We start from the raw sequence: 230,686 nt of genomic DNA on the forward strand, positions 1-230,686 counted from the left end.
TGTTTTATCGAAAGCGACATAGAAAGAGGTGAGAATGATGCTGACCGGGATTCATGTGGCGCTGATCGGCGGCGATGCCCGTCAGCTCGAAGTCATACACAAATGCTCCGAGCTGGATGCTACCGTAGTGCTGATCGGATTCGACAATTTGCAAAACGGGTTCAGCGGAATCACCAAGGCAGAACTGACGCCCGAGGTTCTTGAGGGAATGGATGCCGTCATTTTGCCTGCTGTAGGTACGGACGACTATGGACATGTAGAAAGTCTCTTTGCTTCAAAGGAATTGCGTATAGAGGGTAAACATATAGCGGCGCTGCCGAAGAAGGCAAAGGTATTTGCCGGCATGGCGAAGACTTACTTGCGTGAACTGTGTACCAAGGAGGGTATAGAGCTGATAGAGCTATTTGACCGGGATGATGTGGCCATATACAATTCGATACCCACCGCCGAAGGCGCCATCATGATGGCGATTCAAAATACGGATATTACGCTGCACGGTTCCGAATCGATGGTGCTTGGTTTTGGCCGGACAGGGATAACGGTAGCCAGAACACTGCAGGGCATGGGCGCCAGAGTGAGGGTTGGCGTGAATAAACCGGAATATTATGCCAGGGCCTTGGAAATGGGGATGAACCCTTTTTATACCAAGGACCTGATCACCAATGTATCTCATGTCGACTTGCTTTTCAATACCATTCCGTCGATGATTATTACGGCCCAGATTATAGCCAACATTCCTCATCGAGCCGTCATTATCGATCTGGCCTCGAAGCCGGGGGGAACGGATTTCCGTTTTGCCGAAAAACGGGGAATCAAGGCGATCCTTGCCCCCGGGCTTCCGGGCATCGTTGCGCCGAAAACGGCAGGACGCATCATTGGCGACACCATTACGCGGATTATTATGGAGGATGCAAATTCAAGGAGGAATAGGTAAAATGAATTGGCAGGGTCTTACGGTAGGTTACGCTATGACGGGCTCTCACTGCACTTTTGAAGAAGTCATGCCGCAAATTCGGCGTTTTGTGGATGCGGGAGCCAAGGTGATTCCTATTGTATCCAATACGATCATGACGACGGATACGCGATTCGGAACGTCGGAAAGTTGGCAAAAACAGTTGAAACAGATCACAGGAAATGATATTATTTCTTCAATTGTAGATGCAGAACCGCTCGGACCTTCGAAGCTGCTGGATGTACTGGTTATCGCTCCATGTACAGGAAATACGACAAGTAAATTGGCCAATGCCATGACAGAGAGCCCGGTACTGATGGCGGCGAAGGCGCAAATGCGCAACGGCCGGCCGCTGGTGCTGGCGATATCGACGAATGACGGGTTGGGCCTGAACGCGATGAATGTGGGCAAGCTGCTCATTACGAAGAATATTTATTTTGTCCCTTTCGGTCAGGACAATCCGCAAGCCAAACCGAATTCGCTTGTGGCCCGGATGGACTTGATTATGGAAACGTGCGAAGCGGCGCTTCAAGGCAAGCAGCTGCAGCCGCTGCTGATTGAACGGTTTAATTACTGATCATACATTTTACTTATATCATCATAGGGGAGAGACGTACACATGTCGAATCAAAAATTGTTTAATGTCGCTGTAGTAGGTGCAACAGGTGCTGTAGGAGAACAAATTATCCGTTTGCTGGCCGAACGGAATTTCCCTATTGGTGAACTCAAGCTTCTCTCATCCGCACGGTCAGCGGGCAAGAAAATCAATTTCAAGGGTCAAGAAATTACCATTGAAGAAGCCAAGCCGGAAAGCTTCCGGAATGTGGATATCGCTTTGTTCAGCGCCGGGGGCGACGTAAGCCGCGCGCTCGTGCCGGAAGCGATCAAGCACGGAACGATCTGCGTGGATAACACCAGCGCCTTCCGGATGGACCCGGATACACCGCTAGTGGTGCCGGAAGTGAACATTGATAAGATTAATGAAAACAAGGGAGTCATCGCGAACCCGAACTGCTCGACAATCCAAATGGTGCAGGCCCTAAAGCCGTTGTACGATCGTTACGGGATTTCGCGCATTATCGTTTCCACATATCAGGCTGTATCGGGTGCAGGGGCAAGCGCGATCAGGGAAACGCTGCGCCAATCCCGTGCCGTACTCGACGGCCAGCCGGTGGAACCGCAAATTTTGCCGGTCGGATCGCTTCCGGTCAAGCATCAAATTGCGTTTAACGCCATTCCGCAAATCGATAAATTCGTAGATAACGGATTTACGTATGAAGAAATGAAAATGATCAACGAAACCAAAAAAATTATGGGCGACGAATCTCTGGAGGTTACCGCCACCTGCGTGCGCATTCCGGTCGTTTATGGACATTCGGAGTCCGTATATGTCGAATTGAAAAGCGACTTTGACGTGGAGGAAGTGAAGAATATCCTCGCTGAAGCGCCGGGAATCGTTCTGCAGGACAATCCGGCGGAGCAGCTGTATCCGCTCGCTACGGAGGCGGCAGGCAAGCTGGAGACATTCGTTGGACGTGTACGCCGCGATTTGAGCAACCCTCGGGCGCTGAACATGTGGATTGTTTCCGATAATTTATTGAAGGGCGCTGCTTGGAATGCGGTCCAAATCGCGGAATATATCGCGATCGAAAAATAATCACGGACAACTTCGGCTACCAAATCGGCTTCCTGCATGATGCGGGAAGCTTGGTTTTTGCTCAATCTTTGAAAGGCTACTCAAGAAGGGGAGATCTTGATGAAGATCCTAGTGCAGAAATTCGGAGGCACGTCCCTTTCCACAGCTGAAGCCAGAGCACACGTTATCGAGCATATCCAGGACGCATTGAAGCAAGAATACAAACTAGTAGTTGTCGTATCGGCTATGGGACGCAAGGGCGAACCTTATGCAACGGATACTTTACTGGAATGGATCCGTCAGAACGGAGACCGGCTGCCTGACAGGGAACAGGATATGCTGCTCTGCTGCGGAGAGCTGATCTCGGCGGCGACCTTATGCAGCCTGTTGAACGCGGCGGGCATTCCATCGACGGTGTTGACCGGCGCGCAAGCCGGAATACGAACCAACGATACGTTTGGCAACGCTCAAATCACATCCTTGCAGCCGGGGCGTATACTTGAACTGCTCGACCAAGGAAACGTTGTCATCGTTGCCGGTTTTCAAGGCGAAACGGCTGACGGCGATTTTACGACGCTGGGACGAGGCGGAAGCGATACGTCTGCAACCGCTTTGGGCGCTGCGTTGAACGCGGAGATTGTCGATATCTTTACCGATGTGAGCGGCATATTGACGGCTGATCCGCGAATCGTTGACGACGCACAGCCCCTGTCGGTCGTCTCGTATATGGAAATATGCAATATGGCGCATCTCGGCGCCAAAGTCATTCATCCCCGAGCGGTAGAAGTAGCCATGCATGCCGGTATTCCGGTTCGTGTGCGTTCCACGTTCTCGAAGGATCCGGGTACGCTTGTCACGCATCCTGACGCGATCAAGGCTGCAACGGGAACCGTTCAAGACCGATTCGTTACAGGGATAGCCCATGTGCCGGGTATTTCACAGATCCGCGTATCGGCAAAGGAAGGCAACTATGACCTTCAACTGAATGTATTTAAAGCGATGGCCCGTCAACGAATCAGCGTGGATTTCATCAATGTGAATCCTTCGGGAGTAGTGTATACGGTCTTTGATCATGAGGCCAACCGGGCGGCCGATACGTTGGTGGAAATGGGGCTCAGTCCCCAAATTACGCCGAATTGCGCCAAGGTGTCGATCATCGGCGGGGGCATGAACGGCGTTCCGGGCATCATGGCACATATTGTTGAAGCGCTGACGGAGGCAGATGTGCAAATTTTGCAGTCCGCGGACTCCAATACCACCATCTGGGTGCTGGTTCAGGAGGAAGACATGGCCAGAGCCGTAAGAGCGCTGCATAAGCAGTTCAAACTATACAGAACAATGAAGTAGGAGGAGTTTTGTCGTGGATTTTGGAAGACTTATAACGGCAATGGTAACGCCTTTTGATACCGACCTGAAAGTAGATATCGCTGGGTTTGAGAAATTGATCGACTACCTTATCGACGAACAGCAAAGCGATAGCCTCGTGGTTAGCGGTACAACGGGGGAATCTCCGACGTTGACGGAGGAAGAAAAACTGGAGCTTTTCCGGACCGCGGTGAAGCATGTCAATGGTCGTTGCCCTGTTATCGCAGGCACAGGCAGCAATGATACCGCCCACTCCATCCATTTATCCAGGGAAGCGGAAAAACTCGGTGTAGATGCTCTGCTGTTGGTGGCTCCTTATTATAACCGTCCTTCTCAAGAAGGTCTGTATCAGCATTTTAAAGCGATTGCCGAGTCGGTAAACATTCCGGTCATTTTGTATAACGTTCCCGGACGTACAGGTGTGAACATCGACGCCGATACGACGATCCGCTTGTCTCATATCCCGAATATCGTTGCCACGAAGGACTGTGCGGATACGGATCAGCTGACCCAGATCGTAAGCGGAGCTGCTCCGGGTTTTCTGGTCTACAGCGGTGACGACAGTGCTGCGCTTCCGGCCATGTCGGTTGGAGCACATGGCATCGTGAGCGTAGCGAGCCATGTAGTTGGAAAAGAAATGCAAAATATGATAAGATGTTATGTACAGGGAGATGTACAGGGTGCGGCAAGACTTCACGGTCAATTGCTTCCGATATTCAGAGGATTGTTCTTCTGTCCGCATCGCGTGCCGAATCCTGCGCCGGTGAAGCATGCGCTTCAACTCAAAGGAGTATCGACGGGAGGCGTGCGTTTGCCTCTCGTGAATGTTACCGAACAAGAAGGACAATTCATTGCATCCCTGTTTGAATGAGGTCTTCGAATGAATCGGTGCCATTCCGGCATCGGTTTTCTTTTTTTTGGATACAATACGAATAACTAACGGCGGACGGCGTGATGCTGATCAGCTTGTAAATGGTTAATTTGTTCATGTATAATGGTGGCAAGTGACTGGTGCGGTATATTTTTGGTTTTAGCTCATATCTGAATCGTCGTCAATTAATTTGAGGAGGTTTATGTACTTGTCCAAGAAAAATATAGACAAATTAACGATTTTCGCCTTGGGCGGCGTAGGTGAAATCGGAAAGAACATGTATGTTGTGCAATACGCGAACGATATTGTAGTGATTGACTGCGGATTGAAATTTCCCGAAGAGGACATGCTCGGAATCGATATCGTCATTCCGGATATTTCCTACCTGACGGAAAATCGCGATAAAGTCCGGGGCATTCTGATTACCCACGGACACGAGGATCACATTGGCGGATTGCCTTACGTGCTGAAGCATTTGAATGTACCTGTTTACGGTACGAGATTGACCATGGGACTCATCGAAACGAAATTAAAAGAAGCGAGTCTGCTTGGCGAAACCAAACGAATCGTCATTACGGCCGATTCCGAATTGAAGCTGGGCTGCATGACCGCAACATTCTTCAAAACGAATCATAGTATTCCGGATTCGGTCGGGGTGTGCTTGGAGACTCCGGAAGGGAATGTTGTGCATACCGGAGACTTCAAGTTCGATCAGACACCGGTAAACGAGCAGCATGCTGATCTCCACCGGATGGCAGCCATCGGACATAAAGGCGTGCTGGCCCTGTTATCGGACAGTACGAATGCGGAACGCCCGGGCTATACCGGTTCGGAACGCAGTGTCGGGGCGGAGATTGAAGAGGTGTTCCGCAAAGCGAAGCAGCGTGTCATTATCGCAACCTTCGCGTCCAATATTCACCGGATTCAGCAGGTAATCGACGCATGCGAGAGCACTCGCCGCAAGCTCGTTGTGATCGGCCGCAGTATGGTGAATGTAGTAAGCATCGCGAGCGAGCTCGGCTATCTGCATATTCCGGACGGCATGCTGATTGAGCCGGAAGAAGTGAATAAACTCGCTTCGGACCGTGTTGCCATTCTCTCGACAGGATCTCAGGGCGAACCTATGTCAGCCCTTACACGCATGGCGCGTTCGACCCACCGGAAGGTGGACATTTTACCGGGAGACACGGTCATCATCGCGGCCACACCGATTCCGGGCAATGAGCGCTATGTGGGACGTACAGTGGACGAGTTGATGCGGATCGGCGCAAATGTGATTTACGGACCGGGTTCCATCACAGGTGTGCACGTCTCGGGACACGGAAGCCAGGAAGAGCTGAAGCTGATGCTCAACATCATGCGTCCTAAATATTTCATCCCGATTCACGGGGAGTACCGCATGCTGCGTCAGCACGGGATGTTGGCGGAGTCTGTGGGCATACCGCGGGAAGATATTTTCATCGTGGACAACGGGGATACCGTGGAGATTCAAGATGGCGTGGCGCGCAAGGGCTCCAAAGTTCCTGCCGGCAACATTCTGATTGACGGACTGGGCGTGGGCGATGTAGGCAACATCGTACTGCGCGACCGCAAACTGCTCTCACAAGACGGAATTCTCGTTGTCGTGGTGACACTCAGCAAGCAGGATGGGGCGATTTTGTCCGGCCCGGATATCATTTCCCGAGGTTTCGTATACGTGCGGGAATCGGAAGGGCTGCTTGAAGAAGCGAACCGCATTGTGACCAGCACACTGCATCGCTTGATGAATGAAAATGTGAATGAGTGGGCGTCTCTCAAAACTCATGTGAAGGACGCGCTCGGACGATTTTTATATGAACAAACCAGAAGAAGACCGATGATTCTCCCTATTATTATGGAAGTCTGAAACTGTCCACCAGTCATAGCACCGTTAACTTAATAAATGTCACTTACATGAAAAAAGACCGCCTGTGTCCATCATCGACGCAGAGCGGTCTTTATGCGGTTCGGCGCATATTTTTGCGCTCCCGTATCATACTAAGGGGAGATTTTAACACTCTAGGGGGAATGTGACATGGCATTTGAAAATAATCAAGAGCAGACGCAGCCCATGACAGAAGACGCGAGAAAGAACGCTACAGTCGATGCTATTCAGCAGTTAGGACAAACGAATGTTCCAACCAACGAGTCTAATATCTTCTGCATGACGATAATTGGCCAGGTAGAGGGCCATCTTGTGCTTCCTCCGCAAAATAAAACGACAAAGTATGAGCATATCATTCCGCAGCTGGTAGCGGCGGAGCAAAATCCGAAAATCGAAGGCGTATTGATCATTCTGAACACGGTCGGCGGCGATGTGGAAGCGGGGCTTGCCATCGCGGAGATGATCGCCACCTTATCCAAACCGACGGTGACGCTGGTTCTGGGCGGCGGTCACAGCATCGGCGTTCCCATAGCCGTTTCGGCCAATTACTCCATCATTGCCGAGACGGCTACGATGACCATTCACCCCATCCGGCTGAACGGATTGGTTATCGGAGTGCCGCAAACGTTTGAATATTTGGACAAAATGCAGGAAAGGGTTATTCGTTTCGTCACACGCCACTCCAGAGTCGAGGAAGACAAATTCAAAGAGCTGATGTTCAAAACGGGGGAGCTGACCCGGGATATCGGAACGACGGTGATCGGATCGGATGCGGTCCGCTATGGTTTAATCGACGCGTTAGGCGGCGTAGGGGAAGCGATTCAAAAGCTCAACGAGATGATCGAAGAACGGCGCAGAGCCCAGGGAGGAATGGTCCAATGATTCATTATACGGTGCTTCCGCTTGAAGCAGTGATGGAAGGCATTGATCATGAGGACTTTCCAAGACCGGTTGAAATCGTCATGAATGGAGTCACGATGCAGGTGCACCCTATCAATGCCCGGCAGGCGAGGATCGTCCGTTTAATCAGCTGCAACCTGCAGGACTATTTGAACCCGCAGTATGCACCCGGAAGAATGATTGAATTTCAGCCATTTCTGCAGGGCTAAGGATCGAATTTACATTCCTTACATTCAGCTTCACCCCAGTTTATGGTATAATGAATCCTCGGGGGGTGAGCGGTCTTGTCCAAGAAGAGGAAGAGGGGCAAAGGACTTAAAACGAATTTGAAATTTGAACTGTACGGCATATTGATTTTGACATTGTCAATCATCGCTTTATCCCGTGAGGGCTCCGTAGCCCGCGCCCTGACTTATCTGTTTCGCTTTCTGATCGGAACGTGGGACTTTGTTATACCGTTAGTGTTTATATACGCTGCCTTGTATGCGATGATGAAGCGGTCGTGGCCGGTCTGGAGGACATCCCGTAAAACGGGTCTGCTGCTGATTCTTCTTTCCCTGCTGCTGATGAGCCATATCAGTCTGTTTGCCCAGCTTTATGAAAAAGCGGAGTTTACCGCAGGTCAAATCTGGTCGCAAACATGGATCGGCATGATTGACGGACTTGAACCGACGATGCAGGGCCAGGAAATTTTGACTGCCGGGGTAGGGGGCGGGATGATCGGCGCCTTGATCTACTCCGTTCTGTACTATTTGTTTGATAATTTGGGGGCGCGGCTGATCCAGTATACGTTGTTTATTGCCGGGTTTCTGTTGGTGACAGGTATCTCGCTGGGCGATGTACTCAACCGGGTAAGAGGCCGGAAGCCTTTTGCCGATACGCTGTTAGGTCAGTATATCAAACGGAAGCTGCTGGAACGTCATCAGCGGAGGCAAGCTGTCAATAAGGTGAAGAAAAGAAAACCGGCTGTTGCTTATATTCCGGAACCGGATGAAGAATATGACGAGGAAACGTACAAGCCGGAAAAGAAAAACCGCGGGTCTGGAAAGAAGCGCGCGCTTTTCTTCGAGCTGTTAAATCCCTCCAAAGGCGGCAGCAAATCGGCTGATAAGGTGTCAGGAGGTCCGGACTCCGACCATTCTTCCGATAGCGAGGAAGAGATGGTGACCGTGTATACCAGAGCAGAGGATGAACGATCGCTTCTGTCGGGAAATGAGCCTCCTGTGGCTGAATTCAATGATCCTGCCATCCCGGTTATCCGCGATTTCCAGGAGCAGGTACAGCAGGAGACGGTGTTAGCCACGGGAGCCAAGGGAGAAGGCGGCGCTTCCTCCGGCTCTAAAGCCGCAGCTCAAGAGTCGGCCGAACACGAAGGCGGAACGGAAGATTTCGATATGAAGAACAAGCCTTTGGAGATTCCATACGAGCTTCCGTCCCTCCAGCTGTTATCCAAGCCGTCGTCAGGCAAAGGCGGCGATGCGCTCGATTACAAAGCCGTTGCCCGTAAGCTGGAGGCGACGCTGGAAAGCTTCGGCGTTAGAGCGAAAGTGCTTGAGGTGGTCCGTGGTCCGGCCGTGACCCGGTATGAAATTCAACCTGATGTCGGTGTGAAGGTGAGCCGAATCGTGAGCTTAACGGACGATATTGCGCTTGCCCTGGCTGCCAAGGACATACGGATGGAGGCGCCGATTCCGGGGAAATCCGCTATCGGGATCGAGGTGCCGAATACCGAGGTGTCCGTCGTTACGATGCGCGAGGTCATGGAGAGCCCTACGTTCCAGGATGCCGCTTCCAAATTGTCTATAACACTGGGCCGGGATATTTCTGGACAGCCGATTGTAGGCAATCTCGCGCGCATGCCGCATTTGCTCGTTGCCGGAGCTACGGGTTCGGGAAAATCAGTCTGCATCAACGGCATCATCACGAGTATATTGTATAAAGCGAAGCCGGATGAAGTTAAATTTTTGATGATTGACCCGAAAATGGTGGAGTTGAATGTGTACAATGGCATCCCGCATTTGCTGGCTCCGGTCGTTACGGATCCGAAACGGGCTTCCTTGGCGCTGAAGAAGGTTGTCGTTGAGATGGAGAAGCGGTACGAACTGTTCTCCAAGAGCGGCACGAGAAACATTGAGGGCTATAATGCGATGCTGACGGAAACCCAAACGGGAGCTCCGCTGCCGTATATTGTGGTGATCGTGGACGAGCTCGCGGATCTGATGATGGTCGCTGCCAACGACGTAGAGGATTCGATCTGCCGTCTTGCACAGATGGCTCGGGCTGCAGGGATCCATTTGATCATCGCAACCCAGCGGCCGTCCGTCGATGTCATCACGGGCGTCATTAAAGCGAATATTCCTTCACGGATTGCCTTTGGCGTTTCATCCCAGGTGGATTCCCGGACGATACTCGATTCGGTCGGAGCTGAAAAGCTGCTGGGACGCGGGGATATGCTGTATTTGCCGATGGGCGCTTCCAAGCCCGTGCGTGTGCAAGGGGCTTTCCTGTCCGATGCCGAGGTCGAGGCCGTTGTGAGCTTTGTGCGGACGCAGGGAAAAGCCGAATATGTCGAGGACATGGTGCCTCAAGTGGAAGAAAGGCAGGAAGAGCAGAATGAATTTGAGGATGAGCTGTATGATCAGGCGGTTCAGATCATCCTGGAAGCCAAGCAAGCCTCTGTTTCCCTGCTGCAGCGCCGGATGCGCGTCGGGTACACGCGTGCGGCGAGGTTAATCGATACGATGGAAGCCCGCGGGATTGTCGGTCCGTATGAAGGCAGCAAGCCTCGCGAAGTGCTTGTTTCCCTCGAGCAGTATCAGATCAACCGCATGAGCTCGTGATGAAGGTCGTACATAACACCCAGAGATTACCAATTCTGCTTGAATAGAAGCTGACTCCCTTTCTCATAATAACCGTAAAAAGGTTGCCAAAATGAAGTGGGAAAGGTGAGTATGATTACAATGAATAAACGATTGGTTGTTATTACCGTTTGTTTAATTTTCGTTTTGTTTGCCGGTTTTGAACTTAAGCATCGCTATAGCACGGAGCAAACGTTCAGCAAGAACGAAATCCGTTATGGAGCTTCCTCCACTGCGGATGTGTACGAGCTTCAAGGAAGGCTTAAGTTTTTGGGCTTTTATAAAGGAAGGGTGGACGGCGATTTCGGCTATCAGACCTTTAAGGCGCTCAAGTGGTTTCAATCCGAGTTCGGGTTAAAGGTTGACGGTATCGCCGGAAGTAAAACCAAATTGAAGCTTTGGGAAGCGACGAAGGCCTGGAAGCCCAAAGCCGAGGACTTGCCTCCTTGGGTTACCGGGGGACGGCAGGGTCAAGCCTCGGGCGGAGGCGGCGGCCAGGAGCGGGCATCCGGGGCACCGACAGGAATGACGCCCTCAACGCGTTTCGGATTGTCACAGCAGGATCTGAATATTATGGCTAACGCTGTGTACGGGGAAGCCCGCGGGGAGCCGTATATCGGCCAAGTCGCCGTTGCGGCTGTTATCTTAAACCGCGTGAAGTCTCCAAGCTTCCCCAATACCGTTTCCGGAGTCATTTTTCAACCTAGAGCATTTACCGCCGTTGACGATGGACAAATCTGGCTGACTCCAAACGATACGGCACGCAAGGCCGTTCAAGATGCGTTGAATGGCTCGGATCCTACCGACGGCTGCCTGTATTATTTCAATCCGGAGACAGCGACGTCCGCCTGGATCTGGACGCGTCCTCAAGTCAAACAAATCGGAAAACATATTTTCTGCAAATAAAGCATCAAGTAGAAGTAACCCTGCTGCGGTTGCTTCTTCTGTTTATAGAGGAATATAATGGATCATGTGAAGGAAGGCGGATGGACGCGATCATGAGAGGAGTTGTTTCGCCATTGAAGGATACCCAATTTCAGCGAGGTACGGTGCGTAACGTACGTGTACATGTGCTCCCGACGGAGCAGTTCAAGACATTCGCGTTATCGGTGTATATCGGCAGTCCGCTTGACGAGGAGACGGTGACCCCGACAGCTTTGATACCGTTCGTTCTTCGGCGCGGCAGCAAAGCTTACCCGCAGACAAAGCAGTTCCGGGAACGGTTGGACGACATGTACGGTGCGGGCTTTGGTTTTGACATCTATAAACGCGGTGATTATCAAATGCTGCAGTTCCGAATGGATGTAATCCAGGATGAATTCGTTTCGAGCAGCCGCTCGCTGCTGGAGCAGGCGATCGAGTTTATGGGCGGCGCCATAACGGAGCCTGCGCTCGAAGGCCGCACGCTGGTCCGAAAGTATATTGAATCGGAAAAAACCACGCTGGAGAAACGGCTGCAGGCGATCGTAAACGACAAAGTCAAATATGCGGCCGAGCGCTGCATTGAAGAAATGTGCAGCGAGGAGCCTTACCGGCTGCATCCGCTGGGCAAGCTTGATGTGTTGGAATCCATCGAAGCCGAGCCGTTGACGGCGCGGTTTCACGAACTGCTGCAGAGCGCACCTATGGATGTCTATGTTGTCGGAAATACGAATCTGGAGCAAGTGCTTCCATGGATTGACCGTTATTTCTCGGTGCAGCGTTCCGCGGCTCCTTCGTACAGTCTCAGGATCGAACACAGAAATGCGGCGCAGGTCAAAGAAGTGGTTGAGCGGCTTGACGTAAGTCAGGGCAAACTGAACATGGGACTTCGCATACCGACATCCTACGCGGACGAATCTTATCCTTCTGCGCTGCTGTACAATGGTATTCTGGGCGGTTATCCGCATTCCAAGCTGTTTACGAATGTCAGGGAGAAAGCAAGCTTGGCTTACTACGCTTCCTCGCGTCTGGACGGCCATAAAGGAATCATGACGATCCAATCGGGAATTGAGATTGCAAACTATGAGAAAGCCGTTACGATCATCAGAGAGCAATTAAAAGCAATGGAAGAAGGAAAGATATCGGACTTGGAGCTTCAGCAAACCAAAGCGATGATTTCGGGCCATTTGCGCGAGCTGCAGGATTCCGCATTCGAATGGATTGCTTTTGATTTCAACAACCGTCTGTCAGGTGCGGAGCGTACGGTTCCCAAGCTGATCGAACAAGTCGAACAGACGACCCCGGAGCAAATCCGGAATATAGCGCAGAAGGTTCAGCTTGATACGATTTATTTCCTGCGCGACCGCAAGGGAGGAGAATAAATGCAGGTCATCCCTTATCCACATGTGAAAGAAACATTGTATACGGAGCAGCTTCCGAACGGACTTTCCGTTTTCATCCTGCCGAAAGAAGGCTTTCAGAAAACGTATGCTACCTTTTCCACAAAATACGGTTCTATCGATAATCACTTTCAGGTAGAAGGCGGAGAGCGGCGAAAAGTTCCTGACGGCATTGCGCATTTTCTCGAGCATAAAATGTTCGAAGAGCCGACGGGCGACATTTTTTCCGTATTTGCGGCGCAAGGAGCCTCGGCAAATGCATTTACCAGCTTTGACCGGACGGTTTATTTATTTTCTGCCACCGGACATATCAAGGAAAACTTGACTACGCTACTGAATTTTGTTCAAAATCCGTATTTTACGGATGAGAACGTGGAGAAGGAAAAGGGCATTATCGGTCAGGAAATCAATATGTATAAGGATAATCCGGACTGGCGCGTGTATTTCGGGTTAATCGAGACGATGTACCATGTCCATCCCGTGCATATAGACATCGCCGGTACGGTGGAATCGATCGGGAAAATTACCAAAGAAATGCTTTATGATTGCTACCATACCTTTTACCATCCGAGCAATATGAGCTTGTTCGTCGTTGGCAGAGTGGAACCGGAGGAAATCATGGAACTGGTAAGGCAAAACCAGGCGGCCAAATCGTTCAAAGCTCAAGGGGAAATCCACAGATATTTCGATGAGGAACCGGCCGCGGTAAAGGCGCCGCGCAAGGTGGCCGTGCTGCCCGTTTCTTTGCCTAAATGCCTTTTCGGCTGCAAGGAGCCGGATCAGCCGCTCAGAGGACGGGAGATGCTGAAGCGGGAGCTGGCGATGAAGGTCCTGCTTGATATCCTTGTGAGCCCAAGCTCGGCCATTTATCAAAAGCTGTACGACGAGCAGCTGATTTCCGACAGCTTCGGTTCGGAATACAACATAGCGGAAAACTATGCCTTTACCGTGATGGGCGGAGACACAAAGGATCCTGAGAAATTAATTTCCCGGGTCCAAGAAGAAATCGACCGTGTCAAATCGGAAGGCATCGCCGTCTCGGATTTTGACCGGAGCAAGAAGAAAAAGATCGGCGCATTCCTGAGACAGCTCAATTCACCGGAAGCGATCGCTAATGAATTTACTAAGTACCGATTTAAAGGTATTGAGCTGTTTGATATTCTGCCCGTTTACGAGGAGCTGCAGCACGCCGATGTGAACGAGCTGCTTCACAGCCATTTTGATTGGAACCGCCTTGCGGCATCCATCGTGACAAGTGATTCCAATGGAGCATAACGCGAACAAACCATTTACGGAACAAACGGTATTGATCACGGGGGCGAGCCGGGGCATCGGCGCGGCGATCGCCCGCCGTTTTGCCTCTGCGCGCTTGAATGTAGTCATTCATTATCTGCAGTCTCATGAAGCGGCTAATGAAACCGCTCGTAGCTGTATGAGCCAGGGAGCCCGCGTGCTGACGGTGACTGCCGATTTGCGGTCGCAGGAGCAGGTGGAGCGAATGAAGGAGAAGCTGCTGCATCACGGAATGATACCTGATATTCTTGTAAACAATGCAGGCGTATCGCATTACGGAATGCTCGCCGACGTAACGGAAGAGCAGTGGGACGAAATGATGGGAATCAATCTGAAAGGAACCTTTCTCATGACCCGCCAGTTTATGCCCTATATGGTATCTCAAAAATACGGCCGCATCATCAATGTATCCTCCATATGGGGCATTTCCGGGGCTTCCTGCGAGGTCGCTTATTCTACCGCCAAAGGGGGCATTAATGCCTTTACGAAAGCGCTGGCCAAGGAGCTGGCGCCATCGGGGGTTACCGTCAATGCTGTGGCTCCCGGCGCTGTGGATACACTGATGATGGCCGGGTTTGATGCTGCGGAGAAGGCTGCCATCGAAAATGAAATTCCGGCAGGCCGATTCGGTCGTCCGGACGAAATCGCTTCGCTTGTTTATTTTCTTGCTTTGCCGGAATCGGGTTATATTACCGGACAAATCATCAGCCCCAACGGCGGTTGGCTGACGTAAGCCTGCCGTATAATCCCCTTTGTTATTGCAGACATTATAGTTGCAACGACCATTCATTCTTACAAGGAGGAATTGCGACATGGCTACGGTGCTGAAGGTGTTCGAGCGTTGGAAAGAATTCTTGGGTGAGCGCGTAAAGCAGGCTGAAAAGGCCGGAATGACAGAGGAGACGATTTCGAATCTGGCCTTCCAAATCGGCGAGTTTCTGGCCGACAAGATTGATCCCGAGAACAAGGAAGAGCGCGTGCTGAAAGAGCTTTGGGATGTCAGTGACGAACAGGAAAGAAAAGTGTTGGCTCAGATCATGGTCAAGTTGGCCAAAGCGAATAATTAATCATACCGGTATTGTTGAAAGCCTCCTCTCGGGGAGGCTTTTCCTTGCTTTTTCCATTGGTCATGTTAAAGATTGTTGCGATATTTAGAGAGTAATCCGGCCTGTATTTGTCTCGACATTTGAATTATAATTTTTATGATAATTCTAATGAAACGAGGGATACACCCTATGGCTCTTCCATCCGTTGAAAAGCAATTTGCAGATGCGTTGAAATCCATTGCTCGAAATTTGGAAATCAAGGAGTACGTTCAACAATCTACCGAACTTTATCCGATTGCCATAGAATCGCTGAATATCCACCCAACATTTATGCTGCCATTACGGATATGATTCAGGAGGGTCGAGACTCCTTTCAGCTTTATTGAGCTTATCCATACCTGTTTGTTCTTGTTTCAACATCCGAACATGGGTGTGGACAAAGATCACATTAGCCTTTAACAGAGCCTTTCTGTTATACTGGATAAGGGATCATGGGTTGACAGAAGAGAGGTTGATATACGTTTTGAAGAAAACTTTAAAACGATGGATAATTGGAATATCTTTGCTTGGTATGGCCGTCATGGCGGCGGGATGCGCCAGTCAAATCCCGGAGATTGATCCGGCCTTGCTGGAGTCCAAAAAATCAATTCTTGTCATAACCGGACCGGAAATTTCGGATCCAGTCAAGAATACGCTGCAAAGCACGCTGCTTGAATGGCGCGAGCAAAAGCAAACGTCGTTCGAATGGATGCAAAATGCGTCGGCTCTGACGGAAGAACAGCTGGATCATGTTAGAACTCGGCCTTATGATATGATTTTAGTAGCGGGACATGAGTTGGTCCGCAATGTCCTGCCGGAAGCCGGAAAAGTACCTGAGCGCAACTGGTTGCTGCTCGATGATGTTATAGATCGGAAAGCATTTGCTGTATCTGAGCAGAATATCTCGCTCAAGCTGGTGACAGAGGAACAGCTTCAGGCTGAATGGGACGAATGGGTACGCCAGCAGCTTGTAAGCGGACGAAATATCGAATGGGTTACCACCTCGGCCTATCCGATTCCTTCGGAGTGGGCGCCTTCCGAAGAAGCGGAATACATCAGCTTGGCCGATGCAGAGGGCTGGTTTTCGCAATTGCAATATCAGGTTCAGGCGAACAGGCCTTCATGGATTGCCGTATATGCTCCACTTGAAGCCGCACAATTGCAGCGGTTGAACTCCCTTCGGGTTCCGGTGATGAATCTGGCTTCGACCCGGATTGAACTGCAGTGGCCTGGCATTTTGACCTCGGTCAGGGATATGTTGGAGCAAGGACGGTGGCAGCCGGGGATTCAGCCTTATACCAATGCGGAAATAAAATTTATCACGAAACGTGAATAAGTTAGTGCCTTTCGAGAGGATTTTATCGAATTTTGTAGAATATTTTTGTGGTGCGAGTTGCAAAAATTACGGATCGGAGAATAAACTCATGACAATAGAAGTAAATCAAGAGATTAAACAATGGTATATGGAGTACAAAATACATAAAAACCGTCCGGGACTTTTGGGAGATATCGCATCTTTAATGGGGATGCTTGATATCAATATCGTTACGATCAACGGGGTGGAAGACCGGACCCGCGGGATGCTGTTGCAAACAAAAGATGAAGAAAAAGTAGAATTGATGGGTAAAATGCTGAAAAAAGTGGATAATATAACTATAACGGCTTTGCGCACGCCGAAGCTGGTTGATATTTTAGCGGTACGGCATGGCCGTTATATTGAACGGGATTCGGACGACCGCAAAACGTTCCGTTTCACTCGGGATGAACTTGGACTGTTAGTGGATTTCCTTGGCGAAGTATTTAAGCGGGAGGGAAACCATGTCGTAGGATTACGAGGCATGCCGAGAGTAGGCAAAACGGAATCGATCATTGCGGGCAGCGTATGCTCGAACAAAAGGTGGACCTTTGTTTCCTCCACCTTGCTTCGCCAAACCGTGCGCAGCCAGCTGTCCGAAGAAGAGATGAATCCGAACAACGTGTTTATTATTGACGGTATTGTGTCGACCCTGCGTTCCAACGAGAAACATTATGCTCTCCTGCAGGAAATTATGGCTATGCCGTCCACCAAAGTCATTGAGCATCCGGATATTTTTATCCGTGAGTCCGAATATACGTATGATCATTTCGACTGTATCGTCGAGCTTCGCAATACGCCGGATGAAGAAATTTCATATGAGATCTTTACATCAGGGATCGACGATTATTAAGCATGGTTGACGCGAGCTGGCGTCTGTCCATAAGGTTGCTTCCACTGTTCTTGAAAGGAGTGACAACGTGTCCGATCTTGGTCAGATGTTAAAAAAAGCCAGACTGGAAAATAAAATATCGCTCGATGATTTACAAGAGACGACTAAGATTCGCAAGCGGTATCTGGAAGCCATCGAAGATGGCAACTATAAGGTACTGCCCGGGAATTTTTATGTACGAGCGTTCATTAAAAGCTACGCTGAAGCTGTCGGTCTGGATCCGAACGAGGTGCTGAAGCTTTATCAAAATGTAATTCCGTCTCTTGAGCCTGAGCCAATGACTGAACCGATCCGCAGCAAGCGGACGACCCGTAACACGGAATGGATTGGCAAATGGGCCTCTAACCTAATGGTGATTTCCTTTGTCGTGCTGATCCTGGGGATTATCTATTATTTTGTTAATCTTAATTATACCGGCGGCTCCAAAGATGCCTCGGACGATTTGCCCAAGACGATTACCGATAAGGTAGCGCCCGCTCCCCAGACGGCGGAAGTCGATGGGGACGCCAATGCCAAGACGGGAGCTGCAGCGCAGCAAACGCCTGCACAGGTGCCCGTGCAGCCTGAACTTCCAAAAAGCGAAGTAAAGCTGGTCAAAAGCGAGAAAAACACCGATTATTACTCGGTAGCGGGAGTGCAGGAGCTGAATATCGAAATGACGGTGACCGGCGAGAAGTGCTGGGTTGAGGTGGAGTCCGCGGGCCATGAAAAGAAAGTGCTCGCTTCGCAAAACTTCCTGAACGGAAATACGCAAACGTGGACTGTTCCGGATACCGCGCGATTGGTTTTGGGAAGAGCCAGTGCTGTGGAATTGAAGATCAACGGCATCCCGATTAATGTAGGGGACGAAGCGAATGTCAAACGAATTCAGATCGACTTGCAGCCTTCTTAGCCTGGATTGCCTCCTGAGCGTGAACGGTTATCATGGAGAGGCAGCCGCGATTCTGCGGCAGTGTAAGCATAAGGGGATTACGCCATTGGCTATTTATGGTTTGGATTTGCACATATTATACAGCTGAAGACACTCGTAGGCTTTGTGCTGAAGGTGTCTTTTTTGTTATGATTAAGAAAAGCTTCTGTCGGAATCTTTTGCCAAGATGACGGACTGTGATTAGCGGCGGTTTTCTTGGTGCAGAATGTCAAGAAAGGAAGAGATCATGCATGAGCAGCGAAAATTCATTCGACATCGTATCCAAATTGGATATCCAGGAACTGAACAATGCCATTCATCAGGCGGAAAAAGAAATCGCCACACGATTCGATTTCAAGGGGAGCAAGAGCAGTATAGCTCTCGAGAAGGAGGAACTGGTCGTCATATCCGACGATGAGTTCAAGCTTCAGAATGTACTCGACATTCTTCATTCCAAGATGGCCAAACGGGGCATCTCTTTGAAAAATTTGGACTATGGCAAGGTGGAACCGGCTGCATCGGGAACGGTCCGCCAGAAGATCAAGTTGAAGCAAGGCATCGATCAGGACAATGCTAAAAAAATCAATGTGCTGATTCGCGACTCCAAGCTGAAAGTAAAAAGCCAGATCCAGGGAGATCAGATTCGGGTAAGCGGGAAGAGCAAGGATGATTTGCAGCAGGTCATGCAGCTGCTCCGGAAAGCCGATTTGCCTCTTGAATTGCAATTCATCAATTTCAGGTAAGCGCCGAAGACGTGCGGATTGCCTTACGGACAAAAGCATTCGTAAGGCTTTTTATGATTTTGACACTCTTTAAACGGTTATATTATACTTGTAACTAGTCGTTGAGAAGGAACAGGTGGAGGATGTTACATGACAGAGAAAGTTAAAGTAGTAACCCTGGGCTGTGAGAAAAATTTGGTTGACTCCGAAATCATGTCCGGTCTTATTCACGAACGTGGTTACAGTTTGGTATCGGAAAAGGAAGAAGCTACGGTCATTATTGTCAATACATGCGGATTCATCGATGCGGCGAAAGAGGAGTCGGTGAATACGATATTGGATATGGCTGAACTGAAGCAAACCGGCAAATTGAAAGCGTTGATCGTATCGGGCTGTTTGACGCAGCGGTACAAGGAAGAGCTGATGAATGAGATGCCGGAGATCGACGGGATCGTCGGAACCGGTGATTTTGACAAAATCAACGATATTGTCGATAAGGCGTTGTCAGGCAAAAAACCGGTTATGGTAGGAAATCCGGTATTCAACTATGAGCAGAAACTGCCGAGACGTTTAACCACGCCTCGTTATACAGCCTATGTGAAGATTGCGGAGGGATGCGATAACGCCTGTACATTCTGCAGTATTCCGATCATGCGCGGAAAGTTTCGAAGCCGCAGTATGGAGTCGATTCTTGCCGAAGTGGAACAGCTTGCCGCTCAAGGTGTAAAGGAGATCAGTCTGATTGCTCAGGATTCCACCAATTACGGTACGGATCTTTATGACAAGTTCATGCTTCCTACACTAATGAACAAGGTAAGCGAGGTTGCTGGCATCGAGTGGGTAAGGCTTCATTACGCATACCCCGGCTTTTTTACGGACGAACTGATCGACGTGATTGCCAATAATCCAAAGGTATGCAAATACGTGGATATGCCTTTGCAGCACAGCGAGGACCGTATCCTGAAGCGGATGCGCCGGCCGGGCCGGCAGCGTGACGCTCGCGAATTGATTCGAAAAATCCGTGAACGTATTCCAGGAGTGTCGCTTCGTACGTCCATCATAGTCGGCTTCCCGGGTGAGACCGAAGAGGATTTTGAGAATCTGAAGGCGTTTATCCGCGAAGTTCAATTTGACCGTCTTGGGGTATTTACGTATTCGCAGGAAGAAGATACGCCGGCTTCGCGTCTGCCTGATCAAGTCCCTGATGAGGTGAAGGAATACCGCGCGAACGTGCTGATGGAAATCCAGAGGGAAATCTCAAGCGAGAGAAACAGCAGCCGGATCGGTCAAGTCATCGATGTCTTGATTGAGAAATATGACGGCAGGGGCGATGTCTATGTAGGCCGCTCCATGTACGATGCTCCGGAAATCGACGGCGAGGTATTTGCCCGCGGGACGAAGCTTGAAATCGGCGAAATTGCGAAGGTAAGAATTACCCATTCATTCGAATTTGACTTGTCCGGGGAGGTCGTGGCATGAATTTGGCCAACCGGATCACGTTGGCGAGAATATTTTTAGTCCCGATCATTATGTTCTTTTTGCTCGTTAATGTGAAATTTCCCCACATCCGGATCGATCAGTTCAGCATTACGTATAACCAGATTATCGCGGCGCTGATCTTTATCGTGGCTGCGAGTACGGATAGTCTCGACGGCTACATTGCCAGGAAACGGAAGCTTGTCACGAATCTCGGCAAGCTTCTGGACCCGCTCGCGGATAAGCTTTTGGTGTCTGCCGTTCTGGTTTCCCTGGTGGAGATGGATAAGCTTGGGGCGTGGATTGTCATTGTCATCATCAGCCGCGAGTTCGCCGTCACGGGCCTTCGTCAAATTGCGCTGCTTGAAGGCATCGTCATGGCGGCAAGCAAGTGGGGAAAATGGAAAACAGCGGCGCAAATAACGGCGATTATCGCACTGCTCCTGAACAATTTTCCATTCGCTTTCATCGATTTCCCGTTTGACGTTGTCACCAGCTGGATCGCCGCAATTATTACCGTTTATTCGGGTATCGATTACTTTGTTAAAAATAAGCATGTGCTCAACTTTGACGAACAAAAACAGTAGGTGTTCCTATTGTTTTTGTTTTATTTGGAGGCGAAACGTATTATGAAAGCGGAAATTATTGCCGTCGGAACCGAACTGCTGATGGGACAGATTGTGAATACGAATGCACAATATTTGGCACGCGGACTTGCGGATATCGGTGTCGGCGTTTATTTTCAGACGGTAGTAGGCGATAACGCTTCACGGATAAAAGAAGCGCTGCGCCTTGCCAAAAGTCGCGTGGATTTAATTATATGCACAGGCGGGCTTGGTCCAACGCAGGATGATCTGACAAAAGACGTCCTTGCCGAGGTGCTCGGACAAAGCCTGGTGATTCATCAGCCGTCGCTGGACAAGATGAAGACTCTCTTTGAAGGCCGGGGAATTCCCATGGTTGAGAGCAACATGCGTCAGGCGCTCATGCTCGAGCATAGCGATCCTCTTGCCAACGATACGGGACTTGCGGTCGGCAACGCCGTGACGCATGAGGGAACGCATTATATTCTGCTGCCGGGCCCCCCAAAAGAAATGAAGCCGATGTTTGATCGTTATGCACGCCCATGGATCGAGTCCAAGATGGATCATGTACAGCCTCTTTATTCTTTGATGCTGAAATTTGCAGGAATCGGTGAATCGTCACTTGAACATGCGCTGATCGATCTGATTGAAGCCCAGTCCGATCCGACGATCGCTCCTTACGCCAAAGAAGGGGAGGTGGCCATTCGTCTTACGACCCGGGCGGCGTCGGCCGATGAAGCGGCCGGAAGGCTTAAGCCGCTGGAACAGGAGATCCGCAGCAGGCTTGGCGAATACATTTATGCGGCGGAGGATATTTCTTTGGAGCAGCATATCCTGCAGACGCTGGCCTCGCAAGGCAAGAAGCTGGCCGTAGCGGAGAGCTGTTCGGGCGGGCAATTGAGCGACATGCTGACCTCCGTTCCCGGCAGCTCGGATGCGTTTGTAGGAGGTATCATCAGCTATTCGAATACAGCGAAACATAAGCTTTTGAAGATTCCTATGGAGCAGCTGGAGGGCGACGGGGCGCCGGGCGCGATCAGTGAAGAAACCGCCGCCGCTATGGCCGAGAATGTAGCGGAGCTGACCGGAGCCGACTATGGCGTTTCTATTACCGGCGTTGCCGGCCCGGGCGAATCGGAGGGAAAACCCATCGGACTCGTTTACGTAGGCATTGCCAGGCGGGGGGAGAAAGCCTCTGTCGTCAAGCTGCAGCAGTCCGGCAACCGGGAGACGATAAAGCTGAGAGCATCCAAAAGTTCGCTCTACCATCTCTGGAAACTTTTAAAGTCATAGTTGCCACCATTCGGAAAATCAGGTATAATACATTATAGCGGAAGTACCGTAACAAGCCCACAACCTTTGTTACGGTTTTTCTTTTGTTCCACATGCGAATGTATGTTCGAAAAACAGCTTGGCAACGGGTGAAAAACCCGCTATGATGTAATTATACGAATATGAAAAAGGAAGTGAGTCTCTTGACAGACCGGCGCGCAGCCTTGGAGAATGCACTACGTCAAATTGAGAAACAGTTTGGTAAAGGATCCATTATGAAATTGGGTGAATCTGCCCATATGCAGGTGGAGACGATTCCTAGCGGTTCGCTTGCATTGGATATCGCCCTGGGGATCGGTGGTTTTCCTCGAGGTAGAATTATAGAGGTATACGGACCGGAATCTTCCGGTAAAACAACGGTAGCACTGCATGCCATTGCCGAGGTGCAGAAGGTAGGGGGGACGGCTGCCTTCATCGATGCGGAGCATGCTTTGGACCCGCTGTATGCCAGCAAGCTTGGCATCAACATTGATGAACTGCTGCTGTCCCAGCCGGACACAGGCGAACAAGCGCTCGAGATCGCGGAAGCGCTCGTGCGCAGCGGAGCGGTCGACATCATTGTTATTGACTCTGTAGCGGCACTTGTACCAAAGGCCGAGATCGAAGGAGAGATGGGGGATTCCCATGTCGGGCTGCAGGCTCGCTTAATGTCTCAGGCGCTGCGCAAGCTGTCCGGAGCCATTAACAAATCGAAGACGATAGCCATCTTCATCAACCAGCTGCGGGAGAAGGTCGGCGTAATGTTCGGAAACCCGGAGACGACACCGGGCGGACGAGCCCTGAAGTTTTATTCCTCGATTCGCCTCGATGTGCGCCGCGTGGAGACGATTAAGCAGGGAAATGATATGGTCGGGAACCGCACGCGGATCAAAGTGGTCAAGAACAAAGTAGCCCCTCCGTTCAAGCAGGCAGAGATTGATATCATGTATGGCGAAGGCATATCCAGAGAGGGCAGCATCATAGATATTGCAACCGAGATGGATATCATCCAGAAGAGCGGTGCATGGTACTCTTATAACAATGATCGGCTTGGTCAAGGACGGGAGAATGCGAAGCAGTTCTTGAAGGAGAACAAGAACATTGCGGATGAGATCGAAAAGCAGATCCGGGATAACAGCAATCTGGTCACTTCGGTTGGAGCGAACATGGATGAAGAGGAAGAAGAGGATTTCGCCGTACCTTTTGAATAACCTCCACGTCACATCAGCTACTCCGATGCGCCGGTAGATTGCACATAGCGATTTCACCAACCAGGGCAAGGGCACCTTTACGATGAGTGAAAGGTGTCCTTGCCGTTTGTAAGGAGCGTGTTACAGGTGACGGATCATACAGACGAATGTCTGGCACCGGGAGTCATCACCAAAGTTGAACAGCAGCGGAGATCCAGACAGCGTTATAACCTGTTTATTGACGAAAAGTTTGCTTTTTCCGTACATGAAGATGTCCTGGTCAAGCATCGGCTTCTGAAAGGGGAAGTCGTCGATGCTTCCCGGCTGCAGCACATATTGTACGAGGAAGAGGTTCACAAAGCCTATCTTGACGCAATCCGGCTGTTGTCCAGCCGGCTGCGCTCCGAACATGAGCTGCTGACGCGTCTCAAGCAAAAAGGGTATTCGCCCGAAATCTATCAACTGACGGTTGAACGTCTCCGGAAGGAAGGTTACCTGAACGATTCGCTGTTTGCGGAGCAGTTGACCAAGCAGCGGCTGGAGTCGCAGAAAAAAGGGAGACGCTGGATTAAACAGGAGCTTCAGCAAAAAGGGATTGATAAAGTACATATCACAGAGGCCTTGGAGCAGGTAGATGAAGAGACAGAGTACCGGATAGCCTATCAGTTGACGATGAAGCGGTACGGAGCTGAGCTGGAGAAGGATGCCCTTAAAGCCCGGCGCAAAATTGCAGGATTTCTTCAGCGCAGAGGTTACCCGGGGGCGGTAGTGAGCAAAGTACTGAACCGTTTGCCTGTCCAGGGGCAAGAAGAAGAGCGGAATGAACCGGATATAGACGAAGATTAGGATGAAGTTTTCATCCAATTATTAAATGACTTTAATAATTAATGTGGTATATCAAAATTCAAGAAAACGACAATCTTCTTGACAAGCTTCTTTCTCAAAAGATAAAATGTTTATGTATAAACTTTATACACAAGAATCTTCCCCACCAGCCAAAGGGAATATTCACAAAGTAAAATCGCCAATTTTTACTTTTTCCTAGCGCTTGTAAAATGGATAAAAAACCTGATTATCCCAAGCTTACCCCTTGGAGAAACAACGAGGAGGTGAACTGGATGCAAGACTCAGTCATCTGGATCCTGATTGTTCTCGTTGTTGGTGCTCTATGCTTATGGATTGGTTATTTTATCCGCAAGTCCCTTGCAGAGGCGAAGATTTCCAGTGCTGAACAAGCTGCCGCACAAATTATTGATAATGCTCGCAAAGAGGCGGAAGCACTGAAGAAAGAAATGGTTCTGGAAGCGAAAGACGAGATTCACAAGCTCAGAACCGAAGCTGAAAAAGACATTCGTGACCGTCGGAATGAAACTCAACGACAAGAGAGACGATTGTTGCAAAAAGAGGAATCGCTGGATAAAAAATTAGAATCTCTTGAGAAAAAAGAAGAGCAGATTGCCAACAAGGAGAAGCGAATCGAAGAAACCCAAGTGCAAATTGATCAGATTTATAAAGATCAGGTTGCCGAACTAGAGCGGATTTCCACACTGACGATGGAAGAAGCCAGGAACATCATCTTGACTAACGTTGAGCAGGAGGTTCGTCACGAATCCGCACAGTTAATTAAAGAAATTGAACAACAGGCCAAAGAAGAAGGCGACAAGAAAGCCAGAGAAATCATCACGCTGGCCATCCAGAGATGCGCCGCCGATCACGTGGCTGAAACTACCGTATCGGTTGTAGCTCTGCCGAATGAAGAGATGAAAGGCCGCATCATCGGTCGTGAAGGTCGTAACATCCGGGCTCTGGAAACACTTACGGGCATCGATTTAATCATCGATGATACGCCGGAAGCGGTTATTTTGTCCGGTTTTGACCCGATCCGAAGGGAAATTGCCAGAACATCGCTTGAAAAGCTGGTAGCCGACGGACGAATCCATCCGGCCCGTATTGAGGAAATGGTGGAGAAGTCCCGCAAGGAAGTCGACGAGCGCATTCGCGAATACGGCGAGCAAGCTACGTTCGAAACCGGCGTCCACGGACTCCATCCGGATTTGATCAAAATTTTGGGACGCCTGAAATTCCGTACAAGCTATGGCCAGAATGTACTGAAACACTCGATGGAAGTTGCATATCTGACCGGGCTGATGGCTGGAGAACTGGGAGAAGACGTGACATTGGCGAAGCGTGCCGGACTTCTTCATGACATCGGCAAGGCGCTTGATCATGAGGTCGAAGGTTCTCACGTAGAAATCGGTGTCGAAATTGCAAAGAAATACAAAGAACATCCTGTGGTGATCAATAGTATCGCATCGCACCACGGCGACTGTGAAGCCACATCGGTCATCGCCATGCTTGTCGGTGCGGCAGACGCTCTTTCCGCCGCCAGACCGGGAGCTCGCAGGGAAACGCTCGAAACGTATATCAAGCGTCTCGAGAAGCTTGAAGAAATTTCCGAGTCGTTCGAGGGCGTAGAAAAATCGTATGCGATTCAAGCAGGCCGTGAGGTTCGCGTCATGGTTCAGCCGGAGAAGATCGATGATACAGAAGCGTTCCGTTTGGCCAGAGACATCACGAAGAAGATTGAAAGCGAGTTGGATTACCCGGGTCATATCAAAGTAACGGTTATCCGAGAAACACGTGCTGTAGAATATGCCAAATAATTTGCATACACTAGAGGAGAAGTGGCTGAAAAGCCACTTCTCTTTAATTACATAACGAACCGAAATCAGGCAGGAGGAGAAAGTCATTCGAATTTTATTTATTGGCGATATCGTCGGTTCCGTCGGACGTAAGGCGCTCAAAACATGTTTGCCCAAGCTGAAAACAAAATACAACCCTCACTGGATTATTGCCAATGGAGAGAATGCCGCGGCCGGCCGGGGAATTACTTCGGCAATTACCAAAGAGTTTCTTGAGCTTGGCGTGCAAGGGATAACGATGGGAAACCATACGTGGGATCAAAAGGAAATATACGATTTCATCGACAAGGAAGACCGAATGGTTCGTCCCGCCAATTTTCCAAAGGGAACGCCGGGCCGGGGGATGACGTTCATTAAGGTGAAGGATCAGGAGCTTGCCATTATTAATCTGCAAGGACGCACCTTTTTGCCGCCGCTCGACTGCCCTTTTGAAAAAGCCGTCGAATTGGTGGAGCAAGCAAAGAAAAGAACCAAGTATATTTTAGTCGATTTTCATGCTGAAGCCACGTCGGAAAAACTGGCTATGGGCTGGCATCTTGACGGGAAAGTGACGGCTGTTGTAGGTACGCACACGCATGTACAGACGAACGACGAACGTATACTTCCGCTCGGTACGGCTTATGTAACGGATGTAGGGATGGTCGGTCCGAGAGACGGCATCCTTGGTATGGAGCGTAATGCCGTGCTTCAAAAATTCAAAACGCAGCTGCCAGTCCGGTTTGTAGTGGATGAAGGAAAATGGCATTTCCACGCGGCTTGCATCGATTTGGATCCGGCAAGCGGGCTGGGTAAAAAAATTCAACTGATTCGGATGGATGAAGACGGAGTACTCCTCGAATAAACCAGGCTATGAAAAAGAAGGAATTGACGGCCCATCTTCAGAGAGAAGGAATTATCGGGAAATTCCTAGAATATGAATAGTACTGGAAGCAATCATCATTCCCGAGGAGGTACTTTTCATGGAAGTATTAAAAGTTTCAGCAAAATCCAACCCAAATTCCGTTGCCGGCGCACTCGCCGGAGTGCTGCGTGAACGCGGGGCTGCTGAGCTCCAGGCCATCGGGGCGGGCGCTCTGAACCAAGCGATCAAAGCCGTAGCCATAGCTCGAGGATTTGTGGCTCCCAGCGGGGTTGACTTGATCTGCATACCAGCGTTTACAGATATTGTAATTGACGGGGAAGATCGGACGGCCATTAAATTGATTGTAGAACCAAGGTAAAATAAAAAGTGCATATACGGTTGCGCCAGAACACCTGTTTACGTTGTAGACAGGTGTTTTTTGTCTAGAAGGCGGAGTCTGTAAAGGGTTGGGCATCTTTTAAACGGACTCCGTGCAGGAGTTTTTTCTATGTTGAGCCAGGGAGGAAAAGCTGATGAAGGTGATCGACGGGCACTGCGATGTGCTGTTAAAAATGTACTTGGATCCGGCAATCGACTTTTACGACGTTCATACCTCGCCGATGGACGTTACCTATTCCAGAATGCTTCATTCCAATGTAAAGCTGCAATGTTTTGCAATTTATTTGCCTGAACGTATAACTCAGCCTCATTTTGACCATTATTTGGAGTATATAAATATTTTTTATCAAAAGATCGTTCGCAGCGGTCTTATACAGGCCGTCAAAACCCGCGGGGATCTGGAATTGGTCATGAACGGCCGTGTTCCCGGAGCGCTGCTGACATTGGAAGGTGCCGATGCCCTTTACGGAAACCCCCTTTATACGCGTACTCTTTATCACCTGGGGGTTCGCATGATCGGAGTGACATGGAATTATGCGAATTGGGCGGCGGACGGGGTGCTGGAACCCCGGCAAGGCGGGTTTACCCGCAAAGGAAAAAGCTTTATTAAAGATTGCAATGATCTGGGCATCCTATTGGATGTGTCCCACTTGTCGGAAGCGGCATTTTGGGATTTGGCGGCAGCTTCCGCCAAGCCGTTCGTAGCCACGCACTCCAACGTCAAGAGGCTGTGCGGACATCCCAGAAATCTGGACGATGAGCAGATCAGAGCTTTGATTCGTGTGGACGGGCGGATCGGAGTGACATTTGTACCATGGTTCGTGGAAAGCAGCGGGAAGGCAAGCGTTGACGATGTCGTAAGGCATATGGAATATATTTGTGCGTTAGGCGGTGAACGCCAGCTTGTGCTGGGTTCGGATTTTGACGGGATAGACCGTCACATTCCGGGCCTGGAGCATACTGGCCAATATGACCGTTTGGCTGAAGCGCTTTACAAAAAGTTCACAAAAGAGCAAATAGAAGGATTCTTTTATAAGAACTGGCACACATTTTTGAGTCAACACCTTCCCATTCACTGAAATTTAACATCTTTTTTATAGATATAAGACAACTAATACATTCTCAAATTGATATGGATTTAATCTAAAATAACTATCTTTAAAAAATGCTCTAAACCCTTGCTTTTTAATGCTTTACGGCATAAAATTTGTTTGACAGGTGAGAAAAATTTTTTATCTCGCTTCACAAGCGTTTTAGTGTCAAGCTGCAGCGTCAGCGAATTTAAAAGGAGTGGACAACGGTGATTAGCCAATTATCTTGGAAGGTCGGAGGACAACAGGGGGAAGGCGTGGAAAGTACCGATAAAATTTTTTCCACGGCATTGACCAGACTTGGGTACTACTTGTACGGCTACCGTCATTTTTCCTCGCGGATTAAGGGCGGGCACACAAACAACAAAATCAGAATCAGTACAAAACCGATTCGAGCCATTTCTGACGATTTGGACATACTCGTAGCTTTTGACCAAGAGACGATTGATTTGAATGCGCACGAGCTGCGTGAGAACGGCGTCATTATTGCCGATGCAAAAGTAAATCCGGTAGTTCCTGAAGGCGTGAAAGCCAGATTGTTCCCGGTTCCGATTACGGCAATCGCTGAAGAATTGGGCACTTCCTTGTTTAAGAATATGGCTGCTTCGGGCGCATCCTGGGCACTGCTCGGTTTGCCTCTCGAAGTATTTAATAAAGCGGTGGAAGAAGAGTTCGGACGCAAGGGCGCGGCTGTTGTTGAAAAGAACGTAGAAGCGGTTCGTAAAGCGGCGGAATTTGTGCTTGAACTTACGGGCGGTCCTCTTCCGGAGTTTCAATTGGAGCCTGCAGATGGCAAAACGAAGCTGTTCATGATCGGTAACGATGCTATTGGTCTAGGCGCAGTAGCCGCAGGCTGCCGATTCATGCCTGCTTATCCGATCACCCCGGCTTCCGAGATCATGGAATATCTGATCAAGACGCTGCCGAAATTTGGCGGTACGGTCATTCAAACCGAGGATGAAATTGCGGCCTGTACGATGGCGATTGGAGCCAATTACGGCGGGGTTCGCGCATTAACGGCATCGGCTGGCCCCGGCTTGTCTCTGATGATGGAAGCGATCGGTCTTGCCGGTATGACGGAAACGCCTGTCGTTATCGTCGATACGCAGCGCGGCGGTCCGAGTACGGGACTTCCTACCAAACAAGAGCAATCCGACGTGTTGGCCATGATTCACGGGACACATGGTGAAATTCCGAAAATCGTATTGTCTCCTTCTACCATTGAAGAATGCTTCTACGATACGATTGAGGCGTTTAACCTGGCTGAAATTTATCAATGTCCTGTCATTTTGCTTACAGACCTTCAATTGTCGCTGGGCAAACAAACGAGCGAACTGCTCGACTACAATAGAATTCAAATTAACCGCGGAGAATTGCAAACAGGCGATCTGCCGCAGCTTGCAGAGCATCAAATGTTCAAGCGCTATGCTTTCACTGAGAACGGCATTTCCCCTCGTTCGCTGCCTGGTCAAAAGTATGGCATTCACCACGTGACAGGGGTAGAGCATGCTGAAGACGGCCGTCCGTCCGAAAGCCCGGTAAACCGCAAAAAGATGATGGACAAACGGATGGCTAAGTTGAAGCATGTGAAAGTAACCGATCCGATCAAAGTGGATGCTCAGCATGAAAATCCGGATCTCCTGATCATCGGTATGGGATCCACCGGCGGAACGATCGACGAAGCCAGAGGCCGTTTGAACGGCAGAGGCATCACCTCGAACCACATCACGGTTCGCCTGCTTCATCCGTTCCCGGCTGAGGAACTGAAGCCTTATATTGAAAAAGCGAAAAACGTTATTGTCATTGAGAACAACGCAACGGCCCAACTGGCTTCTCTGATCAAACTTAACGTAGGCTATGCCGATAAAATCAAGAGCATGCTGAAATATGACGGTAACCCATTCTTGCCGGCTGAAATCACAAAATACTGTCAGGAGTTGAACCTTGTATGGCAACGTTAAAAGATTTCCGCAACAATATCAAACCGAACTGGTGCCCGGGCTGTGGTGACTTCTCCGTACAGGCGGCGATTCAAAGAGCGGCTGCCAATGTCGGTCTGGAACCGGAACAGCTTGCCGTTGTCTCAGGGATCGGCTGCTCCGGCCGGATTTCCGGTTACATTAATGCTTATGGGTTCCATGGTGTTCACGGACGTTCGCTTCCTATCGCACAAGGCTTGAAAATGGCTAACCGCGAATTGACCGTTATCGCGGCAGGCGGCGACGGCGACGGTTTTGCCATCGGTATGGGTCATACGGTTCATGCGATCCGCCGTAACATTAACATTACCTACATTGTCATGGACAACCAAATTTACGGCTTGACCAAAGGTCAGACTTCTCCGCGCAGCGCTGAGGGCTTCAAGACGAAATCGACCCCTTCAGGTTCGATCGAATCCGCACTGTCCCCGCTGGAAGTGGCTCTGGCTGCAGGCGCAACGTTCGTAGGTCAATCGTTCTCGAGTAACTTGAAGCAGTTGACTACGTTGATCGAAGAAGGAATTAAACATGAAGGCTTCTCCTTTATCAACGTATTCAGCCCATGTGTTACATTCAATAAAGTGAATACCTATGAGTGGTTCAAAGAGCATATCGTTGATCTGGAGGAGACGCCGGATTACGATCCGTCCAATCGTATTGCAGCAATGACCAAGATCATGGAAACCAACAGCCTGGTTACCGGTTTGATCTATCAAGATAAAACCAAAAAGAGCTATGAGAATTTGGTCGCCGGCTTTAAGCCAGAAGGACTTGCTAAGCAAGACTTGAAGATCAGCGAACAAGATTTTGAAAAATTGGTGGCTGAATTTAAATAATTTTCCGAACTTTATTAAAGCATACGGCGCTGGCCGTATGCTTTTTTCGCTTGGGTTGGGTATAATGTGAAGAGAAGTGCAGGCGGAAGAAAAAGGAGTGTAGGGTATGAAGCAGGTGCCTATCGGTGTGTCCGCAAGACATATTCATTTATCGAAGGAGCATATTAAGCTGCTGTTCGGTCCGGATTATGAACTTCAAGTGCTGAAAGAGCTGTCGCAGCCCGGACAGTTTGCGGCAAAAGAAACGGTTACTGTCGTTACCCCCAAAGGGCAAATAGATAAGGTCCGCATTCTTGGTCCGGCGCGCAGTCGATCGCAGCTGGAAATATCCCGAACCGATGCCTTTACACTGGGGATCGACCCGCCTGTAAGAGAATCGGGGCATATTGAGGGAACGCCGGGGATCAGAGTTATTGGCCCTGCCGGGGAGGTCGAACTGGAGGAGGGGGTTATTGTAGCGGCAAGACATATTCATTTTCATACAGACGATGCGGCCAAGTGGGGCATTACGGATAAACAGAAGCTGACCGTTCGAATTGAGGGGGAACGCGCGGTTACATTCGAGCAGGTTATCGCCCGTGTTTCAGATCAATTTGCGCTTGATATGCACATTGATACCGATGAAGCCAACGCCGCGGGCGTGAAGACCGGGGATATCGGTTTTATATTGTCGTAGGATGCGGAGGATTCTTTTGAAATGCATGCCGTATTAATGATATAATAAAGGGTATGATCTTCGCGGCAAATTGCAGTTCAGGAGGAATTCGAGGAATGACGACGACAAAACAAAAATCCGAGAAAGATTATTCGATATATTTTCAGCCTCCTTCTCTCACAGACGCCAAAAAAAGAGGGAAAGAAGACATTGAGGTTCATTACGATTTCAACATCCCCGAAGAGCTGCGTGAGCTCGGGAAGGACAAGTATTATCTGATTCAAACGTACGGCTGTCAAATGAACGAGCATGATACGGAGACGATCAAGGGCTTGCTTGAGCAGATGGGCTATCGAGCGACCGAGGACCGCCGGCAAGCGGATATTATTCTGCTGAATACATGCGCCGTTCGGGAGAACGCGGAAGATAAGGTATTCGGCGAGCTCGGCCACTTGAAGCACCTGAAGACGGAGAAACCGTCGCTGCTGCTCGGCGTTTGCGGCTGTATGTCTCAAGAAGAGGCGGTGGTGAACCGCATTCTCAAGAAGCATCCGTTCGTTGATCTGATTTTCGGTACGCACAACATCCATCGCCTGCCTGTTCTGGTGAAAGAAGCGATGTTCAGCAAAGAGATGGTTGTTGAGGTATGGTCCAAGGAAGGCGACATCATCGAGAACCTGCCTAAGAAGCGCGAAGGAATCAAAGCATGGGTCAACATTATGTACGGCTGCGACAAGTTCTGTACTTACTGTATCGTGCCGTATACGCGCGGAAAGGAACGAAGCCGCCGTCCGGAAGATGTTATTGCAGAGGTACGCGATTTGGCGCGGCAGGGCTTTAAGGAGATTATGCTGCTCGGCCAGAATGTAAATGCATACGGGAAGGATTTTGAAGATTCCAATTACCGTTTTGGGGATTTGATGGACGATATCCGTAAAATAGATATCCCGCGGGTCCGCTTCACTACCTCGCATCCGCGCGATTTTGACGATCACCTGATCGAGGTGCTGGCTAAGAAAGGCAACCTGATGGAGCATATCCACCTTCCGGTGCAATCGGGAAGCAACGAAATTTTAAAGCGAATGAGCCGCAAGTACACGCGTGAGCGTTATTTGGAGCTGGTGAGCAAAATCAAGAAAGCAATCCCCGATGTCGTCTTGACGACAGATATTATCGTGGGTTTTCCCGGCGAAACCGAGGAGCAATTCGAGGAAACCGTTTCGCTTGTGCGTGAAGTTGGCTTTGACAGCGCGTTTACGTTCATTTATTCTCCCCGGGAAGGCACGCCCGCTGCGGATATGGAAGATAATGTTCCTCTTCAAGTGAAAAAAGAACGATTATACCGCCTCAACAATGTCCTTAATGAATTCAGTAAGGCTAGCAACGAGAAGCTGAAGGGCCAAACGCTTGAAGTGTTGGTTGAGGGCGAGAGCAAAAACAATCCGAACGTATTGGCCGGCCGCACGCGTACGAACAAGCTGGTGCATTTTGAAGGGCCGAAGGAGTTGATCGGAAAGTTTGTGCAAGTGAAAATTACAGAAACCCCGACGTTCTATATCAAAGGCGAATGGGTGCAGGAAGCGATAGTTCATTAAGTTAAAGATTAGGGGCGTGTGACGCATATGGCGGAGCAAAAATATACGAATTGCGGCATGGAATTGTACCACAACAAGGATCTAATCGTCCGTGAGGATATTATGGCCAAAGCGAAGGAGCTTGCGGCACTTTTGTCTACTTCCAACGAGGTTCAGTTTTTTCAAAAGGCTGAGAAGCAGATCGCCAATAACGATCATATCCAGTCACTGATCAGCGCCATTAAGAAAAAGCAGAAGGAAATCGTAGCTTTCGAGACTTTCCAGAATCAGAAAATGGTGGACAAAATCGAGAAGGAAATCGAGGAACTGCAAAATGAGCTTGACGCGATTCCGATCGTAAGTGAGTTCAAGCAGTCTCAGGAGGATATCAACTATCTGCTTCAGCTTGTAATGACAGTGATTCGAGATACGATTTCAGAAACGATTACGGTTGAGCAAGGAACGGTAACCAGCTCCTCCTGCAGTGACTAAGATATAACCAAGATGTAACTATAGGACCGATTGTGCATTGTCATAGGGCGCATGTCGGTCTTTTTATTTTACAGAGTCTGGTATATGATTGGAGCGGAAAATAGATACTATTGAGAAAAAAGTGGAAGGAGTACGAAAATGTCAACGACGATGAATCCTATACCGGGTCCTAAGGGGCTGCCCTTTTCGGGTAATTTGTTTGCGTTTCGAAAAGACCCTTTGGGTTTTCTTACGAAAGTGCAGCGCGAATACGGAGATGTAGTGTATATTCGCTTTGGGCCGTCCCGTCATGTCTATTTGATCAGTGACCCGGAGCAGATCAAGGACATTTTGCTTACCAAGCAGCACGCATTTCATAAGGCGAAGGGCTTGCAAACGGCCAAAGCGGTTGTGGGCGAAGGGATTCTCACGAGCGAAGGCGAAAAGCATATGCGGCAGCGAAGGCTGCTGCAGCCTTCCTTTCGCAAGGATCGGATCGGCCAGTATGCGGAAGCGATGGTGGACTATACGGAACACATGCTGCAGACCTGGCGGCCCGGCGAGACGCGCATCGTAACGGAGGACATGATGCAGCTGACGCTCGATATCATCACCCATACGATGTTTGGAACAGGTATTACAAGCGGTATAAACGAAATCGGCCGTGCGATTGAAGTCGGGATGAAATATGTCAGCCATAAGGCCTCGTCGTTTTTGGATATTCCGGAATCCATTCCGACCAAGAGTAATGTGGAGTTTAAGCGGTCGGCCCAAACGCTGGACCGTGTCATCCTCGGTATTATTGAAGAGCGGCGCAAAAAGCCTGATGCCAACAGAGAAGATTTGCTGTCCATGCTGTTGGAGGCCAGGGACGAAGAAACGGGAACGGGGATGAGTGATAAGCAGGTTCGCGATGAGGTGATGACGATCTTTCTGGCTGGACATGAAACGACGGCAAACACGCTGTCCTGGACCTGGTATTTGCTTTCTCAGAATCCGGAAGCGGAGCAGAAGTTTCATGAAGAGCTGGATCGTGTGCTGGGCGGCCGCAGGCCGACACATGACGATATAGACCAATTGAAGTACACCCGGCAGATCGTCTGGGAGTCCATGAGGGTGTACCCTGCTGTCTGGGCCGTGAACCGTCAAGTGGTCAAGGAGGTTGAGATTGGCGGACGCCTTTACAAGCCGGGCGACACCTTGATGATGAGCCAATTCGTCATGCACCGGAACCCCAAATATTATGAGGAGGCAGACCGGTTTCTTCCAGAGCGGTTTGAAGGGGACTTGCTCAAGCAAATTCCTCAGTTTGGCTATTTTCCGTTTGGCGGCGGTCCAAGGGTGTGCATCGGCAATCATTTCGCTCTGATGGAAGCTACGCTGCTTCTTGCAACCATCGGGAGCCGTTACAAGCTGCGGTTAGCGCCCGATCACCACGAGGTGCGGCCGGAACCCCTTGTGACACTTCGACCTAAGAACGGCCTGAAAATGGTGGTGACAGCAAGAAAGGAATAAAATACGGGAAAAGCGGATATGCTTTTTTTACAGAAAATTTAGACTTGAAAGGAGGCTTTGTTGTGGATCTCGTCAGATTTACGATACACCCGAACAATGAGGCCGAGCTTAAGGCTCTGATGGATGAAATCAATGCCCACTCCATTCTCACGGAAACGGAGAAACAGCAGCTATTGGAAGAGCTGAACGACCTGCAATACGAAGTAGAGCAACCCTAAAAATGGACCCTTCTCCGGTTCGAGACTTGAGGGTCTTTGAATGGGTGGGGGAAAAGTCCCCGGAATTCATCTTGTCGGACAGTTGTGTTACAATATAGCGGTAAGCGTGATGTGAGATGAGGTGAATCCCGGTGGAAAAAGACGTTTTAACCCGGTTCGGCGTATCGATGCCGGAGGAATTGATTAAGCAGTTTGACCAGTACATTACGGACCAAGGTTACACCAATCGATCTGAAGCGATACGGGATTTGGTGAGAAGAGTGCTCCTTGAACCCGGGGGGCTGCCGGGGGATCAGCTTGTGGCGGGAACGATTGTGATGGTGTACGATCATCATGTGACGGATCTCCCCTTATATTTGATGGAGCTGCAGCACGATTATCATCATTCTATTATTTCGACAATGCATGTGCATTTGAACCACGACCAATGTCTGGAGATTATCGCTGTCCGCGGCAATCTTTCCGAATTAAGAGAGTTAAAGCAAAAAATTCAGGTGCAAAAGGGCGTTTTATACGCGGAGTTATCCGTTACTTACGTGGATGAACACGGATCAACCGGATCAAAGCATCAGCATACATAAATCAAAGACCCGGAGTTATCGCTAACCGGGTCCTCATTTGTTACGAACGCGGGATGAAAATAGGGTAGGCTCCATGAATGGAGCAAAGGAGGTTCGGCTGACGGGCTGTCGGCTAAGAGCAGAATAGGTGAAGAAGGGGACACTAGGGAAAAAATCCTCTTGCTTCTTTCATAAATTTGTCATCGAATAACGCAGGACGAAGTATTTTTTCGAACGGAATTGTGGTATTTTGATAGACAAAAGCAAAAATCAGCTATCCGCAACCGAAAGGGGTCTATACGTTACATGGCGACAATCATACTGCTGCTTTGCTTGATTGTGATGGGTTCTTTCTTCAGTGTTTCCTTTGTTCTATTTTTTCAGAAAAAAAAGACCTTGGGATTTCTTTTCATAGCTCTTGGATTCATTAGCGCCTTCTTCTTTTACTATGCGATCTTTAATGGCTGGCTTGCTCTGCCGGAGGCTAAGTAAACGCAATGGACGGACGTAATCGTAAAGATATAGCGCCAGGTGCGGAAGTGGATATTGTGCTGAAGCAGGATCAGCGAACAGGCAAGCTGACCCGCGGAATCGTAAAGGATCTGCTGACCAAGTCATCTGTGCATCCGCATGGCATTAAAGTGAGGCTGACAGACGGCCAAGTCGGACGAGTCAAGCAAATCATCAAGCCCTGAATAGAAATAGTTTGCAGCCTTCCCGCGTACAATGAAAACAGCAGAGGGAAGGAGAGTTTGCGGATGGAAACGTTCGGCAGAGGGTGTCTGTACCTTGTGATCGGCTTCATTGTTGTTTTTGTCTTCGCATGGATCACACGGAGTACAATCAACATTCCCTGGTTTATTTTGATTCCTCTTGTGATTTTAGCTTTCTGGATAGCAGGTAAAAAGGGCAAATGAGCAAAGGACCTGGATCAGCCTCTTTGGATCATTGTAATGGACTGCCGTTGTATCCGGAAAGACCACCTTCGCATGCCCATTTGTTTCAGGGATGGTCCTCACTCGTGCTTGGCCATGTCCATCTCGTCGAATTTTTTACTTATCCGGTCAACGGAAGCGCGACGGATCAGCATGTGCATACATATCAAGGTCATACTTCAGTAGCTGTCGGACACTTTCATCGTTTCATCGGAAGGACAGGTTGCGCAATCCCGCTGCCGGACGGCTCGCATTATCATGACATAGACGCTATTGTTGACGAGGAACCTTTTGAGTTCAAAAAAGGCTATTATGTTACGGTAAGCCGGATAAAACCGCATACCCATGAATTTAAGGGATTTACCGGAACCGGACTCGGCTACGAACCTGCAGAGGGGTAAGGATAGAGTGTTGAAAGAAGAGACTTGGCTCATGGGCCGAGTCTTTTTTAATTCCGACGAATTCAGTGTATTCTGATGAGTTTACCTACATTATTCCATTATGGATAAAACACTAGATAAAAATGGATTATATACTATTTATTTTAAATAAAATTGAAAGAAATTTTCGTTTTTATTGGCATCATTCCAAAAATAGACGAATTGATTATTCCAAATTGAAATAAAGTTAGGTATAATAGAGGTGCGATATTGGAAAGCGGGGAGGGAGTCTCGTGAAAAGCCGGAAACATACTTTCAACCAATGGGCGAATATATTTTGGACATTTTTCAAAATCGGCCCTGTCACCTTCGGCGGCGGATACGCGATGATTCCAGCCATCGAAAGGGAAGTCATCAATAAGCGGCACTGGATTACGCAGGATGAGATGAGTGGAGTCTTGTCGGTGGCCGGGTCGGCGCCGGGAGGAATCGGGGTCAACGCAGCCGCATTCATCGGGTACCGATTGGCGGGAATTCCGGGAGCTGCGGCGGCGGTAGCCGGCATGACACTGCCGACGTTCGTTATCGTGTTCTTATTGAGCCTTGGCTTCAGCCAGGTGGTTGATTATCCAAAAGCAACTGCGGCATTTCAAGGCATTCAAGGCGCGATTGCGGCGTTAATTATCATCTCGGCATACAACATGGGCAAATCATCCGTGGTGGATCGAACGACATTGGTCACGGCAGCATGTACGGTCGTCCTGCTGCTGGTGTTTCATTTGTCCCCTCTGCTTGTCATTGTCGCCGGGCTCATCATCGGACATTTACTTGTTCTTATTAAAAACAAACTTGGGGTTGTTGTGCGCTACAATAAAGAAGCTGCAGCAACTACGACATCTACGGGCTATAAATATGCGGATTATTATATAGCCGACGGGATTTGACGGATCGGGGTGTCCCCTATGCTTTGGAGCTTGTTTTATGTATTTTTGCAAATCGGGTTCGTATCGTTTGGCGGCGGCTATGCGATGATCCCTGTCATCCGTCATCAAGTTCTTCAATACGGGTGGATTTCCGAAAAGGAATTTTCCGAACTGGTGGCACTTGCGGGGATGTCGCCTGGACCGATTGCCACCAACAGCGCAACCTTAATAGGTTATAAAACGGCCGGTCTCGCCGGAGCGGCGGTTTCCACACTGGGAATGATTCTTCCTTCTCTGCTGCTTATCATTCTGATTTCCGCTTTCTTTTATAAAGTGCAAAAGGCCGATTGGGTGAAAGCGACGTTTTACGGATTAAAGCCTGTAGTGACGGGAATGATTATTTACGCAGCGATTCACTTTGGCATACCGAACGGTGGTTCCGGTTTGCTTTCCTGGCAAACAGCCGGTACCTTGATTATCATGGCGCTTTGTATTATTGCGCTGCTGAAATACCGGATGCACCCGTTTGCGGTGATCGTCTTGTCAGGACTGCTCGGTATTGCATTCTTTTAACAATAACTGAATGAATACGTTTTTCTTGCTTCTGCTTGTGGTACAATGAGGGTTGGATTGTTGGATTATCGGAGTGATGCTCATTGTTGAAACTGCCTGTAGAATCGATCCTTCCGGAATTGAAGGACAAATTAAAAACGCATACCAACGCGGTGCTGATTGCTGCGCCGGGGGCAGGGAAGACGACCCGCGTACCGCTTGAGCTTCTTTCCGAGCCTTGGCTTGGCTCCCGCAAGATCATTATGCTGGAGCCCCGGCGTTTGGCCGCAAGGGCCGCTGCACGCTTCATGGCTGCGATGCTTGGAGAGCAGGTGGGAGAGACCGTCGGATACCGGGTGCGTTCGGATACAAACGTCAGTACCAAAACGCGAATCGAAGTCATCACCGAAGGGGTATTGACCCGTATGCTGCAGAGCGATCCCTCCCTGGAAGGGGTAGGACTCGTCATCTTTGACGAGTATCATGAGCGCAGCATGCAGGCCGATCTGGGACTGGCCTTATGTCTGGAAGCCCAGGCTGTTCTTCGTGAGGATTTGCGGCTGCTGGTGATGTCCGCCACATTGGACGCCGCGCCCATAGCCGCGCTGATGCATGATGCGCCGGTCATCGTGAGTGAAGGCCGAAGCTTTCCCGTGGAGACCCGATACTTGAGCCGTCGGCCGGAAGGACGAATAGAACCTGTGGTCGTAAGGGAAATCATCCGCGGGCTGTCGGAAGGGGAAGGCGATCTTCTGGTCTTTTTGCCGGGTGCTGCCGAGATTCGGCGGGTAGAAAGTCTCCTGGCCGGCATGAACTTGGGAGCTAATATCCGAGTGGCTCCGCTGTACGGCCAAATGCCGCAGAAAGCGCAGGATCGCGCGGTGGCGCCATGCGGTCCCGGCGAACGCAAGATTGTACTGGCGACGTCGATCGCCGAATCCAGCCTCACCGTGGAAGGGGTAAGGATAGTTGTGGACAGCGGGTTGATGCGGGTGCCGCGCTTCTCGCCGCGTACAGGAATGACTCGGCTTGAGACGGTGCCCGTTTCCCGCGCTTCAGCGGATCAACGGCGCGGGCGGGCGGGCCGTCAGGCACCCGGCCTATGCTTTCGGCTGTGGACGGAACAGGAAGAGAGAAACTTCGCGCAGTATACAACGCCGGAAATATTGGAAGCCGATCTCGCTCCGCTGGCGCTCGAGTTGGCCGCCTGGGGCGTGTCCGATCCGGAACAGTTATCCTGGCTGGATCCGCCGCCGGCCGCTGCGTACTCACAGGGCCGCAACCTGCTCAAGCAGCTTGGCGCACTCGATGCAGCGGGAGCGATCACGGCTTACGGACGCCGGATGGTGGAGCTCGGGATGACGCCCAGATTGGCGCATATGGTGCTTCAGGCGATTCCTTTGGGCTATGGAGGGCTGGCTTGCGAACTTGCGGCGCTGCTTAGCGAACGGGACATGCTGCGCTTTGAGGCTGGCGTTCCCGATGCGGATTTGAGGCTGCGCGTGGAAGCGCTGGCCCGCCCGGAGGCACTTCCTGCCGGGGTTACGGTCGACCCCTCGATCAGGCAAAGAGTGAAGATGGAAGCCAAGCATTGGAAGCATTCGCTCGGATTACCGCTGCAGCAGGAAGCGGCAATTGCCGAAGCGTGCGGCTGGCTGCTCGCTTACGCTTACCCGGACCGGATAGCACAAAGAAGAGGCGGCGGACGTTATTTGCTCAGCAGCGGTCGGGGGGCCGTCTTCGGAACACAGCAGCCCTTATCTTATGCGCCTTATGCAGTTGCGGCCGAGCTTGATGATCAAGGAGCGGAGAGCCGAATTCACTTGGCGGCTCCGTTGGATGCGGATGTCATATACAGACATCATGCGGAACGTATTGTAACGGAAGATACGGTCGCCTGGGATGGCGGTTCCCAGTCGGTTAGGTCAAGACGGTGCGATCGGCTCGGAGCGCTGGTTTTGCGGGAGGAACCTCTGTCAAACCCGGATCCGGATAAATGGCTGGAGGCATTGCTTGACGGAATCGCAGAGGAAGGCTTAACCATACTGCCATGGACCAAAGGGGCCAAACAGCTGCGTCAGCGTATGGGTTACATGCAGAGGCATCATCCCGATTGGCCTGACGTATCGGAGTCCGGTCTTATCGCCGGCCTGAAACACTGGCTTGCTCCGCATGTGTATGGCATGAGAAGCCGAGACGATCTTCAGCGGGTGAATCTGACGGTTGCGCTCGAATCCATGCTGTCGTGGCCGCAGAAGCAAGCCTTGGATGAGAGTGTCCCGACACATATCGTGGTGCCGAGCGGCTCGCGCATTCCTGTCGATTACAGCGATCCCGACGCACCTGTCCTGGCCGTACGCCTGCAGGAGCTGTTCGGACTTCAGGAGACGCCGCGTATCGCAGGGGGGAAAGTGCCCCTTGTGCTGCACCTGCTGTCCCCGGCGCAACGCCCCGTACAAGTGACGAGGGATTTAGCAAGCTTTTGGCGGGAGGCTTATTTTGAAGTGAAGAAAGATTTGAAGGGGCGGTATCCGAAGCACTATTGGCCGGATGATCCGCTCGCCGCCATTCCGACGCATCGCGCCAAGCCGCGAAACCAGGCATAAGCCCGGCGGCTGTTATGGATGATACCTGAATTTGCCCCATCGCAAAGGACATAGGAAAAGCCGCACCGGATTTCCCGGGCGGCTTGCTTTATGCTAATAGCGGAAAACATTCGATCTCGTTTGGCCGCTGCGCAGAAGCCGCCAACCCAAATAGATCAACACTGCGGCAATCACCAAATTGAGCAGCTTCAACAGCCAATACAGCATCAGTCCGACCCCGGCGGCCATCATCAGAGCGCTGCAGACTTTTTTCAAAGTGGAATCCGCCTCCATCCACAGCTTGTAGCCGAAGCCGACCATCACCAGAGCGACCAGATAAGCGAGCAGAGCGGCCAATCCGCCCCAAGCGATTAATCCCCAAACCCCGATCACGATCATAACGGCACCGCTCACGCTTTTTATATTCCATTTCATCGCTGTTCACCCGTCCTTTTACGGATTGTCTTTGTTTTTATTGTAAACGAAGGGCGGCTGGCTGAAAACCGTCCGAAGACGGTTCGTTAACTGGACCTTGGTCGAGCACCGGGTCCGGAGCTGTTTTCATGGGATTAGGCATTTTCTTCAGAGAGCGATATAATTAGTAATAAAATGGATAAAAGGAGACGACATGGCGTTTAAATCCAGGTTTTTAACTATATATTTCGGGTTATTCGCTCTGTATGCCATTTTGATTGGCATCTATTTGTGGCTGACTTCAGGCGATCAGATCCCGGATGCCCTTAAAGGAACCGCCGCAGATCCCGCCACATTTTTGACGGAAACTCAGCTGCAGCAAAGCGAGGTTTATTCCGTACTGCGCAATTGGCTCTTTTTTATCGGTTATCCTTGGGAATGGGCGATTTATCTCGTGCTGTTGTTCACCGGTACTGCCGCGCGATGGCAGGAGAAGCTGGCGAACACAGCCATGCCGGGTTATGTCCGGTTTCCTGTATTCGTGCTTTGGCTGAGCATTGTTTCTTTTGCCGCTCTGCTGCCGCTTCGATTGGCCGGATACGCCCTGGCCCGTTACTACGGCGTATCGACCCAAGCAGTCTGGAGCTGGATCCGGGACAATGCGGTTTCATTCTCGATCCATTATGTGATGCTGGCGCTTGTCTCTTCCGTCGCATTCTTCTTTATTCGCCGCGGAGGACGCTGGTGGCTGAAGCTGTGGCTGCTGTCCGTGCCGTTCATTCTCTTTCTGATGTATATACAGCCCGTGGTTATTGATCCGCTCTACAACGAGTTTAACCGGCTTTCCAACCCGCAGCTCGAGCAGAAAATTTTAGCTTTGGCGGATAAAGCGGATATTCCGGCGCACAGGGTGTATGAAGTGAAGGTGTCGGAGAAGACGAATGCGCTGAACGCTTATGTCAACGGGATCGGCTCCAGCCTGCGGATTGTGCTTTGGGATACGACGCTGCAGAGGCTGGACGAGAATGAGATTCTGCTGATCATGGCTCATGAGATGGGTCATTATGCGATGCACCATTTGGAGTGGAGTGCTTTGGGTTCCGTTGCCTCCTCATTTTTCCTGCTTTGGATTGGCAGCATGCTCTATAAGGCGATGATTCAGCGGTGGGGCTCTCGATGGGGCATTCGAAAAGCGGGTGATGCTGCCGCCCTTCCGGTACTGCTGCTCATTATTTCCCTGCTTTCCTTTGCCTTCAGTCCTGCGGCCAATTTCATATCCAGACAGGCGGAGCGGTCGGCTGACGAGTATGCGATTCGTTTAATCGGCAGTACGGAAGGAGCGGTGACAATGTACCAGAAGCTTGCCGCAGCTTCTCTTAGTGAAATGAATCCGCCGCTGCTGGTGAAGCTGTTCCGGTCCACCCATCCAAGCTTGATGGAACGCATTGCAGGTGTTCGGATTCATGAAGAAAGAAAATAAGGAGCTGCAGCTATACTTGATGTGCGGAATGGCCACGTCACCGGATTTTATGGAAGACTTCCGGTATGAGCTAAGCAGACGGATGATAAAAGCGGGCTTGTCCGCGACCTCGCAGCTTTTATTCCCGTACGGGGATTGGAGCCGCAAAGCGGCTGCCCAAATGCTCGAGATTACCCATGATACGGCGCTTGGCCCTAAACAGTTTGCACGTTCTGTCGGAGGTCGCCGGGCAGCGCAAGAGGTTAGCAGAGGCCATGCGGCATTTCGCGGAATTCGCGTGTTCATCGGTCATAGCGGGGGCGGAGTGGCAGCAGCGCATGCGTCCCGCCTTTTGCTGCAGAATCATGCTGAAAAAGATGATCTCAGGCACTTCATTATTCAAATCGGTTCGCCTAAGTGTGCTGTGCATCCTGAAGATCAACGGGACACGCTCTATATCAGATTCGGCGGGGATGGCCGCAGGACGGATCCCGTGACCCGTATGGGCAGTTGGGGAGGATGGGAAAAAGCGGCGGGAAGATGGTGGCGCTGGAATCCGGAAAAGTACGCGCCGGCAAGCCGTGTTCAGCTTTCTTTAATCGGAGGCCATGCCGATTATTTCAGGCGCCATGATCCTTTTGTCTCTGGGGAAGGCGTGTCCAATCTGGAGATAATGACGGATTGCATCCAACGCTGGCTGAAGGAGAGAATGAATGCAGCCGCCATGCTTTAATTACAGGGTCCCCGACCCGAAAAATAGCCTTGCAAACGCTTACCGTATAACTTATGATATAGTAAATTTATTCATAGGAGAGGACTGATGCAGCATATGAGAGTGTGTGAAATCACCGTACGCAGAGATATGGAAGCGCAGGAGCTGCAGTGGATATCGCATCAAGCCAGCCTATTTAGTTCGGATGTCATGTTCAAGTATGAAAACCTGAATCTTCAATTGGATGCCAAAAGTTTATTGGGGATGATGCTGCTTCCCATTCGGCGAGGTACGAAGCTGACGGTTCAAACGAGAGGAAAAGACGAACTTGAAGCGTTGGAGCATCTCATTCTCTTATTGGAGAAACAAGATGCACCGCGCGAACAAGGCTAATTTCATGAACCCGCGGGATCGGGGTTTTTGAGGTTATTGCCGCTGATCGCGTTTTAACTGCACATCAAGCACAAACGTGCCGAACGGAACGAGCGATGCGATCAAAGCGCCGATTCCCCGCATAATCGACCAACGATGCACGAACATCACCTGCGCAACCGCGATAAGGAATAGAATGAAGAGCAGCCCGTGCAGCGCTCCTACGATCCTGACGGCCATAGGAAAATCGGCAAAATATTTGAGCGGCATGGCGATCAAGAGGAGCACAAGATAAGATATCCCTTCGTACAAAGCGGCGAGACGAAGACGCCCTAAAGGCGTTCTCCATGTCATAAATGCACACCTCCTTATAATACAATACTTTCATTATATACCAATTTTGCGGCAGATCTATGGCTGAATTTATTTGTTCGGAATATGTTCAATTTGTCGGTTCGTTTCATCATGGAGACAGGGAAAATATAGCTTGTGAAAGAGGTTGAAAATTCCGCTTTTTTGATTCACAATGGGTAAGGGTCTGTACCGGACGAGAACTCCATCATTTCCAAACATCGGGCGATAGAAAAGGAGGCTTGCCGCATGAACGGGCTCGAAATCGTGAGTACCATCGTGGTTATGAACGTGGTGTATGTATCTCTATTTACGATCCGTATCATTCTCGTAATGAAAGCAAGGCGATTGTTGGCCGCTTTGATCAGCATGGCTGAAGTGTTCATCTATTTAATGGCATTAAATATTGTACTGAAAAATATTGATGAACCAATTAATCTGGCCGCGTATTGTCTTGGCTGGGGTGCAGGCGTATGGCTCGGCATTAAAATAGAGGAATGGCTGGCGCTTGGGTATACGACTCTGCAGATTGTAGTCGATCATGAAGCAAACTTGCTTCCGCTCCAGCTGCGTGAGAAAGGCTTTGGCGTGACGAGCTGGTTGGCGGAGGGCCGGGACGGCCCCCGGTTGGTCATGCAGGTGCTTGCCAAACGGAATCAAGAAAAAAATCTGATGAAGCTCATTGAAAATATCGCGCCCAAGGCCTTCGTGATTTCGTATGAACCTCGGACGTTCCGCGGCGGGTTCTGGACCAAAATTCTGAAGCGCTAACCGCTTCACACTAGAAGAGCAATAGACCCTTTATTTGTTCTGCGGCTCTTTTATGCTGTTGCTGCGTTCCTCATATTGATCTTATGATGTTGTCATTTACCAAGGAGTATGAAGAAGACTAAAATCCCGTGCGGCAGGTCGTTTCATGCAATAATTCAAGCACTCCAGCATTCGCCGGATATCTTTGTCCTTCAGTGCTCCGAGCGCAGCGATCTGAAGCCAATTGCGTTTAAGCAAATAATCGCTCTCGTACTGCAGTTCAAAGCCTTGGTCGTACAAGTTGAAAAGGAACGGCTCCGAACGAGATGACGCAATCCAGCGCCAGAAGAAGCCCGTGTCTGCTGCTAATTTGTTTCAATCGATCCAGATCGTTCAAGACTCCGGTGGAAGTCTCCCCATGAACCGCCCACATCCATCCGTACCCTCCAGAGTTCGCGGTTTCCTCCAAACGCTCGTAATCCAAGGGCTCTCCATAGGGGGATGGAATGACATCAAAATCCAGATCCCAGCGGCAGATGACGATAAAGCTTGAGCTCCCGGGTTGTACCCGAAATGATGCCCATATCATACTCATGACGGCTCAAATAACGGTCCAAGAAACGTATTAAACCATATAAAAGCGAACTGCCCCGATAAGGCTTCTTCCGGCATTGCGTGCTCCCGCATTGCCGCTGCCCAGCGTACGTAAATCTCTCCCGTCCTTTAAGCGGACGATCCAATACCCTGCAAAAAAGCCTCCCAGCAAATAATTTAAGACCAGCATACTTGCTTCCATCCATTGCATCTCAACCATACTCCCAAGCAACCGCCGTATTCTTGAGCCTAACCCTAGCTAGGATCATTTTTATATTAAGGCCTGAAGCTTCGTGCAAAAAGTACTATTTTGATCTAGTACTTGGTCATCAGTTCGCTTCTTTACATGAAACGGGGATTGCGGGATTTGTCGGCTTATCCGTTTCGTGTCTGCGATGAGCTTTGAATGGCGAAGGTAGGCATCGGTTATGTAAACGAGGAATATAATGGTGTTATGACCGTAGTGAATAAGTAATCTGGTGATGAAGTTAAGAAATGACTGCGCGAGGAATACATGAAGCTTTCAAACCTTGGAATTTGTTTCATGACCGGACTCCGAGGTGAAGTACTGCATGTGTATATCGGGAAGGGGGAAGGAGAGATGCCGGCTAAAGTGGAGCGGGACTTAGGAGGACAAGCTTCTTATGGCGGCTCCGGCAAAACTCCCGGTATGGGGAGATCCACAAAACCGCGGCTTCGCTGGACAAGCTTTCTGCTAAACCTTTACTGCCGGTTCCAAGACGATGATGTTCCCGCCATGGGTGCGCAGCTGACTTATTACTTGATACTGTCCTTTTTTCCTTTCCTTATCTTCGTTATTGCGGTTCTCAGCTTTACCGATCTTCACACTCGGGACGGGATCAGGAGCCTGGCTCAGATCATGCCGGACACGTCCATCCAGTTGATTCAGAGCGTGCTTCAAGAAATGGATGGCTCGAACAGCGGTTCTCTGCTTTCTCTCGGTTTAGCGGCCGCTTTATGGTCAGCGTCCAACGGAGTCAATGCGGTCATCAAGGCTTTGAACAAGGCTTACGATGAAGAGGAGAACAGACCTTACTGGAAGGTTCGCGGTATTTCCGTACTGTTCACCGTTATTTTGGCGATGGGGATATTATTTACGTTCATCATGCTGGTTTTCGGCCGACTGATCGGAGAGGCGCTATACAGCTTCTCGCTTATGCCCGGCAGCTTCGAGACCTTTTGGAGAATCGGCCAGTTTGCCATTCCTTTGGTTGTTATGGTAATTGTGTTCGCGCTCTTGTACCGCTATACGCCGAATTTGCGGCTGACTTTCAGGGAAGTGCTGCCCGGGGCCGTTTTCGCGACCTTGGGCTGGGTGGTTACATCATTGTTGTTTTCGTTTTATGTGAACAACTTCGGCAGCTACACCAAAACATACGGAAGCATCGGAGGCATCATTGTGCTGCTCATGTGGCTTTATTTGTCAAGCATGATTATCGTGCTGGGGGGCGAGATGAATGCCGTGCTGCATTGTCACAAGGAAGGAAAACGGAGGCCAAGCTGCAAAACATTTGCGTTCGCTCTGCCCTTGCCTTTCGGCAAGAAAAATCGGCACAAATGAAGCATACCCATAGTTTTCAACAGCCGGAAAAAGAGCTGTCGACCAAACAGCACCGCAATGGCAGCTAAACAAGCGTACGGGAACCGCCTGAGGGCGGTTTTTTTGCATGGATCGGCGACGCCTTTACTCGCTAAGCAGACTTGACAGAATGCATCGGAGCGGATATCGTCTTTCTATGAGCCAAGACGTTTCTGGATTTGGGCAGCGGAAATCAACCATCAAACCGTACAGGGGGAGCCGCGGTGGAATTATGGATGATCTATTGGATTACAATCAATTTTGTCGCATTTTTCATCATGGGATACGATAAATCTCAGGCGAAAAAAGGCAGCCGGAGAATAGCCGAGCATACGCTTTTTCTTATTGCTGCGGCCGGAGGAGCTTTAGGCATGTGGTTCGGTATGCGAAAATGGAGACATAAGACAAAGCATGTTTCTTTTGTATACGGAATTCCGCTGCTTGTTGTCTTTAACGCGGCGATCGCTTTTTATTTCGGCTCAGCCTGATGCGGCTCCGAGTCCTATCGATGTTGGAGGATGTCTATGGAGGCAAGAATGGACTATGTTTTGCTTCCCGTTGTTAATTTCATCGAAAAACACTGTCTGAACTGGTTTCGGGCAGTGTTTTTTTATGCTGCGGCTAGTGACGGAAAGAAACGTCTGTGTTACACTATTAATTATTCGTGACACGATCAAATATAAAAAGATTCGGAGTGGAAAAAAGTGAAGAGGCAATTCTTTCGCATGACCCTGGTATTCATTGCGGCATGTTTTCTGATCAGCCTTATGGCAGGCTGTTCGAAGGAAACGGAGCAGCGTTCGGAAACGAACAATGAAGAACTTATACTGGCTGTCGGTTCCGAACCGGATACAGGCTTTGACCCGACTGCCGGCTGGGGACGTTACGGGTCGCCGCTTTTCCAAAGCACACTGCTGAAGCGGGATCATGAACTGCGCATCGTCAATGACCTCGCGACCGGCTACGAAATTAGCGGAGACGGGAAGGTATGGACGGTGAAGCTTCGCAACGATGCAAAGTTTTCCGACGGCAAGCCGTTAACTGCGCAGGACGTGCAGTATACATTTGAGACCGCTGCAAAGAGCGGCTCGGTCATTGATCTGACGAATATGCAAAGCGTAAAAGCCATCGACGAATATACCGTGCAGTTTACTTTGAAAGAAGCGCAGTCGACCTTCATCTATTTGCTGGTTACGACAGGGATCGTTCCGAAGCATGCGCACGGCCCGAATTATGCGTCCAACCCGGTCGGATCGGGGCCTTATCGGCTCGTGCAGTGGGATAAAGGACAGCAGTTGATTGTGGAGGCGAATCCGGAATATTACGGGACCAAGCCTTTCTTTAAGAAGCTGACGTTTTTGTTTCTGAATGAGGATGCTGCTTTTGCCGCAGCCAAGGCCGGTAAGGTGGACATTTCGTACATCCCCGCTGCATTCAGCAAGCAGACGGTGGAAGGAATGCGCCTTGAAGCCGTACGCACCGTCGATAACAGAGGGATTGTATTTCCTGTTGTCCCTTCCGGCGGCAAAACAAAAGACGGTCATCCGATCGGTAACGATGTAACGGCCGATATCGCCATTCGCAAAGCGATAAATATGGCGATCGACCGCAATGCCCTTGTAAAGGGCGTGCTGGAGGGGTATGGAACCCCGGCATACACGGTCAACGACGGTCTTCCTTGGTCAAACCCGAAAACGGTCTTCCCGGACGCTGATCTGGAAGGAGCCAAAAGTCTGTTGGCGAATGCCGGCTGGAAGGACTCCGACGGCGACGGCATTGTAGAGAAGGGCGGCTTGAAAGCGGAATTCCCGCTCATCTATCCGGCCAGCGATGTGACGCGCCAGTCTCTTGCGATTGCGGCAGCGGATCATATCAAGGCGATAGGCATTAACATCAAGGTCGAAGGCAAGAGCTGGGACGATATCAAAACGATGATGCACTCCAGTGCCGTGTTGTTCGGCTGGGGAAGCCACGACCCGCTCGAGATGTACAATCTGTTCAGCACGAAATATCGCGGTATCGAATATTACAACGCCGGCTATTACAGTAATCCGGTCGTCGATCAATATATGGAGCAAGCGCTGAAGGCGACCAGTGAGGAAGCGGCCATGGAGTTCTGGAAAAAAGCGCAGTGGGATGGTACCACCGGTGTAAGCGCCTTGGGCGATGCGCCTTGGGCATGGCTTGTGAATATCGATCATCTGTATTTGGTCAAGGACGGACTCGATATCGGAAAGCAGAAAATACACCCTCATGGTCACGGATGGCCGGTGACGGACAACATCGAAGAGTGGAAATGGCTGAAATAGAGGGAGAACGGAGTCATTACCCCATGATGCGAAGCATGATTACATTTATATGGATGAAGAGCATACGGCTTGTCTTTCTCCTGGTGGCCATCAGCTTTATTTCCTTTCTGCTCGTAAGCTACTCTCCGATCGATCCGATTCAAGCCTACGTCGGAGCCGATATGATGCGGGTAAGTCCGGAGCAGCGGGAACAAATTGCCCAATATTGGGGGTTGGACAAGCCTTTGTTGGAGCGCTTTTTTCATTGGGGAGCCGCCGTGCTGCAGGGGGATTTGGGAATCTCCATGATGTACCGCCTTCCGGTTGGGGAAGTGATCGCCGAACGGTTTGCCGCATCCTTTGCGCTAATGGGAGTCTCGTGGGTTTTATCGGGACTCATTGGTTTTACTGCGGGTGTAATCGCTGCGATGAATAAAGATACATGGCTGGACAAGCTGATCAAATGGTACTGTTATACGTTGGCTTCCACTCCCGCCTTCTGGCTGGGTCTGGTGCTGCTGATTTTCTTTGCCGTGTGGCTGGGCTGGTTTCCGATCGGCCTGGGTGTTCCGGTCGGGGTACTCGCCGAGAACGTCACATGGGGGGATAGATTGCTTCATATGACATTGCCCGCACTGACGTTAAGCGTCATCGGCATCGCCCCCATCGCGCTGCATACGAGGCAGAAGCTGCTGGATGTGCTCGCAAGCGATTATATTTTGTTTGCCAGAGCCCGCGGAGAGCGCGGATTTCGGCTGTTTTGGAGACACGGTTTGCGCGCAGTGGCGCTGCCGGCAGTGACCTTACAGTTTGCAGGCTTTAGCGAGCTGTTTGGCGGAGCCGTGCTGGCGGAGCAGGTGTTTTCGTACCCGGGTTTGGGTCAGGCCACGGTGGAAGCGGGCCTTCGGGGCGATGTCCCGCTTCTGCTTGGCATCGTCCTGTTCAGCGCGGTGTTCGTCTTTACGGGAAATACAGTTGCAGATCTGATCTATCGCGCGATAGATCCCAGGATCAGGGAGGGGCGTTCCGTATGAAGAGGAATATCGCCCCCGAACGCCGCATCCTCCGTTCTGCATCCAAATGCAATCCAAGACAGAGGGCTTTGTTCCTGGCTGTGTCTGCGGCTGTTCTCATAGCAGGAACATGGTTCACTGGGCATTGGCTGGGTGACGTAAGCTTATCGACCCATCTGGAACTGCGCAATCGGGTTCCGTCTCTTGCTCATCCTTTCGGCACGGACTGGCTGGGAAGGGATATGTTTACACGCACCTTAAAAGGATTGACCCTGAGCATACAAGTCGGAATGATGGCTGCGGTTGCGAGTGTAAGCATTGCCGCCGTTCTGGGGCTGCTCGCCGCAACGATGGGGAAAACGGTTGATCGCATCATCGGCTGGTTGATCGATTTGTTTTTGAGTGTGCCTCATCTGGTCACGCTTATTTTGATCAGCTTTGTTCTGGGCGGCGGAGTCAGAGGGGTTGTCATCGGGATTGCCCTGACCCATTGGCCGAGTCTGGCGCGTATTATCCGTGCCGAAGTGCTGCAGCTGCGTTCGTCCGAGTTTGTTCAGATTTCGCGGCGATTCGGGAAGTCCCGCTGGTGGGTAGCCGTTAGACATATGACGCCTCATTTGATCCCTCAGCTGTTGGTGGGCCTGCTGCTTATTTTTCCGCATGCGATCCTGCATGAGGCGGCGATTTCGTTCTTGGGCATGGGATTGTCTCCTCATCAGCCGGCCATCGGTATCATCCTGTCCGAGTCTATGCGATATTTATCGACCGGCTTATGGTGGCTGGCGTTTTTTCCGGGCCTTTGTTTGCTGATCATTGTACGGGCCTTCGATACGGCAGGTGAAAATCTGCGGCTGCTCCTGGAAACGCACAGGTCGAATGAGTAGTTTTTTGGGGTCATGAGTCATACGTAAGGGAGGTTTTGTGCGGAAATGTCCGTTCTTTTGGAAGTGAATCATTTAAGCATCTCCTTCCTGCAGTATACCCGCGGTTTTCAGCAAAAAAAGCTGAACGTGGTACAGGAGCTGAATGTTACCGTCCATGCCGGAGAGATCGTTGCGTTAGTCGGGTCAAGCGGTGCAGGCAAGAGCCTGTTGGCCCATGCGATCCTGGGGATTCTCCCGGACAGTGCGGAGACCTCCGGCTCCATTCGTTATGATGGAGAAGAGCTTACGACAGCCAGACAAGCTGCTTTAAGGGGGCGCGAGATTGCTCTTGTCCCGCAATCGGTCAATTATCTAAATCCGTTGATGCGCGTAGGAGAGCAGGTTCGGACGAACCGCGGAGACGCTAAAGAAGCGGTCAAGAAACAGCGGGAGATTTTTGAACGGTATGGACTGGGGGCTGAAGTGGAACGCATGTTTCCTTTTCAACTGTCAGGCGGAATGGCCAGGCGGATTCTTGTCTCCACGGCAAGCGTGAGCGGTGCAAAGCTTGTCATTGCCGATGAACCGACTCCCGGTCTCGACGCCGGCGTTGTCAAGGAGACGCTTGGCTTCTTCAAAGAGCTGGCTGATCAGGGATGCGGTGTGTTGTTCATCACTCACGATATCGAAGCAGCCCTGCAGATCGCTCATAAAGTAGCCATCATTTATGCCGGCACGACCGTAGAGACGGCCCGTCCGGATGATTTCGCCGGCAGCGGGGAAAAGCTTCGGCACCCTTACAGCAAGGCATTGTGGAGAGCGCTCCCGCAAAACGGTTTTGATCCGATCCCGGGCTTTCAGCCGCATCCGGGTGCGCTCCCTGAAGGCTGCAGGTTTGCTCCGCGCTGTCCGATGGCTACGAACGAATGCATGAACTCTCTGCCCGAGATGCGATGGCTGCGCGGCGGATCGGTGAGGTGCATCCATGCTTCTTGAAGGGCGAAATCTGGGTTTTCATTACGAAAAAGGTTCCTGGATATTCAGGGGGATGGACATCATGATCAAGCCCGGTGAAGTGGTAGGGCTGGTCGGGCCAAGCGGTTGCGGCAAGTCCACTTTAGCCCGCGTGCTGGCTGGCTATGAGAAGCCCAAGGAGGGAAGCGTTCTGTTGAATGGCGCTCCTCTGCCTTCCAAAGGCTTTCTTCCGGTTCAGCTGATATTTCAGCATCCGGAAAAAGCGGTCAACCCGCGATGGCTCATGCGGTCCGTACTGAAGGAGAGCTGGGACCCCGATGAACAGCTTCTTGCCTCTTTAGGCATTGAGGAGGAATGGCTAAACCGGCGGCCCGGCGAGTTGTCCGGCGGCGAGCTCCAACGATTCTGTATCGCCAGGGCCCTTGGTCCTAACACCCGTTTTTTGATTGCCGACGAGATTACCACGATGCTCGATGCCATAACCCAGGCCCAAATCTGGCATGCGGTGCTAGAGGCGGCCGAAAAGCGCGGTATGGGAATGCTTGTGATCAGTCATGATAAGCATTTGATCGGACGGGTTTGCACCCGGGTAATGAAATGGGGCTCTTCAAGGACGCTTTAGGGGGTTGACAACAAGCCGAGAAATATAAAACTTCCGAACCGGCAGGGGACTGGAAATCGGCATGCAAAACACACCAGCTGCGAATTTAGTTTCGTACTGGTGTTTTTTAATGTAAAAAGACCTAGATGATATTCTAAAATATAGTACTAAAGACTCGTAAAAATGATAGTCAAATTGTGGAAAATGTGTTAGAATAAAAGAAAAGATGTCGAAACACCATAAATTAACACTATCCATGTCGATAGTTTTGCCAATATACATATTTCTTTTGCACCAAATTGTAACAATGTACAAACAATGATAGTCCGATCAAGGCACAGCCATTGAAAAGTGGTGTCGCAAAGCTAAAGGGGCTAACGTGTGGAAACACACCATGCCAGCCAGCCGCCGGAATGAGGAAGAAAACCCTTCATTCGGAGGGTTTTCTTTTTTATTGTAATCGAAAAAGATGGCTTCGTTAAAAAGAGGATGTTATAGCCTGTGAGGATGGTGAGAGGCCATGTACGGTGTTTTTAATGAAAAGCGATTGAAACATTTATCGGAAGAAATTGAGAGAATTCGATTCAAAATGCATGGCATATTCAACATCAAGCTTTGTTTATCCGATCCGGAAGTTAAAGCATTAAGCAAGGAATTGGATTGTGCGGTGATCAGATACCAAGAGTATATCAAGCGATTGACATGAATGAAATAAGGACAATGAGAGGTATTTTACGGAAAGGGTGATGTCAGTGAACGGTGAACAGGCGGTAAACGGACTAACACAATTGCTGGTCAAAGATATAGTGACCTATGAGCATAGTATAAGGGTTGGAAAAATGGCCAAGCTGATGGCGGCCTATCTGAACTTTGATGAATTGCAAACCCAAAAATTGATTGCAGGATGCTGTTTACACGATATTGGCAAGGTACACATCCATGACTCCATTTTGAAAAAGAAATCCTCGCTCACACAGGAAGAGTGGAAATATATGAAGTGTCATGCTTTTTTCGGAGTTCAGATGGCCATCATGGAAGGAATTACCGATCAGGATGTCATCGATACCATTCATTATCATCATGAGCGTTGGGACGGTACAGGCTACCCCAGCGGCTTGAAGGGAAACGACATTCCTGTATATGCCCGCATTTGTTCGATATTGGATGCTTTCGACTGTATGATATCGGATCGCCCCTATAAAAAAGGGATGTCCATACAGCACGCTCGCGAAGAACTGCTGAACCAGAGTTATTCGCAATTTGACGGTCATTATGTTCAGGTGTTTCTCACCATCCAGGATATGATATTGGAACATATTCAAAGAGACTCCGTACATTCGTTCGCCTATCATACGAGAGCTATATATCATTCGGGAATCGTATGACGATGAGATGAGTAGGTCACCGCCGGTGGCTTATTTTGGCTTTTGACAGCTGAAAATGTTACAAATTATTGTTTTTTGATAGGACGGAAGGAAAATGAGGGGAAGGTAATGAATTAAAATTAATGAAGGGCAGGAAGAGCCGAAGCATACAAGATTGGAGGGAAATCAGAAGTGAAGAAGGTTCTTACATCCACGACATGGAAGGTATGGCTTGCCTTTTGGATGATGATCGCCATGCTGACCATTCCGGCCCCGAGAGCGGACGCGGAATCGTTCTCCTATTTCGGGTATCCGAAAGGAACGGTGGGCATATCCAAGCCAACCATCGGTTTTGAGCTTGGCGAAAGGAACGGACTGCAGGTTGGTTCGTTTAGTATGAAGCTGGATCAAAAGCTTGTTTCGGGGACTTTTGATAAAGAAACGATGAGTTTTACATATACACCGACTGCGGGATTAACGCCAGGGGAGCATTCGGTTGAAGTGCAGCTGCAATTTACCGGTTATCAGACGGTTCATTTGAATTGGACGTTCACGGTAGCAGACAACCCTATAAGCGAAGTTCCCGCCGCATACTCACAGACCCGTCAACTGGGTCTGAAAGCGATCAACGATTATCGCATGCTTTACGGATTAAAGCCGGTCAAGCTCAACGGGAATCTGACGTTAGCTGCCCAACTCCATGCCCAATATTTGTTCACGAACCGTGCAGGGGAGACGACGCCTTCGGTTTCGCTGCATGATCAAAAGAAGGGATTGCCCGGTTATATAGGAGCCACCCCTTCCGAGCGTGCGGTTTATGCCGGATATTTTCGCGGCGTCGGAGAAAATGTTTCTTTTAAAACGGGAAATCTCGTGGATTCCATCGACCAGCTGTTTGATGCGCCGTATCACCGCAAGCCCTTTTTAATGCCGCATGTTACGGAAGCAGGTATAGAGATGGTCGGGGATTATGTCGTCATCATGTTTGGCTATGGGGAAAACTCCGAAACGGAGATGACGGTCTCTCCTGCCCCCGGGGATCCCTATGTTCCACTGATTTTTGACGGTTACGAAAATCCGGATCCAATACGTATGCATACGTCAAGAGATTATCCCGTCGGGTATCCGCTTAAGGTAGTCGTAACGGGAAAAGGCGTTGGCGAAGTCCAGTTGCTTGAAGCGACTTTGAAGGATGAATCGGGTCAACCGGTGAAGCTGCTGCAAAACAGTCCGAGCAATGACGATCATTTAACCAACAGCGTCATCTTAATTCCACCCGAGCCCCTAAAGCCAGACACTTCATATGCTGCATATGTGAAGCTGGGCGTAACAGTGAACGGGGTATCCCAAACGCTCGAGAAAGCCTGGAATTTTCATACGGAGCCGATTCGCGGCATCGGGAAGCAGAAGCTGCATACAGACATCGCCGCGTATGTGAAGCTGACAGAGCAGAAAGACAGAATTCAGCACGTGGTCACCTTCAAGCTGGACGATGATAGCTATACAGTGGATAACGTGCCGTTCCCGTTGAAGAGGGCTCCGTTTATCGAGGAAGGCACGTCCTATTTATGGGTCAGGGACTTGGCCGCGGCGCTGGGAGCCGAAGTGACTTGGGATGACGAACGCAAAGCGGCGGTCTATACAAAAAACGGCCGCGTAATCACTTTCTTTACGGGTCGTAACGTGTATGCCATTAACGGTATTGAACATACTACGGAATCGCCGGCCCGACTGGTAGACGAACTCACCATGATTCCGGTACGCCTGCTGTCCGAGGTTTTGGGTGCGCAGGTAGAGTATCTGCCGGAAACGCGGACCGTAAAAATTGTATATTGATACGTTTGAAGAAGCTGAAGGGTCCCGGTGATATGCCGGGAGCCTTTTTTTGGTACGCCCAGCATGGGCGTCATCTTTAGGGTGAGAGTCCCGAACGGGGGCTGGCGAGCGCCTACCGTAGCTGAGGGCAAGACCCTCTATGTCAATATAGAATGTACGTTCGGTTTTTGGGACGGATATCTCCCACTTCGTAACACTGGAGAGTCAGAGGTGTGTTTAATCGCCTCCTCGCCTTTTCGATCCAAATCAAGCAATACATATTTTTTGAACAAGGGACTTGCATGTTTTCATAGGTGAGAGGACGGGGGTTAGCCGCCCCCTCCTACTCGATTCTCCATTTCGTTTATACGCCTAAGAGGATATTCCGCAAGGAACCCGAATATATACATTGTATCTTTGGATAGTTGAAGCAGAAGCTGAGGCCGTTAGCCAATCATGGATAAGGGAGGAATGCGGATATGATCAACATCCTGCTTTTGTTCTTGTTGATCATGAATCCGGGAAATCCGGTCGATTCTCATGAAGATTACATTTTTGATGCGCGTCAGGCAAGGGTCGGTCAAACCGCAGCGGGAATGACGATCCAAGATTTGGATGTTCAACCGATCAACGAGTCGGATTATTGGGCTGTAGTCAAATTTAAAGGCGAGACCACGGTTTGCGGAGAGATTGTATTTATCGACGATAATGAATCCGGTGAAGGGTGGGGACTGCTTAATTATTTTACCCCGAGCAGCCATTGCGCCGCCAAAATTCCGGTAACTGATGTCGGGAAGCAGCGCAACGGTTTTTCGTTGACCGATAACCCTGCCCGGCAGCTTGAATCATTAAAATTAAACGGTAAACGTTATCAGATCACGCTGATCATCGATGATTATGAAATCTATCAGACCGGTAAGGCTCAAGAAAACAAAGCGCGTCTGATTAAAGTTGTAGATGCAGTGAAGTTGGATTAACATCAAAGATTCAACGAGAATTCTTGGGGAGGAAGACATGAGGGTTATTGATTTATCGGAGATGATAATGGATGGAATGACCGTTTACCCGGGTGATCCCGAAGTGAAGGTTGAAGTGGTTCATACCCGCGAAGAGCATACATGGGAGCTGCGTCAATTGACGTTGGGCACACATACCGGAACGCATGTCGATGCTTTCTCACATATGCATCAGGGGGGGAAATCCATCGATGAGATTCCTGTCGAACGATTTTTCGGAACGGCACAGCTTGTAAAATTACATTCGGAGTGGCCGGTTCGTCAAGGCTTGTTTTTTATAGAAGAATGCGGAATGGAACAGTTTGAACGAATTAAACAAGCCAATCCGCCTTTTGTAGGAGGAAACCTTACGGAAGCTGTGGAGAGAAACCTGTTGGCGATCGGAATCCTAACCTATACGAACCTGGTAAATCTGGAATTGCTGCCTTACGGAAGAAGCTTCATGTTTTATGGCTTCCCTCTTAAAATTAGGCACGGGGACGGGTCTCCGGTGAGAGCCGTTGCCATACTTGATCATTGAATCGCAAGGGTATCCGTTCATGGTTGTAACGGGTACCCTGTTTGCGTCGAATCAAAATGATCCGAATTTTCGCATGCACCGTTTCATTTTTCCCCGGCCGCACTTTACATCCAACGATCGTAGATTTAAATTCAAGGAATGATTCTGAATCGAATGTCAATTAAATACAATGAAATATCGATGTCTCTACGGGAGGAGGGGCACATAGCAGCGGAAAGCTAAGGACGTGATTGTAAGCGTTAACAATCATAGTGTGAAAGCTTCTTCAGCATTACGGGAACGAGGTGATTACAGTGGGAACTCGCTTATTATCGGAGCATATGATTAAAAAACAGTATCCTCATTTGAGATATGTAAGAATTCATACCGACGGCAACAATAAAGCCACGATCTATGCATGGAACGATAATTTGCAATTACCCGATAAAGAAATAACCAAGTTGAAGAAATTCGCTTCCGGTTATTTGCCTCAGCACGTTTGTTATCAAGTCAAATCCTATGACAAGATTGAAGCTGACCGGGTCCCGCAAGTTGGTGAGCTTCCGGAGGCTGTGGTTCAAGCGGCAATGAGCAGAGGCTTAAATCAAAACCGCATCGTCGAGGTGATGAATGAGCTGTTTTCCAACGGAAGGATGACCTTTAACAGCTACGATATGATCACGGGAACCATTCATTTTGATCTTTGCTCATCTGTGCCGTTTACCGTGATGGAAAAAGAACTGATTCGCCGGTATCTTTACGAAATTACGCCTTTGGGAGCTGCCAGTGAAGTCAATTATTGCCAAGAGCCGGTCGGCGATGATAAACCTGCAGATTTGATTTGAAAGAATTAGCAGGCGAAGCAGGATGTACGGCCATCCCATCCAAAAAAGACTGATCCGCCATTGGTCAGTCTTTTTTTGGTACGCCCAGCATGGGCGTCATCTTTAGGGTGAGAGTCCCGAACGGGGGCTGGCGAGCGCCTACCGTAGCTAAGGGAAAGGGTGTCCGCCGCGAGGCGGAATCCGAAGGAAGCCGGGGGCAAATGCACGGGTCAAGGTACACGAACTGGATTTGAGGCAGGGTTAGTCGGATGAGTTGCCCAAACATAATGAAATCCAAAGCCGCCAAGGGCTAATCCTGTAGACTCCAGTGGTCGCGGGCAGACAGATGACGTTCTTATCTGGGGAGGCCTGCGGAATATGCGAAGTCACTTCGTAACACTGGAGAGGATGTTCGAAGGGGACAACCTACGGCTCGCTTACAAGCGAGTGGTCCAAAACGGAGGAGCCCCCGGTGTGGACGGCGTAACGGTAGTGGAGCTACAAGCTTACCTGAATATCCACTGGAAAACGGTGAAAGCCGAACTCCATAAGCGTGTGCTGAAACTGATTTGGGCTTACCTGAACGCCGGAGTCATGGATAACGGGGGATGTCAGAGGATGGAAGAGGGCACGCCGCAAGGCGGGCCGTTAACCCTGCTTCTGGCCAACATCCTGCTGGACGAACTGGACAAAGAACTGACCAAGCGCCAAAAGGGCATCTCAAAGTTTTTGCCTGGGTAATGTATTGAATAATGGATTGATCCTATGGTATTATAATTGTAACATTTTGTATATAAAACTAGGTTTATTATAATAAACCGAATGGTGAGCGATACATATCATTTAGTCTTACGTTAATATGCTGAGCGCGTCATATTTTCGCCGATATAGTGTTTTGCAAGCGTTTTACAAGGAGGAAATAAATCCGCATTCCGATGGAGTCTTCCCATCCGGCTTTCTTGCTAACCAGGCCGTCTCTGCGGAAGAGATAAGCGTTGAATTTATCATGATCAAGGAGTATGATGAAAGATGAAAACTTTAGTTTGGTCAGGTCCTGAAAAAATGGAAGTACAGGAGGCAGCCGTTCCCGCATTCGGGGAAGATGAATTGCTGTTGAAGGTAGATGCCGTAGGGATCTGCGGATCCGAAATTGAAGGCTATCTGGGACATAACAGCCTCCGGGTACCTCCGCTGGTCATGGGGCATGAATTCAGTGCCACGGTTGAGGCCGTAGGAGCCAAGACCAACGGGTTCTCAAAAGGAAACAAAGTTGTAGTCAACCCGCTTCTTTCCTGCGGTGCGTGCAATTCCTGCCGCAAAGGGCTGGTGCAGCTGTGTGCAAAACGGGCCATCATCGGCATTCATCGGCCGGGGGCATTTGCGGAGTATGTTCATGTGCCGGCATCTGCCGTTCATCTTCTTCCGGAGGGAATAAGCCCTTTTCGGGCGGCTCTGACTGAGCCACTGGCGTGTTCGCTGCGAGCGGCCAGAAGAGCGATGGAAGGACATCCGTTTGCCAACGTCGTCGTATTTGGAGCGGGAACGATCGGCTTGCTAAGCTTTCTGACCGCACAAATTTTGGGGGCCTCCAAAATCATCGTCGTCGATACGAACGAGGCCCGCTTGAGAACGCCTGAAAAATTGGGCGCCCATGCGGTATTTACTCCCCATACTCCTGATTACTTGCATCAAATCAAGGAAGCCATGGGACCCTCCGGAATTGACGTCATCATCGATGCTGCGGGATTCCAGGCCACCCGTTCCGCGGCTGTAGAACTGGTGAATCTGGGCGGAACCATCATGAACATCGGTCTTGGCATTGATCATACGCAAATTCCGATCAATGTTTGTATTCGCAATGAAATATCAATCCTGGGCTCCTTTTCTTATGATAAACAGGACTTTTACGATGCTCTCGAGCTCTTGAAGAGCGGCAAAATTAACGAATCGGATTGGTCGGAAATCCGTTCCTTACGGGATGGAGACCGGGCGTTTCAGGATTTGATTCATGGAAGGGTACCTCATGCAAAAATCTTTTTGATACCTTGAGGGGGAGTATTTTTCCTCCCTATTTTTTTTTATTTATGGAGATGAGCAACAGTGAATTGGCTTATTATTCTTTTATGTTCGATTTGGGGATTTAACTGGGTTGTAATGAATATCGGGGGGCAATATTTTCCGCCGATGATGTTTTCCGCACTGCGTTTTCTTGTAGGGTCTCTGGTCATATTTGCCGTCATATGGGTTAAGCGGATTCCATTGCCCAAAAAAGAAGACTGGAAATGGTACGGAATATGCGGTTTTTTACAGATCGCCTATGTTTATACGGCTTCCCAATATGCATTTCATTATATGGATACGGGCCTTGTATCTGTTCTGAATTTTACGATGCCCCTATGGCTGACGCTCATCTCTCCGTTTTTTATGCCTGATGAACGTTTGACGAAAATGAAATTGTTAGGCGTATTTACCGGCATCATCGGACTGGTTATGGTCATGGAGATAAATCCGGCTCAGTTTGACGGCAATGGGATGAAGCTGTGGATGGAGGTATTCGTATTATTAGGTGCGGTGGGCTGGGCGATATGCAATATTATCATGAAAAAAGTGCTCCATTCCCACGATAAGATTCAGTTTACAGGGTATCAGATGCTGATCGGCGCCATACTGCTGCTTTTGGGGTCATTGGCTTTTGAAAGAGGGGATGCGATCACCTGGAGCAGAGAAGGCATATTCGCCGTTCTCTTTGCGGGGGTGCTCGCATCTTCCCTGGCTTATGTCTTATGGTTTTATATTTTAAGCAAAATTGATGTGACCAAGGCTTCCATGAGTTTATTGCTGGTGCCTGTAGTCGGTGTTTTTTCCAGCGCGCTCGTTTTCCAAACCCGGTTGAGCTGGAGCGTCTTAATAGGGATTGTTCTGATACTTGCGGGTATCGGGATCGTTAATCTGAAGCAGGGTCAGCGTGCACGGAGTATTGCTGTTAAGCACTAAACCCATCCGCATAATGAACAAGGGGCCTCATCTGAGTCGAAGACTTGGGTGAGGCCCCTTGTTTATTGTAAGAACCCGAAATGATGAATCGAAAAATCAGAAATTACAAAAAATTAATCTCTGTATAACAATGAGTTGATACTTCAAGGCTAAAGTCAAAGTAAAGCGTTCCATTTCTTTTCCGATGCCCGCTGGAAGACATCGCAGAAAGGTGAGATTCCGATGACAATACGAATGGGAAATGCACAGCTGCACTCTTTACCTTTTGAAGTTAAATTGGCTTATCGTTCCGATGAAATTGAGCAAGCATTACGTTTACGGTACCAGGTTTTTGTCGAGGAGCAGCGTAATCTTCGTTTAATGAACGATTCAGGCTTGGAGCAGGACCGGTATGACGAATTTTGTGATCATCTCATTGTTAAGGATCTGAATTCGCAGGCCGTTGTCGGCACATATCGCTTGCTTCCCGGGCCCAGGGTGCTTCAGCACTGCGGATTTTACTCGGAAACAGAATTTGATTTGTCCCGCTATGAAGATTATAAATGGAATACCCTGGAATTGGGCAGAAGCTGTGTGGCGGCGGAATATCGCAATGGAAGGGTCATTCAACTGCTATGGGAAGGCATTGCCGATTATATCAAGCAAAAAGGATACCGTTATTTAATAGGATGTGCGAGCCTTCATATGGGCACCATTAAAGAACTGAATGAGCTGTACACGATGCTTGCAGTGAATCACGTCATTACGGACCGCTTTGGAATTACCCCGCTTGAAACGCATCGCATTCCAGGTTTACAGCTGGTAAACATGGAGCTTAGCGAAAAGGAGTTATTTCGTAGGCTGCCTCCATTAATGAAAGGCTACAAGTGGTTAGGCGCTGAAATCGGCGGCGAGCCTGCCTATGACGAGATTTTTGATACCGCGGATTTTTTCATTATTCTGGAGGCCGAAAAGATCACGAACAGCTACAAAAAGAAATTTCTAAGGTGATTTCAACTCATCGTTCCAGAGGAGGCTTTCCATTGTACGTCTGGATAGGAAAAATGGCAGGGCTTGAACATCGATTGCACCGATGGGCCGGCTTCATCCCCCGTTGGGCTATTCGTTCAGCTTGTTATGGCTTAAGCTGGCTGCTCTTTATGTTTGCAGTGAAATGGAGAAAAAAGGTGCTGAGTAATATGAAGCAGCTGCTTCAAACCACCGGTACGCTTCAGCTTTGCCATTACTGCAGATCGTATTTCTATCAGGTCCTTCTGACGCTTTACGAAATAGGATTCGATTCCTCCGGGCTGCTGCGGCATTGGGAGAAGCGTTTTGAAATTGAAGGCGAATGTCATCTCATAGAGGCGCTCAAGCACAAAAAAGGAGTTATATTAACGGTTCCGCATATCGGCAACTTTTTTTTCTATTACTGGTATTTGTCACAAAAGTATCTCTGTTTGACGGTGGCTACGGCAGGGAGTGAGGAGCTTCGTCCTTTGTATCTCAAATTCCAACGGCTGGGCTGCCGCGGATTGGATTACGATAACGTCCCGCCCCTGCAGCTTATTCGCAGGCTGCGGAGCCATTTGAAGCAAAATGGTGTAGTCTTCCTTATGGGAGATTTTTACCGCCGAAGCTTTCCTCCTGCCTTTTTTTTCAACCGGGCCACAAGGAGTCCTAACGGTGCGGCACATCTTGCATTGGAATATGGCGTTCCGATTCTTTCTTTTTACGGATACCGGACCAAGGGATTTTGTCACCGGCTCGTCTTTGACGCACCACTGGACTTGAACGGGCAATTTCAAACGGATCAGCGGTATGAGGCAACCAATGCGTTGAATAAAATTCTGGAACAAAAGGTCAAGATGGCTCCGGATCAATGGTTTTACTGGTTTAATACCGAGGAAAGATGGGACTGTCACCCGGAACGGAAACAAAGCAGCAAAGGAATAGAATCCGCTTCATAATGGGTACTCGTGTTACAAGACCAAAGGTATTGTGAGGCTGATGAAGAACATGGATACAGGGAGCCATTTGATTATTGGCGCGACATTGGCGGGACTTGCTTATGTGGACCCCGTAGTGGCGCATAATCCAAGTTTGGCCCAGGCTGTTATGGTAGGCACATTGATTGGCTCTCATGCCCCCGATTTGGACACGATACTACGGATTAAGGGATTCTCGTATTATATCAGATATCACAGGGGAATTACCCATTCGATACCCGCTTTGTTGATATGGCCTGCGTTCATTACATTGCCGCTGATGATGGCCTACAGCCGTTGGGATGATTGGATGCATCTTTACGGCTGGATTTTTGCCGCGGTTATTCTTCACGTAGGGCTCGATTGGTTGAATGCTTATGGTGTACAGTGTATGCGGCCTTTTAACAGCCAATGGATGCATCTGGATGTTCTCGCTATTTTTGATCCGTTTTTATTTTTCCTTCATGCCTTCGGATTAGGATTATGGTGGGCCGGGTATGACCCGGCGGGCGTCTTTACCTGGGTCTATGCGATTAGTATAGGATATATCGGGTTACGGGCCTGGTGGCATCATCTTTTAGTGAAGCAAGTTATAAATATGGTCGGCCGGCAGAGCATTTGCCATGTGCTTCCTGATCTTCGCGGATTTCGCTGGAGCTTTGTCGTAGAAACAGACGAGTGCTTTTATACCGGTAAAATTGTTTTTCGTACGATCAGGATGGAGGATGTGTACACAAAAGAAAAAAGAAACCATATCATCCAAGCAACGATGGGCATAGATGGAGTCCGTACGTTCCTGGGCTTTGCCCAGCGCATTCATGTTACCTGGAGGGAACACAACGACGGTTATGAAGTAAAATGGAGCGATGTCCGTTTTTGGTACAACCGTAAATTGCCGTTTGGAGTAGATGTTCAGCTTGACCGTGAGTTGAAGGTGATTGATTACTCCCTCGGCTGGAGGAAGAAGGCGTGGGATCCTCCTTTTGTATAAATGAATTCAATTCCGTCGGATTCAACCTTGGAGATATGCTCCCCTTAAAGTAGACAGGTGAAATCATGAAAACCTGCTGCTGAAGGGGAGCTTTTTCCGCTTCTGAATATTTAAGCCCCCGGGTTCTTCATAAAATTAGAGCGGCATGTTCCGAAATACGGAACAAATATCTTGTTTAAACCGCTCAAAAAAACGATGATAAAAGTGTTCACCTCATATCATTTATCTACTTTTGCCAAGGGGGTCATTCGGGTATGTTTAAAAACGTACAATTGAAAACGTTTACTTTTCTGGCGCTTGTATTTGTATTTGTGATCGGGTGCAGTGCTGAACCGGCTGCGACAATGAAGGAAGCACAAGTACAGACCAATGGAGATAGCGCTTCGACCCCGGTCTCCAATCAGCCTTTAGACCTCCGATTCATGGCTGCTCCACAATCCGGTTCATGGTATCCGTTAGCAGTAGGTATTACAGAGGGATTGAAGAAGAACATGAGTCAGTTAAAGCAAGTCAGTATTGAACCCGGCGGCGGTGTTGCCAATGTAATTGCGGTCAACGGCGGAAAGGGACAAATGGGATTCTCACAGGCTATGCCGACGGTTGACGGTTATGCCGGTAATCCGCCCTTTAAAGAAAAGAATCAGAATGTGCAGTATGTGCTCTCGTTATTCCCGCATACCACACATATCGTTGTGCTGAAAAATTCAGGAATCACCAACATCGAAGAGATCAAAGGCAAAAAAATCAATGTTGGTCCTAAGGGTTTATTGACCGAAGATATTGCGGCCAGAATTCTTAAGGCTTATGGCATGAGCTATAAGGATATGGCCAGCGTTCAAAATCTGTCCTTTTCAGATTCCGTCGAGCAGATGAAAGACGGGCGCTTGGACGTACTGTTCTGGACGGTGCCTTCTCCCTTTGCGGTATTGACCGATCTGGCTCAAAGCAAGGATATGGACTTGCTGGCGATCCCCGAGGACAAAATTGAACAAATGACCTCGTCCAATCCCGGTTTGGTTCGAGCCATCCTGACAAAGGGAACGTATAAAGGTCTGGATCATGATGTGGTGACCGTTCAATCCCCGCTAGTGGTTATAGCCAATAAGGATGCACCGGTGGATCTGGTATACCAGGTGACCAAAACCATATACGATAACCTGAACGATTTGAAAAAAATCGATCCTGCTTTGAAACCGGTGGATCAGGAAAGCCTGCCGGCCGATATTGGCGTTCCGATGCATCCTGGAGCCAAGAAATTTTTTCAGGAAAAAGGATTATTGAAATAATACGCTGTAAGACCAACGTTACATGGTGTGGCTCCACGCAAGATTATACAAGAAAGGCTGGGTGAAAATGCAGCATTACTTGAAAAAGCTCGTGCTATTCATTACGTATGCCTTCGGTTTTTATCATCTGTACACCGGGTTCTTCGGTACGTTCGAGACGTTCCTGCAGCGCTTTGTCCACCTGTCTTTGGCTATGTTTCTTATATTTTTGCTGTATCCTTATAAAACCGGAAGCCGCATCATCAATAGGATTCTTAACAGTACAACGATCCTGTTGACTATACTTTCCATGGGTTATTTATATTTGAACTACGATTATATTCTTGGTGAACGATATCCAATGATCACGCCGTTAACTACCATGGAGACCCTGTTGGGCATCGCGATGATCGCGTTGGTTTTGGAGGCTACAAGGAAGCTTGCGGGACCGTCATTGCCCATCATTGCCTTATTGTTTCTACTATACGGCTTTGCCGGACCTTATCTGCCGGGTATCCTTGCGCATGCCGGATATGACCTGGACAGCATTATCGATTTAAATTACATGGGGACGGAAGGCACCTTCGGTATTCCGCTCGGAGCAAGCGCCTCCTATATTGCACTTTTCATCCTGTTCGGTTCATTCCTTGCCAAATCAGGCCTCGGTACGCTATTGATGGATCTTTCTCTGGGCTTGGCCGGCCATACGAAAGGCGGTCCCGCCAAGGTTGCGATTATCGGCAGCGCCTTGCACGGCATGTTGTCCGGCAGCGCAGTCGCAAACGTCATGACGGTGGGAACATCGACCATCCCGCTCATGAAAAAGACCGGATATAAAGCTCATTTCGCGGGAGGGGTAGAAGCCGCAGCTTCCGCCGGGAGCCAAATCATGCCGCCTGTTATGGGGGTTATTGCCTTTATTATGACGCAGTACACGGGTATTCCTTATATCCAAATCGCTTTTTACGCTCTTCTGCCGGCGCTGCTGTATTTTTTGGGGATTGGCGTCATGGTCCATTTGGAGGCTGCGAAACATGGTATGGAGGGAATCCCCAGGAAGGAGCTTCCTGATTGGAAAGCCAGCCTCAAACGCCGTGGTCATCTGCTGCTGCCGATTGTACTTATGCTGGTTTTATTGATACTGGGTTATAGTCCATCATATTCTGTGACTTATGCCATATTAAGTATCATCATAATTTCCGCATTGCGCAAAGAAACGCGAATGAAATTTCAAATGATACTGGATGCGCTTCAAGACGGGGCCAAAGGCATGCTGATGATCGCGGCAGCTACAGCGACAGCAGGCATGATTAGCGGAATGTTCGGTCTAACCGGCCTGGGGCTGCGTTTTTCGGTATCACTCGGAGAGCTGGCGGGAGGGAACCTGCTGTTGGCTCTTGCCTTAACCGCTCTTACCTCCTTTATATTGGGCTTGGGGCTGCCTCCGTCAGCTTCTTATATCGTTCAAATCGCCGTGAGCATTCCGGCTCTCATATCCGTGTTGGAAGCAACCGGTGTAGATTCGATTGCCGCGAATGCTGTACTTCTCACGCATATGTTTGTCATGTACTGGGCTTCCGTCGGGGTCATTACACCTCCTGACGCTCTGGCCGCCTTCGCAGCCGCGGCTGTAGCCGATGCGAAACCGATGTTAACCGCGATGACCGCAACCCGACTCGCTTTTGTAGCTTACGTCATTCCATTTATGTTCGTTCTCAATCCTGCCTATCTATTGATCGGGAGCGTTGGAGATATCGCCTTGGCTATTTCGAGCGGAGTCTTGGGAGTCGTTGCTTTCGGCATCGTGTTTCAAGGGTATATTCATCACCGGATTGGATGGTTTCGCCGGGCCTGGGCTCTTGCTGCCGGAGGGTTGATCATTATTCCTAACCCTCTATGCAACATGGCGGGGATTGGTTTAATCGTGTTCCTGCTCGTATTCTCGCATCTGTATAAACGAAACGAAGCGGTTTCTTTGAACAGGTCCCTGTGAGAACAATGTCTGCCTTCCGTAAAATTCCGTGGTCTACGGTCCGATCCGTTGTTTTTATCACGTCGGTTATCGTCTATCTGGTATTTACCTTTTTCCATTTTCAGATGTTGGAACCGTTATTGTCTGTTCTGGCCGTGATGGCGATTCTGATTTCCATCCCGAAAAGCGGGAAGAGCGCTATAACGTTCACCCTGCTTTTCTTGGGCGGGGGAACATGGTTTCTATGGCAAACGGGAGCAAGTGTGTTTGAGTACATCTTGTCTTTCGGAGACATGCTTTATCTGCTGTCGCTGTTTGCCATTGTTCCGGTTTTGGCCATCCCGATCAAAATCGGCAGGTATAGCGAAGCCATACAGCTGTTTTTGGAACGGAAAAAGAGGTCTGATACTCAATACTATGGTTTTATTACCGTCATTTCGTTCCTGATGGGCAGCTTTCTTAGTTTGGCCACGGTACCGATCATGTATCATAGCATTAAGAACTCGGTGGAAAAATGGGCAGGAAAACAAACCAATAAATTTGTTTTATCGTCCATTATTCACGGTTATGCCGTATCGGTTGCGTGGGCGCCGGTATCTGGCGTATTGGGCGTTGTGCTTACCATCACCAAGGTGGAGTGGCAGAACATCATGCTGCCATTATGGGGAATCAGCATCGGCGGTTTAGGTGCCAGCTGGCTGATTTACCTCGTGATCAGACGTCTGGGTCCACGGTTTCGTTTGGCTGATGGGGGAGTTGGGCATTCGGATGTCATGAAGGAAGGAGAATCGGAGATTGCCGTCGCTTTGGAGCCCGATGGGGCGCACGCTATTCATCCAACGATGAAAATGGTACAGATCGTATGGGCCATTGCACTGTTGATTGTTCTGGTCTTGACCCTGAACAAAATATTTCTATTGAGTATTGTTCTTATCGTAACCGTAATTGCACTGCCATTTGCTTATGGATGGTCGATTTTGTTAAAAAAAGGCTCCCATTTTGTGAAGGGAACCTCCTCCTATGTGAAGGATCAGCTTCCGGCGATGTCGGAGCAGTTTGCGATTTTTTTGAGTGCGGGCTTTTTTGTGAGAGCCCTGAATGAATCCGGCTATCATCATTATGTTCATCAGTGCTTTGTAGAATTAAATCACGGGCTGGGCGGTCCCGCATTCTTGATTTTATTGCCGCTGCTGACGCTGTCCTTCGCGCTTGCAGGTGTGCACCCCATTGCAGTCATTACCCTTTTAGGCGAATCGCTAAATCCGGTGCTGCTTGGTTTGTCGCCGGAACTTCTGACGATTGCGCTGACGGGAGGGGCTGTGTTGACCTTTCTGATCGGCCCGTTCAGCGGAACGATTGGCGTCGTATCCTCCCTGATCGGGAAAAGTCCATTCCATGTTGCAGGCTGGAGCGTTTGGCAAGCGTTGGGGTTCTTTCTTGTATTGGTTATTGCTTTATTAGCTTATTAGCAGAGGTTCCGAGGAATTAACCCGTTACCGGAACATGACTAACCAGACGGATGGATTCCAGTAAACTGTTCGGGGAAGCAACACCTTTGCCGGCAATATCCGGTGCGCTGCCATGACCGACGGTGCAAAAGAAAACAGGGGTGCCGATAGTAAACGCGGTAATTTTATCGAATGCCAATAGCTTGATCGGCAGATGGGCTTGATCGTGGTACATAGCGATATAAGCATCGTATTTGAGCTCACAATGCTCAAGAAACAGGGTGTCGCTTCCATATGGTCCAAAGGCATGAATGCCTTCCCGTTGTGCTTGCAGGATAGCCGGTTCAATATCCTCGATTTCTTCTGTTCCGAACATTCCTTGTTCACCGGCATGCGGATTTAAACCGGCTACTGCCATTTGAGGCGCTTGGATCCCCATGCTGCGCACCGCTTTGTCGGCTGCCCTTATCGCTTTGAGCACCAGCTGCTTGTTGATCATTTGCAAAGCCCTTCGCAGTGACACATGCAGAGTGACGTTCACAATGCGCAGTCGGTCGGAGACTAACATCAAGAATGCTTCCTCAGGCTTCGTGCCGGTTACCTTGGCAACGTAGCTTGGATACCCGTCAAATTCGACCCCGGCGAGCTCTACCGATTTCTTGGTATGGGGTCCTCCGATCACTGCCTGTACCTTGCCTTCCAATGCCAGCTGTAATGCCTTGTTTGTATACTCCAGCATGGCTAGTCCACAGTCGGCGGCAGGTTCTCCAATTTGCAGCCGGTCTATCTTGACGTTAGGCATATGTATCACATCGATAAGCCCGTATTGGAACAGAGCTTCACCCGGTTCCGTAATCGGATGCAGGGTTAACGGAGCCTGTAAAAGACGGATGTACCACGCCAGTAAGTTCTTATCTCCGATCAGAATCGGATTGCATATTTCATACGTTTTTTTGTCTAAGAGAGCCTTAAGGGAAATTTCCGGACCGATCCCGGCGGGGTCGCCGATGGTTATCATAATGACGGGTTTCTGATTATTCATAAGGGCTTCCTCCTGCAGCATATATTTAGTGCTCCGTATTCATAGGATAGCTTTTAAGGCGATTGGCAGAAAGCCTCTTGTTCAAGCATGCGGAAAAGAAAATGAATTTTTGGAGGGATATTTTATGAAATTAAAAAATAGGGAAGATTCGATGACCTCGGTCCACAAAGCGATTCGGATTTTAAGGGAATTTTCCCAGAACGAACCGGAACTCGGGATCAGCCAATTGAGCCGAAGATTGGGAATAGCCAAAAGTACCGTATCCCGTTTGATCCAAATTTTGTGCGAAGAAAATATGGTCGTTCAAAATACGGAAACCCGAAAATACCATTTGTCCTTAACTGCTTTTGAGATTGGTTCTGTGGTTTACAATGAGATGGAATTGTGCCAAATTGCTTTTCCGCTGTTGAAAAAAATGCTGTCTGCGGTGCAGGCGGCCATTCAAATGGTTACTTATGACAAGGGCGGCATTGTATACCTGTTGAAGCTTCCCGAACACCGGGACGGTAAAATATTAAACGTCATGGGGAAAAGGGTGCCGGCCCACAGCACTGCATCGGGCAAAGTGATGTTGGCCTTCCAGGACGAAACGGAAATCAGCCGCGTGTTGAGCACACATTTGAAAGCGTTCACCAACAAAACCATCACCTGTCCCGATAAATTGCGCGAGGAGCTGCAGAGGATCCGAAAAAAGGGTTATGCCGTGTCACACGATGAATTCAGTCAAGGCATGAGCTCCGTAGCCGTTCCCGTATTCGATGACTACGATTCGATTATCGCCTCCATCTGTATCTTAAGGCCCACCGGACAAATCACGAATGCCAACATCCCACCTCTATTAAAAGAGATGAGAATGTACAGCCGTTTGATTACCGAGCAGCTGGGTGTGGAACAAACGAAGAAACTCCGTTATTTACATTAGCAGGCATCATGGAAAACAACAAAATTTTATTTTTTTGTTCCGCATAGCTGAATCGTCTGCTGTCTATCGGTCCGTCGCTTCTCTAATATAAAAGTACTCACATTCCAATAAGAAAGGAACATGATCATGTCAAAACTTGGTACTGAGACGACGGAGATAATCAGCTGGCCTGAGGAGGGGGTCACTAGAGTTCCTTATCAGGTATATATGGACCCATCGGTTTACGAGCAGGAGCAGCTGAGGATTTACCGCGGACCAACCTGGAACTTCCTGGCTTTAGAAGCAGAGCTGCCGCAAAGCGGAGATTATAAGACCACCTTTGTCGGCGACACGCCGGTCGTCGTGACCAGAGACCGCGACGGAGAAATCAGAGCCTTTGTCAACCGCTGTTCGCATCGGGGAGCAACCGTTTGTATGGATTCCTGCGGCAATACCAAAACCTTCACCTGCGTCTATCACGCCTGGGCCTTTGACGCCAAAGGGGATCTGAAAGGAGTCCCTTTCCGCAGCGGTGTGGAAGGCAAGGGCGGCATGCCGGAGGACTTCGATACATCCAAACATGCTTTGCACAAGCTGAGAATCGAAACCTTCTGCGGTGTGATTTTCGGCTCCTTCGATCCTCATGTGATGCCGCTGCAGGAATATCTCGGTGAAAAAATGTGCGGGTATATTCGGCGTGTTTTCAATCGACCGGTTCATGTTCTCGGTTATAACCGCCAATCGATGAATAATAATTGGAAGATTTATTTCGAGAATGTCAAAGATTCGTATCATGCAAGTATCCTTCATACGTTCTTTAGCACCTTTGGACTGAACCGCCTTTCACAACGCGGCGGTATTGATATGGACGATACAGGAATGCATCATGTGAGCTATACCTACGGTTCATCAAACGAGAACGAGGACACATATAAACAAGCGAACCTTCGTTCCTTTAATTCCAAATATAAATTGGAAGATCCTACCATGTTGGAAGGCCGGAAGGAGTTTGCGGACGGAATTACGCTTGCGATCCAGTCGATATTTCCGGGCATGGTACTGCAGCAAATTCATAATACGCTTGCGGTCCGTCAATTACTGCCGAAGGGCCCGGAGAAATGTGAGCTGCATTGGACTTATTTCGGTTATGAGGACGATGACGACCAAATGACAACGATGCGTATGAAGCAATCCAATCTGGTAGGTCCCGCCGGTTTTGTTTCTTTGGAGGATGGGGGAGTAGGGGAGCTCGTACAAAGAGGAATCGTCCGGGATAAGGATAAAAGCTCATTTGTCGAAATGGGCGGCAAAACGGTACAAAGTCAGGAATTCCGTGCTACCGAAACGTCGATCCGCGGGTTTTGGAAGCGTTATCGTGAATTGATGGGATATTAATCGGAAGGAAAGGAGTGCAGATCCATGAATCAACAGAAAGTGAATGCACCGGCATTGGAAATCAAAGCGGCCATAGAAGAATTAGTCCACGCCTACGTGGAATGCATCGACAATGATAAATTGGAGCAATGGCCGGACTTTTTTACAGAGGAATGCTTATATAAAGTGATTTCCCGAGAAAACTATGCGAGAAATCTTCTGACTTGCGTGATATACTGCGACAGTAAAGGGATGCTGAAGGACCGGATTACAGCCCACAGACACGCGAATATCTATGAGGCGCATACCTATAAGCACTTGGTAAGCGGTATCCGCATGGCAGGCCAGGAGGGTGATACTTATCTGGTGCGCGCCAATTATGCCGTTTTCCAAACGAGACAGGATGGGATAACAGAGGTTTATAATGTCGGCCAATATATGGATAAGGTTACATTTGTGAACGGCGAGGCGAAATTTAAAGAAAAGCTGGCCGTTTACGATACGGCTCTGATCCCAACGCTGCTGGTAACGCCGATTTAATTAGCCGCTCATGCAGAAAAACACCTTTGAAGCAAATGATTGTCATCACAAAGTCAATCCTTATGTTACAATAAAAATAATCCAACCCAATTTATGTAATATGTAATCATAAGGAGGCATTGATATGAGCCAGACACCGAATTCGATCATACGGGAACCTTTTATCCTGGAGGCGGGCCATTTGGATACCGGTGAGCCGCTTTATATTCGCGGTGAGGTGAGGGCAGCGCGCGGGACGGAGGACACCGCCAGACCCGTTGTATTTATCAGCCACGGCTTCAAAGGCTTTAAGGACTGGTCTTTCTTTCCGTATATCGCGGAGCGTTTTGCCGGGGAAGGCTTCTTCGCAGTCACCTTCAATTACTCCTGCAACGGAGTGAACGAATGGGATTTTGACGAGCTGGATAAGTTCGCACGGAATACTTATTCACGGGAGCAGGAGGATCTTGCCGTCCTGCTTCAAGCTCTTGAGTCGGGAACGCTGCCGCTCGCTTCATTCGCCGATCCGCGGCGTCTTTACTTGCTGGGTCACAGCAAAGGGGGAGGCGGAAGCATTATTTTTGCCTCTGAGCATCCTCAGGTGAAGGCTGTCGTCACTTGGAACGGGATTGCATCGGCCGACCTGTTCGACGATGCGTTTAAAGCTCAGATAGCCGAGCATGGCATTGCCTACGTAACGAATGTGCGAACGAAACAAGACATGCCGATCCAGGCGAGCTTCTATGAGGACTTGTCCCGCAATGCGGAGAGGTTTGATATCGTCCGCCGTTTGGCCGAATTAAAAATTCCGGTACTGCTGGTCCAGGGCGGTCAGGATTCTCCGCGCCTGAAGGAAGGGTTTGAACGGCTTCGCCAAGCTGCGCCTCAGCATCAAATCTTGACCATTCCTAGTGCAAATCATACGTTCGGGGCCGTTCATCCGTTTCAGGGCATAACAGAAGAACTGGAAACAGCATTAAAGGAGAGCATTCATTTTTTGAAGGAAATTTCATAGTATGAACAGACGGTGACGACAATTCATCAGTGAACGCAATGCCGCTTTGGAGCACACCGGAATGATCGAATCCCTCTTGTGCAGACAGTATTGGGCTAATATTACCCTATCTGTTCGTGAACACAAGAGGGATTCTTTGTCAGGCGCTGAGAGGTTATGATAAAGTCCACTCTCTGCCGTTGACGTGAAGCGTTTGGCTACCACAAACAATTTGAAGCGATCAGAGAATTATAGGAATTATCTTTCATTTATTAAAAATACAAGAGCGGCAGCACCTTGCTTATGCACGTAAGTGGCTGCTGCTCTATTTTAATTGTTAGGGATAGTGAGACGAAAGGCTACAGGAAGAGTTTAAATGCGTCATTTTCTGATTTCCAAAAAAGTATCAAAATCCTTCCATTGGGGAAAATAGTGAAGCATCATTCAGCCTATCGAGGGGATTTGATTTGTTGGACCGGATCATTCGTTATTTTCCAAATATTTTTACCTTATCTAATTTAGGCAGCGGCATCGTTGCTTTAGTTTTCATTGTCAATCATCTGCCGCTTATCGCTACCCTGTTCGTTGTTTTGTCAGCCGTATTTGATATGCTGGACGGCAAAATAGCACGCAGTCTCAAAGTGACCAGTGAATTTGGGGTGGAGCTTGATTCCTTGGCGGATATCGTCAGTTTTGGGGTTGTTCCGGCATTAGCGCTTTATGAAACCATCCCTCATCAAGCTGCATCGACGATGGCTTTAATGGTATTCCCCATAGCGGGTGCTCTTAGATTGGCCCGTTTCAATACACGTCCCACCAAAGGATATTTTGAGGGTCTGCCGATTCCGGCGGCGGGTTTACTCGTATGTTTTTTGTTATGGTTTCCCGTCTTGTATGGCTTTACGGCCTACGCTGCTCTGGTTCTATCGATTCTAATGGTCAGTAAAATACGGTTCAAAAAGGTATAGCCGGTCATCCCAAGTTCTATTTCGCGAATGGAATTTGCGGATTGTCCTGCGCTGATTTAAGTGATATTATAAGTTTATTAACATATCATATAAGTTGGTGATGATGATTAAGGAGCTGGCAAGTACCAAAATTTTGAATGAATTGACCCGAAGGATTGAGCAGGAAGAGTGGAAGTCCGGACAGAAGCTGCCTTCTCTGGCCGCCGTAGCCAAAGAATTTCAGGTCGGCGTCTCCACCGTACGTGAGGCACTGCGCATCTTGGAAAACAAAGGGTATATTCTCATTGAGCACGGCAGAGGAATGTTCGTACGCAATCCAAACTGCTGGAAACAGGAAACCGCATGGGATCTCACTCGGCTTTCTGTAGGAGATATGTTTTCCCTGCAGGAATTCCGGGCCGTTCTTGAACCGGAAATGGCAGCGCTTGCAGCGGAAAGAGCCACTCCCGGACAAATGGCGAATATAAAGGCGGCCGCTTCAAAAATGATCGAAGATGTAGCCAACAATGAAGATTATTTCGAAGCAGATATTGCCTTTCACGAATATATCGCCGAGGCCTGCTCGAATGAAGTCATGGCTCAGGTGATGAAAGGGATCTCGGACTTGCTTCTGGAGAGCCGCAGGAAAACCACGCGTATTCCCGGAAGCGCCGAGAGAGCGGCACATTTTCACATGCTGATTGCATTGGCCATAGAGCAGAGAAACAGCGCGCTTGCCAAAGAGATGATGAAGGCGCATCTCCAGGATGTTCGTCAGGATTCGATGAAGCTCAAGGAAGGCTGGCTAGCCGCCGCCGAATTGAATCCAAGGAAGGGGAGGAAAGATCATGATAACAATCAGAGGGTTTAATCCGTATCAGGGCAATGTGCAGGGGAAGGCGAACGAGCCTATTACGGTAGCCGGGCTGCTGGACCGTGCACGCCGCGGTCTCGGCGGGAAATACGAAGGCGGGGAGCCGGATTGGACGCTTGACAACATTTATGACCGGCTGGAGCACAATTCTCCGAGGATCGCCATTATCGGCGGCTCCTCCGATCATCCGGCCCACATTCTGGACCATGAGACGGTGTACAAAGCTGCTTTGAAAATATGGCAGGAAGGCGGAGTGCCGTTTTATTTCAGCACGCCGGTGCTTTGTGACGGAACAGCGCAAAACAACATGGGAATGTCTTATTCATTACAGAGCCGCAACGCGATTGCGGAAATCGTGGTAAATCAAATGGAAGCGCAATCATACCACGGGGCTTTCGTGATTCAGGGTTGCGATAAGCAGCCGCTGGGCGTATTAAGCGGGCTTGCTCATCTGGACCGGGTCCGGCGCAATCGCGGCGAGCATCATGTGTTTGCTACCTTTGCCCCTTCCCACGTGCTCAAGGGGGGAACGATTCCGGATGATTTGAAGCTGGAATTGGCGGAGTTGGTATCCCAGGCCGCCGCAGCGGGATATGACGATATAGCCGCCGACATTGAGGATGCGGTGAGCTATATCCTTCAGTGCTCCTCGAACACCTCATTCCAAGGGGTTTTTGAACGCGCCGTCAAATGCGGACTATTGACTGAGGAACGGCATAAGGATTTTGAAAAAAGGCTGGCGGTAAGCACGTGTGACGCCAAGGGCGGCATCTGTGCGTTTCATGGAACGGGAAACAGCTCCCGGGACGTTACGGTAGGGTTCGGTATGGTATGTCCGGAGCTGGAGCTGCTGACGGAACCGCCGACACAGGCTCAAGTCAATAAAGCGATCGAATCCTTATTTTCCATCATTGACCGTCCGGAATGCAGCGTAAGTGAATTGCTTCGGGCCAATATCGCCAATGTGATCCGGATCCACAGTTCCGCAGGAGGTTCCACCAACCTAATGATGCATATTGTCGGGGCGATGATCTATGCCGGATTTGACTTTACGCTGGAAGACATGGAACGCATTGCTGCCGAACATCCGATTCCCGATTTATTCGATTACAGCCTGACCGAAGGCAGAGATATTTATGCATTGGCGCAGCAGTGCTGCTCGGGTCAAATCCGCGGCATGGAGACGCTGATCTATGAGCTTACAAGAAACGGGGTTCCGATGGCTTTGGATGCGCCGACGGTAACAGGCCAAACCTGGAGAGAAAGGCTGTCCCATACCGAAGGCTTGAGCGCGGACGGCGTGAAGGACAATCCCATCATCCTGAGCAGGCCCAGACGCGGCTTCAGCGGCGTCGATGTCCTCCGGGGAAACTTTTTCAACCATGCAGTGGTTAAAATCAGCGGGATGCCTACAAAGCAGCTGGATCAATTCGACGATAAGATCGCGTTTGTGCTTTACTTTGAAAATGAAGAAGAAGCGAATCATCGGTTATTGGACGTGAACATGCTGGATCGCCTAAAGGCCCAAAGAAGCTTCGGGCTAGAACATATGAAGCGGATGGCTTCCTACAACGCATCCGTTTCTTTGGAAGCGCTGCAAGCGTTGAGCTATGATGAGCTGTTCGACCGGATGATTCGGGAGGAATGGCTCAGGCTGGCGGTCATTATATCCGGTCAAGGCCCGGAAGCATTCGGAATGCCGGAAATGATGACGCCGATGCAGCATATTAACGCACACCGTCAGTTAAAGCGTTTGACGACTCTAATCAGCGACGGCCGTTATTCGGGAGTGACATTTGGCGCTGCTGTAGGGCATATGACTCCGGAAGCTTTTCATGGCGGCGGGCTGCTGTATCTGCAGGAGGGAGATCTGCTGCATTTGCAGTTCCGCAAGAAGCGCATCGATCTGCTGAATCCCGGGAGCTTTGCTTCGGGCCATATCGTACAGGATGCCGGAGAGCTTCGGACGGAGCGGACGGAGCTGGGATTATCCCGGATGGAGCAGCTGCGTAAAAGACAAAAGCGCGTGGCGGCATCGAACCGGCTGCGCGATTGTACGGATGCGTCCCGCGGCGTAGTTCCGATGGGAGTCGCGTTGGACGCGGAGTTGAAATGGATTTAAAATGGTTTGGTTTGTATTGACGTGTTTAAAAAATGATGATAAGGTGTCATTAAAATATTTAATACATTAATGTTTATTCGAACAGATATGAAGAGCGTACCGGTAAACCGGAGGCATGGGGAATCTTATCCTCATGCTTTTTTTATTATCCGAATCGGTAAGGTTGTTCCGACGCAAGAAGAGATGAAGTTGGTTCAACAAAAAAAAGGTAAAGGTGATAGGATGGACTTGCGGACGATAAAAACGTTTCAAACGATTGTCAAGCTGGGAAGTTTTCAACGAGCGGCGGAAGAACTCAAATATGTGCAATCCACCATAACGATGCATATCCAAAAACTTGAATCCGACCTGGGCGTCAAATTGCTTGAACGCAGCAAGAAAGTCTGCTTGACGGAGGCGGGACGTTTGTTTCATGAGAAGGCGGATCTGCTGTTAAAAGATTATGAATACCTTCAAAGCGCCATGACGGAATGGATTCAGGGGGAAGCGGGTGTGGTTCGGTTAGGTGTAATGGAACCTGCGGCCAGCTATCGGCTGCCCAAAATCCTTGCTCCATTCATGGAACGCTATCCCAAGGTGCAAATCAGCATTCAAATCGGCAATACGTACGTGTTGCGGGAAATGCTGATCGAGGGCAAAATTGATTTGGCCATATGCAGTGTACCGGATACAGGTTTGGGAACCACGTTTGAGCCGCTTTTCGCAGAAAAGGTTGCGCTGCTTGTTCCCAAGCAGGACGATCTTGCGGGGAAACATGAGATTTATTTAAAAGACCTGCGGGGCAAACGGCTGCTGCTTACGACTACGATTTGTCCATACCGAAAAAAATTGGAAGCGGCATTGCTGGAAAAAGGCGGAAGTCCGTATTTTGGTATTGAAATCAGCACCATGTCCGCATTGAAATATTATGTTCAAGCCAATTTTGGCATTGCGGTGGTTCCGATCATTACAGTAACGCCTCCCCCGGAAGGAACGGTGCTAAAACCAATCCATGATTTGGATACCGGCCTGGTGACAGGCATTTTGCTGAAGTCTGATTATAAGGCACTTGGATCTGCAGGAGAAAAGCTGATCAGCACGTTAAGGGACGGTTTGCTAAATCAAAAATGCGATCAAATTACGGGAGTACAGAATAAAGAAGTTCAAAATTTTTGAAGCTTTTGTTCTTATTTATCAAATTTACAAATCTGATGAATTATTGTATGCTTATATTAACCCGATCGGATAACTGTGAAATTCTGCCGGACAACCGGAGATGAAAGACTTGCTTGATTGAACACATGATTATACATTTTCGGATCCACCGGACCCCCCGGAGACCCAGCATACTTGTTATGTTGGCGTCTCTTTTTTATTGCAGTCAAATTTTTGTTTTCCGGGATGGATGCCTGGGGAGGTTGGCTTTATGAATTTCAAACGAAAAAGAAAGAAGCGCAGCATGATCTTATCCGTTATCGCTCTGTTCACGCTATCCATTATGTTGATCGGCTGCGGGACCGCAAATAACAACAGTCAAGCATCCGGCGGGCAGACCGCCAAACCGAATGCGGAAAAATCGGTCCTTCGGATCGGTTATCAAAAGTCGGGAACATTGATGGTATTGAAGGCCAAAGGCGAGCTGGAAAAAAAATTGGCTCCATTTGGAACGAAGGTCCAATGGTCTGAATTTAACACAGGCATTTCAGTCATGGAGGCGCTGGGCACCGGGAGCATTGACTTCGGCATCGCCGGCGATGCGCCGGTATTGTTCGGACAAGAGCGCGGTCTGCCGTTTCTGTATGTAGCCAGTGAACCGTCCAGTCCGCAAAGCGAGGGCATTCTGGTAAAAAAGGATTCGCCGATCCAGACGATCGCCGATCTGAAAGGCAAAAAAGTAGCGTTCAACAAGGCGTCGATTTCCCAGTATTTGATCAATGAGGCGCTTGCTTCGGTCGGATTGACGCTGAATGATATCGAACCGGTTTACTTGGCTCCTCCGGATGCACGCATCGCTTTTGAACGGGGAAGTGCGGATGCCTGGGTCGTTTGGGATCCCTTCTTCTCGGCAGCCGAGCTTGCCGGAAATCGGGTTCTGGCCGATGGGAAAGGGCTCGTCATTTACAGAACGTTCTACCTGGGAGGAAAAGAGTTCGCTGAAAAGCACCCCGAGGTGCTGCAAGCGCTGGTTCAGGAGCTCCAAAACATCAGTGAATGGATTAACCAAAATCCGGGGGAAGTCGCCAAATTGCTTGCTGCGGAAACGCAGCTTGACGTGGCGGTCTGGGAACAATCTTTGCGGAGAAGGCCTCTCACCATCAAGCTGATCGATGAGGAAATCATACAGGATCAGCAGAGCGTTGCAGATACATTCCTGAAGATCGGACTTGTTTCCAAGAAGATCAACGTCAGGGAAAATGTCTGGATACCGAAAAATCAGTAAGCAGTTAGAGGTCAAAGGGGTGAAGCCCTTCTATGGGAACGAAATTTCTGGAGCTGCCGGAAGCGGCTGCGCTTATACATCATGGGGATACGGTAGCGATCAGCGGCAGCATGGAGATGTCGCCCATGGCTTTGCTGCGCGAGCTGATCCGCTCCGGGGCCAGCGGCCTGCACCTCCTATGCAGCGGATCGGCGGCCATTAACGCCGATCTGCTGATTGGTGCCGGATGTGTGGAGACGGTGGAAGCGTCGCAAATCATCCTGGGAGAGTTCGGCTTTGCTCCCCATTACCGCCGTGCGGTGGAGGAGGGGCGGCTGCAGGTTCGCGAACACGCTTGTCCGGCTATGGCCGCTGCGATTCAGGCGGGTGCCATGGGGCTTCCGTTTATCCCCGTTCCAGGGTTGCTGGGAACGGACTATTTGCAGGTCAGAGATGATTTTCGTCTCATTCGCAACCCTTATCGGCCGGAAGAGGAAGTCGTCGTGGTACCGGCTATCCGTCCGGATGTGTGTATATTTCACGCTTACCAGGCGGATACGCAAGGCAACGTGGTCGCCAGCAGGCTGCAGAACAACCGGCTGCTTGCCCAAGCCTCGCGCCATGTCATTGTGACGGTAGAGGAGGTGGTGGCTCCCGGGGAATTGGATCGTGAAAAGGGAACGTTCATTCCGGCGCTGTACATCCATACTGTGGTAGAAGCGCCATTCGGAGCCTACCCGACAAGCTGTCCAGGCTTTTACCCTGCGGATGAAGCCCATATGCAAACTTATTTGAAAGCGGCCGGACATCCGAACGAGTTTGAAAAGTACTTGCAGCAGTATGTGTTTTCTTACACGAGGCACGAGGACTATTCCGTTTACTGCAGCCGTAAGGAGAGTCAGCATGAAATACTCGACTGAAGAATTCATGATTTGTGCTTTGGCCCGCGAGCTTCATGACGGGGAAACGATCGCCGTAGGCAACAGTTCTCCGGTGCCGGCGGCGGCGGCCCTGCTGGCCAAAGAAACCCATGCCCCCCGCGCCCAAACCTACATCATGGGGTATGAGCGGGAATGGCCGTTTGAGGGGACCAAGGAATTTTTCGATTACATCCAGCGCGGCCTTGTCGATGTGTTCTTCTTGAGCGGGGCCCAAATCGACTGTTGGGGCAATATCAATTTACATGTCATCGGCGACTATGCCCGCCCGAAGGTCAGGCTTCCCGGAGGTGCCGGTTCATCTATGGTGTATTACCGCTGCAAAAGGATTTTCCTTTTTAAAACCGACCATCATGCAAAGGGGTTTCCCGAACGATTGGATTTTGTCAGCAGCAGCGCTTCTCCTGATTTCCGGCAGGAGGGCGCTGGGCGTCTGGAAGCAGTATATACCCCGCTTGCCGTACTGAGGCCCGCTCCGCTTACGCGCCGGCTGCAATTGTCCGCGATCGCGCCGGGAACGACGGCAGAAGAAGTGCAGGGGAAAACAGGCTTTGATCTGGGGATCGAAGGCGACGTTCCGCGCATCGAAGCGCCGTCCCCGCAGCAATTGGATGTTTTGCGAAGCAAAGTGAAAGCGGCGCTTCAGGAAATTTATCCCGCATTCGTTAAAGGAGGAATTGGAAATGGTTGAATTTATTACGATGGCGCCTACCTTCGGGGACGGCCAGTACGTGGGAACTTCCAATTACAATGCTCAAAGGCTGGACGCATGGAGCACGACGGCCGAACGCGAGCCTACCCTGGAATACATCTCACGCATTGCGCAGGCGGCGGAGAAGGGCGGATTCGGCACGCTTCTGCTTCCGACCGGCAGCAGCTGCCTCGATTCGTTGATCATCGCAACGGCGCTGATTCCCGCCACGGAACGGCTCCGCTTCCTGTTCGCCGTGCGCCCCGGCTTTACCGCCCCGTCCGTGTTTGCGAGACAGTTTGCCAGCTTTGACTACTTGTCCGGTGGCCGTGCCCTGGTCAATATCGTTACCGGAGGGTCTCCCGCCGAGCTTGCCGGCGACGGCGATTTTTTGGATCACGCTACCCGCTATCGGCGTACCGATGAGTTCATTCGGGTATTGAAACGTTTGTTTAGTGAAGAAAACTTCGATCACGAAGGTGAATTTTACAAGCTAAAAAATGCGTCTCTCTATCCGAAGCCGATTCAGAAAAATCCGGAGATCTATTTCGGGGGCGCCTCGGAAGCCGGCCAAGCGGTCGCGGCTTCCGTCGCCGATGTCTATATGATGTGGGGGGAGACGCTGGACAATATCCGCGAACGAATCGGGGAGATCCAACGGTTGGCGGCCGTTCGCAATCGGAAACTCAGCTACAGCATTTCATTCCAGGTCGTCTTGGGCGATACGGAGGAGCAAGCGTGGGAAAATGCCAATCATTTGATCAGCAAGGCCGATCCCGCCGTCATTCAGAAGAAGGCGGAAGCCAGCGACAAAGGCGAATCCGTCGGTCTGAAGCGTCTGCATCAACTGATGCTGGATTCCAAGGAAAATCATTTCCGGATCGGTCCGAATTTATGGGCCGGGTTGACCCAGGTGCTCAGCGGCAATTCCATCGCCTTGGTCGGCACACCCGATCAAGTAGCGGACCGGATCGTAGAATATGTCGGCCTGGGATTCGATAAAGTGCTGCTTAGAGGGTTTCCGCACCTGGAAACCATTGAGGCCGTTGGAAGAGATGTGATTCCAAGAGTGCATGCGAAGCTGCAAAAAAATGAAATACCATCCGAGAGAGGTGTACTTCACTAATGAGCACAGCATACGGTTTTAAGGAGTTGGAGGCCGACATTCGTTCCGTTCTTTCCCGAACAGGCGATTTCCGAACCATTGTGGATGAAGTTCGCCCATTTTTACAAACTTTGCTGCAATCCGACGAACTCCTGCCTGAAAGGTATCAGCAGCCATTACCGCACAAATATGCCCAATATTTGTTGTATAAGCCCGAGGATGAAGCCTTTTCCGTGATCGCCTTCGTATGGGGGCCCGGACAGGTAGCCCCGGTGCACGATCATTTGGTATGGGGGCTGGTCGGCATCTACAAGGGAGCGGTGGAAGAGAAGCGTTACCGGAGAGTGGATCATGGGGAAGCGGCTCCGAGGCGCTATACGCTTGAGGAAGTGGGAACGGTGCATGCCACGAAGGGCGATATCTCCTTCGTTTATCCTCCGGATTACGATATTCACGGCGTGTCCAATCCACATAGCGAAGTGGCGGTTACTATCCATGTATACGGCGCTGATATCGGCAAGCAGGAGCGGCACATCCACGATCCCGCAACGGGCGCTTTGCGTGATGTGGTCACGAAGCATGATAATGACGTGCCGATCTATGCCGATGTGTAGAAAGGGAGGTGAGATGCAATCATGAGCACATTACAGGGAGGGCCGCTTTCGGGGCTTAGGGTCATCGAGTTCGGGCAGATCGCGGCCGGCCCGTTCACAGGCATGCTTCTGGCTGATTTGGGAGCCGACGTGGTGAAGGTGGAAAGACCTGACAGCGGAGACGGCATGCGCGATTGGCCGCCTTTCTTTGTGAATGAACAGGGAGAGTCCTACAGTGCAAACTTCGCCTCCCTTAACCGCAACAAACGAAGTATTACGGTCGATTTCAAGGACCCGGAACAGCTTGAAGCTTTGCGGAAATTGTGCGGAAAGGCCGATATCATTATCGAAAACTACCGTCCCGGGGTGCTGCGGAAGTTTGGTTTGGGTTACGATGCGCTGTCGGCGGAAAATCCCGGACTGGTCTACTGCTCTATCTCCGGATACGGCCAAGAGGGCCCGTATGCGCAGAAGGGCGCTTTTGACGTGACGATTCAGGCGATCAGCGGCTTGATGAGCGTCACCGGAGAAGAAACCGGTACACCTGTCAAATGCGGAGTGCCGATAGCCGACTTTGCCGCCGGACTTTACGGTGCTTACAGCATCGCCGTTTCCATCCTGCAAGCGAGTCAAAGCGGTAAAGGCGCCTATATCGACTGCTCCATGCTCGGCAGCGTCCTTGGTATTTCTGCGCTGCAGCACAGTGAATATTACGGCAACGGGATCTCTCCCAAGCGGCTTGGGACCGCCCATCCGCGCAACGCCCCGTACCAGGGGTTTTACGGAAGCGACAAACCGTTTGTGATCGCCGCAGGCAATGACAAGCTGTGGAGGGAAGTATGTGAAGCCGCCGATCGCCCCGAGCTTATTGACGATCCCCGCTTTGTGACGCAGACCCTCCGTGCCAAAAACCAAAAGGAGCTGGCTTCTTTGCTGCAGCAGTCCTTTTCGCGGAAGACGGCCGGGGAATGGCTGAAGGAGTTTGACCGAAGAGGCGTACCGTGCGCGCCCATCAACGATTACGAGGACATTTTGCATGATCCGGCCGTTCATCAAATCGGGCTGGTGAAGGATTTGCAGTTACCCAACGGATTAACAACCCGGACGGTTCCGTTCCCGGTCAAGGTGACCGGCTACGATTTTTCCGTATACCGCCATCCTCCGCAAAGGGGCGAGCATACGGAAGAAGTTTTCAAGGAATGGCTTGACGCAGTCGACCCTTAAACGGGACTGCCGGCTTGCGGAAGAGATATCTGAAGAAATCCGTAACCTATCGGACGCTTATGGGAACGAATGTTGGAAGAAGGGGGGCTCCCGTTTGGCAAAGACTTTGCTAAAAGATGTACCGTTGACTGAAGATGTCCCAATCAAGATCCGGGCAAACGATGTCGGGTTTGGCTATGGTCATCAGGACATTTTGCAAAATATTGATTTTACCGTTCGCGAAGGGGAGTTTGTCGTTTTGATGGGACCCAGCGGATGCGGCAAAAGCACATTCCTCCGCCTGGTGTCCGGTTTATCCCTGCCAACGCGCGGAAAGCTTGAAATCGATGGCGAACCGGTTCGGGACACGTCGATCGAGCGTGCGATCGTGTTTCAAGACTACTCCTTGTTTCCCTGGCTGACAACTGGGGAAAATGTCATGCTTGCACTCAGCCAGGTGATGAAAAAGAAAAAAAAGGAGATTCAACAGGTCGCGCAGGAATATCTGCAAATGGTACAGCTCGAACATGCCTTCGACAAATACCCTGGACAATTATCGGGGGGAATGCGCCAGCGTGCCGCCATCGCCCGGGCGCTTGCTTTGTCGGCGGATCTGCTGCTTATGGATGAACCGTTCGGCGCGCTGGATCCGGTGACCCGCGTTCATTTGCAGGATCTCATCCTGCAGTTATGGCAGGATCGCCGCCAGACCGTACTGTTCGTGACGCACGATGTGGAAGAAGCGCTGTTTTTGGCAGACCGGATCCTGTTGTTTTCGCCCGGTCCTCCCAGCATCGTTGCACATGAATTGAAAATTCCGTTCGCAAGGCCCCGGCAGCGGAAAAAGGTGTTCCAATCCCCGGAATTTACCGAACTGAGGGATCAATTGATGGATCACATGAATAAAGGGTTATTCGAAAAGCTGGAAAGAGAGGAAACGGTCTTCTATCCGGGTGACCGGATCTGAATTCGTAAAAAACATAATAGAGGAGGAACATGGGTGTATAAAGTTCAAGTTCATCGGAAAAAACAATCATTTGCCTGGATACTCGCTTCCGGCCTTGCCCTGTCAGTGCTCGTCACAGGCTGCGGCCAGCAGTCGGCAGCTCCGCAGCCTGCGGTCTCGGAGCAAGCCGGGAAGTCCGATCAGGCCCAAAAACAGGATCAAACGTTTGAACTCAATGTCGGCTACGGCCAATCGTTGGGCACCCAGCTCGGATTCATTGCCGAATACGAGGGGTATTTTAAGGAGCAAAACCTGAAAGTCAACTTTGTGCCTTTTGCGTCTACAGCGGACGGATTAAACGGCCTGCAGGCCGGGAAAATCGATGTCGGCGTATCCTTCGGAACCGCAGGTCCGTTGACATTTATCTCCCAAGGATCGGATTTTTCAATTATCGGGGGGCATTTGTCCGGCGGCAGCCCGGTCTATGCCAAAAAAGAAAACCAGGATCAGTTCAAGACGATCGAAGGGTTTCGCGGGAAAAAAGTGGGCACCCTTCGTCTGTATACCGGCGATATCGTCTTCCGTTCCGCTTTGAGCCAAGCCGGAATCGATTGGAAAAAAGACATTGAACTGATCGAATTCAAAAACAATTCCATGCTGCTTGAAGCGATTAAATCAGGCAAAGTCGATGTCGGGGTCGGATCGCCGGGCACGTTATACGAGGCGGAGGAAGGGGGGCTGGTCGCCGTCACATGGAGCAACGATCTGCAGCCCGATCACGTATGCTGCCGCATCGTGGCCAAGACGGGCGACGTGAAGGAAAAGCGGGAAGCCTTCAAACGGTTTCTGAAAGCGATCATTAAGGCGGAACGGGACAAAGAAAAAGATCCGAAGGTGACGATTGACGCCAGCAGGCCCCACATCAGGCTTGACGACAAAATTATGGAGAAGTCGATCATCGAACCGCATATGCTGAATCATTCCGATCCGAACAAGAAAGAAATCGTCAAAATGTGGGAAAACATGAACGACATCGGCTATATCAAGGAAGGAAAAGACATTGATATTACCAAATACATCGATACGTCGTTGTACAAAGAAGCCGTTGAAGAACTGATCGCTTCCGAGCCGGACGAGCCGTTTTTCCAAAAAGTAAAGGAGCGTTTCAACCAGCAAAATATTGGATAAGGAGCTGTTTTTCGCGTTGAAACGGTTTGTTAAAACGTATTATGGTACTTTGCTTATCGTAGCCGCCGTGTTGGCGGCATGGATTTACTTTACGGATGTCGCCAAAAAGATCAATCCCGTGCTGTTCCCGAATCCGCAGGCCGTCCTGCTTGCCTTCTGGAAAAGTAAAGGGCTGCTGTTGGAGGGGTTCATCAGCTCGATGCAGCTGTTTCTAAGCGGATATTTCTCCGCCGTCATTGCGGGAATAGCGGTAGGGTTGGCGGTCGCGCTGCATCCTGCGCTGAGGAAACCGCTGATGCCGATTTTCCATGCGTTGAGCCCGATTCCCCCTACGATGTACATTCCGTATGCCATAGCGCTTTTGCCTACGTTTAAATCCGCATCCGTGTTTTTGATTTTCGCCGGCGCGTTATGGCCTATCCTGCTCGGTACCATTCAAGGCGTATTGCTTATAGACCGGCATTATCTGGACAACGCCCGCGCGTTAGGGCTAAGAAGCGGAAAGCTTCTCACAAAGGTGATCATTCCGGCGGCGCTGCCGTTCATTTTTAACGGAGCGGGCGTAGCGCTGGGATTCGCCTTCATTATTCTGACCGTGGCGGAAATGTTCGGCGCCAAATCGGGCATGGGGTATTTTATTCAATACTACAGTGATTTTTCCGATTATAAAAACGTTGTTGCGGGTATGATTTTCAACAGCCTGGTCATCCTGGCCATCATGCTCATTTTTGACAAGATCAAAAACAAATACTTGTTTTGGACGCAGCTCGATGACAAAACTTTATAACTATAGCGCATCCAAATGGCCCTCCGCATCGCACAGCCGGAGGGAGGAAGAAACGGGCTGTACCGCTTTTGGCTGATCAGCCCTTCACTTCAAGGAAGGGAAAGATTCGCAATGACTACGATTTCGCATCAGGCCCCCATCGATTATTTGGCTGTGGCCGATGAACTGGTTGATACGTTTTCCCTGACCGCCATAGAGCGGGATATCAAAGGAGGTACGGCGAAAGCGGAACGGGATTTGATCAGGAGAAGCGGCTTGCTCGCCTTGCTGGTGCCCAAGAGCTTTGGCGGTTGTGGGGATACATGGCTAACCGTACTGGAGATCGTTCGACGATTTGCCAGGGTCGACAGTTCCATTGCGCATTTGTTCGGATATCATTTTCTGAATTTGGTCACACCGCATATGTATGGAACCGAGGAACAGAAGCGCCGATATTATATGGAAACGGCGAACAAACCCTTGTTCTGGGGAAACGCATTTAATCCGCTGGATCAACGGCTTGTTGCCGTTCGTGAAGGCGACCGTTATTACTTGAGCGGAACCAAACGGTTCTGCTCCGGTGCTACGGATTCGGATTTGCTGCTCGTTTCCGCGAAGCATGAAGAGGGAAACGGCCCTCTGATTGCCGTCATTCCTACCCGTCGGGAAGGAGTGAACGTATTGAATGATTGGGACAATATGGGGCAGCGGCAGACGGACAGCGGGGGGATCGAATTTAGCCGGGTTCCGGTAGAATTAGGCGAGGTGCTTGACACACCGGGTCCGATCGGGACGGAATTTTCCAAACTTCGCAGCTCCATTTCGCAAATTATTCTGACGCATGTATATTTGGGTATCGCGGAAGGGGCGTTCGAACAGGCCAAATTATACACGGCTTCAAGCGCCAGAGCCTGGCCTGCTTCCGGCGTCTCCTCCGCTGCTCAGGATCCGTATTTTCTTCGCCATTACGGCGACATGTGGGTCCGGTTGGAAGCCGCCCGAGTGCTTGTAGAACGGGCCGCCCGGGATTTTCAATCGGCCTGGGAGAAGGAGTGGGGATTGACGGAACGGGAACGGGGAGAATGCATGATGAGCATTGCAACGGCGAAGGTGATGACTACGCAGGTCGGGCTGGACATTACAAGCCGTATGTTCGAGGTGATGGGGTCCCGGGCGACTTCGTCCGAATACCGTTATGACCGTTTTTGGCGCAATCTTCGCACGCATACGCTTCACGATCCGGTCGAATACAAGCTGAAGGAATTGGGAAATTGGGCGCTGAACGGCCAATTTCCGCAGTCCTCTTCGTTCTTTTAAGGAGCTTCGGGGATGAGATGAAAAGAAATGCCATCGTGAATTTGGCCATTGTCGTGCTGCTGGTTTTCACCTGCTATTCGTTTTGGAACAAGCAAGAGGACAGTGCTTTTGCGGCACCGAACGCCGCCGCTCCCGAGGTGAAGCTGCCTGATCTGGATGGTCGATGGGTGGATATCCGTAAAGATGCGGATGGAAAAGCGGTATTTTTGGTTTTTTGGACTTCCTGGTGCGAGTACTGCAAGAAGGAAGCCTCAGTACTTGGCGAATTGTACGGGGAGTTTAAGGACCGGATCGCTTTTTATGCCGTCAATATGACGCATCAGGACGATCTGAAGGAGGTGAGAAGCTTTGTCCAGGCCCATCGTTTACCCTTTCCGGTACTGCTTGACGAAAAAGGCGAAGTCACGGAACGATACAGGGTGGAGTACTTGCCAACCTTTTATCTCATCGGCCGGGACGGGATCGTCGAGGATCTGTTGATCGGGGAAATTCCGCGGGAACGGCTGTTAGGCAAGCTGCAGGAGCTCGCCCCGTAAACAAACCGGCTTTGGACTTTGGCCAAAGGACCGAATCGTGGAAAAGGAAGGTTGATTCTTTTGGAACAAAAATCACAAAAACCGGCAATAGGCTTTATTGGCACCGGGGTCATGGGAAAAAGTATGGCCAGCCGTTTAATTCGGGCCGGATATGTGCTTCATGTCTACACCCGCACCAAGTCTAAGGCGGAACCGCTCCTCTTAGAAGGGGCCAATTGGCATGACACGCCGGCATCTTTGGCCGAACAATCGCAAATCATCATAACGATGGTCGGTTACCCCCATGACGTGGAAGAGTTGTATCTCGGGGAACATGGAATCATTCATCATGCCCGGCCCAATAGTTATTTAATTGATATGACCACTTCCAGCCCGGCCTTGGCCCGGCGAATTGAGCAGGCGGCGCTTGGGCGCGGATTATTTTCGCTGGATGCTCCCGTGTCGGGCGGCGATATAGGGGCCAGGGACGGTAAGCTGTCTATTATGGTTGGCGGGCGGCGGGAAGCTTTCGATGAGGTAACGCCGGTTTTGAAGTCCATGGGGACGAACATTGTTTATCAGGGGGGCGCAGGCGCCGGGCAGTATACGAAAATGTGCAATCAAATCGCGATTGCCTCCAATATGATCGGCGTCTGCGAATCGTTGATTTATGCTCAAAAGGCCGGATTGGATCCTTCCACCGTACTGAAAAGCATTGAGACCGGAGCGGCCGGCAGTTGGTCGCTGAGCCATTTGGCTCCGCGTATCATCGGCGGTAATTTTACGCCGGGTTTTTACGTTAAGCATTTCGTTAAGGATATGAAAATTGCCCTGGAATCCGCCAAGGAGATGAACCTTGAACTGCCGGGGCTGGCTCTTGCCCACTCCCTTTATGAGAAATTAGTTGAACTGGGAGAAGAGGATAGCGGCACGCAAGCATTATTTAAAGTGATCGGGGGCAAATCTCCGGCTGTCTCTTGAATCCGATGAAACAGCATGGATCGCAGCGGGATAGCCCAGTATTTTAGCAGGCGGGTTCAACATGAAAGACGCCTGCGCAGTGAATCTAAACCAATAAAATCGGGTTAAAATTTGGAGGTATGGACATGGCAGAGAATGTGAAATTGGTATTGTGGAGCCGCGAAGGCTGTCAAGCTTGCCAGGAAGCGAAAGCTTATTTAAAGGAAAAGGGATACGTTTACTCCAATGTGGATGTGGGAGGGAAAGATTACTTAAGGGATGTTCTTGAAGTCAAGTACGGTATTCGTCATGTGCCGGTGATCGAGGTCGGCCGCAATCAAACCTACGAGGCGATCGTAGACAGCGACTTTAACCGGCTTGAAGCTTTACTTAAGTCCTAAACAGGATTTCCCCAATAAAGATAAACACAGTTGGACAGGATTGACGGCCTGTTCAACTGTGTTTTTTTGTAAGCCGGAGCCGACTCAGGATATGGACTGGAGTCATCCGGTTTTTTTGATATTTTTGCGGAACGAAATATATTGCGTAAAGGGCGAGCACATGAGAAAATAGGATTAGAATGATGGATGTTGTTGCATTTTTAAACACTTGTTCATGTGCTGCAAAAATCTTTATTTGAGAGGTGAAGGAATTGAATATACTTGCCATAGCTCCATATAAAGGGTTGAAGGATTTAATTCTGGAAGTGAATAAGGATTTAAAGAAAAACATCCATGTTGAAATCGGAGATTGGTATGAAGGGCTCGACATAGCCAAAGCGCTGGAAACCAAAGGTTATGATATGATCATCAGCCGCGGTGCGACCGTAAATCTGCTGAGGGAGCATTGTTCCATTCCGGTAGCGGAAATCAAAATATCGGGGTACGACATCTTGAGAACGCTTACGCTCTTGAACGGATTTGAAGGGAAAATTGGCGTGATGAGCCATTTGAAGGTGATTCAAGGAGCGGACTTTATAGGCAAGCTGCTGAATATGGACTTAACCTTTTACGACGATGCCGAGTGTGAAAAATGTCTGGAAAAGGCCATGGAAGACGGGGTACAAGTGATCGTCGGGGATGTTAAATCCACACAGGCGGCCAGGAGCTTCGGACTTCACGGCATTCTCATCACTTCCGGAAGGGAAGCTGTGATTGAAGCCATCCAGGATGCGGAGAGATTGGTTTATTATACGAATAAAGTAAAAGAAAAGTATGCAGGGCTGGTATCCGTATTGGATCAGCTGGAGGAAGGCGTAATCATTGTCAGTCCGCAGGAGGAATGTCAATTCATCAATGCCCGCGCGTGTGAACTGTTAAATGTAAACAAGGACCAATCGGTGGATACGCTGTTCAAAGCATCAGGCTTATCCATGAATTTAAGCGACGTGATGAAGCGGGAGGCCGTTCACAGCAGCGAAAGAGTGCAGCTTTCTGATAAATCGCTGGACATCAAGGGATTTCCGTTATATCTTGACGGACGGATGACAGGAGCGGCCGCTGTATTGAAATGGAACCCTGATCAAGCCGGGCGGAAAAAAATAGAAGAGTACCGGTTTGTAAAAAAAGCAAAGGCTTCCGCCCACTTCAATCAACTGGTCGGGAAATCACAGACGATGGTCAGGCTGATTGAGTGCGCCAAACGGATCAGCAAATCCGAACTGCCGATCATGATTTACGGGGAGCCGGGTACGGGAAAACACGTCTTAGCCCAAAGCATTCATAATGAAGGCGATTTAAAAACGAAAGCGTTTGTTACCATAGATTGCCATTCCCATTCACCCGAGATATTGGAAAAAGAAATGCTGGGGGCGGGTTCCGAGCCGGGTGCCTTTGAGCTCGCCAATGGCGGCACCTTGTATATGTCCAATATTGGCAAGCTGCCTCTGAGCCTCCAATCGACCTTGTTTCACATTCTGACGCGCCATAAGGTCAGGAGAATAGACAGCAGTGAAGAACGGGAGATCAAGGTGCGCGTGATTGCAGAACATGAAGAGAAATTAATCTCTTTGGTCTCCAGGGGGGAGTTCAGGTCGGATCTGTACCGCGTTATCAATACATTTACTTTAAGTCTTTCGCCGCTGCGTGAAAGAATAGAGGATATGCCCGATTTGATACGGATGTTTATCGCTTCGGCCAATGTCGTGACGGGAAAGGAAATCGTCGGAGTTCAACCGGAAGTGATGGACATTTTAAGATCGTACGACTGGCCGGGAAACGTATATCAGTTGAAAAACACCATCCATAAAATGTGCCTTTTGAGCGACGGACCGTATATCGAAAAAGACGAGATCGAACCGGTAATCAAGGAATTGGCGGACAGCACGGAAACGAGGAATCCCGCAGTATTTTCGTTCTTCAACAAGACTTTGGAGGAAATTGAAAGCGATATCATCTACAGGATTCTGGTAGAGGAAGAATACAACCAATCCAAAGCGGCGAAAAGGCTCGGCATCAATCGAACAACCCTTTGGCGAAAATTGAAAATGAAGAATCAGAAGGTCCTGGATTATAACCAATGATTAAAAATGCAACAAATCGATGCCACATAACTGTGGTCAAAGGTAACAATGCAAATTATAATGATAAAAAAACGTTTACATCAATCAATAAACGGTAAAGGAGATAAGGTATGAAAACTCAAAGAAAACCGGTTATGGCTTTGACTTACGGCGATGCAGCAGGAATCGGGCCGGAGCTGGTCGCTAAAGCGCTGCAAATGGATGAAATTCGCAGTTTGGCTCAATGGGTGCTGGTTGGTGATGAACGGGTGTTTAAGCAGGGGGCGGAGCTCGCCGGGGTCACCTTAAACTATCGAAAAATCGATTCCATCGAACAGGCTTCATTCCAGGAGCATGAGCTTCCGTTAATCGATCTGCAAAATATAAATCCGGATGATTTCCAAAAGGGCATCCTCTCTCCGGAAGCGGGGTTAGCGAGCGGAAAAACGCTGGAATACACTTTGCAGCTCGTGAAGGGGAATCATCTGGAAGGCGTGGTCTATGCTCCTTTGAATAAAGAAGCGATGTTTCGGGGCGGCCTTCATTTTGAGGATGATATTCATTTTCTTGCCGACCTGCTGGGCGTTAAAGACGGTTTCGGTGAAATTAATGTCATGGAGAAGCTTTGGGTATTCCGCGTAACCTCCCATATTCCTCTTCGAAAAGTAAGCGAGCTGATTACGAAAGAAAGTGTCGGTCAGCGGATTCGGTTTGCCCATGAAACGCTTACGGCAGCGGGTTATCATCAGCCGCGAATTGCGGTGGCCGCACTCAATCCTCATGCCGGTGACGGAGGTCTCTTCGGGACGGAGGAGATCGATGAAATGATTCCTGCGGTGCAAGAAGCACAGGCACAAGGCATCAATGTCGCGGGGCCTTATCCGGCGGATACGATTTTCCTGCGTCTTCCCAAGGACCCGTTCGACGCTTTGCTTGCCATGTATCACGATCAGGCGCAGACGGGCATGAAGCTGATGGGCTTTAACAAAGGGGTGACGGTCAGCGGCGGGCTGCCTGTCGTTCTGGCGACCCCTGCGCATGGAACCGCATTTGATATTGCGGGCAAGGGCATTGCCGATCCCGGAGCCATGGCACATGCCATGAGGCTGGCCGTTCGATTGGTTTTGGGGAAGAGGGATAAGGTAACCAATGGATAATAAGCGGGTGGGGAGATGATGCGGCATGGAGACCAACTACAGCACGGTCATGATGAAACCGATTGACAATGTGGCGGTGGCCTTGACGAATATTCCTGGCGGGACGGTAGTAACGGTCAACTGCGGCGGGAACACGATCGCTGTGGAGCTGAAAGAAAATATCGAATTCGGTCATAAATTTGCGGTCGCGCCGATATCCAGCGGGCAAGACATCTTGAAATATGGAGAAGTGATCGGCGTTGCGGTGAAGGATATCGCCGTCGGGGAGCATGTGCACGTTCATAACCTGGAAGGGAAACGGGGAAGGGGTGACCGCATTGTCTCTTGATGCTGTGACATTTTGGGGATATCGTCGTCCTGACGGCCGGGTAGGCATTCGCAACCACGTGTTGATCCTGCCTACGATTGTTTGCGCCACACAAGCGGCAAAGCATATCACGGAGCTTGTTCAAGGGACGGTCAGCTTTATTCATCAGCACGGCTGCGCGCAGGTAGGCGTCGATTACGAGCAGACGTTCCGCACCTATGTCGGCATGGGGACCAATCCGAATGTGTACGGTGTTGTCGTTCTCGGGCTGGGCTGTGAAACCCATCAGGCGAGAAGCATTGCAGGGGAAATCGCCAAGTCGGGCAAACCGGTTGAGGTCGTCTCGATCCAGGACCACGGCGGCACCTTATACACGGTAGCGGAAGGGGCAAGAATAGCTGCCAAGATGGTGCAGGATGCATCCGCGCTTCATCGGGAACCCTTTGACCTCCGTGAATTGATTGTCGGCACCGAGTGCGGGGGCTCGGATGCTTGTTCAGGACTATCCGCTAATCCGGCGGTAGGCGTAGTCAGCGATATGATCGTCGACCATGGAGGAACGTCCATATTAGCGGAGACGACGGAATTAATCGGAGCGGAACACTTGTTGGCGAATAGAGCCGTAGACGACAGGGTAGCCAAAAAAGTTTATGAGGTTATCCAGGCGATGGAAAGCCGCGCGTTCAAGATGGGGGTCGATATACGTACGGGGAATCCGAGTCCGGGCAATATCCGGGGAGGTTTAAGCTCGCTGGAGGAAAAATCATTGGGCGCAGCGAATAAAGCGGGAACCAGGCCGCTTCAGGAGCTCATCGATTATGCGGAAGCCCCGACCAAAAAGGGACTCGTATGGATGGATACGCCAGGCCATGACATCGAACAATTAACCGGGATGGTAGCCGGCGGGGCGCAAATCGTGCTATTCACTACCGGCAGAGGAACGCCTACCGGCTCTCCGATCGCGCCTGTGATCAAAATCTCTACGAATACCGCCATTTTTAACAAGATGGGCGACAATATTGACATTAATGCCGGTACGATCATAGACGGAACAGAAACGATCGAAGCTGTAGGACAACGTCTGTTTGACGAAATGGTTTCAGTATGTTCCGGTAAATGGACCAAATCGGAAATATTGAAGCAGCACGATTTCGGCATTTACCGGATAGGGCCTACTTTCTGAATATTGGAGGGAATACGGGTGAAAGGAAAAACCGCACTGATTACCGGATCGGCTACGGGTATCGGGAAAGCCATAGCGTGCCGTTTGGCGCAGGAAGGCGTCCATATTGCAGTCAATTATTCCAAATCGGAAAAAGAAGCCTTGGAAACCAAAAAGGAGATCGAGGCATTAGGTGTCAATTGCATAGTAATTCAAGGCACGGTATCGGATGACCGGAAAGTAAGGGACATGGTTCAGCAAACGATAGATACCTTTGGACGATTGGACATTTTGGTCAACAACGCCGGTGTGACCGATTTTGTGAAGCACGATGATCTGGAAGGATTGAAGGAAGAATATTGGGATCGGGTCATGGATGTCAATGTGAAGGGGATGTTCTTCTGCTGTCGTGCTGCCGCCGCAGAATTAAAAAAACAGAGAGGCTGCATAGTGAATATCACTTCCGTAGCAGGAATCACAGGCTTAGGCAGTTCCATCGCCTATGCGGCCTCCAAAGCGGCGGCGATCAGCGTGACCAAATCACTGGCCCGTGTGATGGCACCCGAAGTGAGAGTGAATAGCGTTGCGCCTGGGGTTGTGCAGACCAGGTGGGTGGAAGGCCAGGAGGATCATGTGATGCGCTTGGCAGAAGGGACGCCGTTAGGGAGAGTGGCTGCTCCGGAGGATGTTGCCGAAGTGGTTTATTCCGTGATTGCTCATTCCCATTTTGTGACCGGCGAGACGATTAAAGTAGACGGCGGTATGTTTATTTGACAGCAAATCGCATTTTATGAGGCATCGCACGATATGAAGGAGAGGCAGGGTACTATCGCCTCTCTTTTTTGGTTGGTTAAATCTATTAATGTATTCATTAATTTAAGATCATGAGCGAGATTCGGAAAGCGAGATTTTCTTTTGTATTGAAATTTTATAAGTTTTATCAAACTGATTTTACGCGGGTTTAAAATTTCGAGGATGAAAATACAAGAAACTATTGACAATAACGTATACGTTAATTGATAATGAACATACAGATCATCAATAAATCAAGCATATTACAAAATGATGGCAGGAGGCCGAAGCATGAGTGAACAACAACATTTTCGAATTGCAGTCATCCCTGGTGACGGTATCGGGCAAGAGGTAATCCAAGAAGGACAGCGTGTACTGGAGCACTTGGCCCAAGCGTCCAACGGAAAATTTTCTTTCCAGTTTGATTCTTTTCCATGGGGAAGCGAATATTACGCTAAACACGGCCGAATGATGGCTGAAGACGGGTTGGAGCAGCTGAAGGATTATGACGCTATTTATTTCGGCGCCGTCGGCTGGAAAAATGTCCCGGACCATGTGAGTTTGTGGGGATTGAGACTTGCGATCTGCCAAGGCTTTGATCAGTGGGCCAATATCCGGCCTGTTCGCTTCCTGCCGGGAGTGGAAAGCAAGCTGCGCCATCCGAATGTGGAAGAGCTGGATTGGATCTTGATTCGTGAAAATTCGGAAGGCGAGTATTCGGGCTTCGGCGGACGGAATTTCACAGGGCGGGGGAAAGGGAAGGAAGTGGCGGTTCAGTCGTCGGTGTTTACGGAGGAAGGCTGCGAACGGATTATTCGTTTCGCGTTTGAGACGGCCCGCACTCGTAAAAGAAAGAAAGTGACCAGTGTAACGAAAAGCAATGCACAGCAATATGGAATGGTGCTTTGGGATGAAGTGTTTGCGCGTGTGAGTCAGGAATATCCGGATGTCGAAACCGAGCAATGGCTGGTTGACGCTATGGCGGCCCGCTTTGTATTGAAGCCGGAAACATTGGAAGTCGTCGTGGGCTCCAACCTGATTGCCGACATTCTGTCTGATCTGGGCAGTGCTCTTGCCGGAAGCCTGGGGCTTGCCGCCAGCGCCAATCTCAACCCCGACAGACGCTACCCGAGCATGTTCGAACCCGTCCATGGATCTGCTCCCGATATTGCCGGGGCGGGCATAGCCAATCCGATCGGAACCATTGCCAGCGGGGCGCTCATGCTGGAGCATCTCGGCCTTCATGAGGAAGCCGCACTTCTCAATCGGGCGATCGAAGAAACGACTGGACAAGGAAAGCTTACTCCTGATGTAGGGGGTACCAGCAGAACCACGGAGGTTACTGATGCGATTATAGCTAATCTGTCCAATAAAGCTGCCAGTCTTAAATAATCCAAGAGCTGAGGTTGATTTCCGGAAAATCAACCTCAGCTCTTTTCTTTAGGTGGCGCGGATCGTCCGGAGCACTTCCAGAATTTCATTGCGGGCCCTGTAGCGGTGAGATTGCAGCATCGTACGGGCGGCTTCCGGTTCTCCGGCCTTCATGACAGCCAGGATCGCTTGATGTTCGATCATCGAGCGCGTAGGCTTGGGCCTGTATTGTATCGTATACAACCGGGCGCGGTAAAGCTGATCGGTTTGACTGTCCATAATGCCTCTAAGACGCGGATTTTTGGCCAGGTCCACGATATAGTTATGAAACTGATCATCCAGGTCTGTCCAGGCAAGGAGATCGTCGTTGTCCAGTGCCTTTTGCTGCTCATCAACGAGAAGCTCGAGCTGATGAAGTTCTTCTGAAGTGACACGGCCGGCGGCAAGACGGCCTGCAATGCCGTCCAGCGCTTCAACCACCTCGTAAATTTGCTGCAGATCATCCGCTACAATGGGCGCAACGGTAAAGCCCCTGCGCGGGATCAGGCGGACCCAGCCCTCCATTTCCAGACGAACGAGAGCTTCACGCACGGGTGTCCTGCTCATGCCCAGAATTTCGGCTAATGTCCCTTCCAGTACCGTTTGTCCGGGTGCCAATTGAAGATGCCGAATCGCATGGCGAACGGCTAAGTAGGCACGCTGCGGCAGGCGAGTTTCCTCATTCGTCTCTAACTGGGACAAAAAAGATTGCATATTGGAAGAAAGAGCAGGGTTGACCGGTTCTTGGTCATTTCCTTCAGACAGGGGAATCGTCGGTCGTTTTTCCATGTTTATCTGTACACATCCCGATAGCATAAGATTTGATGTCTTAATTTACTTAAATTATAACAAAAAGTAAGCGGATTCCTCAATGAGCCGAGGGGTTAGCGCTCCGGTACTTTTCTTGACAAAAGCCCATTTGTTCGTTAATTTCAATATATGGACAGTAGTTCAAATAAACGAATCATGAAGGTGGAGCTATGACACAAGATAACGGAGCATTTAGAACGGTTTCCCGGATATTTGCCATTTTGCGTCTGTTAAGCAAGAAATCACACGGGCTATCGTTCACGGAAATGATGAATGAGTTTGCCGATATCCCCAAAAGCAGCATGCACAATTTGTTGAAGCAAATGGCTTCACACGGGTATGTGTATTACAACGATGCAACAAAGCTCTATTCGATTGGGGGCGGCATGATTGAACTGGCTTCATCCATCGTGCATCATTTTACTGTCAAACCTTTGGCGCGTCCGTATATAGAGGATTTGGGGACCAAAACCGGGGAAGACATATACCTGGGAATTGTGAGCGGGGATGAATTGGTTTATATCGATAAGGTGAAAGGGACGCATCCCATCCGGTATGACATCCCCGTGGGCACCCGCAGGCAATTTTATTGTACTTCCATGGGTAAACTCTACTTAGCCAGTATGAAGGATGACGAACTGAATGCCTATTTTCAAAAAAAACAGCTGGTTCGAATGACCGAAAGAACAATGACGGATCCTGCACAGATCAGAGAGCACCTCAAAGCCGTTCGCACGTATGGATTATCCATCAGCTATGAAGAAAACATGGATGGCATTGTCGGCATTGCCGCTCCTGTTCTTGACCAATCCGGAAAAATGGCGGCCGGAGTGGTGATTTCCATTCCAACGGACAGAGCAGGCGAACAACGGCTCGATTTTTTGGCGAATCATGTCAAAGAGACAGCGGAGAAAATTACAAACCGCATGGGCGGACAACCATGGAATCGTGGTCACGGCATGGAAACGACCGCATTGAATTGGAAACACTTGATTGCAAGAATGTAATTCATAAAAGCGACCTCAAACCAAATCCTTTCATAGCTGCGATGGCGGCCGACAACCGGGAGCTTTGATTTCAAACCATAGCGGTAGCCGCCTTGAGCGTGATCCAGCGATCATTGATTTCCCCAACCTCCCGGTTTCTCACCGGACAACCCCCATTTGCTTGTTTCTCCATAACCCTGACTTTGATGAGAACCTTTCTGAAACCGCTACCAATTTTGTGATTGACAAGATTTGAGATAAGGAGTAAGATTTAATCAGTTCAATAGTTAGAACAAAAGTTTAAATATTTGAAAAAAAGGTGGTGGTTCATGGGGACAATATGGATGGGTCCGTTCACTGCACATGAAAAGAAATCATTGAGCACGAAGGGAGAAGCTTACTATGGCCATCAGAGGACTTAAAGTCGTCGATACGGACGCACATTATTTGGAGCCCATCGAACAGCTTGCCGATTATGCGGATGACGTTTGGAAATCGCGGATCAAAGGGGTGAGTCCGACCCGGCTGCTGCCCATGACGCTCGGGGATCGAATGATGGAGGGCCGGATCAGAAGGGAAGATATGGATTACAACTACCATATTGGATCGAACAAGGAAGGCGAAGTCAAGGCGGCCATGAACCGGCTGCAAATCGACGCTTCTATTTTTGTTCCAAACCACTTAATCTCGATGGGGCATACTCCGGTGAGAGATTTGGTCGTGGCACTTTGCAACGGCTACATCGATTTTATGATCGATAAAGTATTGGATCCTGATGAGGGGATTTACACCATGGTCATCGTTCCATGGCAGGATCCTGAAGAAGGCGCCAAAATCATTGAGCGTGCAGCTCATCATCCCGGTGTGGTCGGAGTATGCTTTATGTGTTCCGGCGCTTACCCTCCTCTTGGAGATGTTCGCTACGATCCGGTTTATGACGCTGCCCAAAGACATGACCTGCCTATGGTATTTCATTCCGCTCCCGGATTGACGCTGGTGGAAGGGGCGTCTCCCGCCGATGGATTTCAACGTTTGATCGAGTCCCATTCATTGGGATTTGCCGTAAGCAACATGATTCAGCTCACCAGCTTACTGATGCAGGGGATCCCGGAGAGGTTTCCAAAGCTCAAATTCGTATTTCAGGAATCCGGGTTGTTTTGGGTACCGATGATGATGTATCGTCTGGACGAATATTACTTGAAACGCCGTTCCGAAGCTCCATTACTCAAGGGCTTGCCGAGCGAATATATTTTGAACCGAATATACTTTGGAAGCCAGCCTATTGAAATGCCCAAGCAGACTCAGCACTTGAAAGCCGTGTTTGACATGGCCAACGGCTATGATCAGTTCATGTATGCCAGTGATTACCCGCACTTTGATTATGATGATCCTTCTATTGCCTATCGCATGCCGTTTCTGGATAAGGAAGCGAAAGCCAAATTTTTGGCAGGCAATGCCATGAAGGTGTTCAATCTTAGAAAAGGGGGAATCAAAAAATGGGAAAACATATCATCGGTCCCGTCGGACAATTCTCAGATGGAACCGTTAAAATAGTCGATCTGGAAGGGAAATCGGTTGGCATCGTATGCACGGGGGGGAAATTTTATGCATTACGCAATTTATGTCCTCATCAGGGCGGCCCGGCCTGCGGAGGCATTTTCCCTACATTAAAAGCAGCGATCCAGGCTAACGGGCGCATCGTGGAATACAATGATTACGAGGAACCGGTCGTATCCTGCCCTTGGCATGGCTGGGAGTTTGATGTGAAAACGGGCGAGTGCCTGGCCGACCGCACGAGGCGAATTGCCGTATATGACGCGACGATAGAAAACGATTCCGTGATTGTAACCATCCCCTGAAGAAAGGAAGAGGGTCCATGAATCCGTTTGGCACATTGAATTATGAAATCAAACCGCATCCGGAGCATCAGCGCTTGAAACATGTTGAGTTGAGCAACGCATCGCTTCAGCAATTTTTTCAATCCGTTAAGGACATCGACATCGAAAGAATCGAATATGTTCCGTTTGAACGATTTTATTTGGCCGATCAGCTTAAAGAAGCGGTTGGAGGTTCATTTCAGCAGACCATCCGGCAAATTCTGCAAGACCGCAGCAGCGGAGGCTTTACCATAGGTGTCCAGGAGCAAACGGACGATACGGATGAATATCTTAAATTTGCAACGGCGATTGCCTATCTCATCGGGATTTCCAATCATGACGCGATGTCGGGCAAGTTTTACGCCAGATTTGCTGTGCAGCATTCGGACGATAGCGATACGTACCTTCGTCAGGCTTTTCGGGTGCTGGAACTGCATACCGACGGCATTTTCGTTGATGAGCCGACGGATTGGCTGATCATGATGAAATTCGTGGAACGAAATGCTGTCGGGGGCGAATCGCGGCTGCTTCACCTCGATGATTGGGAGGACCTGCCTGCTTTCAGCCAACACCCCTTGGCCTCACATATTTATAAGTACGATTACTCCGACAGAGGCAGCAAGAACGTAACAAGTGCCGTATATAATCCCACCTTCTATGAACGGAACCATACCATCTGTATGCGCTACAACCACCAATGTGTCCATCCGCAAACGATAGAGCAGGCGATGTATCTTAAACATATTCAGGAATCGATGGAAAATAGTCCGGGAACGCTCGCCGTAAACCTGCCTGTCGGACAGCTGGTCATACTGAACAACCACTTCTGGCTTCATGGCCGGGAGGCTTTTGAAAAGAATACGGATCTGTACCGGGAGTTAATGCGGCAGAGAGGCGTTTTCGCCCAAAATTGATTTCCGTTCAAGACAGAAAACGGGGAGATGCATAGTATTGTCCAATATCGGATTCCGAATATGCAAGAGTGTCGACAGGATCAATCCGGCCATTATCGCCGGCTTTAAAGGGATTGCCGCATCGAATATTGCGGACGTCATGGGACGCTTTCGCGCTATGGATCATGCGATTAAAAGTGTGAACAAGCCGGGCATTCATGTTGTTGGAAGCGCTTTTACCGTCAGAACGCATCCCTCGGATAACTTAATGGTGCACAAGGCGATGGACCTGGCCAAACCGGGAGATTTGATCGTCATTGATGCTTCCGGGGATATGGGTCATGCGATACTCGGCGAGCTCATGTGTCACTATGCCAAGGGGAAGGGCCTCGGGGGTTTTATTGTCGATGGTCCCGTGAGGGATCTGTATGCCATTGCTGAGATGGGCTTTCCCGTCTTTGCCAGGGGCGGGACACCGCGCGGCCCCTACAAGGAAGGGCCTGGTGAAATCAACACCGTTATTAGCTGCGGCAATGTTCCGGTAGCACCGGGAGATGTCATTGTTGGTGATGATGACGGGGTTGTGGTCATCCCTTCAGCAGAGGCGCAGGAAGTATTAAAGTCAGCCCGGGCGGTGCAGGAGAAGGAAGCGGCGACCATTCAAGCGATTTATGACGGCAAATGGGATAGATCATGGATCGATGCCGCACTTCAAGCCAAAGGATGTGAAGTCATTGAGTAATGGGGTAGTGAAGGTGCCGAAGGCGGAGCTCCAAGATTTTGTTTCCCAGATTTTCACATGTGCAGGATTGGATGAAGAACAATCGTACACGTTGGCCAGACATCTGGTTCTGGCCAATTTAAGAGGCATTGATTCCCATGGCGTCAGCAGGGTCGCCATTTACATTGATAGGCTTCACAGAGGGATGACCAATAAAAAGTGCGAATTGAAAACCGTCCGGGAAACCGCCTCATTCGCTTTATTCGATGCTCAGAACGCTTCGGGTATCGTCGCAGCAACAAAGGGAATGCAGATCGCTGTAAATAAAGCGAAGCAGACGGGGATCGGGGTGGTCGGGATCAACCATTCGAATCACTGCGGCATGCTTGCCGATTACACCATGTATGCGGCAGAGCACGACTGTATTGCGCTGGCAACGACCAATGCCCCGGCGAATATGGCTCCATGGGGAGGCAAGGAGCGCTTCTTCGGGACCAATCCTTTATCCTATGGAATCCCGGCGGGCGAGGAGGAGGATATCATCTTCGATATGGCTTCCAGTGTCGTTGCCAGAGGCAAGATCATCAATGCTCAGAAAAACGGGCAAACCATTCCCGTCGGCTGGGCGATTTCCAGGGAGGGCAACCCGACAACCGATCCGACGGAGGCTTTGGAAGGGTTGGTGCTGCCGGTCGGCGGTCATAAAGGATACGGGATTGCGATGCTGGTCGACATTCTGTCCGGGCTGTTTACAGGAGCGCAATTTGGGCCGCATATCGGCGATTTGTACCGAAACTTTGAGCGGCATCAGCATGCGGGACAATTTTTTATGGTCATGCGTGCCGATTTATTTCAGCCTTTGCAGATTTTCAAAGACCGCATGGATCAGATGATAAGGGAAATTCGGCAGGTTCCGTTGATTGAAGGAGTAGAGCAAATTTACATGCCAGGCGAAATGGAACGGGGCATGATGGATGACCGCACGAAAAACGGAATACCGTTATCGACACAAGTTGTCCAGGAAATGGTCCAGGTTGCCAATCGCCTGCATGTATACAATCCACTGTTTCAAAGCGTGAAATAAGAGGGGGCTGTGATTCTTGAAAAAGCTGGTTTCGTTTATTCTGGCTGCGGCATTAACGATGGTTGCGGGATGCGGTGCGACGAATCAAGGGACGACAAACCAAGGAAATCAAGCGAATCCGGGCAGCGATGGAAAACAGCAGGCAGCCAATGGCTATCCGAATAAGCCGATTACCTTGATCGTAGCGTTCGAGGCAGGCGGAGGCACCGACGTAGGTGCAAGAATATTGGCTCCATATGTGGAGAAGGAGTTAGGGGTGCCCCTCGTTATATCCAATAAACCGGGCGCCGGCGGCTGGGTCGGTTGGGGGGAATTGGTTAAATCGCCGCCCGACGGTTATACCATCGGATATATTAACACGCCTAATTTAATTACAGGCTATGTGAATCCTTCTACGGCCCGGAAGGAAAACCTCGACAGCTTTGAACCCATTGCCAATCATGTGACGGATCTTGGCGCGATAGCTATCCGGTCCAATGAAACCCGATTCACGGACATCAAGAGTTTAGTTGAGTATGCCAAGGCAAACCAATTAACGGTAACCTCTACGGGAGTCGGCAGTGACGATCATTATGCGGCTTTACGCATGAATCAAAGATTGGGTACGAAGTTCAATGCAGTCCATACCAAGGGCTTCGGCGAAAATTTGAGCAATCTGCTCGGAGGGCACGTGGATGTAATGCTTGCCAATGTCGGTGAAGTCGTTAAACCTCATTATGAAAAGCAGTTGAAGGTTATTGCGGTGATGGCGCAGGAACGCTCGTCTTATCTTCCGGATGCGCCGACCTTAAAGGAAAGCGGATTTGGCGATATTGTTTCCTGGTCTGCCCGGGGCATCGCGGCTCCCAAAGGGGTCAGTCCGGAAATTATGGAGAAGCTGATCGCCGCATTCGAAAAAGGAATTAACGACATGGAGCAAAAGAAAAAAATGGAAGACATGGGCCTCCAGGTGGATTTTAAAAAGGGAGAAGAGTACAAGAACATGCTGAAGGAAGAGGAAGCGGGCGTTATGGAGCTGAAGAAACTGTTGAATTGGTAAGCGAATGAGACCTGATTTCAAAGGTATGGGCATAAAGTCCAAGTAAAAGCTGCACCATGCCTTTGAAATCATAGGGATCGATGCGGGGAAAGGAAGTGGTCTGATGTTGAAAAATGCGGGATTTGTGATCGGTATCGTGATCCTGCTTTTTGCATCCCTGATTTTATGGCAGTCCTTATCGCTTGACTATTACAGCGAGCTTGGACCCGGACCAGGATTACTGCCGCTTTGGCTTAGTGCGGTTTTAATGGTCTTGTCGCTGCTGTTTATGATGAAGTCGCTCAAGAAAAGTATTATTTTGTTCCCGGAGATTTTACCGAGGGGCAGAGGGCTCGGGAATATTCTGACCATTATCGCTGCTGTGCTTTTTTTTATTATCGCCGCTCCTTTTGCCGGTTTCACGATCGCGGGTATCCTGACGCTGTCTTTTATTCTGATAAGAGATTATAAATGGGTTATGGCTCTGGGTGTTTCGGCCACCGTTACGGTATCCCTGTTTTATGTTTTCAAATTTCTCCTCAATGTGCCTCTGCCGGTGAATGCATTGGGATTCTAAGTAAGGGGGAAAACCATGGAGTCATTCGTTCATTTATTGTCGGGATTTAGTACAGCGCTTACATTGGAAAATCTGGTCTACTGTTTGCTTGGCGTTACGGCCGGTATGCTGGTCGGCATCCTCCCGGGACTGGGCCCTACATCGGGAACGGCCATCCTGCTCCCCATTACTTTCGGCATGGACCCCATATCTGCGATTATTATGTTATCGGGGATTTACTACGGGGCGATGTATGGAGGCACCATTACGTCTGTTCTTATCAATACCCCGGGCGAAGCCGCATCGGTGATTACCTGTTTGGACGGGCATCCTTTGGCGAAGCAGGGAAGGGCCGGAACCGCATTGGGAGTAGCGGGAATCGGGTCATTCATTGGGGGAACCGTGTCGATTATAGGGCTTGCCTTTCTCGGGCCGGTGATCGCCCGAATGGCATTGAAATTTGGACCGCCGGAGTTTTTTGCTCTGATGGTTTTGGGCTTGACCCTAGTGATCGGTCTGATCGGCAAATCGCTCTTAACCGGGATGATGGCTGCTGTGTTGGGGCTAACCTTATCCATGATCGGGATGGATACCATGTCCGGTGTGGTCCGGTTCAGCTTCGGGGAGCCCCAATTAATGAACGGTTTCGATTTTGTGACGGTGGCTATGGGGTTATTCGGTTTATCCGAAATTTTAACCAATGCCGAAATCCATACAAAAGCGCAGAAGGCTCCTAAAGTGCAAGGACTTTTGCCTAGACGGGAAGAATGGCGTCCAACATTGATGTCCATTGGACGAGGCACCGGATTAGGATTTTTAGTGGGGCTGCTGCCCGGATCCAATTCGGTTATTCCTGCCATCATGTCGTATTCCCTGGAGAAAAAACTGGCTAAGGATCCTGCTCGCTTTGGAAAGGGAGCCATTGAGGGCGTAGCCGGACCCGAAACAGCCAATAACTCCTACTGCGGCGGTGCTCTCATTCCTTTGTTCACGCTTGGGATTCCTAGCTCGCCTACGATTGCCGTCATCCTGGGAGCGTTTATTATGCATGGACTTACCCCGGGTCCCACTCTATTTCAAAATAATCCGGATTTTGTCTGGGCCGTCATTGCCAGTATGTTTATAGGCAACTTTATTTTGCTCATCATGAATGTGCCTATGGCAGGGTTGTGGGCCAAAGTTGCAACCGTTCCGTTCAAGCTGCTTTTTCCCATTATCCTGATGATTTCAATTTTGGGTGCATATAGTGTGAATAACAGCCTTTGGGATGTCGGAGTCATGCTCGCATTTGGTATTATAGGGTATTTTATGAAGAAGGTCGATATTCCTATGGCGCCTCTGGTGCTAACCTTTGTTTTAGGAAAGCTGATGGAAGACGCATTGATGCAGTCGTTAATCATCTTTAACGGAAACTTCTTCTCCTTTTTCCAGCGTCCGATTTCAGGTACCATTCTGGCCATTTCCATCCTGATTTTGATGATAAGCTTTATAGCAGGCTTGAAGAAGAAAAAGGAATTTTTGGCTAATGACGTTGAAATGTAAACGACGTAGAGGAGCTGCAATCCTGTGGAAGACTTGAAATCTGCATAACGAGGGGGTCAAATACAGATTGACTCTGGAAGCATACCTAAAGACAGGTGACGTTGCGGCCTGTCTTTTTTGTATTGAACAGAAAATTCCAGTGGTATGGTCGGCAGATGCGCTTGGAGTAAGATTGACACGTATTGGATGTTGAATTAAAATGATTCCAAAAATACCAATATACACGCATCCCGGCCCCTGAGATTTAAGTTGTGACCTGTAATCCCATACATAGGACTCCAATCATAGCCATCAGCAAGTTAATCCACTGATTTCCAATTTTATGATCTCAGCATCAGAAATTTGTCAGAATATGTAAGTCCAAAGACCTATTTTGAAAGCGTTTTAATTATTGGGGATTTATACCTGGTGGTAAGAATTTAACATTGAAACCTGAACATCATTTGTGGAGGTGGAGTACATTTGAATTCTTACATGAGCCGACGTCAATTCCTCAAAAAGATGACGAAATGGACTGTGCTGGGGGTGGGTCTTTGTCTGAACGGAACGCTGCTTGCCGCTTGTGAGAAATCGATTACAGGCGGCGGCTTGAACTTGGAGGACCCGGATACGGAGGAACAGAAACCGTTTATATTTTTTTCCAATAAAAGTCTGGGGTACTATTTTTATATTATTCAACAGGAGGCCGTTAACCGCGCGGCTCAATCGATCGGATGGGGCTTTCAGTCTTCTGTTGCCGATTTCGATCCGTCCAAGCAGGATCAGCAAATTCGGGATATATTGGCCAAGAAGCCGGTCGCTGTGGTGGCAGATCCGGTAGACAGCGAAGGGCTGGAAGAAACGATGAGTGCAGCCAGGCGCGAAGCCATTCCGGTGGGAATTATCGATACGCCGCTCATGACCGGCGAAGCCTCGATTACGATCGCCTTCGATAATTACAAAGCCGGGGAAATGGCCGCCCAAAAAATCATTGAGCTGTTGACAGAAAAGTACGGAACGCCTAAAGGGATCGTACTCAACTGTTTTGGCCAACTGAAGAGCCATGCGTGGAATCTTCGAAAGCAGGGCTTTGAAGCGGTGATCCAAACCTATGAGGATGTCGAGTTAATCAGCCGCGCCACCGAAGGCGATTTAACGAAAATGCATGATGTAACCGCCGAAATATTGTCCCAATTTCCACAGCTTGACGCCGTCCACGCGCCTTCCGAAACCCCCGCCCGCGGTATTTATCAGGCATTGAAGGAAAAAGGCAGGCTCCATCCCAAGGGTTCAAAGGAGCACGTTATTTTTGTCACCATAGACGGGGAGCCGATCGCACATCAATGGATTAAGGAGGGGATTTTGGATGCCACCATCTCTCAGGATCCGATTGCTTACGGGGAAATATGCGTCGAGCTTCTGAATAAGTATGCCCGGCAGGGTAAGGAGGTCCCTCTGGAGCAATATTCAAACAGCAAGTACTACTGGGAGAAGGCGCAAATTATGCAAACCGCCTCCGGTCCAAGCCTGATTCTGCCGCCGTTTGAAGTGAATACAGGCAATGTGGACGACAAGCGGCTGTGGGGGAATATCGCCTTTAACGACTGGGGAATCAAATATTATTAACCATGACATCAAACAAAGAGAGGACGCCTATGGGACGGATCATTCATTTTTTTAGAAAAAGCATTAAGCGCCGTCTTCTTTTTTGCTTTGTATGGATCAGTATTCTGCCTATAGTGATCGTCGGCTTCATCCCTTATCAAAAAACAGCCGAAGTCGTGAAGGGGCAGGTATTGGAGTATGCGCAGATTACGGTGAATCAGCTCAATGAGAATATTAACTACCATTTGAACGAGATGGACTTGATGTCGAGAATGGTGTACTATCAGGTGTTTGCCGCCTTTGAGAAAGAAGGGAGAGAAAGCGAGATCCATCGCGAGGATTTCCGCCAATTTATTTTGGCGCTCAAAAATAACCGCACCTTCATTGATGAAATTCATGTGATTGAAGGGGATCAATACTATTCGACTGCGTCCGTGCTGAGGCAGGAGCTGTTGAAATCCAAAGATTGGTATATCAGCTCCTTGCAAAATCCGGGAGAGAAGACATGGGTCGGACCGCATGTAAACGATTACTCCCTGAATGAACCGAAAACGGACAGGGTCGTATCCCTTGTGTATCCCTTTATCCTTCCCAAGCGTTCGTCGCCGGCCGTTATTATTATCGAAATGAAACAAGATAAGCTCGATGAGCTGTTTCAGAGTCCCGCCCTAAGAAGCCTGGGTAAAGTATTGCTGATCGACAAATATGGCCGTATTCTGTACAGCTCGGATCCGTCATTGCTGCCTGCGGAGCATGAATATTCGAATCAATATATTACGAATACGAATCTGCTCGGCGGGTTAAACGATGAATACAGCTTTATCTATGACATCAATTATTTCAGCGGATGGAAGGTCGCCGCATTCATTCCGAATGTGAAGATAGAGCAAAGCTTTGCTTCCATCCGGAAAATCGTGTTTATGCTGATCGGCATTTTTCTGGTCATATCGATCCTGCTGGGCTGGGGATTGTCAGACCGGCTGATCAAACCGCTGAGAACATTGCAGATCGACATGCGGCAGGTAAAGAAAGGCAAGTTTTATACGCGGTCTGCCATTGATGCGGACGATGAAATCGGTGATCTCAGCCGCAACTTCAATCAAATGGTAGCCGAGATCGAAAGCCTGATTGATAAAATCTCCGAATCCGAACGAAAGAAGAAGCAAATCGAGATGCAGTCCCTTCAATATCAGATTAATCCGCATTTTCTATACAATACGTTAAACTCCGTGCAGTGGCTGGCCAAAGAGTACAAGGCGCCGGAAATCAGCGAAATGCTGACGGCTTTAATCAAGCTGCTGCGCGCGAGTTTAAATACGACCAATTATACGCATATGCTGGAGGAAGAATTGGAGGTGTTGTCCTACTATGCCCGTATTCAGAAATACAGGTATGACGATCAGGTGAAGATCATTTACCGGATCGATACGGATGTACTGGCCGCCCTTGTGCCCAGATTTGTTCTGCAGCCGCTGGTAGAAAACGCATTCTTTCACGGCCTTTCCGACAATGAAGGAAGGATTGAAATCAGCGCCCGCCGCAAGGAGGATCTGGTTGAAATCGTTGTGGAGGATAACGGAAGAGGAATCGATGCCGACAAACTGAAAACCTTATTTTCCCCCGATGTGGAAAGAAAGCATTCCAGCGGAATCGGAATCAAGAATGTGGACGATAAAATTAAGCATTACTTCGGCGATTCGTACGGGTTATCTATCGATAGCGTCAAAGGTAGGGGAACGAGGATTTCTATCGTATTGCCTTGCAGGCTAAAGGAAGGGGTAGAGGAGCTTGACGATACAAATCTTAGTGGTTGATGACGAGATGATTGTTAGAAGAGGACTTAAAGCGCTGGTCCCCTGGGGTGAATTCGGCATGGAGGTCGTATCCGAAGCGGCCAACGGGGAGAAGGCGTTGAACATTCTCAAGCAACAGCCCATCGATTTGGTCATTACGGATATCCGGATGCCGATCATCGACGGGCTGGAGCTTACGCGCATCATCAAGCGGGATTATCCGCATATCAAGGTACTGCTGCTTACTTGCTACAATGACTTTGAATATGTGAAGGAGGCTTTGGAAATCGGGGCCTCGGGTTATTTACTTAAAACAGAAATGGAAGAGGACGGTCATCTGGAGAACGCTTTATCCAGAATCCGGTCCGAATTTGAGCAGATGAAGACGAATCAGGAAATGGTTCGGGAACTGCAAAGACAAGCCAGTCAGTCCCTGCCCTTACTGCGGGAGAAATGGTTGAGGTCGCTTCTGACGGGAGATCACTATACCGAATTGAAGCAGCAAAGCGACAAGCTGGCCCTCCGATGGCTCGATAAGCCGTGCCTGCTCCTGTTGATCATGTATAAAGAAAATGTCAATGCCGCCGAAGAGACCGTTTCCAAAGCATTACAGGATGGCCTGGGAGAAGCGAATGCTATGGCGGTACGGTTAAGTGACAGGTCCTATCTGGTTTTGATTGAAAAAGCGGCGAATATCAGCAAGCAGAAGGGGATGGAATGGGAAAATCATACAGTATTAACGGTATATGCGGCCTTGAAGAGCCTGGCTCCGGCCTCCGGTCAGGTTCAATTGTACTATCGTTCCTCCCGCAGTATGGATCAGCTTCCTGCCGAATATTCGAATCTACTGCAATTTGCGGAGCAGCACGCCTTTTACCATGAGCTTGGAACCGTGGAGGATACGCACGGCATGGAGCTTCCGGAAGCTTTTGAAGCCCAGGCCTATGTGAACGGGCAGGACGTCAAGCGGCTGGCCATGATCCGGAATTGGAGCAGGCTGAAGGAAATGCTTGCGGAAGTGACAGCTTTGATTCAGGACCGCAAGCCCAGTGTCGAATCTGTAAAAATGATGGTGATCGATATCGTTTTGGCCATTATGGAAGGGCTTCAATCGAACAGTCATATTATATCCTCTCTATGGGGAAGCAATAAATTCGACTACATGGAAAGAGTCAAAAAAATTCCGACGTTCAAGGAATTGACGGAATGGCTTATGGATGGCATCGGTCATCTGGAAGCGGAGAGATCCGTCCTGATTGGCGGAGTGAATAAGGTAATAGCCAAAGCGGCTGCCTACATTGAAACCCATTTCCACGAGGAGGTGACGCTGGAGCAATTGGCGGAGCATGTCGGCCTGAGCAAGAGCTATTTAAGTTCTTACTTCAAAAAGGTTACGGGTGAAAGCTTCATTGATTATATGCTTCAGCTGCGTGTCGAAAAAGCCAAAGAGCTGTTTCGGCAAACAAATCTGAAAATTTATGAAGTCGCGGAGGCCGTTGGTTTTCAGGACCCCAAATATTTTACCAAATCGTTTAAACGGATCACAGGCGTATCTCCGAATCAGTACAAAGAAGCCATCGAAAAATAAAAGATCAGGCACACGCGCAAGGTCATCCAATGGACCTGCGCGTTTTTTTTTGTGTGGAGGCCCAAAAATTTTACACCCTGCCGTAAATCATTGCACCTTTCTCCGTTATATTCCGAATCATCTAAAAAATGAACACCTGCATCCAAACTTTCATCCATGTTGCGGTATTTGTCAATGGAGTAAAATCAAATCACAGAAGGAGGGAGATAGGAAATGAAAGCGGTTAAAGCAGCTGTTATTCACAAACGGGGCGCATTGGAGATAAGAACTTTTCCTAAACCCGTACTGAACGATGAAGAGCTGCTTGTCAAAGTCCACATGTGCGGAATCTGCGGTTCCGATCAACACATCTTCCGTGGAGATTGGGGCGAGCCTTATCCGATTATCCCGGGTCACGAATTCGTGGGCACCGTAGAGGAATTAGGCAAAAACGCCGCACAAAAGCATGGGGTCAAGCTCGGGGACAAGGTTGCAGTAGAGATGATTCTTCCTTGCGGCGCGTGCAGGTGGTGCAAAGAGGGATTTTACAATCTGTGCGTCAAAGACCGGGAGGAGGGAAGACAGTACGGCTGCAATATCAGCTGCACCCGGGAGCCTCATTTATTCGGCGGATGGTCGCAGGTTCTGTATGTGCCTTCCAACGCCATCGTTCACCGGATTCCCGATCACGTTCCATGGCACAGAGCCGTTTTGACGGAGCCGCTTGCTGTGACGGTCAGGGCGGTCCACCTGACGCCGCCGAAGCTTGGAGACACCGTAGCCGTGATCGGCGCGGGGCCGATCGGGCTGCTGACGGCGGTTGCGGCCAAGGCGGCAGGGGCGGCGGCGGTTATTCTCATCGGCACGCGGGATGAAAGACTTGCTCTAGGCAAACAGCTGGGTGCGGATGAGGTCATCGATTTTAGAAAAGAAGATGCCGGGTCCAGATTGCTTGAACTGACAGGAGGGAGGGGAGCCGATCTCGTATTCGAAACGGCGGGAACGCCGCAGGCGCAAAAGGATAGTCTGAATTACGCCAGAAAAGGCGGAACGGTCAATTATCTCGGATTAACGGGGAATAGGCCGGTTACGATTGAAACCGACAATCAGATGACGTTTAAGGAGTTGAAGCTGCAGACGTCTTTCCTGAGTGCATGGGGGTATCAAGGGGCCATCGATCTGATTGCCAGCGGGCGATTCCCCATTGAGAAGATGGTTACGCACGAATTTGCTTTAGACGAAGCGGAACAAGCCCTGCAATGCGCTTCGAACCGCGAGGAAAAGGCGATTAAAGTAGTCTTGATTCCTTAAAAGAATTTGTAAGCGCTATTATACACAACGGACATGAAGGAGGAGCAACCATGCCAATCATCGGAAAAGCAGCGGTTTTGGACGGAGTCGAAGGGAATTTTCATATTAAAGAATATGAGGTACCGGAGCCGAAGGCCGGAGAATTCATTTTACGGACGGAATATGCGGGTGTTTGCGGAACGGATGTTCATATCTATTACGGGCATTTGAATACAATTGAGTATCCGATCATATTGGGCCATGAATTCTGCGGCATCATTGAGAAGCTTGGACAGGGCGTAGTCGAAGACTCGAACGGAAGACCGGTAAAGGAAGGCGACCGGGTGGTGATTGTGCCGGGAGTACCGTGCGGAAATTGCTATTACTGCAAAATTTCCAAAACGCCGACCCGCTGCGCCAATGTGAAAGCTTACGGGTTCATGCCCGATCAGGCGCCGCATCTATTATCCGGCGGCTTTAGCCAATATGTTCATATTCAATACCGGGGCACGTCTTTCTTCAAGACGGACATGGAACCGCATATTGCCGTCCTGACGGAGCCTCTCTCGATTTGTATCCATGGTTTTCAGCGGGCCGGCGGCGTTCGCTTCGGAAGTACGGTGGTGGTGCAGGGGACAGGAGCCATCGGACTGGGAGCGGTCGCTTTCGCCAAACGGTCGGGTGCCGCCAAGGTGATCGCCGTGGGAGGGCCGAAGCGCCGTCTGGAGCTGGCCCGGGAATTAGGCGCGGATGTCACGATTGATATCGAGGAAATCCGCGATCCCAAAGAGCGTATCCAATTGGTCAAGGAGGAAACCAAGGGCGGTCGCGGAGCCGATATGGTCGTCGAGTGCTCGGGATTCCCGGCTTCTGTTCCGGAAGGACTTTCTTACCTGCGCGACAGCGCATCCTATGTGGAGCTGGGCCATTTTACAGACGTAGGCACAGCCAATATCAATCCGCATTGGCATATTCTCCGGAACAACGCCGACATTCACGGGGTATGGGGAAGCGATGTAGAGCATATGGAAATGACGCTGAATATCATTGAGAAAATGGAGCTGCCTTACGATAAGCTGGTTACGCAAACGCTTGGATTGAATCGAATCGGAGACGCCATTACGGCAATGAGCAAAAAAGGGTACCGCCTTGACGGCGAAGATCAGGTGATCAAAATTGCCATCAATCCGTGGATCTAGCTGCAGTATCCCAACCGTTCCGCTTCACAAATCCAAAAGGAAAGGGAGTATACATGTTATGTCTATTCAGTTGAACGGAGAACAACGCGGTGCTTCGGGCAGTGCCGTTATTGAAGTAAGGAATATGGCCACGATGGAACTGATTGACACCGTACCGGCCGCAACGATGGAGGACGCTCAGAAGGCGCTGGACGCAGCGCAGGCTGGAGCGAAGGCTTGGGCGCGGACGCCGATTTATAAACGGGCGGAGATCATCAACCGCTTTGTGAGACATCTGCGGGCCGAACGCGATGAGCTCGCCCGGCTGCTCAGCGCAGAAAACGGCAAGACGCTGGAGCAGGCAGGCTGGGAGCTGGATACGGCGGCGGCCATTTTTGAAGGCTTTGTCGAAGAATCCAAAAGATTGTTCGGTCAAACGATTCCTTTGGAAATCCAGTCCGGTCTTGAAAAAGATTTGATGATTACGAAGCGGGAACCGCTGGGCGTCATCGTAGGCATTATCCCGTTCAATTTCCCGGCGGAATTGTTTGCCCACAAGGCGGGGGCTGCTTTGGCTGCCGGGAACGCGATTATCGTCAAACCGCCGGAAGATGACCCGTTAACGGTCACGCGCATGGCGGAGATGCTGCATGAAGCGGGTGTTCCGAGAGATGTGCTGCAGATTGTAAACGGTTATGGCGAAGAGGCAGGAGATTATTTGGTTAAAAGTCCGGCGGTTCAAGCCGTCAGCTTTACGGGAAGCACGGAAGTGGGAACCATCATCGCCCAAAACGGCGCCAAAAACTTGTCAAGGGTGTTCCTTGAGCTTGGCGCAAATGATGCGATGATCGTTTGCGAGGACGGCGATCTGGATGCAGCCGTCGATCATGCGATATTCGGAAGGCTGTTGGCGAACGGTCAAGTCTGCTGCGCAAACAAACGATTGCTGGTGCAGCAATCCGTCTATGAGGAATTTAAAACCAAGTTGGTTGAAAAACTGGCTGCGAAGCGGATCGGCCATCAGCTTGAAGAAGGAACGGATGTCGGACCGCTTATTAACGAAGCCGCAGCAGTAAAAGTGGAACGGCAAATTCAATATACGATCGGCCAAGGCGCCACGCTGGCACTGGGAGGAAAGCGGGTTCGGCAAACGTTCATCGAGCCTACCGTTCTCGAAGCAACGAAGGATATGGACATTGCCAAGGATCTGGAGATCTTCGGTCCCGTATTTGCTCTGATCGCGTTTGAAGATCTGCAGGAAGCGATCGACATCGCAAACGCCAGTCAATATGGCTTGAACTCTTCCATTTTCACCAGGGATATTTACAAGGCGATGGAGGGGGGAAATCAAATCGAGGCCGGGATTGTTTCCGTCAATGGCGGAACCTGCTACCGTCCGGTATGCAGCGCCTTCGGCGGATATAAGAAAAGCGGGATCGGCAGAGAGGGAACGCTGTATACGCTTGAAGAGCTGACGCAAATCAAAAGCATCGTTCTTCGCGGTGTCATGTAAGTCCGCGAAAGCTGGAGGAGAACTTGAAACAGAATAGGGGGATGTCTATGAAACATTTAAGAAAAAGAAGCTTTGCCGCATTGATTGCCGTATTCCTGCTGTCGCTTGCCATATCCGCCTGCGGAGGAGGGCAGCAGCAAACCGCCGGAGGCTCAACGCCTCCACAGCAGAATGAACAAGGAGGCGGTACGTCGCCGAGCGGCTCCAATGGCAAAGGGCTGATTGCTTTATCCCACAAAAGCTTGAACTATTATGCCTTTGTCGCGATGCAGGAAGCGGCCAAGCGGAAAGCGGAAGAGCTCGGCTACCAATTCGAAGCGAGCGTGGCCGACTTTGATTCCGCCAAACAAACGAACCAATTTATCAACTTTATTTCCAAGAAGCCGGCAGCCATTATTTCCGATCCCAATGACAGCGAAGGACTGGTTACGGCCATCGATAAAGCGGAGCAGGCCGGCATTCCGGTTGCGATTTTCGATACGCCGACGACAGGCGGCAATGTATCGTTTACAGTGGCTTTCGACAATTATAAAGCCGGTGAAATGGCGGCCATGGAAATCGTAAAACGGCTGGAGCAAAAGTACGGAGAAGCCAAAGGCAACGTTCTGAATGCATACGGGGCCATGTCCAGCTCGGCATGGAGAGCGCGTAAGGAAGGCTTCGATGCGGTCATGAAGAAATATCCGAACATCAATTATCTGGCTATGCCTGCCGAAGGAGATATGAGAAAGACGCAGGATGTGGCGTTGAATGCGATCGCGAAGTACAAAACCCTCGACGCTGTCCACGCGCCAAGCGACAACCCTGCAATGGGACTTTATGAAGCGTTGAAGCAGACCAATCAATTGAAAAAGGTGGGCGAAGAAGGACACGTCATCTTTGTCACGATTGATGCGGAGCCGATTGCGCTGCAGCGGATTCAAGAGGGCTGGTATGATGCCTCGATTAATCAGGATTGCGTAGCTTACGGCGAGCTGGTGATTGAAATGCTGGACAAATATACGCTAAAGGGACAGAAGGTTCCGATCGAAACCTATAAGAACGACAGCTATTTCTGGAAAGAAGCGCCGATCAAGGAAGGTCAGACCGGCCCGCACATGGTCATCGATCCTTATGTCATTGACAGCACCAATGTGGACAATGATGCGCACTGGGGCAATGTAGCCTGGAACAAGTACGGATTACGATATTAAGGAGATATTAAGGCTTCATACACGGTATAAGATGGGGTAGAGTTCCGCTCTCTCCATCTTATGCGCATAAAGATTTATGATAGTGGAGGGGATCCGTTTGCTGCTTCAAATCTCCAATGTGTACAAAAGCTTCGGCGGGAAGGAAGTATTGAAAAATGTCGAATTTGCCGTAGACTATGGTGAAATTCATGGATTGGTCGGCAAAAACGGTGCAGGTAAATCCACGCTGGTCAATATCATCTCGGGCGTTCTCTCCTGCGACAGCGGAGCGGTTGAACTGGATTCACAGCCGATCGACCAGCTTTCCGTTCTCGAAAGACAAGATTTGGGCATCTATGTCGTCCCCCAGCATGCCACCATCATTCCCGAATTCAGCGTCGCCGAGAATCTGTTTCTGGGCGTATGGCTGCGGAAAAAAGCAGGGCTCGTGGATTGGAAGCCTATGTTTGAGAAGGCGGAGCAGGAGTTGCGTGAATACGGACTTCCCATCGATCCCAGGATGAAGGCCAAGGATCTGTCTCTTGTCAATCAAAGAAAGCTCAATATTGTCAGAGCCTTGTTCAGCAAGGCCAAATTAATCATATTGGACGAACCGACGACGGCACTTTCGGCGGATGAGAGAAACAGCTTGTTTGAATTCGTACTCAAGCTGAAAAAGCAGGGTACCGGCATTATTTTTATATCTCACTATCTTGAAGAGGTGCTAAAGCTGTGCGACCGGATCACCGTCATCCGCGACGGTCTGTCTTTTACCGGTTATGCGGCGGATTCGGTTGACGAGCGCTCGCTGACGAATTTGATCGTGGGCGAAGATGTTGAGCTGTGTACCCGTACCCGGGAGCCGGGAGCGGAGAAGGAACCGATTCTGGAATGCAGGAACATCAAGGGAAAGGACCTGAAGGACGTATCCTTCCGTTTGCACCGTGGAGAAATTTTGGGCTTGATCGGGTTTCCCGGATCGGGCGCAAGGGAAATATGCAGGGGCCTGTTCGGGCTGTATCCGGTGGAGAGCGGGGAAATTCATTTGAACGGCCGGGAGATCGGCATACCTAAAGAACCGGCTGAAGCCTTGAAGCATCATATCGTCTATGTATCTTACGATCGTCATAAAGAAGGGATTGTGCAGCAGCTTCCGATTCAAGAAAATATCAGTTTGTCCATCCTGGGGTCCAAGCTCAAAAAGCTGATGGGATTGGTGGATAAGGAAAGAGAGATCGACAATTCTACCGGCTATTTTAAACAGCTGAACATTAAAGCCGGCTCTATTTATGAATTGGTAGGGAATTTGAGCGGGGGGAATCAGCAGAAAGTGGTGATTTCCAAGGCACTAAGTGTGGAACCGTCCGTATTGATTATCGATGAGCCGACAATCGGGATCGATGTCAAAAGCCGGGAGGAGATTTTGTTTCTGATCGATGAGCTTACCCGGTCGGGATTAAGCGTTCTGTACCTGACGAACGATTACAATGAGCTGCTCAGGGTAGCGGACCGCTTAATCTTTTTCTCCGACGGAAAGGTCGTCCGTGAAGCGGAAAATGACGGGTTCACGGCTGAGCAGGTGATTCAAATGCGAGATTCAGTAAAGGGTGGTGCAGCATGAGCGTCAAAGAAAGCAATGTTGCCGTTTCGCAGCCTCCGCTGCCGTTGGCACAGAACGAACAAAGGCTGGTCCGGCTGTTTGCCAATCATATTGTCTGGTTTCTCCTTGTATTCGGGATTATTATTATGGGGTTAATCGACTCCACGTTTTTTTCCAAATCGATTTTGCAAAATATTCTGGTCCAAACGGCTGTGCTCGGCGTGCTGACCGCCGGGATGTCTTTTGTCCTGATTATCGGGGAGATCGATTTATCGGTTGTCGGTGTTCTGGCGTTTAGCGCCGGATTGGGCACCACCTTGATGAACGGCGGGCTTCCCTGGTTTCTTGCCGTTGTGGTCATTGTTTTGTTCGGGGTTGGCGTCGGATTCGCAAACGGTTGGCTGATCGCCAAATTGAAGGCTGCGGCCTTGATTGAAACGCTGGCTATGGGGCTTATTCTGCAGGGAGCGCTTATGGCCTTGACCCAGGGCCGTTCCATTATTAATTTTCCTGCGGCCTATACATGGATCGGACAAGGAACCGTCGCCGGTCTTCCCGTACTCCCCATCCCGTTCCTTCTTATCTATTTGTTGGTCTATTTTATATGGAAGCAGACCGTGTTCGGCAGAAGCCTGTTCGCAACGGGCGGTAACAGCCGGAGCGCCTATGTGAGCGGGATCCGGACAGATCGGATCAAGATTTATGCTTTTGCCATTTCGGGCGGATTGGCGGGTTTTTCGGGATATTTGCTCTCCGCATATATGGGTGCCGTTACGATGACGTTCGGCTCCGATTTGCTCATGTACACGCTGGCTGCAGCCGTCATCGGAGGCGTCAGTCTCACGGGAGGGAGGGGAAGCATCTCCGGAGTATTAGGAGGCGTGCTGCTGCTTACCGTCATTCAAACCGGCCTGCAAATACTGGGAATTTCTTCCTATTATGTGACGATGGTCGGGGGCTTGATGATCTTTATTGCCGTTGTGGTCGATGCGTTAAAAACAAAATATTTACAATGAAACAAACCGGTCCAGGGCGGTTCCTCGTCATATAAACGGCATATGTTCTTTTTAAAATCCCAATTACATGGGATTTTTTTGTTGCTATGAATGTACTGTCTGGTTTGGCGCTGCATATGGAAGTGAGAGATGAAAAAATTGACTTCGGTGATTTTTTTATACTACAATTCTGTAAGTACAGTAGGCCGATAGGCATCGTTTGACATGAAAGCGCAGGCAAAATACATAACATATCCATTTTGTAGGGGGATTCCGGTGTGGAAGGCAATGTTGTAAACGTTTCACTTATTTTACTTAATATAGTCATCTTCATTCTGATCATGAGATACAGAAGACGAAGACTGGCCAAACAGGCTGAAAAGGCAAGAAGACTGCAAAGCTTGATCGGTCAAATCTCGGTCGAAGCCAATAATGAGAATGTGCAGGAATTGATTAACGAGCTTCAGGAAACCTATGCATTATTCAGAAACCCGAAGAATGGCGGAATTGTCCGTTCTACCTTTGAATCCATATTAGCAAGCGATAAGGTGGATCTGGAATTAAAGCACGAATTACGCAGGATTCTAACCAAATCGGGAGTCAAGGATCTTAAAGAGGTACAGGCATAGAAAATTAAACCAACAAGCTGACAAGCTGGCGTCCGCATTCCGTGGATGTCAGCTTGTTTTTTGTTTAGGACCTGAGACGAAACTGATTTTCTTTTGGCATTGTTCATTATACAAGAACCGCCCCTGTTTTTATCGTTTGCGGAGAGGTATTTTATTGAAGAGGGCGATCATGAATAGTGTGGGGACCGGGCCCTCCGACACCTGAAAGGGGAGCGAGTGGGATGAAGAGGTGGATTCGACATTCGTTAAGCAGGACTGGAAAGCATACGCTGAGGCTGCTTGCCTGTACCTCGATGTTATTGGCAGCTGCCGGATGCGGGAGCCAGACGGTTGATTCGCCCGCACCAGAGGGCAAGAATGGAAACCCGGGAGCTGCAGCGGCCATGAAGACCATGCCGGATCAGCTGACCACGGTGAAGCTGGGGCTTCCGTCGAAAAACATGAGCTATCTTCCGATTTTTGTAGCTCAACAGAAAGGATTTTATAAGAACGTCAATTTGGAAGTCAATCTCGAGTATGTCAAGGGCGGTGTTCTTGCGCTAAGAGGACTTCAAACCGGAGAATATCCGATCATCTCCACGCTTCCGGAATCGGTTATTACCGGGGTGGCGGAAGGCGCAAACGTCAAAATGATCGGTACGCTCGACGATCAGTCGATGTATTCGATCTTTGTATCCAAGGATATCAAAAGCCCCGGCGATCTGAAGGGAAAGTCGGCGGCGAGCAACGTACCGGGTAACGGAACAGACATTCAGCTGCAATATTGGTTGAAGAAAAACGGGCTGACGCCCAACGAGGACGTACGGCTTATCAACGCAGGGGAGAACGCGGGCCGCTTGCAGGCACTGCAGACCGGTCAGGCGTCCGTCACTATTTTAAGCCAGCCTACCGATTTGAAGGCCGAGGAGCTCGGTTTCACCAGGTTGGCCTTAATGCGCGACGAGCTTAAAACGTACAATCACAATATGATCGCCGCCAATGGGGACCTGATTAAAAATACGCCGGAGGTGGTCTACGCCTTTATGTCGGCGCACGCCGAGGCCGTGAAGTTCATAAAGGATGGCGCCAACCGCGAAGAAGCTTTGCAAATCGCCATGGCAGAGCTGGGAATGAATAGAGCCGATGCGGAAAAATCGTTCGATTTCGTACTGCCGGCACTCGCAGACAAGGGAAAAATAAACATCGAAGGCATGAAATGGGCTATCGATACGGTAAAGGAAACCGGTGCGCTTGTGAAAGAAATGAGTGTCGATCAAGTGGTGGATGAACGCTTTTATGCGAAGTAACAGGTGATAAGAGCGGCCTGTGCCATTTGGTCGACCCTGTCGAAGAAATCAAAGGGAGAGATGGCTATGTTAAAAAGAGAAGACAACGAAAGGCTGTGCAGGGTAGGTCCCGGAACACCGATGGGCGAGTTGTTCCGCCGTTATTGGATTCCTGCCGTCTTGAGCGAAGAGCTGCCGGCAGCGGATTGCCCGCCGGTTCGCGTCCGGCTGCTGGGGGAGGATCTGGTTGCCTTTCGCGATACGAACGGCAAAGTCGGACTGCTCGATGCGTACTGCCCTCATCGCCGGGCCCATTTGTTCTGGGGGCGCAATGAAGAATGCGGACTCCGCTGTGTATATCACGGCTGGAAGTTCGATACAAACGGTCAATGCCTGGACACGCCGAACGAGCCGCCAACCAGCGATTTCAAGCATAGCGTCAAATTGAAAGCCTATCCTGTCTATGAAAAAGCAGGCGTCATCTGGACCTACATGGGGCCGAAAGAGCAGCAGCCGGGTTACCCGGATTACGAATGGATGAGAGCTCCGGAAAACTGCCGCAACGTATCGAAAACCTTCGAAGCGTGCAACTGGCTGCAAGCCCTGGAAGGAGGCATTGACACTTCCCATTCCTCGTTTGCCCATAACAATAACATAGCGGATAAAAACGCGCTGCGGACAAGGGCTACCGCGCCAAAGCTCGAGGTGGTCAAAACCGATTACGGCTTCAAATACGCAGGAATTCGCGACTTGAAGGAAGATAACCATTATGTCAGGGCTTATCAATTTCTTATGCCTGCACAGCAAATGAGAGGTGCCATGATCCGCTGGACCGATGGTAAAATGGAGCAATTTCCGTCCATCGCAGGCCATGTGTGGGTGCCTATCGATGACGCTAACGTATGGGTGTATAACATTTTATACTCATCGGATGTCCATATTCCATTCACTCCTGAATTTGTGAAGAAGCACGAAAAGGACTTCGGTCGCGGAGAAGAAGATATGCTGCCGGGGTATAAACTGGTGCGCAATCCTTCCAACGATTATCTCATTGACCGTGAGGTGCAGCGAACCGAAACCTTTACCGGCATCTCCGGAATCAACACCCAGGACTACGCGCTTCAGGAAACGATGGAGCAGCCATTCTGCGATCGCACCAAGGAAAAGCTGGGTACCGCGGATACCGCCATTATTGCGGCGCGCCAGCTGCTTTTGGAGGCGACCAGAGACGTGGAGGCGGGTAAAACGCCGCGCGGGGCGGATCCGGAAACACACAGCAGGGTTAGAGGCTGCGATCAATTTCTGCCCAAGGGTGTGGATTGGAAAGAGGCGCTGCTCGAAGAAATGACAGCCAAATTCTAGGCGGCCCATTAGCAAAGGGGAGGAACGAATATGGTACTCGCTACTGGTTTGGAATCATTAAAAATGAGCTTGGTACAATGCATTCTGATGCTGGAACGGGCAGAGATCATCGACTTTAACGGCCACTGCAGCGTGCGTATTCCCGGTACGGAGCATATCCTGATCAATTCGGGACCGAGTGCCCGGAACGATTTGAGCGCCGGGGATATCGTCATTATGGATGTACACGGCACGCCGTTGGAAGGGAGCGAAGTCCCGCCGATGGAATATCACATCCACACGGAAATCTATAAAAAACGGCCCGACGTACAGGCTGTGATCCATGCCCATCCCCGCTGGTCGACCTTGTTCAGTATAACGGGAACACCGCTTAAGCCTGTTTTTCCTCAAGCAGCTCTTTTGGGGGAGATTTCGACGTTTGACCGCGTGGATTCCATAAACACTTCGGAGCTGGGCGGCCGGTTGGCCGAGGCGCTCGGGGGCAGCCGCACGATGCTGTTAAAATCTCACGGAAGCGTCATCACCGGCTCCACGCTCGAGGAGGCGTTCGCCTTGTGCATTTACTTGGAAGAGAACGCTCAGCGCCAGTACAGGGCTCAAGCTTTGGGCATGCCCTATGAGCTGAACGATCAGGAAATCGAGGCCTGTGCCCGTCATTTAGGGAAGCCAGCCCTCTACCGCAAGGTATGGGATTATTATGAAGTAAAACTACGGCAATAACTTCCGATTGGCTTGGCAGAGAGGGGAGACGCCATGGCGATGCCTAAAAAATTTGCAGGAAAAACAATTGCCGTACTTGGCTACAGCGAGGACGGGGCCGAATATGCAAAGCGGCTGCGCGAGCAAGGCTATGAGGTCGTGATCGGCTTGCGTGAAAGGGATGTTATGTGGCCTCGTGCCGAGCAGGACGGCTTTAAGGTGATGAACCTGTGGAATGCGATCGGAGCTTCCGACATCATACAAGTGTGGTAAACCAAAGGAGGGATTTCATCGTTTGAGCGAATCGACTGAACCCGTCGCAGCATCGCCGTCGCCTTCCTTGAAGGACATGTGGCTGATCACGATCGGTCACGGATTAACCCATTGGTATCCGGCCACCTTTTATATGCTGCTTCCGGTGATTGGCCAAGAGCTGGGACTCAGCTATACCGAAACCGGCATGCTCATTACGTTTCAATATATGGCGAGCACGATTTCCAATGTGCCGGGAGGCATGCTGGTCGATACGGTCGGCAAAAAAGGTCTTCTGATGGCACTATCGCTCTTCTGGGTCGGATTTCCCTACTTGTTCATGAATTTCACGAGTACCTACTGGATGCTGCTTCTTTGCATCTCGCTCGTCGGCATAGGCAACAACCTGTGGCATCCGACGGCGATCCCTGCATTATCGCAGCGCTATCCGGAGCGGAGAGGCTTTGTCCTCTCGGTTCACGGCATGGGAGCCCATGCAGGCGATGCGCTCGCCCCGCTTGCGATAGGTGCGATGCTGGCTCTATTTACATGGAGGCAAATCGTTGTGCTCAATATCGTTCCCGGCGTGATCATCGCGCTGCTTATTGTGATCATGCTGCGGAATTCACCATTGGACCTCAAAAAACAAAAGGCGAGGGCTGGCGAGGAGAAGCAGGGACAAACCGTAAAGGAATATTTCAACGGACTGAAGGGACTGGTACAAAACCGCAGCCTGGTGCTCATTTCAACGAGCTCCGCCTTCCGTTCCATGACGCAAAACGCGCTGCTTACCTTTCTTCCGTTGTATTTGGCGCATGAGCTGGATTTTTCCCCTTTGTGGGTCGGATCAGGCATATTCCTGCTCCAGATGGGAGGCTTTATCGCCGCTCCGATATCCGGTCATTTGTCCGATAAATGGGGACGCAAAAAGGTATTGACGACAAGCATGACGGTATCCGCCGTTATTTTGATTGCTATGGCGGCTTTTGGCAAATCGCCGTTGTTCATCGTATTTATCGCGGTTCTCGGATTTTTTCTCTATGCGGTCCGTCCCGTGATGCAGGCTTGGCTAATGGAATCGTCTCCCCAAAAAATGGCCGGGACCAGCATAGGCATCCTGTTCGGCATGCAGTCCCTGGGCCAATCGGTATCCCCCTTGCTTGGAGGCATCATTTCCGACAAGTTCGGTTTATTTGCGGCATTTTATTTTGTGGCCGGTACGATTATCATTGCGAACCTGCTCATTTGGTTTGCGCCACAAGAGGAGTCATCAACCGGTAATCACCATTCCATATCTACATAAGGAGGATTTCCATGGCTAAACTGAATTTAAGCTTCGCCTGCTGGGACTACGATCGTGTTCAAGCGTTAATGGACGGCTCCGTCCGTCCCAAGGGCATTGAACTGAACTTTCTCAGCATGCCGGTGGAAGAAACGTTTTTCCGCATGATGCGCCACCAGGAATTCGATGTTGCCGAGCTGTCTGCTTCTTCCTATCTTCTTGCGAGGGACCGCGGATTTCCCCATTTTACGGCCATTCCGGTATTTCCGTCGCGGTATTTCCGTCATTCGGGGATTTATGTGAATGTTGAAGCAGGAATCCGTCGACCGGAGGAGTTAAAAGGCAAGCGCATCGGTATTCCCGAGTATCAGTTGACCGCTTGCGTCTGGATTCGCGGATTTTTGCAGCATGAATACGGTGTTCATCCGACCGAGGCGGAGTGGTTCTATGGAGGGCAGGAGACGCCCGGTCGTGTCGAAAAGTTCAAGCTGGAGCTGCCCGCGGACATTCGCCTGCAGCCGATCGGTCCGGAGCAGACACTAAACCAAATGCTGGAGAACGGCGATCTGGACGCGTTTATTGCTCCTCGGGCGCCGTCCTGCTTCTTGAAGGGGTCACCGCGCGTAAAACGTCTGTTCGAAGATTACGTATCCGTTGAAAAAGATTATTTCCGCAAAACCGGCATTTTCCCGATTATGCATGTTGTGGCTATTCGCAACGAAATTCTGGAACGGTACCCGTGGGCCGCGCAAAACCTGTATCAGGCGTTCGTCGAAGCCAAGAACAAGGTGTACGAGGGCTTCAATCAAACCGCGGCCTTAAAAGTGACGCTGCCTTGGCTGGTGCCGGAAGTCGAACGGACGAAGCAACTGATGGGCGATGATTTCTGGCCTTACGGATTAGAGAAAAACCGCGCTGCCTTGGAAGCGTTGGTCCACTATTCTCATGAACAGGGGCTTATCAAAACCAAGCTTTCAGTGGAAGATTTATTTGTGAAGTCGACCTTGGAGCAGTACACCATCTAATGGTACAAGGTCCAAAGAAAACGCCGACCATTTCCGAGCAGCACTTATCTAAGGCGGGGTAAACCATGAGGATGAAGGAAAGGAGGCTGATTTCATGAAGCGAACCTCATTGGCCGCAGTTGCGGCCGGAGTTCAAAGGACGGAACTGCGGGAATTTGACCTGCCGGAGGCAACGGAGGATTCCGGACTGCTTCGCATCGAAACCGTAGGCGTGTGCGGAACGGATGTGTCCTACTATAAGAAATCGCAATCTCCCCGCATACTGGGTCACCATATCGTCGGCTTTATTGAGCGGGTAGGGGAAAAGGCGGCTGCGCGTTGGGGGGTGAAGGAGGGGGATCGGGTGGCACTCGAGGAATATATCCCTTGCGGCCAATGCTCTTTCTGCCGGATAGGCATGTATCGCTCCTGCCCGTCGACGGATCCGAGAACCGGCGGTATCCGATACGGTGCTACGCCTGTGGATCGGCAGCCGTCCTTATGGGGCGGCTTCAGCGAGTTTATGTATCTTCATCCGAACTCGGTGCTGCATGCCATGCCTGAGCATGTTCTTCCGGAAGAAGCCGCCCTCACCTTGCCTCTGGCCAACGGGTTTGAATGGATGCTGCTGCAGGGCGGTGTAGGCCCGGGGAAAACGGTGGTCATTCAGGGGCCCGGCCAGCAAGGGTTGGCTTGTACCCTTGCGGCCAAGGTGGCCGGGGCTGAATGCGTGATCGTCACCGGACGATCTACCAGTATGAAGCGGCTTGAATTGTCCAGACGCCTCGGTGCAGATCATATCGTGAATATTCAAGCCGAAAGTTTAGAAGATCGGGTCCATGAAATCACAGGCGGCCGGATGGCCGATGTGGTTATCGATGTAACCTCCGGCGGGTCAGAGCCGGTCATCTCCTCCGTGGCTGCGGCCGGCCGTGGCGGTATGGTCATGTTTGGAGCTTACAAATATACGAAGATCCCCGAATTCGATATCGACTCGGTCATCACGAAAACACTTCAGCTTAAAGGCGTAAGGGGACACAGCTATACATCGGTACAAATGGCCGTCGATTTTATCGCATCGGGCAAATTTCCGCTGCGGATCATGAATTCTCACGATTTCGCTTTGGAGGAAACGGACTTGGCTTTAAAAACGGCGGGGGGAGAAGGCGAACCCGGTCCGCTTCTTGTCACCGTATCGCCCGGGAAGAAAAGATAATGGAACAATAAATAACGGGATGGATCGAATCCATCCCGTAAATCGGCAACAATATCACGTATCGGATCAGGCATATCTTAACTTAGCCGCTCGGTGATTAGTCTGCTGCAGGTTTTCAGATCTTTGACATAGTTTTGTACCTGTACGGGATACAAATACGATTTGGTTACGGCAAAGCTAACGGCTGCAATGACCAGACCGGTGCTGCTGTGCACCGGAACGGCTATGGAGCAAATACCGTCCTTATACTCGGACATTCCGGTAGAATAGCCGCTTTTGCGCACTTCGCGCAGTTGTTCAAGGAGCGCTTCGCCGCTAGTAATGGTTTTGTGTGTATGCCGGTCAAGTCCTTGTTCAATGACGCGGCTGATTTCCTGCTCAGCCTGGACGGCAAGAAGCACTTTGCCTGAAGCGGTGCAGTGGCTTGGTATGCGTTTTCCTATTTTCGATACGGTTCCATGATGATCGTCAGGAACCATTTTGCATAAAAATACGACTTCTCCGCGATCATAGACACCTAAATGAACCGCCTCACGGTAGGTTGTCATCAGCTTGTTTAGAAGGGGCGCAGCGATCGAGCGCAGCTCATTGCCATGGTATACGGCAAAACCAAGCTCGAAGGAGCCGATCCCCAAATGATATTTATGCGTGTACTTGTTTTTCTCTACAAGATTGTTGCCGTGGAGTGTGCTGACTAACCGGAAAATGGTACTTTTCGCCAATCCCAAACGCTTGCTCAATTCCGTGATGCCGAGCTCCTTATCCGCTAAAGTAAATTCCCGCAAGATACGGATCGCATTGTTAACGGAAGAAAGAGGTTCTTTTTGCGCCAAAGAAAACACCACCTTGAACAGAATTTTCCGGCCGGCATGTATTCGTTTTCACGATCATTATGACATACCCTTTGGGTCGGTAAAACCTATTTGTGCCGTATAGAGAAACGGAATGCGGCAGCAGCCGCTGCGATCTTCAGAAGTCTCATTGAAAATCTCATACTCCAATTTCGATTAGAGGGTTTTCTTATTTTTCTAACGTGTGGACAGGAGCATATTTTGCAGTGCTTTTCCATATAAATTACGGGGCACACGGTCTTCGCTAATATAGTAAAATATAGCCAACCCATTTTCTAACGAAAGAATCGTCCAAGCCAGTTCATTCGTAGACAGAGTAGACTTATGATTTTCTTTCGACTTCAATTTCTCAATGGCCTTGGAAATTTGCTCCACCGATTCTGTTATCAGGTTAGACCATTTATGACGTACCGATTCTTCACGCATCGCATAAAGAAAAAATTCCATGTTAAGCATGCTCCATGTTCGATTTTCCTGCCTAACTGAAAGGAAATATTCATCCATGGTTTCGATAAAATGTGAAAATGAATGCTGTTGGTCTATTACTTGATGGATGTTGTTCACATGTAATTTCATTTGTTGTTCCAATATGGCTAGAAAGAGCTCTTCTTTGGAATTAAAATGAGCATAAACCGCCCCTTTGCTAAATCCGGCATGTTCTGCAATTTTATCAACAGAAGCTCCGTGAAAGCCTAATTGAGCAAAGGTCTCGACAGCTGATTCTAAAAGTAATTGCCGAGTCTCCTTTTTTCGCTCCTCATGGGTTAATCTTCGTCTGATCATTTCTCTTCCCTCCCTCTTTCTCTTGACAATCATACTATATAACATTAACATACCATATAGTATATAAATACTAAACAGTATGAAAATTATAATAGATCATTATTATTGGAAGTAACCATCAACAATAAAGGGGAAGAGGGGAATCATGCGGAGGGAAGAAAACCTTGCAACGCAGAAACAGACTTTGTCCAAAATTTTGGCACAAACGATGAAAACAGGGATTATTAAATCAAACTTGATTCCGATGTTTGCTGGATTAACATTGGCATTATATACATATCAAATCCGTCTTTTAGAGAAATTCCCGGAAATGATATTTGCTTTGATTGGTTCGATTTTAGTCATGGGGGCAGCCGGAGCTTTTAATAACTTATACGACCGAGATATAGATTCTATTATGGAGAGAACGAAAAACAGGCCGACTGTAACAGGAGAAATAAAGCCCAAAGCAGTATTATGGCTGGGTATCTTCATGTCTGTCTTCGGAATAGTGACTCTTGCATTAACAACTCCCCTTGCAGCATTCCTAGGTTTTCTAGGTTTGTTTTTTTATGTTGTCCCATATACGATGTGGAGCAAGAGAAGAACCATTTATAATACGGAGGTTGGCAGTATTTCCGGGGCGATGCCGCCACTCATAGGATGGGCCGCAATTTATCCGGACATCACACATCCAGCCATTCTTGGTCTTTTTGTGATTACAGTGATTTGGCAAATGCCGCATTTCTATGCTATAGCTATTCGGAAGCACGATGAGTACAAGGCCGCGAAGGTTCCTATGCTTCCCGTAGTCAAAGGCATAAAAAGAACATATATACAAACGAATATTTATTTAATTGTTTTAATTGCAGCAAGTTTTCTTTTTGGGTCTTTAAGCCTCGGTCTTATGTTAGTAGCCCTTCTTTTAAGTGTTCTATGGCTTATTTTAAGTATTTTCGGTTATAAAAAGATGGATTCAGAGAGATGGGCAAAATCAATGTTTGTTTATTCCCTTCTTCATATGACGATCTTATTTTCAACGGTAATCATCTATTCTCTGATGGGAATTCTTTTGAATTTATAAAAATGAAAACAAGGATGAATGGATTAAGTTTTTGCAAGAGAATGAAGACGATTATCGGTTCTTTAGTAGAGACTTTATCCGATTATCCAATTTTAAATACATGTATTTACAAATTCAGACTGGAACATTATGATAAGACTATAATTGAGAAAACGATTACGCCAGAGGGGTGAATATGTCCCATATCACCATGAAAGAAATAGCCGGTTTAGCCGGCGTGTCCGCTGCAACCGTTTCAAGAGGCTTGTGCCATTATATTTTGCCTTGATATCTTGGGACTCGCACACGTCTCTATGTGAACAAGAAATGTGAACAAGAAATAAAACTTAGTTTTATAATATAAAACAAAGAAAGCGATTACCCAACATCTGTTGTGGAAGCCTAGGAGGAATTTTATACATGAGCAGAAGCAGACCAAAAGTATTTGTCCCCAACCAAATCCCGGAACAAGCGCTCCGCTACCTTCAAGAACATTGCGAGGTAGACTACCGGGATGCAGAAGAGAAGCTTTCTGACGCAGAACTCATCGCGGGGCTTCAAGATGCGGAAGGGCTTATGATTTATTCCCGCCAGAAGATTGAAGCCTCCATACTCGAGCATGCGCCTCGCTTAAAGGTGATAAGCAATATTGCCGTCGGGTACGACAATTTGGATCTGGCAGAACTGACCAAACGGGGCATTATGGGGACCAATACCCCCGGGGTGTTGACCGAAACGACGGCCGATCTTGCCTTCAGCATCCTTATGGCCGCGGCCAGACGGATTGCAGAAGCGGATCATTTTGTAAAAAGCGGGCAGTGGGAAGGCTGGAAGCCCAGTTTATTGCTAGGGAAAAACGTCTACGGCTCCACGCTCGGCATCATCGGGATGGGTAGGATCGGAGAAGCGGTAGCCCGCCGGGCTAAGGGCTTCGATATGAATATTTTATATTACAACCGTTCCAGGAAGCCTGACGCCGAGGCCGGATTAGGGGTCATTTATACTTCTATGGATGAGCTTCTGCAAAAATCCGATTATGTGGTTGTATTGGTTCCGCTGGGCCCGAGTTCAACCCGCTTGATCGGCGAGCGTGAGTTTCACCTCATGAAGCGCGATGCTATATTTATTAATGTATCAAGAGGAGCAACCGTAGATGAGCAGGCCTTGATCCGCGCACTGCAGGAAGGCCGGATTGCAGGCGCCGCGCTGGATGTTTTTGAAAAAGAACCGGTAGATAAAAACAATCCATTGCTCCAAATGCGAAATGTCGTGACCGTGCCTCACATTGGAAGCGCTACATTGGAAACCCGTTCCAAAATGGCCGAGAAGGCCGCCAGGAACCTTGTAGCCGGTTTGTCAGGACAAATACCGGTTGACTTGATTAATCCGGAGGTTATTCCATCGGCATCAAGTCAGAAGAAGTGGGGATGACAGCCGGGACCATCGTATAGGCGATTACTTCGTGACTCTGCAGGAGGGTATCCCTCTGGGACATGAAATGTTAAGAAAACGCATATTTTCGGGAAAGCTTATGTTAAAATTTGGGTATCCGATGGCGCGGAACCCCAGTCAGCTGAGTGAAGTTACAAAGGAGGACGAAATAGTGCAATCGCTGGATTTGAGCTTATACCCTAAAATTGAACTGCCCCGGTTTGTTAAAGTCAAACAACATTTTGACCGTCAGAAGCTGGACGATATTCCCGGAGAGATTCAAAAAAATATGGCCCCTTATCTGGAGAATCTTTCGGGCAAACGGATCGCTGTAGGTGTAGGAAGCAGGGGAATCCATAACATCGACCTGATTACCAAATGCGTAGTCGATCAGTTGAAGCAGGCGGGTGCGCACCCGTTTATTATCCCGGCCATGGGGAGTCATGGCGGAGCGACGCCGGAGGGACAAGCCGAAATCCTGGAGGCTTATGGCATTTCCGAGGAGACCATGGGCGTGGAGATCGATGCGTCGATGGATGTGGAATCGATTGGCGAGATTGAGCCGGGACTTGAGGTCTATGTCGCCAAAAGCGCGCTGGAAGCCGACGGCATCGTTATCATTCCGAGAATTAAAGCACATACGGCGTTCCGTGGCGAAGTCGAGAGCGGGATTTGCAAAATGCTTGTCATCGGGCTTGGAAAACAAGCGGGCACCGATCTTGTACACCGTCAGGGATTTGGGCGTTTTGCAGAGCTGATTCCATCCATCGGCCGCATGATTGCCGAAAAAACCAGATTTCTTTTTTCCGTATCCATCGTCGAGAATGCGTATGAAGAAACCTATAAAATTGAAGTCATACCCAAGCAGGATGCGATTGCGTTGGAAAGAGAAAAAGCCCTGCTGGAAGAAAGCAAGAATAAAATGGGAAAGATCCTGTTTCCCAAATTTGATGTATTGGTTATTGAGCAGATCGGCAAAAACATCAGCGGCGACGGACAGGACCCGAACGTCACGGGACTTTATATCACCAAGTTTGCCAGCGGTGGTCCCGAGTTTCAGAATTGCGTCATTTTTGATTTAACGGAAGAGACGCATGGCAACGCGAATGGTGTGGGAACGGCAGACGTCATTACCCGCAAGCTGTTTGATAAGATTGACTTCATTTCGATGTATACGAATGCGTTCACCAGTACGGAATCCGCCCCGGTCAAAATTCCGATGGTGGCGTCCACGCCGGAGGACGCTCTGCGCATCGCGGTCAAGATGTGTAATGGCATTGAACCATACCGGCATAAGATTGTATGGATCAAAAACACCCTGGAGCTGGGCGAGATAATCATTAGCGAGCCTTTATTGGAAGAAGCCAGGGCCAACCCGAACATTGAGATTAGTTCGGAGCCGGTGGAGCTTACTTTTGCCAATGGGGAGCCGCTGTTTCATTGCTGAATTCGGCTGGCCCACTGCAACTGGAGGTGTAAAGGAATAATGAAGCTTCGTTGTACAATTCTTGATGATTACCAGCAAGCCGCACTAACGATGGCCGACTGGTCAACCATTTCGGAGTCGGTAGAAGTCCGGTCGATCGTTCGGCATGTGGATCGGGAGGAGGAGCTCGTCAGTCTGCTCGGCGATGAAGACATCGTCGTGATCATGCGCGAACGCACTCCCTTTCCGGCATCGCTGTTTGCACGTTTGCCCAAGCTAAAGCTGCTCATCACCTCCGGCATGCGGAATGCATCCATAGACCTTGCGGCTGCGGCTTCGCACGGTGTGGTCGTTTGCGGGACGGGGAGCAAATCCGAGCCTCCCGTAGAGCTGACTTGGGCATTGATCCTTGGGCTTGCACGTCATATTGTGCAAGAAAACAGCGCCCTTCGGACAAACGGTCCATGGCAGAGCACCATCGGAACGGATCTTCATGGCAAGCAGCTTGGCGTGCTTGGTCTCGGCAAGATCGGAAGCAAGGTGGCTCGCATCGGCAAAGCGTTCGGGATGGAGGTGGCTGCCTGGAGCCAACATTTGACCCGAGAGCAGGCCGATGCTGCAGGAGTACGGTTAGCAGCCTCCAAAGAAGAACTGCTGGAAAGCAGCGACATTGTCTCTATCCATCTTGTGCTCAGCGATCGGACGAGAGGCCTGCTCGGCAGAGAAGAGCTTCGGCGGATGCGTCCTTCCGCATATTTGATCAATACCTCACGGGCGGCGATTGTGGATCAGCAGGCGCTCATCGAGGCCTTGCAGAACCGGTGGATCGCCGGCGCGGGTATCGATGTATTTGACATCGAGCCTTTGCCGGAAGACAGCCTGTTTCGAAAGCTGCCCAATGTTCTGGCGACACCCCATCTCGGATACGTGTCTCAGGGAAATTATCATACCTACTTTCAGGAAGCCGTGGAAGATATCCAGGCCTTTTTATCCGGCTCGCCTATCCGTAAACTCAACTGAACCAAACATCCGCAGAATATTGCGGATGTTTTTCTCTAATCTGCCTGTCCTGATCAAGCTCGGAGGAGGAAAGAAGATGAAAATCAACATCAATGCATTATTCGATCTCACTGGCAAGACCGCAGTGGTGACCGGGGCCAGTCAAGGCATAGGCAGCGAGATAGCTAAACTGCGCTCGATTTATATTTGAAATGCGCATTTTTTGCAGTCAGGCCGCCGAATGGGCATCTGATCGAATTAATGTAAATGCGATCGCACCCACCTTCATTAAAACCCCATTGACCGAACCGATGTTCGAAGATCCGGCATTCAAGGAAGAGGTCTGAATCGTATTCCGCTGGGGCGTCTGGCTAAACCCGAGGATCTGAACTGCCGTCTGCAGCAGGCTATCCTTTTTCAAGTTATCCATTTGTAATGTCTGCCAGAAACGCCCCGGACGCGGCCGCCAAATCTTTCCCGTCCAAAAAGATTTGAAGTCCCCGCTTACCTGCACTAATACTGACAGGATTCACGCCGGTTACGGTTTTATCCAGATATAAAGGGTATTTTTTCTTCATTCCGAGCGGCGAGACGCCGCCGCGGATATACCCTGTAAGCCTTTGAATTTCTTTCACCGGAACCATCTCCACCTTTTTGTTCCCGCTTGCCTTGGCTAATGTTTTTAAGTCCAATTCTTTATCCCCTGGAATGCAGGCCGCGATAATCCCTGTTTTATCCCCGCGGAGTATTAGCGTTTTGTACATTTGACGGGGCATGACACCGACTTTTTCTGCAACAATGAACGCATCGAGTTGATTTTCATCCCATTCGTATTCATGTAAAGTATAAGAAATGTGAAGGGAATCCAAGATTCGGCAAGCATTGGTTTTCGTTGACATTTTCTCCGTCGGACCTCCGGAACTGTATTTCACTTATCATATCATGGGATGGTTGGCCGGTATAGATGCAGGATTACGCAAATGGTTTGATCATTGAAGTGTTTTCATTTATGATTACGTCATAGGATGTAACGCTCAGATTACGCCATGAAAAAAACGCTGAATGAACTGCTGTGCCTATGTTGGCAATAAATACACCCGCCTCGTCATGAACTCATCGATGTTCAGTCACAAAAAACCTCCTGATTTCAATTCATTTCCTTTAGGCCGATACCCATCAAACCAAAACGATTGAGAAGTTCCGAAATGTTAATCGACGGATGAAGCTTTGACAAACCGAGGGATAGCCGGATCCATCCGGGAGAAGCCCGAGCGCAGCGTATTTGTCTTATCAAGCCGCTATATGCCCGGGGTTGGTTGGATGGTTCCGATTTCCGTTAAATTACCGTTAAGGGGGATGTTCCATTACAAAGCCGCCGCTATAAATCGATATCCAACATAAAGGGGGTCTTTATGAACAACATGAACAAGCGTGAACGACTGAAACAGAAAATTGAATCCCATCTTCGGCACACGGCAAGACAGCTGGTGAAGTTCGATACCTTGGAGGAAACGCTGAATTACTTGATGGATTCGTTTTGGATGGAGTTTACATGCGACTTTGTAGCGATTCTCTTGAAATCAGACAACCTTCTTGTGCCGAAAGCCTGGAAAGGGGAGACACGGCAGGTGGAGACGGCGCTTTATTTTCAAGTCCCTTCGGAATCGAAGCTGTTGCAGGAAGCCTTATGGGGGCCCAACGGCAGTATCGGGGAGGGGGAAGAAGAATTTCACATGGCGCTGGAGGCGGAAAATCTCTCCACCTGGTTTACGGTACCGCTGAAAGAGCGGGAAAAAACGTTTGGACTCTGTATCATCGGTTTTCGCAATTTTGTTCCGCTGATTCTGGAAGCTGAAACGTATTTCGTGGAATTCGGCAGGGACGTGGCGGTTGCGATCGGTTTGGCTAAAGAGAAAGAACGGCAAAAACGGAAAATCAAAGGGATGGAATGGCTGAGGGAAAATATTTTCCCCGGTTCATCGATTGAGCAAATGGTTGAAAAAATTGTGGACCGCGCCGTAAAGGGGACGATGGCTCAATCCGCCTGCGTTTATTTATATGACGATCAACATTTCCGTTTTACTTATCAGCCTCCAAGCTTTGGTTTGGAAACCTTCCGGGAACATCTCATAATGGACGAAAACAGCACGATCATGACCCTTTTCCCTTATCTCGAACTGGCAGGCGGCACCGAACTGACCGTGCCCCTGGTCGTGAATTTGAAAACGATCGGCGTGCTGCACGTCAGCGGCAAAGAGAATGGATATTTTACGGAAGAAGATTTGGATCTGCTGGAGTTTTTGTCTTTACACGTATCGACCTTGATTGAGAACGCCCGGCTTTATCAAAATGAGATCGAAAGCCGATCCAGGCTGCAGCGCATTATGTACCATCAGCAAGAGCTGATGAAAAAAGCGATTGAAGAGGAATCGTTAGGCCAGATGACCAAAACCGTGAACTCCCTGTTCGGCTGCTCCATCCTGCTGCTGGATCGCTTTATCCGCCCGATTTCCCACTGTTTCCTTCACGGGGAAGAAGACATGCTGAATCCCATCCTGCAAGCAGTGAAAGAACATGAAATGAAGATTGCTACACTGCGTTCGAAAGAGCTCTGGCTTGCTCTGCCGGGAAATGAGGAGCCGACTTTGGGAATTTGGCCGGTTACAGGCGTCGGACAATCGCTTGGCTATTTCGTTGTGATTTCCCGGCCGGAATTGTGGGATTCCGTGAATCGGTTGACCATTAACAACGCGATAAGCCTGTTTGCCAATGAATTCATTAAACAAAAGCTGGTCCTGGACGCTAAGGAACAGGTGAAAGAGAGCTTCATCAACCAATTGTTTTCACATCAGGTCGAGGACCTGAATCAGATCGTTCAATATGCAAGTCTCACCCATTGGAATATTATGGATCCCCACAGAGTCGCCGTGCTGTCCATGACTTTGCCGGAGAAGCAGGGGGATCATCTGCACCTGATTGACCGCGAAGAGACCAAATCAAAGCTTTGGGACCAAATCAAATTCAAAATCAGTTCGGAATATACGAATATGATGACGTCTCGCAAAGGGGATGAATTTATCCTCATCAGTCCTCTTACGAACGAAACAAAGGGAACCGAGCCTTATTGGAAGAGGGTATTCGGCAGCCTGAAAAAGATCACCCATTCGGTCAATCCGTCCATTCAAATCTATATCGGCGTCGGAGGCAAAACCAACCGAATTGAAGATTATAACGATTCATACAAACAGGCGGTGCAAACGAATAACTTGGTTCGACATCGCTTTGTCAAGACAGGGGTTGCCCTGTTCGAGGAGCTTGAGTCCTATACCATGCTTCACCAGATCAACGATATGTCATCCATTCGGTTGTTTGTAAAGAAAAAATTGTCACCCTTGCTGCATTTTGACGGAAACGGGGCAGACCTCTTTCATACCCTGCGCGTCTATTTGGAACGTAACGGAAATATCAAAGAAACGTCGGACGCTCTGTTTATCCACCGAAGTACACTGCTCTACAGACTTGATAAAATCCGGGATTTGCTGCAGATCGATTTAAACGATTCGGATCAGCGTTTCAATCTCATGCTGGCCTATAAGCTATTCGACCTTCATCGATTCACTCTTCCGCAAATTCGATGAAAATGACGCCCGGTTTTCCTACAAAATGAAGATACACAATGAGCCTCCATACCCTTATGATTTCAGTAAGCGGTTACATTAGATTTCAAGCAGACGCAGGAGGCTGATAGGATGAACATTCAACGGATCGGTGTAGTGGGATCGGGGACGATGGGAGGCGCCATTGCCCATTTGGCCGCGCTTTCCGGTTTCCAAGTCATTTTATGCGACGTGGCGGACGCGTTTTTGAACAAAGCGAGGCAACGCATGGAGACGCTGATGGATAAATCCGTCGAGAAAGGGAAGATGACAGCAGACCAAAAAGCGGAGGTGCTGTCCCGTATCGTATCTACGACGCGATTGGAAGATTTGAAACCGGTACAAGTCGTTATCGAGGCGATTATTGAAAACCTGGAGGCAAAGAAGGAATTGTTTCACCAACTCGACGAGCTGCTGCCGCCAGACGTGCTTATCGCTTCCAACACCTCTTCGATGTCCGTCACGGTCCTGGCCGAAGCGACCAAACGCCAGCACCTTGTGGCGGGGATGCACTTTTTCAATCCCCCTCAGGTGATGAAGCTGGTAGAGGTGGTACGCGGCTTCAAGACGGGCGACGATACCGTTCGGCAATTGAAGGAATTAGCGATTCGATTCGGAAAGGACCCGATCGAGGTCAAGAAAGACAGCCCGGGCTTTATCGTCAACCGGGTCATGATTCCTCAGTTTATCGAGGCCATTCGTCTAGTGGAAGAAGGGGTGGCGTCGCCCGAAGACGTGGATAAAGCGATTGTGCTCGGCTTGAACTATCCCATGGGGCCATTTACGCTCCAGGACTTCGCAGGCGTCGATATCGGCCTGAACGTCATGGATTATTTTTATGAGGAATTTAAGGATGACCGTTTTGCAGCGCCTTTATCCTTACGCCGATTGGTGCGCGCCGGACGGTTAGGAAAGAAGACGGGGGCGGGATGGTATGATTACAACAAATAAGCAGGGACGTGAACCGGACATGACCTATGAAACGATAGAACTGGCTGTAAAAGAAAACATCGCGATCGTTTACTTGAATCGCCCTCCGTACAACCCTCTAAACGGACAATTATTCCGTGAGCTGTCGCATCTGTTCGATCGTCTGGAGCAGTATGCGGACATCAAAGCCGTTATTATTACCGGTACAGGAGACAGGGCATTCGCTGCCGGCGCGGACATTAAGGATATGATGGACCTGAACGCCAACGAAGTGCTGCAATTTTGCCAGGTGTCCCGGCTCACATTCTTCAAGATCGAATCTCTGTCCAAACCGGTCATTGCGGCGATCAACGGTCTGGCGCTCGGCGGCGGCTGCGAATTGGCACTCACCTGTGATATAAGACTGGTTTCAGAGCATTCCAAATTCGGATTGCCGGAGATTAATCTTGGCATAATTCCCGGCGGGGGCGGAACACAAAGGCTCCAAAGGCTGATTGGTCAGGCAAAAGCCAAGGAACTGCTCTATTTCGGCGAGATGATCGATGCGGCTAAAGCGTTGGAGATCGGACTGGCGAATCGGGTGGTTCCACTTGCGGAATTGCTCCCGGAAGCCGTGGCGCTTGCGAAAAAGCTTGCGGAAAAGCCTGTGGTGGCGATGCGGATGATGAAAACGGCGGTGAACGCGGGATATCATGCGGACCTCCAGACAGCACTGGATTTGGAAATGGCATGCTTCGGGAACGCATACGCCAGTGAGGACCGCAGGGAAGGCATGCAATCCTTTGTAGAGAAACGCAAAGCTCAATTCTCAGGACGTTAGGAGGAGAAGTGATGGCAAAACGCGAGGTTTATCTCATCGAAGGCGCGCGAACCGCCTTCGGTGAATTCGGGGGTTCCTTCAAGGACGTCACGGCTATTGATCTGGCCGCGGCATGCGCCCGTAAAGCGATGGAAAAATCTAATGTATCGCCGGAGGAAATCGATCAGGTCGTGATCGGCAATGTCATTCAATCCAGCCCGGATGCCGTTTATACGGGAAGACATGTCGGCTTAAAGTCGGGTGTCCCCAAGCATGTTCCGGGGCTTACGGTGAACCGCCTCTGCGGTTCCGGCCTGCAGGCGATCATCAGTGCGGCCCAATCGATTCTGTTGGGAGAGGCCGATTTGGCGCTTGCTGGCGGCGCGGAAAATATGAGCCAGGTGCCGCATGTGATTCGGGGCGCCAGATGGGGTATTCCGCTTGGCAAAGCTCCCATGGAGGATTATTTGTGGGAGACGCTTTACGATCCTTATGGAGATTGCACGATGGCGACCACTGCAGAAAACCTGGCCGTTAAATACGGGATTACCAGAGAGCAAGCGGACGCTTACTCCGTCCGGAGTCAGCAGCGAGCGCTGAAGGCTATAGAAACAGGCATTTTTTCGGAAGAAATCGTTCCTTATACGGTAAAAGGGAGAAAAGGCGATATCCTTGTTGACCGGGATGAGCATCCTCGATCGACAACGATGGAAGCCCTCTCCAGGCTTCCCTCCCGATTTACGATAGACGGCGTCGTCACGGCCGGCAACGCAAGCGGCATGAATGATGGCGCGGCCGTAACGGTCATCGCTTCGGAGGAGTCGGTGATCCGGCGCGGCTTAAAACCTCTCGCGCGATTGGTGGCGTGGGGCATTGTAGGCGTGGAGCCGGCCATGATGGGCATCGGACCCGCCGACGCCATTCGCCAGGCATTGCAAAGAGCGGGAATGACCCTTCAGCAGTTGGATTTGATTGAAATTAACGAAGCGTTCGCAGCTCAATATCTCGCCTGCCGGCAGGAGCTCGATTTTGATCCCGAGAAAGGCAACGTGAATGGCGGCGCCGTTGCGTTAGGCCATCCGCTCGGAGCCAGCGGTGCCCGAATCACGCTGTCCTTACTGTACGAACTGCGCCGCAGAAACCAAAGATTCGGTGTTTCCTCCTTATGCATCGGCGGCGGCCAAGGGATCGCAGCGATCTGGGAGCGAGTCTGAAACGGATGCAGGGATGGGATCATAAAAAGTCTCAAGGGGTGAATCATCAATGTATCAAGACTGCTATGGACTTACCGTTACAGAGTTATTTGAAAGGGCTTACAAGTTAAATCCTTCCAAAGAAGTGATTTATGATCGCAGCCGAAGGCTGACCTATCAAGAGCTTCGTGAAGAATCGATACAGCTGGCTGCTTCGCTGCAGGATCTTCAAGTGGAGAAGGGGGACCGGGTGGCGGTTTGTTTGCCGAACTGGCACGAGTTTGTCGTGATCTACCTGGCTCTTTCACATCTTGGTGCGATCCTGATTCCATTCAATACACGGTATCGGCAGGAAGAAGTGGAATATATCTTGTCCAATAGCGGCGCGAAGCTGGTTTTCTGTACCGATGAGTTCGGCGGCGTCCCTCATTATGAGCAATTCTCCACCTTGTTGAAGTCATCGAAGACGCTTCAGCAGATGATATCGGTCAGGTTCGAACGGCCTGGAATGCTTTCTTATCATCAGCTGCTGGAACGAGGAAAGCATCTGCCTCTTACTTTTGCAGCGATCGACCGGCGGGAGGATGTCTTCGGGATTCTATATACCTCCGGAACCACCGGCAGGCCGAAGGGTGTCATGCTTACTCATGCGAACGTTGTGCATACGGCCGCCATCACCGCGGAATCGATGCGCTGTACACCGGATGACGTTATGCTGGTGGCGGTTCCCGTCTTTCATGTGTTCGGTATTACGCCAAGCATTCTTACCAATTTCGCCTGCGGCGGAAAGATGGTGCTTGTGGACGTATTCAAGCCGAAAGATGTGCTGGAATTGATACAAAACGAGGGAATTACCATACACCACGGCGTTCCGACGATGTTTATCCTCGAACTGAACCATCCGGCGTTTTCCGTTTATGACCTTTCCTCCCTGCGCACAGGCATTATTGCCGCAGCCCCATGCCCGGTAGAAGTCGTCAAACGTATTCGATCGGACATGGGATGCGATATCGTGGTGGCATACGGGCTGACGGAAACCTCGCCGACGCTGACCATCACGGATTTCAACGATGATGATCGGATCAGGTCCGAGACGGTCGGAAAAGTGCTGCCGGGAGCGGAGGTGAAAATCGTCAATGGACAAAGGGAACCGGTTGCCTTCGGAGAGGTCGGTGAATTAGCCTGCCGTGGATTCGGGGTGATGAAAGGGTATTATCAAATGCCTCAGGAAACCAAGGCGGTGATTGACGATGAGGGGTGGTTATACACGGGAGATTTGGCCACGATCGATAAGGACGGGTACATCCGCATTGTAGGACGAAGCAAGGAAATGATCATTCGAGGAGGATACAACATTTATCCAAGGGAGATCGAGGAGGTGCTATACAAGCACCCGGAGGTTCTGGAAGCGGCGGTCGTCGGACTTCCCGATTCGGTCCTGGGGGAGATCACCTGCTCCGCAGTCCGGTTGAAAAGCGGCGCGAAGGTAGAAGCCGAAGAATTGAAGCAATTTATTCGTGAGCGGCTGGCGGATTATAAAACGCCCGACAAAATCGTTTTTATGCATGATTTTCCCATGACGCCAAGCGGAAAAATCAAAAAAATGGATTTGCAACAGCAATTGAAAATCGAATTGGAGGGTCAGTTGAGATGAAGAAGATGAAAAGACGGCTGTGGACTTCACTCATGGCTTTGACTCTATGGATTGCAACGGTCGGCTGCTCCTCTGCATCTTCGATTCCGGAGAATACGGCTGCTCCAGCAACCCCATCGGAGGGATCGGCGCAAACCATCAAAATCGGTGTCATCGTTTCCGAGACGGGACCTGCTTCCTCTTTGGGCAAACCTGAAGCTGAAACGGCAAGACTGCTTAAGAAACAGATCGAAGGGCAGTTGTTCAACGGTAAAAAAGTGGAATTGATCATCAGCGATAATGAAACGAACGATACCAACGCGGTCGTTATCGCAAAAAAAATGGTATCGCAGGATAAAGTCATCGCCATCGTCGGAGGGACGCAAACCAGCACGAGCGTAGCCATCAGCGAAGTGGCGAAGGAAAACAAATTGCCGCTGATTGCCTTGGCGCCTTTATCCAAGGAGGTGCTTGGCGAGTATGTATTCCAGGTCACGCAAAGCAACGCTACCGTGCTGCAAACGATCATTGATTATCTAAAATCCAACAACATCACTAGCGTTGCTTGGACGAATGCACGCGATGCCTTCGGCCAAAGCGGTCTGCCGATTTTCAAGGAGCTGGCGAAGGCGAATCACATCGAGATTGTCGCGGTGGAGGATTTCGACGGGGCAGCCACCGATATGACCGTACAGCTGACCAAAATTAAACCGAAAAAACCCGGCGCCGTCATCGTATGGTCTCGTCCACCGGGGGCGGGCATCATCGCCAAAAATTTCAACCAGCTCGGGTTTGACGTGCCGATGATTCAAAGCCACGCGGTAAGCAATGAAGGCTTCCTGAAGCAGATCGGAGCCGAGGGGGAAGGGGTGTTGGCGATCGGAAGCAAAATGAATATTCTGGATGCCCTTCCGGATTCGGAACAAAAACAACTGTTAATGAAGTTTAATGATGAATTCCAAAAAGAATACGGTACCTCCCCGGGGCCGTTCGGAGGGTATATGTACGATGGAATCCATCTGGTGCTCAAGGCCATCTCCAATGGCCATGAAAGTCCGCAGGCCATTCGCGATTACATTGAGAGCGGTCTTGGAAAGCACCTAGGTGTCACGGGAACGTTCGAATTCAGCGCGGATGTTCATGACGCGGCGGCAGGCGACGGGCTGGCGCTGCTGCGGGTAGCGAAGCAGGGCTGGGAACCGGCCAGATAATGTTGCGGTTTACCCGGAGGGATAAAGGCACATAGGATATCGTTTCCGGTCAGTGCGATGTGTCTATATCTCATATAGAAGAGAGGGGACAAAATGGATACGATCAGCCAAGTTATGCAATATCTCATTACGGGCCTCACGACGGGGAGCATCTATGCGCTTATCGCCGTCGGTTACGTTACCATCTATAATGTAACCGGCGTGATTAACTTTGCGCAAGGAGAGTTTACGATGCTTGGAGCTCTTCTATGCGTATCCTTCGTTCAATCGGGGGTTCCGCTGGTTTTCAGTATCATACTGGCCATTGTTCTTACGGCCTGTTTCGGTTTCTTCATGGAGAGAACGACGGTCTATCCGGTCAGAAATGCGAATTTTGTAACGTTGATCATTATTACGATTGGCGTATCGATCGTGCTCAGGGGGGCAGGTCTGCTGATTTGGGGAAACACGCCGTTAAGCCTCCCGCCGTTTTCCGACAGCTCGCCGGTTATGATCCTGGGCGCCGTCCTGATTCCGCAAAGCATCTGGGTGTTTGCGACACTGGTGCTGCTGCTGGGTATGCTGTATTTATTTTTTGAAAAAACGGTGCTCGGCACGGCGTTGAAGGCATGCGTCATCAACCCCAAGGCCGCGCAGCTAATGGGAATCAATACCCGATCGATGTCAGCTTTTGCGTTTACGGCCAGCGCTGCGGTCGGCGCTGTGGCCGGCATCGTGGTGACTCCGATCACAGGAGCCATTTACGATATGGGCCTCTTGCTCGGCCTAAAGGGCTTTATGGCCATGGTCATCGGCGGGATGAACAACATATCCGGCGCCGTCTTTGCCGGTTTTTTGATTGGCGTGATCGAGGCGTTCAGCGGAGGGTACATTTCCACTTCCTACAGCGATGCGATCAGCTTTGCTTTCCTGCTGCTGGTATTGTTCATTTCACCGAACGGCATGATGAGTAAAGCAACCGGAAAACGGGTCTAAAGAAAGGGGGAGTCTTGTGAAGAAGCAAACGCTGTATGCCAGCCGGCTCAAGCCGCTTTTCATCCTGATGGTGCTCATCGTGCTTGCGCCGGTCCTTTTTCATTCTCCTTATTATTTGACGGTATTGGTGCTGATCGGGATTTACAGCATCATTACGCTGGGATTAAGTCTGCTGATGGGATATGCGGGTCAAATCTCGCTTGGGCATGCGGCCTTCTTTGGAATCGGAGCGTATACCTCGGGCATCCTGACCGTTAAGTACGGGGTTGCGCCGCTTGTGGCGATGTTGGCCGGGATTCTGTTGACAGGTTTGATTGCTTTTGCAGTCGGCATTCCAACGCTGAAGCTGAAGGAGCATTTTCTGGCGCTGGCGACCATCGGTTTTAACATTATCGTATACATCGTCATTTTAGGCATGTACGACCTGACCGGCGGGGCATCGGGTTTAACCGGGATTCCGAAATTTTCGGTATTCGGCTTCGACATTCGCGGGGAATGGAATTATTACTTTCTCGTATGGGGGATTGTGCTTCTCCTGGCATCGTTTTGCATTAATTTAGTGCAATCCCATATCGGCAGGGTGCTTCGGGGGATTCACGACAGCGAGATCGCGACGCTCACGCAGGGAATAGATGTATTGAAATATAAGCTGCAAATTTTTGTGTTAAGCGCGGTTTTTGCTTCTGCAGCCGGAAGCTTGTACGCCCATTTTATGAATTTTCTCGCACCGGGAACATTTTACGTGCTGGCATCGATCCAACTGCTGATCATGGTCGTTGTCGGAGGGGCTCAACCGATTTGGGGCGCGATCCTTGGCGCTTTCGTGATGACGGTGCTGGCGGAAGGCGTGCGCCATTATGTCCCGATGGTAATGGATGTCGGCGGAGAAATTGAAATTATCATTTACGGTCTTCTGTTGGTTCTCGTCATGATGTTTATGCCCAAAGGCTTGCTGCCGATGATCGGCGCAATACAGGAACGCTTCCGACGCAGGAAGCTCCCGGAAGGAGGCGGGCCGCATGGACAGCGCACTGTTGGAAGTTAAGCAATTAACCAAACGTTTCGGCGGCATTGTAGCGGTGGACGGTGTTTCTTTCAACGTTCGAAAAGGGGAGATCGTAGCGGTTATCGGTCCGAACGGAGCGGGCAAAACGACGCTGTTTAACATGATTTCCTCTATTTTGGAGCCAAGCGAGGGCGAGGTCTGGTTCAAGGGAGAGAAATTAACCGGAACGCAGGTTCACCGGCTGGCTGCGAAGGGGATCACGAGGACCTTCCAAAATCTTCAAATTTTCGAGTCCATGACGGTGCTGGAAAATGTCATGCTCGGTACGCATACAAAGCTCAAAACGACGATCTTCAATGCCGGCTTTCGGCTGCCGGTGGTGAAAGAAGACGACGAAACCGCGGCTTCTTTAGCGCTTCAGGCATTGGAATCGGTTGGCTTACAGGACAAACAGGCGGAGATTGCCGGCAACCTTCCTTACGGTTTGCGCAAGCTGCTGGAGTTGGCCAGGGCGATTGTGCTGAAGGCGGATCTGATCCTGCTCGACGAACCGATGGCGGGCTTAAATGACGGGGAAAGCCACCGGCTCGCTTCGTTCCTGCTGGAGATGAAAAATAAGGGGCACTCTTTTCTTTTTGTCGAGCACGACATGGCCGCCGTCATGAAAATTGCGGATCGCATCGTCGTTATCGATTTCGGGGTCAAGATTGCCGAGGGGTCCCCCGAGCAAATAAGAAACCATCCTAAGGTGATCGACGCCTACTTAGGGAAGGAGTTGGAATGATGCTGCAGGCCAACGGCATTACCGCTTACCACGGCCGCATCCGCGCGCTGCATCAGGTCAGCCTGTCCGTCCATCCGGGCGAGATGGTATCCATCATCGGAGCGAATGGCGCAGGGAAGAGCACGCTGCTTGGGGTTCTTGCGGGCTTATATAAGCCGGCGCAAGGAGAGATTCTCCTGGGGAAAGATCGGATCGAGCATCTGCCGGCGCATCAGGTCGTCCGCAAAGGGATCAGCCTTGTGCCCGAAGGAAGGCAGGTGTTTACGAGCTTGAGCGTCAGAGAAAATCTGATTCTTGGCATGTATCACAAATATAAGCGAGAGAAGCACACGGTGGAGTCGAAGCTGGAAGCGATGCTGGAGATGTTCCCCGGTTTGAAGAAGCACTATAAGTCAGCGGCCGGCAATATGAGCGGCGGGGAGCAGCAAATGCTGGCCATCGCCCGAGGGCTGATGGCGGATCCGAAAATTATTTTGCTCGATGAGCCTTCTATGGGACTTGCACCTTTCATTGTGAAGGAGATCCTTGTCATTTTGCAGCGCATCAGGGACGACCTCGGGACGATGGTCATTTTGGTGGAGCAGAATGTAAAAGCCGCCTTGAAGGTGGCGGACCGGGTGTATGTGATGGATCGGGGAACCTTCGTACTGGAAGGCAAACCGTCTGATCTGTTGTACGATCCGATGGTTCAAAAGACATATCTTGGTACAGTTCACGAAACCAAAGGAGCGGTAAATGCATGAGTGATGTACAGACGAAGGTGAAAGGGATGTTCTTCCTATCCGATGAACAGGAAGCGATTCAATCGCTTGCGCGAGAGTTCGCCTCGCAGGAGATTGCGCCTCGCGCAAGACACTATGATGAAACGGAAAGCTTCCCTGCGGAAATCATGAAGAAGCTTTACGAGACCGGCCTGTCTAATCTGGCGATCCCCGAAGCGTATGGCGGTGCGGGGATCGATAAGATATCCCATGCGTTAATCATGGAGGAAATCGCGAAAGCATGTGCCGGTGTTGCGACCAGCCTGGATGCGAATTCGTTGGCCTCCTATCCGATTCTGGTGGGAGGAACGGAGGAGCAAAAGCGCGTTTATTTGCGTCGTCTGACGGAAGAAGGACAGTATGCGGCTTTCGCGCTGACGGAGCCTGCCGCCGGCAGCGATGTAAGCTCGCTGCGAACGACAACAGAACGAATCGGCGACGATTACGTGTTGAATGGGGAAAAGTGCTTTATCACCAACGCCAGCGTAGCGAATTTTTATGTCGTGCTCGCCAAGCTGAAAGGCGAAACTGGATCAAGAGCGTTTACCGCGTTTATCGTCGAACGGGACGCTGAAGGTGTTTCTGTGGGAGAGAAAGAGAAAAAGCTTGGACTTCGTGCATCCGATACGGCATCCGTTCTATTCGAAGACGTGAAGATTCCGTCGGCCCAACGTCTGGGCGCTGAAGGGGAGGGCTTTAAAATATTCATGAAGGCTCTGATGTATGCCAGACCGATGGTCGGCTCGCAGGCGGTCGGAATCGCCCAAGGCGCTTATGAAGCCGCTGTGCAATATGCAAAAGAGCGAAAGCAGTTCGGGAAGCCGATCACCGATCTGCAAGCCATTCAATTTATGCTGGCTGACATGGCGATGAATATTGAAGCGTCCCGCTTGCTGGTACAAAAAGCGGTGTTTCTGCTGCAGGAAGGCCGTCCTTCCGTCAGGCACGCCTCATTCGCCAAGTGCTTCGCTGCGGATACGGCCATGAAGGTAGCAACGGACGCCGTACAAATCTATGGTGGTTATGGCTTTATCCGCGAGTACCCGGTCGAGAAATATTTTCGGGATGCGAAGATTATGCAAATTTATGAAGGGACGAACCAAATTCAGCGTGTCGTTATCGCCAAAGAAATTTTATCCTGACAAGTGGAGAACGTTTGTCATTTCGGAGGGAGAAGTCCATGGACATAATTGTGATCATGAAGCAAACGATGGATACGGAAGAAAATGTGGTGCTGGTCGAAGGACGCATTCAGGAAGATGGAGTGCGTTTTATTATGAATCCCTACGACGAATATGCCGTGGAGGAAGCCGTACGATTGCGGGAGGCATTCGGAGGTACGGTTACCATCGTCTCTATCGGGCCGGATCGTGTGGAAGCTTCGATGAGAACGGCATTGGCGATGGGTGCGGATCAAGGTGTCCTTGTCGATGACGAGTCGCTGTTCGGCGACGAATGGACAACCTCGAAAGTCCTGGCGTCGGTGATCCGCAGCTGCCCGTTCGATCTCATTCTGACCGGGAATATGTCTGTCGACAACGGATCCGGTCAGACGGGACCCAGGGTCGCAGAAGAGCTCGATATCCCGCATGTCTCGTCTGTTACGAAGCTGACGGTGGAAGGCAGCCGGCTCACGGTGGAGCGGGATGCGGAAGGGGATACGGAGACCGTCGAGCTCTGCCTTCCGGCGCTTGTCACCGCGCAGCAGGGGCTGAATGAGCCGCGCTATCCTTCCTTGCCGGGGATTATGAAGGCGAAGAAGAAACCGATCAATCGGATCGGTGCGGCGGAACTTGGAGTGAACGTCGGGGAAGTCCAACCGAAAACAAGGGTAATCCATCAATACGTCCCCCCGAAGAGGGGTGCCTGTCAACTGCTGGCCGGCGATGCGCAGACCCAGGCGTCAGACTTGGTGCAGCTGCTTCGAAACGCTGCCAAAGTGATATAAGAGGAGGAAACGCGATGAGCAGAAACGTACTTGTTTTGGCGGAAATTCGGGACGGCGGCATTCGCAGCGTGACCTTCGAGGCGCTGGGCGCAGCAAGGCTGGCCGCGGAGGGCGGAACGGTAAACGTTGCTTTATTGGGAGCAGGAGTATCCGTGCACGAATCTGCATTGAGAGAACAGGGCGCTGACCGTATATATAAGGTGGAGCACGAGGCATTGCGGCATTATACTCCGGATGCGTACACCCAGGCGTTCGCGGCGTTATTAAAAGAGACGGCACCGGATTGCGTCTTTATGGGGCATACGGCGATCGGCAAAGATTTGGCTCCCCGTGTTGCCGCTAAATTTGGATGGGGATTGATCTCCGACGTCACAGATATTGCGCTCGTGGACGGCGAATTGGTCTTTACCCGTCCGATCTACGCAGGTAAAGCGTTCCAGAAGAAAAAAACGACGGAGGCCGTCGTCTTCGCCACCATTCGTCCAAACAACATTCAGGTCGGCAAACCGGATGCATCCCGTATTTCGGAAACGGTGGATTTCAAGGTGGAATTCACGGATCTTCGCTCTACCGTGCGGCATGTGGTTCGTCAATCGCTCGGGAGGGTGGATCTGGCCGAGGCCAAAATTATCGTCTCCGGAGGAAGAGGAGTGAAGAGTGTCGACGGATTCAAGCCGCTGGAGGAATTGGCCGACGTGCTCGGCGCTGCCGTAGGGGCCTCGCGCGGGGCGTGCGATGCGGGTTATTGCGATTATGCTTTGCAAATCGGGCAAACGGGTAAAGTGGTTACGCCGGATTTATATATCGCTTGCGGCATATCGGGTGCGATCCAGCATGTTGCCGGTATGTCCAACGCCAAGATCATTGTCGCCATTAATAAGGATCCGGAAGCGCCGATTTTTAAAATTGCCGATTACGGCATCGTCGGAGATCTTTTCGAGATCGTACCTTTATTGTCGAACGAATTTAGAAGCGCATTGATAACGTCGTAACAGGAGGTTTCCACATGTGGCCTCTGCTGAATTTCGCTGCTTTTATCGCCGTTTCGGGGTTTGCGGTCTATTGGTTCGCAGCCGTGGTGTACAGCCGCATAACTTATATTCGACTGGGCAAGCCCCACGAATTAAAGCAGGACCTGGACGTACGCATTCGTGAATTTTTAATCCAAGTATTCGGTCAGAAGAAATTGCTGAAAGACAAAAAGAGCGGCATGATGCATATGGTGATGTTTTACGGGTTCATTATTTTGCAGTTCGGCGCAGTTGAGCTGATCGTAAAAGGGTTTATCAAAGGGTTCGAGCTGCCGCTTGGAGCGGCACACCCTTATTTCAGTTTAACTCAAGAGGTGACAACCTTCTTGGTTTTATTGGCCGTGGCATATGCCTTCTACCGGAGATATGTCGAGAAGCTTTCCCGGCTTAAACGAGGGCTGAAGTCGGGGGTCGTCATTTTATTCCTTGCCGTGCTGATGAGCTCGATCTTGCTGTCGCTGGCGTTTGAGCGGCTTTGGTTAGGGGCAGACAGCAGCTTGTATGCGCCTTTCTCTTCTTTATTGGCCGCTTTGTTTACAGGACTGTCGGAAAGTCAGGCTGGCGCAGCTTTTTATATATTCTGGTGGGTTCATTTGCTTACGCTGCTGGCCTTCTTGGTCTATGTGCCGCAATCGAAGCACGCACATCTTTTGTTTGCGCCCGTAAACATTGCGCTGCGTGAAACGAAACCTTACGGGAAACTGAGCTCGCTCCATTTGGAGGACGAGACCCAGGAATCCTTCGGTGCAGGCAAAGTGGAAGATTTCCGGCGCAATCAATTGATCGATTTGTATGCGTGCGTTGAATGCGGTCGCTGCACCCAGATGTGTCCGGCTTCGAACACGGGCAAGACGCTGTCTCCCATGGATCTCATTGTCAAGCTGCGCGATCACTTAACGGAGAAAGGGGCCGTAACCTCCCGTACTCCCTGGATGCCTTCGTTATCCTTTGCATCCGGCGCTGCGGCCGGGACCAGGCAAGCTGCGGATCAGCGTCTCGAAGAGAAAAGGTTAATCGGCGACGTGATTACGGAGGAGGAGCTGTGGGCGTGCACCACATGCCGCAATTGCGAGGACCAATGTCCTGTTTCTAACGAGCATGTGGAGAAAATCATCGACATGCGCCGTTATCTGGTATTGACTCAGGGAGACATGCCTCACGAAGCGGCACGGTACTTTCAACATATCGAGAGGCAAAGCAATCCGTGGGGGATCAGCCGCAAGGACCGGATCAAATGGCGTGAAGGGCGCGAGGATCTCGTGATCCCGACAGTGGAGGAAACAGACGATTTCGAGTACTTGTTCTTTGTCGGTTCGATGGGCTCGTTTGATATCCGCAGCCAAAACATCGCCCGATCCTTCGCCAAAATCTTGAACACGGCGGGCGTGAAGTTTGCGATACTCGGCAATGAAGAGAAAAATTCGGGCGATTCCGCGCGAAGAATGGGTAACGAAATGCTGTTCCAACAGCTTTGTCAAGAAAACATCGCAGCGTTTCAAGCCTATGGAGTAAAGAAAATCGTAACGATATGTCCGCATACGTACAACACGTTTAAAAACGAATATCCGGAGTTTGGTTTGGAGGCGGAGGTTTTCCATCATACGGAGCTGATCTGGAAACTCATCCAAGAAGGCCGCATAAGACCGGAGAAGGAAATGGAAGAGGCGGTGGCTTATCACGATTCATGCTACTTGGGCCGTTACAATGGAATCTTCGACATCCCGCGCCATATTCTCCAGGCGGTTCCCGGCGTGAAGCTTCTGGAGCTGGAACGGAACCGGGAAGACGCGATGTGCTGCGGCGCAGGGGGAGGAATGATGTGGCTGGAGGAATCGCAGGGCAAGCGCGTAAACGTCGAACGAACGGAGCAAGCGCTTCAGGCGCGTCCGACCGTCATAGGGAGCAATTGCCCCTATTGTTTAACCATGATGAGTGACGGCGTGAAAAGTAAAGGGTTGGAAATCCAGGTTCAAACCTTGGATATCGCAGAAATTGTAGAACGAGCGTTATTGTGAGTCTGTGATCGTCTGGTTATGCACGATTTTTATATTATGTTTTTAAGACGAACAGAAAAATAAAATGGAATCATTCGAAGTTTTGCATTACAATAGGAAATAGGGGTGGCAGAAAACCCAAAGGTGGTGGTAGAATGAGACGAAACCAGTTTCGTTTGCGTGTGAACTGGGGAGATACCGACAAGGCGGGCATTGTATATTATCCGAATTATTTTAAGTGGTTTGATATTGCAGCACACGAGTTTTTCCGGAGTATCGGTCTTTCTCCTTCGACTTTATCGGAGCGGGATGGCGTCATCCTGCCTCTGCTGGATGTCCGCTGCTCGTTTGAGAAACCGCTTTATTACGACGATATCATCACGGTGATGACCGAAGCAGCGGAGGTCCAACCCAAAACCATAAAGCTGACGCATCAAGTGTTTGCCCGCGGCGTTCGCACAGGTCATGGGTATGAATTGCGAGGATGGGTAAAGGAAGCAAATGGCAGCATCAAAGCAGTGGAAATTCCCGCAGCCTACCGTGCGGTTCTGGAAGAGGACCGGCCTTTTCCGCCGCTGAATGCGGATCCGTGGTTGTGCTCTTGAGGTGACAAGGATGATGGATGAATTGCTAAACCGGCAGCAGCGCTTGCAGCAGCTCATGAAGCAGCGCGGAGTGGATGCCTTTGTGATTACCCATAATGTAGGACTCTATTATTTCGCAGGCTCCATGCAAACGGGATATTTGCTGATCCCTTCCGAGGGGGAAGCCACATTCTTTGTACGGAAAAGCGTATCCCGCGCCCGCAGCGAATATGCGGGAAGGGTGGAGCCGCTGGAGTCGTTGACCGAACTTCAATCCCGGTTGGAACAGGAGCGGCCCGACCTGTATCGCGGCAAGGAGCTTGTGTTTGCGACGGAGTTTGATGTGCTTCCCGTATCGTATTATCAGCGTTTGCAAAAAGCGCTGCCCGGCGTCAGATGGGTGGACGGCACAATGCTGACCCGCGAGACCAGAATGATCAAGACGCCTTACGAAATCCGCAAAATCAAGGAGTCCGCCATGGTGCTCCACACTGCGCTTGAGCGCTCCTTATCGTACATTCATGTCGGTATGTCGGAGCTTGAGATGATCAGCCGCATAGAGCATGATATGAGACAGCTGGGGCATATCGGCCTTATGCGGATGAGAGCGTATAATCAGCAAAATTCCTCCGGAATTATCGTATCGGGAGCTTCTGCGGCATTTCCTACATCCTTTGACGGGCCTGCGGGAGGAGAAGGGCTGAGTGCAGCCTTTCCCTTCGGAGCAAGCCGCAGAACATTTGAAAAGAATGTTCCCATATTGATCGATGTTGGCTGCTGTATAGACGGGTATCATATTGACCAATCGAGAACCATAGTGTTCGGGGAATTGCCTGACGATTTGCAGTATGCTTATGATGCCGCCGAGCGAATCGCCAAACAGACTGAAACCAATATGCGGGCCGGAACCGTCTGCGAGCGGCTTTACCTGGATGCGGTAACGATGGCTGAAGCGGAAGGGCTGGTCGATCACTTCATGGGATTCAAGGCGGACAGGGCTAAATTTTTGGGACATGGCATCGGGCTTGAGCTTGATGAATTTCCCGTGCTGGCCGAGAAATTCACGTACCCGCTTCAACCCGGAATGGTGATTGCCGTTGAACCGAAATTTACTTTTCCCGGCCGTGGAGTCGTCGGCACCGAAGATACCTATCTGATTACGGAAACGGGATGCGAGCGAATCTCAATGACACCTCCCGGATTGATTAGAATGTAAACATTTCATATGTCAAAAGCAAAGTATAACGAAAAACGATGAGATCATGAGGATAATACCAGGGACTTGCTTGAAAACCACGATCATCGTCCAATTCTTGGAATATCCCGTTTTGTCAAAAGAGATCGAAGGGGTATAATTAAAGCTGGATTTCATATCAACCTTCTGTACGTAGGACGGGTTAAATCATGAGGAGACAATGATCATGGGGAAACTTTCCCGGACGCAAACCGTTTTATTCATTATTTTTTTAGTTACTGTCTGGGGAGTGAATTGGCCGTTATCCAAATTTGCGTTGTTGTACACACCGCCGGTATTGTTCTCGGGACTCAGAACGTTGTTAGCGGGTCTTATTCTGCTGCTGATTGCTTTGCCAAGATATAAAAAACTCCATTTCAAAGAAACCTGGCCGGTCTATTTGCTGTCCGCTTTGTTTAATGTCGTTTTGTATTACGGGCTGCAAACGATCGGGCTGAATTATCTGCCTGCCGGCCTGTTCTCTGCGCTTGTGTTCCTTCAACCTGTCCTTGTCGGCCTATTCTCATGGATGTGGTTGGGGGAAGCGATGTACGGCCTGAAAATGGCGGGCCTTGTTCTCGGTTTTTCCGGAGTGGGACTCATCAGTACGGGCGGTATATCCGGCCATATCTCCTTCACAGGCATTATGTTTGCCCTGGGTTCTGCGCTCAGTTGGGCGATAGGGACCGTTTATGTGAAGAAAAAAGCTTCGGCCGTGGACCCGATCTGGCTGGTGACGCTCCAATTCATCACAGGCGGGCTCTTCATGACGGCTGCGGGCTTAAGTGTAGAGCGTTGGACCGATATTGTCTGGACACCTGCTTTTATTCTGACGCTTCTGTTTATTTCGCTTTTTGTCATCGCGATAGGCTGGCTCGTATTCTTTAGACTCATTGACTCCGGTGAGGCAAGCAAAGTGTCTTCGTACACGTTTATGATACCTATCGTGGCCATTCTGGCCGGAAGCCTGTTTCTTCACGAGCCGATAACCTTGTCTCTTTTGGGCGGGGTAGTGCTGATTCTCGTCAGCATCTATTTTGTGAACAAGACACCGGGCAGGGTCAGGTTAAAGACCAAAAGCTGATAACCGTATCCGGAAGGGGCTGTCCCCAAGCATTGGCATGGCATGGAACATCCCGAATAGGAAAACGAAAGGACCTCAAATCCCGCTGAAGGCGGGGATGAGGTCCTTTTTTATATAACGTTAAGCAGGGCATAGGTGTGAGATGCTCCAATGTGCCTCGAATGTTTCAATTCGTTGAAAGATGGGTAAAAAATTAGAAAGGGGGGAATAGGGATGATTCGTTTTGAGAAAGTGAGAAAGGTCTATGAAGACGGATTTGTGGCTCTGAAAAACATTAATCTTGAATTCAAAGAGGGCGAATTAACCGTACTGATCGGTCCAAGCGGCTGCGGAAAGACCACATTGATGAAGCTGATCAACAGGCTGAATCATCCGAGTCAGGGAAAAGTATTGATCCGCAACAAGGACATTTCCGGCATTGACCCGATCCAATTGAGGCGAAGTATAGGCTATGTCATCCAAAGTATCGGTTTATTTCCACATATGACGATTGCGGCTAATGTGGGCGTCGTTCCCCGATTGCTTCATTGGGATAAAGACCGCATTGATCAGCGGGTGGATGAGCTTTTGCGCCTTGTTCATCTTGACCCTGATACCTACCGTAACCGGTATCCTGCAGAGCTTAGCGGCGGACAGCAGCAGCGCATCGGAATCATTCGGGCGCTCGCCGCAAACCCCGAAATTATATTGCTCGATGAACCGTTCAGCGCGCTGGACCCGATCAGCCGTGAGCAGCTTCAGGATGAGCTCATCAGACTTCAGCAGGACTTCAAACATACCATCGTCTTTGTGACTCATGATATGGATGAAGCGCTTAAAATAGCCGACACCATTGTTCTGATGAAAGAGGGCGAGGTTGTGCAGACGGGACGGCCCGAACAAATTCTGCGGCATCCGGCCGATGATTTTGTCAGAAATTTCATCGGCAAGAAAAGGCTGCAAACCGGAACGGCCGATCAATTGCTTAAAGTAGACGATGTCATGACGGAGAATGCTGTAACCGCATATCCGACGCGCGGCTTGGCCGAAGCCATCAAGCTGATGGAAAAGCGGAAAGTCGATTCTTTGATTGTGGTAGACCGGAACAACGATTTACTCGGTTATGCTTCGATCTTCAGTGTGCTGGACATGTACCGGGAAGAATTCGCCACGTTGGCCGACGTCATGAGCCCTTTTGAGCATGTGGTGGAATCGGGTATGCCGGTAACAGCCGCCATTTCTCTTATGAACGAACACAGGCTGCCCTATGTGCCGGTGCTCCGCAACGGACGTTTTGCCGGTCTTATTACCAAGGGAAGCCTTGTCCGGCATCTGGCCGAAGTGTACGCGCCGGCTGAATCAACGGAATCGGAGCTGCCTGAGGCTGCGATATCCGATATGCATTGGGAGCAATCCACTCAGGAGATGAGGGGCGGCGAGACGCTATGATCGCTCAATATTTTGAATTTGTCCTTAACCGTCAGGAAGATATTTTGCGGGCACTGCAGGAACACCTGGTGATCTCGGCTGTATCGGTGGCGCTCGGGGCTGCGGTGGCGATTCCCATTGGAATTTGGCTGGCCGCAAACAAGATTTCCTGGATAAACGGGATCATCTTCTCCATAGCCAATATATTGCAAACGATACCCAGTCTGGCCCTGCTGGCCATACTTATTCCACTGTTGGGAGTTGGCCGCACACCCGCCGTTTTTGCGCTGTTCCTGTATTCACTCATGCCGATTCTGCGTAATACCTATTCCGGTTTTCAATCTGTCGATCCGAATCTTCTGGAGGCTGCCAAAGGAATGGGTTACAACCGAAGGCAGATGTTAATCCAGATTCAACTGCCGCTTGCTTTTCCTTATATTATGTCAGGGATTCGGGTAACGACGGTCTACATTATCAGTTGGGCTACATTGGCGACACTGATCGGCGCCGGAGGGCTGGGGCAATTAATATTTGCCGGCATGGGGACCAACAAGAAAGAGCTTATTTTTACAGGTGCTGTTCTGGCGGTTATTTTGGCGTTGGTTGCGGACTTTTTCCTGAGCCTTGCAGAAAAGCGGGTTACAGCCAACACCCATACGGCAGCCCAGGGGGAAAACCAATGATCCGGCAGAAATTTGCTTCTTCGTTATGCCTAACCATCCTTGCCGTCTTCCTCATTTTTCCGCTTTCGGGATGCGGGAACGAAGACAGGATTATCATCGGCACTCAGACCTATTCGGAGCCCAAGATATTAGCGCAAATGCATAAGCTTATGATCGAGGACAGGACTGGCCTCAAGGTCGATGTATTACCCGATCTGGCATCCAGCGGCGTTGTCACCCAGGCGTTAATAAACAACGATATCCAAATGGCCGTGCTGTATACGGGCATGATCTTTGATCGTTATTTTCCGGTTGAGCCCGACAAGGACCGCGAACGCGTGTTCCGGCAGGCCAAAGAAGGCTTTGACAAGTATTACGGCTTACATTGGTTTGATCCGTACGGCTTTGAGAACACGTATGCCTTTACCGTAAGGGAGGACGTAGCGGAACAAAACCGACTCGACACGATTTCCGACGTAGCGCCTATAGCCGCCAATATGTCCCTTGGTGTAGATACGACCTGGCTGGAGCGGGAAAGCGACGGTTATCCCGCATTTCGCAAGCATTACGGGATCACCTTCGGCAGAACGATTCCTATGGAAGTGGCGCTGGTTTACAAGGCGGTGGCGAATAAGAATGTGGATATCGTGCTGGCATATTCCACCGATCCCCGCATCAAGGAATACCATCTGAAATCACTTCAAGACGACAAGCAGTTTTTCCCTCCTTACGATGCGGCGCCGGTGATCCGTAACGATGTTCTCGCCAGGCATCCGGAGTTGAATGAAATCATGAGTCTGCTGGCGGGTAAGATAGATGTGCAAACGATGATCGAGTTGAATTATGAGGTCGACATCAATAAAAGAAACGAAAGAAAAGTAGCCGAAGAATATCTGAAAAAAGTCGGACTGCTGGACTAAAGACAAGAGGTGGCTGTATGGAGTTGTTTTTTCGCTATGTGGGGGAAAACTGGCTTTACCTCGTTGAACTCACTTATCAGCATATTCTGATGGTTGTATCGGGCTTGCTGTTAGCTTTGATGGTAGGAGTTCCTCTCGGTATACTTGCTGCAAGAGTCCCCAAGCTGGCCGGTGTCATTTTAGCCTCGGCTAATGTCGTGCAGGTTTTTCCAAGCCTGGCTATGCTGGTGCTGCTGATGATTGTATTCGGGCTCGGATTCAATACCGTGGTCATCGGATTGTTCCTGTACTCGCTGCTGCCGGTAATCCGCAATACGTATGTTGGACTGACCCAGGTGGACCCGGCGATTACCGAAGCCGGGCGGGGGGTAGGCATGAATCCCTTGCAGCTGCTGGTTCTTGTGCAGTTTCCCCTTGCTCTGCCATTTGTGTTTACGGGCATAAGGGTGGCAGCCGTCATCGCGATCGGCGTCGCAACGATCGCCCCGTTGATCGGGGGAGAAGGTCTTGGACGTGAAATTTATTCCGGCATCAATATGGATAATTCAGCCCGTCTCTACGCAGGAGCTATTCCGGCGGCCGCGCTTGCCCTGTTGGCCGATTTTCTTCTGGGTTACCTGCAGCGGCGGGTGGGCTGGCAAAGGAAGGCTGCTTCAAAGACGACCGCTTAAAAGACACGGAAAAGTCGTAGAAATACGGCTTTTTTTATTGCCTTTTTCAAGAAATTACGATACATTAATAGTTAATTAGATTAAAAGTTAATCTTATAAATCATATCTTTCGCATGGCTCGTCATGATTCACAGTCATACAGTCACAGGATTGGATAACTAGATGAATAAGAGGCTGGAGAATCGAAACCTATATATTTCTGTTTTAGCAAAGTTCATACTTAGTCATCTCTTTTCATTGGGGTGGTTGTTCTTCTCCATTTGGATTTCTCAACGATGGATTATGGAATTAGGACAGATCGTGAGTATCCCGGCGGCGATCCTGATCATTGCCGGCATTGCCTATATTCCCGGCTATATGAACAGTTTCTTGGTTTCAAGTCTTCTTTTGGATAGACAACCGCCTTTTAAACATCAGTATCCGGCAAACGATATTACGGTTCTGATTACAGCTCACAATGAAGAGAAAGGAATACGAGATACGTTAAGGCAGATCAGTTGCCAGGATTATGAGGGAAGCATCCACGTTCTTCTTGTCGATAATCATTCCACGGACCGTACGGTGCAAGCAGCCCAAGATGCCGCAAAGGAATTCGGCCTTTCGCTGCAAATCATCCCTGAATGGAATAAGGGCAAACACCATGCTCTAAATAAAGGGCTAAAGTATGTTAACACTCCATATATGGTTACGCTGGATGCGGATACCTTGCTGCATAAAACGGCTCTCCGGTTTATTGTGAGCCGAATGCTTTCTGCCCCAAAAGAGGTTTGTGCCGTCGCGGGAACGGTATTGGTTCGGAACAGCAGAGACAATATGCTGTCAAAGCTGCAGGAATGGGATTACTTTTTGGCCATTTCTTCTGTAAAAAGGCTTCAAGGTCTCTATCAACAGACGCTGGTAGCACAAGGGGCGTTTAGCTTGTATAAAACCGAAGTGGTCAAGGAAATCGGAGGATGGCCGGACGTGATCGGAGAGGATATCGTGCTGACCTGGAAATGCCTGAAGGCCGGCTATAAGGTATACTTTGAACCTTTAGCGGTAGCATTTACAACGGTTCCCGTCTCGTTGGACCATTTTGCCAAACAACGCAGCAGGTGGGCCCGCGGAATGATCGAAGGGCTTAAAACGGTAAAGCCTTGGCAGCAGCCCAACGTGTTTGCGAAATTTTTAACGGGGATCAATTTTGTCATGCCCTTTATTGATGTATCTTACACTTTCTTTTGGATTCCCGGACTCATTTTGTGCTTTTTCGGCGTGTTTTGGATCGTCGGGCCTCTGACGCTTCTCGTCCTTCCGATCACGCTTTTGAGTTATTTCGTTCTGTATCAATTTCAGAAAAATGTCTTTAAGTCGTTAGGTCTTCGGATCCGGAAAAACAAGTTGGGCTTTGTTCTATTTGTGTTGGGATATCAAATGCTGACAAGTCCCATTGCAGTCTGGGGGTATTTGCAAGAAGCCTTTCAGCTGAAACGGGTTTGGAAATAAGAAGCTCATGCGGGATGCAAGAGCTTCTTTCTTTTCACAAAATAAAACCTGCTTTGTCGGTTATCCATGAATGGCCTCGTTAGAGGGTTTCTTATTGAGCGTGTAGGAGATATGCAGGAGTGCCGGGGGGATACTTAAAGAGTAAACACGTGCTGGTCGATACGGACTTTTATCGGACGGCTCTTGCTCCAGGCCGATGTTGCAATCTTGGGATTGTAGTAAAAGAGAGCTCCGTTCGTCGGATCCGATCCGTTTAAAGCGGCCCTGGCCGCCTGGTAGGCGGAAGGTCCCGGCGTCAGGTTGTACTGTCCGTCCAGAATGGCGGAGAATTGACCCGGTTGAAAAATGACCTCCGTAATGGAATCGGGAAATGCATTGGACTGCACCCGATTGAGGACGACCGCGCCTACGGCAATTTGGCCCTGAAGCGATTCGCCTCTGGCCTCGGCATGGATCAATCGTGCCAATTGCTCCAATACATTTTGCTTTGGAGCGGCCGATTGTTTCAATAGCGATAAGGTCTTGGAATCGGCCGTACCGCTAACAGGCAAGCCGGACTGTTTTTGAAATTTTTTTACCGCTTCGTATGTAATCGATCCATAGTAGCCGGTTGCGCCGGCCTGAAAGTAGCCAAGCGTACTAAGCCGCAGCTGCAAGTCGAGGACATGCTCGCTTTGCGTGCCCTTCTCCAGCGCTGCTGCACCGGCCGGCATCGCCATGGCCGTAAGGCCAAGGAAACCACCGATTAATGCGGCAATGACGGAACTTTTCTTCATCGTATTCAAACAACCTCCTATTCCTTTTTGGGATCGCCTGCTGTGACGGCATGGCGTGTTCAGGGATGTTTATCCGACCGGGGAAGTCACCGTACACGCTCAAAACAATAAGGCCGGAACAGCTCCCGACGGTCCTCAAAGGGTTCGAAGCCGTTGTCTGATTTTAGCCCGGGTTCTATGTTTTTTAATAATTATTAGAAAATTTGGATCGATTTTTTAACCCGGTCCCTGATGTTTTTCCATTCTGCCAGATGCTTCTCAAGGTTGTCGATCAGCTGATCGACGTCCTTCAAAAAAACGTCCTTATGGTTTGTATTGATGTCCATGTTGTCTGCGGGCACCGGAGTATGGGCTAGAAGGGAGGCGAGTAATCGCTGCAGCTGATCCTCTATCGGTGCTGCCGACCGTTGTTCTTGTTGTTCATTCTTATCCGGCTTCGTATCCTTTTTCCGGGGCGCGTTCTTCGTCGTCTTCGGTACGGCGCTCTTTTCCCTTTCCGCTTTATTTTGTTCATATATGGACCAGGTTTCAAGCAATGCGGGCCCTGTTTTGTACAATAGCTTGTCTTTCGTTGCTGAAGAGATACTTTTATCCTTAAATAATCGGGCGATCTTTTTGACATCACTCACAGGCATCTCGTCTCTGGCGATAATCAAGGCGAGCGGATCCCGGTACTCGATCGGCAAATCTTTAATGGGCAGCAGCTGATCTTCCGTCAGTTTGTCTTTTCGGATTTCCGTTCCGCTCACGATGAGCTTTTTTACGGCCATGCCGAACTTCAGCAGATCACACTTGTTTTTGATGTAGGCTTCCGGCTTGCCAAGCTTGCTGGACAGATATTTGATCGAGCTGCTGAACTTAGGATCGTGAAGAAGCTTGTTGAACGCCTCGGCTTCTTCAATGGGGGAGAAACCTTCTCTCGTCAAATTTTCCGCAATTTGTTCCAGATAAATTTCCGTTTCATCCGTTACGGTAGAGACAAGACAAGGGATCGTAGGGCGCCCCAGCATTTTGCAGGCTTTGTATCTACGGTTCCCGTATATGATTTTATAGCGGCCGTTACCCGTGGCTCTGACTTTAATGGGTGACAGCAGGCCAAGCTCTTCAATGCTTTTCATTAATTCCTGCAGTGCTTCTTCGTCAAATTGATATCTGGGCTGATCGGTATCCTCATCAATCAGGTCGGTTAAAATGTCGGTTATTTCCATTAGGCATTCGATCTCCTATCATTCGATTTCATCCCGGAGAGAAGTCCCGGGCGGGGGACATGCGCATATCAATATTATATAACATGGTCCCTTCGGAGGAAATGCGTGCTATGTATACTATATCTTTCATTTACAAAGGCGAGGGCGTTACCTGGGTGTCTCCTGGTTATATTGACTTTTCATAAAATCAACAAAAGCTTTCACCACGGACAGCTCCAAAGCCGCATGACGATGGGTCATCCAGGTTTTCCGGGAGATGGGCTGGTTCTCTTCGGAGTATAGGTCAATGGTGTGCAAGGAATCGATTTCGCTGAGACTGATGCTGGGAATGATAGCATAACCCAATCCATTCTTGACGAGCTCGACACAGGTATCGATTCGGTCGACATCCATGGTGATCAGAGGGGGGTGATGAAAGGTTTTGTGCCACCAATGATCGATGGTTTGCTTGAGATGGCTGTCCGTTTTGTAGTTGATTCTTGCTAAAGTCGGCAGGTCCTCCAGATGGATAGGCTCTTTTGAAGCTATGGTAACGGGTTCTTCGTATAAAAAATAATGGTGCTCATGCCAATGATGATCCCCGCGTACAATGCCGATGTGGACTTCATCCTTATACAAATAATTCATGACTTCCGTGCTCCATCCGGTTTTTACTATAATTTCAACATCCGGGTAAAGCTTTACAAATCGTTTGAGCAAAGCGGGCAGGCGATATCGTGCGAAATTGCTTGAAACACCCAGCCTCAGCGTACCTTGAACCTGATGGCCCATGTTTTGTATTTTCTCTTTTGTTTTTCGGATTTCATGCAAAATTTGATCGGCCAGCTTGACAAGACATTCCCCCTCGGCAGTAAATTCCACACCTTTCTTTCCTCTAGAGATGATGGGGGTATTAAAATATTTTTCCAGATTTTGAATCCGATACGTAATGGCCGGCTGGGAAATATACAGGATTTCAGCGGTTCTGCTGATATTTTTTTCCATATACAGCGTTTTTAGCAGTAAAAAGTCTTTTTCATCCATTTGAGGGCTCCTTTTTAAATAAAACTTATGGATAATGATAAGAATTAAATATTTTTGTTATCAATGGGATTATATTACAATACCCTTACGCGGAAAAGCAACCAGCTGCATGGGGGAGGTAACATTTCCTGATGATTGAAACGGGAGCAGGTTGCGTTCGGCCGCAGTTTCACAAGCACAAAAAAATGATGTAAGGAGGGTATTCTTACAATGTTATTGAAAGCGCTATCAATTAAGGTTTGGAAGGTCATGCTGTCGGGATTGCTTACTCTTGGTTTAGCCGCTTGCGGCAATTCATCGGAACCGAAAGTGCAGATTGTACATTCGGGGCCGGTACAGGCGAGCAAAGCATCCAGCTATCCCGAAAAGCCGATAACCATGATTGCTCCTTCCGGACCGGGAGGCGGTTGGGACAGAACGGCAAGGGTGACGGCCAAAGTATTAACCGAAACCAAATTAATCAGCAAGTCCATGACGGTGGAGAACAAGCCGGGCGGCGGCGGAGCGGTGTTTTTGGCAGACTATGCGACGAAGGATAAAAAGAACAATTACAAGCTTTTTATCAGCTCGCCTCCAATCCTGCTCAATCATCTGAAGAAAGAAGGAAACAGTCCTTTCGGTTACAGGGATACGACGCCTCTGGCGCAGTTGATTAAAGACTACGGGGCGATCGTGGTGAACGCCGATTCCAAATTCAAGGATTTGAAATCGCTGATCGATGTGTTAAAGGCTGATCCATCCCAAGTCACGTTTGCAGGAGGTTCCGCTCCGGGGTCCATGTACCATATGGTGTCTGTGCTTCCCGCATTGAAAAGCGGCATCGATGCGAAGAAAATCAAGTACGTTTCTTACGATGGCACGGGTGAATCGATGACGGCTCTATTGGGCGGCCATGCGGATGTGCTTAGTACGGACGCTTCCAGTCTGGGGGATTACCTGAAAGCGGGTAAAATCCGGGTGCTGGCGGTAGCCTCGCCGTCCCGTTTAGGCGGAGAGTTGAAGGACGCACCGACAATGAAAGAGCAGGGGGTAGATGCTGAATTTAACATATGGAGAGGCGTGTTCGGTCCCAAGGAGATGGGTAAGGATGCCTTTGACTATTGGGAAGCGAAGCTCAAAGAGATGGTCCAATCGGAAGCTTGGCAAAGAGAGCTTAAAGCCAACAATTGGGAGGGCGATTATAAGAACCCGGCTGACTTTAAAGCATTCCTGGAAAAACAGGAAGCGCAAATTAAGGAGTTATTAACAGCGATAGGTATGGAAAAATAATACCTATTCGCCATAAAAGTATAAATAAAACTTATTACATTTCATAAAATATGAATATTATATTTATGATGACGATTGATATAGACTATAAACAAGGTGATTATCACCTTGCACATCTTTACCCCAAAAAAGTCCCCGGAGGTAGGAATCATGTCGAATGAATATCCTTTACAGTATGATGTGGTTGTTGTAGGCGCAGGCAATGCGGCACTCTGTGCCGGGATATCCGCTAAAGAGGAAGGCGCCAATGTCTTAATCCTGGAAAGAGGGCCGCAGCATAAGCGCGGCGGAAATTCCTTTTTTACGGACGGCGCTATAAGGACTGCCTTTCAAAATCTGGATGATATCCGGGAAATTATCCCGGAAATGACGGATGAAGAAGCCGCTAGAATTCAGATCCCTATCTATCATGCAGAAGATTTTTACAATGATCTGATGAGGGTAACCGGCGGCAAAAGCGATCCTCAATTAGCGAAATACATGACGGGACAATCCACTCAGGTGGTCAAATGGATGCAGCGCAATGGAGTGATCTTTGAGCTCAATGAGAACCAATCCTTTGAGAAGGATGGGATACTGACCTTCTGGGGCAACCTTCCTCTTAAAACGCAAAATAAAGGGGTCGGGCTCATTGAACAATTGAATAAACGTGCAGAAGAACTGGGAATTGATATCTGGTATCAGTCTCGAGCCGTCAAGCTGGTGGAGGAAAACAATCAAATTACGGCGATTCAAATTGAACAGCCGGACGGAGTCGTGACCGTACGTACGGGAAGCGTTATTTTGGCTTGCGGCGGTTTTGAGGCGAATAAAACAATGCGCGCCAGGCATCTTGGTTCCGAATGGAACGCTGCGATTGTAAGAGGTACCGAGTATAACACCGGGGATGGGCTTATGATGGCGTTGGATATCGGAGCACAGCCTTACGGCGATTGGGCTGGATGCCATTCCATCGGAACAGACTGCAAAGCACCGGAGGTAGGCGATTTTTCCAAGCCGGGGGACATTTACAAAAAGTCCTCTTTTCCGCTTGGCCTCCTGATCAACAAAGAGGGAAAGAGATTTGTCGACGAGGGTGCCGATTTCCGGAATTATACGTACGCCAAATATGGACGGGAAGTTTTAAAGCAGCCGGGCGGCATGGCTTATCAAATTTTCGATGCCCAGGTGTATCCTCTGCTCCGCAAGGAGTATCTGATCGAGGAAGCCACGTTTGTAAAAGCGGATACGATCGAAGAATTAGCGGACATGCTTGAAGTAGATAAGACGCAATTCTTACAAACGATCCGGGAGTTCAATCAAGCTGTGCAGGAAGGCGCCTACAATCCTACCGTGAAAGATGGGAAAGGTACGGCCGGAATTACACCGCCTAAATCGAACTGGGCGCTGCGGCTGGAAGAAGGACCCTTCTATGCTTATCCGGTTACTTGCGGGATTACGTTTACCTTTGGCGGTATCCATGTGAATACGCATGGAGAAGTTCTCGGCAAAGAGGGTACGCCTATTCCGGGTCTCTATGCCGCAGGTGAAATGGTGGGGGGATTATTCTATGATAATTATCCCGGAGGATCAGGATTAATGTCAGGCGCCGTTTTTGGTAAAGCAGCCGGAGCCTCCGCTAGCCGCTATGTAAGAGAGAAAACGCAATCAGCGGCAAGTCAATAAAAACAATCGTTTGAACAACAGCTTGTCACTTTCGTTATCAGCCCTTGAATCTCCCAAGCAGGAGAGTTCTAGGGCTTTATTCATATGTGGACGAAAGTGCCAAATAGTGCTAAAATTCTACGGATATAGGGGACTTGGATGTGAGATCACGCTTCCGGTTTCATTGGTAGTCCGGCGTACATGCGGCGGAAAGCCGAAGGATCAATAAATGGATGATTTAGGGGGGAATCATCGGTGACATCACTCCATGGAAAAACAGCCTTCGTCACTGGAGCTGCTTCAGGTATCGGTCGTGCATCGGCTATCCAATTAGCCCGTCATGGAGCTAACGTTTGTCTGGTTGATATTCAGGAAGAGGGATTGAACCAGGTAAAAGAAGAGCTGGAAAGGTTAAAATGCAATGTGATCGCCGTAACGGCTGATGTTACAGACCATGTCAGCATGAAGTCGGCGTTCCATCAATTTCAGCAGTGGGGAAAACAACTTGACATTTTGTTTTCCAATGCCGGCGTTGTAGGTCTGCTTACTCCGATAGAAGATATGCCCGAGGAAGAATGGGATCGAATTATGACGGTCAATGTAAAGGGAGCTTTTTTGACAGTGAAATACGCGATCCCCTTCATGAAAGACAATGGGGGATGCATTATTGTAACGAGCTCCATACACGGCAACCGTATTTTTAACAGCTACGGGATGTCGGTCTATTCCACTTCCAAGGCCGCATTGACGGCTTTCGCCAAAACGGCCGCATTGGAATTGGCACGCTACAAAATTCGTGTGAATGTCATTAGCCCGGGTGCTGTTGAGACCGGTTTGAATGATCATTTGGTTCGATCAGACGAGCTTTCGAAAGTCATTATCCCCGTGGAGTACCCTGAGGGTAAATACCCTTTTGGCATAGGCCATGCCGGTCAAATTGCTGATCTGGTTACCTTTCTGGCTTCGGAGCAAGCGGCTTATATCTCCGGTACAGAAATTTATATTGATGGAGCAAGATCTCTAATATAAACAATCAGAATGGGAGAGAAGCAGACATGAGTTATTTAGAAATCGCTTGCAAGGCGGCAAAAGAAGCAGGCAGAATGATTCGTTCCCGAGCGGGAGGTGAACTGGCCGCAGAAGAGAAAAGCTCAAGCTTTGATGTGGTGACCGAATTTGATAAAAAAGCGGAGCAGCTGATCCGTGCTTCTATATTGGAGGCCTATCCCGATCACGCTTTTCTTGGCGAAGAAGAGACCTACCATTCCTCCCGTCCTCTGCACGAAGTTCTTGAAGCGGCGGTTGACGTTCCATTCTTATGGATTGTAGATCCGATCGACGGAACGACAAATTTTGTACATGGGATTCCGGGGTTTACAGTTTCCATTGGGCTGGCTTGCAAAGGGGAGCTTGTACTCGGTGTCGTATATGATCCAAGCCGGGATGAATTGTTCTGGGCAGAACAAGGCAAAGGGGCCTATCTTAACGGTAATCCGATAAAGGTATCGGCAGCGGAACATGCCGCTGAATGCGTAATCGCCACCGGGTTTATGCCGGCGTACAGGGAGCTGAATATTCCTAGCTTAGCCTCCTTCGGCAAGCAATTCCGGGGAATTCGGGTGCTTGGCTCGGCCGCTTTACATATGGCTTATGTGGCCTGCGGCAGACTCGGGGCATTCTGGCAGTACGGCTTAAATGCCTGGGATTTGGCTGGAGGTGTCGTACTTGTGAGGGAGGCCGGCGGCATGGTGACCGACATCGGAGGAGGCGAGTTTGGCCTGTCTGTTCAACATATCATCTGCAGCAACGGGAAGGTGCATCCTGCCATGATCAGCTGCTTAAAGCAGAACGTACAATAAGGGTCGAATCAAAACTTAAAAAGACAAATGGACAGTCGGTATTTGACTGTCTTTTTGTTTGTATTTTTTTCACAAACCGGTATCGCTTACCCCCATTTACAAAGTAAGGCTCATCGGCATGGCTATGATCCGATCGCTTCAAGGACGCCTGTTATGGGTCTTTTTTGCTCTTGTGAACCATAGAATATAGTAAACATGATTGTTGTGATTCATGGTCAATAGAAAAGGGCCGAGGCTGCTTTGGTTTGTCCCGGCCGCTTTACTTTGACTTATCCAAGCAAAAGAACCAGTTTATGCAAAGGTGAGGGATCGGATGACGAATTTCGATGTACAGCAGTTGATAGAATCGTGCAGGTTGACCAAGTGTACGGATCAAATGATCAAGAGTCTGGGACAGCCGGAGAATGCGGACATCCCGGTTGCCGAGCCCTGTAGTGAAGACGAGGCAGCCGGGATTTTGCGCCACGCCAGCGGCAGGGGGCTTGCCGTGATTCCCATGGGCAGCGGGAACCAGCTGCACATTGGAGAGAATCCGCGGAGAGTGGATTTTTTGCTATCCTCCAGGCAGCTTACAGGGATTGTAGAGCATTCGGCGGGGGATCTTACGATCACCGTACGGGCAGGGACTCCTTATTCCGAAATTCAGACTTATCTTAGAGAGCACAGCCAATTCATTCCCATCCAGCCGCCTGCCGCAGATGATTCAACGGTTGGAGGGCTCGTGGCGACGGCCGCGAGCGGTCCGGAAAGAATATTATACGGATCCTGGCGGGACAATGTGCTTGGTCTCCGAGTGGTATACCCGAACGGAAACGTGATTCGCACGGGGGGCAAGGTGGTGAAGAATGTCGCGGGTTATGACATGAACAAATTGTTTGTCGGCTCATATGGATCTTTAGGCTTCATAAGTGAAATTACCTTGAGGGTACGCCCCTATCCGAAGCACAAGGAGATACTCATAGCACAAAGTGATCGTCTGAAAGAGCTGACTGAACTTGCCGCTTTGGTGCTCGCCTCGGAATGTATTCCAAGCCGTCTGGAGCTGTCATCCAATCCTGCGGCAGGAGGGTATGAGCTCGCGATCGGCTGTGATGAAGTGGGGAGCGCTGCCAGTTATCAGGCGGAGCGGATTCGCGCTCTTGCCGGCACCCTGGGAGCTGCCGTTGAATTTACCCGTCTCATGAATGAACCGGTAGAGCCATATGAGCTTCAATACCGGACCCGATGGAAGGGGCTGGAGCCCGATTCTTTGCTGTTAAGAGCGGCTTGTCCGATCCCGGACATGACGGACCGGCTCTCTTTGTTCGAGAAGGAGGCGTCTGCACGGAACGTTTCAATGGAATTTGCCGCAAGTCTGGGTGTCGGAACGCTCCGCATTCGCCTTCGTTCAACGGTTCCTTCTGCGTTGGTTGAGACAGCGCTGCGGTTAAGAGAGCTGTCGGAAGAGCGAGGGGGCTACCTGGTCGTGGAATACGGGGAGGCCCCGCTTAAAAAGGAAATTGGAGTATGGGGTACGATCCAAAACGGACTTTCGATCATGAAAGGCATCAAACAAACCGTCGATCCGGCTTGCATTCTAAGTCCGGGACGGTATGCAGGAGGGCTGTAGCGTGAACAACCATTTCAAGTGGCCGGATCCGCCCGGTGCAGATAAATATTCCGTGTGTGTGCATTGCGGGTTGTGCTTGCAGGCATGCCCCACTTATCTGGAAACAGGCAATGAGGCGCAATCTCCCAGAGGACGCGTGGATTTAATTAAAGCGGTCTCCGAGGGGCGCATGGCGATCAATGAATCTTTTATCGATCCTGTATTTCGCTGTCTGGATTGCCGGGCTTGCGAAACGGCGTGTCCATCGGGGGTGCAGGTGGGGATCTTGATCGAGGAGGCACGGGGCCAAATCCGCCAGGCTGAGCCTCTGACAGGCTTGAAAGGGATGGTGAGCGGCGTTTTTCTGAAGGGCATATTCCCGAAACCCGGCCGATTGAAAGCCTTGGGCAAACTGACCCGATTTTATCAAAAATCCGGAATGCGGAAGCTGGTCCGCGGTACCGGAGCCATCAAGCTGTTACCCAAGCATTTGCAGGACATGGAAAGGGTCATGCCGGAGGTGTCCGCCCGCACTTCACGGGAAGCGCTTCCTGCGCTTCTTCCGGCCGTCGGAGTCAAACGGGGCACCGTCGGGCTGATCCTCGGCTGTGTGATGGATGTCCTTTATTCCGATATTAATCTGGCCACGGCTCGTGTGCTGGCGCGCAACGGATTTGATGTCATGGTCCCCCAGGACCAGACCTGCTGCGGAGCCCTTCAGGTACACGCGGGGGAACGGCCTACGGCCAAGATGATGGCTAAGCAGAACATCGACGCTTTCCTGAAAGCCGGAGTGGATTATATCATTATTAATGCGGCCGGCTGCGGCGCGACGTTGAAAGAGTATGAAGAATTGATGCACAGCGATCAGGAGTATGCCAGCAAAGCCGGGCAGTTTGTAAGCAAAGTCCGGGACATCGCTGAATTTCTGGTAGAGGTCGGTTTTGAACCACCAAAGGGTAAAATAGACGCAAAGGTTACCTATCATGACGCATGCCATCTCGCCCATGCCCAAAAGGTTCGAACCCAACCGCGCCAGCTGCTGCGTTCCATTCCGGGAGTGGAGCTGATCGAAATGCGGGATTCCGATGTGTGCTGCGGGTCTGCGGGGATTTACAACCTGACCCATCCAGACATGGCTGAACCTATCCTGGAGAAAAAAATGGCCAATGTCCCTCCGGAGGCCGCATGCCTTGTTATGGGCAACCCGGGCTGTATGATGCAGATGTCCGTAGGTGTTCACCGGAAGGCCATGGATCAGGAAGTTGTGCATACGATTACCCTTTTGGATCGGGCATATGAGGCGGAAAAGAGGACGGGAACATGAACCAGGAACAATTAGTTGCCGAACTGCAGAGAATCGTAGGTCCCAAGGAAGTGATCCATAAACCGGATGATCTTATTGCTTATGAATGTGACGGATTTACGATTGTTCGCGCCCGTCCGCGGGCCGTCGTTTTTCCTAATAATACCCAACAGGTTGCTGCCGTAGTGAAATTGCTTCACGATAACGGGATTCCGTTTATTCCCCGCGGTGCCGGAACAGGGCTCTCCGGAGGGGCTACGCCCATAAACGGCGAGGTATTGATCAGCCTCGTTAAGATGAACCGGCTGTTGAGCGTGGATTTCAAGAACCGGACGGCGGTGGTGGAGCCGGGACATGTCAATTTGAAGCTAACGAATGCCATAGCGCATGAAGGCTATTATTATGCTCCGGATCCCTCAAGCGGCATGTCCTGTACGATTGGCGGAAACGTAGGGGAGAATGCCGGCGGGCCGCATTGTCTGAAATACGGGGTCACCAGCAACCATGTCCTCGGTGTTGAAATGGTCATGCCCGACGGTGAAATTGTAACGTTAGGCGGAGCAGTACCCGACATGCCCGGCTATGATCTCACGGGCTTAATCGTAGGCTCGGAAGGCACAATGGGCATCGTCACCAAGATCGTCGTCCGGATTCTCAAGAAGCCGCAGGGCGTCAAAACCGTGGTTGCCCTGTATGATTCGGTGGACGATGCGAGCCAGACGGTCTCCGCTGTCATTGCAAGCGGTATCATCCCCGGAGCGCTCGAAATGATGGACCGCGTCGCCATTGAAGGGGTGGAAGCGGGAAATTACCCTGTCGGCTACCCGAAGGATCTGGCGGCCGTGCTCCTGATTGAATTGGATGGCCTTACCGCCGGTATGGAAGCGATGGCGGAGCAGATTGTCGACATTTGCAGGCAATATCACGTCCGTGAAGTGCGGGTGGCGCAATCGGACAAGGAAAGAACGCTTTGGTGGGCCAACCGCAAAACGGCATTTGGAGCGATGGGGAAAATCTCCCCGGATTACATGGTGCAGGACGGGGTCATTCCCCGCAGCCGGCTGCCGGAAGTGCTGCGGCGGATTTCGGATATCAGCAGGAGATCCGGGCTGCGTATCGCCAATGTATTCCACGCCGGAGATGGAAACCTGCACCCGCTTATTTTGTTTAATTCAGCCAACCCGGGAGAAACGGAGCTGGCCGTGAAGGTCGGCTCGGAAGTGCTGCAAGTGTGCGCCGACGTGGGAGGCACCATAACAGGCGAGCATGGGGTAGGAATCGAGAAGCAGCATGACATGCCCAAAATCTTCACACAAGAAGAGATCGATGCCCAAGTGGAGATCATGCGGGTGTTCAATCCCCATAATCTGTGCAATCCGGATAAGCTGTTCCCCAAGCCTTCGCGCTGCGTAGAAGTGAAGAGAGCGGCGCATACGCATTGAAGCTGAGCGAGGCGTCCGACGCTTCTGGTTGACGAGTTTACTCTATTTAAAGCGGGTGCTGAGGCAAGCGCCCGCTTTAAACATGAGTACGGCTTTTTTTATATGAAGGGTGATTGACGTTTTGGCTTCCATCGGTTTAAAGTGATTCTGAAAGGCGTCTGCGTTTGAAGTCCTAATCTATGGAAATAATAAAAGAATTGGAAGATGCCGATGCACGATTAAACCAAGGGAAAAGGAAGCTTGAACATGAAAAACACAGCCTTACTTCGAGATCCGAAACAACGCAAATTGCTGTTCAGCGCCGGTCTAAGCTGGCTGTTCGATGCGATGGACGTGGGCATCATCTCGTTTATCGTGGCTGCCTTGGCTGTCGAATGGAATCTGGCCGCACAGCAGATTGGACTGCTAACGGCCCTGAATTCGATCGGAATGGCTGTAGGAGCGGCCGTTGCGGGTTCTCTTGCGGACCGTTATGGACGCCGGTCCATTTTGATTTGGACGCTTCTTATTTTCTCTGCAGCCAGCGGGTTGTCCGCTCTGGCCACCAGCTTTGCCGTTTTATGTGTCCTGCGTTTTGTGACCGGATTCGGTCTTGGGGGCGAGCTTCCGGTTGCCTCGACGCTCGTTTCCGAGTCCGTACCAGCTCATGAGAGAGGCCGTGCGGTTGTGCTTCTCGAAAGCTTCTGGGCGGGCGGTTGGATCGTCGCGGCGCTGATTGCCTATTTTGTCATTCCGCATTACGGCTGGAGGACGGCCTTTATTATCGGTGCATTACCGGCTTTGTATGCTTTGTACCTCAGACGGGCTATTCAGGATTCTCCCCGCTATATCGGGCAGCGGAGCCGGAAGCTCTCGTTTATGGAACGGGCGGCATCCGTATGGTCGCCCAAACACCGCAGGTCAACCGTCACACTCTGGATTGTGTGGTTCACCGTGGTATTTTCCTATTACGGCATGTTTCTGTGGCTTCCGACGGTTATGGTCATGAAGGGCTTCGAGCTGGTGAAGAGCTTTCAATACGTCTTGATCATGACCCTCGCACAGCTGCCGGGATACTTTACCGCCGCTTACTTTATTGAAACTTTAGGCCGCAAGTTTGTGCTTGTTGCCTATTTGCTGCTGACGGCAGCAAGCGCCGCATGGTTCGGCAGTGCCGAAACGGAAGGCATGCTGATGGCGGCCGGAATTTGTCTTTCCTTCTTTAATCTTGGCGCATGGGGAGGACTCTATGCCTACACGCCGGAATTGTACCCGACGTCGGTTCGCTCTACCGGTGTCGGACTTGCCTCCTCCTTCGGCAGGATCGGAGGCATCATCGGGCCATTCCTTGTAGGTATCCTATTGGCGCGAGGGCTTCCGATGACCTTTATATTTATGGTGTTTTTTGTTTCGATTGTCATCGGAGCATTAGTCGTACTGTTCTTAGGTAAAGAAACCAAAGGAACAGATCCGGATCAAGACACCGATGTTCGCATGGCCTAATGAAACGGTTGTCGCTATAAGCTTACATAACATTGGGGGCTCTTTATGCTTCATTGTGAAGAGGTCGCGATCCCAACACATGGCGGCTCTTGAAATTAGGGATTGTGCTCTTGACAGGATCGCTGTAGTATTACTTATCAGAAGGACTTTTTCCATATGCCGTAAATTTATGCCGTAAATTAATGATGACGAGAGGTGATTTCAATGGGAAAATGCAGTATTGATCATTCTCATGAAGATGTGGCACAAAAGCTCGAAAGCCAAAAAGAGTTTTTACCCGAATCCTTAACTGCGGATCTGCAGCAGTTTTTGCTGAGAGAACATTCGCAGCATACCTTAAACGAACTATTTCACCTGCTGAAAAAATATGATCTTGCGTCTAAAGAAGAGCGGGAAGAGAGAAACGTAAAATTAAAACAGCTTACGGGCTAAGAAAAGAACGAGAGCGCAGCATAGGCTCTCGTTTTTTATTCATGCTGCAGGTTTATTTAGAACATTAATGCAATGCTATGCTAAAGTGTGATCGGGTCCGCCTGTGATCTAAAAAAAGGGTTGACTTTGACGCTGCGTAAAGGTTTACCGTTATTTATGTCAGGGGGTGAACAGATGGAATATACCGTGCAAAAGCTAGGGATCAGCACCAGAGCGCTTCGCTATTATGATGAAATCGGCATCCTTAAGCCGGCAAGAATCAACTCATCAGGATACCGGATCTATGGTCAGGCGGAAGTTGACAGACTGCAGCAGATTTTGTTTTACAGAGCATTGGGGTTCGGTTTGGAACAAATTAAAGAAATCATGACCGCCCCTTCCTTTAACAGAGCTAAAGCACTAAAAGAACATCGTAAAAAGCTCCTTGACAAAAGAAAGCAGTTGGATCTGTTAAATATGGAGAAGATTCCGTAAACCAATCCAATGAAATGCTTAAAAATATGACACAAGAAGAGTATGAAGAAGCAATGCGTCTGGCCAATGAAGTGACTGCATACCACATTCGACTGCGGTATGGTAAACTTTAGATTCCGAATACAATCTGTCGAAGGGGGGAAATGATGAACTGGATTGCCAAACAGCTCTATTATAAGGTTCAAAGGCAGATGACAGGCATCTCACAAATAACGGAAGCGCAAGAGCGGTGGATGTATTTGTATGAAGACAAAGTTGTGACACACTATCGGGAATTTCCCATTCATGAAGTATTTGATATATCTTATCGAAAGTTGGGCGGTACGGAAGGGATTTTGTATTTGCATACTAAGCAGGGCGTTTATTCCTACATGGTCAAAGCAGATCCTTCTGAATTTGTCGAGGCTTTCAAGCAGCTGGAGTCCAGTTCCTGAAGCCCTCCGGAAAATGCAAAAATCCCCCGGGTTCTCCGGGGATTTGCGCTTTCCGCTTCGCAGCATATGCTTATGCTACTTATGCTACGGCAATCATTAGAATGATCCAACCCGCCAAGAAGGCAAGCCCTCCAAGCGGTGTTATCGCACCCAGTTTTCTAACGCCGGATAAACTTAAAGCATACAGGCTGCCGGAGAACAGAAATATCCCGGCGAACAGGACATAACCGGCCATGATGACGAGAGAAGAATTCTCTACGCTTTCCGAGATCGGTCCGAGCAAAAGCAGACCGAGCGCATGGGCGATATGGTATTGGATTCCCGTCTGGTACACCTTCATCATGTCTTCGGACAACCTTTTCTTTAAGGCATGCGCCCCAAAAGCGCCTAAAGCAACCGCGATGAACATATTCAAGCTTCCGAGCATAATTAACGTCTTCATGAACAACGCCTCCATACAAGATAGTACCGAACCGGAGGCTATTTCGTCAAATCCGCCCGTCCGCTAGAGGAGTCCGGATTTGCCGGTTAAACCCTATGAACCCTAGTAAAAAGGAGAGAGGAAACATGTCTGTAATGAACATATTAAAAAGCCGCAGAGCAGTAAGAAACTATGAGCCGAAAGAAGTCGAAACCGAGAAAATCACCAGGCTGCTGGAAGCGGCTGTTTGGGCGCCCAATGATCGTTTGCGCGAGCCGTGGCATTTTTATGTGATCCGTGGGGAAGCCAAGACGCGATATGAGCAAATTGCCCGCGAATTTCTGGAAGAACGGTTCCCGACAAAGCCTCATTTGGTCAAGGAATCGATCGCCGTGCTGGAATCAACGCCGCTTGTCATTGTAGTCACCTCGGATATCATTCCTGGTGATGAGGCGTCCTCGGAGGATAACGAATACGCCGTTGCATGTGCCATTCATTCCATGTGGCTTGCTGCACAGGAGCTTGGGCTGGGACTGGTGTGGCGGACAAGAGGAATCGGCCTTGCCAGAGACGAACGATTACATAAGCTGATCGGATCACCCGAGAATCGCAAAATTGTCGGCTCCGTCTTTGTGGGCTATCCGGCCGCAGACAGTCCGGAAACCAAGCGGACGGCAATCGAAGACAAAACTACCTGGTTGTAAGACGGTCAGGCAACCCCGGTTCGGCACTCTTCCGAATTTATCCCAAATTTTCACTCCGGCCCGCGTGTTAACGCGGGTTCGACTGTTGAGCAGGCCTCAACAGTCTTTTTTTTCAATATGAATTTCTCGACTCCGCGGCAACTATCATTCCTGGAAATAGATGGAAATTCTGAAAGAAGGAGGGGTTTATTTGCGAGAGTTCATTTTTATAGATTACTAATTGATCTGTCTATACATATCAAAACTGAAGTGAATATAGTAATAGTCAATAGCTAGTATTGAAAGGAGGGTCGGGATGTTATTTCAAAGAATCAAGGGACTGGTGAGCATCATTATTCCATGTTATAACGCATCACCTTATCTATTGGATTGTTTAAACAGCATCGTGTCACAAAGTTATCGTGATCTTGAAATCGTCATCGTGAATGACGGTTCAACCGATAATACAAAGTCCGTGATTCAAACATGGTTAAATACGACTGAAGTTAAGGAACGGTTTGCAACGAAACATCGAATCCAAATCCTGAATTTACCTTATAATACCGGATATGCCGGGGCGAATTCGATAGGTTTGTTTTTAGCCAGGGGAGAGTATATTGCAATTCAAGACGCCGATGATTTGTCGCATCCGGATCGTATTTGTAAACAAATGGAGTTCCTCAGACAACATCCACAGGTAAATCTAGTAGGAACCAGCATCGCGGAATTTCGATCTGGCAACCCGAAAACGAAATTTCAGGTGAAATGGATTAAATACGGATTTGATCAAATTAGACAAAGCTATGAAAACGGAAGTTCAGGCGCTTGCTACGGCACTTTGTTATTTCAAGGAGAGGTTTTTGATCGGGTAGGCGGTCTATTCCGTTCACTTCGGGGCAAGCGCAAGGTTACCGGGCATGATTACTTTTTTATTTTTCGTTGCTTGAAAGAGGGCTATAGGATTGAGAATATTCCGGAAGTACTTTACTATTACCGCTTGCACCCAGACCAAATGTCCGGCAGAGGAAACAAATAAGAGAGGAAGGTGGAATCATTGAATAAACATCGAGGAGATTTTTCGAATTTTGAAAAAGGACTTGAGACCAGCAGAGCAAAGCTTACTCAGGCTCTTGCCGATTCGCAGGATATCACATTTATTACTTGCGGCGGAAATATAGGGGATTATTTAATTTGGGCCGGCACGAGACAGCTCTTGACACAAGTAAGTTACAAGGAAATAACAAAAGAAGGTCTTATAAAAGCCGAGGGGCATACGGCACTTATGACGGGAAGCGGCGGATGGTGCAAATCGCATGGTTCGATGCCAAAGCTTCTGCCCGAAATTGAGAAAAGATTCGAGAAAGTCATCGTTCTTCCTTCCTCTTTTGATCGTGATTTATATACAGTTCAGCGTGTGCTTTCGAATACTCGCGCACTGGTTTTTGCCAGAGAGGAAGAATCGTATCGTCAGATTAAAGACTTATGTCATGCCGATATTGCGTATGACTGTGCCTTATTTTTTGATTTTGCTCCATACCGGGCACCTGGCAAAGGGGAGCTTGTCGCTTATCGCACCGATGGGGAATCTGCTCGTTCAGCAGTTCCGAACAATAATTATGATATATCCAGAAGATCTATTTGTAAAAATCATGAAGATTGGCTTCGAATCATCGCCCGATACGAATCTGTAAGAACAGACAGGGCACATGTTATGATCGCGGCGGCAATGCTTGGAAAAAAAGTACTATATTCATCTTCCAGCTATCATAAAGTTCCCGAAATTGCTAAATTTTCGCTCAAAGATTTTCCGGTTTATCCTGAATAAAAAATAACCTTCGCAGGCAGTCAGCGCTTGAAAGGAGGCCGTATTTTGTTTAGATTTCGGTTTATTTTAGACTATTTTCAACTGCCGTTTGCTACAGGACCTACACTTGCATCAAATATGAGAGCAAAATGGTTATCGCAATTGTGCCCGGAGGATTTGGAAATCGGATTTTCCCCATTCGCCGGACAAAAACCGCTGTATCATTCAGACAAATTCCGGATCGTTCCCAAAAATGAGTCCGGCTGGTGGAACCATTATTATTTTAATTCTTGGCAAATGGAGCAGGAGACCCGCAACTGGAGCCTGGGACCCAACATCAATCCCCAAAAAACAGCAACGCAGCACGTTCCGATTATCGTTAATTCGCAATATCAGAAAAATCAGCTTTTGAAAAGCTGGACAGATTATCCGGATGACTTGATCAAGGTCATCCCCACCATGGTCGATCACGAGCTTTTTAAGCCGGGGCAGAAAAACAGGCAATTCACTGTTGGCTGGATCGGTTATGACCACCCGAGCCGGTCTACCAAAGGAGCGGAAGTCATTCCCTATCTTGCCCGGAAATTCCCGGATATTCAATTTCAGATGATTCATGCCAAACCGCCGGCTTATCGCCATCTTTGGCAGCCGGTCCCGCTCAAAAACCTCACCATCTACGAGCAGGTTCCTCACCACCAGATGAGGGATATGATCAGTCAATGGCATCTGCTTATATGCGGCAGTAAATGGGAGACCGGCGCAACGCACGTCAAGGAGGCGATGGCTTGCGGAGTACCCGTTATCGGGTGCGATGTAGGTGCGCTGCCGGAGGTGGCCGGAAGCCAAATTTTATTGAAACATATGAAATGGGAACCGGTCGAACCGGAGTGGGTTGTGTGGACGCAGGAGTCGCTGGAGCGCTTTGCGGCCGCTTTGGAAGAGGTATTGCACGACTCCCGCCGCTATAAAAAGCTGGTTAAAGACGCTATTGCGGAAAGCCGGAAGTCCAATCCCAAAATTATAGCTTCGCACTGGTTTGATTTTATGTACAAATGCAGAGACTTTCAGCAATAAGCGGTTCATTTTAAGCTATAACATTTAAGGAGGTCCGATTCATGAGTAAAGTTACGGTATTGATTCCATTCTACAATCCGGGAAAATATTTGAAGGAAGCTGTCGAAAGCGTATTGATGCAGACGTATGAGAACTGGAAGCTCATTTTGATAGACGATGGTTCGACGCAGGAATATTTCTCCCAAATTCAATCCTATGTAACAGATAAGCGCATAACCTTAATACGCAACCCCAGAAATCTCGGTCAATCCAAAAGCCTGAATGAAGGCCTGAAATTAGTGGATACACCGTATACCGTCCAATTGGACAGTGACGATTGGTTCTATCCGCATACGCTCGAAGTGCTGGTGAGAGAAGCGGAAAAACAACCTGCTGATGTGGCCGTCGTAAGCGGCAATATCAACATCGTATTTGAGGATGCGTACGGAAATCGCATAGCCAATGACGTAATGAAGGGCAGGTCGTTTCAGGACCGATATGATTTTTTGCTGGCCAACCTTTCTTTATGGCCGCGGTTTTATCGCACCTCGTGCTTGCGGCATATCGGCGGCTGGCCGACGGATGATCCTTATGAAGGCAGACATTTGGAGGACAAGCGTGTATTGTACCGGCTGATTGAGCATTTCCGTTTTCACTGGGTCGATCACATGCTGTACAATTGCCGCCGGCACAACAATAACCAGACGAATCAGACTGCGGTCTATTCGGAAATGACAAAATGGGCCGTAAATGATGCTTTACGCAGGTGGGGAAGCCGGTATAAACCCGTTTTTTTAACTTACGGGGCAGGATGGACAAAGTTGGATCGACTCATTGAACAAGAAACAATTCCTAAGAAAACAAAATCACCTGTGAAAAAAACTGCAGCCAACGTACTCCCCAGTCCGGTTCTCCAGGTCCAAAATCAATCAACTCATCCCACATCCGCCACCGCCAGTACAAAACCAAATACCGGTTTCGGCACAGGCCCCAACACCGTTTCTGGAACAGCTCCCAACACCGGACTCGGCATGGGTCCCAACACGGGACCGGGAACAGCCCCCAACACCGGACTCGGCACAGGCCCCAACACCGGTCCAGGGACAGCCCCCAACACGGGACCGGGAACGGGTCCGGGAACCGGTCCGGGAACCGGTCCGGGGACGTGATGACCTATTAACGATCTGGTAACGATCATCGTGCCGACATTCAATAAAGCCAGCTTTATTCAACAAACGCTTCTTTCCATTTATCAGCAATCGTATACCCAATGGCGCTTGCTCGTCATCGACGATGCTTCGACGGACCGGACGCCCGAATTGGTAAAATCCCTTTTGACCACACCCCGGGCCAAACTTGTTCAATACAAAGTAAATCGGGGAATAGGCCACATTTTGAACCAGGCGTTGTCTATGGTGAATACGAAATATTTCATTCAGGTTGACGGAGACGACTGGATCGCTCCCGATACGCTCGAACGCCTTATTCACCGGATGGAGAAGGAGCCGGACTCGGTAGCCTTGGCCTATGCCAATACCATCCATTGGCATCAAATCGGCGGTGTGGACTATTACCATAAACTGGTTCGCCACCGTCCGTTTCGGGACCGCTATGATTTTGCCGCTTACGATCCGATGGTGCAGCCGCGATTTTATCGCACGGCATGCGTGCGACAGGTTGGAGGGTGGGAGGTGGATGATCCTACCCAAGGCCGGATGATGGAGGATCGCAGAATGCTCTTGCGGTTGCTTGACCGGTTTACATTCGCTTATGTAGACCGTCCCTTATACCATTTCCGCTACCATCATTCGAATTTAAGTTTGGACAGCAACGCCCATGTGTATAATCGTCTTCGAAAACTGTACACGGATCGAGCGCTTATTCGGTGGGGCGATCTTTATACGGCGGATTATGTCGGACCCGAACATCTGTGGCAATCCGTAAGGCTTGTTCCGAAGAGGAAGGGGGGATTCGCCACATGAAGGTTACCGTGGTGATTACTTTGTACAACAAAGAAAAATTTATAGATCGGGCGATTCAAAGCGTACTGCATCAAACCCATTCGAACTGGACATTGATCATCATCAACGACGCATCCACCGATCATTCGTTGGCTAAGATTGAGCCTTATTTGAAGGACCGACGGATTAAATGCATAACGCTGAAAAGAAATCTGGGCCAGGCGCATGCGCTAAACTATGCCCTGACACAGATTGAAACTTCTCATTTTATTCAACTTGACGCGGATGATTGGCTGGATCAAGCAGCGCTCGGGCAAATGGTCGATGCTGCGGGAGCTTTTGCCCATGCAGGATTAATCTATGCAAACAATATTGTATATTGGGAAAACGAGGCCGGTAAGGTCATAAAACAGGAACCTATTGTGCTCAGGCAGTATACAGACCGTTACGATTTATTAAAACATATGAATCATACCCTGCTGCCGAGATTTTACCTGACCCAAGCCGTGCGGGATATCGGAGGATGGTTGTCGCAGAAAAAAGAGGATATCTACTCGGAAGACGTCCAAATCTTATTGAGATTGTCCGCCAAGTATCCGATGGTATGGCTTAACCAGTTTTTATACCATAGACGCAAGTATGCCCAAAATATAAGAGCTTTTGAAACTAGCCGTCCGATGAGATGGAAATACCGCTATGATTTGTACAATCAGATGTTAAGAGAATGGGGAAATGAGTATCGGGCGATTTGGAAAAAGGATGGGGACGCTTATATTTTAGTTGACCTGGTTCCGAACAAATAAAGAAAGGATGAGCTCTAAAATGGACTATACCATTGTAATTCCGGTTTATAATATGGAGAATCAATTGCAGCATGCGATTACAAGTGCGATCAACCAGACTCATCCCCCTGCCGACATTCTAATATATGACGATGCTTCCTCTGATAATTCCATGACTGTGATCAACCGCTACGCCAACGATAAACGGATTCAGGTGGTCAGGATGAAGCAAAATTCGGGGATTTCCGTTGTCCTCAATGCCGCTCTGGCAAAGGTACGCACTCCTTATATGATCCAGCTGGACGGGGATGACTGGTTGGAACCGAATGCGGCCATATCATTAATCGAAGCTTTGGAACATCGGCCGGGTGCTGCTTTTTCCTATGGAAATCATCGTTTGTGGAGCATCAATGAACACAAACAATCCGTGCTATGGGATCAAGTGATACAGCCTTCTTTTAACTCCAAATACGACTTTCTCCTAAAGCTGGGATATATGTTAAATCCAAGGTGCTACAGGGTTTCTTGTGTACGCAAAGTGGGCGGATGGATTACAGACGATCCCGATGACCCTTGGAAGGGCCGATATTATGAGGATGCCCGGATGATCCTGCGGCTGGTTGGGAAATTTGAATGGGTGCATGTACCGAAGTTTTTGCACAATGTCAGGTATGATCTGAATAAATCGGCAAGCAAGATCAAGATTTATAATCATCTGAGGAAAATGTTTTATGAGAAAATGTTGATCAGCTGGGGTAATGAATACAGGCCCGTATGGGAGATGAATGCAGCCGGCAGGATTGTACTCAAAAAGTTGGTTTAGAACAACGCCAACCAATCGATATCATACAGCCCACAAAACCTTATGGCGTTTTGAAGTGAGCCCTTAGCCATTTAGCGGCATGAAGCGTTTTTCAATGTCCGTTCCACGGGGGATACGTCAGAGGTTGATGTGGGCTTTTTCTATATTCGCAATCCGATTTAAGTTATAATCAAAAAAAGGAGGCGTCTTGATGATCAGTGACATCTTCACATTCCATGATGCGGAAGGTGTGTCGATTACGGTTCACCGTTGGCTTCCGGAGGAAGGGACGCCGGTAAAGGCCGTTCTGCAAATTGCCCATGGCCTGGCGGAAAGAGCACAGCGATACGAACGGCTGGCGGTGCAGCTGACGCAATCGGGCTATGCCGTTTATGCGAATGATCATCGCGGGCACGGTTTGACGGCGGGGACGTCCGAGCGGATTACGCATATTGGCCATGCCGGATTCGACAGGATGGTGGAGGCGCTGGCCCTGCTGACGGATCGCATCCGCTCCGAATACCCCGGGGTCCCTGTTTTCGTGTTGGGGCACAGTATGGGGTCGTTTTTGACGTTATTGTACATGGAGCGTTATCCCCATAAAGCGGACGGGATGATATTATCCGGGACGAAAGGGCGGCAAACCTTGCTGCACAGTCTTGGCTTCCTGCTTGGCAAGCTGTTCTCAACCCTGCAAGGAGAAAAGCACTGCAGCCGGTTGTTGAACTGGCTGGTAACAGGTCAGTACAACTTGTTTTTTCGTCCGAACCGCACCAGGTACGACTGGTTAAGCCGGGACGAAGCGGAGGTTGATGCCTATATGAAAGACCCCCTGTGCAATGCAGGGATCACGAACGAGTTCATTATGTATATGACCAAAGGTTTGTTGGAGGCCTACCGTTCCGATCGACTGGGGCGCATTCCGAAATCGCTGCCGGTTTACTTGTTTGCCGGGGATAAGGATCCGGTAGGCGGTATGGGCAAATCGTTCTTATGGCTTGTATACGAGCTTCAAAGACAAGGGGTGCACGATGTAACCTACAGGCTCTATTCCGGAGGGAGGCATGAGATGCTGAACGAAACGAATCGCGATGAAGTGACCGGGGATTTGTTGCGATGGCTTGAAGCCCGCGTGAACGCGACTGATGCTGTCAAAACGGAAATGTAATTCCATTCATGCATACATATTGGTAAAGGGACTGGCTTGAAAGGGGAATAGAGCAATCGGTAAGAAGCCTCGACCCCTGCTGCATGTTAGAATAGAGAAGATATAAAATCAATCCTGACGTATAAAGAGTTCAGTCGGCGGCATTAGACATGAGAGGAGAAAGACTGTGGAAAATCAGTACGAATCAAATGCTGACGGAGGGACATTTGGGAGCAAAAGCAACTTTTTAGTGGTCATGGTTATGATCCTTGGCGTGTTCGCAGCCATATTGAATGAAACGCTCCTAAGTGTAGCTTTGTCCAAAATCATGGGAGACCTCGCGATTTCGCCTGGCTCCGCGCAATGGTTGACAACCGGATATCTGTTGGTAATCGGTATGCTCATACCGGTCACCGCTTTTTTGATTCAGCGGTTTACAACAAGAAGCTTGTTCCTTTCAGCCATGTGCGTGTTTACAGCAGGTACATTCGTAGCGGCTATCGCACCGGGGTTCGCCCTGCTTTTCATCGGAAGGGTGCTTCAAGCCGCGGGAACCGGGGTGCTTTTTCCTTTATTGACCAATGTGGTATTCGCCACGGTGTCTATTGAAAAAAGAGGCTCGGCCATGGGGATGATCGGCATTGTGATCACATTTGCTCCCGCGATCGGCCCCACTTTGTCCGGTATCATTGTCGAGCATTTCAGCTGGCGGGTTCTCTTTTATAGCGTTTTGCCGGTCGCTCTGTTTGTCATTGTTTTTGCATTTTTGAAGCTTAAAAATGTGACGGAGACGTCAAAGCCGAAGATTGACGCGGTGTCGCTTCTTCTTTCAACCGTAGGATTCGGGGGGATTGTGTACGGCTTCAGCAGTGCCGGTGAAGGACACGGGGGGTGGTCAAGCAACGGGGTCCTTATTCCCATTGCCACCGGGATCGTTTCTTTAGGCCTGTTTATATGGAGGCAATTGACGGTGTCAGAGCCCTTGCTGGATCTAAGAACATTTAAATACAGCATATTCAGGATGTCGACTCTGATTATGATCATCGTTATGATGGCGATGTTCTCCGCCATGCTGCTGCTGCCGATTTTTTTGCAGAACGCGCTGGCCTACAGTCCGTTGAAGGCAGGTCTGGTTATGCTGCCCGGAGGTATTGTCATGGGGATGATGTCGCCGATTACGGGCCGGTTATTTGATAAATTCGGCGCCAAGTGGCTTGCGGTCATCGGATTGGCGCTGATAGGCCATTCGCTGTGGCAGTTTGCCTTTATCACCTTGTCCACCTCATACAGCATGATCATGGTATGGAACACGCTGTTGATGCTGGGGATCTCGATGTTAATGATGCCGGTCATGACCAACGCTTTGAACGAGCTTCCGCCCCCGCTATATCCTCACGGTACGGCCATTATCAGCACGCTTCAGCAGGTGGCGGGCGCGATCGGTACCGCACTGCTGGTCACCGTGATGACCAAAAGCTCCGAACGCTTTCTGGAACGTGCGGCGGCTGCGAAAGAAGCGGCCGGACTGCAAATTCCAGCCATGATGGCCGGAATGAAAAGCGCGTTCTTGCTTGCATTTGGACTGGTCGCCATCGCTTGGACAATATCATTTTTTCTTAAACGAGCCGCGTCGCCGGAAGGGGATACGGAAGGCAAGCGAGTGTCTGCACACTAGGGCATGCGGATTCAATCGGATCGAAATACCTTAAAACAGAGCGGCTGCTCTGTTTTTTTGCTGCGGGATAGGCTGGACCCAACCAAGGGCATCCATCGAAGTTCACGTCGGATGGATTCACTTTGCAGGATTTAAGGGTTATTTGTAGAATAATCTACGATGCTGCATGAATTTAGACAGCTAGTTTGGGATAGCGGTATTCGCTAACCAGGGGAAGGGAAGAGTGCGTTGTGGCAGTAGCAAAGGACAATAAAGAAACTTATCTGTTCACAAGAGTGGACAAAAATACGAAATCACTTCCGGTCTCGTTTGAAGATTGGGCATTGAAGGCAAGAGAGATTCTGCCTGACGGTCCATTTGATTATATCATCGGCGGGTCGGGTGTGGAAGAGACGTTGGCAGCCAACATTAAAGCGTTTTCCCGGTGGGCGATTGTCCCGCGGATGTTGAGGGATGTCACCCATCGTTCGGCTCACATCACGCTCTTTGGCCAACAGCTGCGTACTCCGGTTCTATTGGCGCCGGTCGGCATGCAGGCCATTGCTCATCCGGATGGCGAGCTTGCGACGGCCAGAGCTGCAGCGGCGGCTGGAATTCCTTTTGTGGTCAGCACCGTTTCCTCTTATTCGTTGGAGCAGATCGCACAAACGATGGGAGATGCTCCCCGCTGGTTCCAGCTCTACTGGTCCAACGACCGCGAAGTGTCCGCAAGCATGGTAAGGCGGGCGGAAGCAGCGGGTTATTCTGCGATTGTACTGACGGTAGATACCATCATGCAAGGATGGAAACGCCGTGATTTACGCAACGGGTATTCTCCGCTTCGGGAAGGGAAGGGGCTGGCCAACTATATTCAGGACCCTGTGTTCCGCTCTCGTTTGACGGAAGTCACCCCGGAGAATGCAGTAGAAGAAATTATCCGTGGGATCTACCATCCGGCATTGAGCTGGGGCGACATTGCATTTTTACGCGAGCATACCAGCCTGCCGATTTTGTTAAAAGGCATACTTCATCCGGAGGATGCGAAGCTTGCCTTGGAGCATGGAGCAGACGGCATCGTTGTGTCCAATCACGGCGGGCGCCAGCTCGACGGGGCTGTCTCCGCATTGGAAGCACTGCCCGGAATTGCGGAAGCGGTGAACGGGCGGCTTCCCGTACTTCTGGATAGCGGCGTTCGCACGGGCTCGGACGTTATCAAAGCGATGGCTTTAGGGGCCAATGCGGTCATGATCGGGCGTCCGTTTATGCTGGGCTTGGCTGTCGCGGGGGAACAAGGCGTTGCAAGCGTACTGGATACCTTGTTAGGCGAACTGGATGTGGCGATGGCTCTTTCAGGAAGCAATACCGTTGCTGACTTGAATCCAAGCATCCTTGTCCGCGTGTAAAAAAGATTGTCGCGGGGCCTCATCGCAATGGAGGATGGAGTCCTTCACATCAAGCAGTCCGAGACTTTGTTTTCAGGTCTTGGACTGCTTTTGTATGGAGGCAAATCGACATACTTCTGTTGTAAAAAAAGCATATCCGACCTAGCGCGGTTGGATATGCTTGGGAAACATCGTTTAAAACACTTTGGTCGTCCAGGATTCACAGTTCCATGTATCGGTAACGATATCGCGATAAAATTCCGGTTCGTGAGAAATCATCAGGATGCTGCCTTTGTAAGCCTTGAGGGCGCGCTTGAGCTCGTCCTTGGCATCCACATCCAGGTGGTTGGTCGGCTCGTCGAGAACAAGCAGGTTTGTTTCGCGGTTGATCAACTTGCAAAGCCGCACTTTTGCCTTTTCCCCGCCGCTAAGCACGGCAATTTTGCTTTCGATATGCTTGGTTGTGAGTCCGCACTTGGCCAGCGCCGCGCGCACCTCGAACTGTGTAAAGGAAGGAAATTCGTTCCACACTTCCTCGATGCATGTATTGTAATTGGCCTCCTTCATTTCCTGCTCGAAGTAGCCGATGCTCAAGCTTTCTCCGAGCTGGACGGAACCGGACAGAGCCTGAATCTCCCCTAAAATACTGCGCATCAGCGTCGTCTTGCCGATCCCGTTCGCACCCACAAGCGCGATCTTCTGGCCGCGTTCCATGCGCAGGTTAAGCGGATTCGATAAAGGATGGTCATAACCGATGACAAGCTCCGCCGTTTCAAAAATCAGCTTACCGGAGGTTCTGGCTTCCTTGAAGTTGAACTGCGGCTTCGGTTTTTCCTTTGCCAGCTCGATGATTTCCATCTTGTCGAGCTTCTTTTGTCTGGACATCGCCATGTTTCTCGTCGCAACACTTGCTTTATTACGGGCTACGAAGTCTTTCAAGTCCGCAATTTCCTGCTGCTGGCGCTTATAGGCTGCTTCAAGCTGCTGCTTTTTCATTTCATAGACCTGCAGGAAATGGTTGTAATCGCCGACATAACGGGTCAATGCTTGATTTTCCATATGATAGATCAGGTTAACGACGCTGTTCAGGAACGGAATGTCGTGAGAAATTAAAATGAAGGCATTCTCGTAATCCTGCAGGTAACGTTTCAACCAGTCGATATGCTGCTCATCGAGATAGTTCGTCGGCTCGTCGAGAAGCAGGATGTCCGGCTTTTCGAGCAGCAGCTTCGCGAGTAATACCTTTGTTCGCTGTCCGCCGCTAAGGTCATTGACGTCCTTATCCAGTCCGATATCCGTAAGTCCCAGTCCGCGGGCGGTTTCCTCGATCTTGGCATCGATCATGTAAAAATCCTGATTCGTCAATGTATCTTGAATCGTTCCGACATCCTCGAGCAGCTGCTCAAGCTCTTCCGGTGAAACATCGCCCATTTTCGCGTACATGTCGTTCATCTCCTGTTCCATGTCGAACAGGTATTGGAAGGCTCCCTTCAGGACATCGCGGATCGTCAAGCCCTTGCTGAGCACCGCATGCTGATCAAGATACCCGACGCGCATGCGTTTGGACCATTCGATCTTGCCGTCATCCGGCTGGAGTTTGCCCGTAATGATGTTCATGAAGGTAGATTTTCCTTCACCGTTGGCGCCAATGAGTCCGATGTGCTCGCCTTTGAGCAGCCGGAAGGATACGTCGTTGAAGATAGCGCGGTCTCCGAAGCCGTGACTTAGCCGTTCTACATTTAATATGCTCATAAATAACACCTTTTCTTTTAACTTTTTCTCGTCCTATTATAAGCTTTGAAGGGCGCATAACTCAATGCGGGAGACCATGCAAATAAATTTTGTTCTGCGGAAGGAAATGATTTACAACAGAACATATGTTTGATATGATAATTTTTGTAAAGCGCTTTAATCGTGTGGGGTATCCAAGTTGACTGGTCATCACCTAAAATACGGACGGAAGGAAGATGCAGGAATGCGGATTGACCGATATGCAGAAATAGACGAGGTAATCGCTTATATTCATCAGCATATGGACGAACCGCTTTCGCTCTCCCGACTGGCCGCTCATATCGCCTACAGTCCATACCATTTCACGCGCATTTTCAAAGAAAGAACGGGCATTCCGCCTTTATATTATGTTTCATCCCTCCGGCTGCAAAAGGCAAAAGAGCTGCTCCTGCGCACGAATTTGAGCGTTCGCGATATTGTATTGGAGATCGGACAGCAGAGTCTGGGAACTTTCACCACCCGATTTACCGAACGGGTAGGCATGACACCGTCGGATTTTCGGAATTCCTCCTTGCTGCAAGCGGAGAGCCACTTCCATACACTGCGGACGCTTAAGCATTGGTACGAATCTCCTCCTGCTTCCAATCAACACGCCAGAATACAAGGGACCGTCCAAGCCGAGCAGCCTTTTGAAGGCGTCATTCTGATCGGCTTGTTTGCCAAACCGATTCCGGAAGGACTTCCCCTTTATGGCACACTGCTTTCTTCTTTAGGACATTTTTGTTTTACGGGTGTCAAACCGGGCACCTATTATCTGATGGCTACATCCATCTCCTGGGGGATGCAAACCATGGATGTTCTGCTTCCGCATACAACCTTACGCTTCCGGTCAAAACAGCCGATCGTAGTCGCACCCTATGGCTCCGTACCCCATCAGCATGTTATGCTTCACGTTCCCCGTCCGGATGATCCTCCTATCCTGATTTCGCTACCCTTGTTGATGAATAATTTCCTCACTCGGCTTTTTCAATACAATCATCGTTAAGAAACGGATTAACCTTCTATAAGGCTCAAAACGCCGTCCTTCCGCAAGGGAAGGGACGGCGTCCTGATCTGATCGGCTTCTAATTAAAAATCAAAGTTGTCCGGATCCGGGCCGACACGGCGATTTTGGTTTAACGCATCGATTTGATCCATTTCATCCTTCGTCAGCTCAAAATCGAAGATCGATGCATTTTCGATGATCCGGTGTTCTTTTGTTGTCTTCGGTATGGTGATAACCTCATGCTGCAGATCCCAGCGCAGAATGACTTGAGCGACAGATTTGCCGTGCTTGTCGGCAATTTCCTTGAGAACCGGATGATCCAGCAGCTGTCCCTGCATTAACGGCGACCAGGCTTCCAGCTGTATGTTATGCTTTTTCGCAAAGCTGAGCAGCTCTTTTTGCGTCAGGAACGGGTGGAATTCCACCTGGTTCACCATGGGTTTAATTTCCGCATCCTTCATTAGATCCTCCAGATGATGAATCTGGAAGTTGCTGACCCCGATCGCTTTAACCCGACCCTGTTGATAAAGGGTCTCCAAAGCTCTCCAAGCATCTTTATATTTGCCAGCCACCGGCCAGTGGATGAGGTAAAGATCCAAATATGCCAAGCCCAGCTTATTCAGGCTCGTCTCGTAAGCGGCCAGTGTGGATTCATAACCCAGGTCGACCGTCCATACTTTAGAAGTGACAAAGAGCTCTTCTCTGGCAAGATTGTTCTCGTGAAGTGCTTCGCGGATTCCTTGTCCGACACTGCTTTCATTGCCGTAAATCGCCGCTGTATCGATACTTCGGTAGCCGTGTCTTACCGCTGATTTAATGGCTTCGACGAGCTCCGAGCCTTCTTCTACTTTAAAAACGCCGATGCCCAGCCAGGGCATTTGAACTCCATTGTTCAGTGCAATTTTGCTTTGTAAATGTTGGTTCATAAGGACTGCCTCCAGATTTTATTATTTTATTTATGTCAGTATTTCATGCGGTTCAATGGTTCAATGTATTGATAAGCAGGTTCCCGCATGAGCTGCGGTTTTCTGTCTTCTTTCCAGAACCATGCTCCAGATTGTGAGGACCACGGCTGCCAATACCATGACTGCGCCGATCCAAGCTGTATGAATAAGCCCGATGGCATCCGTAACGATACCGCCCAGATAGGCTCCAATGGCAATGCCTGCGTTAAAGGCGGCAATATTAACGGCAGATGCGACATCGACGGCCCTGGGGGCGTAACGATCTGCCAGCGTGACGACATAAACCTGAAGTCCGGGTACGTTCATAAAAGCCAGCAATCCCATGCCGAAGATGGTGATTAATCCCGGAATTTTATACGGGGCGGTGAATGTAAGAAGAAAGAGTATAAGAGCTTGTAAAACAAACATCCACAGCAAGGCCGTAAGCGGCTTTCGGTTCGCCGCCTTGCCCCCGATGACATTGCCGATGGCGATGGCGATTCCGTACAGCAGGAGAATGAAGGCTACCGTCGTTTCCTTAAATCCAGTGATGTCATGCAGTAACGGGGATAAATAAGTGAAAACGACAAAGGTTCCTCCATACCCGAGGGCGGTAATCATAAACGCAAGCAGCAGCCGTCCGTTAGTGACAAGTTTCATTTGATCGCGAATCTGTATCTTGCCGCCTTTGCGCAAATGGGAAGGGACAAGGATCATGTTGGCGATGAAAGCAACAATGCCAATGACGACAATTGAAATAAAGGCTGCGCGCCAGCCCAGCTGCTGGCCGATAAAGGTGCCGAGCGGCACACCGGTAACGGTGGCGACCGTCAGCCCGGAGAACATGATCGCAATAGCGCTGGCCCTGCGGTTCTCAGGTACGATGTCGGCCGCGATGGTCGAACCGATCGACATGAAAACACCGTGAGAGAGCGCGGAGATGACGCGGGCTGTAAGCAGCATTACAATTCCGCTGGAAAGAGCGGCAAGGCTGTTGCCTATAATAAAAACAAGCATGATCCACACCAGCAGCGTTTTGCGGGGAATGCCCGATGTCACAGCTGTTAATACCGGCGCTCCGAAAGTAACGCCCAGGGCATATAACGTAACGGTTAACCCGGTTAAGGTAACGGAGATGTTTAAATCTTCAGCGATCAGGGGAAGGAGCCCCACACTGATAAACTCGGTTGTTCCAATCGCAAAGGCGCTTATGGCCAAGGCTAGAAGCGCCAACGTACTTCTATTTTTATCCAAAGACATTCGTTCCACTCCTATCTGGTAATTACCGGCCGGCAAATGTTATTATGTATCCAGCGGACAAAAATGAACAGTACGTACTTTAAAGTACCATAGGTACTCAAAAGTTCCTATACACCAAGGAGGCAGATGAACGATGACTAAAAAGAAATACAACATCTCGGTTGAGGCTACCCTTGAGGTCATCGGGGGAAAATGGAAATGCGTCATCCTGTGCCATTTAACGCGCGGTAAAAAACGGACAAGCGATTTAAAACGCCTGATGCCCGGAATAACACAAAAAATGTTGACTCAGCAGCTCAGAGAATTGGAAGAGGATGGCATCGTGAACCGAATCGTCTATAACCAGGTCCCGCCCAAGGTAGAATATGAGCTCAGTGAATACGGATGGAGTCTCAAATCGATATTGGATGCCTTATGTGATTGGGGAGAAAAACATATCATCAAAGAATATGGCGATAAATATGCGGTGCTGGAGGATAATATATTAAATCAAAGTGATGCCGATCTGCAGAGCCTTACGAATAAGTAAGGCAGCCGGAAAATGTAAAGGCCTATGGAATGGACAGAAACTTGGTGAAGACTTCAAATTTCTTATTTCAAATCAATTGGCTTGAATCTACTTTTCCTTCAAACACTTGGGGGACTGTCATTTCCCATAAGGCTTTTTCAAACCATTTTACTCATCATCATTTAAAAACCGACGGGAAGTTCGAAGCCTACGCTCGAAAATATATGGAAATTCTAAACGCGTTAAAGGTTGGCGGAAGCTTTATTTACACACCGGGTCTTTCTTTTAATTGAAGAATTATTAATCGCATCCAACGATTCGTTTGCAGTGGAAGCCGGAAAATATACGACAAAAGTAATTCTAAAGAAACGTTAGAGAGGACGACGATTCCTGTGAGAAAGAAGATGTTTTTATGGGCCGGTTCATTGACGCTTTGTTTGAGTTTGCTTCTGCCTTCCGGTAGAGGTCTCGCTGCGGAGCATCGTGTAAGCGTTACATTGCCAACATTTGAGGTGAAGCTTAACGGAAATAAAGTCGAAAATGAATACCGGGAATATCCGTTACTCGTGTATAGGGATATCACCTATGTTCCGATGACATGGTATGATTCCAGACTTTTGGGCTTGGAAACGGAATGGACGCAACAGGACGGGCTTAACATTGCTAAAGGAAAAGTGACTTCATCTTATGTTCCTTACAAAACCGATCATAAACATTCGGGCGGCTACAAGGCAGCCATCCCTGCATTTAAGATTACTATCAACGGCAGGACGGTGGACAATTCCAAAGAAGAATATCCCCTTTTAAGCTTCAACAACGTGATCTATTTCCCTCTGACCTGGAAATTTGCACATGATGAATGGGGTTGGGAATATGTGTGGGACGATAACGAAGGTCTGAATATAAATTCCGGCAACCCTCAGGTGAAAACCGTGGATCTCCCAACCTTTGCAGGTGAGAATGATGTTGCCGTATTTAAAGGATATTATTACTTTGCAGAAACCATAGGAAACACGAACCATGTATACAGAGCGCCTGTTCATAACACGTCAAATAAAGAACCGGTATATTCTTATGATGTGGATGCCTCATACAGCTTTAATAAGCGTTTGAATTTTGAGATCAGAGATGACGAACTCTGGTTCTCTTATCATGTTGGCGGAGCAATCATGGGCTACGATGTCTATTGCAAGGTAAACGACAATGGAAAGGCTGCAATAGAGCAACAAGGGTATCTCGATTTTAAACAGACTCCGAATGGAACCTTAACTATCCATCAATTCGTGCCGCCAGGAGGGAATAATCTATTGCTGGCTGCGGCCGGGCAAGAGAATCAACATGGCAAACGGATAGGGAATCCGAATCTGATCTACGGATGGCATGTAACGAATGACGGTACGTCCACAAGCTTTGGCCCAGATCGCTCCACTACCGTTCTCGGAGACGATGTCTATGTGCTGGCATCATCGTATCCTGTTGAACATGGGGATTTAAACAAGATTTACAAGATCAATATCAAGACAAATGAAACGGAAAAGATCATCCATGCGGAAGTGAGCCATTTTAAAATATTGAATCACAAGCTGTACTATGTAAAAGATGCGGATCATTCTTTATATTCAGCGAACCTGGATGGAACGGATGAGCAAAAATTATCCGATCTTCCCGTTGCCAATTGGTATGACGAAATCGACGGTCAGGTGTACTACACCGCTGCCAATGTAAAAGGGCAATTCCATCTTTACAGGGTGGAACCGTCCAAAGAAGATGCGCTTGTAATCAAAGAGCCGGTGGAAAGCGTCCAATTTGTGAATGATAAAATCATATGCAAGCTTGCAGCGGGAGAAGAATATGGCGTTAAGGTATTGGATCAATCCGGGGATCTTCATCTGGCCATTACGGATCAGGCGTCAGATGTTTTTGCATATCATGATTTCATTCTCATGGTGTCTGCAAAAGATCAATCGATAAAGGTGATTCAGTAGAAATGGCAAATGCGGTAAACGGATGACCCTCCATATAGCCAGCTTCAAGACCATTTTTTACTAGTGATATGAATACCCAGTTCGGATTTTGTTTCTCAACATATACTAAATTTACAATAAAATAATATTTTGATAAAATACGCAGCTCCCGAAGTGATGATTCAACATAGGGTTGGAAAGGAGGGAGTCGACCTTGATTAAATTGGACAGGTACATGAAAAAGAAAATAAAAGGAAAGAAATTCATTGGGGCCGGCAGAACACGAATCGTATACGATTTAGGCAAACGCCGTGTGTTTAAAGTAGCCAAATCCAAAAAGGGAATCCGGTCTAATCAAACGGAAGTCATCTTGTATAAGTCATCCGAGAGACCGATAAAAAAACACCTTGCCCGAATTATCGATTACGACACGTCATATCGCTGGGTAACCATGAAAAAGTATAATAAAAAATTCCCCAATATTCCTAAATATAGAAAAAAACTTAAGAAATTAGTAAAGAAATTTCATAAAAATGGAATCCTTCCCTCAAGGAGTGTACGCGATTATCATACACCCTATACGCCTAACCTGCGTTTAAAACGGAATAATCGGGTCGTGGTCATCGATTATGGGAACTTTAAATATAAACGATAAATAAAAACAAAAGAAATATGGAGAGCATTGCCGTGAAGGATTATAGGGAATGATGCATTTTCAAGGAAAATGAAGGATGTAAATGGAGCTATCGGCAGCGCGGCTCCTTTGTTGTTTATGGCGATCATGAAGACCTGTAACCTTAGGAGAAATCTGGAGAAAAGTGAATTACATAGAAGAAGTGCAGTTGGGAGCACAACCGTAACACTCTTTCATGTAAGCAAGCCCCGGGATGAGGCTTGCTTATTTTTTTCCAAATTAATGCCAATAATTGCGGGTTGTGACCCGATACCATCACCCGGTACAATGAAAAAGGATGAAAGGAGAGATCATACCATGAAAAAATGGACGATGGCCATCCTTTTCTCATTCCTTTTATTTTTTTCATTTGCGGTATATGCGGATCACGCAAACGCCGCACCAACGCTCAATATGGGCAGTTCCAATGGGGATGTATGGGATGTGCAGTACCGGCTGAAGGTTTTGGGTTACTACCAGCAGCCCCTAGACGGTAAATACGGAGCACACACAGCCTCCGCCGTACGCAGCTTTCAAAAAAATTACGGCCTCACGGTGGACGGCATTGTTGGGGACCGCACGTGGGCTATGCTTAAAAAATACAGCTTAAATCAGGCAGAAATCGATATCCTGGCCCGCGTTATACACAGCGAAGCACGCGGTGAGCCTTACATGGGCAAGGTGGCCGTAGGAGCTGTCGTCATGAATCGGATACAGTCGCCTTTATTCCCGAATACAATTCAAGGCGTAGTTTTCCAGCCAAGAGCCTTTACTGCTGTAGATGACGGACAGTATTGGTTAACACCCGACCGCAGCGCCTATCTGGCAGCCTTCGACGCCGTACGCGGTTGGGATCCGACGAAAAACTCGCTCTATTACTTTAATCCCGACACGGCAACGAGCGCATGGATTTGGACGCGTCCGCAAGTGTTGAAAATCGGTAAGCATATTTTTGCGCGTTAATCCGTTGGAGGATGCATAATCACAACCTTTAACCAGTACCCTTATGAGGGTGCTGGTTTTTATTTTAACTTTTATTGGCACCTTTTATAACTTTTATAAAGACAAATTTTGAAAACAGTTTGTCGTCTTTTACATATATTTAGTCACTTTAAATTAGCGGTTTGTCCTGAAAATAGGCCGCTGCCTCTTTCATCAAGTATGATGGCATTACAGAACAAATTAGAGAAGCTGACCATTATGCATTGAGGGAGGGCATGAATGATGCCGAACATGGTGAAACAGAAATTGAAAAACGGACAGTGTGCCACGGGCTGCTTTATCGGGTTTCATTCTCCATCAGTAGTCGAAATACTCGGACATGCAGGTTTTGATTTTGTCGTTATTGACAACGAGCATGGCCCGTTTAGCTGGGGAGAAGTCGAAGAGATGATACGCGCCGCGGAATTGGCCGGAACCGTTCCGATTGTACGGGTGGCTTACGATAAATCCGATATTCAAAAAGCGCTTGACCGCGGTGCGATGGGACTTCATGTTCCGATGGTCAATACGAAGGAAGAAGCGGAAGAAGTTGTGCAAAAAGCAAAATATCCTCCGGTTGGCAGAAGAGGCACGGCCTATTCATGCAGGTCGGCACAATACGGTAAAGGAGGCGGCGCTGCCTATTTGCAGCAGTCCAATGAAGAAATCCTGATCGCCGTACATATTGAAACGCCGGAAGCCGTCGACCATATTGATGAGATTATGAGTGTGCCGGGAATTGACATTTGCTATATCGGTCCAACGGATTTGTCGGTCACGATGGGGTACAGTGCTGAAGGACCGGAGCACCCGGAGGTTCAACAAGCGATGGACCGCGTGATGGCGGCAGGACGGAAGCATGGGGTTACGGTGGGGATTCAGGTGGCGAGCGCGCCGGCTGTGACCCAAAAACAGCAGTGGGGAGCTCCTTATATCGGTATTGCGATTACACCCGTGCTGTATAATGCACTCGGAGAAGTCGTAAAAGCCGGTAATCCGTTAAGCCGATCAAAATAATCCGGAAGGAGATGAGGATGATTGAAATATTTTGCTGTCTTTTTACCGATGCTTAGTCCGGAAAAGAGCCAGGAATACCGTCCGCAGCACCTTGATTATCTGGCGATCAGGCGCAAGGAAGGAAAAATTTTTGCCAATGGCAGATTCTTGGACGGAGCCGGAGGTCTGGTCATTTATAAAGCCGATTCGGAAGAGGAAGTCAGGCATATCGTCCAACAGGACCCTTATGTGATTCACCAGGCAAGAGGTTATGAGATCCATGAATGGGAAATGGTAACGGAGGCGATTCTTCCCGAATCGTAAAAGCTTCTCGCAAGGTCCTATGAACTCCGGTTTATAGGACCCTTTACGTAAGCGTATTCTGAACAAACCACAGGAGGGAAACATATGAAGGTTGCTTTCATCGGGCTCGGGAATATGGGATTGCCCATGTCCAAAAACTTGGTTAAGGCTAATTATGAAGTGTATGGGCTGAATCGCAGCAAGGGCCGCGAGCAGCTCTTTGCCGAGGCCGGGGGGAAGACGGGCTATTCGCTTCCCGAGTTAGCGCGAATTGCTGATGTGATGATGACCTGTTTGCCTTTTCCCGCTGATGTGGAGGAGGTTTTCCTCGGCTCCGACGGGATCGTAGCCAACGGACATGCCGGACAAATCCTGATCGATTTCAGCACGGTATCTCCGGACCTGAACCATAAAATAGAGAAGGAAGCCGCGAAGAAGGGGATAGAGTTTTTGGACGCGCCTGTAAGCGGAGGGAATTTCGGAGCAGAGAGCGGAACATTAAGCATAATGGTCGGCGGGAAAAAGGAAGTATTCCATAAGGTATATCCTTTGTTTGAAGTGCTGGGGAAACAAATTTATCATACCGGACCTGTAGGCAGCGGAACGATTATCAAATTGATCAATCAATACATGGTCGGCGTTCATACGCAAGCAGCCAGCGAAGCGTTCATCATTGGAGAAAAAATGGGCATCGACGGGCCATTGATGTTCGACATCTTAAATGCAAGCTATGCGCAGAGCCGGATTTTTGAGAGACACTACACGAATTTCATTGCCCAAAATCAATTTCAAGCGGGGTTTGCTTTGAAGCTGCTGTTTAAAGATTTGACGCTGGTACAAAAAATGGCCGAAGACAATGATATAAACCTGCCTATAGGGAAGCCAATCACATCTTTGTTTCAACAGGCAAAAGAAAGCTCACATGGAGATAAGGATATGTCGGCAATGGTTTTATATGTCAAGGAACTCCAGAAGTAATGGAGCATATGGCATTCACTTAACGGATTCTTGTGTTGTTGATGAAGTGCAAGAAAATATCCCCTGAACAGCCCACGTGCCATCGTGGGTTATTTGTTTATTATAAAATCGTTATTGACATCGCACGATCATTAGAATTAATATGAATTCAGATATATCAGTTAAATATCTGATTGACATCTATAAATTTGTAAATTATAGTTCCTCGTAAAGGGACGATCGTTTCCGGAGTTACCTCTACCGTAAATGAGAAATGCTTAGCAGGTTTTATGGAAGCGCTTTATAGGATTCCGATTGGTTACTAGCTAAGGAGGTGATTCATCATGTGGGAATTACTGCGTCAGCTAGCGGAAAACATGGCGATGATTGTAACCATTGCCTTTCTGTTGACCCGGATCAAATCCTTTCACCTTATTTTTCAAAAGGGTTTAAATCAACAAAGTAAAGTGATCATTTTTGCCACATTTGCCTTATTTGGAATTGTGAGCCATTACATAGGAATCCATATCATGACGGATCATCTCGCGCTTACCGCATGGAATTGGGGAACCAGCAATGGTCACTCTTCCATCGCCAACACCAGCCCCGTAGCCACGATCATGGGGGGGCTATTAGGAGGTCCCGTGATCGGTTTGGGAATTGCCCTGGTCATTGGAGGATATCGTTTTCTATATGGCGGATTCGCCGATTGGGCTACGCTGGGTTCATTCCTTATATTAGGGTTACTGGCTGGTTGGGCCGGCGCATATTTGAAGAGAAAAGGTAAAGTGACTCCTTTATCGGCCTTATGGGTGGCGTTGTTCTTAGAACTGATTCATATGGCCATCCTTTTGTTTCTCCCCGAGCCGGATATATTAGCGTTTCAATTGGTACGTTTAATCGCCATTCCCATGATCGTCATTAATTCACTAGGGGTTTGGATTTTTGCGCAAATATTGGAGACCGTTCTAAAGGAAGATGCGAAAGCACGCGCTTTTGAAACGCATAAAGCCTTGTTTATTGCAGACAAAACGCTTCCCTATTTCCGTCAGGGACTTCATGCTTCCTCATGTAGAGAAGCGGCGAAAATCATCCATAGGCAAAGCGGCGCCGACGCTATTGGTATTACGAACCGGTTGGAAATCATTGCCTATGTTGGCGGCGGCGAGGAAGAACTATACGTGTCCCAGCGGATGCATCAATCCTTAATTCGAAACGCGTTGGTGTCCGGCCAGAGGGTCGTTTTTAAGCGCCGGAACAAACAGGAGGAGCAGACATTCCCCTTTGCCATGGTCATCGTTTTGCCTCTTGTGGTCAGTGGAGAACCGATCGCCGCCCTCTTGCTGTACTACAGAAAGGCGCATTCCATGAGTGCTGCGGAGGAAGAGCTGGCTGAAGGATTGAGTAAGCTGTTCTCTACCCAGTTGGAACTGGGTGAGGTAGAGCGGCAGAAAAAGCTGCTTGCCGATGCGGAGATCAAGGCGCTTCAGGCACAGGTTAATCCGCATTTTCTCTTTAATTCCATTAATACGTTAGTTTCCATATGCAGAACCGATGCCATGCTGGCAAGAAAACTGTTGTTGGATTTGGGGACGTTTTTTCGCAGTAATTTACAGGGCGCCAGGCAGTTATTCATTCCGCTGTCGAAAGAACTGGAGCATGTCCAGGCCTATTTAGCCTTAGAGCAGGCCCGTTTTCCGGGACGCTATCGTTTAAATATACAAGTTGAACCCGGACTCGAGGAAACCTTAATTCCTCCTTTCACTCTGCAGCCGCTGGTGGAAAATTCAATCAGCCATGGATTTGCAGGCAGAAGGAAAGGAGGAATGGTGAATATTCAAGTTTACAATGACCAAGGTCATGTAGTGATTGAGGTCAAAGACAACGGAAAAGGAATGGATAAGGAAAGACTGAACCTATTGGGGAAAAAAGCGGTTGATTCTCATAAAGGCACAGGCACTGCATTACATAATATCCATGAACGCCTGCATGGGCTCTACGGAGCCAATGTTTCCATGAAGATTAGCAGTGAGAAGGATAAAGGAACTCAAATTGAACTGCGGTTTCTACGAACAGATGGAGGGGAGTATGGGGATGCTGAGAGCCTACTTGATAGAGGACGAGCCATTTGCTAGGGATGAACTTAAATATTTGCTTGCCAGATTGAGAGAAGTCAAGGTCATAGGAGAATCGGATACGATGGAGGAAGCCGTTTCCGATATTAAACAATTAGAGCCGGATGTGATTTTTTTGGATATATGCCTTGCGGATGGAAGCGGCCTGGAGGTTGCAAAGCAAATTAACAGGCTAAAACGTCCTCCATGGGTTGTGTTTGCTACGGCTTTTCATCAGCATGCATTGGAAGCATTTGAATTGAATGCGATTGATTATATCACCAAGCCATTTATGGAGGATCGGATCGAGCAAACCATTGAGAAAGTCAAAAAGCTGACGGAGCAGCAGAAAGCGGAGGGATCTCTAACCCATTCTAAACCATCTGAAAAGCGTAAAAACAAGCTTGCCGTCTCGCAAGGAGAGCGAATCATTATGGTTGACATGGACAAAATCGTATATATTGGAACAGAAGACCGACAGGTTGTACTGAAATCGGTGGACGCCAGGTTCAAGATTGATGCTCCGTTATATGAGATGACCCATAAGCTGGGAAGCTTCCCTTTTTTGCGTACCCATAGGGGGTATATCGTGAATGCGGACTTTGTAGAAGAAGTGGAACCTTGGTTTAACGGGACGTATAACCTTTTATTGAGTGACGGTTCCAAAGTTCCGGTCAGTCGTTCCTATATCAAGGAAATACGTGAATACTTAGACTTCTAAGCCGGCTATCCCAAAAAAGTTGCACATTGGAGATAGCCTTTTTTCTTAACATTCAGGGATTTCACATAGCAAATATGCGGGAGGGATGTACATCGTGCAAATGGGTAAAAGCTTTCGATCATCTTTGCTTATTCCTGTACTGCTATTAGGGACAACGGCCTGCTCACAAGCTCCGAAGCCTGTGAATGAAATGGTTAAACCGGTTTATCCGCTTAAAAATATAGAAATGGTTGTCGGATATACCGCGGGCGGAGGCACGGATGTCGTGGCTCGTATCGTGGCGAAGACTGCAGAAAAGTATATGCCAAACGGTAAAACCATAAGAGTAACCAATAAACCGGGCGATAGCGGAACGAATGCCCTTGTCGACATTATGCAAGCGAATCCAGATGGATATAAGTTAGGGTCTGTATCCGCAGGCAGCTTGGCGATCCAGCCGAACTACGGTAAAACCCCGTTTGCATCCGACAGCTTTATTCCGATCGCACAGTTTAACTCCGCGCCAAATATCCTTGTAGTTAGGGCCGATGCCCCGTGGAAAAGCTACGATGAATGGTTAGCCTGGGTAATGAAGCATCCCGGCCAGTTTACCTATGGATCAAGCGGAGCAGGCAATACCCAGCACCTGGCGATGGAAGCTGTTAACATCCTGGAAAGCATCCAAACCAAGCATGTACCCTATGACGGCGCAGCGCTTTCGATCAAAGCTTTGTTGGACGGATATGTGCAGGGAGTGATCGTTCTGTCGCAAGAAGCCAAGCCGCATGTGGATGCCGGCTCGCTGCGCGTACTGGCGAACTTGGGGACGTCCCCGACGAAAGCCTACCCGGATGCCGTGTTTTTGAGGGAAAGAGGATTTATCGGCCTGGACACCTGGTCGGGCGTGGTTGTGGCGAAAGGCACCCCGCAAGAGATCGTGGATACGCTTCGGGATGTGTTTAGGAAAGCGATGAATGATCCGCTGCTCAAAGAAGAATTCAATAACATCGGCCTCGAACCGGCTTATGCGGACAGCAAAGAATTTGCTGAAATCATTGCCCGAACAAGCAAGTTAACCAGAGACGTAGCTAAAGTCATCGGTTTAGTTAAATAGCGGTGATTTTGTCGCCATAATGAATCGTTTAGTTATTTCATATCAACAGTTCGTCTTGAAAATATGTTGTTACCGCTTTCATTAAGTATGATAAGCCTATAGAGTCTACTACACTATTGAGGAGGGTTTATATGCAAATCGGGAAAAGCTTTTTATTCACGCTGCTCACAGGCGCGCTGGTTTTGGGGTCTGCAGGCTGTTCCAATGCTCCTGAAACAAAACCAACGGGTGCTGAGCAAGCTGCGGAAACACAGAACAAAGAGACCAAAACCGATTTTCCGAAAAAGGATATCGAACTCGTGGTTGGCTTTGCCGCAGGCGGCGGCACAGACGCCGTTGCGCGAATCGTTGCAAACGTTGCCAACAAATACATGCCGGGTGGCAGATCGATTGTCGTATCCAATAAAACGGGAGGCAGCGGAACGATAGCTTTGGCCGATATCCTGCAGTCGAATGCTGACGGGTATAAGATCGGTTCCGTAACGACCGGTAACCTGGCGATTCAACCCAATTACGGCAAAACTCCATTTCAAATAGACGACTTCATTCCTGTTGCGCGATTTAATTCCGCACAAAACCTGTTGGTGGTCAAGGCTGACGCTCCTTGGAAAACGTATGACGAGTGGCTGGATTGGGTGAAGAAAAATCCGGGCAAATTTACCTACGGGACGCCAGGGGCAGGCAATACTCAGCATTTAACGATGGAAGGCATCAATATTCTGGAAGGCATCCAAACCAAGCATGTACCGTTTGACGGTGCGGCGCCTGCACTTACGGCTTTGTTAGGCGGTCATGTGCAGGGGGCGGTCGTTCTGACACAGGAAGCCAAACCGCATGTGGACTCCGGTACGGTGCGCGTACTCGCTAACGCCGGCACAAGCAAAATTGAGGCCTTCAAGGATGCGGTATTCTTAAAGGATAAAGGATTTGTAGGTTTGGACACCTGGTCCGGCGTCGTTGTTCACAAAGACACACCGAAAGAAGTCGTCGATATTCTTCGTGAGGTGTTCAAGAAGGCGATGGCAGATCCATCGATCAAAGAGGAATTCAACCGGATTGGTCTTGAACCAGCCTACGCGGATAGCAAAGAATTTGCCGACATCATTGCTCAAACGAACAAGACGACCGGCGATGTGGCAAAGTCCATTGGTCTAATCAAGTAATTTTCTTAAAGGGCATGTCTGTGCTGCGTGCTGATATGCCCTTATCATCGGCAAAAGAGGTGGTTGATTTTGATGAGACAAAATGCCGGTGTTTGGGCGGCGATCTTCATTTTTCTGTTCGGCTTGATGTTCTTTTGGATGTCTCTTTCGTTTGATTATATGGGGCCGGAGGGGCCAGGACCGGGCCTTCTTCCTTTGTGGCTAAGCGGGCTTCTCATCATTCTCTCGGTGGTTTACATGATGAATTCCATAAAGCATATTACCAGGTTCAAGGATATTTTGCCGAGAGGGAAGGGCTTCATCAATATCGTAACCATCATCGGGTCATTTCTTCTCTTTCTACTAACCGTTAAATCGATTGGCTTTGTGATGGCCGGGACCCTTTTTCTTTTCATTCTGCTGGCAAGAGAGTACCAATGGTACGCCGGCCTTGGGATTTCCATTGGAATTTCGATTATTCTGTTCTGGGTGTTCTGTAAACTGCTGTCTGTGCCGATACCGGTTAATGCCTGGGGGTGGTGATGCCGTGGAACTATTTTCGAATTTGTTCGTTGGTTTTGAACATGCGATTTCCGGATGGAATTTGTTATATTGCTTGGTCGGCGTCACGATAGGGATGCTTGTCGGAGTTATGCCGGGCTTAGGCCCGACGGCAGGTACGGCCATCCTGATTCCGCTTACCTTCGGGTTGGACCCGATGTCGGCGATTATCATGCTTTCCGGAATTTTTTACGGCGCGATGTACGGGGGGACTATCACCTCCGTATTAATTAACACCCCCGGGGAAGCGGCGTCGGTGATTACCTGTCTTGATGGTCATCAAATGGCTAAACAGGGAAGAGCAGGCGTTGCGCTCGGAGTGGCCGGCATAGGCTCCTTTATCGGGGGGACGGCGGCGATTCTGGGACTTGCTTTTGTCGGTCCGCCACTTGCTCATTTCGCGCTGCGTTTCGGTCCGCCTGAATTTTTTGCTTTGATGATGGTAGGATTGTTAATGCTCATCGGTTTGATGGGAAGATCGCTGGTCAAAGGTATGATTGCAGCGATTATTGGACTTCTCCTCTCCCTGATCGGAATGGATCCTGTCTCCGCATCGATTCGCTTTACCTTTGACCAAATGGAATTGTTGAATGGTTTTGATTTTGTTGCCATTGCGATGGGGCTTTTTGGGATTTCGGAGATTTTGCTAAACGCCGAAAACGCCATGAAAGTGGGTAAGCCGCCGAAGGTCAAGGGACTGTTCCCAAATAAAGAGGAATGGGCGCCGACGATGAAAGCGATCGGGCGCGGTACAGGGTTAGGTTTTATATTGGGCTTGATCCCGGGCGCTAATGCGGTCATTGCGTCACTGATGTCGTATTCCCTGGAGAAGAAAATGGCGAAAGACCCCACCCGTTTTGGAAAAGGAGCCATTGAGGGTGTGGCAGGACCGGAAACCGCGAACAATGCCTATAGCGGTGCAGCCCTGATTCCGCTCTTTACGCTGGGGATCCCAAGCTCGCCAACAGTTGCCGTCATTTTAGGCGCTTTTATCCTCCACGGCTTGACGCCGGGTCCCCAATTATTCCAGAACAACCCGGATTTCGTCTGGGGAGTCATCGCGAGTATGTTTATAGGTAACCTGATCCTGTTATTTATGAATCTTCCGATGGCCGGAATGTGGGCCAAAATCGCTTTGGTTCCTTATAAGTTATTGTTCCCGATCATTTTGATCATTTCTATTCTGGGTGTGTACAGCGTTAACAACAGCTTATGGGATGTCGGGGTCATGTTTATGTTCGGAATCATCGGCTACTTTATGAAAAAGCTGGATATTCCCATCGCGGCAACCGTATTGACCTTCGTACTCGGAGCGCTGATCGAAACCTCCTTACTTCAATCCCTGGCGATGTCGGAAGGTTCGTTAATGATTTTCTTTGAACGACCGATATCCGCGGTTCTTATGATCGTGGCCCTGGTCGTTCTGGCTGGAAGTATCATCAGTGTGGTGAAGAAGAAAAGGGGAATGCTTGCCAGCGATGTAGAGATGTAAATGAACAGAGAGGATTTGATAACCCATGAAACGTTATAAAGTGATGGTGGCCCAACCGATCGCCAAGGAAGGATTGGAAAGATTGGAGCAAGCGGGTCTGGAAGTGATTTATCCGGAGCAGCCTATCGATGACCGCTTGTTGGAGGTTCCGGAAGACTGCGATGCGATTCTCATAAGGACTGCGCAAATTGGCCGTCAGGTGATCGAGCAATGTCCTCAGCTAAAGGTGATTGCCAGACACGGGATCGGGGTGGATAACATCGATATGGCGGCTGCCTCGGAGAAAGGGATATTCGTTACGAACGTTCCCCGGTCTAATACCAACTCTGTAGCCGAGCATGTGGTCGGAATGATGATTGCCCTTGCCCACCATATCGTTAAAGCCGATAAAGAGCTTAGAAAAGGGCGTTTTGAGGTTCGTAACCTTTTTATCGGATCCGAGCTTGCGGGAAAGACGTTAGGATTGATTGGTTACGGCAATATCGGAAGGCTGGTCGTGAACAAATGCACCTCAGGTTTAGGCATGAACGCCATCGTTTATGATCCGTATGTAAAAGAGGTTTATTTGGATGGCGTTCGTCTGGTCGATTCCATCGAGACGATTTTAACGGAATCGGATTTTGTCTCACTTCACCTTCCTTACTTGCCGGAGATGCACCATTTTATTAATGCGGAAGCATTGAAGAAAATGAAGAATTCAGCTTATCTCATTAACTGTGCAAGAGGCGGACTGGTGGATGAGGAAGCCCTCTATCATGCCATCCAATCGGGTGATATCGCGGGCGCCGGGCTGGATGTATTCGAAGACGAACCTGCGCCGAAGCAGCACCTGTTATGGGAATTGGAGCAAGTGATCGTCACTCCTCATATGGCCGCTCATACGAAAGACGCTTTAATTCGAATGGCTGTAGGAGCCGCAGACGAAATCATTGCCGTATTAAACGGCAAAGAACCGGCCCATTGTGTGAACCGGCATCAACTCAATAGAACAGGTGCTATAAACCAATAAATGACAATACGGCCCGGACGCAGCAAATGATTTAGTAGAATGAGAGGGGAAAACGGGTAGTTATGTCGAAGGATAGATATCTAACTTTTTTAGTGTTATAATACATAACGTAAAATGAACTAAAAAGGGGCGGTTCTATGCGTTTGCTTCTGCTGAAACATTTTTCTTTTGACGACGAGTCATGTTTTGTGACATGGGCATCGACTCATCACGGTTACGTTGAAACTTTTGTGCCCTCTGAAGGCCGCCGTTTCCCCGATGTTTCTTCGTTTGATTTATTAGTTATCCTTGGCGGTCCGATGAGTGCTTATCATGAGCAAAGACATCCCTGGATATCCGCGGAAAAAGCTTTTATCCGAAAAGCTGTTCATCTGAAAAAAATGGTACTGGGTATATGCCTTGGAGCCCAGCTGTTAGCGGAGGTTCTGGGGGGCAAAGTATATAAAAACGAACAAAAAGAAATTGGTTGGCATCCGGTTTTTCGGACAGGTCAATCCCACTTTCTGATGAAGGACTTGCCCGATCGCTTCTATTCCTTTCAATGGCATGGCGATACATTTGAGCTTTCTTCTGAATTACTGCACCTCGCTTATTCGGAGGCATGTCAGAACCAGGCATTTGCTTACGGCGACCGTGTACTTGGTTTACAGTTTCATCTTGAATCCACGCCGAAATGTATTGAAACCATGGTGTCAGAATGGTCTTCTGAATTAATAGACGCTCAGTATATTCAAAATAAGGAGCAGATCAGTCTGCAAACGTACCGGCATAAAGACTCCGAGGCTATGCTTCACAGCATATTGGATAATTTTCATAAGCTTTACTTATTGGAAATGCCGGTTTCAACGACATTATAGTCGCGTGAAGTTTGGGGTGATCGTAAACGGCAGCAGGATGACCGGGTGGCCAAGCCGGAGTCTTTCGGCATCAAAACATACGGGAAGCGAGAGTGGAGCAGTATGCCCCGGCAGCTGCTCCGCTTTTTAAACATTAAAGGGACGGTGTGCGGGAGAAGCCTGGCATTGTGATTATATCAGCTCCTATCCCAACATCGTTTAGTATATTGACAAAAAAAGATAAGAACCCGTATGCTCTTTATGTGTAATAATTACTATTGATTGAGATTTCAGTTTCTTCATCAAATGAAGCATAGGAGGTATCCGATATGCATAATTATTACGTTTTATAATCGTAATAATTACATAAATATCTTTGTGTTAAAGGTAGCGGCTTTACATCAAGTTTCCCTGCAAATAGGAGAAGGGGAGTGTCTTGGCGTGGTCGGCGAAAGCGGCAGCGGTAAAAGTACGCTGGGAAGGCAGCTGCTTGCTTTGGACAAACCCGACCGCGGAGATATCCGATTCCAGGGGGTATCCCTTGCCGGTCTTCAAGGAAAAGCCATGCGCAGGATGAGAAAGCATATTCAAGTCGTGTTTCAGAACCCGACGGCTTCGCTGAACCCGCGGCTTCCCGTCTGGCGTTCCATCATGGAGCCGCTTGATAATTTCTCTGAGGTGATCCCGCCGTTTCTGGCCGATGTAAGGCACTCCGGACCAGAAACGGCGGCCAAGCTGTTGGAGATGGTCGGTCTGTCCGGAAATTACTTGGAGCGGTATCCGCATGAGATGAGCGGCGGGCAAAAACAGCGCGTGGCGATAGCCCGCGGGATCAGTTTGAATCCCAAGCTGCTGATTTGCGATGAGCCGACCTCCAGCCTGGATGTATCTGTACAAGCCCAAATCTTGAAGCTGCTGAAAAGCTTGCAAACCAGGCTCGGCATGTACATTTTGTTTATTTCCCACGATCTCACGGCCGTCCGCATGATCAGTAACCGGATGATCGTGATGAAAGCCGGACAAATCGTAGATCAGTTTCAAGCTGACCAAATATTGCACGAAGAGCGGCATGAATACACGAAGCTGTTCATTCGCGCTGCGGGTTAGCGGAAAAAATCGTCGTCGTCGGCGGCAGATGAAAAACGGCGTTTTCGTTTCCTCTTCTGGGCGGAGATGCCGGATAGGATGGCCGCAGCTGGAGGAGTATGAATTGTCCCGGTTGTAACGCAAACCAATTTTAGAAAAACTCAGCCGCTATCTATAGCATGTCTTCACCTGCAATCATAGTCTGTTCTATGAGGCCAATTCTATTCTATGTCGATGCGCGCTAGATCGTAATGCCGGAAAGATCAGGAAACGGAAAGAAACGTTTGGATTGCCTAGATGGCAAAAATCACTCCGCCAACGGTACGGCGAGGGGAGAAACTGTGATATGAAAATATTAATCGCGACATACTGGCATCTGCCGCATGTCGGCGGAGTATCCACATATGTGACCATCCTTGCCAAATGTCTTGAACAATCCGGTCATGAAGTGGACATCCTTGCCCAGCATCCTGATATGACTCATTACTATTTTCTGAACAATAGTCTAACCTTCAAAAAAAGCTCTCTCATCCGGCAGGCTGAGCCTATCGTTTTGAGCCATTACGAGGAAAGCCCGGCGATGCTTACCCCATGGATGTTTCGGCGGGAATGCGAGAAATATGCGTTCCAGCTGGCGTGCCTGCAAACCCGGCTTGACCATTATGACGTGATTCATACGCAGGATATTTATTCGACGCTTGTCCTGAGCAGAGTAAAGCCGGCCAACATCCCTCTGGTCGCGACGATTCACGGCTGCCTGGCGACCGAGTGGGTAGAAAATAACGAGGCCCGTTATCTTTCGATGATCGAGCGGGAGTATTTGGCTTTAGAAGAGTATTTTGGCTGCATGTCTCCAGATTCCTTGATCTTGCCGAGCCGCTGGCTTGTTGACCGACTGTCCTCATTCCACATTTCCCATGCGAATACGCATATCATCCCTTATGGTATTGATCAACATGCCTTTCAACGTTCTCAGCCTGCCCGTTTGAAAATAAATGTCACATCCAGGGAACCTCAACCCATCATTATCGCCTGTCCCGCCCGCTTAGTTGCCATTAAAGGTCAAACATATCTCCTCGAGGCGATGGCCTTGCTTGTGCGCAAACGGAAAGGCGTCGTCTGCTGGCTCATTGGAGACGGCCTCATGAAGGAGGATTTGGAGAAACAGATCCATCAACTCGGCATTCATGAACATGTAAAGCTCCTGGGCAAGCGTTCCGATGTGCCGGAGCTTCTGGCATCCGCCGACATTGTCGTGCTTCCTTCATTGCAGGATAATCTCCCGTTTTCCATTATAGAGGCGCAAAGTGCAGGGAAGCCGGTGGTGGCCTCCAGAGTAGGCGGCATCGCAGAAATGATTGAAGACGGCAATAACGGATTTTTCGTGAGCCCCCGGAATGCGCAAGAACTGTATGAAAAGCTTCTTCTTCTGGTAGAAGACGGCGCTTTACGTGAGCGATTGTCGAACGCAGCCAAAGCATTTGCTCATAAGGTATGGAATGATCAGGTGATGACCGAACGTACGTTCCAAGTGTATCAAGAAGCGATCGGTAACCAGAAAGCAATGGAATGGAAAGAGGATTTTGTCAACCGATTAACCGTCCGTTTCTGGGAGTTATTCGATACGGAGCGGGAGCTACCGGTTCCATCCGTTACGGCCGTGAAAGGAAACGTTGTTGTTCAAACCGATCCTCTCCGCGGAGTTCCTGGCGCCCATGTCCATTTGATCGATATGTCCGGGGTTGTTCTCTGCAGCGCTCAAACCAATCACAACGGACATTTTTGGTTTCCTGACGTACAACCGGGCAATTATGCATTGGTTTGCTCTGCGGCAAATCTTGGCAGCAGAACGGTAAAAACAGCCGTTTCGGCCGAAGAGCCGATTTCGGTCGAAATCGTACTTCCGGGTAAACCATAACTACATTTGGAGGGATAGGGGTTGAGCAATCAGAAGCCATTTTATTTATGGAAGCAGTTAGAAGGTGAAAGAGAGCATGACCGATTCGGACATCGGATCGTTTCGGGAGATATTAACGGAGACGGCCACGATGAATGGATCATTGCGGCAAGCACGGCGACACATATCGAAGATGAATACGGAGTGAATCCGATCCCCCATTATTATACGGGAAAGCTGTACGTGTACTCGCAGGAATTAAGGCTTTTGTTTATTTTAAAAGGGGAGAAGTACGGGGAGTGCTTCGGCTCTTCTGTTGCGTTGGCGGACATGAATGGCGACGGCATATGCGAGATTATTGTCGGCGCGCCGCGATCAAGCTCCGGTTCCCGGATCGAGTGCGGAACAGTATCGGTTTTTTCCGGCAGAACGGGAGAATTGCTTGACCGATGGGATGGCCAAGAAGATTACGCCAAGCTCGGAACGGCCATCACGATTTTGGATTGGAACGGCGATGGGGTGCCGGATATCGCAGTCTCGTCCCATTACATGGATCCCGACGGCTTGGAACGGAACGGGAGGGTTACGATATTTTCAGGTGCCGACAAGAGCGTTCTGGCGCAATTTACAGGAGTGGAGCGGGAGGGCTTGGGCTTTGCGCTCGCATCAGGAGACGTTAACGGAGATGGGAGGGACGAGATCGTGATCGGCGCCCCCCGCTTTTCAAAAGCCGGAGCGGAGCGAACGGGAAGAGTTCTTATCTATTCCCAGGACAAGGGTTTACTGTACGAGTCCGCGGGGCGACGCTCCTATGATGAATTCGGATACTACGTTTCCGTATACGATATGGATGGAGACGGAGCGCAAGAGGTGATCGTGGGTTCGCCCAAGGCAAGCGGTGAAGAAGTAAGATGCGGAACGATCACGATAATTTCCGTCTATCAAAACAAAATACTTTTGGAAAAGGAAGGCTGGTTCGGGCTTCAGGAACTGGGATCAAGCGTTTTTCCTCTAGTCGATCGAACAACCGGCACTCCGATGGTACTGGCCGGAGCCCGAGCCGGGAGTAGCTATGTATTGAATATGGGCGGAGAGGTCGTTCATGAGTTTAACGGCAGCGAAGCCGAAGTATTTGGTTATTCGGTTTCGAGCACACGCAATCATGAAGGGGCTTGGATCGCAATCGGCGCCATTTCCGGTATGAATCAAAAAAAATTTATGTCAGGCTGCGTTTATTTCATGTCTTCCGTACCTCCCATTGAACCAAGCCGGGAAGCTCCAATCCTCGTTCCGGTGACTCCGACATCCAATAGCTCCGGGGATCAAGCCGGGAAAAAAATATTATTGGCCACGTACTGGTATCTGCCCCATGTGGGGGGCGTAGACGTGTACGTTCGACTATTGAAGGAACAATTAGAGCGGGCAGGTCATCAGGTGGACGTGCTGGCGCATCATCCGGATATGGCGCATTATTACCTGGTGAATGGAGGGGAAATGGTTGAAAAATGGCCGATTAAATCGGTCATTTACGATAAGGTGATGCGATTCTTCCAACGTTTCCTGTCCCATGTAGACCCCTGGATCCGCTATCGTGAAATTGAGCGTTACTGCTTCGAGGTGGCGGCATCGCTGTTTGATTTAAAGCAGTATGACGTGATTCATACGCAGGATATCATTTCAACTCGTGCGTTATCCAGAGTTAAACCGCCCTCAACCGCTTTGGTGGCTACGATTCACGGTCTGCTGGCCAAGGAGCATTTGATATCGGGTGAAATCAGAAGTAAAGAAAGTTTAGCCTGGAAATATGCATCGGATGAAGAGTATTACGGGTGCATCTCTGCGGATTCCACGATTGTACCTACACATTGGCTGCGCAGGGAATTGGCTCAATTCGGCGTACCGCCGCAAATGCTGACGGTCATCCCCTACGGGATGGATACTCAAGCGTTCGAAGACCGGCTCAAGCAGCCTTTTACCGGGCAGGCGGACAAGAAGGGGGCGTTTACGATCAGCTGTATAGCAAGGCTTGTTCCTGTGAAAGGGCACCGTATACTGCTGGGCGCTTTGCGCAGATTAACTTCGGATCCGTCCTGGCATTGCTGGCTCATCGGAGACGGACCATTGCACAATGATATTCAACAGTTGATTATAGACTACGCATTGACGGAGCGGGTAACGCTGCTTGGAGATCAGACCAACGTACCTTATCTCCTGAACCAATCGGACCTTATGGTGCTGCCTTCCCTTCAGGATAATTTGCCGTTTTCCATAATGGAGGCGCAGTTGTCAGGCGTTCCCATCGTGGCTTCCAATACCGGCGGTATTCCGGAAATGATCCAACATGAAAAAACAGGACTGTTATTCGAGGTGGATCAAGAAGAGGAGCTGGCCCACCGGTTGGTAAGCATGATGAACGATCCGCTATTGAGGGAGAGTCTTGCTGCGCAAGCAAAAGAATGGGCGCTGAAGCAATGGTCTTCCGTTACCTTAATCGAACGGACAATGGCGGTATACGATGAAGCCCTGAAGAAGGTGAAGAAATCATGATTTTTTCTTTTGACTTCTATGATCATGATAACCCGCAGCTATGGTCGAGGTTGGAAGAAACACTGCCTGCAGATTATACTTTGCTGGATCCTTCGTTCCTCCAATCGCTCGAACCGACGATGCCGGTCGAATCTTTCATCGAAAACTGCGGCATTCCCGGGCCGTGGGACGGGGAGGAGACTTTCTGGATATCTGTTTTGGAGAGGCTCCCGCAAACCTACTCCATTCCCGACCTGACCCTTTTAAAAAGGTTGTTTGAAAGTTAGCGGAAATCAAGCCGGATATGCTCACAGAATATCCGGCTTGATTTCTGTTTTGGGCAAATAATGCCGAGCTTGCTGAACCCTCTTTGCCTCGTAAACCGTTATTTGTCTCCATCATTTTTTTGTTCATTTGCTCCGCCGGCGGCAGCGGAGGGCAGATCCACTGCGGTCGATATTGGCCCCTCTGAAAGTAAGTCAATTAAAGGAGGTTCCACCATTCCTTCCACAGAGACATCATTTTCTATCGCTGTCGTTCGTAAGGAAGACTGCTTCTCCGCAGAACTGATCTGCTCCGCCGGCAGGGACAATCTTTTAACAAAATCAGAATCCGGAATGGAATAGTTGCTAGGCATGTTTGCGACGATCGAATCCCACAATTCGTGGTTTACCTGGATATTGTTCGAGGTGTCTACCTCAAACGAAAACAGGGAGTTGTATTGATCCGCGGGTGCGAGCGCACCGGATGAAAACTCTTCGGCCGGCCAGACCGGAGAAACGGGGATGCTTACCGTGTCTCCTGCAACTAACTGAAGATCTTTGCCCGGCTGCCTGCTGAATAATTTCCTTTTCTTCATCTGTCTTTTTCTCGCCGCTTTTCGGAGCAATCTCATTTTCGTCGTCCATTTTCTTTGTTTAACACGTTTGGAGCCCAACTTTTTTCTGGCCGCTAATTTTTTCTTGAGCCGCATGATTTTACGTTTATTTCGTATTTTCTTGTTTTCTGCTGCCGAACTTTTCCTCAATTTTGTCACCGTGTTCAGCTTGCGTTTTCTTAGTAATATCTTTTTCACATCTGCTATTTTTTTCCTCGATAGGAGTTTGGCTTTGCGTCTTTTTGAGACGGATATTTTATACACCGAGGCATTTTTTTTCAGTTCCTTCAAAATTTTCATCAGCCTGTTTTGACTGATGATGGCTTTGAGCTTTCTGCTTAACAGATTCCGGTGACTTACTCTCACTTTATCGCCCAATATGAGTACCTCCTCGCCGTACAATTCTTTTGGATACTATGGATTCGTAAGCATCGAATGTCTGCTCCATCATCTTTTCTATAGACCAGTGATACAACGCCCATTGTTTGGCCTGTTCGCCCAACCGCCTCCGGATCAGATCATCCTCAAGAACGCGTAAAAGGTTTCGATACATAGCTTGGCTTTGGCCTGCGGGGGAAACTAAACCGGTTTTACCGTGCTCGACCATTTCCGGAATGCCGCCGGCATCGGAAACAACAACGGCTTTTCCTGCAACCTGAGCTTCCATGACCGAGAAAGGCAGGTTATCCTGCAAGCTGGGAAGAACAAAAATTTGCGACTGTTTAAGCAGAGCAGGCACATCGGATCTTGCTCCCAAAAACAGGACGTGCTCCTGCAAATTCAAGTTTAGGCACTGCTGCATCAAATCGCCGCGCAGTTCTCCATCCCCCACAAGCCAGCATACCCAATCGCTTCTTTTCTGTTTCAGCAGGGACAGTGCTTCGAGCAAATGCTTGTGCCCTTTCACGGGAACGAGTCGGGCGGGGCATATGAGCACTTTTTTATCCGGCGGGTTTTTTAAGGTTGTTCCTTGTTCCATCTTTCCCTGAAATGCGCGAATATCCATACCGTACGGGATGACCTTCATATGATTTTTCGGAACCTTGAACTCCGAAATGTTCAAATTTCTGAGCCATCTGGTTGGAACGATCGTCATATCGCTCGAGACGGCTCCATAATATTCCTCAGCGGATGCGTATTTCCATGGCAGCGTGTTTTTTCCGGTAACTTCCCCGGAATAAATAAACTCTTTAGCGAGGCACCCGTGAATCGTTGCAATCAAAGGAGTGCCTTTGGGTTTGACTCGCCACAGCGCTTTGGTCGATACGATATCCTGCGTATGGATCAGATCGTATTTTTTTAGACCGAAGGAAACGGCTGCCGTTTCAAAGCAATATCTCTCGATTTCTCTCCAGCGGATCCAGGGATCGACGTGGGCCATTTTTTGCTCATAATAGGTGTACACTTTTTCGTAAACAAACTCTTTAATTTTAAATTTCTCCAGCGTTCGGCCATTATTCGGCATATAATACTTTTCCATGTCAGGATAGTGAGCGAATACGTCCACTTCGTGCCCCATCTTTTCCAGCTCATTCTTTAAAATATCCACATAAGTGGAAACACCACCTACGTGAGGTAAATAAAAATAGGTGCTTAACAGTATTTTCATATCCTCATCCCTTCCTTATCGGCCCTCGGATTCATTGTATGCTCCGTCTCGCAATGCTGTAAGGTATAAACAACCATTTTAATAGGCTATCAACCTCATGCATGATCTGCTTTTAGGTAGATTGGAAGCCTATAACAGGCGGTTTTAGGGGTATTCTACTATATTTCGGCAATCTGGATATGAATCTATGACACATCAAAGATCCTAAGCTCACGATAGGGCAACCAGCGGGAAAAGGGGATTGGACAATAAAAAAAGCGGGAGTTCATTCGGTCCATGGTCATTCTACTATTTTTCTCCTTATGGGGTATCAATCTATGACGCATAAAAGATCTCCAGCGTATGATATGGTAACTTAGCAGAAAAGGAGGGAGGACAATGAAAAAAACAGGAAACCATCCGATCCATAGTCATTCTACTATTTTTCCTCATATGGGATATCACTCTATAACGTTTAAAAAATCTCAAGCGTACAATAAGATTATTCACGATTTACGATAAAAGGGGGTGGAGAGAGTGAATGCAGCGGGAAAGCATACCATTGCGATTCTTGGTTTGGGATATGTCGGACTTCCGCTCGCCCAATTATTTCTTCAGAATGGACATGTTGTCTATGGAATTGATGTGGATGCGAGAAAGGTTCATAAGCTTGTCAACAGGCAGAGCTACTTATCCGATTTTACAACAAAAGATATTAGAAACATGTTTTCTGCCAATAAATTCCATGTCAGCACTTCCTTTAGCGAGGCAAGTCATGCCGATGCCATTATTATTTGTGTCCCTACTCCTTTGGATAAAGACTTCAATCCGGATTTGACCTATGTCAGGGAGGCCATCAATGGAATACTGCCGCATTTGCATGAAGGACAGCTGATCGTATTGGAAAGCTCGACCTTTCCGGGGACTACGGAAGAAGAACTTCAACCGTTAATTGAATCAACGGGGCTGAAGGTCGGAAAGCATGTGTATCTGGCCTATTCTCCCGAACGTATCGATCCGGGTGCCCAAAGGATGCAGATGCGTGAAATACCGAAGGTTCTCGGAGGGGTTTCCGAGAAATGCACGGCTTTGGGCAAAGCGGTGTATGAGAGCATATTCGACCGTGTCGTGATCGTTTCCTCGCCCAAGGTAGCCGAATTAACCAAAATACTCGAAAACTGTCAGCGTTTGATTAATATTTCTTTTATGAACGAATTGGCCATGATGTCCGAGAAGCTGGGGATCAATCTCTGGGAGGCCATCGAAGCCGCAAGTACGAAGCCGTACGGCTTTACCCCATATTATCCGGGTCCGGGGATTGGCGGACACTGTATACCCGTAGACCCGCTTTATTTGAAATGGAGAGCGAAGCAATTCGATGTCGATTTGAGATTTATTGATTTGGCCCATCAGATTAACGAACACATGCCGGCGTATGTCGTACAGCGAGTGCAGCAATGTTTGTCTGCCAAGAAGCCCCTTCACGAAAATAAAGTTCTTGTTCTCGGCGTCACGTATAAAAAAGACGTTAATGATCTTCGCGAGTCTACTGCGATTCCCATCATACAGCAGCTTTTGGAGCTTGGGATAAAAGTAAACTTCCATGATCCGTATATCGATGAAATTCAAGCAGGCGACCACAGGCTCAAACGGGTTTCGCTTACGAAGAGAAACATTCAGCAGCATGACTGCGTGCTCATCCTTACGGATCACTCCCGCATTCCTTACGAGACGTTGGCGGCCAATGCGTGGCTTGTGATCGATACGCGCAACGCTACCAAACAGGTAAAGGATCGCGACAATATCGTTTTAATCTAAGGTCCAAGGAGGTACCAAATGAACATTCTTGTAACAGGAGGAGCCGGTTTTATCGGATCCCATCTGGTGGAGCGGCTTATTGCATCGGGGCACCGCTTGTGGACCTTGGATGATATGTCCGCCGGTCAGAGCGGATTTCTGGATAAGGCTGCGGAGAGCGGCCAACATACGATGGTGCACGGTTCAGTGACGGATAAAGACCTGCTTCGGGAGCTCATGCGGCATTGCGATACGGTTTTCCATCTGGCGGCCGTCCTCGGTGTGAAAAATACGGTCGAAAATCCGCTCAAGGTCATCGAAGGCAATATCGACGGAACCCGCAACGTCCTGGAGCTTGCTCATGAAAAAAAAATGAAGGTGGTGTTTGCGTCCACCTCGGAAATTTACGGCAAAAACGATAACCTCCCTTTCCGGGAAGATTCGGATCGTGTTCTCGGATCTCCGTCGATTCACCGTTGGTGTTATGCGACCGCTAAAGCGATCGACGAGCATCTGTGCTTTGCTTATGCGGAAATGGGACTTCCGGTTGCGGTGGTAAGGTATTTTAACGCGTATGGACCCAGGCAGGTCTCCTCGCAATATGGCGGGGTCGTACCGCGTTTTATCAAGGCGGCGTTAACCAACAGCCCCATCAAGGTGTACGGTGACGGAAAGCAAACGCGCTGCTTCACCTACGTCGGGGATACGGTTGCCGGAACGATCGCAGCTATGGATTCCAAGGCCGACGGATTGGCATTTAATCTCGGCTCCGCAAATCCCATTTCCATTCTGGACTTGGCGCACAAAATCCGCGATCTGGCGGGTTCATCCTCGCCGATACTATTCGAGTCCTATGAGAAGGCGTACGGCGTCGGCTATGAAGATATGCGGGCACGGATTCCCGATCTGACTCGCTCCAAACGCATTCTCCGGTATGAGCCTACGGTTACGCTGGATGAAGGGCTGCGGCTTACCATCGATTGGTATAGACAACAACAAGACAAAGCCGTGAACGGGACATGAAGGCTCTCGTCACCGGCGGTGCCGGATTCATCGGATCTCATCTGGCTGAAGCTCTTGCAGCGAAAGGAATCACCGTGCATGTGATCGACAACTTGTCCACGGGAAACTCGCAATATGTCCCGGACGGAGCGATATGGCATCAGGTGGATATCATAAGCAAGGAAGCCGAACAACTCATCCTTAGAGAGCGTCCGGATATCGTGTTCCATCAAGCCGCTCAGGTTGATGTGCAGCGTTCCGTAGCCGATCCCGGCTACGATGCCTCCATCAATATTGCAGGAACGGCCAATATCCTGCAGGCCTGCGCGAAAGCATCGGTGAAGAAAGTCGTCTATGCTTCATCCTGTGCGGTGTACGGAGATTTGAATGTATCCTTGATCGATGAGAATCACCCTGCGCAGCCCATTTCCTTCTACGGCATTTCCAAATGGGCACCCGAATTGTATCTTCAAGTATTTCATCAGCTGTACGGATTAAAGTACACGATTTTAAGATACGCGAACGTCTACGGTCCCAGGCAAACCCCCAAAGGGGAAGGAGGCGTAGTAGCGATATTTTTTGATCGGATTAAACGGGGATTGCCCCTGAACATTTTTGGGGATGGAGAGCAGACGCGCGACTTTGTTTATGTGAAGGATGTTGTCAGTGCCAATCTTGCGGCCATAGAAAGAGGCGACCGGCAAATCATTCATGTCGGCACCTCTGTACCCACCTCAATAAACGAGCTGGTCTTCATGCTGCGTAAAATCCACCACGAGAAGTTTTCGGTCGTTTATACGCACGAGAGGGCGGGGGATATCAAGCACAGCTGCCTGAACCATGCGAAGGCGGTAAGCCTGCTGAATTGGAAGCCCCTGTACGATCTTTTTCAAGGACTTTATGAGACTTATCAACTGAGTAAGGATGAATCGGTCTGAGGAAAAGCCCGGCAAACCTCTTATTGTAATGGCCAGGCGACAGCAAACTAAATAAGAACAATTGTTCTTGTTATCAGATTCACCAATCCATCAAACACCTCTATCAGCAGAGGTGTTATTTTTTTACCTGCGATAGGGGTTGCCCAAAAAGAGCTTTTCTAAACAAAAGCCCTTCTCACGATGGAAGAAAATTCATAGGATATGGAAAGTACAGGTTATCCTTTAGCACAAAGGAGCTGAAACCTAGTGATGAAGCAGACGACTGCGAACAAACCGAAATCAAAGCGGCCGGTGAAAACATTCTTTCATAACAGCGAGGCGCCCAAGGTTTCCGTTATCATTCCCGTGATGAACGAAATCAAGACGCTCGGCCATGTTATCCGGGCAGCCAGCCGGGTTCACTCCAAAACGGAAGTTATCGTGGTAGCTAATGGATCGACGGACAGCTCTGAAGAGCTGGCTGAGCTGTCAGGGGCAAGAGTCATCAGTTTCAAGCAGCCGTTAGGCCATGATGTCGGCAGAGCGATCGGGGCGATGGAAGCGAAGGGGGATATTTTAGTATTTACGGACGGCGATATCAAGGTTTCAACGTCAATGCTCACTCCTTTGGTGGCGGCGATTAAGAATGGGGCGGATATCGCCCTGAATAACCATTCAGGTCCAATATATAAAAAAGAGGTACACAGTGTTGTACTTGCTAAATACGCATTGAACGTCATGTTGTCCCGTTCCGATCTCAAAGGAGCGTCCATGACGACGATTCCTCATGCCATGGCAAGAAAAGCGCTTGCGATGATTGGAGCCGGAGCGTTAGCCGTTCCGCCTTTAGCCATGGCCATAGCCGTGCAGAAAGGGCTTAAAATCAGGCGGGTGAATCGTGTGCCGGTAGGGAAGATGAACCGGAAACGGAACAGGATCAAAAACGGTTTTGATCCATTGGCGGAATTGATCATTGGCGACCATCTGGAAGCTATGGAAAGGGTGATTCAAGCCACAGACGCCAGGGGCGGCATACCTGATCTACCCAATAAGAGGCATTTGGTGAGGTGAGATGATGATGCGTAAGGTAACGGCAAAAAGAAAGAGGGTATTCAAAAAAACGCTCGGCCGCTCGGCCCAAACCCGGCCAACCACCTTGGCGAAATGGAGGGTACGCTGCTTTAAAGCCGGTTGGGGGGATGCCATAACCCAACCGATAAACGGAGAGGCCTATCCTCAAAAAGCCTTGAATGAGCTGTGGATTCGTCACTGCGAAAGACTTTTTCCCGGAAAAATCAATTGGAAAAAATACAAGGCAGCGGTACAAGGTTATATGGACGGATATTGTCAAAGCTCCGGCTTATCCTTAAAAGAAGGACTGTTGATACCCGTCCAAGGTTCCGTATCCGCCGTTATTATGGCCATGAATGAGGAAGACACCGTCGTTAACTGGATTGAGCAATTAAACCGGCTTCCGTTAGATGAAATTATTGTGATGGTCCATGATGTAAACCAATCCTTGCTGAGCAAGGTTGGCAAACACTCCAAAGCGATTATTGTCCATGATAAGAAGCAGTCGGGAGATGATGCGGGACGGGCTCTGGGCTCCCAAATGACCGATTCGGATATTGTTCTGTTTCTGGACGGGGATATCCCCATGAAAGCTGAACAATTGCTTCCCTTTATTCATGCGGTAGGCGAAGGGATGGATATAGCTTTAAACGATATTACTCCCTATCTCCCCGTATTTGCTCATTGGGACCAACCTACGATCATGAAATATTTTCTGAATTGCTGCCTGAAAAGACAGGAACTGGGGGCCAATTCGCTGAACACGTTTCCCCACGCCTTGTCGCGAAGAGCCCTGGAAGCGGTAGGTCGGGCATTATCTGTCCCGCCGAAGGCTCAAGCCATGGCCATCCTGCAGGGGCTTCGAGTAGGAACGGCGGCAAGCATTAATGTGATTGCCAAAACGAACAAGGCAATGGATCATCAAGTGCGGCAATTGATCATAGGCGACCATATTGAAGCCGTCAATTTGGCTATAAGCATGGGAGGCAGCCGGCTTTCATTTTCCGATAATTACCGGAAGCGAAATCTCCTCAACGCCTGAAACTTCAGCCGGAGAAAGAGGTGATGACGATCAAGATGCCGAAAGTAGTACTGCTTGGGGTGCCCGACAGCGGTATTCACATTTTAAATGAACTGGTTTCGGGGATGCCTCCGTTACGTCCGGGCGGTTGGATCAACCAATGGGAGGAAGATGTATATGCAAGACTGAAAACCATAAGGGATGGAGAGGTGTGGGCCGGTTATCTCGATTACAGCCGGGAAATGAAGCAATGGCTGGACGACCATCGGATTCGCAGAATCTTTATTTATCGCGATCCCAGAGATGTCCTATTAGACCAGCTTTCTTTTATTCTCAACGAAGACAACAAACATCTGTATTATCCATATTTCACAAGACATATGAAATCCTTGGATGAACGGCTAATGAAGATGATTACCGGGTTTTACGATACGAGAGCTAACGCCCGGCGTTACGGTCTTCAACATATAGGATATAGTAATATAAACCATGTATTTATCCCTTATTTGCGCTGGCTGCAAGATCCGAACCTATGTACGATCCCGTATGAAAATTTGGTAAATGCCCCATCCGGTTATTTGGCTGAGATGCATCGGATAGCGGACTATTTATGGAAAGATACCCGGCTCTCGGAACGTTCAAAGACGGAATATCTTCAGCGTTTGCAGGACGCTCCGGTGTCTCAGGCGCTTCAGCATGCCACAACGGGGGAGTGGAAACGGTATTTTACGGATGAAATTAAACGTGTATTCAAACAGACGGCCGGAGAACTGTTAATTTATTTGGGATATGAATCGGATGACCATTGGTAACACGAGACGACTTAAAGCAGGTGAGCCCTTTGAAAATCTTGTTGGCCACATTTTGGCCGTTTCCACATTCCGGCGGAATCATTACGTACGTTTCAGTGGTAAGGAACACTCTTGAGAGCCAAGGTCATCAAGTGGATATTTTAGCCTCCCATCCCGATTCCCATCACCTGTACTTCATTAGTAAAGATCCGAAATGGAATGGAAAGTCAGTGAACAAAACAAAAATCCGGGATTTTATTGATCATGTCTTGAACCGGTATTTTAATAAGCATTTTCCGCATGTTGATCCATGGGTGATTTGGCAGGAAGCGGAACGGTATACATTTGAATTGGCTGCATCTTTATTCGATTTTGCTTCATATGATCTGATTCATACGCAGGATGTGATCAGCACACGCGCATTATCCAGAATTAAACCGCGGCACGTTCCCATCGTTGCCACCGTTCACGGTTTTTATTCTAAAGAATTGCTGCAGGATGAAGATATTTACAATGAAAATCGCAGATTGGCCAAAAAATGGTGGAAGTATCTTTGTGTAAAAGAATCTCTTGGAGCGGCTGCGGCAGAACAGATCATTATTCCCTCACAATGGCTCGCTAAGGAATTAAGCAAAGAAATTGCCATCCCTTATCCAAGAATGAATATTATCCCTTATGGCATCGATATGTCTTCTTTGCACCATCAACATAATCAACCTTTAGCCAACGATCATTCCGGGAAAATCGTGATCTCATGTATTGGTCGGCTCGTGCTTTTGAAAGGGCATGAAATACTGATCAATGCTTTAGGGCTATTGAAAGAACAACGTCATGATTTCATTTGTTGGATGATAGGAGACGGCATGCTCAAGACTGAGCTTGAGGTGTATGCAGGGCAAAAAGGATTGTCCGACCATATCATTTTCATGGGAGAGCGTAATGATGTTTCCACCCTGTTAAAAGAGACCGATATTGTTGTCGTCCCGTCTTTACATGATAATTTGCCGTTTGTTGTGATAGAAGCACAGTTGGCCGGTAAACCCGTTATTGCATCTCATGTCGGAGGCATACCTGAAATGATCAGGCATAGAGAAACGGGGCTTCTTTTTGAAAAAGGAAGCAGCGTAGAACTGGCGGAGCAATTGCTTGAATTAATGAACAATCCATCGCTGCGCCAACAATTGGGAGGCCATGCGCAAACATGGGGGATGACGCAATGGAACAACCGCAATATACTAACGAAAACGATCGACATCTATCATCGCGCGTTAGAGCAAATCCAAACCATACAGCCAACGACGGACACGATTCCAGAAGGGGAATATGGTCTGATCCGCCAACCGGGTATTCACCGGGATGATGTGGAAAGCATATTCAGGTTTGAGGTCGATATCCTTTTTTATACCCGGATTTGGAAAGAGCTCTTGCTGTATTTGCCCCGCGATTACTCGATACCGGATACCGCCGTCATGAAAACATTAGCCAACACTGGTTTGCCCGAATGACAGTACATCGTATCGCAATATGCCATCAGCATCAAAAATGACCCGGTTCAACCCCGGGTCATTTCCTATTTTTTAAAGCTTTCGCAGAACTAATAAGCTGTCATATATCATTACATACTCAAAATGCTCAGGCTTACAAAGTTCATTCACTGCATGGAGGACGCCTGGCCAATAATCGCAATAATCATGGAAAACGACCAATCCGCCCTGTACAACTCTGGGGGTATAATGAATAATGTCTTTTTTCACAGCAGCATATTCGTGGTCCCCATCAATAAATATCGCCGCTATGGATTTGGGGCAATCATCTAAAGCATGTTCACTATGCTTCTTTATGGGAATAATGGCATGTTCAAGCCCATGCTGCTTAACATTATCCCAAAAATACTGAAAAGGGGGGACAACAAACGGGTCAATCGCATAGATCGGGCGTTTCTTAGAACTGATGAACGAACTTCCGAGAGCTAATGCAATGGTACTCTTTCCTTTAAATGATCCGATCTCGACGATATCTCCGGACAGATGGTCAACGGAAGGAGGCAAGTGTAATAATGCAAGCTGCTCATATGCTGTCAGCCACCCCTCGATACTGTCTACGATGGATAAAAGCTCTTTGATGCTTTTGATGGATTTCATATTTCATTGAGCCTCCTTATTGCAAACCGGCAGCCAAAGGATCGGTTATAAAGAATCGATTTGCTCCTTCAGCTTTTTCGCAATTCCTTCCCAGCTGTATGTTTGGTTTACATAGCTCTGCCCATGGAGGGCGATTTTTTCCAGTAAAGCTTTATTTCCTGATATTCGGTTTAAAGTCATTGCAAAATTCTCCTTTTCAGCATGGAGATAATGTGTTCCCTGGACGAGATGTAAACCTCTTACACCCACTTGGGTAGAAACCAATGGAATTCCGGCAGACAAAAATTCCAATGTTTTTATATTTGTCCCAGTACCAAAAGATGCGGGATTAATAGCGATATTCACTTCGGAAAATAGCTGCAATTTTTCTTTTTCATCAATTTGACCCAATATGTTTATATTTTTCTTATCCACATGGGAAAAATCATCACCACATGGACCGGCGATGATAAAATCCATATGTCCGCACAGGTCTGCCAATTGAGAAATAATAAAATGTACAATCTCAATATTCGGTTGATGCATACTCCCGATAAAAAAGGCTGTTACCCTTGCATTGCCGGTCCGCTTCTTTTTTCTTGGCTTCCATGCTCCGGGATGAATTCCATTTGGCGCAATTTTGATTTTGGAAGGATCGGATGAAAAGGCCTTGATAAAGCCGTCTCTTTCCTGTTCCGACGTTGCGAAAACCAGCGTGGCCTGCCGAACCAGTGTTTCTTCCAGCCGGGTTACGAGTTTAATATAGTCATGAGAACGCGCTCCATACCAAACATGCTTTGCAAATTCGGATTCGAGGTTATGGCTGTTGTATATCCTCGGTTTGTGATCCGAACCGAAATGAACGTCATGTTTCAGTAAGAAAGGGGAGTCATGAATGATGATATCCGCGGTTGGATAAAGGCGATGATAGTAGTGGAGGAATGTACGTGCAGGTTCGTCGATGAGGGCACAACACAGAGCGGCATGAGTAGAGAATTCCGGTCCTGTACCTTCAGACTTCAATTGTTCGGTAATCCGATAATGAGCATCTTCCACGGGCATTCTGAACTCTCTAAACGTATCGGAGTAATGGATAACCTCCACCTTTGGTGTAAATTCCTGGGATAATAATGTAATATCATAGCATTGGCTTAATTGATGGTAAATGTGAAAATATCGAAGCACGCCGCCGGTATCCGGAGGGAAAATGGTGGGGAAATGATTCATCACCAACAGGTTTCTCAATGAGCACACCTCGCAATGCATGTCGTTTATTCCTTGTTTAAGGCCGGCATACCAGGCATGGTTAATGGAATTAGGCATCGATTGGCAGGTTGTTACGTCTCCTTACACTCATTTATTTCATATCATATTACACATCAAAGAAAAGGTGAGGATGGCATGGGTCCAACAACACAATCCATCGAACGGTTATTCAAAAGTATAGTTGCCATTAAATCTGCTGAGGATGAAAAAAAGAGTATATCAGAGCTTTTGGATATTCCGGATTACGGCAAATGTTTCTTGATGGGGTTAAGAGACAGATTTTCAAAAGGCCCTATGGAAGGTGTTACGATGATCACTTGTACGAATAAACCGGATTTTATAGGTAATATATTTCAGAATTATCAAAATCAATGTTGGAGCATCAAAGAGCTCATTATCATCTTAAACCGGGATGATATGGACGTCCATAGGTGGAAGAGAAGGGCCAAGAGATATGATCATGTGTCCGTTTACCAATTGCCTCAAGAAGCCTCTTTGGGATATTGTTACAATTTTGCCGTAGAAAAGGCCCGTTATGATTATATTGCCACCTTTGATGACGATGATTTTTATGCTCCGCATTATTTGACCGATCTGATGCATGCCTTTCAATACACGGATGCCGATATTGTCGGGAAGCTCACCTATTATTTATATCTGGAAACCAAACAAATCCTTGCCATCCGGAACAGATTTCAAGAATATAAATATTTGGATGCCGATTCATTCTTAGATGGCGGGAAAAAAATCGTAAAAAGAAAAGTGTATGAACACGTTCGGAATCGGGATGTTTCCATTAACGAGGATGTATATTTTTGTCAAGACAGCATGGAAAAAGGGTTTAAAATCTTTTCGGCAGATAAGTATAATCTGGTTTATCTGAGAAGAAGCAATAAAGATAGCCATACATGGAAAGAAGATGACGATACCCTTTTAAGCTGGTGTTCCGTTGCCGCACGCACCAAACGCTATAAATCCAGAGTCATTATATAAACGCCGGTTCAACTTGAATCCCGATATGACAGGCCGCCGAGGGGAGCCCTTATACAGTCTGTCATATTGGGATTTTTATCGTAAAAACGATCCCTGGTTTATCTGAAGACTAAGGCCGCTTCAGCCTGATTGCGAATGATTTCCCAAGATCGCATTCACCTTGCTTATATATTGATCCGGCACGGTCATCCCCGTCGTTTTCAGCTTCCCATCCTCGGTTACATTGTGGTGGTAACTGAGAATATATGGATGAAGCTGATCAGCCCAGCCTTGATAAGCCCCATTAATATGAATGTTAAATTCAGCAGGCAGCAATTGTACGTCTGCTTTTAGATCTGCCAAAGCCATGGAGAGCGCGAATTGATCCGTGTAGTATTTGTGTTGGGCAAACCTGGACCATTGCTCGTTAGAATGAAACGTGTCGGTAATCAAGTTGGCATAATGCAGCCATGCATTTCTTAGATTGCGTACATCCTTTCTTGGGATGAAAAGGACCGCGCTGTTGGCATGAACGGCCATTTCATCATTTGGCATGGCCAGACCAAAATAACCATACATATATTTCCATTCATTGATATCGAGCGGATCGAGTAACGAATCGCAGCGACGGATCGTATCTGCAGAAATTTCTGCAGAAAAATCCCGGGTTACGGCAGTATCACAGTCCAGCGCCACCATAACATCATAGTCGTCCTCGATTTCAAGCATTCTAATTTTGTTGCAGTGCCGTTGTAAATTGCTGTGGTAGGGTTTCACGATATGGATATGAACGCCCATCTTGTCCAGCTCATGAGAAATGGACTGATCCGCCTCATCAACGAAACAGGCTGCTAATTTTGCTTTTGCTAATTCACCTCCAAAGGTTTTAATCGTTTTAAATAACGTGAGCATTCTAAAGTGAAATAGGCGATTATTTTCTCCGACACAAGCAATTAACCATTTTGGCAATGTTATTCCTCCCCGTTTGCCTCCAAAGGGAAGCAGGTCTTTGATTTCTTTTGGGATGTGTTTAATCCAATGAATTGGCTTTACCACCATCATATGCGATAGTGGCTCAAAATCATTGGGTGTGTTCGATTTTTAAAGCGAAAATTTCTCCATCGTTCATATGACCATGTAAATTTTAACAAATATATTGCACAAAGGCAAAAATATTGTGTATACTCTATATTGTCGACTTAGGGCAATTTAATTGCCTGAATAAAAAAGTTTGTCCTACATAAACATTTGAGGGAGTGGATGAAACATGAATTCGGTACGAAGATTTCGCAAATCATTGGCGAAGCTGGCTTTTGTAGTGACCGTGCTTGCGGCAGTGGTCGTTCTGAATGCTTGCGGAGCCAAAGAGACCACGACAGACGAAGCCTCTTCCGGGGGAAAAGTGAAGGCGACGACTACGATCGGCATGATTACGGACATCGTTAAAAATGTCGGAGGAGAACACGTGGAAGTTACGGGAATCATGAAGGCGGGTGTGGATCCCCATCTGTACAAGGCATCCGAAGGAGACATTGGCAAGCTGGATCAAGCACAAATCATTTTCTATAACGGCCTGCATCTGGAAGGGAAAATGGTTGAGATTTTCGAAAAGATGGCCAAGGATAAGCCGACGGTTGCGGTGTCGAAAAACATCCCGGTTTCAAAGCTCAGAGCGGGCGACCCGGAGCAAGGAACCGAGCACGATCCGCACATCTGGTTCAATGTCCGGCATTGGATGACCGCTGCAGAGACGGTTCGTGACGAACTGGTCAAGTTCGATCCGGCCCATGCTGATGCTTACAAGAAAAACACGGAAGAATATTTGGCGAAGCTTAAGGAGCTGGATGCCTATGCCAAGGAACAAATCGCGTCCATTCCCGAGGGGCAGCGTGTGCTCGTGACGGCTCACGATGCGTTCGGTTATTTCGGCGATGCCTATTCGATCAAAGTGATGGGCCTGCAGGGAATCAGCACCGCTTCGGAAGCCGGAACCAAAGATGTGACCGAATTGCGGGACTATCTGGTCAATAACAAAATCAAAGCGGTCTTCATCGAATCGAGCGTACCGCGCAAAGCGATCGACGCCGTCATTCAGGGCGCGAAGGAAAAAGGCCACACGATTGTGATCGGCGGGGAACTGTTCTCCGACGCCATGGGTGAGGAGGGAACGCCGGAGGGAACCTATATCGGCATGGTTCGGCATAACGTCGATACGATCGTGAAAGCTTTGAAATAAACAAATAGGAGGAGAAGCAGCAATATGAGACATTCACCTTTGGTGGTAAGCAACATGTCCGTCGCTTATCAGAAAAAGCCGGTTCTCCGCAATGTAACGTTCGAAGCGCCGGAAGGAAAGCTGATCGGCATCGTCGGTCCGAACGGGGCGGGGAAATCGACGCTGATCAAAGCGGCGCTCGGTCTGATTCCCCGGCTTGCCGGAGACGTGACGATTTACGGCAAACCCTATAAAGATCAAAGGATGCTGGTCGGCTATGTACCGCAGCGGGAATCGGTAGATTGGGATTTTCCGACAAATGCGCTGGATGTCGTGATGATGGGAAGATACGGGCATCTGGGGTGGTTTAAACGTCCCGGTACGGAGGAAAAACGGATTGCGCTCGAATGTTTGGCCAAGGTTGGGATGACCGATTACGCCGACCGGCAAATCAGCCAGCTTTCCGGCGGACAGCAGCAGCGGATCTTCCTGGCGAGGGCGCTTGCGCAGGATGCGCAGCTGTACTTTATGGATGAACCGTTCGTCGGAGTGGATGCCGCTACCGAGAAAGCGATTATTACGCTGCTTGGCGAGTTGAAGCGGCAGGGGAAGACGGTTCTTGTCGTCCACCACGACCTGGCTACAGTCAAAGAATATTTCGACTGGGTCATGCTGCTTAACGTTCATATAATCGAGTTTGGTCCGACGGAAACGGTCTTCACCAAGCCTAATCTGCAGCGGACGTATGGCGGCAAGTTAACCATTTTGGACCGCGATGACGAACCGATACTGATCCAATCGAGGTGACAGGAATGAACAGTTGGTTGAACATGTTTGCCGATCCGAACACCACATGGATTCTGCTGGGGTGCATGCTTTTGGGCCTGGGCAGCGGCATCATCGGCAGTTTCGCCTATTTGCGCAAGCAATCGCTCATGGGCGACGCGCTGGCGCATGCGGCTTTGCCGGGCGTATGCATCGCCTTTATGCTGACCGGTTCGAAATCGATTTTCGGCTTCCTGATCGGGGCGGCGGTCGCCGGCGTGGTTGCCACGCTCGCGATCGGCTTCATGACCCGCTACACACGCATCAAACAGGACTCGGCCATCGCGGCGGTTTTGTCCGTATTTTTCGGTTTCGGCATCATGCTGTTGACTGAAATTCAGCACAGCGGCAGCGGCAATCAGAGCGGACTGGACAAATTCTTGTTTGGGCAGGCGGCCACGATGGTATTATCCGACGTATATACGATGACGATCATCTCTGTTCTGCTCATCGGTATGTGCACGCTTCTGTTTAAGGAGTTTAAGTTGATCAGCTTCGATCCGGGATTCGCCAGAGGACTCGGCTTGCCCGTCGGGCTGCTCGATCAGGCCATTATGGTTATGATCGTCGTAGCCGTTGTTGCCGGAATTCAAGCGGTCGGCGTCGTTCTGATGGCTGCGCTGCTCATTACTCCGGCGGTGTCGGCCCGTTATTGGACAGAAAA

The 230,686-nt window shown here is 49.4% G+C and carries 219 protein-coding genes, 2 pseudogenes and 1 riboswitch (1 of these 222 only partly in view); of the genes and pseudogenes, 199 read left to right on the top strand and 22 right to left on the bottom strand.

The window, feature by feature from the left end; all coding sequences use genetic code 11:
* Positions 1–37: 37 nt before the first annotated feature.
* The 40 genes from dpsA (at position 38) to hrpB (ending at position 41,860) form a co-directional block, all read left to right on the top strand.
* Positions 38–934: a dipicolinate synthase subunit DpsA gene (gene dpsA / locus IJ22_RS06390; RefSeq protein ID WP_062408012.1), complete on the top strand. Its 897-nt coding sequence runs from the start codon at positions 38–40 to the stop codon at positions 932–934.
* Between the two features lies 1 nt (position 935).
* Positions 936–1,529: a dipicolinate synthase subunit B gene (locus tag IJ22_RS06395; RefSeq protein WP_062408014.1), complete on the top strand. Its 594-nt coding sequence runs from the start codon at positions 936–938 to the stop codon at positions 1,527–1,529.
* Positions 1,530–1,571: 42 nt separating this feature from the next.
* Positions 1,572–2,609, top strand: a complete 1,038-nt coding sequence (locus IJ22_RS06400) for an aspartate-semialdehyde dehydrogenase (RefSeq protein ID WP_062408016.1) — start codon at positions 1,572–1,574, stop codon at positions 2,607–2,609.
* A 99-nt stretch (positions 2,610–2,708) separates the two neighbouring features.
* Positions 2,709–3,935, top strand: coding sequence for an aspartate kinase (gene dapG / locus IJ22_RS06405; protein WP_062408018.1), 1,227 nt, complete (start codon positions 2,709–2,711; stop codon positions 3,933–3,935).
* A gap of 13 nt (positions 3,936–3,948) precedes the next feature.
* Positions 3,949–4,824: a 4-hydroxy-tetrahydrodipicolinate synthase gene (gene dapA / locus IJ22_RS06410; RefSeq protein WP_054818111.1), complete on the top strand. Its 876-nt coding sequence runs from the start codon at positions 3,949–3,951 to the stop codon at positions 4,822–4,824.
* Between the two features lie 208 nt (positions 4,825–5,032).
* The gene (locus IJ22_RS06415) at positions 5,033–6,709 is read left to right on the top strand and encodes a ribonuclease J (RefSeq protein WP_054818112.1); all 1,677 of its coding nucleotides are present in this window, start codon (positions 5,033–5,035) and stop codon (positions 6,707–6,709) included.
* Between the two features lie 168 nt (positions 6,710–6,877).
* Positions 6,878–7,609 (top strand): ClpP family protease, encoded by a 732-nt coding sequence (locus IJ22_RS06420; protein ID WP_062408020.1) that lies wholly within the window; start codon positions 6,878–6,880, stop codon positions 7,607–7,609.
* Positions 7,606–7,836 (top strand): YlzJ-like family protein, encoded by a 231-nt coding sequence (locus IJ22_RS06425; RefSeq protein ID WP_054818113.1) that lies wholly within the window; start codon positions 7,606–7,608, stop codon positions 7,834–7,836. Before IJ22_RS06420 ends, IJ22_RS06425 begins: the two co-directional genes overlap by 4 nt.
* Before the next feature lie 75 nt (positions 7,837–7,911).
* Positions 7,912–10,467, top strand: coding sequence for an FtsK/SpoIIIE family DNA translocase (locus IJ22_RS06430; RefSeq protein ID WP_062408022.1), 2,556 nt, complete (start codon positions 7,912–7,914; stop codon positions 10,465–10,467).
* Between the two features lie 120 nt (positions 10,468–10,587).
* Entirely contained in the window at positions 10,588–11,391 is an 804-nt protein-coding gene (gene sleB, locus IJ22_RS06435; protein ID WP_062410879.1) for a spore cortex-lytic enzyme, read from the top strand.
* A 92-nt stretch (positions 11,392–11,483) separates the two neighbouring features.
* On the top strand, positions 11,484–12,788 hold the full coding sequence (gene yfmF, locus IJ22_RS06440) for an EF-P 5-aminopentanol modification-associated protein YfmF (protein ID WP_054818156.1): 1,305 nt from the start codon (positions 11,484–11,486) through the stop codon (positions 12,786–12,788).
* The gene (gene yfmH, locus IJ22_RS06445; RefSeq protein WP_062408024.1) at positions 12,789–14,081 is read left to right on the top strand and encodes an EF-P 5-aminopentanol modification-associated protein YfmH; all 1,293 of its coding nucleotides are present in this window, start codon (positions 12,789–12,791) and stop codon (positions 14,079–14,081) included.
* On the top strand, positions 14,071–14,832 hold the full coding sequence (gene ymfI, locus IJ22_RS06450; RefSeq protein ID WP_054818114.1) for an elongation factor P 5-aminopentanone reductase: 762 nt from the start codon (positions 14,071–14,073) through the stop codon (positions 14,830–14,832). The genes yfmH and ymfI overlap by 11 nt, the downstream gene beginning before the upstream one ends.
* A gap of 79 nt (positions 14,833–14,911) precedes the next feature.
* Positions 14,912–15,166 carry a DUF3243 domain-containing protein gene (locus tag IJ22_RS06455; RefSeq protein ID WP_054818115.1) on the top strand — a complete coding sequence of 85 codons (255 nt, stop codon included), beginning with the start codon at positions 14,912–14,914 and terminating at the stop codon, positions 15,164–15,166.
* A 502-nt stretch (positions 15,167–15,668) separates the two neighbouring features.
* The gene (locus IJ22_RS06460; protein WP_235594268.1) at positions 15,669–16,520 is read left to right on the top strand and encodes a hypothetical protein; all 852 of its coding nucleotides are present in this window, start codon (positions 15,669–15,671) and stop codon (positions 16,518–16,520) included.
* An 88-nt stretch (positions 16,521–16,608) separates the two neighbouring features.
* Positions 16,609–17,391, top strand: coding sequence for a DUF3388 domain-containing protein (locus IJ22_RS06465; protein WP_062408029.1), 783 nt, complete (start codon positions 16,609–16,611; stop codon positions 17,389–17,391).
* Between the two features lie 67 nt (positions 17,392–17,458).
* Positions 17,459–18,322, top strand: a complete 864-nt coding sequence (locus IJ22_RS06470) for a helix-turn-helix domain-containing protein (protein ID WP_062408031.1) — start codon at positions 17,459–17,461, stop codon at positions 18,320–18,322.
* A gap of 269 nt (positions 18,323–18,591) precedes the next feature.
* Positions 18,592–19,083, top strand: a complete 492-nt coding sequence (locus IJ22_RS06475) for a YajQ family cyclic di-GMP-binding protein (RefSeq protein ID WP_054818117.1) — start codon at positions 18,592–18,594, stop codon at positions 19,081–19,083.
* A 129-nt stretch (positions 19,084–19,212) separates the two neighbouring features.
* On the top strand, positions 19,213–20,541 hold the full coding sequence (rimO, locus tag IJ22_RS06480) for a 30S ribosomal protein S12 methylthiotransferase RimO (protein WP_062408032.1): 1,329 nt from the start codon (positions 19,213–19,215) through the stop codon (positions 20,539–20,541).
* Positions 20,538–21,125 carry a CDP-diacylglycerol--glycerol-3-phosphate 3-phosphatidyltransferase gene (gene pgsA, locus IJ22_RS06485; protein ID WP_054818118.1) on the top strand — a complete coding sequence of 196 codons (588 nt, stop codon included), beginning with the start codon at positions 20,538–20,540 and terminating at the stop codon, positions 21,123–21,125. The genes rimO and pgsA overlap by 4 nt, the downstream gene beginning before the upstream one ends.
* Before the next feature lie 42 nt (positions 21,126–21,167).
* Positions 21,168–22,415: a competence/damage-inducible protein A gene (locus IJ22_RS06490; protein ID WP_062408034.1), complete on the top strand. Its 1,248-nt coding sequence runs from the start codon at positions 21,168–21,170 to the stop codon at positions 22,413–22,415.
* A gap of 182 nt (positions 22,416–22,597) precedes the next feature.
* Positions 22,598–23,644, top strand: a complete 1,047-nt coding sequence (gene recA / locus IJ22_RS06495; RefSeq protein ID WP_062408036.1) for a recombinase RecA — start codon at positions 22,598–22,600, stop codon at positions 23,642–23,644.
* Between the two features lie 126 nt (positions 23,645–23,770).
* Entirely contained in the window at positions 23,771–24,469 is a 699-nt protein-coding gene (locus tag IJ22_RS06500; protein ID WP_171005860.1) for a RecX family transcriptional regulator, read from the top strand.
* A gap of 272 nt (positions 24,470–24,741) precedes the next feature.
* The gene (gene rny, locus IJ22_RS06505; RefSeq protein ID WP_062408038.1) at positions 24,742–26,286 is read left to right on the top strand and encodes a ribonuclease Y; all 1,545 of its coding nucleotides are present in this window, start codon (positions 24,742–24,744) and stop codon (positions 26,284–26,286) included.
* A gap of 85 nt (positions 26,287–26,371) precedes the next feature.
* The gene (locus tag IJ22_RS06510) at positions 26,372–27,166 is read left to right on the top strand and encodes a TIGR00282 family metallophosphoesterase (protein ID WP_062408040.1); all 795 of its coding nucleotides are present in this window, start codon (positions 26,372–26,374) and stop codon (positions 27,164–27,166) included.
* Between the two features lie 118 nt (positions 27,167–27,284).
* Positions 27,285–27,545, top strand: a complete 261-nt coding sequence (locus IJ22_RS06515) for a stage V sporulation protein S (protein WP_006286829.1) — start codon at positions 27,285–27,287, stop codon at positions 27,543–27,545.
* A gap of 154 nt (positions 27,546–27,699) precedes the next feature.
* Positions 27,700–28,644 (top strand): dipeptidase, encoded by a 945-nt coding sequence (locus IJ22_RS06520; protein WP_054818121.1) that lies wholly within the window; start codon positions 27,700–27,702, stop codon positions 28,642–28,644.
* A 221-nt stretch (positions 28,645–28,865) separates the two neighbouring features.
* Positions 28,866–30,617, top strand: a complete 1,752-nt coding sequence (locus IJ22_RS06525) for a 2-oxoacid:acceptor oxidoreductase subunit alpha (protein WP_074728473.1) — start codon at positions 28,866–28,868, stop codon at positions 30,615–30,617.
* A complete protein-coding gene (locus IJ22_RS06530; RefSeq protein ID WP_054818122.1) occupies positions 30,605–31,471 on the top strand; it encodes a 2-oxoacid:ferredoxin oxidoreductase subunit beta in 867 nt (288 codons plus the stop codon). The genes IJ22_RS06525 and IJ22_RS06530 overlap by 13 nt, the downstream gene beginning before the upstream one ends.
* A 106-nt stretch (positions 31,472–31,577) precedes the next feature.
* On the top strand, positions 31,578–32,147 hold the full coding sequence (pduL, locus tag IJ22_RS06535; RefSeq protein ID WP_062408042.1) for a phosphate propanoyltransferase: 570 nt from the start codon (positions 31,578–31,580) through the stop codon (positions 32,145–32,147).
* A gap of 95 nt (positions 32,148–32,242) precedes the next feature.
* Positions 32,243–33,721 (top strand): tRNA (N6-isopentenyl adenosine(37)-C2)-methylthiotransferase MiaB, encoded by a 1,479-nt coding sequence (gene miaB / locus IJ22_RS06540; RefSeq protein ID WP_062408044.1) that lies wholly within the window; start codon positions 32,243–32,245, stop codon positions 33,719–33,721.
* A 27-nt stretch (positions 33,722–33,748) separates the two neighbouring features.
* A complete protein-coding gene (locus IJ22_RS06545; RefSeq protein WP_054818157.1) occupies positions 33,749–34,192 on the top strand; it encodes a YlbF/YmcA family competence regulator in 444 nt (147 codons plus the stop codon).
* A 138-nt stretch (positions 34,193–34,330) separates the two neighbouring features.
* Positions 34,331–35,686: a cytochrome P450 gene (locus IJ22_RS06550; RefSeq protein ID WP_139170816.1), complete on the top strand. Its 1,356-nt coding sequence runs from the start codon at positions 34,331–34,333 to the stop codon at positions 35,684–35,686.
* A 62-nt stretch (positions 35,687–35,748) separates the two neighbouring features.
* Positions 35,749–35,904, top strand: a complete 156-nt coding sequence (locus IJ22_RS26470; protein ID WP_162492396.1) for a hypothetical protein — start codon at positions 35,749–35,751, stop codon at positions 35,902–35,904.
* Positions 35,905–36,035: 131 nt separating this feature from the next.
* On the top strand, positions 36,036–36,485 hold the full coding sequence (gene nikR, locus IJ22_RS06555) for a nickel-responsive transcriptional regulator NikR (protein ID WP_074728475.1): 450 nt from the start codon (positions 36,036–36,038) through the stop codon (positions 36,483–36,485).
* 476 nt (positions 36,486–36,961) lie between these two features.
* Positions 36,962–37,159, top strand: coding sequence for a YwbE family protein (locus tag IJ22_RS06565; RefSeq protein ID WP_062408046.1), 198 nt, complete (start codon positions 36,962–36,964; stop codon positions 37,157–37,159).
* Between the two features lie 218 nt (positions 37,160–37,377).
* On the top strand, positions 37,378–37,800 hold the full coding sequence (locus tag IJ22_RS06570) for a YmaF family protein (RefSeq protein WP_062408047.1): 423 nt from the start codon (positions 37,378–37,380) through the stop codon (positions 37,798–37,800).
* 272 nt (positions 37,801–38,072) lie between these two features.
* A complete protein-coding gene (locus tag IJ22_RS06575) occupies positions 38,073–38,723 on the top strand; it encodes a chromate transporter (protein WP_082660709.1) in 651 nt (216 codons plus the stop codon).
* Positions 38,724–38,741: 18 nt separating this feature from the next.
* A complete protein-coding gene (locus IJ22_RS06580) occupies positions 38,742–39,275 on the top strand; it encodes a chromate transporter (protein WP_062408049.1) in 534 nt (177 codons plus the stop codon).
* Between the two features lie 83 nt (positions 39,276–39,358).
* Complete coding sequence (hrpB, locus tag IJ22_RS06585) at positions 39,359–41,860, top strand: ATP-dependent helicase HrpB (protein WP_201023596.1); 2,502 nt, start codon at positions 39,359–39,361, stop codon at positions 41,858–41,860.
* 93 nt (positions 41,861–41,953) lie between these two features.
* On the opposite strand, the gene IJ22_RS06590 is transcribed toward hrpB, so the two are convergent.
* Positions 41,954–42,274, bottom strand: coding sequence for a hypothetical protein (locus tag IJ22_RS06590; RefSeq protein WP_062408051.1), 321 nt, complete (start codon positions 42,272–42,274; stop codon positions 41,954–41,956).
* A gap of 193 nt (positions 42,275–42,467) precedes the next feature.
* Here IJ22_RS06590 and IJ22_RS06595 point away from each other — a divergent pair, with 193 nt between their 5' ends.
* The 3 genes from IJ22_RS06595 (at position 42,468) to IJ22_RS06605 (ending at position 44,817) form a co-directional block, all read left to right on the top strand.
* Positions 42,468–43,733: a M48 family metallopeptidase gene (locus IJ22_RS06595; RefSeq protein ID WP_062408053.1), complete on the top strand. Its 1,266-nt coding sequence runs from the start codon at positions 42,468–42,470 to the stop codon at positions 43,731–43,733.
* On the top strand, positions 43,717–44,445 hold the full coding sequence (locus tag IJ22_RS06600; protein ID WP_062408054.1) for a hypothetical protein: 729 nt from the start codon (positions 43,717–43,719) through the stop codon (positions 44,443–44,445). Before IJ22_RS06595 ends, IJ22_RS06600 begins: the two co-directional genes overlap by 17 nt.
* Positions 44,446–44,532: 87 nt before the next feature.
* A complete protein-coding gene (locus IJ22_RS06605) occupies positions 44,533–44,817 on the top strand; it encodes an HPr family phosphocarrier protein (RefSeq protein ID WP_235594270.1) in 285 nt (94 codons plus the stop codon).
* 33 nt (positions 44,818–44,850) lie between these two features.
* On the opposite strand, the gene IJ22_RS06610 is transcribed toward IJ22_RS06605, so the two are convergent.
* Positions 44,851–45,150, bottom strand: a complete 300-nt coding sequence (locus IJ22_RS06610; RefSeq protein WP_054818129.1) for a DUF3817 domain-containing protein — start codon at positions 45,148–45,150, stop codon at positions 44,851–44,853.
* A gap of 246 nt (positions 45,151–45,396) precedes the next feature.
* Between IJ22_RS06610 and IJ22_RS06615 the strand changes: the two genes are divergently transcribed.
* Entirely contained in the window at positions 45,397–45,918 is a 522-nt protein-coding gene (locus IJ22_RS06615; protein ID WP_054818130.1) for a DUF2179 domain-containing protein, read from the top strand.
* A 259-nt stretch (positions 45,919–46,177) separates the two neighbouring features.
* On the opposite strand, the gene IJ22_RS25980 is transcribed toward IJ22_RS06615, so the two are convergent.
* Together IJ22_RS25980 and IJ22_RS06625 are read right to left on the bottom strand one after the other, a co-directional pair.
* A complete protein-coding gene (locus IJ22_RS25980) occupies positions 46,178–46,492 on the bottom strand; it encodes a pyridoxal-phosphate-dependent aminotransferase family protein (protein WP_145862501.1) in 315 nt (104 codons plus the stop codon).
* A gap of 30 nt (positions 46,493–46,522) precedes the next feature.
* A complete protein-coding gene (locus IJ22_RS06625) occupies positions 46,523–46,702 on the bottom strand; it encodes a glycerol-3-phosphate acyltransferase (RefSeq protein ID WP_062408058.1) in 180 nt (59 codons plus the stop codon).
* A gap of 333 nt (positions 46,703–47,035) precedes the next feature.
* Here IJ22_RS06625 and IJ22_RS06630 point away from each other — a divergent pair, with 333 nt between their 5' ends.
* The 22 genes and pseudogenes from IJ22_RS06630 (at position 47,036) to IJ22_RS06735 (ending at position 70,007) form a co-directional block, all read left to right on the top strand.
* Positions 47,036–48,073, top strand: coding sequence for a YihY/virulence factor BrkB family protein (locus tag IJ22_RS06630; RefSeq protein ID WP_062408060.1), 1,038 nt, complete (start codon positions 47,036–47,038; stop codon positions 48,071–48,073).
* Positions 48,074–48,327: 254 nt separating this feature from the next.
* Positions 48,328–48,579 carry a DUF1294 domain-containing protein gene (locus tag IJ22_RS06635; RefSeq protein WP_062410884.1) on the top strand — a complete coding sequence of 84 codons (252 nt, stop codon included), beginning with the start codon at positions 48,328–48,330 and terminating at the stop codon, positions 48,577–48,579.
* A 279-nt stretch (positions 48,580–48,858) separates the two neighbouring features.
* A complete protein-coding gene (locus tag IJ22_RS06640) occupies positions 48,859–50,400 on the top strand; it encodes an ABC transporter substrate-binding protein (protein WP_235594333.1) in 1,542 nt (513 codons plus the stop codon).
* Positions 50,401–50,426: 26 nt separating this feature from the next.
* A complete protein-coding gene (locus IJ22_RS06645) occupies positions 50,427–51,413 on the top strand; it encodes an ABC transporter permease (protein ID WP_418007114.1) in 987 nt (328 codons plus the stop codon).
* Positions 51,410–52,276: an ABC transporter permease gene (locus IJ22_RS06650; protein WP_062408066.1), complete on the top strand. Its 867-nt coding sequence runs from the start codon at positions 51,410–51,412 to the stop codon at positions 52,274–52,276. The genes IJ22_RS06645 and IJ22_RS06650 overlap by 4 nt, the downstream gene beginning before the upstream one ends.
* Positions 52,277–52,321: 45 nt before the next feature.
* Entirely contained in the window at positions 52,322–53,251 is a 930-nt protein-coding gene (locus tag IJ22_RS06655) for an ABC transporter ATP-binding protein (RefSeq protein ID WP_062408068.1), read from the top strand.
* Positions 53,241–53,852, top strand: coding sequence for an ABC transporter ATP-binding protein (locus IJ22_RS06660; RefSeq protein WP_062408070.1), 612 nt, complete (start codon positions 53,241–53,243; stop codon positions 53,850–53,852). Before IJ22_RS06655 ends, IJ22_RS06660 begins: the two co-directional genes overlap by 11 nt.
* Positions 53,853–54,155: 303 nt before the next feature.
* A riboswitch (cyclic di-GMP riboswitch) is annotated at positions 54,156–54,244 on the top strand.
* A 107-nt stretch (positions 54,245–54,351) separates the two neighbouring features.
* Positions 54,352–54,537 carry an aspartyl-phosphate phosphatase Spo0E family protein gene (locus IJ22_RS27145; RefSeq protein ID WP_054818135.1) on the top strand — a complete coding sequence of 62 codons (186 nt, stop codon included), beginning with the start codon at positions 54,352–54,354 and terminating at the stop codon, positions 54,535–54,537.
* 46 nt (positions 54,538–54,583) lie between these two features.
* Entirely contained in the window at positions 54,584–55,216 is a 633-nt protein-coding gene (locus IJ22_RS06670; protein WP_235594271.1) for an HD-GYP domain-containing protein, read from the top strand.
* 171 nt (positions 55,217–55,387) lie between these two features.
* On the top strand, positions 55,388–57,031 hold the full coding sequence (locus IJ22_RS06675) for a stalk domain-containing protein (protein WP_235594272.1): 1,644 nt from the start codon (positions 55,388–55,390) through the stop codon (positions 57,029–57,031).
* 458 nt (positions 57,032–57,489) lie between these two features.
* Positions 57,490–57,987 carry a hypothetical protein gene (locus IJ22_RS06680; protein ID WP_054818136.1) on the top strand — a complete coding sequence of 166 codons (498 nt, stop codon included), beginning with the start codon at positions 57,490–57,492 and terminating at the stop codon, positions 57,985–57,987.
* Between the two features lie 37 nt (positions 57,988–58,024).
* On the top strand, positions 58,025–58,546 hold the full coding sequence (locus IJ22_RS06685; protein WP_062408075.1) for a cyclase family protein: 522 nt from the start codon (positions 58,025–58,027) through the stop codon (positions 58,544–58,546).
* Positions 58,547–58,839: 293 nt separating this feature from the next.
* Positions 58,840–59,370, top strand: coding sequence for a hypothetical protein (locus IJ22_RS06690; RefSeq protein WP_235594273.1), 531 nt, complete (start codon positions 58,840–58,842; stop codon positions 59,368–59,370).
* Positions 59,371–59,727: 357 nt separating this feature from the next.
* Positions 59,728–60,057 (top strand): annotated as a pseudogene (locus IJ22_RS06695) (hypothetical protein); the annotation flags it as partial.
* 321 nt (positions 60,058–60,378) lie between these two features.
* Positions 60,379–61,398 (top strand): zinc-binding dehydrogenase, encoded by a 1,020-nt coding sequence (locus tag IJ22_RS06700; protein ID WP_062408079.1) that lies wholly within the window; start codon positions 60,379–60,381, stop codon positions 61,396–61,398.
* 51 nt (positions 61,399–61,449) lie between these two features.
* Positions 61,450–62,343, top strand: coding sequence for a DMT family transporter (locus tag IJ22_RS06705; RefSeq protein ID WP_062408081.1), 894 nt, complete (start codon positions 61,450–61,452; stop codon positions 62,341–62,343).
* A 222-nt stretch (positions 62,344–62,565) separates the two neighbouring features.
* The gene (locus tag IJ22_RS06710; RefSeq protein ID WP_054818140.1) at positions 62,566–63,333 is read left to right on the top strand and encodes a GNAT family N-acetyltransferase; all 768 of its coding nucleotides are present in this window, start codon (positions 62,566–62,568) and stop codon (positions 63,331–63,333) included.
* A gap of 32 nt (positions 63,334–63,365) precedes the next feature.
* Positions 63,366–64,292, top strand: a complete 927-nt coding sequence (locus tag IJ22_RS06715) for a lysophospholipid acyltransferase family protein (protein ID WP_062408083.1) — start codon at positions 63,366–63,368, stop codon at positions 64,290–64,292.
* A gap of 40 nt (positions 64,293–64,332) precedes the next feature.
* The gene (locus tag IJ22_RS06720; RefSeq protein WP_235594274.1) at positions 64,333–65,301 is read left to right on the top strand and encodes a metal-dependent hydrolase; all 969 of its coding nucleotides are present in this window, start codon (positions 64,333–64,335) and stop codon (positions 65,299–65,301) included.
* Between the two features lie 254 nt (positions 65,302–65,555).
* Complete coding sequence (locus IJ22_RS06725) at positions 65,556–66,587, top strand: TAXI family TRAP transporter solute-binding subunit (protein WP_062408087.1); 1,032 nt, start codon at positions 65,556–65,558, stop codon at positions 66,585–66,587.
* A gap of 67 nt (positions 66,588–66,654) precedes the next feature.
* Positions 66,655–68,559, top strand: a complete 1,905-nt coding sequence (locus IJ22_RS06730; protein ID WP_062408088.1) for a TRAP transporter permease — start codon at positions 66,655–66,657, stop codon at positions 68,557–68,559.
* Entirely contained in the window at positions 68,556–70,007 is a 1,452-nt protein-coding gene (locus tag IJ22_RS06735) for a hypothetical protein (RefSeq protein WP_145862502.1), read from the top strand. Before IJ22_RS06730 ends, IJ22_RS06735 begins: the two co-directional genes overlap by 4 nt.
* Before the next feature lie 16 nt (positions 70,008–70,023).
* Here the strand turns inward: IJ22_RS06735 and IJ22_RS06740 are convergent, their stop codons facing one another.
* Complete coding sequence (locus tag IJ22_RS06740; RefSeq protein WP_062408090.1) at positions 70,024–71,028, bottom strand: PdxA family dehydrogenase; 1,005 nt, start codon at positions 71,026–71,028, stop codon at positions 70,024–70,026.
* A gap of 124 nt (positions 71,029–71,152) precedes the next feature.
* Here IJ22_RS06740 and IJ22_RS06745 point away from each other — a divergent pair, with 124 nt between their 5' ends.
* The 27 genes from IJ22_RS06745 to IJ22_RS06875 all read left to right on the top strand — a co-directional run bounded on the left by IJ22_RS06745 (position 71,153) and on the right by IJ22_RS06875 (position 98,689).
* The gene (locus IJ22_RS06745; RefSeq protein ID WP_062408091.1) at positions 71,153–71,950 is read left to right on the top strand and encodes an IclR family transcriptional regulator; all 798 of its coding nucleotides are present in this window, start codon (positions 71,153–71,155) and stop codon (positions 71,948–71,950) included.
* 126 nt (positions 71,951–72,076) lie between these two features.
* Positions 72,077–73,324, top strand: coding sequence for an aromatic ring-hydroxylating dioxygenase subunit alpha (locus tag IJ22_RS06750; RefSeq protein ID WP_062408092.1), 1,248 nt, complete (start codon positions 72,077–72,079; stop codon positions 73,322–73,324).
* A 24-nt stretch (positions 73,325–73,348) separates the two neighbouring features.
* Positions 73,349–73,843: an aromatic-ring-hydroxylating dioxygenase subunit beta gene (locus IJ22_RS06755; RefSeq protein ID WP_062408094.1), complete on the top strand. Its 495-nt coding sequence runs from the start codon at positions 73,349–73,351 to the stop codon at positions 73,841–73,843.
* 124 nt (positions 73,844–73,967) lie between these two features.
* Positions 73,968–74,837, top strand: a complete 870-nt coding sequence (locus IJ22_RS06760) for an alpha/beta hydrolase (RefSeq protein ID WP_062408095.1) — start codon at positions 73,968–73,970, stop codon at positions 74,835–74,837.
* A gap of 449 nt (positions 74,838–75,286) precedes the next feature.
* Entirely contained in the window at positions 75,287–75,784 is a 498-nt protein-coding gene (gene pssA, locus IJ22_RS06765; protein ID WP_235594275.1) for a CDP-diacylglycerol--serine O-phosphatidyltransferase, read from the top strand.
* Between the two features lie 100 nt (positions 75,785–75,884).
* Positions 75,885–76,634, top strand: coding sequence for a FadR/GntR family transcriptional regulator (locus IJ22_RS06770; protein WP_082660714.1), 750 nt, complete (start codon positions 75,885–75,887; stop codon positions 76,632–76,634).
* On the top strand, positions 76,612–78,759 hold the full coding sequence (locus IJ22_RS06775) for a dihydroxy-acid dehydratase domain-containing protein (RefSeq protein WP_062408100.1): 2,148 nt from the start codon (positions 76,612–76,614) through the stop codon (positions 78,757–78,759). Before IJ22_RS06770 ends, IJ22_RS06775 begins: the two co-directional genes overlap by 23 nt.
* 222 nt (positions 78,760–78,981) lie before the next feature.
* Positions 78,982–79,914: a LysR family transcriptional regulator gene (locus tag IJ22_RS06780; RefSeq protein WP_082660986.1), complete on the top strand. Its 933-nt coding sequence runs from the start codon at positions 78,982–78,984 to the stop codon at positions 79,912–79,914.
* 250 nt (positions 79,915–80,164) lie between these two features.
* Positions 80,165–81,178 carry a sulfonate ABC transporter substrate-binding protein gene (locus IJ22_RS06785; RefSeq protein ID WP_074728330.1) on the top strand — a complete coding sequence of 338 codons (1,014 nt, stop codon included), beginning with the start codon at positions 80,165–80,167 and terminating at the stop codon, positions 81,176–81,178.
* A gap of 32 nt (positions 81,179–81,210) precedes the next feature.
* Complete coding sequence (locus IJ22_RS06790; RefSeq protein ID WP_062408102.1) at positions 81,211–82,077, top strand: CoA transferase subunit A; 867 nt, start codon at positions 81,211–81,213, stop codon at positions 82,075–82,077.
* Entirely contained in the window at positions 82,061–82,786 is a 726-nt protein-coding gene (locus tag IJ22_RS06795; RefSeq protein WP_054819797.1) for a CoA-transferase, read from the top strand. The genes IJ22_RS06790 and IJ22_RS06795 overlap by 17 nt, the downstream gene beginning before the upstream one ends.
* Positions 82,779–83,912, top strand: coding sequence for an LLM class flavin-dependent oxidoreductase (locus tag IJ22_RS06800; RefSeq protein ID WP_062408104.1), 1,134 nt, complete (start codon positions 82,779–82,781; stop codon positions 83,910–83,912). The genes IJ22_RS06795 and IJ22_RS06800 overlap by 8 nt, the downstream gene beginning before the upstream one ends.
* Positions 83,912–84,505, top strand: a complete 594-nt coding sequence (locus IJ22_RS06805; protein ID WP_062408113.1) for a cysteine dioxygenase family protein — start codon at positions 83,912–83,914, stop codon at positions 84,503–84,505. Before IJ22_RS06800 ends, IJ22_RS06805 begins: the two co-directional genes overlap by 1 nt.
* Before the next feature lie 21 nt (positions 84,506–84,526).
* A complete protein-coding gene (locus IJ22_RS06810; protein ID WP_062408115.1) occupies positions 84,527–85,708 on the top strand; it encodes a CaiB/BaiF CoA transferase family protein in 1,182 nt (393 codons plus the stop codon).
* 94 nt (positions 85,709–85,802) lie between these two features.
* The gene (locus tag IJ22_RS06815; RefSeq protein WP_054819800.1) at positions 85,803–86,654 is read left to right on the top strand and encodes an ABC transporter ATP-binding protein; all 852 of its coding nucleotides are present in this window, start codon (positions 85,803–85,805) and stop codon (positions 86,652–86,654) included.
* Between the two features lie 33 nt (positions 86,655–86,687).
* Positions 86,688–87,821 (top strand): ABC transporter substrate-binding protein, encoded by a 1,134-nt coding sequence (locus IJ22_RS06820; RefSeq protein ID WP_082660716.1) that lies wholly within the window; start codon positions 86,688–86,690, stop codon positions 87,819–87,821.
* Positions 87,822–87,837: 16 nt separating this feature from the next.
* Positions 87,838–88,608, top strand: coding sequence for an ABC transporter permease (locus IJ22_RS06825; RefSeq protein ID WP_054819810.1), 771 nt, complete (start codon positions 87,838–87,840; stop codon positions 88,606–88,608).
* Between the two features lie 111 nt (positions 88,609–88,719).
* Positions 88,720–89,904, top strand: a complete 1,185-nt coding sequence (locus tag IJ22_RS06830; RefSeq protein WP_062410890.1) for an acyl-CoA dehydrogenase family protein — start codon at positions 88,720–88,722, stop codon at positions 89,902–89,904.
* A gap of 17 nt (positions 89,905–89,921) precedes the next feature.
* Positions 89,922–90,440: a TlpA disulfide reductase family protein gene (locus tag IJ22_RS06835; RefSeq protein ID WP_062408117.1), complete on the top strand. Its 519-nt coding sequence runs from the start codon at positions 89,922–89,924 to the stop codon at positions 90,438–90,440.
* 60 nt (positions 90,441–90,500) lie between these two features.
* Positions 90,501–91,400 (top strand): NAD(P)-dependent oxidoreductase, encoded by a 900-nt coding sequence (locus IJ22_RS06840; RefSeq protein ID WP_256380589.1) that lies wholly within the window; start codon positions 90,501–90,503, stop codon positions 91,398–91,400.
* Positions 91,401–91,525: 125 nt separating this feature from the next.
* Entirely contained in the window at positions 91,526–91,780 is a 255-nt protein-coding gene (locus IJ22_RS06845; protein ID WP_054819803.1) for a glutaredoxin family protein, read from the top strand.
* A 251-nt stretch (positions 91,781–92,031) separates the two neighbouring features.
* On the top strand, positions 92,032–93,900 hold the full coding sequence (locus tag IJ22_RS06850) for a sigma-54-dependent Fis family transcriptional regulator (RefSeq protein ID WP_062408119.1): 1,869 nt from the start codon (positions 92,032–92,034) through the stop codon (positions 93,898–93,900).
* Between the two features lie 110 nt (positions 93,901–94,010).
* The gene (locus tag IJ22_RS06855) at positions 94,011–95,036 is read left to right on the top strand and encodes a PdxA family dehydrogenase (RefSeq protein WP_054819806.1); all 1,026 of its coding nucleotides are present in this window, start codon (positions 94,011–94,013) and stop codon (positions 95,034–95,036) included.
* A 25-nt stretch (positions 95,037–95,061) separates the two neighbouring features.
* Complete coding sequence (locus tag IJ22_RS06860; protein ID WP_054819807.1) at positions 95,062–95,364, top strand: UxaA family hydrolase; 303 nt, start codon at positions 95,062–95,064, stop codon at positions 95,362–95,364.
* A complete protein-coding gene (locus IJ22_RS06865; protein WP_235594276.1) occupies positions 95,354–96,526 on the top strand; it encodes a UxaA family hydrolase in 1,173 nt (390 codons plus the stop codon). Before IJ22_RS06860 ends, IJ22_RS06865 begins: the two co-directional genes overlap by 11 nt.
* Before the next feature lie 18 nt (positions 96,527–96,544).
* A complete protein-coding gene (locus tag IJ22_RS06870; RefSeq protein ID WP_235594277.1) occupies positions 96,545–97,279 on the top strand; it encodes an SDR family NAD(P)-dependent oxidoreductase in 735 nt (244 codons plus the stop codon).
* A 309-nt stretch (positions 97,280–97,588) separates the two neighbouring features.
* Complete coding sequence (locus IJ22_RS06875) at positions 97,589–98,689, top strand: tartrate dehydrogenase (protein WP_054819808.1); 1,101 nt, start codon at positions 97,589–97,591, stop codon at positions 98,687–98,689.
* Positions 98,690–98,737: 48 nt separating this feature from the next.
* On the opposite strand, the gene IJ22_RS06880 is transcribed toward IJ22_RS06875, so the two are convergent.
* Positions 98,738–99,496, bottom strand: coding sequence for a GntR family transcriptional regulator (locus tag IJ22_RS06880; protein WP_082660719.1), 759 nt, complete (start codon positions 99,494–99,496; stop codon positions 98,738–98,740).
* Between the two features lie 191 nt (positions 99,497–99,687).
* Here IJ22_RS06880 and IJ22_RS06885 point away from each other — a divergent pair, with 191 nt between their 5' ends.
* The 26 genes from IJ22_RS06885 (at position 99,688) to IJ22_RS07010 (ending at position 128,595) form a co-directional block, all read left to right on the top strand.
* Positions 99,688–100,524: an IclR family transcriptional regulator gene (locus tag IJ22_RS06885; RefSeq protein WP_062408121.1), complete on the top strand. Its 837-nt coding sequence runs from the start codon at positions 99,688–99,690 to the stop codon at positions 100,522–100,524.
* A gap of 381 nt (positions 100,525–100,905) precedes the next feature.
* Positions 100,906–102,057 carry an amidohydrolase family protein gene (locus IJ22_RS06890; protein WP_062408123.1) on the top strand — a complete coding sequence of 384 codons (1,152 nt, stop codon included), beginning with the start codon at positions 100,906–100,908 and terminating at the stop codon, positions 102,055–102,057.
* Positions 102,000–102,362, top strand: a complete 363-nt coding sequence (locus IJ22_RS06895) for a Rieske (2Fe-2S) protein (RefSeq protein WP_054817170.1) — start codon at positions 102,000–102,002, stop codon at positions 102,360–102,362. The genes IJ22_RS06890 and IJ22_RS06895 overlap by 58 nt, the downstream gene beginning before the upstream one ends.
* A 17-nt stretch (positions 102,363–102,379) precedes the next feature.
* Positions 102,380–103,294 carry a glutarate dioxygenase GlaH gene (gene glaH / locus IJ22_RS06900; protein ID WP_062408125.1) on the top strand — a complete coding sequence of 305 codons (915 nt, stop codon included), beginning with the start codon at positions 102,380–102,382 and terminating at the stop codon, positions 103,292–103,294.
* A 37-nt stretch (positions 103,295–103,331) separates the two neighbouring features.
* Complete coding sequence (locus IJ22_RS06905; protein WP_054817171.1) at positions 103,332–104,015, top strand: RraA family protein; 684 nt, start codon at positions 103,332–103,334, stop codon at positions 104,013–104,015.
* Complete coding sequence (locus IJ22_RS06910) at positions 104,008–105,078, top strand: Ldh family oxidoreductase (protein WP_062408129.1); 1,071 nt, start codon at positions 104,008–104,010, stop codon at positions 105,076–105,078. Before IJ22_RS06905 ends, IJ22_RS06910 begins: the two co-directional genes overlap by 8 nt.
* 16 nt (positions 105,079–105,094) lie before the next feature.
* Positions 105,095–106,117: a tripartite tricarboxylate transporter substrate binding protein gene (locus IJ22_RS06915; protein ID WP_062408132.1), complete on the top strand. Its 1,023-nt coding sequence runs from the start codon at positions 105,095–105,097 to the stop codon at positions 106,115–106,117.
* A gap of 103 nt (positions 106,118–106,220) precedes the next feature.
* A complete protein-coding gene (locus IJ22_RS06920) occupies positions 106,221–106,673 on the top strand; it encodes a tripartite tricarboxylate transporter TctB family protein (RefSeq protein ID WP_062408133.1) in 453 nt (150 codons plus the stop codon).
* A gap of 15 nt (positions 106,674–106,688) precedes the next feature.
* The gene (locus tag IJ22_RS06925) at positions 106,689–108,194 is read left to right on the top strand and encodes a tripartite tricarboxylate transporter permease (protein WP_062408135.1); all 1,506 of its coding nucleotides are present in this window, start codon (positions 106,689–106,691) and stop codon (positions 108,192–108,194) included.
* A gap of 462 nt (positions 108,195–108,656) precedes the next feature.
* Entirely contained in the window at positions 108,657–109,799 is a 1,143-nt protein-coding gene (locus tag IJ22_RS06930) for a sugar ABC transporter substrate-binding protein (RefSeq protein WP_062408137.1), read from the top strand.
* A gap of 29 nt (positions 109,800–109,828) precedes the next feature.
* The gene (locus IJ22_RS06935) at positions 109,829–111,592 is read left to right on the top strand and encodes a cache domain-containing sensor histidine kinase (RefSeq protein ID WP_062408139.1); all 1,764 of its coding nucleotides are present in this window, start codon (positions 109,829–109,831) and stop codon (positions 111,590–111,592) included.
* Positions 111,567–113,159, top strand: coding sequence for a response regulator transcription factor (locus tag IJ22_RS06940; RefSeq protein ID WP_145862503.1), 1,593 nt, complete (start codon positions 111,567–111,569; stop codon positions 113,157–113,159). The genes IJ22_RS06935 and IJ22_RS06940 overlap by 26 nt, the downstream gene beginning before the upstream one ends.
* A gap of 213 nt (positions 113,160–113,372) precedes the next feature.
* Entirely contained in the window at positions 113,373–114,449 is a 1,077-nt protein-coding gene (locus IJ22_RS06945) for a zinc-dependent alcohol dehydrogenase (RefSeq protein ID WP_062408142.1), read from the top strand.
* A gap of 50 nt (positions 114,450–114,499) precedes the next feature.
* The gene (locus tag IJ22_RS06950; protein WP_054817184.1) at positions 114,500–115,627 is read left to right on the top strand and encodes a zinc-binding dehydrogenase; all 1,128 of its coding nucleotides are present in this window, start codon (positions 114,500–114,502) and stop codon (positions 115,625–115,627) included.
* A gap of 58 nt (positions 115,628–115,685) precedes the next feature.
* Entirely contained in the window at positions 115,686–117,119 is a 1,434-nt protein-coding gene (locus IJ22_RS06955; protein ID WP_062408144.1) for an aldehyde dehydrogenase family protein, read from the top strand.
* Between the two features lie 47 nt (positions 117,120–117,166).
* The gene (locus IJ22_RS06960; protein ID WP_062408146.1) at positions 117,167–118,312 is read left to right on the top strand and encodes a sugar ABC transporter substrate-binding protein; all 1,146 of its coding nucleotides are present in this window, start codon (positions 117,167–117,169) and stop codon (positions 118,310–118,312) included.
* A gap of 97 nt (positions 118,313–118,409) precedes the next feature.
* Entirely contained in the window at positions 118,410–119,912 is a 1,503-nt protein-coding gene (locus IJ22_RS06965) for a sugar ABC transporter ATP-binding protein (RefSeq protein WP_201023598.1), read from the top strand.
* Positions 119,909–120,907 carry an ABC transporter permease gene (locus IJ22_RS06970; RefSeq protein WP_062408150.1) on the top strand — a complete coding sequence of 333 codons (999 nt, stop codon included), beginning with the start codon at positions 119,909–119,911 and terminating at the stop codon, positions 120,905–120,907. Before IJ22_RS06965 ends, IJ22_RS06970 begins: the two co-directional genes overlap by 4 nt.
* Positions 120,908–121,164: 257 nt before the next feature.
* A complete protein-coding gene (locus IJ22_RS06975; protein WP_054817192.1) occupies positions 121,165–121,515 on the top strand; it encodes a hypothetical protein in 351 nt (116 codons plus the stop codon).
* Positions 121,516–121,736: 221 nt separating this feature from the next.
* On the top strand, positions 121,737–122,801 hold the full coding sequence (locus IJ22_RS06980; RefSeq protein WP_062408152.1) for an ABC transporter substrate-binding protein: 1,065 nt from the start codon (positions 121,737–121,739) through the stop codon (positions 122,799–122,801).
* 66 nt (positions 122,802–122,867) lie between these two features.
* Positions 122,868–124,142, top strand: a complete 1,275-nt coding sequence (locus tag IJ22_RS06985; RefSeq protein ID WP_062408154.1) for a Rieske 2Fe-2S domain-containing protein — start codon at positions 122,868–122,870, stop codon at positions 124,140–124,142.
* Positions 124,143–124,172: 30 nt separating this feature from the next.
* Positions 124,173–124,862 carry a class II aldolase/adducin family protein gene (locus tag IJ22_RS06990; protein WP_062408156.1) on the top strand — a complete coding sequence of 230 codons (690 nt, stop codon included), beginning with the start codon at positions 124,173–124,175 and terminating at the stop codon, positions 124,860–124,862.
* Between the two features lie 39 nt (positions 124,863–124,901).
* A complete protein-coding gene (locus tag IJ22_RS06995; protein ID WP_160327350.1) occupies positions 124,902–125,114 on the top strand; it encodes a Rossmann-fold NAD(P)-binding domain-containing protein in 213 nt (70 codons plus the stop codon).
* A gap of 22 nt (positions 125,115–125,136) precedes the next feature.
* Positions 125,137–126,396, top strand: a complete 1,260-nt coding sequence (locus IJ22_RS07000) for an MFS transporter (RefSeq protein WP_201023599.1) — start codon at positions 125,137–125,139, stop codon at positions 126,394–126,396.
* Positions 126,397–126,407: 11 nt separating this feature from the next.
* Entirely contained in the window at positions 126,408–127,400 is a 993-nt protein-coding gene (locus tag IJ22_RS07005) for an ABC transporter substrate-binding protein (protein WP_062408160.1), read from the top strand.
* Positions 127,401–127,494: 94 nt separating this feature from the next.
* Entirely contained in the window at positions 127,495–128,595 is a 1,101-nt protein-coding gene (locus IJ22_RS07010) for a zinc-dependent alcohol dehydrogenase (RefSeq protein ID WP_054817199.1), read from the top strand.
* Between the two features lie 77 nt (positions 128,596–128,672).
* Here IJ22_RS07010 and IJ22_RS07015 read toward each other — a convergent pair whose 3' ends face one another.
* Positions 128,673–129,428, bottom strand: coding sequence for an IclR family transcriptional regulator (locus IJ22_RS07015; RefSeq protein ID WP_054817200.1), 756 nt, complete (start codon positions 129,426–129,428; stop codon positions 128,673–128,675).
* A gap of 195 nt (positions 129,429–129,623) precedes the next feature.
* Positions 129,624–130,229 carry a TetR/AcrR family transcriptional regulator gene (locus IJ22_RS07020; protein ID WP_062408162.1) on the bottom strand — a complete coding sequence of 202 codons (606 nt, stop codon included), beginning with the start codon at positions 130,227–130,229 and terminating at the stop codon, positions 129,624–129,626.
* A gap of 145 nt (positions 130,230–130,374) precedes the next feature.
* Here IJ22_RS07020 and cyoE point away from each other — a divergent pair, with 145 nt between their 5' ends.
* From cyoE to IJ22_RS07040, 5 genes are all read left to right on the top strand, one after another.
* A complete protein-coding gene (cyoE, locus tag IJ22_RS07025; protein ID WP_062408164.1) occupies positions 130,375–131,292 on the top strand; it encodes a heme o synthase in 918 nt (305 codons plus the stop codon).
* A gap of 190 nt (positions 131,293–131,482) precedes the next feature.
* The gene (locus IJ22_RS27150) at positions 131,483–131,560 is read left to right on the top strand and encodes a LacI family DNA-binding transcriptional regulator (RefSeq protein ID WP_373864969.1); all 78 of its coding nucleotides are present in this window, start codon (positions 131,483–131,485) and stop codon (positions 131,558–131,560) included.
* 131 nt (positions 131,561–131,691) lie between these two features.
* Positions 131,692–132,702 (top strand): 2-hydroxyacid dehydrogenase, encoded by a 1,011-nt coding sequence (locus IJ22_RS07030; RefSeq protein ID WP_062408166.1) that lies wholly within the window; start codon positions 131,692–131,694, stop codon positions 132,700–132,702.
* Positions 132,703–132,874: 172 nt separating this feature from the next.
* Entirely contained in the window at positions 132,875–134,149 is a 1,275-nt protein-coding gene (locus IJ22_RS07035) for a nickel pincer cofactor-dependent isomerase, group 22 (RefSeq protein WP_062410896.1), read from the top strand.
* A gap of 39 nt (positions 134,150–134,188) precedes the next feature.
* Positions 134,189–135,148, top strand: coding sequence for a D-2-hydroxyacid dehydrogenase family protein (locus IJ22_RS07040; protein WP_054817201.1), 960 nt, complete (start codon positions 134,189–134,191; stop codon positions 135,146–135,148).
* Positions 135,149–135,356: 208 nt separating this feature from the next.
* Here IJ22_RS07040 and IJ22_RS26260 read toward each other — a convergent pair whose 3' ends face one another.
* Both IJ22_RS26260 and ybaK read right to left on the bottom strand, forming a co-directional pair.
* The gene (locus IJ22_RS26260; protein ID WP_054817202.1) at positions 135,357–135,557 is read right to left on the bottom strand and encodes a hypothetical protein; all 201 of its coding nucleotides are present in this window, start codon (positions 135,555–135,557) and stop codon (positions 135,357–135,359) included.
* On the bottom strand, positions 135,550–136,026 hold the full coding sequence (ybaK, locus tag IJ22_RS07050) for a Cys-tRNA(Pro) deacylase (protein WP_062408169.1): 477 nt from the start codon (positions 136,024–136,026) through the stop codon (positions 135,550–135,552). The genes IJ22_RS26260 and ybaK overlap by 8 nt, the downstream gene beginning before the upstream one ends.
* Positions 136,027–136,539: 513 nt before the next feature.
* Between ybaK and IJ22_RS07055 the strand changes: the two genes are divergently transcribed.
* The 22 genes from IJ22_RS07055 to IJ22_RS07160 all read left to right on the top strand — a co-directional run bounded on the left by IJ22_RS07055 (position 136,540) and on the right by IJ22_RS07160 (position 161,095).
* The gene (locus tag IJ22_RS07055; RefSeq protein ID WP_062408171.1) at positions 136,540–138,765 is read left to right on the top strand and encodes a helix-turn-helix domain-containing protein; all 2,226 of its coding nucleotides are present in this window, start codon (positions 136,540–136,542) and stop codon (positions 138,763–138,765) included.
* Between the two features lie 111 nt (positions 138,766–138,876).
* On the top strand, positions 138,877–139,734 hold the full coding sequence (locus tag IJ22_RS07060) for a 3-hydroxyacyl-CoA dehydrogenase family protein (protein ID WP_054817205.1): 858 nt from the start codon (positions 138,877–138,879) through the stop codon (positions 139,732–139,734).
* 19 nt (positions 139,735–139,753) lie between these two features.
* On the top strand, positions 139,754–140,533 hold the full coding sequence (locus IJ22_RS07065; protein ID WP_062410897.1) for an enoyl-CoA hydratase/isomerase family protein: 780 nt from the start codon (positions 139,754–139,756) through the stop codon (positions 140,531–140,533).
* An 11-nt stretch (positions 140,534–140,544) separates the two neighbouring features.
* Positions 140,545–141,726, top strand: coding sequence for an acetyl-CoA C-acetyltransferase (locus IJ22_RS07070; protein ID WP_062408173.1), 1,182 nt, complete (start codon positions 140,545–140,547; stop codon positions 141,724–141,726).
* A gap of 49 nt (positions 141,727–141,775) precedes the next feature.
* Positions 141,776–143,359, top strand: coding sequence for a long-chain-fatty-acid--CoA ligase (locus tag IJ22_RS07075; RefSeq protein WP_062408175.1), 1,584 nt, complete (start codon positions 141,776–141,778; stop codon positions 143,357–143,359).
* Complete coding sequence (locus tag IJ22_RS07080) at positions 143,356–144,549, top strand: ABC transporter substrate-binding protein (protein WP_062408178.1); 1,194 nt, start codon at positions 143,356–143,358, stop codon at positions 144,547–144,549. Before IJ22_RS07075 ends, IJ22_RS07080 begins: the two co-directional genes overlap by 4 nt.
* Before the next feature lie 93 nt (positions 144,550–144,642).
* Positions 144,643–145,524 (top strand): branched-chain amino acid ABC transporter permease, encoded by an 882-nt coding sequence (locus IJ22_RS07085; RefSeq protein WP_062408179.1) that lies wholly within the window; start codon positions 144,643–144,645, stop codon positions 145,522–145,524.
* 16 nt (positions 145,525–145,540) lie between these two features.
* Positions 145,541–146,569 carry a branched-chain amino acid ABC transporter permease gene (locus IJ22_RS07090; protein ID WP_062408181.1) on the top strand — a complete coding sequence of 343 codons (1,029 nt, stop codon included), beginning with the start codon at positions 145,541–145,543 and terminating at the stop codon, positions 146,567–146,569.
* Positions 146,544–147,314 (top strand): ABC transporter ATP-binding protein, encoded by a 771-nt coding sequence (locus IJ22_RS07095; protein WP_054817210.1) that lies wholly within the window; start codon positions 146,544–146,546, stop codon positions 147,312–147,314. Before IJ22_RS07090 ends, IJ22_RS07095 begins: the two co-directional genes overlap by 26 nt.
* Positions 147,311–148,057 carry an ABC transporter ATP-binding protein gene (locus IJ22_RS07100; RefSeq protein ID WP_306274216.1) on the top strand — a complete coding sequence of 249 codons (747 nt, stop codon included), beginning with the start codon at positions 147,311–147,313 and terminating at the stop codon, positions 148,055–148,057. Before IJ22_RS07095 ends, IJ22_RS07100 begins: the two co-directional genes overlap by 4 nt.
* The gene (locus tag IJ22_RS07105) at positions 148,054–149,217 is read left to right on the top strand and encodes an acyl-CoA dehydrogenase family protein (protein ID WP_269465278.1); all 1,164 of its coding nucleotides are present in this window, start codon (positions 148,054–148,056) and stop codon (positions 149,215–149,217) included. The genes IJ22_RS07100 and IJ22_RS07105 overlap by 4 nt, the downstream gene beginning before the upstream one ends.
* Before the next feature lie 38 nt (positions 149,218–149,255).
* Positions 149,256–150,023, top strand: a complete 768-nt coding sequence (locus IJ22_RS07110) for an electron transfer flavoprotein subunit beta/FixA family protein (RefSeq protein WP_054817211.1) — start codon at positions 149,256–149,258, stop codon at positions 150,021–150,023.
* A gap of 14 nt (positions 150,024–150,037) precedes the next feature.
* On the top strand, positions 150,038–151,015 hold the full coding sequence (locus IJ22_RS07115) for an electron transfer flavoprotein subunit alpha/FixB family protein (protein ID WP_062408183.1): 978 nt from the start codon (positions 150,038–150,040) through the stop codon (positions 151,013–151,015).
* 14 nt (positions 151,016–151,029) lie between these two features.
* A complete protein-coding gene (locus IJ22_RS07120) occupies positions 151,030–153,069 on the top strand; it encodes a heterodisulfide reductase-related iron-sulfur binding cluster (RefSeq protein ID WP_062408185.1) in 2,040 nt (679 codons plus the stop codon).
* 134 nt (positions 153,070–153,203) lie between these two features.
* Entirely contained in the window at positions 153,204–153,653 is a 450-nt protein-coding gene (locus IJ22_RS07125) for an acyl-CoA thioesterase (protein WP_062408187.1), read from the top strand.
* 10 nt (positions 153,654–153,663) lie between these two features.
* Positions 153,664–154,848, top strand: a complete 1,185-nt coding sequence (locus tag IJ22_RS07130) for a M24 family metallopeptidase (protein WP_335338482.1) — start codon at positions 153,664–153,666, stop codon at positions 154,846–154,848.
* A 205-nt stretch (positions 154,849–155,053) separates the two neighbouring features.
* A complete protein-coding gene (locus IJ22_RS07135; protein ID WP_062408191.1) occupies positions 155,054–155,950 on the top strand; it encodes a DMT family transporter in 897 nt (298 codons plus the stop codon).
* Between the two features lie 213 nt (positions 155,951–156,163).
* Positions 156,164–157,378, top strand: a complete 1,215-nt coding sequence (locus IJ22_RS07140; RefSeq protein WP_062408193.1) for a betaine/proline/choline family ABC transporter ATP-binding protein — start codon at positions 156,164–156,166, stop codon at positions 157,376–157,378.
* The gene (locus tag IJ22_RS07145) at positions 157,375–158,040 is read left to right on the top strand and encodes an ABC transporter permease (RefSeq protein WP_062408195.1); all 666 of its coding nucleotides are present in this window, start codon (positions 157,375–157,377) and stop codon (positions 158,038–158,040) included. Before IJ22_RS07140 ends, IJ22_RS07145 begins: the two co-directional genes overlap by 4 nt.
* Positions 158,037–158,939 carry a glycine betaine ABC transporter substrate-binding protein gene (locus IJ22_RS07150; RefSeq protein WP_062408197.1) on the top strand — a complete coding sequence of 301 codons (903 nt, stop codon included), beginning with the start codon at positions 158,037–158,039 and terminating at the stop codon, positions 158,937–158,939. The genes IJ22_RS07145 and IJ22_RS07150 overlap by 4 nt, the downstream gene beginning before the upstream one ends.
* 17 nt (positions 158,940–158,956) lie before the next feature.
* The gene (locus tag IJ22_RS07155; RefSeq protein WP_062408199.1) at positions 158,957–159,610 is read left to right on the top strand and encodes an ABC transporter permease; all 654 of its coding nucleotides are present in this window, start codon (positions 158,957–158,959) and stop codon (positions 159,608–159,610) included.
* Between the two features lie 162 nt (positions 159,611–159,772).
* A complete protein-coding gene (locus tag IJ22_RS07160) occupies positions 159,773–161,095 on the top strand; it encodes a glycosyltransferase family 2 protein (RefSeq protein ID WP_062408201.1) in 1,323 nt (440 codons plus the stop codon).
* A gap of 134 nt (positions 161,096–161,229) precedes the next feature.
* Here IJ22_RS07160 and IJ22_RS07165 read toward each other — a convergent pair whose 3' ends face one another.
* The 3 genes from IJ22_RS07165 to IJ22_RS07175 all read right to left on the bottom strand — a co-directional run bounded on the left by IJ22_RS07165 (position 161,230) and on the right by IJ22_RS07175 (position 164,102).
* A complete protein-coding gene (locus tag IJ22_RS07165; RefSeq protein ID WP_062408203.1) occupies positions 161,230–161,871 on the bottom strand; it encodes a cell wall hydrolase in 642 nt (213 codons plus the stop codon).
* 194 nt (positions 161,872–162,065) lie between these two features.
* Positions 162,066–163,079, bottom strand: coding sequence for a ParB/RepB/Spo0J family partition protein (locus IJ22_RS07170; protein ID WP_062408205.1), 1,014 nt, complete (start codon positions 163,077–163,079; stop codon positions 162,066–162,068).
* Between the two features lie 147 nt (positions 163,080–163,226).
* A complete protein-coding gene (locus tag IJ22_RS07175) occupies positions 163,227–164,102 on the bottom strand; it encodes a LysR family transcriptional regulator (RefSeq protein ID WP_062408207.1) in 876 nt (291 codons plus the stop codon).
* A 210-nt stretch (positions 164,103–164,312) separates the two neighbouring features.
* On the opposite strand from IJ22_RS07175, the gene IJ22_RS07180 reads away from it, so the two are divergent.
* From IJ22_RS07180 to IJ22_RS07230, 11 genes and pseudogenes are all read left to right on the top strand, one after another.
* Entirely contained in the window at positions 164,313–165,371 is a 1,059-nt protein-coding gene (locus IJ22_RS07180; protein WP_062408209.1) for a Bug family tripartite tricarboxylate transporter substrate binding protein, read from the top strand.
* A gap of 150 nt (positions 165,372–165,521) precedes the next feature.
* Positions 165,522–167,036, top strand: coding sequence for an FAD-dependent tricarballylate dehydrogenase TcuA (gene tcuA, locus IJ22_RS07185; RefSeq protein ID WP_062408211.1), 1,515 nt, complete (start codon positions 165,522–165,524; stop codon positions 167,034–167,036).
* A 234-nt stretch (positions 167,037–167,270) separates the two neighbouring features.
* Complete coding sequence (locus IJ22_RS07190; protein WP_062408213.1) at positions 167,271–168,044, top strand: SDR family NAD(P)-dependent oxidoreductase; 774 nt, start codon at positions 167,271–167,273, stop codon at positions 168,042–168,044.
* Between the two features lie 26 nt (positions 168,045–168,070).
* Positions 168,071–168,874, top strand: coding sequence for an inositol monophosphatase family protein (locus IJ22_RS07195; RefSeq protein WP_062408215.1), 804 nt, complete (start codon positions 168,071–168,073; stop codon positions 168,872–168,874).
* Positions 168,875–169,187: 313 nt separating this feature from the next.
* Complete coding sequence (locus IJ22_RS07200; RefSeq protein ID WP_062408217.1) at positions 169,188–170,483, top strand: FAD-binding oxidoreductase; 1,296 nt, start codon at positions 169,188–169,190, stop codon at positions 170,481–170,483.
* Positions 170,467–171,789 (top strand): (Fe-S)-binding protein, encoded by a 1,323-nt coding sequence (locus IJ22_RS07205; protein WP_062408220.1) that lies wholly within the window; start codon positions 170,467–170,469, stop codon positions 171,787–171,789. Before IJ22_RS07200 ends, IJ22_RS07205 begins: the two co-directional genes overlap by 17 nt.
* Positions 171,786–173,210, top strand: a complete 1,425-nt coding sequence (locus IJ22_RS07210) for an FAD-binding oxidoreductase (RefSeq protein WP_054817218.1) — start codon at positions 171,786–171,788, stop codon at positions 173,208–173,210. Before IJ22_RS07205 ends, IJ22_RS07210 begins: the two co-directional genes overlap by 4 nt.
* 246 nt (positions 173,211–173,456) lie before the next feature.
* Positions 173,457–174,692, top strand: a complete 1,236-nt coding sequence (locus tag IJ22_RS07215) for an MFS transporter (protein WP_062408222.1) — start codon at positions 173,457–173,459, stop codon at positions 174,690–174,692.
* 204 nt (positions 174,693–174,896) lie between these two features.
* Positions 174,897–175,124, top strand: coding sequence for a hypothetical protein (locus IJ22_RS07220; protein ID WP_062408224.1), 228 nt, complete (start codon positions 174,897–174,899; stop codon positions 175,122–175,124).
* A gap of 174 nt (positions 175,125–175,298) precedes the next feature.
* Positions 175,299–175,672, top strand: a pseudogene (locus IJ22_RS07225) (MerR family transcriptional regulator); the annotation flags it as partial.
* 72 nt (positions 175,673–175,744) lie between these two features.
* Positions 175,745–176,032 carry a hypothetical protein gene (locus tag IJ22_RS07230; RefSeq protein ID WP_062408226.1) on the top strand — a complete coding sequence of 96 codons (288 nt, stop codon included), beginning with the start codon at positions 175,745–175,747 and terminating at the stop codon, positions 176,030–176,032.
* A 79-nt stretch (positions 176,033–176,111) separates the two neighbouring features.
* Here IJ22_RS07230 and IJ22_RS07235 read toward each other — a convergent pair whose 3' ends face one another.
* Entirely contained in the window at positions 176,112–176,474 is a 363-nt protein-coding gene (locus IJ22_RS07235; RefSeq protein ID WP_054817221.1) for a DUF423 domain-containing protein, read from the bottom strand.
* A 125-nt stretch (positions 176,475–176,599) separates the two neighbouring features.
* Between IJ22_RS07235 and IJ22_RS07240 the strand changes: the two genes are divergently transcribed.
* From IJ22_RS07240 to IJ22_RS07290, 11 genes are all read left to right on the top strand, one after another.
* Entirely contained in the window at positions 176,600–177,157 is a 558-nt protein-coding gene (locus IJ22_RS07240) for a nitroreductase family protein (protein WP_062408228.1), read from the top strand.
* A 295-nt stretch (positions 177,158–177,452) separates the two neighbouring features.
* Positions 177,453–178,172, top strand: coding sequence for a glycosyltransferase family 2 protein (locus tag IJ22_RS07245; protein ID WP_062408230.1), 720 nt, complete (start codon positions 177,453–177,455; stop codon positions 178,170–178,172).
* A gap of 18 nt (positions 178,173–178,190) precedes the next feature.
* On the top strand, positions 178,191–178,961 hold the full coding sequence (locus IJ22_RS07250; RefSeq protein ID WP_062408232.1) for a polysaccharide pyruvyl transferase family protein: 771 nt from the start codon (positions 178,191–178,193) through the stop codon (positions 178,959–178,961).
* 45 nt (positions 178,962–179,006) lie between these two features.
* Positions 179,007–180,014, top strand: coding sequence for a glycosyltransferase family 4 protein (locus IJ22_RS07255; protein WP_062408234.1), 1,008 nt, complete (start codon positions 179,007–179,009; stop codon positions 180,012–180,014).
* 41 nt (positions 180,015–180,055) lie between these two features.
* Positions 180,056–181,162 (top strand): glycosyltransferase family 2 protein, encoded by a 1,107-nt coding sequence (locus IJ22_RS07260; RefSeq protein ID WP_062408236.1) that lies wholly within the window; start codon positions 180,056–180,058, stop codon positions 181,160–181,162.
* Between the two features lie 30 nt (positions 181,163–181,192).
* A complete protein-coding gene (locus IJ22_RS07265; protein ID WP_235594278.1) occupies positions 181,193–181,975 on the top strand; it encodes a glycosyltransferase family 2 protein in 783 nt (260 codons plus the stop codon).
* Positions 181,972–182,757, top strand: a complete 786-nt coding sequence (locus IJ22_RS07270; RefSeq protein ID WP_062408240.1) for a glycosyltransferase family 2 protein — start codon at positions 181,972–181,974, stop codon at positions 182,755–182,757. The genes IJ22_RS07265 and IJ22_RS07270 overlap by 4 nt, the downstream gene beginning before the upstream one ends.
* A 19-nt stretch (positions 182,758–182,776) precedes the next feature.
* A complete protein-coding gene (locus IJ22_RS07275; RefSeq protein ID WP_054817229.1) occupies positions 182,777–183,559 on the top strand; it encodes a glycosyltransferase family 2 protein in 783 nt (260 codons plus the stop codon).
* Positions 183,560–183,749: 190 nt separating this feature from the next.
* Positions 183,750–184,706: an alpha/beta hydrolase gene (locus IJ22_RS07280; protein WP_054817230.1), complete on the top strand. Its 957-nt coding sequence runs from the start codon at positions 183,750–183,752 to the stop codon at positions 184,704–184,706.
* Between the two features lie 235 nt (positions 184,707–184,941).
* Positions 184,942–186,360, top strand: a complete 1,419-nt coding sequence (locus tag IJ22_RS07285; protein ID WP_062410899.1) for a DHA2 family efflux MFS transporter permease subunit — start codon at positions 184,942–184,944, stop codon at positions 186,358–186,360.
* Between the two features lie 230 nt (positions 186,361–186,590).
* Positions 186,591–187,742 carry an alpha-hydroxy-acid oxidizing protein gene (locus IJ22_RS07290; RefSeq protein ID WP_062408241.1) on the top strand — a complete coding sequence of 384 codons (1,152 nt, stop codon included), beginning with the start codon at positions 186,591–186,593 and terminating at the stop codon, positions 187,740–187,742.
* Positions 187,743–187,916: 174 nt separating this feature from the next.
* On the opposite strand, the gene IJ22_RS07295 is transcribed toward IJ22_RS07290, so the two are convergent.
* The gene (locus IJ22_RS07295; protein ID WP_062408242.1) at positions 187,917–189,473 is read right to left on the bottom strand and encodes an ABC-F family ATP-binding cassette domain-containing protein; all 1,557 of its coding nucleotides are present in this window, start codon (positions 189,471–189,473) and stop codon (positions 187,917–187,919) included.
* A 223-nt stretch (positions 189,474–189,696) separates the two neighbouring features.
* On the opposite strand from IJ22_RS07295, the gene IJ22_RS07300 reads away from it, so the two are divergent.
* Positions 189,697–190,497, top strand: coding sequence for a helix-turn-helix domain-containing protein (locus tag IJ22_RS07300; RefSeq protein ID WP_054817231.1), 801 nt, complete (start codon positions 189,697–189,699; stop codon positions 190,495–190,497).
* Between the two features lie 83 nt (positions 190,498–190,580).
* Here the strand turns inward: IJ22_RS07300 and IJ22_RS07305 are convergent, their stop codons facing one another.
* Both IJ22_RS07305 and IJ22_RS07310 read right to left on the bottom strand, forming a co-directional pair.
* Positions 190,581–191,423, bottom strand: a complete 843-nt coding sequence (locus tag IJ22_RS07305; protein ID WP_062408243.1) for an aldo/keto reductase — start codon at positions 191,421–191,423, stop codon at positions 190,581–190,583.
* Between the two features lie 60 nt (positions 191,424–191,483).
* Positions 191,484–192,701, bottom strand: a complete 1,218-nt coding sequence (locus tag IJ22_RS07310; protein ID WP_062408245.1) for an MFS transporter — start codon at positions 192,699–192,701, stop codon at positions 191,484–191,486.
* A 133-nt stretch (positions 192,702–192,834) separates the two neighbouring features.
* Here IJ22_RS07310 and IJ22_RS07315 point away from each other — a divergent pair, with 133 nt between their 5' ends.
* From IJ22_RS07315 to IJ22_RS07405, 19 genes are all read left to right on the top strand, one after another.
* Positions 192,835–193,230 carry a winged helix-turn-helix transcriptional regulator gene (locus IJ22_RS07315; RefSeq protein WP_062408247.1) on the top strand — a complete coding sequence of 132 codons (396 nt, stop codon included), beginning with the start codon at positions 192,835–192,837 and terminating at the stop codon, positions 193,228–193,230.
* A gap of 371 nt (positions 193,231–193,601) precedes the next feature.
* Positions 193,602–195,194 carry a DUF5050 domain-containing protein gene (locus IJ22_RS07320; protein ID WP_235594280.1) on the top strand — a complete coding sequence of 531 codons (1,593 nt, stop codon included), beginning with the start codon at positions 193,602–193,604 and terminating at the stop codon, positions 195,192–195,194.
* A gap of 193 nt (positions 195,195–195,387) precedes the next feature.
* Entirely contained in the window at positions 195,388–195,828 is a 441-nt protein-coding gene (locus tag IJ22_RS07325; protein WP_062408249.1) for a hypothetical protein, read from the top strand.
* A gap of 336 nt (positions 195,829–196,164) precedes the next feature.
* The gene (gene sleB / locus IJ22_RS07330) at positions 196,165–196,809 is read left to right on the top strand and encodes a spore cortex-lytic enzyme (RefSeq protein ID WP_062408251.1); all 645 of its coding nucleotides are present in this window, start codon (positions 196,165–196,167) and stop codon (positions 196,807–196,809) included.
* A gap of 258 nt (positions 196,810–197,067) precedes the next feature.
* A complete protein-coding gene (locus IJ22_RS07335; RefSeq protein ID WP_235594281.1) occupies positions 197,068–197,844 on the top strand; it encodes an HpcH/HpaI aldolase family protein in 777 nt (258 codons plus the stop codon).
* Between the two features lie 21 nt (positions 197,845–197,865).
* A complete protein-coding gene (locus IJ22_RS07340; RefSeq protein ID WP_054817236.1) occupies positions 197,866–198,147 on the top strand; it encodes a YciI family protein in 282 nt (93 codons plus the stop codon).
* An 84-nt stretch (positions 198,148–198,231) separates the two neighbouring features.
* Complete coding sequence (locus IJ22_RS07345) at positions 198,232–199,104, top strand: NAD(P)-dependent oxidoreductase (protein ID WP_062408254.1); 873 nt, start codon at positions 198,232–198,234, stop codon at positions 199,102–199,104.
* 323 nt (positions 199,105–199,427) lie between these two features.
* Entirely contained in the window at positions 199,428–201,218 is a 1,791-nt protein-coding gene (locus IJ22_RS07350; protein ID WP_062408256.1) for a LytS/YhcK type 5TM receptor domain-containing protein, read from the top strand.
* Positions 201,178–201,918: a LytR/AlgR family response regulator transcription factor gene (locus IJ22_RS07355; RefSeq protein WP_062408258.1), complete on the top strand. Its 741-nt coding sequence runs from the start codon at positions 201,178–201,180 to the stop codon at positions 201,916–201,918. Before IJ22_RS07350 ends, IJ22_RS07355 begins: the two co-directional genes overlap by 41 nt.
* 100 nt (positions 201,919–202,018) lie before the next feature.
* Positions 202,019–203,011 carry a Bug family tripartite tricarboxylate transporter substrate binding protein gene (locus tag IJ22_RS07360; RefSeq protein ID WP_235594334.1) on the top strand — a complete coding sequence of 331 codons (993 nt, stop codon included), beginning with the start codon at positions 202,019–202,021 and terminating at the stop codon, positions 203,009–203,011.
* A 131-nt stretch (positions 203,012–203,142) separates the two neighbouring features.
* Positions 203,143–204,174 (top strand): Bug family tripartite tricarboxylate transporter substrate binding protein, encoded by a 1,032-nt coding sequence (locus tag IJ22_RS07365; protein ID WP_054817243.1) that lies wholly within the window; start codon positions 203,143–203,145, stop codon positions 204,172–204,174.
* Positions 204,175–204,246: 72 nt separating this feature from the next.
* Positions 204,247–204,696, top strand: coding sequence for a tripartite tricarboxylate transporter TctB family protein (locus IJ22_RS07370; protein ID WP_054817244.1), 450 nt, complete (start codon positions 204,247–204,249; stop codon positions 204,694–204,696).
* A gap of 4 nt (positions 204,697–204,700) precedes the next feature.
* Positions 204,701–206,206 carry a tripartite tricarboxylate transporter permease gene (locus IJ22_RS07375; RefSeq protein WP_062408262.1) on the top strand — a complete coding sequence of 502 codons (1,506 nt, stop codon included), beginning with the start codon at positions 204,701–204,703 and terminating at the stop codon, positions 206,204–206,206.
* Between the two features lie 25 nt (positions 206,207–206,231).
* A complete protein-coding gene (locus tag IJ22_RS07380) occupies positions 206,232–207,215 on the top strand; it encodes a hydroxyacid dehydrogenase (protein ID WP_062408264.1) in 984 nt (327 codons plus the stop codon).
* A 137-nt stretch (positions 207,216–207,352) separates the two neighbouring features.
* The gene (locus IJ22_RS07385) at positions 207,353–208,072 is read left to right on the top strand and encodes a type 1 glutamine amidotransferase (protein ID WP_062408266.1); all 720 of its coding nucleotides are present in this window, start codon (positions 207,353–207,355) and stop codon (positions 208,070–208,072) included.
* 315 nt (positions 208,073–208,387) lie between these two features.
* Entirely contained in the window at positions 208,388–209,158 is a 771-nt protein-coding gene (locus IJ22_RS07390) for an ABC transporter ATP-binding protein (protein ID WP_062410902.1), read from the top strand.
* Between the two features lie 325 nt (positions 209,159–209,483).
* Entirely contained in the window at positions 209,484–211,055 is a 1,572-nt protein-coding gene (locus tag IJ22_RS07395; protein ID WP_062408269.1) for a glycosyltransferase, read from the top strand.
* Positions 211,056–211,076: 21 nt separating this feature from the next.
* Positions 211,077–213,581, top strand: a complete 2,505-nt coding sequence (locus tag IJ22_RS25660; protein ID WP_082660728.1) for a glycosyltransferase — start codon at positions 211,077–211,079, stop codon at positions 213,579–213,581.
* On the top strand, positions 213,578–213,847 hold the full coding sequence (locus IJ22_RS07405) for a hypothetical protein (RefSeq protein WP_062408271.1): 270 nt from the start codon (positions 213,578–213,580) through the stop codon (positions 213,845–213,847). The genes IJ22_RS25660 and IJ22_RS07405 overlap by 4 nt, the downstream gene beginning before the upstream one ends.
* Positions 213,848–213,945: 98 nt before the next feature.
* On the opposite strand, the gene IJ22_RS07410 is transcribed toward IJ22_RS07405, so the two are convergent.
* Together IJ22_RS07410 and IJ22_RS07415 are read right to left on the bottom strand one after the other, a co-directional pair.
* On the bottom strand, positions 213,946–214,815 hold the full coding sequence (locus IJ22_RS07410; protein WP_062408273.1) for a hypothetical protein: 870 nt from the start codon (positions 214,813–214,815) through the stop codon (positions 213,946–213,948).
* Entirely contained in the window at positions 214,805–216,046 is a 1,242-nt protein-coding gene (locus IJ22_RS07415; protein WP_062408275.1) for a glycosyltransferase family 4 protein, read from the bottom strand. Before IJ22_RS07415 ends, IJ22_RS07410 begins: the two co-directional genes overlap by 11 nt.
* Before the next feature lie 516 nt (positions 216,047–216,562).
* Between IJ22_RS07415 and IJ22_RS07420 the strand changes: the two genes are divergently transcribed.
* The 7 genes from IJ22_RS07420 (at position 216,563) to IJ22_RS07450 (ending at position 224,129) form a co-directional block, all read left to right on the top strand.
* Positions 216,563–217,843, top strand: coding sequence for a nucleotide sugar dehydrogenase (locus tag IJ22_RS07420; protein WP_145862505.1), 1,281 nt, complete (start codon positions 216,563–216,565; stop codon positions 217,841–217,843).
* Positions 217,844–217,861: 18 nt separating this feature from the next.
* Entirely contained in the window at positions 217,862–218,845 is a 984-nt protein-coding gene (locus tag IJ22_RS07425) for an NAD-dependent epimerase/dehydratase family protein (RefSeq protein ID WP_062408279.1), read from the top strand.
* Positions 218,842–219,762, top strand: a complete 921-nt coding sequence (locus IJ22_RS07430; RefSeq protein WP_054817254.1) for an NAD-dependent epimerase/dehydratase family protein — start codon at positions 218,842–218,844, stop codon at positions 219,760–219,762. Before IJ22_RS07425 ends, IJ22_RS07430 begins: the two co-directional genes overlap by 4 nt.
* Before the next feature lie 249 nt (positions 219,763–220,011).
* On the top strand, positions 220,012–220,812 hold the full coding sequence (locus tag IJ22_RS07435) for a glycosyltransferase family 2 protein (protein ID WP_082660729.1): 801 nt from the start codon (positions 220,012–220,014) through the stop codon (positions 220,810–220,812).
* Between the two features lies 1 nt (position 220,813).
* Positions 220,814–221,854, top strand: coding sequence for a glycosyltransferase (locus IJ22_RS07440; RefSeq protein WP_062408281.1), 1,041 nt, complete (start codon positions 220,814–220,816; stop codon positions 221,852–221,854).
* Between the two features lie 23 nt (positions 221,855–221,877).
* Positions 221,878–222,645, top strand: coding sequence for a sulfotransferase domain-containing protein (locus IJ22_RS07445; protein WP_062408283.1), 768 nt, complete (start codon positions 221,878–221,880; stop codon positions 222,643–222,645).
* 20 nt (positions 222,646–222,665) lie between these two features.
* Positions 222,666–224,129 carry a glycosyltransferase family 4 protein gene (locus IJ22_RS07450; RefSeq protein WP_256380596.1) on the top strand — a complete coding sequence of 488 codons (1,464 nt, stop codon included), beginning with the start codon at positions 222,666–222,668 and terminating at the stop codon, positions 224,127–224,129.
* 72 nt (positions 224,130–224,201) lie between these two features.
* Here the strand turns inward: IJ22_RS07450 and IJ22_RS07455 are convergent, their stop codons facing one another.
* The gene (locus IJ22_RS07455; protein WP_054817258.1) at positions 224,202–224,765 is read right to left on the bottom strand and encodes a class I SAM-dependent methyltransferase; all 564 of its coding nucleotides are present in this window, start codon (positions 224,763–224,765) and stop codon (positions 224,202–224,204) included.
* A 45-nt stretch (positions 224,766–224,810) separates the two neighbouring features.
* On the bottom strand, positions 224,811–225,989 hold the full coding sequence (locus IJ22_RS07460) for a glycosyltransferase family 4 protein (protein WP_235594283.1): 1,179 nt from the start codon (positions 225,987–225,989) through the stop codon (positions 224,811–224,813).
* A 156-nt stretch (positions 225,990–226,145) separates the two neighbouring features.
* Here IJ22_RS07460 and IJ22_RS07465 point away from each other — a divergent pair, with 156 nt between their 5' ends.
* On the top strand, positions 226,146–227,003 hold the full coding sequence (locus IJ22_RS07465) for a glycosyltransferase family 2 protein (protein WP_062408285.1): 858 nt from the start codon (positions 226,146–226,148) through the stop codon (positions 227,001–227,003).
* A gap of 120 nt (positions 227,004–227,123) precedes the next feature.
* On the opposite strand, the gene IJ22_RS07470 is transcribed toward IJ22_RS07465, so the two are convergent.
* Entirely contained in the window at positions 227,124–227,951 is an 828-nt protein-coding gene (locus tag IJ22_RS07470; RefSeq protein ID WP_062408286.1) for a hypothetical protein, read from the bottom strand.
* Between the two features lie 298 nt (positions 227,952–228,249).
* Between IJ22_RS07470 and IJ22_RS07475 the strand changes: the two genes are divergently transcribed.
* The 3 genes in view from IJ22_RS07475 to IJ22_RS07485 are tightly spaced (at most 24 nt apart) and all read left to right on the top strand, a layout consistent with a single transcriptional unit that may run on beyond the window.
* Positions 228,250–229,218: a metal ABC transporter solute-binding protein, Zn/Mn family gene (locus tag IJ22_RS07475; RefSeq protein ID WP_062408287.1), complete on the top strand. Its 969-nt coding sequence runs from the start codon at positions 228,250–228,252 to the stop codon at positions 229,216–229,218.
* A gap of 24 nt (positions 229,219–229,242) precedes the next feature.
* Positions 229,243–230,004 carry a metal ABC transporter ATP-binding protein gene (locus tag IJ22_RS07480; RefSeq protein ID WP_054817261.1) on the top strand — a complete coding sequence of 254 codons (762 nt, stop codon included), beginning with the start codon at positions 229,243–229,245 and terminating at the stop codon, positions 230,002–230,004.
* 5 nt (positions 230,005–230,009) lie between these two features.
* A protein-coding gene (locus IJ22_RS07485) for a metal ABC transporter permease (protein ID WP_062408288.1) crosses the window boundary here: on the top strand, positions 230,010–230,686 show its 5' portion. Its footprint extends 253 nt past the window's final position; the window shows 677 of its 930 coding nt (coding positions 1–677); it begins with the start codon at positions 230,010–230,012; its stop codon lies off the right edge, out of view.

This window comes from Paenibacillus naphthalenovorans (genome assembly GCF_001465255.1).
Taxonomy (GTDB): domain Bacteria; phylum Bacillota; class Bacilli; order Paenibacillales; family NBRC-103111; genus Paenibacillus_G; species Paenibacillus_G naphthalenovorans.

What these genes read in the sequence shown, in the direction of transcription:
- dpsA (WP_062408012.1), top strand. Translation starts at nt 38, where the DNA reads ATGCTGACCGGGATTCATGTGGCGCTGATCGGCGGCGATGCCCGTCAG.
- IJ22_RS06395 (WP_062408014.1), top strand. Translation starts at nt 936, where the DNA reads ATGAATTGGCAGGGTCTTACGGTAGGTTACGCTATGACGGGCTCTCAC.
- IJ22_RS06400 (WP_062408016.1), top strand. Translation starts at nt 1,572, where the DNA reads ATGTCGAATCAAAAATTGTTTAATGTCGCTGTAGTAGGTGCAACAGGT.
- dapG (WP_062408018.1), top strand. Translation starts at nt 2,709, where the DNA reads ATGAAGATCCTAGTGCAGAAATTCGGAGGCACGTCCCTTTCCACAGCT.
- IJ22_RS06420 (WP_062408020.1), top strand. Translation starts at nt 6,878, where the DNA reads ATGGCATTTGAAAATAATCAAGAGCAGACGCAGCCCATGACAGAAGAC.
- IJ22_RS06425 (WP_054818113.1), top strand. Translation starts at nt 7,606, where the DNA reads ATGATTCATTATACGGTGCTTCCGCTTGAAGCAGTGATGGAAGGCATT.
- sleB (WP_062410879.1), top strand. Translation starts at nt 10,588, where the DNA reads ATGAATAAACGATTGGTTGTTATTACCGTTTGTTTAATTTTCGTTTTG.
- yfmF (WP_054818156.1), top strand. Translation starts at nt 11,484, where the DNA reads ATGAGAGGAGTTGTTTCGCCATTGAAGGATACCCAATTTCAGCGAGGT.
- yfmH (WP_062408024.1), top strand. Translation starts at nt 12,789, where the DNA reads ATGCAGGTCATCCCTTATCCACATGTGAAAGAAACATTGTATACGGAG.
- ymfI (WP_054818114.1), top strand. Translation starts at nt 14,071, where the DNA reads ATGGAGCATAACGCGAACAAACCATTTACGGAACAAACGGTATTGATC.
- IJ22_RS06455 (WP_054818115.1), top strand. Translation starts at nt 14,912, where the DNA reads ATGGCTACGGTGCTGAAGGTGTTCGAGCGTTGGAAAGAATTCTTGGGT.
- IJ22_RS06465 (WP_062408029.1), top strand. Translation starts at nt 16,609, where the DNA reads ATGACAATAGAAGTAAATCAAGAGATTAAACAATGGTATATGGAGTAC.
- IJ22_RS06475 (WP_054818117.1), top strand. Translation starts at nt 18,592, where the DNA reads ATGAGCAGCGAAAATTCATTCGACATCGTATCCAAATTGGATATCCAG.
- rimO (WP_062408032.1), top strand. Translation starts at nt 19,213, where the DNA reads ATGACAGAGAAAGTTAAAGTAGTAACCCTGGGCTGTGAGAAAAATTTG.
- pgsA (WP_054818118.1), top strand. Translation starts at nt 20,538, where the DNA reads ATGAATTTGGCCAACCGGATCACGTTGGCGAGAATATTTTTAGTCCCG.
- IJ22_RS06490 (WP_062408034.1), top strand. Translation starts at nt 21,168, where the DNA reads ATGAAAGCGGAAATTATTGCCGTCGGAACCGAACTGCTGATGGGACAG.
- rny (WP_062408038.1), top strand. Translation starts at nt 24,742, where the DNA reads ATGCAAGACTCAGTCATCTGGATCCTGATTGTTCTCGTTGTTGGTGCT.
- IJ22_RS06515 (WP_006286829.1), top strand. Translation starts at nt 27,285, where the DNA reads ATGGAAGTATTAAAAGTTTCAGCAAAATCCAACCCAAATTCCGTTGCC.
- IJ22_RS06520 (WP_054818121.1), top strand. Translation starts at nt 27,700, where the DNA reads ATGAAGGTGATCGACGGGCACTGCGATGTGCTGTTAAAAATGTACTTG.
- IJ22_RS06530 (WP_054818122.1), top strand. Translation starts at nt 30,605, where the DNA reads ATGGCAACGTTAAAAGATTTCCGCAACAATATCAAACCGAACTGGTGC.
- pduL (WP_062408042.1), top strand. Translation starts at nt 31,578, where the DNA reads ATGAAGCAGGTGCCTATCGGTGTGTCCGCAAGACATATTCATTTATCG.
- miaB (WP_062408044.1), top strand. Translation starts at nt 32,243, where the DNA reads ATGACGACGACAAAACAAAAATCCGAGAAAGATTATTCGATATATTTT.
- IJ22_RS06545 (WP_054818157.1), top strand. Translation starts at nt 33,749, where the DNA reads ATGGCGGAGCAAAAATATACGAATTGCGGCATGGAATTGTACCACAAC.
- IJ22_RS06550 (WP_139170816.1), top strand. Translation starts at nt 34,331, where the DNA reads ATGTCAACGACGATGAATCCTATACCGGGTCCTAAGGGGCTGCCCTTT.
- IJ22_RS06565 (WP_062408046.1), top strand. Translation starts at nt 36,962, where the DNA reads ATGGACGGACGTAATCGTAAAGATATAGCGCCAGGTGCGGAAGTGGAT.
- IJ22_RS06570 (WP_062408047.1), top strand. Translation starts at nt 37,378, where the DNA reads ATGAGCAAAGGACCTGGATCAGCCTCTTTGGATCATTGTAATGGACTG.
- IJ22_RS06580 (WP_062408049.1), top strand. Translation starts at nt 38,742, where the DNA reads ATGCTTTGGAGCTTGTTTTATGTATTTTTGCAAATCGGGTTCGTATCG.
- IJ22_RS06590 (WP_062408051.1), bottom strand. Translation starts at nt 42,274, where the DNA reads ATGAAATGGAATATAAAAAGCGTGAGCGGTGCCGTTATGATCGTGATC.
- IJ22_RS06595 (WP_062408053.1), top strand. Translation starts at nt 42,468, where the DNA reads ATGGCGTTTAAATCCAGGTTTTTAACTATATATTTCGGGTTATTCGCT.
- IJ22_RS06600 (WP_062408054.1), top strand. Translation starts at nt 43,717, where the DNA reads ATGAAGAAAGAAAATAAGGAGCTGCAGCTATACTTGATGTGCGGAATG.
- IJ22_RS06605 (WP_235594270.1), top strand. Translation starts at nt 44,533, where the DNA reads ATGCAGCATATGAGAGTGTGTGAAATCACCGTACGCAGAGATATGGAA.
- IJ22_RS06610 (WP_054818129.1), bottom strand. Translation starts at nt 45,150, where the DNA reads ATGACATGGAGAACGCCTTTAGGGCGTCTTCGTCTCGCCGCTTTGTAC.
- IJ22_RS06615 (WP_054818130.1), top strand. Translation starts at nt 45,397, where the DNA reads ATGAACGGGCTCGAAATCGTGAGTACCATCGTGGTTATGAACGTGGTG.
- IJ22_RS25980 (WP_145862501.1), bottom strand. Translation starts at nt 46,492, where the DNA reads ATGAGTATGATATGGGCATCATTTCGGGTACAACCCGGGAGCTCAAGC.
- IJ22_RS06625 (WP_062408058.1), bottom strand. Translation starts at nt 46,702, where the DNA reads ATGCAATGGATGGAAGCAAGTATGCTGGTCTTAAATTATTTGCTGGGA.
- IJ22_RS06630 (WP_062408060.1), top strand. Translation starts at nt 47,036, where the DNA reads ATGACCGGACTCCGAGGTGAAGTACTGCATGTGTATATCGGGAAGGGG.
- IJ22_RS06635 (WP_062410884.1), top strand. Translation starts at nt 48,328, where the DNA reads ATGATCTATTGGATTACAATCAATTTTGTCGCATTTTTCATCATGGGA.
- IJ22_RS06640 (WP_235594333.1), top strand. Translation starts at nt 48,859, where the DNA reads ATGGCAGGCTGTTCGAAGGAAACGGAGCAGCGTTCGGAAACGAACAAT.
- IJ22_RS06645 (WP_418007114.1), top strand. Translation starts at nt 50,427, where the DNA reads ATGCGAAGCATGATTACATTTATATGGATGAAGAGCATACGGCTTGTC.
- IJ22_RS06650 (WP_062408066.1), top strand. Translation starts at nt 51,410, where the DNA reads ATGAAGAGGAATATCGCCCCCGAACGCCGCATCCTCCGTTCTGCATCC.
- IJ22_RS06655 (WP_062408068.1), top strand. Translation starts at nt 52,322, where the DNA reads ATGTCCGTTCTTTTGGAAGTGAATCATTTAAGCATCTCCTTCCTGCAG.
- IJ22_RS06660 (WP_062408070.1), top strand. Translation starts at nt 53,241, where the DNA reads ATGCTTCTTGAAGGGCGAAATCTGGGTTTTCATTACGAAAAAGGTTCC.
- IJ22_RS27145 (WP_054818135.1), top strand. Translation starts at nt 54,352, where the DNA reads ATGTACGGTGTTTTTAATGAAAAGCGATTGAAACATTTATCGGAAGAA.
- IJ22_RS06680 (WP_054818136.1), top strand. Translation starts at nt 57,490, where the DNA reads ATGATCAACATCCTGCTTTTGTTCTTGTTGATCATGAATCCGGGAAAT.
- IJ22_RS06685 (WP_062408075.1), top strand. Translation starts at nt 58,025, where the DNA reads ATGAGGGTTATTGATTTATCGGAGATGATAATGGATGGAATGACCGTT.
- IJ22_RS06700 (WP_062408079.1), top strand. Translation starts at nt 60,379, where the DNA reads ATGAAAACTTTAGTTTGGTCAGGTCCTGAAAAAATGGAAGTACAGGAG.
- IJ22_RS06710 (WP_054818140.1), top strand. Translation starts at nt 62,566, where the DNA reads ATGACAATACGAATGGGAAATGCACAGCTGCACTCTTTACCTTTTGAA.
- IJ22_RS06720 (WP_235594274.1), top strand. Translation starts at nt 64,333, where the DNA reads ATGAAGAACATGGATACAGGGAGCCATTTGATTATTGGCGCGACATTG.
- IJ22_RS06725 (WP_062408087.1), top strand. Translation starts at nt 65,556, where the DNA reads ATGTTTAAAAACGTACAATTGAAAACGTTTACTTTTCTGGCGCTTGTA.
- IJ22_RS06730 (WP_062408088.1), top strand. Translation starts at nt 66,655, where the DNA reads ATGCAGCATTACTTGAAAAAGCTCGTGCTATTCATTACGTATGCCTTC.
- IJ22_RS06740 (WP_062408090.1), bottom strand. Translation starts at nt 71,028, where the DNA reads ATGAATAATCAGAAACCCGTCATTATGATAACCATCGGCGACCCCGCC.
- IJ22_RS06745 (WP_062408091.1), top strand. Translation starts at nt 71,153, where the DNA reads ATGAAATTAAAAAATAGGGAAGATTCGATGACCTCGGTCCACAAAGCG.
- IJ22_RS06750 (WP_062408092.1), top strand. Translation starts at nt 72,077, where the DNA reads ATGTCAAAACTTGGTACTGAGACGACGGAGATAATCAGCTGGCCTGAG.
- IJ22_RS06755 (WP_062408094.1), top strand. Translation starts at nt 73,349, where the DNA reads ATGAATCAACAGAAAGTGAATGCACCGGCATTGGAAATCAAAGCGGCC.
- IJ22_RS06760 (WP_062408095.1), top strand. Translation starts at nt 73,968, where the DNA reads ATGAGCCAGACACCGAATTCGATCATACGGGAACCTTTTATCCTGGAG.
- IJ22_RS06770 (WP_082660714.1), top strand. Translation starts at nt 75,885, where the DNA reads ATGATGATTAAGGAGCTGGCAAGTACCAAAATTTTGAATGAATTGACC.
- IJ22_RS06775 (WP_062408100.1), top strand. Translation starts at nt 76,612, where the DNA reads ATGATAACAATCAGAGGGTTTAATCCGTATCAGGGCAATGTGCAGGGG.
- IJ22_RS06780 (WP_082660986.1), top strand. Translation starts at nt 78,982, where the DNA reads ATGGACTTGCGGACGATAAAAACGTTTCAAACGATTGTCAAGCTGGGA.
- IJ22_RS06785 (WP_074728330.1), top strand. Translation starts at nt 80,165, where the DNA reads ATGAATTTCAAACGAAAAAGAAAGAAGCGCAGCATGATCTTATCCGTT.
- IJ22_RS06790 (WP_062408102.1), top strand. Translation starts at nt 81,211, where the DNA reads ATGGGAACGAAATTTCTGGAGCTGCCGGAAGCGGCTGCGCTTATACAT.
- IJ22_RS06795 (WP_054819797.1), top strand. Translation starts at nt 82,061, where the DNA reads ATGAAATACTCGACTGAAGAATTCATGATTTGTGCTTTGGCCCGCGAG.
- IJ22_RS06800 (WP_062408104.1), top strand. Translation starts at nt 82,779, where the DNA reads ATGGTTGAATTTATTACGATGGCGCCTACCTTCGGGGACGGCCAGTAC.
- IJ22_RS06805 (WP_062408113.1), top strand. Translation starts at nt 83,912, where the DNA reads ATGAGCACAGCATACGGTTTTAAGGAGTTGGAGGCCGACATTCGTTCC.
- IJ22_RS06810 (WP_062408115.1), top strand. Translation starts at nt 84,527, where the DNA reads ATGAGCACATTACAGGGAGGGCCGCTTTCGGGGCTTAGGGTCATCGAG.
- IJ22_RS06830 (WP_062410890.1), top strand. Translation starts at nt 88,720, where the DNA reads ATGACTACGATTTCGCATCAGGCCCCCATCGATTATTTGGCTGTGGCC.
- IJ22_RS06835 (WP_062408117.1), top strand. Translation starts at nt 89,922, where the DNA reads ATGAAAAGAAATGCCATCGTGAATTTGGCCATTGTCGTGCTGCTGGTT.
- IJ22_RS06845 (WP_054819803.1), top strand. Translation starts at nt 91,526, where the DNA reads ATGGCAGAGAATGTGAAATTGGTATTGTGGAGCCGCGAAGGCTGTCAA.
- IJ22_RS06855 (WP_054819806.1), top strand. Translation starts at nt 94,011, where the DNA reads ATGAAAACTCAAAGAAAACCGGTTATGGCTTTGACTTACGGCGATGCA.
- IJ22_RS06860 (WP_054819807.1), top strand. Translation starts at nt 95,062, where the DNA reads ATGGAGACCAACTACAGCACGGTCATGATGAAACCGATTGACAATGTG.
- IJ22_RS06875 (WP_054819808.1), top strand. Translation starts at nt 97,589, where the DNA reads ATGAGTGAACAACAACATTTTCGAATTGCAGTCATCCCTGGTGACGGT.
- IJ22_RS06880 (WP_082660719.1), bottom strand. Translation starts at nt 99,496, where the DNA reads ATGGAAAAACGACCGACGATTCCCCTGTCTGAAGGAAATGACCAAGAA.
- IJ22_RS06885 (WP_062408121.1), top strand. Translation starts at nt 99,688, where the DNA reads ATGACACAAGATAACGGAGCATTTAGAACGGTTTCCCGGATATTTGCC.
- IJ22_RS06890 (WP_062408123.1), top strand. Translation starts at nt 100,906, where the DNA reads ATGGCCATCAGAGGACTTAAAGTCGTCGATACGGACGCACATTATTTG.
- IJ22_RS06895 (WP_054817170.1), top strand. Translation starts at nt 102,000, where the DNA reads ATGGGAAAACATATCATCGGTCCCGTCGGACAATTCTCAGATGGAACC.
- glaH (WP_062408125.1), top strand. Translation starts at nt 102,380, where the DNA reads ATGAATCCGTTTGGCACATTGAATTATGAAATCAAACCGCATCCGGAG.
- IJ22_RS06920 (WP_062408133.1), top strand. Translation starts at nt 106,221, where the DNA reads ATGTTGAAAAATGCGGGATTTGTGATCGGTATCGTGATCCTGCTTTTT.
- IJ22_RS06925 (WP_062408135.1), top strand. Translation starts at nt 106,689, where the DNA reads ATGGAGTCATTCGTTCATTTATTGTCGGGATTTAGTACAGCGCTTACA.
- IJ22_RS06935 (WP_062408139.1), top strand. Translation starts at nt 109,829, where the DNA reads ATGGGACGGATCATTCATTTTTTTAGAAAAAGCATTAAGCGCCGTCTT.
- IJ22_RS06945 (WP_062408142.1), top strand. Translation starts at nt 113,373, where the DNA reads ATGAAAGCGGTTAAAGCAGCTGTTATTCACAAACGGGGCGCATTGGAG.
- IJ22_RS06950 (WP_054817184.1), top strand. Translation starts at nt 114,500, where the DNA reads ATGCCAATCATCGGAAAAGCAGCGGTTTTGGACGGAGTCGAAGGGAAT.
- IJ22_RS06955 (WP_062408144.1), top strand. Translation starts at nt 115,686, where the DNA reads ATGTCTATTCAGTTGAACGGAGAACAACGCGGTGCTTCGGGCAGTGCC.
- IJ22_RS06960 (WP_062408146.1), top strand. Translation starts at nt 117,167, where the DNA reads ATGAAACATTTAAGAAAAAGAAGCTTTGCCGCATTGATTGCCGTATTC.
- IJ22_RS06970 (WP_062408150.1), top strand. Translation starts at nt 119,909, where the DNA reads ATGAGCGTCAAAGAAAGCAATGTTGCCGTTTCGCAGCCTCCGCTGCCG.
- IJ22_RS06980 (WP_062408152.1), top strand. Translation starts at nt 121,737, where the DNA reads ATGAAGAGGTGGATTCGACATTCGTTAAGCAGGACTGGAAAGCATACG.
- IJ22_RS06985 (WP_062408154.1), top strand. Translation starts at nt 122,868, where the DNA reads ATGTTAAAAAGAGAAGACAACGAAAGGCTGTGCAGGGTAGGTCCCGGA.
- IJ22_RS06990 (WP_062408156.1), top strand. Translation starts at nt 124,173, where the DNA reads ATGGTACTCGCTACTGGTTTGGAATCATTAAAAATGAGCTTGGTACAA.
- IJ22_RS06995 (WP_160327350.1), top strand. Translation starts at nt 124,902, where the DNA reads ATGCCTAAAAAATTTGCAGGAAAAACAATTGCCGTACTTGGCTACAGC.
- IJ22_RS07005 (WP_062408160.1), top strand. Translation starts at nt 126,408, where the DNA reads ATGGCTAAACTGAATTTAAGCTTCGCCTGCTGGGACTACGATCGTGTT.
- IJ22_RS07010 (WP_054817199.1), top strand. Translation starts at nt 127,495, where the DNA reads ATGAAGCGAACCTCATTGGCCGCAGTTGCGGCCGGAGTTCAAAGGACG.
- IJ22_RS07020 (WP_062408162.1), bottom strand. Translation starts at nt 130,229, where the DNA reads ATGATCAGACGAAGATTAACCCATGAGGAGCGAAAAAAGGAGACTCGG.
- cyoE (WP_062408164.1), top strand. Translation starts at nt 130,375, where the DNA reads ATGCGGAGGGAAGAAAACCTTGCAACGCAGAAACAGACTTTGTCCAAA.
- IJ22_RS27150 (WP_373864969.1), top strand. Translation starts at nt 131,483, where the DNA reads ATGAAAGAAATAGCCGGTTTAGCCGGCGTGTCCGCTGCAACCGTTTCA.
- IJ22_RS07030 (WP_062408166.1), top strand. Translation starts at nt 131,692, where the DNA reads ATGAGCAGAAGCAGACCAAAAGTATTTGTCCCCAACCAAATCCCGGAA.
- IJ22_RS07040 (WP_054817201.1), top strand. Translation starts at nt 134,189, where the DNA reads ATGAAGCTTCGTTGTACAATTCTTGATGATTACCAGCAAGCCGCACTA.
- IJ22_RS26260 (WP_054817202.1), bottom strand. Translation starts at nt 135,557, where the DNA reads ATGGATAACTTGAAAAAGGATAGCCTGCTGCAGACGGCAGTTCAGATC.
- ybaK (WP_062408169.1), bottom strand. Translation starts at nt 136,026, where the DNA reads ATGTCAACGAAAACCAATGCTTGCCGAATCTTGGATTCCCTTCACATT.
- IJ22_RS07055 (WP_062408171.1), top strand. Translation starts at nt 136,540, where the DNA reads ATGAACAACATGAACAAGCGTGAACGACTGAAACAGAAAATTGAATCC.
- IJ22_RS07060 (WP_054817205.1), top strand. Translation starts at nt 138,877, where the DNA reads ATGAACATTCAACGGATCGGTGTAGTGGGATCGGGGACGATGGGAGGC.
- IJ22_RS07065 (WP_062410897.1), top strand. Translation starts at nt 139,754, where the DNA reads ATGACCTATGAAACGATAGAACTGGCTGTAAAAGAAAACATCGCGATC.
- IJ22_RS07070 (WP_062408173.1), top strand. Translation starts at nt 140,545, where the DNA reads ATGGCAAAACGCGAGGTTTATCTCATCGAAGGCGCGCGAACCGCCTTC.
- IJ22_RS07075 (WP_062408175.1), top strand. Translation starts at nt 141,776, where the DNA reads ATGTATCAAGACTGCTATGGACTTACCGTTACAGAGTTATTTGAAAGG.
- IJ22_RS07080 (WP_062408178.1), top strand. Translation starts at nt 143,356, where the DNA reads ATGAAGAAGATGAAAAGACGGCTGTGGACTTCACTCATGGCTTTGACT.
- IJ22_RS07085 (WP_062408179.1), top strand. Translation starts at nt 144,643, where the DNA reads ATGGATACGATCAGCCAAGTTATGCAATATCTCATTACGGGCCTCACG.
- IJ22_RS07095 (WP_054817210.1), top strand. Translation starts at nt 146,544, where the DNA reads ATGGACAGCGCACTGTTGGAAGTTAAGCAATTAACCAAACGTTTCGGC.
- IJ22_RS07100 (WP_306274216.1), top strand. Translation starts at nt 147,311, where the DNA reads ATGATGCTGCAGGCCAACGGCATTACCGCTTACCACGGCCGCATCCGC.
- IJ22_RS07105 (WP_269465278.1), top strand. Translation starts at nt 148,054, where the DNA reads ATGAGTGATGTACAGACGAAGGTGAAAGGGATGTTCTTCCTATCCGAT.
- IJ22_RS07110 (WP_054817211.1), top strand. Translation starts at nt 149,256, where the DNA reads ATGGACATAATTGTGATCATGAAGCAAACGATGGATACGGAAGAAAAT.
- IJ22_RS07115 (WP_062408183.1), top strand. Translation starts at nt 150,038, where the DNA reads ATGAGCAGAAACGTACTTGTTTTGGCGGAAATTCGGGACGGCGGCATT.
- IJ22_RS07120 (WP_062408185.1), top strand. Translation starts at nt 151,030, where the DNA reads ATGTGGCCTCTGCTGAATTTCGCTGCTTTTATCGCCGTTTCGGGGTTT.
- IJ22_RS07125 (WP_062408187.1), top strand. Translation starts at nt 153,204, where the DNA reads ATGAGACGAAACCAGTTTCGTTTGCGTGTGAACTGGGGAGATACCGAC.
- IJ22_RS07130 (WP_335338482.1), top strand. Translation starts at nt 153,664, where the DNA reads ATGATGGATGAATTGCTAAACCGGCAGCAGCGCTTGCAGCAGCTCATG.
- IJ22_RS07135 (WP_062408191.1), top strand. Translation starts at nt 155,054, where the DNA reads ATGGGGAAACTTTCCCGGACGCAAACCGTTTTATTCATTATTTTTTTA.
- IJ22_RS07140 (WP_062408193.1), top strand. Translation starts at nt 156,164, where the DNA reads ATGATTCGTTTTGAGAAAGTGAGAAAGGTCTATGAAGACGGATTTGTG.
- IJ22_RS07145 (WP_062408195.1), top strand. Translation starts at nt 157,375, where the DNA reads ATGATCGCTCAATATTTTGAATTTGTCCTTAACCGTCAGGAAGATATT.
- IJ22_RS07150 (WP_062408197.1), top strand. Translation starts at nt 158,037, where the DNA reads ATGATCCGGCAGAAATTTGCTTCTTCGTTATGCCTAACCATCCTTGCC.
- IJ22_RS07155 (WP_062408199.1), top strand. Translation starts at nt 158,957, where the DNA reads ATGGAGTTGTTTTTTCGCTATGTGGGGGAAAACTGGCTTTACCTCGTT.
- IJ22_RS07160 (WP_062408201.1), top strand. Translation starts at nt 159,773, where the DNA reads ATGAATAAGAGGCTGGAGAATCGAAACCTATATATTTCTGTTTTAGCA.
- IJ22_RS07165 (WP_062408203.1), bottom strand. Translation starts at nt 161,871, where the DNA reads ATGAAGAAAAGTTCCGTCATTGCCGCATTAATCGGTGGTTTCCTTGGC.
- IJ22_RS07170 (WP_062408205.1), bottom strand. Translation starts at nt 163,079, where the DNA reads ATGGAAATAACCGACATTTTAACCGACCTGATTGATGAGGATACCGAT.
- IJ22_RS07175 (WP_062408207.1), bottom strand. Translation starts at nt 164,102, where the DNA reads ATGGATGAAAAAGACTTTTTACTGCTAAAAACGCTGTATATGGAAAAA.
- IJ22_RS07180 (WP_062408209.1), top strand. Translation starts at nt 164,313, where the DNA reads ATGTTATTGAAAGCGCTATCAATTAAGGTTTGGAAGGTCATGCTGTCG.
- tcuA (WP_062408211.1), top strand. Translation starts at nt 165,522, where the DNA reads ATGTCGAATGAATATCCTTTACAGTATGATGTGGTTGTTGTAGGCGCA.
- IJ22_RS07195 (WP_062408215.1), top strand. Translation starts at nt 168,071, where the DNA reads ATGAGTTATTTAGAAATCGCTTGCAAGGCGGCAAAAGAAGCAGGCAGA.
- IJ22_RS07200 (WP_062408217.1), top strand. Translation starts at nt 169,188, where the DNA reads ATGACGAATTTCGATGTACAGCAGTTGATAGAATCGTGCAGGTTGACC.
- IJ22_RS07205 (WP_062408220.1), top strand. Translation starts at nt 170,467, where the DNA reads ATGCAGGAGGGCTGTAGCGTGAACAACCATTTCAAGTGGCCGGATCCG.
- IJ22_RS07210 (WP_054817218.1), top strand. Translation starts at nt 171,786, where the DNA reads ATGAACCAGGAACAATTAGTTGCCGAACTGCAGAGAATCGTAGGTCCC.
- IJ22_RS07215 (WP_062408222.1), top strand. Translation starts at nt 173,457, where the DNA reads ATGAAAAACACAGCCTTACTTCGAGATCCGAAACAACGCAAATTGCTG.
- IJ22_RS07220 (WP_062408224.1), top strand. Translation starts at nt 174,897, where the DNA reads ATGGGAAAATGCAGTATTGATCATTCTCATGAAGATGTGGCACAAAAG.
- IJ22_RS07230 (WP_062408226.1), top strand. Translation starts at nt 175,745, where the DNA reads ATGAACTGGATTGCCAAACAGCTCTATTATAAGGTTCAAAGGCAGATG.
- IJ22_RS07235 (WP_054817221.1), bottom strand. Translation starts at nt 176,474, where the DNA reads ATGAAGACGTTAATTATGCTCGGAAGCTTGAATATGTTCATCGCGGTT.
- IJ22_RS07240 (WP_062408228.1), top strand. Translation starts at nt 176,600, where the DNA reads ATGTCTGTAATGAACATATTAAAAAGCCGCAGAGCAGTAAGAAACTAT.
- IJ22_RS07245 (WP_062408230.1), top strand. Translation starts at nt 177,453, where the DNA reads ATGTTATTTCAAAGAATCAAGGGACTGGTGAGCATCATTATTCCATGT.
- IJ22_RS07260 (WP_062408236.1), top strand. Translation starts at nt 180,056, where the DNA reads ATGAGTAAAGTTACGGTATTGATTCCATTCTACAATCCGGGAAAATAT.
- IJ22_RS07270 (WP_062408240.1), top strand. Translation starts at nt 181,972, where the DNA reads ATGAAGGTTACCGTGGTGATTACTTTGTACAACAAAGAAAAATTTATA.
- IJ22_RS07275 (WP_054817229.1), top strand. Translation starts at nt 182,777, where the DNA reads ATGGACTATACCATTGTAATTCCGGTTTATAATATGGAGAATCAATTG.
- IJ22_RS07280 (WP_054817230.1), top strand. Translation starts at nt 183,750, where the DNA reads ATGATCAGTGACATCTTCACATTCCATGATGCGGAAGGTGTGTCGATT.
- IJ22_RS07285 (WP_062410899.1), top strand. Translation starts at nt 184,942, where the DNA reads ATGGTTATGATCCTTGGCGTGTTCGCAGCCATATTGAATGAAACGCTC.
- IJ22_RS07295 (WP_062408242.1), bottom strand. Translation starts at nt 189,473, where the DNA reads ATGAGCATATTAAATGTAGAACGGCTAAGTCACGGCTTCGGAGACCGC.
- IJ22_RS07300 (WP_054817231.1), top strand. Translation starts at nt 189,697, where the DNA reads ATGCGGATTGACCGATATGCAGAAATAGACGAGGTAATCGCTTATATT.
- IJ22_RS07305 (WP_062408243.1), bottom strand. Translation starts at nt 191,423, where the DNA reads ATGAACCAACATTTACAAAGCAAAATTGCACTGAACAATGGAGTTCAA.
- IJ22_RS07310 (WP_062408245.1), bottom strand. Translation starts at nt 192,701, where the DNA reads ATGTCTTTGGATAAAAATAGAAGTACGTTGGCGCTTCTAGCCTTGGCC.
- IJ22_RS07315 (WP_062408247.1), top strand. Translation starts at nt 192,835, where the DNA reads ATGACTAAAAAGAAATACAACATCTCGGTTGAGGCTACCCTTGAGGTC.
- sleB (WP_062408251.1), top strand. Translation starts at nt 196,165, where the DNA reads ATGAAAAAATGGACGATGGCCATCCTTTTCTCATTCCTTTTATTTTTT.
- IJ22_RS07335 (WP_235594281.1), top strand. Translation starts at nt 197,068, where the DNA reads ATGATGCCGAACATGGTGAAACAGAAATTGAAAAACGGACAGTGTGCC.
- IJ22_RS07345 (WP_062408254.1), top strand. Translation starts at nt 198,232, where the DNA reads ATGAAGGTTGCTTTCATCGGGCTCGGGAATATGGGATTGCCCATGTCC.
- IJ22_RS07350 (WP_062408256.1), top strand. Translation starts at nt 199,428, where the DNA reads ATGTGGGAATTACTGCGTCAGCTAGCGGAAAACATGGCGATGATTGTA.
- IJ22_RS07355 (WP_062408258.1), top strand. Translation starts at nt 201,178, where the DNA reads ATGCTGAGAGCCTACTTGATAGAGGACGAGCCATTTGCTAGGGATGAA.
- IJ22_RS07360 (WP_235594334.1), top strand. Translation starts at nt 202,019, where the DNA reads ATGGGTAAAAGCTTTCGATCATCTTTGCTTATTCCTGTACTGCTATTA.
- IJ22_RS07365 (WP_054817243.1), top strand. Translation starts at nt 203,143, where the DNA reads ATGCAAATCGGGAAAAGCTTTTTATTCACGCTGCTCACAGGCGCGCTG.
- IJ22_RS07370 (WP_054817244.1), top strand. Translation starts at nt 204,247, where the DNA reads ATGAGACAAAATGCCGGTGTTTGGGCGGCGATCTTCATTTTTCTGTTC.
- IJ22_RS07380 (WP_062408264.1), top strand. Translation starts at nt 206,232, where the DNA reads ATGAAACGTTATAAAGTGATGGTGGCCCAACCGATCGCCAAGGAAGGA.
- IJ22_RS07385 (WP_062408266.1), top strand. Translation starts at nt 207,353, where the DNA reads ATGCGTTTGCTTCTGCTGAAACATTTTTCTTTTGACGACGAGTCATGT.
- IJ22_RS07395 (WP_062408269.1), top strand. Translation starts at nt 209,484, where the DNA reads ATGAAAATATTAATCGCGACATACTGGCATCTGCCGCATGTCGGCGGA.
- IJ22_RS07405 (WP_062408271.1), top strand. Translation starts at nt 213,578, where the DNA reads ATGATTTTTTCTTTTGACTTCTATGATCATGATAACCCGCAGCTATGG.
- IJ22_RS07415 (WP_062408275.1), bottom strand. Translation starts at nt 216,046, where the DNA reads ATGAAAATACTGTTAAGCACCTATTTTTATTTACCTCACGTAGGTGGT.
- IJ22_RS07425 (WP_062408279.1), top strand. Translation starts at nt 217,862, where the DNA reads ATGAACATTCTTGTAACAGGAGGAGCCGGTTTTATCGGATCCCATCTG.
- IJ22_RS07430 (WP_054817254.1), top strand. Translation starts at nt 218,842, where the DNA reads ATGAAGGCTCTCGTCACCGGCGGTGCCGGATTCATCGGATCTCATCTG.
- IJ22_RS07435 (WP_082660729.1), top strand. Translation starts at nt 220,012, where the DNA reads ATGAAGCAGACGACTGCGAACAAACCGAAATCAAAGCGGCCGGTGAAA.
- IJ22_RS07440 (WP_062408281.1), top strand. Translation starts at nt 220,814, where the DNA reads ATGATGATGCGTAAGGTAACGGCAAAAAGAAAGAGGGTATTCAAAAAA.
- IJ22_RS07445 (WP_062408283.1), top strand. Translation starts at nt 221,878, where the DNA reads ATGACGATCAAGATGCCGAAAGTAGTACTGCTTGGGGTGCCCGACAGC.
- IJ22_RS07455 (WP_054817258.1), bottom strand. Translation starts at nt 224,765, where the DNA reads ATGAAATCCATCAAAAGCATCAAAGAGCTTTTATCCATCGTAGACAGT.
- IJ22_RS07465 (WP_062408285.1), top strand. Translation starts at nt 226,146, where the DNA reads ATGGGTCCAACAACACAATCCATCGAACGGTTATTCAAAAGTATAGTT.
- IJ22_RS07475 (WP_062408287.1), top strand. Translation starts at nt 228,250, where the DNA reads ATGAATTCGGTACGAAGATTTCGCAAATCATTGGCGAAGCTGGCTTTT.
- IJ22_RS07480 (WP_054817261.1), top strand. Translation starts at nt 229,243, where the DNA reads ATGAGACATTCACCTTTGGTGGTAAGCAACATGTCCGTCGCTTATCAG.